This is a genomic window from Natronospirillum operosum (genome assembly GCF_004768465.1).
GTDB lineage: Bacteria > Pseudomonadota > Gammaproteobacteria > Pseudomonadales > Natronospirillaceae > Natronospirillum > Natronospirillum operosum.
Map to the genome: position 1 here is coordinate 1,017,227 of NZ_SRMF01000001.1, position 230,686 is coordinate 1,247,912.

Sequence of the window (230,686 nt, forward strand, 5' to 3'; positions counted from 1 at the left end):
CGCCGCCTCCGCAAAGGACGTCATGATGATATTACCTCAGTCAGTGTCGTCACCCAGGCGTGAGCCCCAGCCGAGCTTGGTGCGACAGATTTCGTAATAGTTGTGCTGCTGCGGGTGCAACAGATGCAGTCTGTGTTGATGCTTGCCAATATGCAAGCGGTCACCGGGCCGGGTCTGCATGTGCTTTTGCGCATCACAGGCCACATGTGGTGACTCTTCATTGCTCGCGCCCAGATCAATACGGATACGGGCATTGCCGTCGATCATCAGCGGCCGACTGGTCAGGCTGTGTGGAAACATGGGTACCAGCGAAATGGCATCCAGGCCCGGTTGCATGATGGGGCCGCCGGCCGACAGGGCATAGGCGGTAGAGCCGGTCGGCGTGGACACAATCAGCCCGTCCGAACGCTGCCGATAGACAAAGTGTTCGTCCACGTAGAGGTCGAACTCGATCATGCGGATCGACTGCCCCGGGTGCAGCACCACATCATTGAGCGCGGTCTCCCGGCCTATCTCGACGCCATCCCGTTCCAGCACCGCTTCCAGCAGGAACCGGTGCTCCAGCAGGTAGCGGCCGTCCAGTACCGCGCTGACTTCGGTTTCCAGATCATCCGGCATGATATCGGTGAGAAAGCCGAGACGACCCCGGTTGATTCCGAGCATCGGTCTCTCGAAGCGCGCCATGTCGCGCGCCGCCCCCAGCAACGTACCGTCCCCGCCGACAACAATGATCAGGTCAGCCCACTGCCCCAGCAGGGCCTGGTCGGCAAACAGCTCGGCCGGGGTGTCAGCAGGCAGCATCTCCACCAGTGAAGACTCGAACCGACAGGAGCGCCCCTGCGCCTGTAACCAGGCCTGCAGCCGATGCAGCGTGGCCCGCACACTGTCACTGCCCAGTCGGCCCAGTACCGCTATGTGGTGGAACGCCTGCGTTGCCAATACAATGCTCCCGAATCAGCGCCAACCCCAAGAGGGGAAAGGATAGCAGAATGCGCGAACCGACGGATAGCCTGCCCCCAGTTTTGCGCGACCTGTACTGGGCCATCAGCAGCCCGCCACCCATAACGCTGCCTGACGGATTTCCCTGGCCGGACGAGCGTGCATTGCTGGGGCAGATGCTGAGCGACCCCGCTCAGGCCCGGCTCCTGGCAGCAGAGATCGAGCCCTGTCGTCAGCAGCGTCTGGGGCCCTATTTCGAGGCGCTGTGGCTGGCCTGGCTGCGTCATCATCCGCACTGGCAGTTGCGCCTGCACCACCTGCCCATCCGCAGTGGCGGCAGAACCCTGGGCGAGATTGATCTGGTGGTCGAAAACGCCGCCCGTGAACTGATCCATCTGGAACTGGCGGTCAAATTCTATCTGCGTGTGCCTGCATCGGAGTCGACCGATGCTCTGGCACAATGGATGGGGCCCGGACTGAAGGATACCCTGGCCCGCAAGCACCGGCATCTGCTGCAACACCAGTTGCCGCTGGGGCGTCATCCGCAAGTCATCAGCGCGCTGGGGCGTGCCCCGGATCAACATGCCATGCTGCTGCGCGGGCGCTTCTTCCAGCCCTGGTCCGGCCAGCCGCAGGACCTGCAGCAGGCGCCGGTCTGGATGACGCTAGGTGACTGTGGGCAGATCCCCGTGGATCGACGTATACTCACTCTGGAACGCAAAGACTGGCTGACCGGGCCGGATCGGATACACTGGCTGCCAGGACCGGACTGGCAACAGCAGATGGCAGACATGACGCGCCCGGTACAGGTCTGGATCGAAGCCCCGGAGCAGGCATCCGGCCAGCTATGGGCCTTTGTGGTGCCGGACAGCTGGCCTCGCCAGGCCCGCCAACTGCTGGCTGCAGACGGCGCCTGATCATTTGCACCCGGCTCACCCCACCGCAGGAGCCTGCAGATGGCTGACGACAGACTGCTCGCCCACTTGGACATCATCCTGCGCGAGCACCGCACCGGGATCAGCGAGTATGAGCTGATGCAGCGTCTGGATGCAGAACCGCAAGCACCCTTCACCCGACCCGACATGCTGGACAGCTGGGTGCTGTTTCGCAGCCACTTCTGGCTGTTCCATCATCTGTACCTGCTGAAGCTGCAACTGGGCAGCGTGGGCGAAACTCTGGACATTGTGGCAACGCGAATCTGCCGTTTTCACACCCAGGATACGGCCAGCACGCAGACCGAGGTGGCCCCGGCGGACCCCATGCAGGAATACTATCTGGATCTGGACAACCTGGTGCGGGAAACGCCGGACAGTCTGCAGGCCAAACTGGATGCCTTCTGGCGCGGTCTGCAGGCGCCCGACAAGGTGCATGCCGACTGGGCCCTGTTCGACCTGAAACCGCCCGTCAGTGCACCAGCGCTGCGGCAACGCTACCGCGCCCTGTGTCAGCGCCACCACCCCGATCGGGGCGGTGACGCCGTGCAGTTTCAGCAGGTACAGGCGGCCTATGCCCGCCTCAAGCCACTGGCAACCTGATCAGTCCTGATTCTTGGCCAGGAACAGCCAGGTGTCGAGCACCGAGTCCGGGTTCAGCGAAACACTGTCGATGCCCTGCTCCATCAGCCAGCGCGCCAGATCCGGATGATCGGACGGCCCCTGACCACAGATGCCGACATACTTGCCGGCATCCTTACAGGCCGTAATGGCCATGGACAACAGCTTCTTCACCGCCGGGTTGCGCTCGTCGAACAGGTGGGCAATCAGGCCAGAGTCCCGGTCCAGGCCCAGTGTCAACTGAGTCAGATCATTGGAGCCGATGGAGAAGCCATCGAAGTGCTGCAGAAACTCGTCGGCCAGCAGGGCATTGGACGGCAGCTCGCACATCATGATGATGCGCAGCCCGTTGTCGCCCCGGCGCAGACCATTTTCCGCCAGCAGCTCGTTGACCTGACGTGCCTCGTCCACAGTGCGCACAAAGGGCACCATGATCTCGACATTGGTCAGCTTCATCTCATCGCGCACACGCTTCAGCGCCCGGCACTCCAGCTCGAAGCAGCTTCTGAAGCTGTCGGCGATATAGCGCGACGCGCCGCGGAAACCGAGCATCGGGTTTTCTTCATGCGGCTCATACTCGCTGCCGCCCAGCAGGTGTGCGTATTCGTTCGACTTGAAGTCGGACATGCGCACAATCACCTTCTTGGGGAAGAAAGCCGCCGCCAGCGTGGCCACGCCTTCAGTCAGCTTGTCGACAAAGAAATCCACCGGCGACGCGTAGCCGGCAGTGCGTTCACGGATTTTCGCCTGCAGCGCCTCGGGCTGCTGATCAAACTCGAGCAGCGCCTTGGGGTGCACACCGATCATGCGGTTGATGATGAACTCCAGGCGCGCCAGGCCGACCCCGGCATTGGGCAGAAACTGAAAGTCGAAAGCCCGGTCCGGGTTGCCGACATTCATCATGATGTCGAATGGCAGCGACGGCAGGCTGTCGAGATTGTCGCTCTTGTGCTCGAACTTCAGCAGACCGTCATAGATAAAACCGGTATCCCCTTCGGCACAGCAGACCGTTACATCCTGACCACTCTGCAGTTTCGCCGTCACGTCACCACAACCGACAATGGCCGGAATGCCCAGCTCACGGGCAATGATGGCAGCATGGCAGGTACGCCCACCCCGATTGGTCACGATGGCGGCGGCCCGCTTCATCACCGGTTCCCAGTCCGGGTCGGTCATGTCGGTAACCAGCACGTCTCCGGCCTGTACTTCATGCATGTCATCCAGGCTGGCCACGACACGCACGGTACCGGCACCGATGCGGTGACCGATGGCGCGGCCCTCGGCCAGCACCCGGCTTTTCTCTTCCAGCCGGTAACTCTCGACGGCGGCGCCCGCCTCGACCTGACTTTTCACTGTTTCCGGGCGCGCCTGCACGATATACAGCTGTTTGTCATCACCGTCCTTTGCCCACTCGATATCCATCGGACGGCCGTAGTGCTTTTCAATGGTAATGGCGATACGGGCCAGTTCCTCGGCTTCCGCATCCGTGATACAGAAACGATTGCGATCGGCCTCATCCACCTCGACGGTTTCCACGGCATTGCCGGCACTGCCCTCTCCGGTGCAGATCATCTTGATGGCCTTGGAACCCAGGTTGCGGCGCAGAATCGCCGGCACGCCCTGACGTACCGTCGGCTTGTAGACATAGAACTCGTCCGGGTTGACCGCACCCTGTACCACGGTTTCACCCAGCCCATAGGCAGCCGTGATGAACACGGCCTGATTGAAGCCGGATTCGGTATCCAGTGTGAACATGACCCCGGAAGCACCGGTCTCGCTGCGGACCATGCGCTGGATGCCGGCCGACAGCGCAACCTGGCTGTGGGCAAAGCCCTTGTGTACCCGGTAGGAGATGGCCCGGTCGTTGTACAGGGAGGCAAACACCTCCTTGATGGCATGCTTGATATTGGCCAGGCCCTGAATATTCAGAAAGGTTTCCTGCTGACCGGCAAAGGAGGCGTCGGGCAGATCTTCGGCCGTAGCCGAGGAACGCACCGCTACCGGCATGTCGGCATCAGCGCCGGCCATGTGGGCAAAGGCCTCATCAATGGCCGCATTCAGGGCCGGGTTGAAGTCAGCCTCCATGATCCAGCTGCGGATGGTCTTGCCGGTCTCCAGCAGGGCCCGGGTATCATCCACATCCAGCGCATCCAGACGCTCGTTGATGCGATCGGCCAGGCCGTCATGGCGCAGGAAGTCACGGTACGCCTCGGCGGTGGTGGCGAAGCCGCCCGGCACACGCACACCGGCATCACTGAGCTGATGAATCATCTCGCCCAGCGAGGCGTTCTTGCCACCCACCTTGTCGACATCCGTCATGCGGGCCTGTTCGAGGGGGATGATGTAATTCTGTTGCAAGGTAGTGTCTCCGTAGTGAGGTCGATTGAGTAGCCTGATTTGCCGCATGCGTGGGCGCATGTCTCGTTTTTGGGGAAACCGGGCGGATTACCATGCTCCCGCTTGTAACCCCCACTTTCATTAGCCTCCCGAAGCCCGATGATAAAGGACGCTGGCGTAAAAATACATTGACTCCGGCCGTTTATATGAAAAACTGGAAGCGAATTTTCTGTCTTGTTCCGGATTTATGCGCAGAACCGCTTTTTTCCTTTCCGATGGTACCGGTATCACCGCCGAAACCCTGGGCAACAGCCTGCTGACCCAGTTCGAGGGCGTCCAGATCGAACGGGTTACCATCCCCTATGTCGACAACCCGGACAAGGCAGAGCTGGCCGTGGCTCGAATCAATACGGCAGCAGAACGGGATGGGGCGCCACCCCTGGTTTTCGACACCATCGTCAAGCAGGATATCCGCAACAAGATCATGGCCTCCCGGGCCGTCTTCTTTGACGTGTTCGATACCTTTCTGAAACCCCTGGAGCAGCAACTCGGCATCAGCTCTTCCTATACTTCCGGCAAATGCCATTCCATCAATGAATTCAGCACCTATCATCGGCGCATAGAGTCGGTCAATTTTGCTCTGGACAACGACGACGGTGGTCGCCAGCAGGACTACGGCAAGGCCGACATCATCCTGATCGGCGTGTCGCGCTGCGGCAAGACTCCGACCTGCCTCTACATGGCCCTGCAGTTCGGGATTCGCGCCGCCAATTATCCGCTGACGCAGGAAGATCTGGACCGCCCCGGCCTGCCGGATATCCTGCTGCGGCACCGGCACAAGCTCTACGGCCTGACCATCGACCCTTTCCAACTGGCCTCTATCCGCCATGAGCGCCGCAACAACAGTCGTTATGCCTCGCTGGATCAGTGTGAATGGGAAGTCGACGAGGTGGAGCGCCGCTTTCGCGAGTTCGGCATCACCAGCATCAACACCACCCATTTCTCGATCGAGGAGATCGCCACGCGCATCATGGATGACGTGGGGCTGGTACGGGGCGTAGCCTGAGAGTAGAATCGCGCGCCGATTCCATAGTCAGGAGCCCTTGCAATGTCCGATCGTCCCGGCCAGGTGTACCCCGATCAGTACCAGGCACAACTGACCGCCAAAAGCGCTCAGTTGCGGGATGAATTTGCCCCGTTCTGGACCGGCGAACCCGAAGTCCATGCCTCGCCCACGGCGCATTTTCGCATGCGTGCCGAGTTTCGTGTCTGGCATCAGGGCGAACGTACCTTCTTTGCCATGTTCGATCCGGCCAACCCGCGCGAACCCATCGAGATGCCCGATTTTCCGGTCGGTTCGGAACGCATCAACGAGCTGATGGAGAAGTTGCTGGAGGCCATTCATGCCGAGCCTGAATTGCGCTATCGACTGTTTCAGGCCGAGTTTCTGACCACGCTGTCCGGTGATGCCCTGGTGACGCTGATCTACCATCGCAAGCTGGATGAGCAGTGGGATGCCGTCGCGCGACCGCTGGCTGCTCGGCTGCATATTGGGCTGATCGGGCGCAGCCGCAAACAGCGCCGTGTGCTGACGCGGGATCATGTGGACGAAGCACTGACCATCGACGGTCGCCAGTGGACCTTCCGCCAGATCGAAAACAGTTTCACCCAGCCCAACGCCCGCGTCTGCGAGCACATGGTGACCTGGGCCTGCGCCCGTGCCGCCGAATTTCCCCGGGGAGACCTGCTGGAACTGTATTGCGGCCTGGGCACCTTTACGCTGCCGCTGTCGCGGCATTTCAACCGTGTGCTGGCCACCGAGATCTCCAAGGTGTCGGTACGGGCCGCGCAGCACAATATCGAGGTCAACGGCATCGACAATGTGGTCATTGGCCGCATGTCCGCCGAGGATTTCAGCCAGGGCTGGCGCACCGGCGAAGGTCGGCGCATTCTCGACTATGATCTCCCTGGCTACCGGTTCTCCACCGTCTTTGTGGACCCGCCCCGGGCCGGACTGGATGCGGATACTGTAGAACTGGTCCGGCAGTTCGAGCGGATTCTCTACATTTCCTGCAACCCGGAAACTCTGCGCGCCAATGTCGAAGCCCTGCAGGACACTCATGAACTGACCCATCTGGCCCTGTTCGACCAGTTCCCCTACACCCATCATCGTGAAGCCGGGGCGGTACTGCAGCGCCGTGGCTGATCTCGCGACCGCAAGCAGAAGGTTCGACGCCTCCCGCCTGCACTGGCTGGACCTGCTGCGTGGCAGCGCCGTACTGGGCATATTCTGGGTCAATGTGTTTCTGTTTGCCTGGCCCGAAACAGCGCTGGATCGCCCCCGGCTTTGGCTGGCTGATGACACTGTCGGCTGGTGGAGCTGGGCTGCCATGCATGTACTGGCCGAACAGAAGTTCATCAATCTGCTGGCGCTGGTATTCGGCATGTCACTGGCGCTGTCTGATCAGCGCCATGGCACAGCCGAGGCAGATGCCCGGCAGCGCCGCCGCATGACGATACTGGCAATCCTCGGGCTGCTGCATGCCTGGCTGCTCTGGTGGGGTGACATCCTGTTTACCTATGCCTGTGCCGGCATGCTGGCCTGGTGGCTGCGTCACCGACCTGCCCACCAGTTGCTGACCCTGGGGGTACTGTTGTATGCCGTGCCGGCGCTGATGATGCTGGTGCTGGACCTTGCCGGCTTCTGGCACGCAGATACCCTGCCGGCCCCGGACCCGGCAGACTGGGCCGCCGAAATTGCGCTCTACCAGAGCAGCTGGTGGGCCCAGATGGCACACCGGGCGCCCACTGCCCTGCTCTGGCAGACCACCGGGCTGATTACCGCTAGCCTGTGGCATGCGCTGGGCCTGATGCTGATCGGGCTGGCCCTGGTCCGGCTGCGCCTGTGGGCGCAATTGCCGGCAGCACGTCACTGGCCCTGGTCACTGGTGGTTGCGGGGGCACTGTTGATGACAGCCTCCGCCTACTGGCTCCGGCAGAGCGATGACCTGCAGTGGCGGCCGCTGCTGCTGGCTTTTCAGGCTCAGTACTGGGGCAGCCCTCTGATGACGGCCGGCTATGCTTGGCTGCTGTACCGCTGGTCCCTCAGCGGGTCCGCCCACAACCTGCAGGACCGCCTGAGCACGGTGGGGCAACTGGCGCTCTCGGTTTATCTGCTGCAGTCTGTACTGGCTACCCTGCTATTCTACGGGCATGGCCTGGGTCTGTTTGGACAACTGCAGGCCATCGAACTGTTGCTGGTCGCTTTGGGCATGACGTGGCTATGGCTGTGGCTGTGTCCGCTGTGGCGGCGGCACCTGGGTACTGGCCCGGCGGAACGACTCTGGCGTTATCTGGCCCACTATCGGATGAAAGAATGAAACTGCCCCCGCTGCTCTCCATTCCCAAAACAGCACTGGTACTGAGACTGAGCCGTTTCAGTTGGCGCGTCAGCCGCAACTTCATTCGCAACCACGGCCTGCTGCTGGCCGGCGGCGTGGGTTACAACGTGCTGCTGTCCATCATCCCGATGCTGGGCCTGCTGGCGGTACTGATCACCCAACTGGTACCGGAAAAGCAGCTGTTCGCAGTGCTGTCCACTCAGGCCCGTCACATTGCGCCGGCACACTCCGGACTGATTCTTGATGCCGTACAGGCTTTTCTCGATGCCCGCGAGCTGATCAGCATCGCCGGTTTCCTGCTGCTGGTGTTTTTCAGCAGTTTCGCCTTCCGCATGCTCGAAAGCGCCATAGCTGTCATCTTTCATCGCCCGCAGGAGCCGCGTCAGCGGCGGCGTTTCTGGGTCTCCGTGGTGCTGCCTTACGCCTTCATTCTGGTAGCCGGAGCAGCACTGCTGGCGCTGACCCTGCTGTTTACGCTGCTCAATACCCTGACCGACCAGATCAATGAGTGGCTTGAGGTCGAACTGCCCCTGACCTGGGCCATGGAAGGCATGGTCAACCTGTTCAGTTTTCTCGGCATGGTGGTACTGTTCAGTGCCATCTACAAGGTACTGCCGGAAATACAGGTAGCCTGGCGCCGGGCCGTGATCGGCGGCCTGGTGGCGGCCCTGCTGTGGGAAGGCGTGCGGGCCCTGCTGGTGTTCTACTTTACGCAGATTTCTTTCGTCAGTGTGATCTATGGCTCTGTCACCGCGCTGATCATCATCCTGCTCAGCCTCGAAATTGCAGCTGTCATTCTGCTGCTGGGGGCTCAGGTCATTGCAGAGCTGGAGCGCAGTGAAGATGCAGGCCTGCCCTGGCATCAGGAGCCAGAGCAGAAGTAGCGCCGGCAGCAGCAGCACCGGTGCAGGAACGCGGTCAGAGCGCGCCTCTGTTCAGCAGCGCCACCGGGTCCAGTTGCTCGATGGGCACAGGCCGACCATAGAAATAACCCTGATAGGCCCCACAGCCGTAGGAAGCCAGACAGTCTCGCTGCTCCCTCGTTTCGACACCTTCCGCTATCACCTCCAGGCCCAGGCCGCGGGCCAGAGACACTATGGTACGGGCGATATCGGCGTCATAAGGGTCGGTCAGCAGGTCACGCACGAAGGATTTGTCGATCTTGAGCTGATCCAACGGCAAGCGTTTCAGATAGCTCAGTGAAGAGTAGCCGGTGCCAAAGTCATCCAGCGCAAAGCGCACGCCCAACACCCGCAGACGCATCATCTTGTCGATACTGTCGTCGACATCTTCCAGCAGCATGCTCTCTGTCAACTCCAGCTTCAGCAGGCTGGCATCAATGCGATGGCGCTGAATCACCTGCCCTACCTGATCGACAAAATCGGCCTGATGCAATTGCCGGGCACTGATATTGACCGCCAGTGTCAGGTCCTTCAGACCCGGCTGATGACGCCAGCGCGCGAGCTGAGCGCCGGCAGCATCCAGGACCTGGCGCCCCAGTTCGATGATCTGTCCATTGTCCTCGGCCACCGGAATGAAATCGGCGGGTGCAATGATACCGCGTCGTCCGTGGTGCCATCGAATCAACAGTTCGAACCCGACCAGCTTTCCTGCTGCATCCACCTGCGGCTGGTAGTAGGGTATGAACTCGCCGTCCTCCAGGCCTTTCCTCATGTCACTGGCCAGCGCCACATACTCCAGCACCCTGGCCTGCATGCGCGGATTGAAGAAACGGCGGCCGTTGCGCGCCTCCTGCTTGGCCTGATACATCGCCAGTTCAGCCTGTTTGAGCAGGTCATCAACCTGTTCCACCTCACCCTGAAACAGCGTGATGCCCATGCTGGCATGTACAAAATGCTGCATGCCATCGACATCCAGAGCCCGATTGATGGCCTTCTGCAACAGGTTCACCACCCACTCTGCCTGCTGCAGGGCCACAGTATCGGAGCTGCCCAGATCTTCCAGAATCAGACAGAACTCGTCGCCGCCTATCCGGGCAACGGTGTCATTGCGCTTGATGCAGTGAGCAAGCCGCTCCGCCATTGCCTTCAGCACCCGGTCACCCAGTTCGTGCCCGCGGGTGTCGTTGATGGTCTTGAAGTCGTCCAGATCAATATGAACCAGGGCCCCGTACTGAGTGCTGTCTGCCGACTTGAGCATGGCCTGATCAAGGCGCTCACGCAGCAACTGACGATTGGGCAGGCCTGTCAGTTGATCATAAAAGGCGAGCTGTTCAATACGCCGCTCGGCTTCACGGGTTTCGGAGGTATCGATCAGCGTGGCCACATGGTTGGTAATGGTTTGCCCGTCACGGCCCAGTACCGCCGTCACGGAAAACCACAACGGGAATGACTCGCCGCTGGCACGGCGACTCCAGACCTCTCCCTGCCAGGACTGTTCTGCTTGCAAACCAACGGCAATCTCGCCATGGACACTGATATCCTGATCGAACAGCTCTATCACCGTCAGGGGATGACCGATCACGGACTCGGGCCGATGCCCGGTGATTTCAACAAAGGCCCGGTTAACCCGCAGTATGTTCTGTTCGGCATCGGTCACGACCATGCCATCAGCCGATTCAAACACCGTGGCCGCTATGTTCAGGTCTTCCACCATATTCTGCATGGCAAAGCCGACTGTGTTGTATTCGTAGACGCCGCCAGGCTCGTACTGGGCGTCCCGTCGACCTGACTGGATCAATTGAATGAATCGGGTCAGGTTGCCTATGGCGCGCGAATGATTGAGATTGAGCAGCATGGCCGCCAATAGCAGAAGCAGCAGAAAACCACCAGACAACAGCAGGAAAATACGCCAGTAGCTGTCAAACACCGCCGTAAACCGATTGTCCGAGAGCCCCACTGTAAGCCAGAGTGGAGCATTGACGCCTTCGATGGATATGGGCTGACGCAGGAAATAGTAGTCTCCGTCATGCACAACCTCGCTGCTGCGCAACAGATCGAATTGACTGTAATCATCCATCTGGGCAATCAGCGGCCGCTGGCCATTGTCGATAATCAGCCGATCCAGGTCGGCACGGTCGGCCAGAAAGTTGATAAAGGACTGGTTGTCGCCGATGGCCAGCCCAACAAAAAGATAGCCGCGCAGGCGGATAGTGGCCGGGTCGAAAATGGGTGTGGCGCGCAACAGCACAGACTGCTGCGAAGCTTCGATCAGGCGCCAGTGGTTGGTGTAGAGAATCGGTGACCGCAAATGTTCCAGCAGCGGGCCGATATCATAGAGCGGCAGGCCGGCATCGATGAGCAACTGGCTCTCATGATCCAGCAGAAACATGATGTCAAGATGCGCCCCCATGGCAGAATCCTGAAACAGGAAGGCCAGTTCGGAGGCAAAATCATCAAATTCCATCGGCTCGGCCGAGACCACATCGGCAAAAACGCGGTTGGCCGAAGCCCCCTGCAGGTAGACATCCAGCAGGTTCAACCGGGTTTCCAGCAGGCTTTCCAGAGTCCGGTGCTGTTGTTGCAGACTGTTCTCGATTTCCGCTTCCAGACCCTTCTGTGCAGTCTGCAGCGACCAGGCCATGGTGACCGCCACCGCCAGCAGGCTGAGCGCACCAAACAGCAGGCCGATGCGCGTGGTAAAGCGCAATTCCCAACGCGGTCTGCGTGGTCGTGCCGGGACGGGTGAATTACTGGTCATCATACGAAGAATCAGCCTCTGCTACAGCCTGACAATGCCACTTCCCGATGAAGAATCGACCCTGTGAGCGACCCGGCTACTGCCTTGAGTGTAGATAGCGCCTCCCGAACTGTCCAGATCATGCAAAGACACAGCGTTTGTCTGCTGTCTGTCATGGGTGACGAATCTGCCAACACTGGTGAATACGGCTGCGGCGCTGAAAATCAGGCGGGATGGAGGCCTGATGCCAGTCTTCCACTGCATACGCAGTCCTGACCTCTTCTGCCAGCCGGAAGCGCCGGAAGTTGTTGGAAAACAGCAGCACACCATCCGGTGCCAGGCGCGCCATGGTCAGTTGCAGCAGATGCGCCTGATCGCGCTGCACATCAAAGTCATGGTTCATGCGGGCAGAGTTGCTGAAGGTGGGCGGGTCCAGAAAGATCAGATCCCACTGTGCGTTCTGCTCGGCCAGCCAGACCAGGACATCCGCCCGGTGGAAGCCGTGTCGGTCAGCCGCCAGACCATTGTGCGCAAAGTTGCGCCTGGCCCAGTCCAGATAGGTGGCCGAAAGGTCGACACTGTCCACGCGCCGGGCCCCGCCCACTGCCGCATGCACACTGGCCATACCGGTATAGCAGAAAAGATTGAGCACCCGCAGGTTGCGGCTGTGCTGCTGAATCCAGAAGCGGGCCGGGCGATGATCCAGAAACAGACCGGTATCCAGGTAGTCGAACAGGTTGACCTCAGCCCGCACACCATGTTCACGCACCAGTACCGTCTGACCGGTCTGATCCTGACGCTGATACTGAGCACTGCCCTTTTGTGGTCGCCGCTGCTTGAGCGATATTCTTGCCGCCGGCACCTCAAGGGTGGCGCTCAGCGTGGCCACGGCATCTTCCAGCCGGCGGCGCGCCAGTGCGGGTTCGATGGTTGCCGGTGGCGCGTATTCCTGTACGTGCAGCCAATCCCCATAGCGATCCACAGCAATGGCATACTCGGGCAGGTCGGCGTCATAGAGCCGATAGGCATCGGTCACATCACTGCGCACAAACGCCTTGAGTCGACGCTGATTCTTGCGCAGTCGATTGGCCAGGTCCGGTATCACCTGAGGTTCACGGGTTTCCCGCGGTTGCAGGGTGTCGAAACGATACAGGGCACAGGCCAACTGACCATTCATGAACGCATGGCGGTGGTTGTAGAACAGCCCGGTGGCGCGTGCATCGGCGGTTTCCGGCAGCAATACGGCGCCACTGAACCGGGCCGGCAATTGCTGCATCCAGTCGCCCAGTGCCCGGTACAGCGTCGCCAGGTCAGAATCGGCACCCAGGCGCTCGCCGTAAGGCGGGTTGACGATGACCAGCCCCTGCCCTGTCTCCGGATGCGCCGGCATCTGACGGATATCGGCCTGGGTCCAGCGTGCCTCCGGCAGCCCCAGTTCACGCCAGCTCTGACGCGCCTGCGCGAACACCACGTCTGCACGGTCGTTGCCCCAGAACTCGAAGGCCTCCGCCCGTTGCTGGAGGGCCAGATCGCGGCGCGTGCGGGCTTCTTCGACCAGACTTTGCCACAGTGCCTCGTCATGACCCGGCCAGCGCGCATTCAGGCTGTCAGTGCGCAGCAAACCGGGTGCCCAGTCAAAGGCAATCAGGGCGGCTTCCAGCAGCAAGGTGCCGGAACCGCACATCGGATCAATCAGGGTGACCTTCTGCACCCCCTCTTCCGGTATTTCCTGGTCGCCGGCGCGGGCGCACCAGTCGTGCCAGCCGGCACGCTGCAGCAGGGCTGCGGCCAGCGATTCACGCAAGGGGGCTGCGGCCGACTGCGGCCGATACTCCCGCGCATGCAGACTGCGCCCGGTCAGTTCCACCCCCAACTGCACCTGGTTCCGGTGCAGAGTCACCACCACCGTCAGGTCCGGATCATCACTGACCGAGGGGCGCACGCCGGTGCGCTCGCGGAACACGTCCACGATCTGATCCTTGACCCACTGGGCACCGAAATGACTGTTGCGGAACGTATCGGAGCGCCCGTTGAAACGTACCTTCAGGGTGCCCTCCGGTCGCATGTGCTGTGCCCAGTCCTGCACCCGGAGCAGTTCTGTCAGGACAGCGGTTTCCGGACTCTCACTGACATCGGCTGCCGACGACGAGAGCGCCTTGCCACGGCCCAGTCGGGCCTGCCCCAGTTGCAGGGTGATGCGGCTGGCCAGGCGACTCCAGAGAACCACTCGATAGGCAACTGCCAGGTCGCCCTTGAAATGCGCGCCGGCGCGGCCCGGACGGACCGCCTCGGCGCCCAGACCGAGCAGTTCGTCGGCCAGCAGCGGCTCCAGATTGCGGGCACAGGCCACAAACCAGGTGGAATCGTCAGTTATTAGATGCATTGGGAATCAAAAAAACCTTATAAATAGTTCAACGGCATAAAAAGCTCACATCGGCATTTCCGCCGTACCTGCCCGGAGCCCCGGCACAGGCCCCTGCGGGTCCAATATGAAAGCACCCTGATAAAAACTCAAAATAAACAGTGATTGTCTTATAACAATTTGATTCTCGACAGCACTGCAGTGCCGGGGTACAAAAAACTCAGGACAGACGCATGCAGTACCGACCCGGTACCCTTGCCTGACTGTCTCCGGCAGCCGTTGTTCTGGCTGTCCCAACACTGTGTCCGTACACAGTTCATCACAGCAGGGATCAGGAGGAGTATACAGGAAGCACTTCAGATACGGCACGTACAGCCTTGTTTTGCTGACGCTGCTGTGACCCATGATTCGTCCTACAAGCCAATGAGGTCGACCTTATGAAGCGACAGAAACGGAACCCAATGGAAAGAGCCTATCAGCGCGGATACCTGGCTGGACTGGAGGGGCGCTCGAAGTCCCGATGTCCCAAGCCCGATGGCGCTGAACATCAGGAATGGATGAATGGCTGGCGCGAAGGCAGAGAAGATATGTGGAGTGGTTATCAGGGAGCCAGCGCAATCCATAAGGTGAACCGAGTCGTGTACCATCAGATCCATGATGGCTGATTGTTCAGACCCTTGAACCCAAGCAGGCCGCTGCGCGGCCTGCCGCAGTACCCCTAGCGAGCCCCCAGAATGGCCACCTGAGCCTCCCGGATCAGCGCCGGCCCCTGATAGATCAAACCCGAATAGAGCTGCACCAGCTGAGCGCCGGCCTGGACCTTGCGTGCGGCACCTTCGCCCTGGACCACACCACCCACACCGATCACCGGCATGCGGCCCTGCAGATGACCGACCAGATCGGCCAGGGCCCGGGTGCTCAGGTCCAGCAGAGGTGCACCGCTGAGGCCGCCGGCTTCATCGGCATGGGGCTGACCGGCCACCAGGCTGCGTTCCACCGTGGTGTTAGTGGCAATAGCACCATCAACACCACTGTCCAGCAGTGTCTGTGCGACCAGTTCCAGCTCACCGGCGGTCATGTCCGGGGCAATCTTGACCAGCAGTGGCACCCGGCGCTGGTGGCGACCGTCAAGTTGATCGCGCCGTTCAACCAACCGCCCCAGCAAGCGGGCCATGACCTCGCCAAACTGCAACGAGCGCAGGCCCGGCGTGTTCGGAGAAGACAGATTGACGGTGATGTAATCGGCATACGGATGCACCGCCTGCAGACAGGCCAGATAGTCGTCAGCCGCCTGCTCCACCGGAGTGTCGATGTTCTTGCCGATATTGACCCCCACAATGCCCTCGAAAGTGCGGCGCTGCAGATTCTTGACCAGATGGTCGACACCCCTGTTGTTGAACCCCATGCGGTTGATCAGCGCCTCGGCGGCGGGCAGACGAAACAGGCGGGGCGCCGGATTACCGGGCTGCGGTCGTGGCGTCACGGTACCCACTTCGACATGGCCGAAGCCCAGCGCCCCCAAGGCGTCAATATAGTCACCGTTCTTATCCAGACCCGCCGCCAGACCGACTCGATTGGGAAAGGACAGGCCCCACAGGTTGACCGGGTCTGCCGGCACGCGATCCGTGACCAGGCCGGTCAGGCGCAGTCGATGCAGAGCGCCCAGCCAGTCCAGGGTCTGTTCATGAGCCAGTTCCGCATCCAGACGAAACAGCACGGGGCGCAGCAGTGAATACATGGGCGACCGATCCTTCACTTTCCACCGGCGATGCGGGATGCACCGCCGTGGAGCGCATTATAGTGGCTACAGTGAAGCCCGTCACCCGAGGCGGTCAAACAGGCTGCTGCTGCCGCTCCAGCAACGTCTTCAGTTCCGGGATGCAGCTGCCGCAGTTGGTGCCACAGCGCAGGGACTGACCCAGCGCCTGCACCGACCGGCAACCCTGCTCGCCGATTGCACTCTGAATCTCGTTGCGCCCCACCTGATAACAACTGCAGACGATGGGCCCGGGATCCGCTACGCCGCCACTGCGCCCGGCCAGCAGATCCCGTCGATCGGCCGTTTCCAGCTCCGCAGCCAGCAACTGGTCCACCCACTCCGGATTGACTTCCGGCAGCCGGGGCTGCAGCCAGATGACCGCGCTCAGGCGACCGTCCAGAAATGCCGCAACCCGTTCCGTCTCGGCATAGGCATCCACAAAGCTCTGGAACTGGGCCGCCGGCCAGCGCTGCTGCAGCCACTCCCGGCCGGAGAACGCCTCCACCGCTATCTGATAGAGGGTGCCGCCACTCAGGTCACGGCGAATCCAGGCAGGCCAGGGCGGGTCAGCCAGAGCTTGCGGCAACCAGCAGAAACCCTGACGGCTCGGTGTCCAGGGGCTCACACTGACCACCGCATGCTTGAGCTCCGGCTGACCGGATATTGGGTCCACATGGCCTGGCACCAGGCTGCTGGCTACGGCCTGACTGGCATATTGACGCGTCCAGTGGATGGGCACGAAAAGCTCGCCGGGGCGCTGGTCGCGGGTACAGTCAATGCGGGCACAGAATTCACTCGCAGTCTTCCCGTCAGCGCCCGAAGTGCCACTCCCGCGAATACTGACCCAGTCGCCATCCTGCAATTGCTCACGCGCCGCATCATCCGGGTGCATGCTGACCCTGGGCTCACTGATGTGGCTGGTCAGGCGGGCCGCGATACCGGTACGGGTCATGGTGTGCCATTGGTCGCGCAGGCGGCCGGTATTGAGTCGATAGGGTTGCTGCGCGTCCTGGCTCGACTGCGGTGTCCGCGGATGAATGGGTATCAGCCTGGCCCGGCCATTGGGAGTATGGAACTGGCCGTCGGCAAAGAACCGGGGCCGCCCCATGGGCCACTGCGCATTGACCGGCCACTGCAAAGGCGTCAGTGCATCGTATTCGGCTGCGGTGATATCGGCCCAGGCACCCAGATCCAGGTCGCGCTGGCCTTCATTCTCGTAGGCCGTCAGTTGGGCATGCTCGCGGAACACATCCACCGGCTGCCGGTACTGAAAGCGATCGCCCCAGCCCATGGCCGCGGCCACCTGCGACATGATCCACCAGTCGTGGCGGGCCTCGCCGGCGGCCGGCACCAGTGCCCGCTGGCGCGAAATACGGCGTTCGCTGTTGGTCACCGTGCCGTCCTTTTCGCTCCAGCCGGTGGCGGGCAGCCGAATATGAGCCAGATCCAGCGTGTCCGTATGGGCCATGCAGTCCGAGACAATGACCAGATCACACTGCTGCAGCGCCCGCCGCACCCGGTCGGCCTCAGGCATGCTGACCACCGGATTGGTGGCCATTATCCAGACCGCGCGAATCTGCCCCTGCTCGATGTGCTCGAACAGTTCGGTGGCAGTCGCCCCGGGGCCGCTGGCCATACTGGATGCCCCCCAGAAACGCGCCACGCGCTCGACCGCCGCCGGGTCATCCCACTCCATATGCGCCGCCAGCTGATTGGCCAGCCCGCCCACTTCACGGCCACCCATGGCATTGGGCTGACCGGTAATGGAAAACGGTGCTGCACCCGGCTTGCCGATACGACCGGTGGCCAGATGCAGGTTGATGATGGCATTGGCCTTGTCGACCCCACTGGTGGACTGGTTGATGCCCATCGAATAGAAGGTCACGGTGCGCGGCGTTGCCGCCACCCAGCGGAAGAAGGTCTCCACCTGCTCCAGCGTCAGGCCGCACTGTTCGGCTACCGACGCCACCGACGCTGCGGTGCGGCGAGCCATCGAGAGCGTGGCGGTGAGCCCCTCGGTATGCCGGGTCAGGAAATCCTCGTCCAGATGCCCGTGCTCGGCCAACCAGGCCAGCAGACCGTTGAACAGTACTGCATCGGTGCCCGGTCGCAGGGGCAGGTGCAGATCGGCACTGCCGGCGGTGGCGGTGCGTCTGGGATCAATGACCACCATGCGCTTGTCGGGATGTTTCTGCCGTGCCGCCTGCATGCGCTGGAACAGTACCGGATGCGTCCAGGCGGCATTGGAGCCGACCAGAATCAGCAGATCCGCCTGTTCGAGGTCCTCATAGTTGCCGGGCACCGTATCGGTGCCAAAGGCACGCTTGTAGGCCGACACCGCAGAGGACATGCAGAGGCGCGAATTGGTATCGATATTGCCGCTGCCGATAAACCCCTTCATCAGCTTGTTGGCCACATAGTAGTCTTCGGTCAGCAACTGGCCCGATACATAGAAGGCCACGCTGTCCGGCCCGTGCCGCCGAATGGTGTCCTGCAGGCCCTCGGCAACCGCCTGAATGGCCTGTGGCCAGTCGACCCGCTGCCCCCCCACTTCGGGGTGTAGCAGGCGCGCGGAGTGATCCAGCGTCTCGTGCAGGGCCGAACCCTTCACGCACAAGCGCCCCCGATTGGCCGGGTGACCGGGGCTGCCGGCCACGGCGATAACGGCATCGTCCTGCACCGTCGCCTGTACGCCACAGCCGACACCGCAATAGGCACAGGTGGTTTCCTGCTGTCTCTTCATGCGGCCTGCCGACGGTGACTCCGACCTGTCACCGGAACTTCAATCTGTACCGCAGAGCCGAGAAACCGGGCCGGGTAGATCTGCAGCCGATGTTCGGATTCCTCGAGACAGCGTCCGTCCAGCAACGAGAAATGTTGCTTGTACAGCGGCGTGGCCACGACCGGCTCGCCACCGACATCACCCACTATGCCGCGCGCAATCAGGTGCACGCCGGAGATGGGGCAATAGTTGCTGACCGCATACAGGGTATCGTACAGCTCCGGCAGCCAGAACACGGCGACCTGCTGGTCTCCGACCAGAGCACCGACACCGCTGCCCGGTATCAGGTCACTGCGTTTGCCCACGGTCACCCATTCCCGGGCCTGGGCCTTGCCCGCCTGGTGTGCTTCAACTTGCAGAGCTTCTGCCATGATATGTTCTCCTCTCTGTGCGCTGGGCATGCGTATTCAGATATCGACCGACGGAATCAGTCGGGCGCGTTCGGTGTCATTGGCGGGCCGGATCTGCCCGCGTTCTTCCACAAACACCACATTGGGATCGTCCTGATCATTGTTGATCAACTGACGGAAGCGCTTGAGCCGCTCCGGGCTCTCCAGTGTTGTTTTCCACTCGCACTGGTAGTGTTCGATCAGGCGTGCCATCTGGGCATCCAGATCGGCATTGATACCCAGGGAGTCATGCAGGATGACGTCCTTGACGTAATCCAGACCACCCTCCAGATTCTCCAGCCAGCGCGCAGTGCGCTGCAGGCGATCGGCGGTGCGGATATAGAACATCAGGAAGCGATCTATGGTGCGAATCAGCGTCTCGGTATCGAGATCGGTGGCGAACAGGTCGGCATGACGCGGGCGCATGCCGCCATTGCCGGCCACATAGAGGTTCCAGCCCCTTTCGGTGGCGATCACGCCAACATCCTTGCTCTGGGCCTCGGCGCACTCGCGCGTGCAGCCGCTGACGGCAAACTTGAGCTTGTGCGGTGCCCGCACACCCTTGTAGCGGTTCTCCAGATCGATAGCGAGACGCACGCTGTCCTGCACACCGTAGCGACACCAGGTGCTGCCGACACAGCTTTTGACCGTGCGTACCGACTTGCCGTAGGCATGGCCGGTCTCGAAACCGGCATCCACCAGACGCTGCCAGATGGCCGGCAGCTGATTCAGTTTGGCTCCGAACAGATCGATGCGCTGGCCACCGGTGATCTTGGTATACAGGTTGAAGTCGCGCGCCACCTCACCCAGCACGATCAGCCGCTCAGGCGTGATCTCGCCACCGGCCACGCGCGGCACCACGGAGAAGGTGCCGTCCTTCTGCATGTTGGCCAGGAAGGTGTCATTGGTGTCCTGCAGGCCCACATGCTGATCTTCCAGCACATAGTCGTTCCATACCGAAGCCAGAATGGAGGCCACAGTCGGCTTGCAGATATCGCAGCCCAGACCCTGGCCATAGCGTTCCCGCAGGGTCTGAAAATCGCGGATTTCCTCCACCCGGATCAGATGCTCCAGCTCCTGCCGCGAGTAGGCAAAGTGCTCGCAGATATCCGTGCTGACCTCCATGCCCAGCGCCGCCATTTCATGGTCAACCACATCCTTGAGCTGGGCAGCACAGCCGCCGCAGCCCGTGGCCGCCCGCGTAGCCTCTTTCACTTCGCCCAGCGAGGCCTTGCCATCATGAATGCACTGGGTGATGTCGCCCTTGGTGACGTTGTGGCAGGAGCAGATGCTGGCCGTATCCGGCAGTGCATCAATGCCCAGGGCCGGCGCCCCGCCCTCGCTGACTGGCAGAATCAGGCTTTCCGGGTCGGCCGGCAGGTCCAGACCATTGCTGTAATACTGCATCAGGGTGTCGTAGTAGCTGTTGTCCCCGACCAGCATCGCACCCAGCAGACGCCTGCCATCGGCAGAGACTACAAGCTTGCGGTAATGCTGTTTAACTCCATCAAGATAACGGTATAACTTTGTTCCGCTGGATTGATCGCCATGGGCGTCGCCAATGCTGCCCACGTCCACACCCAGCAATTTCAGTTTGGTGCTCATGTCGGCACCGGCAAAGGTCCGTTCGCCTTCGGTCAGGGTGTCCAGCGCCGCCTTGGCCATCTGATAGCCGGGACCAACCAGGCCGAAGATGCTGTTGTTCCACAGGGCCACCTCGCCAATGGCGAGGATGGACGGGTCACTGGTGCGGCACTGGTCGTCGATGACCACTCCGCCCCGCTCACCCATGTCCAGCCCGGCTTCGCGCGCCAGTTCATCACGCGGCCGAATACCGGCCGAAAATACAATGAGGTCGGTTTCCAGCACCTTGTCGTCCTGAAAGACCATGCGATGACGGCTGGCTTCACCATCTTCGATGCGCTGGGTGGCACGACCGGTCAGCACCTGCACGCCCAGCGACTCTATCTTGTCCTGCAGCAGGGCTCCTCCCTCGGCATCAACCTGCATGGGCATCAGGCGCGGAGCGAATTCGACCACAGCCGTATCCAGATTCAGCCCCTTCAGGGCATTGGCCGCTTCCAGGCCCAGCAGACCGCCGCCAACCACCACGCCGGTGGTGGCCTGTTCGGCTTCGGCACGAATCTGATCCAGGTCATCCAGGGTGCGATAGACCAGGCAGCCGGCCCGATCATTGCCGGGAATGGGCGGCACAAACGGATAAGACCCGGTGGCCAGCACCAGATGGTCCCAATTCAGCACTTCGCCGTTATCCAGGCTGACTGTTTTTTGTGCCCGATCAATGGCTGCGGCCCGGGTGCCGAGGCGCAGTTCAAAGCCCCACTCCTGATACTGTACAGCCGTGCCCAAAGCCAGATCCGCAGCCGACTGGCCGCTGAAGTAGTCGGACAGATGCACCCGGTCATAGGCCAGATGCTGTTCTTCACCCAGCACCGTGACCGCAAAGCGCTCACAGGCAGGTGACGCCGCCAGCTGTTCAAGAAAGTGGTGGCCCACCATTCCATTGCCGATGACGATGAGTTCAAGCTTTTGCATGCCAATAGTCCTCTGTCTTGGCAGGCCGGCCTCAGGCCGCTACCTGCTCTGGAATCTCAATTTTCTGTGCCGGCAGCTCGGTGCAGAAGGCGGCCCCGAACACCAGTGTCTGGCGAACAGTGCTGACATCCACCTGGCGCTCGATCAAGTCCTGATAGAACTGCCCATCGCGCACATCGCCGAACAGCACGGCGCCGACCAGGCGGTTGTTACGCAGGATCAGCTTGCGGTATTCGCGGTGGGCCTCGTCACGCCAGACAATCAGATCGTTGGGGTCTTCGGCCTCCACCGCGCCAGCGGAAAACACCGGCACGCCACTGACTTTCAACTGGGTTGACACCGCCGAGCCGGTATAGCTGCCCTGACCGGTCACCAACTGGCGCGCCAGCACCCTGGCCTGCTCGTACAGCGGGGCCACCAGGCCATAGCCGGTGCCTCTGTGTTCGGCGCACTCGCCCAGCGCGCAGATGGCCGCATCACTGGTCTGCAGCCAGTCATTCACCACCACACCGCGGCCAACCTCAAGGCCGGCATCCCGGGCCAGATCGACACGCGGCACTATGCCGATGGCAGGCACCACCACATCGGCGGGCAGACGCTCACCGCTGACCAGATCAACGCGGCAGGCGGCGCCCTCCGGCTCGATAGCAGCGGCCTCGGTGTTCTTCAGGAAACGCACGCCCCGTTGCGCCAGCGCCTCTTCCAGCCAGTCCCCGGCCTGCCGGTCCAGCTGTCGGTTCATCAGCCAGCCTTCGCGGTGGACCAGAGTCACCTCGACACCGCGTCCGGCCAGACCAACCGCGGCCTCCAGACCCAGCAAGCCACCACCCAGTACCACCGCGCGCGACCCCGGCGCCACCGCCAGCAGGCTGCACACATCTTCGACCGTACGGAAGGGGCGTACCTGGGGCAGATCAATGCCCGGCACGTCCGGCAGGCGCGGTGCCGAGCCGGTAGCCAGAAGCAGACGGTCGTAATGCAGAATGTTGCCATCCGCCAGCGTCACTCGCTTGCGGGGGCGATCAATGGTGACCACCCGACCGTGCAGACTCTGGATGTCATGGCGCTCATACCAGTCCGTTGCCACATCCTGCAGACTGTCGATGTCACGCTTTCCGGCCAGTACATCGGACAGACCGATGCGGCTGTAGCCGGGCAAGGCTTCCTCGCCGATGCAGACCAGTTGAACCTGTTCCGGCCGCAGCGCCACGATCTCACGCAACAGGCGCATCGCTACCATGCCATGACCGACTATGATCCATCGTTGCCGCATATCCGCTCCCATCAATTGCAAGACCAAAAAAAAGCGCCCGACCCATGGGTTCCATTACTGAAACCGATGTGTCGAGCGCCTTTGCTCGTCAGTTGCCATGCACCCATAAGGCTGTACATGGCACCTTTGAAATGTCGTCAGCCGGCCGCAGCCCGCTGTGCAGTGCTATTGCACAAGATTTACTGTACAAGACCTTTGCACAAGCTGTGCCAAGGGTGGGTGACGGGTCATGAGGCGGGAGCTGCGGCTCAGAACAGGGCATTGGAGACCCATCCGGTCAGCCGCCGACCAGGCCGACGCACCAACAGCGTGCAAGATGCACCAGAACAAGTCAGGCCGAGAGGCGTTCTATCTGCTCGAAGCGGCCATCCTGATACCAGATGCGAAAGGCGCCCCTGATACCGTCACGGGTAATGAACGGCTGCAGAATGCGTAACGGGAAGGACACACTGCGACCGTCAGCGGCCACAGTGTAGACACTGCGTGCAGAGCCGTCATACAGGCGCTGCAGCTCCTCGGGGGTGATGGCGAAACTGACAATGATGGATTCTTTCATGGGCACTGATCCGTGATCAGTGCCCATGATGCGCCAGGCGAGCTCAGTTTTCCAGCATGGCGCCGCCACTGGTGGACTGCGACAGATCCAGCAGTTCCCGTGTGGCGACGCTGTACATGCTGAACTCCGGTTCACTGGTGGCCAGTATCTCGCGCACAATACGCAGCCAGCGATCCACCAGCGGCTGATGCAGCTGGGTCCAGCGTTCCAGCGTGGCCTCCAGATCACCGCCGTCATCCTCGTTCAACACGCCCCAGGTCAGCCGCTGTTGCTGTTGCTCGAGATCATCGCGCAGGGCCTCACGTGCCATGGCCTGCCAGTGCGTGCCCACCGGCATGGCACTGAGGGCACCGCCGAACTGGTTCAGCGCCAGCTTGTCACCCAGCAGGAAGAAGGTCTGCGCGGCGCGCTCCAGTGACACCTTCAACTGACTGGCCACTCCGATGATGGCGATGCCGTGGTAGAGATGATCACAGGTGGCCAGCCGGGGGGCCACCGCCTGACTGATGCCGGCCTGCATGAAGCTGTCCACCGCCTCATTGTGACGGCTGGCCATGTCCCCCTGCAGGAACTGCGGAATGGCCACTGCCAGCTCGTTGATGGAACCCTGATAGCGCTTGACCAGGGTGGCCACTTCCAGATTGAGCCGATTGTTCTTGATCAGCGTACGGCTGGCGCGGCGCACCATGCGCGACAGCCGGGCCATCATGTCCATCTGCAAGGCGCTGTCCACCCGGTAATCCATCGACTCCACGGCAGCCCACAGCTCCGACATGCCAAAGATATCACGCGCTGCCACGTAGGCCTTGACCACCTCCAGTTCCGAGGCCCCGGTGCTCTCACGCAGGCGGTGCATGAACACGATGCCCATGTGGTTGAACAGGTCGTTGGCCAACTGCGTGGCCACAATTTCGCGCTTCAGGCGGTGATGCTGTATCTGCTCGCCGAACTGCTTGACCAGGGTCCCGGGAAAGGCGGTAAACACCTCCTGTGCCAGATAGTCATCGTCGCCCGCATTCTGGTGAATCAGCGCTTCTTTCAGGTCGCCCTTGCTGTAGGAAATCAGCACACTGAGCTCGGGCCGAACCAGCCCCTGCCCCATGGCCTTGCGCTCGGAGATCTGCTCGTCATCGGGCAGGAACTCCAGCGCCCGATCCAGCTTGCCGTCTGCCTCGAAAGTGCTGATATGGCGCCGATACTCTTCCAGTCGCTGCGCCGCCTCCCGCGCCGCTATGCTGATGGCCTGCGTCTGCCTGTAGTTGTTCGACAGCACCAGACTGGAGACCTCCTCGGTCATCTTGACCAGCCACTGGTTGCGGTGCTTGACGGTCAGATCGCCGCTCTTCACCAGTTCGTCCAGCAGAATCTTGATGTTGACCTCGTGGTCCGAGCAGTCCACGCCACCGGCGTTGTCGATGAAGTCGGTGTAACAGCGTCCGCCCTGCAAGGCGAACTCCACCCGCGCCAGCTGAGTAAAGCCGAGGTTGCCGCCCTCACCCAGCACCCGGGCCCGCAGATCACGGGCATCGACCCGCAGGTTGTCATTGGCCTTGTCACCGACCTCGGCATGGGTCTCGGTCGAGGCCTTGACATAGGTGCCGATGCCGCCGTTCCAGATCAGGTCCACTTCCGCTTTCAGAATCTGACTGATCAGCTCCGTCGGCGTCATCTTGTCCCGCCTGATACCCAGCAGCTTCTTCACTTCCGGGCTCAGATCTATGGACTTGGCATTGCGGCTGAAAATGCCGCCACCCTTGGAAATCAGCTTGCGATCATAGTCGTCCCAGCTGGATCGCGGCAGTTTGAACAGCCGCTCTCGCTCCCTGAACGATTGCTCCGGGTCCGGATCCGGGTCGAAGAAGATGTGCATGTGGTTGAAGGCCGCAACCAGTTTCAGGCAGCGCGAAGACAGCAGCCCGTTGCCGAACACATCACCGGCCATGTCACCAATGCCCACCACCGTGATCGGCGATTCCTGCACATTGATATTCATTTCCCGGAAGTGGCGCTGCACGCTGACCCAGGCACCCCGAGCCGTGATACCCATCTTCTTGTGGTCATAACCATTGGAACCACCGGAGGCAAAGGCATCACCGAGCCAGAAGTTGTAGCCCTGGGCCACTTCGTTGGCAATGTCGGAGAAAGTCGCGGTACCCTTGTCGGCAGCCACTACCAGATAGGGATCATCCTCGTCATGCCGGATAACATCAGTCGGCGGCACCACATCGCCGCCAACCAGGTTGTCGCTGATATCCAGCAGGCCCTGAATAAAGGTCTTGTAGCAGGCTATGCCTTCAGCCATGAAGGCCTCCCGATCCGACGGATCAGGCAACTGCTTGGCCACAAATCCGCCCTTGGCGCCCACCGGCACAATCACCGCATTCTTGACCTGCTGTGCCTTCACCAGCCCCAGCACCTCGGTACGGAAGTCTTCCAGCCGATCCGACCAGCGCAGACCACCCCGCGCTACCTTGCCGCCACGCAGATGCACGCCCTCCACTCTGGGTGAGTAGACGAAAATCTCGTACTGTGGTCGTGGTTTCGGCATGTCCGCAATCACATGCGGGTCCAGCTTGAAACTGATATAGGACTTGCGCCTGCCCTTTTCTTCAGCCTGGTAGAAGTTGGTGCGCAGAGTGGCCTGCATCAGTTCCATGTATTTGCGCAGAATCCGGTCTTCATTGAGGTTTTCCACCTGCTCCAGACCTTCCTCCAGCTTGGCTGTGTACTTGGCCTGCAGCTCGGTGCGCTTCTTGCGCACCGGGTTGAAGCGGGACGAGAACAGGTAGGACAGCATCTCGGTCAGTTGCGGGTGCCGAATCAGGGTGGTGGCAATGTACTCCTGGCTGATACCGAAGCGGATCTGTTTCATGTAATGCGCATAGCCGCGCAGCATGGCGACCTCACGCCAGGTCAGGCGCGAACCGAGAATCAGCTGGTTGTAGGCATCGTTTTCCGCCCGGCCATACCAGATATTGATAAAGGCATCGTGGAAGATCTCCCGCAGCTCGGCCGGTTCCAGATCCGGATCGGCCTGATACAGCAGCGTGAAATCGTAAATGTAGACCCGCTGACCATCTTCCCGCTCAACCGGATAGGGGATCTCGTCTACCACGCGCAGACCGAAGTTCTCCAGCACCGGCACCAGGTCGGACAGCATCAGCTCCGAGTCCTGATGGAAAATCTTCAGCTTGAGGTTGGTCTCCGACGGTTCCTGGCTCAGATAGAAGCTCAGAGTCAGCTGATCTTCCGGATTGGCGAACAGCGACTCCATGCGCTGAATATCGGTCACTGCCACCCGGGCCGAATAGCTTTCCCGATAGCCGGACGGGAAGGCTCTGCGGTAGGCTGCATGCAAATCCACACCCTTTTCCTCACCCAGGGTTTCGGTCAGGGCTTCCGCCAGTTCATCCTCCCAACGGCGGGCCATCTGCACGATCGTGCGTTCCAGGTCGGCCGTATCCAGGGTTTCCTTGAGCGGCGAACTCAGTTTGAACACAAAGCGAATACGCGCCAGCACCGACTCGCTCAGATAGATGCTGAAATCCGAGCCTTCCACATCCATGCGGCTGGCCATCAGTTGCTGGATCTGGGTGCGAATTTCGGTATTGAAGATTTCCCGCGGCAGGTAGACCAGGGCGGTGACAAACTTGCCATAGGGATCGCGCCGGGAGAACACCCGGATCTGCTTGCGCTCCTGAATGGACAGCACCGACATGGTCGTACTGAGCAACTCCTCCACGGTGGACAGAATCAGCTCGTCACGCGGGAAGGTGTGCAGTATCTGCGCCAGCTCCTTGCTGTTGTGGCTGCCTCTGGTAAAGCCCGAGCGGCGCACCACCTCGTCGATCTTGCGCCGCACGATGGGAATGCTGCGCGGCGAGTCATTGTAGACCGCAGAGGTATAGAGCCCGAGGATACGATAGCCGCCGGTTACCTCACCCTTGCTGTTGAATTCCTTGATGATGACATAGTCACTGTAGGCGGGCCGATGCACCGATGAGCGGCGGCCGGACTTGGCAAAGGTGATGATGCGGGGGTCGTAAGCCGAGGCGGCCATCTGATCACCGGACAGATCAATATGCTCCGCCGCGGAACGTCGCGGCTGGCGAAACAGACCGCGCTCGGAATCGGCCACGGTGATGACCTTGTTGTCCCTGATCTCGTAACGGTCACAGGCCAGGAAGGTAAAGTGATCATCCAGCAGCCAATCCAGAAAAACGCGGCTTTCCTCGACTTCCTCTGCCGGCAGGCTGCTTTTGGCCAGCTTCTTTACACCGTCCCGGGCGTGGCTGACAACCTCGGTGATGGCCGGATAGTCATCCACCACCAGATTGACCTCGCTGATGACCCGGAGCAGCTCACGCTCTGTCTGGCGGCGCTCCCTGGCCTGCGAGATATGGTCGATCTCGAAGCACACCAGCAATTCATTGTCAGACGGCCCCGGCGTCGACAGTGACTGGATCTGACCACTGGCCGTGCGCTCGGTCTGGAAATCGCCATAAAACAGACGGTGGATATTGGCGCCCAGGCGATTCAGGGCCAGCCGCGCCGAATCGACGACAAACGGAATATCCCGCGCCAAAATCAGCACGCAGGTATGACCGCTCTTCCACTCGTGTTCTTCGACATTGGGGTTGAAGACCTGCACTCTGGCTGCCTGATCGGACTGGGGCCACTTGTCGACATGCCGCCAGAGACTCACCGTCAGCCCGGCCAGATCCGCCATGTCATAGGCCGCCAGGTCATTATAGGCGGCGTGGTCAAACACTCGATGAATCAGCTCGGCCAGCGTTTTTTTCTGGCCCTCCCTGACGTGTTTCTGCAATCTTTCTTTGAGTGTTTCTACGATGTCCGACTGCGGCGGCAGCTTCTTTGCGGGCATGAGCAGTAGTCCCTTTATACTTTATATTTTCAGATGGATTCAGCCTTCTCTCGGAGCGTCTGTAACTCCGTAATGATAAGGTAACGCATCAGCCGGATTTCGCCAGTGCTTTCCCTGCAATGTCGCATTTGCAATAGACTTGGCGCAGACACAATATTGACCGGCAGCCGCCCCGGCGCCGGGGCAGTCACAGCCATACCGAGGACCCGATGACCTTAAGCAGATTTCAGCAGTTGCAGTCCTATCTGAGCAGTTCCGTCATTGGCCAGGAACAATTGATCGAAGCCCTGTTGCTGGGCCTGCTGACAGATGGCCATGTATTGCTGGAAGGCCCTCCCGGTCTGGCCAAGACACGGGCCGTCAAGGCCCTGGCCCTGGGCGTGCGCGGCGAGTTCCAGCGCATCCAGTTCACGCCGGACCTGCTGCCTTCCGACATTACCGGCGCCGAGATATTCCGTGCCGACCAGCAGTCATTCGAATTTCAGCCCGGCCCCATCTTTGCCAACCTGTTGCTGGCCGACGAAATCAATCGTTCTCCGGCCAAGGTTCAGGCCGCCCTGCTCGAGGGCATGTCGGAGCGCCAGGTATCGGCCGGTCGTGAAACCCGTGCCCTGCCCGACCTGTTCATGGTGGTCGCCACGCAGAACCCGCTGGAGCAGGAAGGCACCTACCCGCTGCCCGAGGCGCAGTTGGACCGCTTTCTGCTGCATGTGCGCATTCGCCATCCAAGCCCGGACACCGAGCGCGCCATATTGCGCCTGACGCGCCACGGCGACCGTCTGCAACCGCCGCCTGCCGACCCCTTGGGCTGGCCCGATATCCAGGCCGCACGCACCGAGGTGGCGCAGATTCATGTCTCGGCGTCCATTGAGGACTACCTGGTCCATCTTGCCGACGCCACCCGTCGCCCGGCTCGCTACAGCAACGAGCTTGCCGACTGGCTGGCCGCCGGTATCAGCCCGCGCGCCACCATTGGGCTGGAGCAGGTGTGTCGGGCCCAGGCCTGGCTGGAAGGTATGGATTTCGTGACCCCGGACCTGGTGCAGCGCCTGTTGCCCCTGGTCTACCGGCACCGGCTCAGTCTGGATTTCCGGGCCCAGGCGCAGGGCGTCAGCATCGACCATGTAATTGATGCCCTGCTGCACGCGGTCCCGGTCAGTTGAGGCTCTGATGCTGAACGGCACCGAAGTCAGTCTGGAGCAACTGCTGCAATTGCAGCAGCCGGCACGGCGCGACCACACGCGCAGCTTCGCACACCTGGTCGGCCTGCGCGAAAGCCGACTTGCCGGCAGTGGTCTGCAGATGCGCGAACTGCGGGCCTACCAGCCGGGTGATGACCTGCGCCATCTGCACTGGCGTGCGACCGCCCGCCTGGGCGAACCTCTGACCCGGGTATTCGAACAGGAAAACGAGCTGACCTGGCTGCTGGTCCTGGCTCTGACCCCGGGCATGTATTTCGGCAGCCGCAGTGCCTACAAATCAGTGCGGGCCATCGAGGCGGCAGCTGCGCTGGGCTGGTCCCGGCATGATGCCGGCGATGCTGTCGGCAGCCTGATCCTGTCACCGCATGGCGTCGAGGTTCTGCGCCCGGCACGCACGCGCCAGCGCTGGCTGGCCCAACTGGATGCCTGGGCACGCCACAGCCGTCTGGTGTACAAACCCGCTCTGGGGCACCAGCAATTTGTGGAGTTCCAGACCGAACTGCAGCGCCTGGCGGTACCCGGCCGGCCACTGGTGATCTTTGGCGACCTGCTGCCACCGCATGACTGGGGCGGCTGTCTGCAGACTCTGGCGCGCAGCCCAGTGACGCTGGTACAACTGCAGGACCCTCTGGAAGCGGACGTGCCCGCCAGCGGCCAGTATCCCGTCAGCGGGCAGGACGGTACCTTCCTGATCCAGGGTTCGCGGCGTACCCGCGAGCGCTATCAGGCAGCCCGTGATGCCTGGTTCGCCAATCTGTCCAGCCAGGTCGACCGCCTGCGCTGCCAATGGGTACGCCTGAGCACCCTGGATGACCCCGCCCACTGGCAGTGGCAGGAAGGACGACCCCAGGAACCTGCTGCCAGCAGTACCAGGGAGCTGTAACGGATGTCGCCGCTTGAACTGCAGGCCCGACTGGCACCCAACCTGGCACCGGACAGCCTGTCCCTGTGGCCGCCGGCTACCGGCTGGACCCTGCTGGTCAGCCTGCTCCTGCTCATCGGGCTGGGCTGGCTGGCCTGGTACAGTTGGCATACACCCTGGTGGCGGCGCCCTGCCCTGCGCCGATTGCAGAGGGCCTATCTGCAGGAGCTGAACCACCTGGTCGCTGACCCCGAACCGGAACTGGCGGCCGGACACTGGCTGCGCAGCCTGGCACGTGACGGCCAGGGCGTGCCGACCCAACTGCCGCCAGCCGCCTTTCTGCACACCTGGCGCCAACTGAGTCCGGCACCGCTGCCACCGGTCGTGGACCAATTGTTGCGCGATATATACCGTGGTCGTGATGTGACCCTGCTGTTGACTACACATCACGCAGAACTGGAACACCTATGTCTGAACTGTCTGCACTTACATTCGCCTGGCCTTGGCTGATCATCCTGCTGCCCCTGATCTGGGTGGTCTGGTGGTGGCTGCCGGCAGGCCCGCAGTCGGCGCCCCGCGTGCCCTTTGCGGAAGCCTGGCGCAGTGCGGCAGGCGCCGCCTCCTGGCACCAGATGCTGACGCCCCGCAGCCTGATCCTGCTGCTGGTCTGGCTGTGTCTGGTACTGGCCGCCATGCGACCTCAGGTGCCGGGCGAGCGGGATGATATTCTGCTGTCGGGACGCCAGATGATGCTGTTGGTCGACCTGTCGCTGAGCATGTCGATCAACGACATGCGGGTGAACGGTCAGCAGACCGACCGCCTGACCGCAGTCAAGCACATTCTGGAAGACTTCATTCCCGGCCGCCAGGGTGACCAGATTGGCCTGATCGTGTTTGGTAGTCAGGCCTATGTTCATGTACCCGTCACACCCGACCTGGCCATGCTGACCCAGTTGGTTGACGAAATGGAAATCGGCATGGCCGGCCCACGCACGGCACTGGGCGAAGCCCTGGCACTCGGGGTCATGCACCTGGATGAAACCCGGGAAGCCAGGGCAGATGATGAGCGGGTGATCATACTGTTGTCGGATGGCGCGCAGACGATCGGCAATGTCTTCCCCCGTGAAGCCGGCATCTTTGCGCGTGATCACAACATCACCATTCATGCCATCGGTTTCGGCAGCGATGATGGCGGCCCGGGCGGCAGCCCCTCCGATATCGACGAACCGGCTCTGATCGCCATCGCCGAGACCACCGGCGGGCAATACTTCCGCGCCCGCACCAGCACCGACCTCAGCGCCATCTATGCGGCCATTGATGAACTGGAACCCACTGACAGCCAGCAGCGTTTTGTGCGTCACGCCAGGGATGTATTCTACTGGCCGGCGGGCCTGGCCCTGGTTCTGCTGCTGGGCATGGGCTGGCTGCCGTCGCTGTGGCCCCGGGGCCGGAAGGAGGTACCATGACACTACTGCGACCCGAATGGCTGCTGCTCTGGCCGCTGGTCATATGGCAGGTCTGGCGCTGGCACAGGGGCACCGGGCAGCAGTGGCAGCAGCATATCGATGCCCCGTTGCTGAGTGCACTGATGCAACAGGCCGGTGGCCTGCGTACCCGCTGGCTGCGCCGCACCGGGCTCGGAGCCCTGCTGTTGCTGCCGCTGGCCCTGGCCGGGCCGGCTCTGGAGCGGCCCACTGACGACGGACTGCAGGAGCGACCGGTCGTCATCATACTGGATCAGTCCCCGACCATGCTGGCGCGCGACATCCCGCCCAACCGGCATACCCGGGCCCGGCAGAAGGTTCAGGACTGGATGGAAGCGCACCCCGGTCGGCCCATGGCACTGGTCACCTACTCCGGCAGTGCCCATGTGGTCACCCCGCTGACCTTCGACCACCATGCCGTCGACACCCTGCTGCGCCAGTTGGACCCGGAAATCATGCCGCGCCCGGGCAATCATCCGGTCGCTGCGCTGACGCTGGCCAACGACCTGCTGGGCGACCAGGCTGGCGACATTCTCTGGCTCACGGCGGCGCTGTCGGCGGAGCAACGTACCCGCCTGCCGGAACTGTCCGCCAGCCAACGACAACTGGGCATCATTGCCGTGAGCACCGACATCGGCGGCCCACTGCTGCGCCAGGACGGCACGCCAGTGCGCGATGGCACCGGCAATCCGGTCGAGCATGCGCTGGACCCTACCGAGTTTTCGATACTGGCCGATGCCGGCAATATCCGCTGGCATACTCTGACCGCAGATGATACTGATTGGCAGTCCGTGCTGCCGCCCAGCCCACTGGCCGAAGGTACAGGCAGTGAAGACAGCACCGTTACCGTTGATCTCGGTCTGTATCTGCTGCTGGCCCTGCTGCCCGGGCTGGCGTTGCTGTTCGGTCGCGGCCAGTTGGCGGTGGTATTGCTCGCTCTGGGCCTCTGGCTGCCGGCGCCGCCGGTAAGCGCCGAGCCCGCCGACTGGTTTCGCAGTCCGGACCAGCAGGGCGCCACCCGCCTGCCGACCGATCCGGAAGCGGCCATGCACCTGTTTCACAGTCGGGACTGGCAGATCTACGCAGCCCTGGAAGCTGGCGCCTGGCAACAGGCACTCCAATGGCTGGGCAGCCCTGAAACTGCGCGCGACCATTATCATCGGGGTAATGCACTGGTGCATCTGGAGCGCTATGAAGAGGCTCTGGAAGCTTACGAGGCCGCACTGGAACAGGAACCGGACTTCGAGGAAGCCGAACACAATCGTGATCTGGTAGAGGCCTTTCTACAGCAGCAGGCAGAAGCCGGCGGGGCCGAACAGGATTCACCGCAGGTCCCGGCCCAGCCCGGCGACGGCAGCGCCCGTGCGGGTGACGGCGCGCCCACGCAGCCAGGTGATGGCAGTGGTGACGCCGGCGCCGCAGACGATGGCGCCCAGGCGCTGGAGGACAGTATCCGCCGGCGCATGCCGGAAACAGACGCCAGCCTGCTGCAACGCAAGTTCCGCCACCAGTACGAAGCGGACCCCGACAACATTGATGACACAGGACCCGTATGGTGAGCCCGGCAACTGTTCACCCCAACCTCGGCAGGCCAGCCTGTCTGTGGTCTGTGCTGATGGTGCTGAGCCTGCTGCTCGGCCTGTACCTGACGGTCATACCGGCCACGGCGCAGACCACGGATGCGCTGGCCAGCGTCAACCGCACCACAGTGGTAGAGGGCAGCACCCTGACCCTCAGGGTGCGCACCCGAGTGGACAATCACGAGCTCAACCTGGCACCGCTGCTGCGTGATTTCGAGGTCATAGATCAGCGCTCATCCACCAACAATCCCGCGCTGCATGAGGCTCTGGGCCGCGACTTTCAGGAATGGGAAATCACCCTGCGCCCACGTCAGACCGGCCACCTGACCATCCCCGCGCTGCAGGTCGGCACAGCCCGCACGCACCCCATCGAGATCACGGTACTGGCCGTCAGTCCGGAACAGCGGGCCGTCATGGACCGCAATGTGGAACTGGATGTGGCGGTCAGCAATCGTCGGCCCTATGTGGGCGAATCGATACGGGTCACGCTGACGCTTTATTACAACGTCAGCGTCAACGGCGCCTTTGCCGACGTCACCCCGGAGGACAGCGAATGGACCGCGCTGGGTGACGCTCTGACGGGTGAAACACAGCGCGCCGGCAATACCTACAGCTACACCCGCTTCCACTATCTGTATACGCCGCTCTCGCCGGGAGAACGCGAGCTGCCGACGTTCCGGTTCGAGGGCGACTATCGAACCCACAGTCTGGCCCCGCGCCAGCCACTGCGCGATGTGCGCAGTGACCCAGTGGCGCTGGAAGTCAGGCCGGTACCGGCAGAGTTCCCTGGCAACCATGCCTGGCTGCCGGCGCGTGATCTGACCCTCACCCAGACCTGGTCCGGGGTAACCGACAACCCGCAGGTCGGAGACCAGTTCACGCGCCATACCCGTGTGCAGGCCACGGGGCCCGATGGCGCCCGTCTGCCCCGGCCGGCCGAAGCGGACAGCCTGCCGGCTTCGGTGCGGCGCTATGAGGGTTCCGCGCGCGCAGAGGAAAATCTGGATGCAGAGCAACGGGTCAGCACCCGCCACGACGAGGTGGCCTACCTGCTGCGCCAGCCCGGCAGCCTGGAGTTGCCGGCGCTGCGCATTCCGTGGTGGGACCTGGACACGGACTCACTGCGCTGGGCAGAAGCGCCGGGACGCAGTCTGGATATCGCCCCCGGGCCGTTGCAGCCAACACCCGATCTGGTCGAGCCGGAACCCGCAGCGGAGGTGGCAGACGATGCTGGCCCCGGCCTGACGAGCCGGATCATCATGGCGGCCGCCGGATTCCTGGTTGCACTCGCGCTGGGGTGGCTGCTTCATCGGTCAGGCCGTCGACTGTGGCAGCGAATCGCGCACTGGTGGGCAAGGCGATCCGCCAACCCGGACAGGCCCTCCAGGCCTGCCCGCGCCAGTGAAACAAAAGCTGAACCACGGGTAAGAACAGCCCGCAAGACTGCTGCGGGAGCGTCCGCCAAGCAGCCGCGCCGGGCCAGACGACCGTCAGCGGCTCCGGCCTGGATCCAGGCCGTGCGTCAGGCCACCGACCAGCAGGACTGGGCGCGCCTGCTGGGCCTGCTGGCGGAGCACCGGGACCAGACAGGCTGGCCGGATCTGGAGCGGATGGCCCGGATATCGGGCCAGCAGGAAGTGCCGACCCTGGTCAGGGATACCCAGGCCATGCAGTATGGTCGCCCGGAGCAGCAACCGGACCCGGTCGCACTGGGCGAGCGCTGGCTGCGCTGCCTCGATCAATGGCCGCAAGCCGGACCCGGACAGACCGACAATGCCGGTCCGGACCGGTTGTATCCCGACTGAACGGGCGACTGTTCAGACAGTGCCAGCCAGATGATCCAGCACAGCCGCCGAGGCGACCATGCCAAAGGTGGCCGTCACGGCCATGGAGGCACCAAACCCGCCCGCGCAGTTCATCCGTGTGCCGCCATCAAAGTGCTTGCTGGCACAGACACTGCCGTCCGGCTGCGGGTATACCAGAGGCTCTTCGGACCAGATACAGGGCACGCCCATCTTGTTGCGCCCGCGCTGGTCCCCTCTGGGATAGCCGTGCTCACGCCGCAGCCACTGGCGCACCCTGGCCGCCAACGGGTCCTGCGTGGCCTGCGCCAGGTCACCGCGTCGAATACGCGTCGGGTCCCTCTGGCCGCCGGCGCCACCGGTCATCACAAAAGGCGTGCCCGCCGCTTTCAGCGCCAGGATCAACGCCACCTTGACCGCCACACTGTCGATGGCATCCACGACGAAGTCATGCGCCATCAGGTCGGTTTCAGCCAGATTGTCGACAGTCACAAAGGCCTGCCGGGCGTTTACAGTCAGCTCCGGGTTGATGGCCCGACAGCGCTCGGCCAGCACATCGACCTTGAACTGACCCAGCGTATCCCGGGTAGTGTGCAGTTGACGATTGGTATTGGAAACACAGACATCATCCATATCCCACAGTGTCAGCTCGCCGATCCCGGAACGGGCCAGGGCTTCCACTGCCCAGGAGCCGACACCGCCTACTCCAACAACAGCCACCCGGGCGTGCCGAAAACGCTCCAGAGCAACAGCGCCATACAGGCGACCGACGCCGCCAAAGCGGTCCAGATAAGGGTCAGGCACCGGCATCTGATCGTCAAGTGACAGAGAGGTCGTCATTGTCTTCAGAGAAACTCCAGGACATTGATATCTTTCGGCAGGGCCGAGGCCTCGAGCACTTCGAGAATGCTGTCGCCCGCATAGGGTTCGGCCAGATCCAGGTCTTCTGCCCCCAGGCGCTGCCCCCGTTCCGGATCATACATCAACCGGACCACTGGGGACTTCTGCTTGATGCGGTTGGATGATACCACGACGCCGATGCGGCCGCTTTTCAGCGCCACCACCGACCCCACCGGATAGATACTCAGACAGCGGATCAGTTGATAGACCATTTCCTTGTCCAGATCATGTTCCGTCAGGTCTACCAGGCGACGCATGGCCACTGCCGGCGATACACCCTTGTGGTAAACCCGATCCGCCGTGATGGCATCATAGACATCGCAGACTGCGGCCATGCGTGCATAGTGGTCGAGTTCAGTGCTGTCCAGGCCCAGAGGATAACCGGCGCCATTGAGACGTTCATGGTGCTGGCGGCAGATACAGAGCACGATGGGATCGATGTCACCCAGTGACCTGAGGTATTCGTACCCGTAGTCGACATGGCGCTTCATTTCTTCCCATTCTTCGGGGTCCAGCTTGCCGGGCTTGTTGAGAATCGCATCCGGCACCAGAATTTTGCCGATATCATGCAACATGCCACCTGCGATCAACTTGCGAATCACATCCTGATCATAGTGCAGAGACTTGCCCAGCAGTCCAAGCAGCACGCCGACATTCAGGCTGTGCTCCAGCAGGTAGGCATCCTTCTCCCGAATACGGGCCAGGCAGGCAAAGCCATTCTCGTTCCTGAACAGTGAACCCATGATGCTATCGGCCACATCGTCCACTTCACTGATATCGATGGTTTCGCCCGCGCGCACCCGTTCCATGACGCTGTCGACCAGTTGCAGGCCTCGGCTGTGTACCTCGCCGGCCTGCACGCGCTCGGTTGCCAGCGTCACCGAGGGTGCAGCGACACCGGACTGCTCCTGCTGACGGGCGATGACGGCTTCGGGTTCAGCCTCGGGCCGGACTTCTACGCCACTGGTGTTCGCAAAGCCCTCCGTCGCTGTTTCACCTCTCACCGCCGCCAGTTCCTCCGCTGTCGGCTGACGGGCTTCCGGGCCATCCAGACCGCGCTCGGTATCGATAAATACCTCGCTGATGCCCAGACGCCGAATCTTGTCGATGGTGCCCTGGTGCGTCAGCATGCCAGAGCGGGATTTGTTGCGACTGGGCACCCAGCGGGCATTCTCTTCCGAGATATACATGCCAACCCGCAGCGCTGTTACAGCAATAATCTTGATCACCTACCGCCCTCTGTCAGTCAACAAGACATCCGCACTACTGGTCCGGAATCCGGCTCATCGCAATGCCCCAGACACCTGCGATCATACATTGTTATATTCTCAACTACAGATGTTCGATAAAGTATGGCAAAGCTAATGGGAATTACCAGAATACGCCCAATTTGTCTTCGACGATCAGTGACAGGGCGCACGGCAGGCGCAATGAGTCGGGCGCTGCCGCAGTACCCGGACGGGTTCGACTGTCACTGGCACATTCCAGTTTCTCGGCAGTGACCGGATAGGGCTCCCAGTGACCGCTGGTACCGCGAAAATAGAGCTTCCAGCCGGCGCCGTCAGCCCCGCCCTTCAGCAAGGCCAGTGGCAGTCGCACCACCCTGTCCTGGTGTACCGGATGGGCCTGCGCTTCATAGAACTCGATAGACCAGCCGCGCATGCGCATGCGCACTTCACCGGGTCCTCAATGCAGTCTGGGCACGTCCTCTTCCAGAAAGGTCTTGAGCAGGCGCTCGTTGCGTCGCCGTTCAAACTCACTGAGGGTGCTGGAATTTCGTTTGAAGTCACTGGTGTCGACCACTAAACTTCCGCCTCATTGTTATCTCTCTCAATCATAAATGAATTCCCGGAGTGTTAGAACTGATGAGCTTCAAAGCAGGCCAACGCTGGTTCTCGCAAACAGAGCCAGAACTGGGACTGGGCCTGGTCGAAGCCGTGGAAAAGCACCGCATCGCGGTCAGTTTCCCGGCTACCGGTGATTCCCGAGTCTATGCGCAGGATCGTTCACCGCTCCAGCGCCACCTGGTCAAGCCGGGGCAACCACTGTACACCACAGACGGTGATGAACTCATTGTGGAGGCAGTCGAGGAACGGGAAGGCATTCTCTATTATCAGGTCAGCGGCCCCGACGGCACGCCGGAAATGCTGCCGGAAATGCTGCTCGCGCCGGAACTCAGACTGGACAGTGCGGACCGCCGGCTGCTGTCCGGTCAGGTCAACCAGCTGTCCTGGTATCTGCTGCGCCGCCGCCTGCGTGAGCAGTATGCCCATTACCAGCAGCAGCCGGCGCGCGGCCTGCTGGGAGGGCGGTTGCATCTGAACCCGCACCAGTATCATGTGGCGGCGCAGGCGACACGAGCCGGCCTGCCCAGAGCCATGCTCAGCGACGAAGTCGGTCTCGGCAAGACGATCGAGGCTGGCCTGATTCTGTGGCACTGCCAGGCCAGCGGGCTGGCCGAGCGGTTGCTGGTCACGGTACCGGATCACCTGCTGCACCAGTGGCTGGTGGAAATGATCCGCAAGTTCGACCTGCCCCTCAGCATCTTTGATGACAGCCGCCTGGAAGCGGCACTGATGGAAGACCCGGACAACAACCCCTTTGGCAGCGCACAATGGGTGCTGGTACCACACAGCCTGTGGACCCGGCCGGCGGCAGCGGCCCTGGCTCTGGAAGCCGGCTGGGATTGCCTGGTAGTCGATGAAGCCCATCACCTGCATCCGGATCCGGAAGACCCCGAGGCTGCCGCCGCCAGTCAGGCCGTCTGGCAACTGGCCGAGCAGACCCCGGGCGTGCTGCTGCTGACGGCAACCCCGGAACAGGATGGTGCCCGCGCCCATTTCGAACGCCTGCACCTGCTGGACCCGCAGCGGTTCACCGATTACGAGAGTTTCCAGGCCACCACCGATCAACTGGTGCAACTGAGCAGTGACCTGCGCCCCTTCATGACGCTGGAAGACGGCAAGCGGCCGGATACCGAAGCGCTGCGGGACTGGTGCCAGGACCCGGAATCGGAACGCCTGCTGACGGCCGTCAGCGCTGCGGCGACAGACACTGAGTACGAAAGTGCGCTGGAGGCTCTGGTCTCCCACCTGATCGACACCCGAGGCATCGGGCGTCTGCAGTTCCGCAACAGCCGCGAACGCATTCGTGGCTTCCCCGAACGGGAGCTGTCTGTACATACCCTGGAGGCCCCTGCGGACTACCCCCTCCACCACCCCTGGCCGGAACGGGCACAGCCGGATCAGGTGCGCACCGACCCCCGCACCCTGTGGCTGCTGAACTGGCTGCAGTCGGCAGACGCCGCCGCCGAGAAGGCACTGGTGATCTGTCATGACCTGGAGACCGCCGAGGCGCTGGAGCTGCATTTGCGTCTGAGCGGCGGCATTGCCTGTGCCCTGTTCCACGAAGACATGGATCTGGTGGAACGCGATCGGGCTGCCGCCTGGTTCGCCGAGCCCAATACCGGTGCCCAGGTACTGGTCTGTTCCGAGATCGGCAGTGAGGGACGCAACTTCCAGTTCGCGCACCATCTGATCTGCTTTGATCTGCCGCCGCACCCCGACCTGCTCGAGCAGCGTATCGGCCGCCTGGATCGCCTGGGCCAGACCGAAGTGGTACAGATCCATGTACCGGTGCTGGCCGGTTCGCGGCAGCAGCAGTGGCTGCGCTGGTATCATGAAGGCCTGAATGCCTTCACCCATACCTGTGACATCGGCGGTGAAGTACTCGCCACACTGATCAGTGAGCAGGCCATCGACCTCGGGCAGGACAGGCCCCTGCCCCATGCTGAGCCAACCTCGGTAAACCTGACTCTGGTCGAGTGGCCGCAGGGCGCTGCCTTCGAAGCACTGCTTGCGACCACCGCCGAGCGGGCAAGCGCAGCCCGCCAGCGCGCCCGTGAAGGCCGCCACAGGCTGCTGGAATGGCAATCCTTCCGACGCCAGGCGGCCGAGGATCTGGTTGAGCAGATCGCCCACTTTGAAACCAGCCACTCGCCCGAGTCCATCGTGCTGGAACTGCTGGAGTTGCTGGGCATCGAGTGTGACGATGCCGGGCATGGCCTGTTCGAGGTCCGTCCCGGTGAGCGCGTGATACCGGACTCGTTGCCAGAGATGCTGGACAGTGGTTGCCTGCTGACGTTCCGCCGCTCGGTGGCCGTGGCACGCGATGACGTCCGCTTCATCACCTGGGAGCACCCGCTGATCCGCTTCCTGCTGGATACTCTGGACCAGACCGGGCTGGGCAGCGCCGGGGTTACCCTGATCCGGGTACCCAGCCTGCCGCCCGGCAGCCTTTATCTGGAAGCCACCTGGCGCCCGCTGATGCAGCACCGGGCGGCGCTGATAGCCAGCCAGTTCCTGCCGGAGTCCCTGTTTCGCTGCGTGGTCGACCAGCGCAGTCAGGATGTCAGTCAGGCTTTCGCCGCCATTGACCTGCGGGACCTGGAACAACGACTGGACAAGCCGACGCTGCTGGCCATCATCCGCCAGCAGGAAGACCGGGTGGAAGCCCTGGTGGAAGCCGCCCGGACGCTGGCCCGGCCCCAGTTGGACCAATTGCGAACAGAAGCCAGGGAGCAAGCCATGCAGCATTTCACTCATGAACTGGGTCGCCTCGACACCCTGTCAGCGCAGACCGGACAGGCCGACCGTCACGCCCGCAACCAGTTGACCACGCGGCAGGCAGCGGTGCTGGAGGCCATTGATCAGGCCGAGCTGCACCTGGACAGCCTGCGCCTGATCGTGAGCAGCTGACCATGACGCTGAGTCAGTGGCTGTCACTAAGTCTGATCTGCTTCTTGGGCGCGGCAACACCCGGCCCCAGTCTGATCGTGATCATGCGCATTGCGCTGGTCGCAGGTCGGCTGCAGGCCCTGCTCGCGGCCTGGAGTCATGCGGCTGCAATCGGTCTGTATGCGCTGCTGTCGCTGCTGTTCTTCACCAGTGCCCAGGCTCTGGGCGGGCCCTGGTTCTGGGGCGTGGCGATCGGCGGCCAGTGCTGGCTGCTGTATCTGGGTATCAGCATGTTGCGCAGTGCCCTGGCCCTGACCCCGCAAGGCACCGACGAGGCCGAAGCCGGTTCTGCCCACTGGTATCAGGGCCTGATCATCGGCCTGTTCAACCCCAAGATCTGGCTGTTCTTTACTGCCGTGTTCAGTCCGTTTGTGAGTGACATGACGGTGCCCTGGGCATTGGCCCTGCTGCCCTTCGTCATTGACGGGCTCTGGTACAGCCTGATCGCCTGGGGTGTCACACGCGGGCCCATCGCCGCCGGACTGCAGCGCATCAGGCGCTATTTCGAGGGCCTGATGGCCGTACTGCTGATCGGACTGGCCCTGTTTGCCCTGCAGGACAGCCTGCCCCTGTTTCTGGATGCGCTGTGAAGCGGCTGGGCTGGTACCTGACCATAATGCTGGCGGCCCTGACCTCGGCCGTCATGGCAACCCTGGGCTATCAACGCTGGGGGCTCGATTTCATGCTGTTCCCCGGGGTGGTGCTCGGGCTCCATGTCTTCCTGCTTTCGGCCTGGCGGATCGATCTGGACCTGGCCCAGGCCACGCGCCATCTCTTTGTAAGTATCGCTCTGATCAGCGCCGGCTGGCATCTTGCAGTCAGGCTCTATCTCATGGCATTTCGGGAGCTGAGCGCCCTGAGCGGTTTGCCGGTTCAACTGACGGACGTTTCCGGGCCGGCACTGGTACTGGCCGCGCTGTCCGGCCTGGCAGCGGGTCTGCCCGGTGGTCTCGCCGTCGGCGGAGCACTGCTCACGGCAACTCCATCCCGGCTTTACTGGCCCATCATCTGGCGTGCCATGCTGATGGGCGCACTTGCCGGCGCCACCGCCATCGTTGCACATCAGACAGTGACCGGGCTGAATCTGGGCAACTTCACGGCGGCGGTTGTCCTGTTTTTCGTCTGGCAGAGTCTGGTATTGTTGAGCCTTTACTCTGTAGTAGAGAGCGACTGATATGGGCCTTCGACGCTGGGGGATTCCCTGGACACCCCTGATCCAGGTTTCCCGAAGCACAGTCTCGGTGTTTGTGCGCCTGCTGCGACGACACTCCGGCATCATGGCCGTGATCGGGTTCAGTGCCGGCCTGGCCAGTTTCCTGCTGGTGCAGCGCCAGGCTGACGCCTCTCGGGTCATCGCCATCCTGATGCTGCTAACCTGGGTCTGGCTGGTGCTGGAAAAACCCATCCGCCACCTGCTGGTGGTGCGTCTGGGTTTCAAGCTGTCACCCTATGCCATCAAGTTTGCGACCCAGATGGTGCATCAGGAAAGTCTGTTTTTTGCCCTGCCGTTCTTTTTCATCACCACCACCTGGGGCGCACCCCAGATGCTGTTCAGCGCCCTGCTGATGGCTGCCGCCGCAGTCTCCATCATGGACCCGATCTACCACAAGCGCATAGCCGCCAATCGCTGGCTGTTCCCACTGTTTCACGGCTTTTCCCTGTTCGCCCTGCTGCTGGTCGCCCTGCCCATTCTGCTGCACCTGACCACGACCACCAGCTACAAGCTGGCTCTGGTCGTGGCGGCACTGGTGTCGGCGCCGGCCGTGTTCAGGGCTATTCAGGCGTCCGGCTGGTGGGTGCTGCCGGCGCGCCTGTGCCTGCTGATCGCACTGGGGCTGGCCGGCTGGAGCCTGCGCCCCTGGGTGCCGCCGGCCACGCTCTGGGTGACCGACATGACCTTCACGCATGAAGTCAGCCCGAACCGGGAACCCCGCGAACGGCTGTTCAATGTGCCGGCGGCTGATCTGCAGGCACAGGGGCTCTATGCCTACACGGCTGTACGCGCACCACTGGGCCTGGAGGAAACCATCTATCACGAGTGGCACCACAATGGTGTGGTGCTGGACCGGATTGCCCTGCAGATCAATGGCGGCCGCGAAGCCGGCTATCGCTCCTGGTCGCGCAAGGAGAACTTTCCGTCCGAGGTCAAGGGGCGCTGGGATGTGCGGGTGCTGACCGAAGGCAATCAGTTGATCGGCCAGAGGACCTTTGTGGTCGGGCCCTGAGTTCAGGCTGTCAGTTGCTGATACATCACATAGGCATCCACATCGCCCTGCTGCGGATGCCTGAACGCGCCCGGCAGCGTGCCCACGATCTCGAAACCGTGTTGCTGCCACAGGCGCACAGCGCCGCTGTTGGTCGACGCCACAAAGTTGTATTGCATGGCGTCATAACCCAGTTCCCGCGCCAGTTTCATACTGTGCCGGCAGAGTGCCGATGCCACCCCCTGACCGCGCGCCGCCGCAGCCACGATATAGCCGCAGTTGCAGACATGGCGGCCCGGGCCCGGCTGGTTCGTCTTCAGGTAATAGGTGCCAAGCAGGCTGCCGTCGTCCCCGGTCATGACCAGAGTCCGTCGCGGCAGGCGGGTCCAGTAGGTCTGTGCGTCCTGTTCGCTGATGGCGGGCTCGACGGCATAGGTATCGCCGGCCCGAAACACAGAATGCAGAATGGGCCAAAGGGCGGGCCAGTCTGCATCCTGATAGTCGCGTATCGTCATCGATGGTCCAGTCAGTCTGCGGCCAGTTGATCCGTGCGGGCAGCCATCACGAAGTCATTGCGATGCAGCCCCCTGATCTTGTGGCTCCACCAGGTCACCGTGACCTTGCCCCATTCCAGCAGAATTTCCGGATGATGCCCTGAGTCTTCAGCCGCATCGGCGACCCGGTTGGTGAAGGCCTGGGCAGCCCGGAAATTGCGGAACTTGAATTCACGTTGCAGCATCAGGATGCCATCGCGGGTGATGGGCGTCCAGTCCGGGATATCACGGATCAGCTCGCGCAGTTCCGCCTCCGAGACCTTCGGCGCATCGGCCCGGCAGGCTTCGCATTTCTCTTCGTGCAGTGCGGTCATTGGTATGTCTCCTTTCGCTTGTCATGGCCAGCACCGCGCACGATGGTGGCTTGTTTGTGGGCTGTGGAACATGCCGCCTTTTGGTCTGGCGCTAATCGGGCCGTCGCCAAGGTCAGTGTCGTAGCCCATGCCGCCTGATGGCGGGGTGCACTGAGTTGCAGACACGCAAAAAACGTCGTCCCTGACAGCTCGACTGCGCACATCCCTGTGCGCAGACGGTCTGCAACTCAGTGCACCACCGCCCGGCGGCCGCGCCATTGCAGGCTACTTTCAATGGGCGGCTGACGCCGCCATCGGCCAGGGGGCTGGCCTCCTACGTAACATAACCACCGTAGGATAGCCGGTCCGACGTTTCGGCCCCGTGCACGATGGGCCACACAGGCACCGTAGGAGAGCCGGTCCGACGTTTCGGCCCCGTGCGCGATGGGGCCGCAGGCCCGAACCACAATAGGAGTCGCCTGCCGGGCATAGGTCCTGTGAGACCGTTTGCGGCCAGGGACAAAATTGCCGGGAGCAATTTTGCACGAGCGCAGCGAGCCCGCAGGGTCAGGCCCAGGGACGGGCCTGATACTCGCCGCAACCGAGCTGTCATGGATGACGTATTTTGCGTGTCTCACAGGACCTATGCCCGAGCGTGGCGACGGTCCGACTGACACCAAGCCATCAGGCGGCCTTGGCAACCAAATCGGACTCACAGGACCTGTATCCGAGCGTGCCGACGGTCCGACTGGCACCAGGCCATCAAGCTGCGTTCCTGGGCGGGAACCTGGGCTCGTACAGCCCCAGTTCCATGGCCTGGTGCACCAGCTTCATGATGTCCATGTCGGCAATTTCGAACAGCTGCTCGACATGGCTCAGCGTATAGTAGATCGGCTGCATGATGTCGATGCGATACGGCGTGCGCAGCGCATCCAGCACATCCAGCGGACAGCGCTCCGGCTGGTCGCTTTCCATCGCATACAGCGTTTCGCCCGGCGAAGACAGAATACCTCCCCCGTAGATGCGCCGCCCCTGCGGCGTTTCCAGCAGCCCAAATTCCACAGTGAACCAGTACAGCCGGGCCAGATAGGCCCTCTCCTTGGGCTCCGCATGCAGCCCCAGTTCACCATAACGGGCGGTAAAGTGCCCGAAGGCAGGGTTGGTGAGCAGCGGGCAGTGACCGAAGATCTCGTGGAAGATATCCGGTTCCTGCAGGTAGTCGAACTCCTCCCGGGTGCGGATAAAGGTGGCCACCGGAAACTGCCGGTTGGCCAGCAGACGGAAGAACTCGTCGAACGGGATCAGCGCCGGCACCTGAGCCGTTTCCCAGCCCGTGGCGGCGCGCAGTACCTTGTTGACCTCCTCCAGTTGAGGAATGCGATCCGGCGGCAGATCGAGCAGCTCCAGTCCGCGCAGATACTCGTCACAGGCCCGTCCCGGCAGATTGACCTGCTGGCGGGCCATCAGGTCGTGCCAGATCCGGTTCTCTTCGTCTGTCCAGTCGATAAAGCCATTGGCATCCGGTGTCCTGGATACATACTTGCTCTGCTTACCCATGGTCATGGACCTCCAGTTAGCGTTGTCTCGGCACCCCCGCAGCGGCTTTCACCACCTGCTGGTCAATGGTGCCAAAGATGTTGTTATTGTTTTCGTCACGCATCTCGATACGAATGCGATCGCCAAAAGTCATGAACGGCGTCGCCGGCTTGCCGTCGCGAATGGTCTCGATCATTCGCACCTCGGCAATACAGCTGTAGCCGACCCCCCCTTCGGCAATGGATGTGCCGTACTCCGTGCCCTGCTTGTTGGACACGGTACCGGACCCGATGATGGTGCCTGCACCCAGTCGACGCGTGCGGGCGGCATGCGCCACCAGCCGGGCAAAATCGAAAGTCATGTCTTCACCGGCGTTGGGGCAGCCGAATGCTTCGCCGTTGTAGGTTGACAGCAGCGGCAGATGTACCTTGTGACCTTCCCAGTGCGGCCCCAGTTCATCAGGTGTGACCGCTACCGGCGAGAAGGCCGTCGCCGGTTTGGACTGGTAGAAACCGAAGCCCTTGGCCAGCTCGTTCGGGATCAGTCCGCGCAGCGACACGTCATTGACCAGCATCAGCAGGCGAATATGATCTCCTGCCCGCTCGGCGCTGACGCCCATCGGCACATCATCGGTCACCACCGCGATCTCGCCCTCGAAATCGAGCCCCCACTCGTCGGACAGGCAGTCAATGGGCTCCTGCGGGCCCAGAAAGTCATCCGAACCGCCCTGATACATCAACGGATCTTCCCAGAAGCTGGGCGGCATCTCGGCGCCGCGCGCCCGGCGCACCAGTTCCACATGATTGACATAGGCACTGCCATCGGCCCAGTGATAGGCCCGCGGCAACGGCGATGCACAGGCGCTCTGGTCGAACGGCTCGGTACCATCGACACGACCGGCATTGAGGTCGGCATAGACCGCCTCCAACTGCGGCGCCAGCGCCGACCAGTCATCCAGCGCGGCCTGCAGGGTGGGCGCGATCTCCGGCACGGGCACAGCCCGGTCCAGATCCTGACTGACCACGACCAGTTCACCGTCACGCCGCCCATTCATTCGGGTTGCCAGTTTCATTTGCGGTCTCCTTCCAGCCAGCTGTAAACGTACTGCTCATCCTCGACCCCATGCAGCGCCGGGGCGACATCCAGGGCATCCCGTGTGTCCAGCATGACGGCGACATCATCGGCAAAGGTCTTGGGTTTCTCCTGCGCGGACCTGAACGCCTTCGGATGCGGCCCGTGGGTGAACCCGGCCGGATGGAAGGTCACCATGCCGGCTTCGATGTTGTCGCGGCTGAAGAAATCACCGGCGTGATAGAACAGCACTTCGTCATAGTCGTCATTGTTGTGATAGAACGGCAGCTTGAGCGCACCCGGGTCACTCTCGACCGGTCGCGGCACAAAGGTGCAGACCACAAAGCGCGGCGCTACAAAGGTGGTATGGGCCGAAGGCGGCAGATGGTAGCGGTGGCTCATCAGCGGCCGAATGTCGCGCCAGTTCAGTCGCACCGGCGCCAGATCACCGTGCCAGCCGACCGCATCCAGCGGGTTGAACGGATAGGTGATCACCGACACCTGATTGTGCCGCTTGACCTGAATCTGCCAGGTGTCTTCGGAATACTGATCACGGAAGCGATCGTTGATCTCGGGCACATCCAGGCAGGCCGGATCGAAGATGGCATGGTTGCCCACCAGGCCCTTTTCCGGCAGTTGATAGCCACCGTTGGTCGCCTCGATCATCAGGATCTGCATGGCCTGTGACGGCTCCAGCCGCCAGGCCGTGGAGCGCGGCAGCACGCAGTAGTCGCCCGCGCGCAGCGTCAGATGTCCATAGTCGCAGAACAGCTCGCCTTCACCACTGTGCACAAACAGCAGATCATCACCATCGGCATTGCGCACCAGAAACGGCATCGCCGTCGCGCAGTGCCAGAGCCGATAACGACAGTGGGCGTTGAACAGCAGATCCGGCGCCTCCCAGGGCGACTCCCGATCGACCCCCAGCAACTGGTTCAGGTCAAAGGCACGCGGGCGCAGCGGGCCGGACCAGTCGATCCAGCCGGTCGGTGCATGCCGATGGTGAAAATGCGTTGCCGGCCCGAAGAAGCCACTGCGACCGGCTTCGCGCTCGTAGATGGCCGCGTCGGGAAAATCGGCATGGGCCTGCCGCGAGGCCGTGCCCTGGCGCAATGGAAAGCTGATGGGCTTACGCATCGCTCAGCACTCCCCGGCGGATCTGATCTTCCTCGATGGACTCGAACAGGGCCTTGAAGTTGCCTTCACCGAAGCCTTCATTGCCCTTGCGCTGAATGATCTCGAAGAAGACCGGACCGATCACCGTCTTGGTGAAGATCTGCAGCAGAATGCCGTCCTTCAGCGGCGCCCCGTCGATCAGGATCTTCAGCTCACGCAGGTCTTCCAGCGGTTCGCTGTGGCCCGGCACGCGGTTCTCCACCTTGTCGTAGTAGACATCCGGCGTATCCATGAAGTCCATGCCGAGCTGACGCAGATCGCGCACAGTCTGGTAGATGTCGTCTGTGCTCAGGGCGATATGCTGAATGCCCTCGCCGTTGTATTCACGCAGATACTCGGCGATCTGCGACTTGTCGTCGTGCGACTCGTTGATCGGGATGCGGATCTTGCCGCAGGGCGCCGTCATGGCCCGGCTCAGCAGGCCTGTCAGCTTGCCTTCGATATCGAAATAGCGGATCTCGCGGAAGTTGCCGATGTCTTCGTAGAAGCCAGCCCACTTGTCCATGTTGCCGCGATGCACATTGTGCGTCAGGTGGTCCAGCGTATGCAGGCCGACCTGATGGCCTTCCATCTTTTCTTTCCAGCCGTCATGGAAGATAAAATCGACATCATAGATGCTGTCACGGCCGTAGCGGTCGACAAAATAGAGCACACTTTCACCGATACCGTAGACCCCGGGAATATTCAGTTCCATCGGGCCGACTTCGCTCTGGAACTTCTTGGCGCCCTTGGACACGGCATATTCCAGCGCATGAGCAGCGTCCGCTACCCGGAATGCCATACCACAGACACTGGGTCCGTGGACACGGGCGAACTCTTCCGCCTGCGATTGCGGCTGCGCATTGATAATGAAGTTCACATCACCCTGCTTGTACAACCAGGCCTGCTTGGAGCGGTGCCTGGCCACCTCGGTGAAGCCCAGCTTTGTGAACAGATCCTTCAGGTCGGCAATGCCCTTGTCATCGGCCGCTGTATACTCGACAAATTCGAACCCGTCGGTACCCAGCGGATTGATATTTTTTTCTTGCGCCTGGTCAGTCATAATCCGCAACCTCTTGCTGGCAATGGAACGTACAGTTGATACGAGTGATTTCTCTCTATTTAAGTCATTCGGGCTGCACATTGCATGGGGTGACCTCATGACGAATGATCAGCCTGAGGCGTCAATCGTAAACCTGGGGTTACAGCAGCACCCCAGGCAGGGAACACACCGAATTCTCAAAAAACGTACATAATTGTTAACAAACAGACACAGGGTTGCGCTCTGCGACTCGCCTGAGAGGCCTATGACCACCGACACAGCATCCACAGCAGCCAGCACAGCACCAGGTGGCGGCCCCCGCCACCATGTGCACCGGGACCAGACCGACTACACCCTGCTGGGCACCGCCCACGTATCCAGGGCCAGCGCGGAAGAAGTGAGGGCGCTGATTCGCTCCGGCGAGTTCGATGCGGTTGCCATCGAGCTCTGCCCCAGCCGCTATCAGTCCATGGTGGACCCGGATGCGCTGGCGCGACTGGATCTCTTTCAGGTGATTCGCCAGGGCAAGGCCGGCCTGGTGGCGGCCAATCTGGCGCTGGGCGCCTTTCAGCAGCGTGTGGCCGAGGAATCCGGCATCGAGCCGGGTGCGGAAATGAAGGTGGCCATCGAGGAAGCCCGGACCGCCGACCTGCCGCTGTGGCTGATCGACCGTGATGTCGGCACGACACTGCGGCGCGTCTACCGCAATGTGCCCTGGTGGCAGCGTTCCGGCCTGATCATGGGCCTGCTGGGCAGTGTGATCTCGCGCGAGAAGATCACCGCAGAGGATATCGAGCAGTTGAAGGAAGGCGATGTACTGACCTCGACCTTCCGCGAGTTTGCCGAGGAAAGCGAGGCCATTTATACGCCGCTGATTACCGAGCGTGATGAGTTCATGGCCCTGCGCCTGCTGCAGGAAAATGCCCGGGGCGAGAAACAGCGTGTGCTGGCGGTGGTCGGTGCCGGGCATCTCGAAGGCATGCAGCAGTTTCTGCGTGACAGCCCTGCCGGGCCGCATCCGGCACAGCGCATCAGCCAATTGAATGAACAGCCCCGTTCCAGTCGCTGGCCCAAGGCCATCCCCTGGGTAATTGCAGCCCTGATCATCACTGGCTTTGTCATCGGCTTCAGCCGCAGCTCCGACCTGGGCTGGCAACTGATCACCGACTGGTTCCTGATCAACGGCACCCTGACTGCGATCGGCACCGCCATCGCCCGCGGACACCCGATCACCATCCTGGCCGGTTTTCTGGCCGCGCCCTTTACCTCACTGAACCCGACCATTGGCGCCGGCTTCGTGGCGGCAGCGGTGGAAATCATGGTGCGCAAGCCCAGAGTGCATGATTTCTCGCACCTGCGGGAAGATGTGGTTCACTTCACCGGCTGGTGGAAGAACCGGGTATCACGCACTCTGCTGGTGTTCATCTTTGCCTCTCTGGGTTCCATGGCCGGTACCTATGCCGGCGGCTTCCGCATTGCCGGCCTGCTGACTGGCGGCTGATGCTGGCGGCAGCTCGGGCAGACCTCTCAGGTCACGGCATTGCGCTGCCGGTATCGGGGGTCATCCCAGTGCCGGTAGTCCATGATGTCGCCCAGGATTTCCACCGCGTTGTGGATGTCCTCGAAGCCGACATAGAGCGGCGCCATACCGAAGCGGATGATGTCGGGGGCGCGGAAGTCCCCGATCACACCCCGATCGATCAGCGCCTGCATGATGGCATAGCCTTCCGGGTGGTGGAACGACACCTGACTGCCGCGCATTTCCGGATCGCGCGGTGAGGCCAGCTCGAAACCGGCTTTGGGGCAGCGGCGCTCCACCGCTTCGATAAACTGCTGTGTCAACTGCTGGGATTTGCGCCGCAGCACCGCCATATCGATATCGGCAAACAGCACCAGACCGGTTTCCAGCGCGCTGGCGCCCAGCACGGCCGTGGTGCCGGTCAGCACTTGGCGCAGCCCCTCCGCCGGCACATAGTCATCGCTCATGGCAAAGGGGCTGGCATGGCCAAACCAACCCCATATGGGCTGATTCAGACGCTCGTGATGTCGCTTTGCCACCCAGGCAAAGGCTGGCGCTCCCGGGCCGCCATTCAGATACTTGTAGCCACAGCCCACCGCCATGTCGGCACCACAGCCGTTCAGATCCACCGGCAGGGCACCGGCACTGTGACTCAGATCCCACAGCATCAGGGCGCCACAGGCCCGGGCCTGCTGCGTGATGGCAGCCATGTCGTGCAGGCGTCCGGACTTGTAGTGCACATGGGTCAGCATCACCAGCGCCGTGTCCTCATCAATGGCGTCGGCAATCTGCTCGGCCGGCAGAGTGACCAACTCCGGCTGCTCCTGCAGGCTGTCGGCCAGCCCCTGCAGAATATAGCGGTCGGTGGGAAAGTTGCCCGGTTCGGTGATGATACGCCGCCGTCCCGGCTGCATGCGTACCGCTGCCGCAGCCAGCTTGTACAGGTTGATGGAGGTCGAGTCGGTCATCAGCACTTCGTCCGGCTCGGCACCGATCAGCGGCGCAATACGGGCCCCGACACGCTGCGGCAGATTGATCCAGTCGGCATCATTCCAGCTGCGAATCAGCCCTTCGGCCCATTCCTGCTCCACCACCTGGCGCAGTCGAGCCGCCGTGGCCTTGGGCATGCAGCCCAACGAGTTGCCATCCAGATAGATGGTGTCCGCCGGGATATGAAACTGATCGCGGCTGGTTCGCAGCGGGTCCCGGGCATCCCGGGCCCGGGCTTCTTCAAGAGTGGTGGGTAAGGCAGTCACGGTTGGCTCCTTAATATTTTTCTGTTCTGGTTTACAGGGCATTGTGATACGTCCGCCGCCCGATTTATCCATTTTTACGCATGAGGTAGTCTTTCACACACGAGGCAGCCCGCCTGTTGGCGGGGTACACTGACCGCCGCCCGGCGGCCGCGCCATCGGTGCCAACTTCAGGACGGCACTCGATTCAAGCGAAGCAAATGTAGCGAGGGACGCAAGTCCCGATTGGGCCGACAGGCCGGAGGGGCGGCTGCGCCGCCCATCGCGACTCGCATCGCTCGCTACAAATTCGGCTTGCGTCTCATCATCGGGACTTGCGTCCCTCGCTACAGAAGTTGGGAGGCACGGCTGGAGTCGCCTGCCGGGTGCATGCCCGAGCGTGGCGACGGTATCGAAACCACAAACCCGAAAGGCCATGATTCGAAACGCAGGGAGCGCACCCGTCATCCGCTTTCCAACCGAGCCATGCCCTGCCTGTAAAGGACCCATGCGGTCACTCCGGCCAGCAGGTTGCCGCTCAGGGCTCCGGTCAGCAGCCCGGGCAGCCCGCCCAGCCAGGCACCGAGCCACAGGCACGGCAGGTAGAAGGCGAACAGGCGCAGGCCGGATATCAGCAGGGCCCGCAACGGCATGCCGAGGGCGTTGTTGACCGACACCATCAACATGCAGATACCCAGTGCCGGATAGCTCAGCGGCACCCGGTACAGATAAGCCTGCAGCACCGCCGCAACCGAGGCGTCGGCACTGACCAGCGGCAGGACCCAGTCCGACAGCGCAATCCACAGCAGGCTGACGATCAACTGCCAGCCCAGCACAAACAGTGCCGCCAGTCGAATCAGACGTCTTGCGGCAGCCAGCTCGCCGCTGCCGACCAGACGGCCGACCATGGGCGGCATGGACATGGTCAGCGCCAGCACCACAACCAGAGAGAAGAACTCCAGCCGGGTGCCCAGCCCCCAGGCGGCGACCGCCGCAGCGCCAAAACCCGCCACCAGCCCGGTGGCCAGCATGGCCGACACCGGCGGCAGCAACTGGCTGACCATGGCCGGTGCCCCGATGCTGCTCAGTTGGCGCAGCGTGGCCAGTACCGGGGTCCAGTCCAGGTCGAAGGCAATCCAGCAGCGCCTGAACAGCCTGGGATAGGTCAGCAGGCAGGCCAGGCTGAACGATACTATGGTAGCCCAGGCCGCGCCGCGCAGGCCCAGTTCCAGGGTAAAGATGAACAAGGGATCCAGCCCCATATTGAGTACACTGGCCACCAGCATCATCAGACCGGGGAAGCGGGTATCGCCCTGCGCCCGGTGCAGGCTGTAGCCCAGATACATCACGGCCCCCAGCCAGGCCGATACCAGCCAGATGGACCAGAAGCTGTCCACCACCGGCCGTATCTCCGGCCCGGCCCCGAGCGCCGTCAGCAGCGGTCCGCGCAGCCACCAGAGCAACAGGGCCAGCACACCGGCGGCAGCACTGCCCAGCAGTACCACCACACCGCCCTGCCGCTGTGCGATGGCCGCATCATCGGCCCCCAGGGTGCGCGAGATGATGGCCGTGGCGGCAATACCCAGGCCGACCTGAAAACCGGTGAAACTCTGCTGCACCGGCACGGTAAAACCCAGTGCGGCAAGTGGCTCCACCCCCAGCCGGGCGATCCAGAAGGCGTCCACCAGGTGGTAGCTCATCAGCGCCAGCACGCCAAAGATCATGGGCCAGGTCATCTGGAACAGACTGCGGGCCAGGCCCTGTGACAGCATGGTGCGGCTGTCCATCAGCCGGTTCCGTGCCGCATTCGACAGGCTGACTCGGCCGCCGGGGATCGCTGGTTGTTCAAGGTGCCGACACCTTCTCCATCTTCTGCGCCAGCGCGAAGTCTTTCTCCGAGATGCCGCCGGCATCATGGGTGGTCAGTTGCACCCTGACCGAATTGTAGACATTGAACCATTCCGGATGGTGCCGCTGTTTCTCGGCCCAGATCGCGGCCTTGGTCATGAAGCCGAAGGCATCGATGAAGTTGCGGAAACGGAAGGTCTTGGTCAGCTTGCCGTCTGCCAATGCCCAGGGCTCACTCAAGCCTTGGTTCAGTTCAACCAGGGCCTTGTCGATATCCGGCCCGGACAGCTTTTCGATCTCCATGCGGTCCTCCTGCTGCAAATACAAGGAAGGCGACAGTGTAACCATTCCTGGCGGGCAGTCACGACCCCGAACGGATACAAAGCCGGGCCTGGTCAGGCTGTACAATGTCATTGAAAGCTGACAGTCGGCCCACATATTCAGCATATGAACTCACATCGACTCCGGTCCTGGAAGCTGCGGCATCAACTGCAGGGCATGCTGCTGTTGCTCGTCATGGCCCTGCTGATGGCCTACCTGGCGCGCCTGATTGGCGGTGACACCCTGGCCTGGGTGGCGACCGTCATGGTTGTACTGCTGTATCTGTTCAACCCGGTGGCCCATCCCGACCTGGTGCTCTCGATGCACCGGGCCCGTCCGCTATGGCCCCGGGAGGCACCGGATCTCTATCACACTGTCAACGTACTGACCGAGCGTGCAGATCTGCCCACCGGACCGCAGCTGTATTATCTGCCCTCGCCCCTGCTCAATGCCTTTGCTGCCGGTACCGGACACAACGCGGCCATTGCCCTGTCGGCCGGGTTGCTGCGCACCCTCAATCAGCGTGAGCTGACTGCGGTCATCGCGCACGAGATGAGCCACATTGCCAATGACGATCTGCGCACCATGGCCTTTGCCGGTCTGGTCGGTCACCTGACCCGCATCCTGAGTCTGATCGGTCAGGTCCTGCTGCTGTTCGGCCTGCCCTGGTGGTTGCTGCAGGGCCAGGCGCCGCCCCTGCTGCCGATACTGGTGCTGCTCGGGGCACCACTGATCACGGCGTTGATACAGCTGGCCCTGTCACGCAACCACGAGTTCGAAGCGGACCGGCGGGCAGTGGAACTCTCGGGAGACCCGGAAGGCCTGGCTTCGGCACTGCTGAAGCTGGAGCGGCACAACCAACCCTTCTGGGAACAGTGGCTCTGGTTCAGGCGGCAACCGACCCGGCAGCACAGCACCGGACTGCATTGGCTGCGCACCCATCCGCCTACGGAGGACCGGGTCGCACGCCTGCGTGAACTTTACGCCCGCAGTGATTTGGTCTAGTTTAGCGGCTATGCAGCGTCAGCGTTCCACCAAGCACAGCGCGGCTGGAGCAGACCGGTCCGGCGGCGTCATCAACTGGAAATCAGGCATTCACTGGGGGCTGCTGTCGGCGCTGGTCTGGGCCCTGCTGTCCGGTGGTTCCGGCTGGTATCTGGGCCTGCCGGTCATTCTGGCCGCCACGGCCACCGCGCACTGGCTGCGTCTGCCGGCTCCTGACCCGCGGGTGGTGCTGCGCCTGCCCCGTTTTTTTGCCTTCTATCTGCGTACTCTCTGGCAGGGCGGCTGGGACGTGGCCCGACGCGCCCTGTCACCGAGCCTGCCCATTGACCCGGCCTGGACGACCTACGAGTTGCAGCGGCGCTACCGGGATGACCCGTTGTATCCGCGTCTGCGCCTGCTGATGTCGGCCCTGATCGGGCTGCTCCCAGGCACTCTGTCGGCCCGTTATCAGGCGCATGAACTGCAGGTGCACGTACTGGACCAGCAGCAGGACTGGGTATCGACTGCCCGCCGGCTGGAAGACGAACTGGCGCGGCTGCTGGGAGTCAAGGCGTCATGACCCTGCTGGCATCGGTGCTCTTGCTGACCATTCTGGCCGGTCTCTGGCGCATTCTGCGCGGACCGACGAGCGCCGACCGCCTGCTCGCCATGCAGCTGTTCGGCACCACCGGGGCCGCCTTCCTGCTGGTGCTGGCTTTCGCCACCGACAGTCCGGCCCTGATCGATGCGGCTCTGGTGCTGGCGCTGCTGGCCGCTGTGGCTTCTGCCGCCCTGGTGCAGTACCTGCGCCCGCGCCGCCGCGCCGCCCGCGCAACCGACAGCACAGATGGAGAGCAGAGTCGATGACAGCCTGGCTGGATCTCGTGTTGACGCTGCTGAGCTGGTCTTTGCTGCTCTGCGGTGCTTTCTTCTTTATAGCCGGTACGGTAGGCCTGCTGCGGTTTCCGGATATCTACTGCCGACTGCATGCCGTGACCAAGGCGGACACCCTGGGGCTGGGCCTGCTGCTGCCCGGACTGGCCCTGCAGGCAGACAGCCCGGACAGGCTGGGTACTCTGCTGCTGGTCTGGTTGCTGGTTATGGGCTCCGGTGCCACCGCCTGTCAGATGCTGGCCCGCTATGCCCGTGAAACGGAGGCCCCTGTCGATGATCCATGAGTGGTTGCTGGACGGCAGTCTGGCCCTGCTGATTCTGACTCTGGCGGTGGCCGTACTCTATGTGCGCAGCCTGTATGCGAGCATCGTGCTGTTCATTGCCTTCGGCCTGCTGCTGGCCCTGATCTGGGCTCGCCTGGGCGCGCCGGATCTGGCCCTGGCCGAAGCCGCCATCGGAGCAGGACTGACCGGCACCCTGTTGCTGGCCGCACTCGGTCGCACACCGGTCAGTCAACGTGCCGAACCCGCTTTTTCCGGAGCCCGACAGTACGTGCGCAGCGGGCCGGCAGTGGTACTGAGCCTGCTGATTTTCTGGATTCTGCTGCAGGCCGTGCTGCCGCTGCCGGAGCAGTCTTCTGCGGTGGTAAGGGCTGCGGAACAGCATCTGGACGCCGCCGGCGTTGCGCATCCGGTTACCGCTGTGCTGCTGAACTTCCGGGCCTGGGATACGCTGCTGGAGTTGCTGGTGCTGTTGCTGGCCTTCATGGCGGTGCGCCAGTTGCTGCCTTCACTGCCGCGTGCACCGGAAGCCTGGCCTCTGCTGCTGGGTTGGAGCTGCTTGCTGGCACCACTGATCATTCTGATCGGGGGCTATCTGCTGTGGCGCGGCAGTTCCGACCCCGGCGGTGCATTTCAGGCCGGCGCCCTGCTGGCCGCCGGGGCTATCCTGTTGCGTCTGACCGACCTGCTGCCGGCCATGGGCTGGCATCATGCCTGGGTACGCCTGCTGGTGCTCGGTGGCTGTGCCTTCTTTCTGCTGGTGGGGCTGTTCACGCACTGGCTCGGCGCCGGTTTTCTGGCTTATCCCGAAGGCTGGGCCGGGCCGCTGATCATTCTGATCGAGGTGGCCGCCACGCTGTCCATCGCCATCACACTGACCCTGCTGGTGATCGGGGAAACCCGGGAGGTGCGGGGCTGATGACCCAGGTGCTGTTCTATCTGATTCTGGGTGTGGCCCTGTGGGTGCTGGGTCTGCATGGTCTGATTCGCCTGCACCAGCCGATACGGCGCATCATCAGTGTCAACATCATGGGCAGCGGCGTGTTCATGGTCATGGTCGCTCTGGCGCGGCGCTCCGAGGACCCGGATCCGGTCATGCATGCACTGGTGGTGACCGGCCTGGTGGTGGCCATCAGTGCCACCGCCTTTGCGCTCCGCCTGGCCGTGACCGGCCAGCGGTCCGAGGAGGACAGGGAATGACGGCAGCACTGGCGGCATTGCTGATCCCCCTGTTTACCGCTCTGGGGCTGCTGCTGCTGCGCAGTCGCTCCGGGCCGCTGGTCATTCTGACCAGCCTGGCCACGCTGGCGGCCGCCTGCTGGGCGCTGGTCGAGGTCACCACCAGTGGCCCCCAGAGCCTGCATCTGGGTGACTGGCCCGAACCCCTGGCCATCCGGTTTCAACTGCAGCCCATCACCGCACTGCTGCTGGTGTTCACGGCCCTGATCCATCTGCTGGTAGCGGTCTATGCCGCACGCAGCCGCCACTGTCGCACCCGGGATACTGACTATTGGCCCCTGTCCTGCCTGCTGCAGGGCAGCCTGAATGCACTCTGGCTGTCCAGTGACCTGTTCAACTGGTATGTGACCCTGGAACTGCTCGGTCTGGCCGCTGTGGCGCTGGTAGCCCTGTCCGGCCGCAAGGCGTATGGACCTGCACTGAACTATCTGCTGCTGTCACTGGGTGCGTCGCTGGTCTATCTGCTGGGCGTGGCGCTGATCTATGGTCGCTACGGGGTGCTGGATATTACCCTGCTGGCAACCCAGACCGAGGCCGATCAGAGTACCCGGGTGGCTTTCTGGCTGATGACTCTGGGTCTGATGCTGAAGGCGGCTCTGTGGCCGCTGCACCTGTGGCTGCCAAAGGCGCACGCCAGCGCGCCCACAGCGGTCAGCGCCCTGCTGTCGGCACTGGTGGTCAAGGGCCCCCTGTTCATACTCTGGCGTCTGTGGTCGGAGGCTGCACCGGTTGAACTGGCCATTGAAACCGGCCCATTGCTGGCCATCGCCGGGGTGGCGGCATTGCTGCTGGGCGGCTGGTCGGCCCTGCGCACACCCTGGCTGAAAAGTCTGGTCGCCTATTCCACCGTGGCCCAGCTCGGCTATGCCCTGATGGCCCTGGGGCTGCTGATGCACTGGCAGTTGCCGGCGCTGGATGCGGCCCTGTGGCTGTTCGTGCTGGCCCACGGGCTGGCCAAGGCATCGATGTTTCTGGCCGCCGGGGAACTGCAGGCCACGCTGGGCAGCAAGCGGGTCTCGGCGCTGCGTGGCACTACAGAAACCATGCCGGTGGCCATGTTCGCCTTTGCCGTCGCCGGGGGCAGCCTGATCGGCCTGCCCCCGAGCGGCGGTTTTCTGGCCAAGTGGATGCTGCTGGAGCCCATGCTGGGCCAGTCCGAACACTGGCCCTGGGTGGCCGGTATTCTGCTGGGAACCCTGATCAGCGCGGGCTATGTATTTCGCGTCGTGGCGCTGGCCTTCGATCGGGCTGACCCGGTGCCCCCGGATTTCAAACCCGACCGTTTCGCCCACTGGCTGGCCATGCTGCCGGCACTGGTGGTCTGGGGGCTGGCGCTGGTCAGCCAGCCGCTGATCGCCTGGCTGACGGGGGCCACACCATGATCTGGACCAGTCTGCTCCCACTGTTGGTAGTTCTCAGTTCGCTGGTACCGGGTCTGCTGATCTTCACGCTGCGCGAAGATCAGGTACGCCTGCGTACCACCCTGAACCTGGTCGGTGCCGTGGTAAAGATACTGCTGGTCGGCCTGATGCTGTGGGGCGTGGCCAACGGGCTGGAATTCCGGTTTGCTGTGCCCTTTATTCCCAACGGCGACCTGGTGCTCAAGGGCGATGCGCTGTCGCTGCAGTTTGTCACCCTGTCGGCCGTGCTGTGGCTGACCACCACCATCTATGCCATCGGCTATCTGGAAGGGGCGCCACTGCGCTCGCGCTTCTTCGGTTACTTCAGCCTCTGTGTCAGTGCCACTGTCGGCCTGGCCCTGGCCGGCAATCTGGTCACCTTTGTGCTGTTCTATGAACTGCTGACCCTGGCCACCTTTCCGCTGGTGGTGCACCGGGGCACGGCGGCAGCGCTGCGCGCGGGGCGCATCTATCTGGCCTACACCCTGGGTGGCGGCACACTGGCCCTGCTGGGCGCCGTACTGCTGCATACCCAGGTGGGCAGCCCCGCCTTTATCCCGGGCGGCTATCTGCAGGCCACCCTCGGTGACGACCGGGTCACCCTGACTCTGGCCTTTGTCCTGCTGATTGCGGGTTTCGGCGTCAAGGCGGCGCTGTTCCCGCTGCATGGCTGGCTGCCGACCGCCATGGTAGCGCCGGCTCCGGTCAGTGCCCTGTTGCATGCGGTCGCTGTGGTCAAGGCCGGGGCCTTTGGCCTGGTGCGGGTGATCTACGATGTATTCGGCGTGAACCTGATGACCGAACTGGATCTGGCCACACCATTACTCTGGCTGGCCGCCTTCACCATACTCTACGGGTCGGTCCGGGCCCTGTTCCAGACCGATCTGAAAAGGCGGCTGGCCTTCTCCACGGTCAGTCAGGTGTCCTATATCACGCTCGGCATCGCGTTGCTGGGCCCCATTGCTGCCGTGGGCGGGTTGGTGCACCTGGTGCATCAGGGCATGATGAAGGTCACACTGTTCTACTGTGCCGGCAATTTTGCCGAGACTCTGCACATTCACAAGATCAGGGATCTCGACGGGGTCGGCCGCCGCATGCCCCTGACCATGGCCGCCTTTACCGTCGGCGCTCTGGGCATGATCGGGGTGCCGCCGGTCGCAGGTTTCATCAGCAAATGGTATCTGGGTCTGGGGGCTCTGGAGGTGGGCGCGGACTGGGTGCTGCTGGTGCTGGCTGGCTCCGGGCTACTGAATGCGCTGTATTTCCTGCCACTGCTGTATCGCGGCTGGTTCGGCCCGGCCCCCACCCACTGGCCCCACGACGAAAAGCTCGGCACAGGGCGGCCGGGGCTGGGGGAGACCCACTGGATGCTGCTGTGGCCGGCGCTGACCACGGCCTTTCTCGCGCTGCTGATCGGTATTCTGGCCGGCACCGGACTGAGCCCGCTTAACTGGGCGCAACTGACCGTGAATATGGAGTTTGATCTGTGATGGCCTGGCTCTGGTTACTCGTTCCGCTGACGCCCCTGTTGCTGATCCTGCCAACACTGTACTGGCAGCGGGCGACGCGCTGGATCTGGCTGGCACCGTTGCCGGCAGGGGTACTGGCCCTGCTGCAACCCGACAGCCTGCGCTTGCCGGGGCTGTGGCCAGGTGCCCGCTGGGGCCTGCCGGATGATACCGCACTGGCGCTGCTGGTGTTCACTGCCGGGCTCTGGCTGCTGGCGGGTCTGTTTGCGGTCTGGAACCAGGCTGCCGACTCGCGGCGACGGCGCTTCTGGCTGTTCTGGCTGCTGGCTCTGAGCGGCAACCTGCTGCTGCTCATCGCCCAGGACGGGGCCAGCTTCTATGTCGGCTTCACACTGATGAGCCTGTCGGCCTTCGGCCTGGTGATACACAGTGGCAAAACCGAAGCCCGGCGCGCCGGTCGGCTGTATCTGCAACTGGCGATCATGGGTGAACTGCTGCTGTTCATGGGGTTGATGCTGCGCGTGCACGAAGCCGGTGGCGACATGGAGCTGGCTGCCTGGCAAGGCACACCGATCGGCACCGCCACACTGATCTGCCTGTTGCTCGGCTTCGGCCTCAAGGCCGGTTTCTGGCCGTTGCATATCTGGCTGCCCGCCGCTCACCCGGCAGCACCACCGGCGGCCAGTGCAGTACTCTCCGGTGCCATGATCAAGGCTGGCATACTGGGCCTGTCGCGCTTTCTGCCCGAATCATCGGAGTTGATCGGTGGCTGGCTGCCGCTGCTGGCGGGCATCGGCCTGATCAGTGCGTTTTTCGGTGTTGTGGTCGGTCTGCTGCAGCGCCGGGACAAAACAGTACTGGCCTATTCGTCGGTCAGCCAGGTGGGCTACCTGCTGTTTGTGCTGACCCTGGTGCTGACCGCCGACACTCCGGCTCTGGCCGGCCTGCTGCTGATGCTCTATGTGGTGCATCATGGCCTCGCCAAGGGTGCGTTGTTCCTCGGTGCCGGACTGGTACATGAACAGCGTCTGCCACGCTGGGGCTGGGCTCTGATGGCCTTGCCAGCGCTGGCGCTGGCTGGTTTGCCGCTGACTTCGGGCGGCGCGGTCAAGACCCTGCTCAAGGATCAGGTGGAACAGGCCGGCATGGCGCAGTTGATCGGGGTGCTGACGCTGGGCTCTGCCAGCACCCTGCTGCTGGTCAGCCGGGCCCTGTGGCTGATGTGGCACAGCCAGCCCGCAACCAGACCGACTGCACCACGGCTCCCGGTCTGGCTCAGTTGGGGCCTGCTCTGCATCGCCCCGGTGCTGCTGCCGTGGCTGTGGCCCGAGCTGCGCCAGGCCATGCTGAACAGCCTGAGTATCTATGCCAGCTGGGCCCTGCTGTGGCCGCTGCTGCTGGCCACACTGCTGATGGCAGTGGTGATTCGTTTCCGGGTCTACCGCTATTGGCAACACCTGCGGCTGCCTCAGCCGGGCCTGCGATTCTCGCTGTGGGCCCGTCGCTGGCTGCAGACCCGACCTCTCAGTGCCGATGCGCCGAGTCTGTCCGCGCAAATGTCGACAACGGTCCGCTTGCGCGCTCTGGAGCGTCGCTGGAATCGACTGGGTGAGGATGTGGTATCAGTATCGGTCTGGGTGATCGCTTTGGCCGTTCTCTGGCTGTTGATCTGATTTTCGAGTCGCGCATCCCCGCACAATGCCTTAACCTAATAATGAACCCTGAACAAAAGAAGAAGAGTTTTCACATGACTATGCGCACTTCACTCATTGCATTGGCCGCCGGCGGCCTGCTGAGCGTGGGCCAGGCCTTGGCCTCGGAAGACTGTGGTCGGGTACAGATCGCGGACATGAACTGGGATTCGGCGACCCTGCTGGCTAATGTCGACCACTTCATACTGACCCACGCCTATGGCTGCGACGCCGAGCTGGTGGCCGGGGATACCATTCCGACCGGCACCTCCATGATTGAACGCGGACAGCCCGATATCGCACCCGAACTCTGGACCAATTCATTCCCGGACGCCCTGGACCGGGGGGTCGAGGAAGGTCGCCTGCGTATCGCCGGCTTGTCACTGAGTGACGGCGGCGAAGAGGGTTTCTGGGTGCCCACCTATATGGTGGAGGAAAACCCGGAGCTGGCCACCATCGAAGGTGTTATCGCCAATGCGGACCTGTTCACGCATCCGGAAGATCCGTCGCTGTCGGCCGTCTATGGCTGCCCGGCGGGGTGGACCTGCCAGATCACGGCGGCCAACAACTATCGTGCCCTGGATCTGGAAAGTGAAGGCTTCGCGCTGGTGGATCCAGGTTCAGGCGCTGCGCTGGCCGGCTCCATTGCCCGTGCCGTGGAGCGTCAGGAGCCCTGGTTCGGCTACTACTGGTCGCCGACTTCCGTATTGGGACGTTATGACATGACCATGGTCGATCTGGGTACCGGTGTGGATGAGGAGCACTATCTGAACTGCACCTCGCAGGAGGACTGTGCCGACCCTCGCCCGACCATGTGGCCAAGCTCTCCGGTGCAGACGGTCACCACCAACGACTTCGCCGAGCGGGCCCCCGCAGCCTATGCCTACCTGGAAAGCCGTTCATTCACCAATGACGAAATGAACGAGATGCTGGCCTGGATGGACGAAAATCAGGCTGACGGCGAGTTTGCGATGGAGTACTTCCTGCTCTCGTATGAAGACATGTGGCGCAGCTGGCTGGACGATGAAGCCGCCGACCGCGTGGCAGCAGCACTGGGACTCTGACACCCACCGGCTGGGCAACACCGAGCAGAACTGAGGTATCCGGTATCCGGCTGCCTCTTTTTTTGGGTGCACGGCCCTGACATCAATTGCTACGGAGACTGCCGACATGTCCTGGCTGACCGAAATGCCTCAGATGAGCCGCGCCGACATGCTGACGCTGCGGCAGACTCTGGACGGAGCCTACCGCACGTTTTCTCGCCAGTACGGGGATTCGATCGAGGCCTTTTTCAATCCGCTGTTGCAATTTCTGATCGGCTTCGAGCGCCTGCTGCTGACCACGCCCTGGTGGCTGGTGCTGGGGGTCATCACGGCGCTGGTCTATGCGGCCAGCCGGTCCTGGAAGCTGTCTCTGGGGGTCGTGGTCGCACTGATGCTGATCGGCTGGTTCGGCATGTGGGAAGACACCATGCGGACCATGAGCATCATCATGGTCTGCACGCTGCTGGCCATCGCCATGGGCATTCCCATCGGCATCTTGATGGCTGCTTCCGATCGTGCCCGATCCGTCATTACGCCGGTGCTGGATGTCATGCAGACCATGCCGGCCTTCGTGTATCTGATTCCCGTGGTCATGCTGCTCGGCATCGGCCGCATACCCGGTGTCATCGCCGTGGTGATCTATGCCATTCCACCGGTGATCCGCCTGACCAACCTGGGTATCCGCCTCGTCGACAAGGAGGTGCTGGAAGCCGCAACGGCCTATGGCGTGTCGCCACTGCAGCGCCTGCTGGGCGTTCAGTTGCCTTTGGCGATGCCCAACATAATGGCCGGCATCAATCAGACCATCATGATGGCCCTGGCCATGGTGGTGATCGCCTCCATGATCGGTGTGCAGGGGCTGGGCCAGCCGGTGTTGCGCTCCATCACCAACCAGTATTTCACGCTGGGGCTGCTCAATGGCCTGGCCATCGTGGTACTGGCCATCATCTTTGACCGGGTGTCACAGGCCTATGCTCGTCGCGCCCAGCGGCACATGGGAGTACGGGATTCATGAGCGAGTCATCAAGAGCCGACGTACAGATTCGCGTAGAGGGTCTGTACAAGCTGTTCGGAGCAAAAGCGAAAACCACCATGGCGCGCGTCCATGCCGGTGAATCCAAGACCGAAATTCTGGCTGCTACCGGCCATACACTGGGTCTGCGCGACATCAATCTCGACATCCGGCGCGGCGAGATATTTGTCATCATGGGACTGTCGGGCTCCGGCAAGTCTACTCTGATAAGGCACTTCAACCGGCTCATCGACCCTACAGAGGGGCGCATCCTGATTGAAGGCACTGATGTGATGAAGCTGCCTCCGAAACAACTGCGCGAATTCCGCCGACACAAGATGTCGATGGTCTTCCAGCGCTTTGGCCTGCTGCCCCACCGCAATGTGCAGGACAATGTCGCCTTCGGCCTGCGGGTACAGGGCGTGAAGCGCCAGCAGCGTGAAGAGGAAGCCCGCCGCTGGCTGAAGGATGTGGGCCTGGATGGCTACGAAGAACAGTTTCCAAGCCAGTTGTCAGGTGGGCAGCAGCAGCGGGTCGGGCTGGCCCGGGCACTGTGCACCAATGCCGACATCCTGTTGATGGATGAAGCCTTTTCGGCGCTGGACCCGCTGATCCGCAGCGAAATGCAGGATCAACTGATCGAACTGCAGGCCCGGCTGCAGAAAACCATTATTTTCATCACCCATGATCTGGATGAAGCCCTGCGCCTGGGTGACCGCATCGCCATTCTGCGTGACGGGGCGCTGGTTCAAGTCGGGGAGCCACGGGATATTCTGCTGGAACCTGCCGACAACTATGTCGAGTCCTTCGTGCGGGATGTCAATCGGGCTCGGGCGCTGACCGTGGACGCGGTCATGAAGCCACCGCGCTATCGCATTACTGCACACTCCATTGATGAAGCCCTGGCCCAGATGCGGACCCTGAAGAGCGACTGGGGTTATCAGGTGTCAGACAGCGGCGCCTATCAGGGTATTCTCAACAGAAACCGGCTGGAGGCAGCACAGCAGTCCGGGGGCGACCAGACACCGCTCGACCAGTTGCTGGAATCTGTACCCGGCATCAGCGGCAAGGTGGCCCTGGAAGAGGTATTGCCGAAAACATTGAATACAGAGTATGCCCTGCCTGTGGTGGACGAACAGGGTGAGCTGCAGGGCGAGGTATCCAGGCGGGAAGTATCCCGGATACTGTCGCGCCAGCAGCAGGACCCGGAGGCCGCGCCGGAGCACTGAAGACCAGCGGCGGCTCAAGGCTTTCTGTCAGGTGGCAATCAGCAGGCAGTTGCGCCCCTGTTGTTTGGCCGCTCGCAGGGCGCCATCGGCCCGTTCCAGTGCGACTGCCATGCTGGCGTCATTGACGCGCAGTTCGGTAAGCCCGAGGCTGATTGAGCACTGCCCGGCCTGTTCAACGGCAGCGCGCATCTTCTCCGCTACTGTATAAGCGTTTGTCTCTGTGGTGTGTGGCAACAGGGCGACAAACTCATCACCACCGAAACGAGCCAGAATATCGCTTTTGCGGAGCACGGACCGCAGATCCTTTATCAGCCCAACCAGAACCTGATCACCAAAATGATGACCGTGGTTCTCATTGAAGGCCTTGAACTCATCAACATCCAGCATGATAACACTGAGGGCGGTCTGATGCCGACGAGCCCGTTCAAATTCGGCCTGGCCCAGTTCATTGAGTTTACGCCGGTTGTAGACCAGGGTCAGAGGGTCCTGGGTAGCCGCTTCGGCCAGGCGCCTGTTGGTGGCTTCCAGTTCTTCGGTACGCGCGGCAACGCGGCGTTCCAGTTCCTGATTCTGGCGTTCCAGGGCCCACTGGGCTTCATAGAGGTTGGTAATATTCTGGGATATGCCAAACAGTATGCTGAACCGGCCTTCCTGGTCCCGCAGCGGCACCAGCAGCGTAGACCAGACGCCAGACTGTCGTTCTCCGGCGGCATCCTCGTAGTCCACCTGTTCCTCATACCGCACCGGTTCACGGGCTGCCAGGCATTGCTGGTAGTGTTTTCTGATCACCGCATAGGTATCGGCAGGCAACAGGTTCGACAGCCACTCGCCTTTCATGTCGGCTACAGTGCGCTCGAAAATCCTGGCTTGTGCCGGATTCAGCGCAATGACTCGGAATTCGCCCTCCACCTCTTCGCGGACCATGAACATGCTCTCCGGGAAGTAGGCCCAGACAGCACCGAACAGATCCATCAGGCGGTCTGCCGTCACATCCGGAAACTGCTGCAATAGTTGAGTGGCATACTGGCCGTTCAAGTGCGACTACTCCTTATTGTTAGGGCTCGAACTTGCGAGTTCTGCTGTTCATATCGAACCGTGTTCCATTTACTTGAGTCTATCACTGGTCAATATCGAATGCCCAATATCTCGATAGGTACCTGCAAGCCACTGTCCTCAGGATAACGACAGAACCGCAAAAAGGTACATCTGACCAGCGTCCATGATGCTACTCCCGACTGGATAGGAGTCGCTGCTGCGACTATGCTGCAAGCAGTGCTAGCCTGGCCTGGATGCTGGGCTGCCCCGGCCACAGGAGTACACAGGTTGTACCAGCACCCTGACAAGAACAAAAAATGGCCAGCCCTCGGCCTGATCATGGCCCTGCTGCTCGGCGTTTCGGCGCTGGCCGATGAGCGGACTGAGGTCACGCTGCTTTTGCCCTGGTACCACCAGTTCCAGTTCGCCGGGTACTACGCTGCGGAGAAACGGGGCTACTATGATGCTGCCGGACTGGATGTCACCATAGTGCCATCCTTTGTGCCGGGTGAACTGCCACGAAACCCCATTGAAGAAGTGGTGTTCGGGCGGGCAGAGTTTGGCGTGGCGCGCACGGACCTGCTGATACATCATGCTCAGGACCTGCCGGTGGTGGTACTGGCCAACATCTTTCAGCGCTCACCACTGATTTTCGTGACGCTGGAACGCTATGGGTTCAGCCGCCTGGAGGACATTGGTGACCGCCCGGTCGCTCTGACGCTGCCCACCGGCCAGCCCGGTGAAACCATCAGCGCCGAAACTCTGGCGACACTGCGGCAGGCCGGTATCGAACCGGACAGCCTCAACAACGACCGGAGCCACTGGCAACTGGATGATCTGATAGAGGGTCGTACGGAACTGATTCCGGGGTTCACTACCGACACCCCTCATATACTCAGGCAGATGGGTGAAACCCCGGTGGTGATCTCGCCGCGGGATTATGGCGTCGACTTCTACGGTGGCACCCTGTTCACCTCGGAGGCGGTACTGCGCGAGCAATCGGGACTGGCAGAGGATTTCAAGGCGGCCAGCCTGAGTGGCTGGCGTTATGCCATGGCCAGTCCGGAATCGGTCACGGACTATCTGCTGGAGCATTATCCGACACGCAGCGAGCACCATGACCGCACCTTCCTTTTACAGGAAGCAGCAGCCATGCATGACTATATCCAACCCGACCTGATCGAGATGGGTTATATCAACCGCCAGCGCTGGGATCAGATTGCGACTGTCCATCAGGACCTGGGGCTGATCACCCGATACGACCTGGAGCGGTTCCTCTATCAGCCCGAGTTACCGGGCACCCGGTTGCGCGATCTGATACCCCTGTTCGGCAGCCTGGCTGTCGTGCTGTTTCTGGTATTGGGGCTGAGCAGTTGGCTGCATGCAAAGAACCGGCGCCTGCAACTGGAGATCGCACGACGCCGGGAAGCGGAGGACTCGTTGCGGGTGCAGGCCGAGAAGGACGCCCTGACCGGCCTGGACAACAGGCACCAGTTTCACCATCAGATTCATACCGCTCTGGCAGAGGCCAGAGATCAGGGGCTGCCCCTGTCGCTGATCATGATGGACGTCGATCATTTCAAGGCCATCAACGACAGCCACGGACATCTGCTCGGAGACAGGGTACTGCGCGACATTGCACACGTGGCGTCACAGGAGATTCGCGGCAGCGACCATATCAGCCGCTTCGGGGGTGAGGAATTCGCTATCGTCCTGAACAATACACCGCTGCAGGAGGCCCGCCAGATTGCCGAGCGCATTATGCAGGCCTGCCGTCAGCACAGGGTTCATCTGGACGATGGCAGCCTGCACTACACGGTCAGTATCGGTATCGCCGAACTGCAACCCGACGACAGCACCGTCGAAGACCTGATCAACCGCGCCGATCGCTGCCTGTACCAGGCCAAGCAGGGCGGTCGTGATCAGGTCCGGTGCTGAGTACCGACAGACGGAGGTTCAGGCCGACAGTTTCTGCTGCTGCCAGCGCTGCAGCTTCTCGCGGGCACCATTCTGCGTGGGGTCCGTTTCCTGCGCATGCGTTTCGGTCGGTGCAGTCAGCTCGATCACATAACCATTGGGGTCGCGGAAGTAGATCGACTCTATGAAGTCGTGATCGGATACCCCCCGAACCTCCATGCCCAGATCTTCACCCTTCTTCTTCATTGCCATCATGTGATCGCGGTCGACTTCGATCGCGATATGCAGGTCGAAGTCATGCCAGTCCCGAAACTCAAACGGCATGTCCGGGGCTTCGAAGAACGCCAGGAAACTGCCGTCATCCAACTGGTAGAAGGTATGCAGATGCTGACAGCTGCGGCCGGTCTTGGTTTCACCCAGTTCCAGAGTGACCGTCAGGGGCAGGCCCAGGAAGTCCTCGTAGAACTTGCGAGTTTCTTCGGAATCACGGCAGCGATAAGCATTGTGGTGCAGGCCCTTGAGGCCACTTGCGTTATGAGTGTGCACAGTCATGGTGTCTCCTGTTCATCTGGTTATGGGTGCAGGCCACGAGCAAAAAAAGGCGCCAGCGCCAGGCGTTCTTGCTCTGCGATCTCATGTCCACCCGGGTGCCAAAGCACTTCGATCCGACTGCCCTGTGTCTTGAAATAGTCCATCAGACGCTGCGTCTCTGCGGCGTCACAGATACCGTCCTGCTCACCTGCCGTGAGCAGAATCGGCTTGCCTTTCAATTGCGACTGGGGCGCAGGTGCCCACGGAATCAACGGGTGCATCAGGGCTGCGGCATCGACCAGGTCAGGCTGTTCGAACAGCATGGTGGCCAGAATATTGGCCCCGTTGGAGTACCCGAAAGCTCCCACCCCGGTTGGCGCCACACGTGCCACCTGCTGCCGAACAAATTGCGCCAGCCGGACAGCCCGCCGGGCCAGATCTTCCATATCGTAGACGCCCTCGGCCTGACGCCTGAAATAGCGCAGCGAACCATGCTCCGACACGTCCCCGCGCACGGCAATCAGGTGAGCCTCGGGCAACTGCTCACGCGCCAGGTCGAAAAACTGGTTCTCGTCGCCGCCGGTACCATGAAACATGAACACCAGCGGTGCCCCCGCCGGCGCCTGATGTTCCCGATACTGATAGTCTCCCATCAGGCTGCTCCGTTCAGTTGATAAAGGTTTGATCGTGCAACGAACCGGCAAAGCCGTCAATGACCTCGCTGACCGGGTTCCAGTTGGGCAGCGCCTTCATGCGTGCCAGCCAGGCCGTGACATTCGGATACGGGGTAAGATCGAAACGAATGATTTCGCCCAGCGCCACATAACCGGCGCCCATGTAGTCGGCGATGGTCATCTGGTCACCGACCAGCCACTGGCTGCCCTGCCCCAGATAATAGTCGTTCAGTACGGACAGCCAGAACTGTGATTTCTCGCGCCCCCATTCGATGGTAACCCGATGACCTTCTTCGGACGGGCGCTTGTGGTGCGGGAAAATCTGCGGATAGACCAGATTGTAGGCCCAGTCTCTGTAGAAGCCGGTATTGAGCCAGTCCATCACTTCATTGACGCGGGCACGCTGTTTGAAGTCAGTGGGGTATTCCGGTAATTGATGCTTGTCAGCCAGATACTTCAGTATGGTCGAGCACTCGGTGATCTTGAGGTCTCCGTCGACCAGTACCGGCACCTGCCGACTGGGATTGAATGAAGCAAAGGGCTCTTCATGATGAGCGCCGATCATCAGGTCAACCACTTCCTCCTGTACCGGCAACTGCTTTTCTGCCGCCAGCAGGCGGATGGGACGGCTGGTCTGCGAGACCGGGTGCATATAGAGTTTCATCAGGCTCCTCCAGACTTGCTCTGCATGGCAAGTCGCTGTTGTTGTTGTGGCGTGAAGAGAAACTTACTGCGTTTCCTGATGATGATACGCCCGTCAGCCCAGAGGAGAGCACCGCTATTGTATGATTTTTATACATGTGACTGATCGACTGCATCGATCGATCAGCCACAAAGCACAGATCAGAGGGCGCGCAGAGCCTCGGCTGCAATGGCGAATGAGCGGCAGCGCGCTTCATGATCATGGATCTGCCCGGTAATCATCAGTTCGTCTACCCGGGTACGCTCCACAAAGCGCTGCAGCCAGGCATGAACGCTGTCTGCCGAACCGACTGCCGACTCGCTAAGGGCCTGCTGGGCCTGCGCCCGTTCCATGGGCGTGCCGATCTCGTCTGGATGATCGACCGGCGGTTGCAGCCGCCCCGGGTTGCCCCTGATCAGGCGCACAAACTGCTGTTCCACAGAGGTCATCAGACGCCGGCCCTCGGCATCAGAATCGGCGGCGAACACATTGATGGCAGCCATGGCATAGGGCTGATCCAGATACCGGGAAGGCTGGAAACGCTCGCGATAGACGGCCAGAGCCTGACCCAGCATGGTGGGCGCAAAATGGGACGCAAAGGCAAACGGCAGCCCCAGCGCTGCCGCCAACTGGGCGCTGTACAGACTGGAGCCCAGCAACCAGAGCGGTACCCGCAGGCCAACACCCGGCACCGCCCTCACCTTCTGCCCCGGTTCGGCCGGTTCGAAATAATGCAGCAATTCCCGCACATCGTCCGGAAAGTTGTCTGCTGCGTGGCGCGGGTCACGCCGCAGGGCCTGCATGGTGGCTCCATCTGTCCCGGGAGCCCGCCCCAGGCCCAGATCAACCCGATCCGGATACAGCGTGGCCAGCGTCCCGTATTGCTCAGCAATCACCAGCGGCGCGTGGTTGGGCAGCATGACGCCGCCGGCACCGATACGAATATGCTCCGTGCCCGCGGCCACAAAGCCCAGGGCCACCGAGGTAGCTGCACTGGCGATACCCGTCATGTTGTGGTGCTCGGCCATCCAGAACCGCTTATAACCCTGCTGCTCTGCCCTGCGCGCCAGGTCACGGGCATTGAACAGGGCCTCCCGGGCCGAACTGCCCTCGGTGATCACCGCCAGATCAAGCATGGAATAGGTCTGCACAATACCCCCTCGGCAACTGTTGCCTCGAATTCCAAAAAAGGACCCATGGTCCTGACGGAAGGTGGGTGCGGACCCGGTGAATTGCAAGAGACCGCCTGTACCGAACCCCGTTGATGCTCCGCTTGTACCTGCTTTGGATTAGAATATGCTAAGGTTTCAAGCAGGTTTCTTGCATTTTTGCCCAGGGGAGCCACGCATGGCGATTGATCAGAAGTCATCCAACCTCAATGCTGCGGGCCAGAACCGCCTTGAACTGCTGTTGTTCAAGGCCAGTGGCAATCAGATGTATGGCATCAATGTGTTCAAGGTCCGGGAAGTGATGACACTGCCCGGCATGACCAGGATGCCGGGGCAGCACCCCAGTGTGATCGGGGTAGTCCATCTGCGCGGCCAGACCACACCGGTATTTGATATGGCGGTGGCGCTCGGCCGCCCTCCGGTGGACAAGCAGGAAGATATCAAGCTGCTGGTGACCGAATTCAACGGCAGTGCCCAGGCCTTCAAGGTCAGCTCGGTGGAAAAGATCATCAACCTTGAATGGAGCGCCATGAAGCGCCCCCCACCGGGTTCGGGACGGTCCAATTTTCTCACTGCCGTGGCCGATGTTGACGGCGTCATGGTCGAGATTATCGATGTCGAACGTATCCTGGCTGCGGTGCAGCCGCCAAACACCCATGTCCCCGCAGACAGCATTGATCAATCCATCATGGCCTTTGCGGATGGTCAGGAGATTCTGATGGTGGACGACTCGACCACAGCCATTACCCAGACCCGGCGCACACTGGAGCCGTTCGGACTGAAGATCCACACTGCCAAGGATGGCGCGGAAGGCCTGCGGGCTCTGCGTGAACTCGCTGACGACAGCACGCCTGTTCACGAGCGGCTGCTTTGTGTGATAACCGATGCGGAGATGCCGGTGATGGACGGCTATACACTGACGCGCAAGATTCGTGAAGACGAATCACTGCGCCACCTCTTTGTTATTCTGCACAGTTCCATCGATGGCCGCTTCAACCGCAGCATGGTGGAAAATTCGGGCTGTGACACCTACCTGACCAAGTTCGACCCACAGGCTCTGGCCCTGATCATTCAGGGCCGACTGGGATCGGCCCTGGCTTCCTGATCTGCTCCACTCCGGTGCGGGTTACAGGAGATCCTGTGACAACGCATACCGGACCAGGTCGGAGATGCTCCCGGCTTCCAGCTTTTCCATCAGCCGCGCCTTGTGGGTGCTGACGGTCTTGGAACTGACATTGAGCTTGCGGGCGATATCGCCGACAGTCATGCCTCGGGCCAGGTCAAGGAATATGTCATATTCGCGTCGGGTCAACTGGGCATGAGGTTGTTGTCCCCCACTGCCGGTGATGGACTCCATGGCCAGCATGTTGGCCAGTTCTGCCGTAATGTAGACTTGGCCCGCTGCCACCTTGCGCAGGGCATCAAGAATCTCTTCCGGTGGCCTGGTCTTGGTTATGAAGCCATGGGCGCCCGCCCTGATGGTTCGAGTGGCATAAAGATCTTCCCGGTGCATGCTCAGCACCAGTACACGTGTCTCTGGTACCCGTCGTCGTACCTTCTCGATCAGTTCCAGACCGGAACAACCGGGCATGCTCATATCCATCAGCAATACCGCAGGCTGGCAAGACGGAACTTCCTGCAGGGCAATGTCGCCGTCAGGAGCCTCCCCCACTACATCCATATCCGGGGCTGAGGAAATCAGGGCCCGCATGCCTTCACGAACAATACTGTGGTCATCTGCGATATAGACTCTAATCATCAGCCTTGCCTTCCATGGGCAGTTCCACCTTGATGCGGACGCCCCGGCCAATGGCCGATTCGACGTTCAGAGTGCCATCCAGCATCGCCACGCGCTCGCGTATGCCCAGCAGACCAAAGCCGAATGGCCTGCTCTGCCCCGGATCAAACCCCTCGCCGTTGTCATTGATCTCAAGCACGGCGCTGCCTGCCCTCTCTGTATAGTCAACAGTTACCGAGCTGGCATTCGAATGACGGCTGACGTTGGTCATGCACTCCTGCAGGATGCGAAAAAGGGCGGTGGCAACCTCCCCTTTTGCCCGACCTGTGCCCGCCGTTCCTGACCACCAGCGCACTTCCAGGCCGCCACGATCCGTACACTGGTTCAGAAACCATTCCGCAGTGGCTTCAAAGCCCAGGTCGTCCAGCATTGCCGGCCTCAGGTTGGCGGCGATTTCTCTTACTTTTTCCACCGCGCCATCCACATGACCAATCAAGCCTTCAAGCCTTTGCAGGCTTGCCTGCGGCACCTCTGACAGGTCGCTCAAAGTCAGGCCCAGGTTCAACTTGAGTGCTGTCAATGTCTGGCCCAGCTCATCATGCAGATCTCTGGCAATACGCCGTCTTTCCTGCTCCAGCATGCCTTCCTGTGCTCGACTGAGACGTCTTAACTCCTCCTGCGATTGCCGCAGTGCCGCCTCGCGCTGCTTGATCCGGGTGACATCGCGCTGTACAGAAGCAAAGTATGCCTTCTGCCCGGGATTCCCGGCCGCAATGTGCACAATCTCTATTTCGTTCCAGAACGGCTCGCCATCCTTGCAATAATTGACCACCACCTCCTTGATGGGCTTGCGGGCTTCCAGTGCGGCCCGAATCCGATCCAGGGCGGCGCGGTCCGTATCGGGTCCCTGCAGCATGCGGGGGGTCCGCCCGAGCACCTCCTCGGGGCTGTAGCCGGTCACGCGTTCCAGGCCTTCATTGGCATAGATGATCCTGGGGCCCGGTTCATCCAGGGGGTCTGCCTCTGTGATGAAGATGACATCCTGCACCTGTGCCATACAGGCCTGCAACAGGCGACGACTTTCTTCCAGCCGATACCGCTCTGTCTTGTCGCGCGCAACACAGAAAATGCCGGCTACCTGATCATTAACCAGTATCGGCATGTAGGTTACCTGGATCACCAACTTGCGCCCGCTCCGGTTCCTGATTTTGCACCGGTGGCTGCAGGGGTTGCCCACCAGGGCAGCTTCAAAGCAGGTTTGTGCGGCCTCACGATCCGCTGTATCCACAAGAGACACCCAGCGGTTCCAGCGCAATTGTTCCAGCGCATGGCCTGTCAGGTGTTCGGTGGCATGATTGCACTCAACGAGACGCCCCTGCAGATCGAGGCTGCAGACCACATCCGGGTTCTGGGTGAACAGCGAGCGGTATCGTTGCTCGTTCATGGCAATCTGTTCCGACAATGAACGGTATTCCGTGATGTCGGTGATCTGCACAAAGCGGGAACAGTCAGAGCACGCTCTGGCCGCGATCGACAACCGATAGCGCCTGTTTTCGGAACACACTTCGATCTCTCTGGCCTGTTCCGGAATCCGATACTTCGCAACCAGGCGGGATGCCAGTTTTCCCCAGTCTGCCGGGGCCAACAGTCTTACCAGTTGCTGCTCTGGAGAAAAGTGAACGCCCAATTCTCTGCCGGCGTCATTGATATCAATGATCCGGCCGGAGGGGTCAACTCTGAGCATCGCCCCTGGAAGGACATTGATTTGCGGCACCATGAAGCACCCTTTTCCCTTTATCATGTGGCCTGATTCACTGTAGCAGTTAGCCCGCTTTTTGACAGGTCGGTCAGCCAACTTCCTGCCCGCATGTGCTCCGGCCGATAATGGATGCGGCCATGGCCGACAGTGGTAAAGTCTCGATGGCAGCGCCACGTTCAATGGCTTCGCGCGGCATGCCGAACACCACGCAGCTGTCACGGTCCTGAGCAATGGTATGGGCTCCAGCCTGGCGCATGGCCAGCAGCCCCCGGGCACCATCATCGCCCATGCCGGTCATGATGATGCCCAGCGCATTACGGCCGGCCACGCTGGCCACCGACCTGAACAGAACATCCACCGAGGGTTTGTGCCGGTTGACGGGTGGTCCGTCGACCACACTGACCCGGTACTGGGCACCACTGCGGCGCAGCTGCATATGCCGGCCACCGGGTGCTAGCAGCACCAGGCCGGGAATCACCCGGTCGCCATCCACCGCTTCCCGAACCTCGCAGCAACACAGATGGTTGAGTCTATGGGCGAAGGCAGCGGTAAATTTTTCCGGCATGTGTTGCACGATCACGATACCCGGGCAGTCTGCCGGCAACCGGGTCAGCACTGCCTCCAGCGCATGGGTGCCGCCGGTGGATGTACCCAGGGCCACCACCTGGTCCGTGGTGTGACTCATGGCTTTGGGTACAGAGGCTGGCAGCGGAGACTGCGGCGCGGCACGCTGGGTGTGCACCGGATCAAGCCTGGCGCGAGCGGAGGCCTTGACCGCCTGCAGCATCTGGTGGCTGCCCGACTGCAGGAAGTCCTTGAGACCAATTTTGGGTTTGGTGATGATGTCGACTGCTCCGGCCGCCATAGCCTGGAGGGTTGTGTCGGCACCCTTTTCAGTCAGAGTGGAGCAGATGACAACCGGTGTAGGGCGTTCCTGCATCAGTTTACGCAGAAAGGTGATGCCATCCATTCGGGGCATTTCCACATCAAGCACAATGACATCCGGCCAGTCGCTCTGCATTTTCTGCAGTGCAAAAATGGGATCCGGGGCCACGCCGGCAATGCGGATACCCGGGTCCTGCCCCAGCACCTGAGTCAGTACCTGCCTGACAACGGCAGAATCGTCAATGATGAACACGCTGATCGGACCCGTCATGCCACGTCTCCTGAAACCGAGCCCGCCTGGACCTCCTCGGTTCGACCTTCGCCCTGCCGCAGCCAGACATCACCGGTGGCAATATCGAATACCAGTTGCCGATAGCCGGAACCGCCGAGGCTGCGGGCCAGCACACTGAGTCCATGGTGCTGCACCAGCTCCTCGGCCGCCATGATGTTTCTGCGGGCTACAGAGCTTCCTCCCGGACCTGTCTCAAACATGCTGGCGCCCCCAAAAAGCTTGGCTTCATAATTGCTCGGGTGGGTACCCTGGCGTCCGATCTCGGCCATCAGCAACTGCAGCGCATCATGACCGTACCGGGCATTGAGTGTCGCCCCCGGTTGCTCCTTGCCAGGCAGCATGTAGTGGCACATGCCGCCCAGTTTCAGTTTTGAATGCCAAAGCGTGACCGCCACGCAGGACCCCAGCGTGGTCTGGATGCGCGTATGCCGATCACCGAAATACCACTCTCCCGGATGCAGAAAAATGTCGATACCCGAGTGCGAAACCGTCGTCATGGCCTGGCCCGATAAATGGAGGGCATGACCACCTGCAATCCGCTCTGCAGACCGTTGAGCGTCTCGGAATGACCGATGATCAGGTACCCCCCGGGCTGCAGGCATTTCTGCAGCCGGGCCACGATCTGCTGCTTGGTCTCGGCATTGAAATAGATCATCACATTGCGCAGGAAGATCAGGTCAAACAGGCCTGTATCCGCCGGCAAGGCCGTATTCAGATTGATCTGCCGAAACGCCACCCTGGCGCGCAGAGCCGGCTCTATCATCAGGGTCCCTTCGGCCTGACCGATGCCCCGCAGGCAATGACGTTTCAGGCTGTGCTGCGGGATCTTGTCGGTTCTCGCCATGGGATATCGACCCGTTCTGGCTCGGTCCAGCATCTGGGTACTGATGTCGGAAGCCAGAATCTCCCAGCCGGTGCTGCCCAGACACTCGGTCAACACCATGGCTGAACTGTAGGCTTCCTCGCCGCTTGAACAGGCCGCGCTCCAGAGTCGGAACGGACGCTGCCGAGATTGCTCCGGCAGTATTCGGTCACGCAGAAACTCGAAATGCCTGGGCTCCCGAAAAAAGTAGGTCTCGTTGGTGGTCAACAGATCCACTGCAGTCTGCTTTTCGGCTGCGTCCATGCGCAGGCACTGCCAGTAGTCACCATAGCTGCTCAGTTGCAGTGCCTTCAGCCGCCGCGACAGACGCCCGGCGACCATGGTCTTTTTGCTGGCCGGCATGTGAATGCCGGCTTCCGTAAAAATCATCTGCTGGAACTGCCGGAATTCAGCATTGCTGAATGCGGACACCCCACTCGCGACAGGGACTGGCCCCGTTTCAGCTGTCGTAACCATCTCGCGGCGCATCCACAGTTGAGTCCAGTTCGGCCAACTCCCTGGTGTTCAGGGCCTGGTCAACATTGAGCAGGATGACAAACTGACCCTGCACCTTGCCCATGCCGGCAATGAAGTCGGCCCGGATTCGGGCCCCGAAACCGGGCGCAGGCTCGATCTCGGTTGGAGGAATTTCCAGCACCTCGGAGACGGCATCGACAATGATGCCGACTTCCTGCAACTGGTCTTCGTCCCCTGTGCTGCCCTCCACTTCCAGGATGACGATACAGCTGCGCCGGTTGACGGTACTTTCTCCCCGGCCGAACCGGGCCGACAGGTCGATCACCGGCACCACACTGCCGCGCAGATTGATCACACCGCGCACAAATTCCGGCATCATGGGCACGGTGGTGAGGCTGCCGTATTCGATAATTTCTCGAATGTGCAGTATGCCCACCGCAAACATCTCGTGGCCAATCTGGAAAGTCAGATACTGATTCTGATCGCCCGAGGACTCCGCAATGCGGACATCCTCGGCGCTTGTTTGTGGCTGATTCATAAAACCCCCTGCTCAGAACCGCACGTAGGTGGATGCATCGAACTCGTCGCCGTCAACGGTCGGCTCAGCCTCTTCCCTGGCCTTGCGCGGGCGAGCTGCCTGGCTGTTGCTGGCCGGTTCCAGCCGGGTCGGTTGTGCATCGTTCACCCGGAAGAAGCCCATGGCCTGCTGCAGCTGTTCCGCCTGTGAGGACATTTCCTCGGACGTCGCCGCCAGTTCCTCGGAGGCTGAAGCATTCTGCTGGGTGATCTGATTGAGCTGTTCCATGGCGCCATTGATCTGTTCCACGCCGGAAGACTGCTCACTGGAGGCTGCAGCAATTTCCTGCACCAGGTCCGATGTCTTCTGGATCGACGGCACCATTTCATTCAGCAGGCGCCCGGCACGCTCGGCCAGTTCGACCGACGACCCGGCCACCTCACCAATCTCCTGCGCGGCGATCTGACTGCGTTCGGCCAGCTTGCGCACCTCGGCAGCGACCACGGCAAAGCCCTTGCCGTGCTCACCGGCGCGGGCAGCTTCAATGGCGGCGTTCAGTGCCAGCAGGTTGGTCTGGTAGGCAATGTCATCAATGATGGAGATCTTTTCGGCAATGCTCTTCATGGCAGTGACAGTCTTGTCGACAGCCTCCCCGCCTTCGCCCGCCTCTTTGGCGGCCTTGCTGGCCATGCCATCGGTCATGGACGCATTCTCGGTATTCTGGCTGATGGAAGCCGTCATCTGCTCCATGGAGGCACTGGTTTCCTCGACACTGGAAGCCTGCTCACTGGACGCCTGGGACAGGGACTGGCTGGTTGCGTTGACTTCTTCCGACGCCGAAGCCAGATTGTCTGCTCCGGCCCGGACTTCGCTGATCACCTGGGACAGTTTCCTGACCATGGCTTCCATGGCGGCCAGCAACTGGCCGGTTTCATCACGGCTGGTGGCATTGATGCGAACAGTCATGTCACCGTCAGCCAACTGGCGGGCAGCATTGACAGCAACGGTGAGCGGCCGGGTGATACCCAGGGTAATCAACCAGGCGAAGGCCAGGCCAATCAGCAGCGCAATCACGGACAGTACCGCCACAATGACCATTGCTACTTCCACCAGACGCGTCGTGGCCACGCCCGCCTCTGCAATCATCTGGTCCTGGAAATCCAGGAAGTGCTGAATGGCATCCACGTAATGGTCGAGTTCATAGGCGGTTTCAGTAATCCACAGGCTTGAGGCCGCCTCGCGATCGCCACTGTCCAGCACATCGAAGACCTGCTGTCTGCTTTGAGCATAGGCCTGACGAGCGTCCTGCACCGCATTCAAGCGGGCCCGCCCTTCGGGAAACACAGTCAACTGATCCAACTCGTCGTAAGCGGTATTCATGCGCCCGGAAACCTCGGCAACCTGCCGATTCAAACGGTCCACTTCATTCGGGTCCGTCGTCAGCAGCAGGTTCAGCGAGGCCCGGGCATTGTTCAGGTTCATGACTCGGATCTCGTTGCCCAGATCAACTCGAGTCATTTGCGGACCGGTAAGGTTCTCCACCATCCTGTCGACCGTGAGCAAACGCTCGGCAGACACCACAGCGACAGTTGCCAAAAGCAGCAGCACAGCACCAAAGGCAATGCCCAGACGTGTGCCTATTTTCAGATTCTTGAACATTTGTGTTTCTCCACAATACAACGTTTAAGACGCCGACAGCCGGGGCCGGGCGTGGGATTGAAAGCCGCGATTTGCGGCGTCTTCTTGCCGGGCGACCTGCTGTATCAGCGTCGGTACGTCCAGGATCAGTGCCACCTGACCATTGCCCAGAATGGTGGAGCCGGACAGTCCTCTGAGATTGGAGAAGATGCCGCCCAGCGGTTTTATAACGGTCTGGTTTTCACCCAGAAGTTCATCCACGATCAGACCGGCCTTCTGGCCGCCGTGACGAACCACGATGATGTTCTGGCGCTTTCGGAGCTCACCGGACAGTTTGAAATGTGCACGCAGTCGTATCAGTGGCAGCACCTCCTGCCGCAGGTTGATGTAGTGCTGCTCCGCACCGAGTTGCTGCTCTGCACTCAGTTCCGTGCATTCCACGACCATTTCGAGCGGCACCACATAGGTGGCATCTCCGACTCTGGCCATGAAGCCGTCGATGATGGCCAGCGTCAGCGGCAACCGGATGCGGAAGGTGGTCCCCCCGAGCACACCCGGAGACACCAGCTCGACCGTGCCGCGCAGGGATTCGATATTGCGACGCACCACATCCATGCCGACACCACGTCCGGACAGGTTGGTCACCTGCTCTACCGTCGAGAAGCCGGGTTCAAAGATGAGGTTGAACACATCCTGATCGGTCAGTACCGCATCCGGTCTGACCAGTTCACGTTCCATCGCCTTGGCCAGGATGCGCTCGCGGCTCAGACCACCGCCATCATCGCTGACTTCAATAATGATGGAGCCGGACTCATGGTATGCATTCAGATGTACCCGCCCCCGCGTTGGCTTGCCCTTCTGACTGCGCGCCGCCGGTGCTTCCACTCCGTGGTCACAGGCATTGCGGACCAGATGGGTCAGCGGATCGCCGATCTTTTCCACCACCGTCTTGTCCAGTTCGGTGTCGGCACCGGTGACTACCAGTTCGATGTCCTTGCCCAGTTCGGACGCCACATCCCTTACCACGCGCTGAAAACGCTGGAAGGTCTCACCGATCGGCACCATGCGCAGATCCAGTGAACTGTCGCGAATGGCTTCCACCAGCAGGTTGAGATTGGCTGCAGATTCCCGAGCCGGAGTATCACCCGACTGTTCGGCGCCCAGAGAGACCGCCGCCGAAGAGATCACCAGTTCGCCAACCAGATTGATCAGGTTGTCCAGCTTGTCGGCCTGGATGCGGAAATGCTGTACCTGCTTGCGGCGTCGGTTCTGCTGTGACGTGTCGGCCTGCTCTTCGGCCCCCGGCGCCGCAGACTCGACCGACTCATCTGTATCGGGCTGTGCTGGCAGCGGTGCTGCTACCGGGTCGACCTCGGTAACCGGACACTGATCCTGCACCTCTATCTGGTACAGGTCACTGGCCAGTTCAAAGATGTTCTCGATGGCAATTCGATCAGCCGAGGTCACCAGGTCAATCTCGAAATCCAGATAGCAGGTCTCGGGATCCATATCCCCGAGGACGGGCAGCTTCTCTTCCAGCGTGCGCACCGCAGCCACATCACCCAGCGTGCCCAGAAAACGAATAAAACCCAGGGGGTCCATGCCATGACGCAGCGCATCGGCATGAATGCGAATGTCGATCCGGCATTTGCGGCTGGCTTCTGCGGCAACGGGCTCTGTGCTGTCAGTCTGTGCGTGAGAGCTGCCCGCACAGGAATGGAATGGTTCCAGACCCGCCAGCAGCACAACCCCGCCGGGCTGCAAGGCAGCGGCCTCTGAAGGCTCCGGCACTTCTACCAGCAGGCTGATATGGTCCCGACAGCGCAACAACAGGTTGGCCAGATCTCTGCTCAGCGCGATCTCGCCTGCGCGCAGCCGGTCCAGTACATTTTCAACCACATGCGTGAAGTCCACCACATGATCCAGACCGAACATGCCGGCCGAACCCTTGATGGTATGCACGCAACGAAACAGGGCATTCTGCAACTCCGGCTCACCTGAGCGGGACTCCATGGCCAGCAAAAGAAGTTCCATGTCGGAGAGCAGCTCCCGGCTTTCGTCCAGAAAGGTCTGCAGTGCTGTGGCCATTGTCGTCATGACGACACCTCGATACCCGCCAACGCCAGGGCATCACACACCGGCTCACTGTGATTGGTCAGGGTCACAGGTTCGCCGTCATTGACCGTCAGGCGGGCGGCGACCAGCAACCATTGCAGACCTGCCGCATCCAGTTCGGTGACCGCCGCCAGATCAACATGGCGCAACTGCCCCGAGGCAAACGCCGAGCGCAGTCCTTCAGCCGCCGCCTTGGCCTGATAGATGGTCAGTTCACCCACGACCGCAAGGCAGCCGGACTCGGGACTGAAACGCAGAGTATCCTTCATGGCCCCACCAACTTGTTGACGGCAACCAGCATCTGCTCGGGCTGAAAGGGTTTGACCATCCAGGCCTTGGCACCACCGGCCTGACCCTGCATCTTCTTGTCTTCAGCCGACTCGGTAGTCAGCATGATCACTGGGGTGAACTTGTATTCCGCACGCGCCTTCACCTCCCGCAGGAAGGTCAGGCCATCCATATTCGGCATGTTCACGTCCGAAATCATCAGATGCACCCGCTGGCCGGTGAGCTTGTTCAGTGCGTCCTGGCCATCACAGGCTTCGATGACATCGAAGCCGGCACTTTTCAGAGTAAGGGACACCACCTGCCGTATGGAGGCAGAATCATCAACGATCAGAATACTTTTACCCATAACTACAACCTCACTGTCTGCCGATGTGTTCCGGTCAAAAATGCCGGCGCAATCGATCGAATACTGCGGCGAAACCGCCTAGAAAAATGTGATCTCGCCTGTTGCCACCGGCGCCGCGACATGTCGCCCGCCCTGGCTATGGTTATTGCGCTCTTCTGCCATGGCATAGGATGCTTCCATGTCGTCCATGACGGCTGTCACATCCAGCACCTGGCCATCGCGACTGCCAATGCGTTGGGCAACACTCTCCATGCTGGCCACCACATGGCTCAGTATCTGGCCAGTGCGATCCTGAAACTGAAGCTGTATCAGTGAACTCTCGACCTGGGACCTGACCTCCTGGTTGCTCTGGCGCAGTGACTCTGCCGAGACCACCAACCTGTTACCCAGGCTGCTGAAATTGGTCAGCACCTGTCCTATGGTGGCTTCGGCCGTGTCGACGGATTTGCCGTCCCGGCCCCGCGAGTCCTGCGCAGCGTTGACCGCAGCGCGAATGGCATCACCGATATAGCGCACCTTGGTACTGATGCGCTCGCCGGTTTCTGCGGACAGGCTGGAGAGCTTGCGCACCTCATCGGCGACCACGGCAAAGCCCCGCCCATGCTCGCCGGCCCGGGCGGCCTCTATGGCCGCATTCAGCGCCAGCAGGTTGGTCTGGCCGGCGATGGTGGCTACGTCCTGCGCCATGGTGTCCAGTTCGTCGACAAAGGTATCCAGACCATTGATCTGTTTGAGGAGACCATCGCGCTCCTCAAGTGCATTCTTCAGACTGTCGACGACCGACTGCAATGACTTTTCCGCCTGACCAAAGGAACTGCCCATCCCGCCTTCCAGCGATTCGGCAACTTCGCCCGACATCTCGGTGGACAATCTGAGTTCGGTGGCCAGTTTGCCGAAGCAGCCGGAGAGATCGTTGATGGCATGTTCGGTCTGGCTGCGAGCGGTTTCGACGTGCTGGGCCCAGGTGGGCAGCAGTTGCCTGCCCAGGGCCACATGAGCTTCACGGACAGGGGCAGAGGCTTCTGCCACCCGCTCAGCATCAGCCTGCTGACGATCCAGCAGCGGCCGGTAGTATCGTCTCACGAGGGTGCGAGCCGAAACGACGGCAACAGCGGTTGCCAGACCCAGAGCCAGCATGGCGCCAAGCCGAGCCCACCACCCGGGCAGAAAAAACAGCACAAGGCCCATGGCCAGCAGGCCGGGAGCGGCTGTAATGACCATCAGTGTTCGATCGGGAAAACGTTGACTACTGCTCACGGACAACCCCTTCTTGAATGGCGCCATCTTCTCGCCAGGGGGAAATCTCCACAATCGCCCGTGACCGATATTTCACTAGGGCGCCCGGTCAGGGGGCGTAGGGGAAGGACTACCGGCAGGGGAACACCAACCCGGCCAGGTGTTTTCAGCGTTGTATACCCGTAATCAGGACAACTATACTGGCAGCCTCTGTTTCCAGTTTACAAGGCAGGCGCCCATGGTCGAGAAACCGGCTTATATCCGATTGCTGGGCATGGCGCGACGGCATGCCAGGCGACCCGATGAAGCGGAGGACATAGTACAGGATGTGCTGGTCGCGGCTCTGGCGGCCGGACGGTACGACTTTTCTTCACCTGACGATCAGCGCTGGATGGCCGGGGCCATCAAGCGACGTGCAGCCTTTGATGCGCGTTCGGCGCTCCGACGGCAACTGCGCGATACCCGCTGGCAGGCCGAGCGCCCGGAGGCAGCGGATATGCCCGACGCTACCGAGTCTGTCGCTATCGGCCCCCTCCTCCAGAACCTGGCACCTGCCCTCAGGATCACAGCGGCCCTGGCCTTGTCCGGCCATACCAGGGCTGAAATTTCCTATCTGCTCGATATCTCGGATACCGCTTTGCGCCAGCGCATCCGCAGTCTCAGAAAAGCGCTTGTACGTATTGGGGTCTCGATCCCTGCAGACATGACCAGCCTGAATCTGGATCTGGCTTACGGAACCATTCGACAGGCCCTGCAACCTTTTCTGCGCCGCCATGGTGGTACCTTTGCCAGTCATGATCCGGATGGACATCTTTTTGTTATCAAGAGCTCACAAAAGCACTGAGCGCGGCAACTAGTGTCCTGTCATACCCATAACCGGAGAGGAATTCTCAATGCTGCCCAAACCACACCGCGCTTCCATCGTCTTCTATGTCTCGGACATTGCCCGAACCGAAGCCTTTTACAATGACGTTCTCGGTATTGGTCTCGTCCGCCAGGAAGGGGCTGAACCCTTCTGGCTTCTGGGCAGCCTTGATCAGGGGCTCGAGGTCGTGTTTTTCCAGATGGATGCCGAGAGAGGGAACACACCCGCATTGATTTTCGACCTCGCCGAGGGCGGCATCGACGACATTGTGGCGCAGCTCTCTGCAAAAGGGGTGACGATCGTGACCCCTGTCGAAGAAGCGCCGGGCGGCTGGAGTGCTGATTTTTCCGACCCGGATGGGTTCTGCATGGGGCTTTGGCAGTCGGCCGAAAAACCCAGAAGCCTGGAATAGCCCCAGGGTTGATATGCACTCGTCATGAACGCTGCCCTCCGGCAGGTCAGACCCCGGGAAGGGTCTGACCTCATCGGGCACGGCAGCTCAGATATCCGGTTGTTCCATGGCGTTGTAGAGCCTATCAATGGCGCGACGCACCTCGGGCAGAGTGCGGTCGTCCTGATGGGTCACCAGCCATTGGTCATGGCCCAGTTCGGAGATGATGCCGCCCCGGCGGCGCAACTGAGGCTGTGCTGCGCCGATAAAGGTCGGCAGCAGGGCGATGCCCTTCCCGGCCAGCGCCAGATCAAGGCTGTTGCGCGGGGAATTCACTTCACAGATGGCATCGGTACCAACGGTACGCTCCAGCCAGCGGGCCGAAGGCGTATCGGCCACCACCTTGATCCAGCGATCCTGACTGCCTTCCATGGCATACGGCGCAAACTCCACCCGCCACAGTTTACGACAAACCAGTGCTTCCTCGGTTGGTCGGCGATTGCGAAAGCCTATCGTCACTTCGCGATGCGAGATGTCCAGCACCGCCTCTGCCGAAACAAACCGCAGCCGCAGGTCAGGCGGCGTGCCGGTCAGCTGGTCGATAAACTGCACCAGATGGAGAGTGGTCCAGGTGCCGGCAGATACCTTGACCAGCGGTCGAGTGCCCTGCCTGGCCGGGGCCGTCAGGCGGTAGATTCGAGGTTCGATTTCCGTCAGTGATTCCAGTAGCGCCCTGCCCTCAAAAGTCAGTTCATAACCACGGTCATGCCTGACAAAGAGATCACGCCCCATGCCCCGCTCGAGCGCAAGCATGCGCCGCCCCAGTGTGGCGGCGCTGCGTCGGGTTGATTTTGCGGCCGCCGACAGCCCACCCTCTCGCGCCACCGCCAGGAACAGCTGCAAATCGTTCCACTCCACCATCGTTTCATTCATGAAAAGACCTGATCATTTCGTTTCGTTCTGTTAATCAAAACTATCCGGTACTCTGATCCCAAGTCAACAACTGGATGATCGAAATAAGCCTGAAACTCATCATTTTTGGGGCAAAAGGTTAACGGACATGTCGATTGCCGAATACCTGACCCGATTATCCAGAGACTGCCCAAGGCCATTTCAACAGCTGAATAAACCAGGAGACCATCATGAAAGATAATGAACCACTAGGACTGGGATTCGGTCAGGTACCGTTTCCGCAGGGCAGGCGGACCCGCGAGCAGATTGAGGAAGATCACTTCATGGAATTCCACGGTTCGAACTATTGCCGCCTGTGCCACTGGATCATGAAGGTCATTCGGGCAAGCGGAAAAGCCTTCCGGGGAATGATGTGCAGACTTGATCACGCTTTGCGGCAGGAACGCTCGGAGTAGTGAACCAGATAGCATTCCCCGGAAACCACACTTGCAAATGGAGCGCTGAACGGCTAAATCTGGTGCCCTGTTCAAGGGCACCACCGCGACAAGGCGCGTCGACAACTGCACCGAAGGATTGGCAAGCCATTTCACCCGGCCGGGCGGTAGCGTGTCCGCCGCACAACCCTTCCTCATGCCCCTGTAGCAAGGCACGCGAGTGCCGACAAGGGGTCTGTCTGCACACACCTGTCAGCTAAGCCCCTTGCCGGCGCCATACATCAAGGAGAGTTCTGTGACCAATCCGGTGATTCAGGAAGAGACAACAGGATGCGGCATTGCATCGGTTGCCAACATTCTGGGCAAAACCTATTCGGAAATGAAGGCTATAGCAAATGCCATGGGCATCCATGCTGACGATCAGTCACTGTGGTCCGATACCCGGCATGTGAGGCAGATGCTTGCATGGGCCGGCATTGAGACATCCCCCACCGAAATTCCCTTCGCGTCATGGCGCGAGCTGCCTGACCTGGCACTGCTGTCGATAAAGCACCATCAGGAGAACGGCAAAGACTTCTGGCACTGGGTTGTCTTCAAGCGTGCAGATGGGCAGGACCTTGTCCTGGATTCGGCAAGTTACCTGCCTTCCAATGTTCGCACCGATTTCAATGAAATGAAGCCAAGGTGGTACATTGAGGTCAAAGGTGCCTGAGAAGGCCTGTGTCAGCGTTCCCGTTGCCGGCAGCGGCCTCGACACTGAAGGCGTGGCCAATCACCCGGAAATAGCCTCGGCACTCAACAGTGCATTGGAAGAGCTTGTGCTTGTTATCAACGAGACTTCTGGTGGTCAGCCGGATCTGACACGGAACTGAATGAAGTTGCAGAGAAGCTTCCGTTCATTGCCGCAGGGATTGCCCTGCATCAAGGCCACCTGTCCGAGGCCAAAGCGTACTTGGAGCAATGCATCTATCAGAAACCCTTGGCCAAGTCGCGAACTATAGCCTTGGGGCAACAAGCATGGCCTGTGCACCCCGGGCACGGCGACATCGCCCCCTGCCGCATACGTTGATATCTCAAAGCACAGCGATGGAATGTTGCCATGTCATATTGGAACTATCGGGTTATCCGGAGATACCACGAAGAAAGTGAAACAGAGACCTTTCACATCCATGAGGTCTATTACAGCGACGACCATAACATCGAAGCCTGGACGGCGTCAGCCATTGCCCCAATGGGCGAAACACTTCCAGAGCTGCAGGAAGATATAGAGTTCATGGCAAAGGCCTTTGAAGGCCCTGTGCTGGTGGAGAAGTCAGAAAGCGGCAAGGAAATACTGGTGGAATTCGAGGAGGTCATTCATGAAGAGAAGCGCCAGAAAAGAAGATATTGAATCAGTCTTCTCCATATATATGGATGAAGCGGTTAATCCATATCTCGGCCATGATCCGATGAAAATGGACCAGTTTATTGGGGTCTATTCGCAGTTACTGAGTAGCAAAGCGTTCTACGTGTACGAAACGGACAACAGTATCGCAGGCTTCTATAAAGCAGATCGGTATCCGGGCAGGGCCAGCCATGTGGCATACATAGGTACCTTCGCAGTGGCACCAAAGCATCACGGAACAGGTATGGCGAAGGAAATGCTTGAAAATGAAATAACTGAACTGCGCAACCAAGGCATACTGCGGATTGAAATCATTGTGGAAAGCGACAACGAAAAAGCTGTTCGTTTCTACAAAAAGATGGGGTTTGAGTATGAAGGGACACTCCGCAAGTTTTACAAGCGCTCATCTTCACCCAACTATATTGATGATTACCTGATGGCCTTGGTGTTCTAGACATTATCCGGTTCCCTGTTCAGGTCGGCCGGTAAAGGTCGACCCGAGCCGCCAGGCCCCAGGAAGTGGCCGCTACCGCCAGGCTGGAAAGCCAGATACCCAGCGCCATGGGCGTGGCACTGCCGTTCATGGCCTGACCGAGCCACTGGCCGATAATGAACGCCCCCACCACCATGACGAATGCACTGAGGGCAGAGGCTGCGCCGGCCGCCTTGGGGAAGGGAATCATCACGCTGCTCTGAGCACAGGGCTGGTTGATACCATGACTGATCATGTAGAGATAGAACGGCAGCATGAGTGCAGCGAGGTTGTGCCAGCCTGCAAGCGCGAACAACGCCATCAGGGAGCCGCCGGTTATGGAAAGCAGACCACCCAACGCCACAGTGCGCTGTACCGAAAGTCTCAGCAGCAGACGCCGGCACAGCAGCGTACCGCCGATGTAGGCGATCGCCGTAGAGAACATGAGTACCCCGTAGGCGGCAGTACTCATGCCCAGATACTCGATAAACACGAAGGACGAGGAGGCCAGAAAGATAAACAGGCCACCGTAGCTTGCGGTCTGCAGCAGCGAGAAAGACCAGAAGGTGTGGTTGCCGAGTATGGTGGACCAGGTGCGCCAGAGCCTCGCAGGTCGCAGTGAATCATGATCCGGCGCGCGCAGGGTTTCGTCGATGCGCCAGGCAATAACAGCCAGAGTAATCGCACCCATGATGACCAGAAACAGCAGTGCCGCCCGCCAGCCCAGCCAGGCTGTGATCAGCCCTCCGATGGGGGTGCTGACACAGGCGGCCACACCGAGCCCGGTCAGGGCCTGGCTCATGATGCGGGCGGCTTCCACCGGGTTATCATACAGGTCCCTGACCAGAGCGCGGGCGCACATGACGACCGCACCCATGGCTGCGCCTTGTACGACCCGCCACATAATAAGCAGCTCCATGGAGGGGGCCAGCGCAGCGGCAATGGCAGCCAGAGTGTAGGCAGCCAGCCCGACCAGCAGGATGGGGCGGCGTCCGTAGCGATCGGATACCGGCCCCCAGATCAGTTGCGAAGCCCCGAACGCCATCATCAGTGCCGACAGTGTCAGTTGCGACTGGTTGAGGCTGGCTTCCAGGCTGCTGGTTATGAAAGGCAGCGCCGGCAGATACAGATCAGTCGTCAGTGGCTGCAAGCCCAGCAGCAAGGCGAGTATCAGTACCAGAAACCGGGGTGAAGCGGACATGAAGATTTCCTGTGTCAAGATGCAGCCCAAAGAGGGCTGCCCCACTGTCTGTTGCCGGAAACGAAAAAGGCAGCCGCTTGGCTGCCTTTTCGAATTTGGATTGGGACGAGACTCAACCGGCCGGCGCCCCGGTCGTGACCCCTTGGGGTCGCTATGATCAACGAAAACCGGTTCGAGACCGACTTTACTAATTTGGAGCGGGAAACGAGACTCGAACTCGCGACCCCAACCTTGGCAAGGTTGTGCTCTACCAACTGAGCTATTCCCGCAATGGCGTCCCCTAGGGGACTCGAACCCCTGTTACCGCCGTGAAAGGGCGGTGTCCTAGGCCACTAGACGAAGGGGACGCAACCCTTCAACGGCTGCGAAGTTTACGAGGCAGGCTGGCAGCTGTCAATGGTTTTTCAGCATGAGATGAATCAAATCAACAACTTACCTGATTTCTGATAGCGCATCGGCTGCAGGGTTTCCCAGCGCTCACATTGCGGGCAATGCCAGTAGTGAGCTGCCGACTCGAACCCGCAGTGGGAGCACTGGTAGCGATTCTGCTGCGCGAATGAGGCTTTCAGTTCCTCGCTCAGACGCTTCAGGTCTTCATCACCGGAGCAATGAGCCAGGTGGTCCAGTCGCCATGCCAGCGTGTCTTCATTCAGCGGCACACTTTCCACCAGTTGAATGCCCTGATCACTGAGACCGGACTCAAACAGCAGTTCACCCTGCAACAGGCGAACCTCCGGCTGATGGTTGTACTTCTGCAATGTATTCAGCAGTGTGCGCTGTTGTTCCGGATATTGCAGAACAGCGTTTCTGGCGATAGGCCGAAACAGGTCTATTCGGCTTTCCGGCTGTGTGAGATAGCTTTGTACCAGCCGATTGAACTCGCGCCACCGCTGCTGCTGCATGGCCAGGCGCATCAACAGCAGCACGGGTCGCTGCGAGTCTTCCAGCACCTGAAGCGCCTGCCGCGCCATCACCCGAGCTCGATCAGGCTGCCGGAGCAGCATTGTTTCGGCCTGCTCGCACAACATGTGCACGTGCTCCCAGCGCAGGTCACCCTGAGCCAGGCTGCGATGGCTTTCAAACAGCTCTACCGCCTCTTCCCAGTCCTGCTCCTGCTGATAGATTTTCAGCAGCAGCCGCACGGCCTCTTCGGTCTGTTCGCCATTCTGCGCCACCAGAGAGCGCAGCAGGTCCTCTGCCCGGCCCAGTATGCCGGCCTGGAAAAAATCCCGTGCCAGCTCGAACTGGGCCCGCTGCATATTGCGCCAATGCAGGCCCGGCCGGCCGTAGAGAGACTGGTGGATATCGATTGCACCCTGGATGTCACCCTGGCGCCGATAGGTATCCGCCAGCTCCAGGCTTTCATCAAAACCCAGTTTGCCGGCATGGAACTGTTCCTCCAGCACTCTTGTGGCGGGCGTTTCATGGGAACGGGGAAAAAGGCGACCTGCAGGCTGCTGTTCCGGCGGCTTCAGGTTCCTGCGCCAACGGGCTCGACTGCTCGCGGCCACATAACCGATCACCAGGCACAGGGCACAGAGCAGAAGGACCTGGGTCCACTGAAATAAGGGCACGCTCACCTCAGACAGGTAATCACTGGGTTGTCTCAGCGCCGATCAAGCGCCTTGTTGAGTCGCTTGATCTCGCGCCGCAGGGCTCTTTGCCGGAGCCATGCCAGCATACCACTGAGCAGGGCGCCCAGCGCAATGGCCAGCAACAGCCAGACAAAAAATGGCAATGCCGGCGTGGACAGACCCATAAAACTGAGTGGGACCGGTGTCGTATTAGACAAGCCCAGGCCCAGACCTGCAAGCAGCAGGACCACCAGAGCCAGGGCACCAATGACAGATTTCATGAATTACTCTTGGCTGATGGACAGATTGACGGATTCACGCAGATCCTTGCCGGGTTTGAAATGGGGTACATACTTGCCGTCCAGCAACACGGCTTCACCGGTCTTGGGGTTGCGCCCCTGGCGGGCAGAGCGATAGTGCAGTGAGAAACTGCCGAAACCGCGTACCTCTATCCGTTCACCGTCGGAGAGCGCTTCTGCCATATGTTCCAAAATGGTCTTGATCGACAATTCCACATCCCGGGAAGAGAGGTGGGGTTGTCGTTCCGTAATGCGTTCAATCAGTTCCGATTTGGTCATCTCGCCTCCTGAAGCGGATGATTCGGACACCCGGATTTCGGGGTCCGCCTAATCTGTGTACAGACTAATCGCTTCCCATGACAAACGCAACCTGTTCATTTGCAAGCAATTTTTTCGGAATGGGCTGTTTTTCCGACCACCGGGAAAGAGCATCCATAAAAAAAGCCGGCATAAAGCCGGCTTTTCCTGACAGGTAACGCGGCGCAGTTTTACTGCTCGCGGTCCTGCATTTTCTGCTTGATCAGATCACCGATAGTGGTCGGACCAGAGGCTTCCTGAGTCTTCTCTTTCAGCTCACGAACGGCCTGCTTCTCGTCGGCCATGTCCTTCTGCTTGATGGACAGACCCACAACACGGTTCTTGCGATCCACGTTGATGATCTTGGCTTCGACTTCTTCGCCTTCATTCAGTATGTTGCGTGCGTCTTCCACACGGTCACGGCTGATTTCGGAGGCTTTCAGTACCGCGGTAACATCTTCAGCCAGCTCGACCGTAGCGCTCTTGGCGTCCACTTCGATGATCTTGCCGGTTACGATGCTGCCCTTGTCATTGATGGCCACGTACTCCGCGAACGGATCGCTTTCCATCTGCTTGATACCCAGGGAGATACGCTCACGCTCGGGATCAATGGACAGGATGACGGTTTCCAGCTCATCGCCTTTCTTGTACTTGCGTACAGCGTCTTCACCGGACTCGTGCCAACTGATGTCGGACAGGTGCACCAGACCATCGATACCACCTTCCAGACCCAGGAAGATACCAAAGTCAGTGATGGACTTGATGGTGCCGCTGACGCGGTCGCCCTTGCTGTACTTCTGCGAGAAGGCTTCCCACGGATTGGTCTGAGTCTGCTTGATACCCAGAGAGATCCGGCGACGCTCTTCATCGATGTCCAGTACCATGACTTCAACATCATCACCGACCTGAACAACCTTGGACGGATGGATGTTCTTGTTGGTCCAGTCCATCTCGGAGACGTGAACCAGGCCTTCGACACCCTCTTCCAGCTCGGCAAAACAGCCGTAGTCGGTCAGGTTGGTCACCTTGGCAGTCACCACGGAGTCTTCCGGATAGCGGGCCTTGATGTCGACCCACGGATCTTCACCCAGTTGCTTCAGACCCAGGGAGACACGGTTACGCTCACGATCGAACTTCAGTACCTTCACATCGATCTCGTCGCCGACGGCAACGATCTCGGACGGGTGCTTGATGCGCTTCCAGGCCATGTCGGTGATGTGCAGCAGGCCGTCAACGCCACCCAGATCAACGAAGGCACCGTAATCGGTGAGGTTCTTGACGATACCCTTGATGGTCTGACCTTCCTGCAGGTTGGCCAGCAGCTCTTCGCGTTCTTCGGCGTTGGCTGACTCGAGCACGGCCCGGCGGGATACCACAACGTTGTTACGCTTGCGGTCCAGCTTGATGACCTTGAATTCGAGTTCCTTGTGTTCCAGGTGCGTGGTGTCACGAACCGGACGTACGTCGACCAGTGAGCCCGGGAGGAACGCCCGAACAGTCTTGACGTCGACGGTAAAGCCACCCTTGACCTTGCCGTTGATCACACCCTTGACGACTTCGTCATCTTCATGGGCTTTTTCCAGGTCGATCCAGGCCTCGGCGCGCTTGGCCTTCTCGCGGGACAGGCGGGTTTCACCCCAGCCGTCTTCAACCGCATCCAGCGCTACCTTGACTTCGTCACCCACGTTGACTTCCAGATCACCTTCTTCGTTGATGAACTGGTTGCGTGGCACAACACCTTCAGATTTGAGGCCTGCATGGATAGTGACCCAGTCATCGTCAATGGCGACTACAACGCCGGTAACGATGGAGCCAGGCACCATCTCAATAGTCTTCAAGCTCTCTTCAAAGAGTTCAGCAAAGCTTTCGCTCATGTGTTATCAGTTCCTAATCGATCAACGGCTTGTCTATGCAAGCTTTTCCGCACGCCAGCTCGTCCGGGTCAATCCAACAAAGCACCGGTGCCTGCTCATTGCTGGATAAGAGCAGACAGGCACACCAATTCCTCCCCTGCAGGAGAGAAGGGGCGTATTGTACAGATTATGGGCAAGATTGAAAGGGGCTATCCGTTGCCTGAACGGTCACTGAAAACCAGGCCCTGTCGGCTGCAAACCAGCCAGTGCGTGCAGTTGTTTCAAAACAGGCCGCGGGCGCGCGCCTGCTCCATGATGGCTTCCAGCACGGCTTCCACATTCAGATGCGTGCTGTCGACGGTAATGGCGTCTGTAGCTGGTATCAACGGCGAGTCCTTGCGGTTGCGGTCACGCTCGTCACGGGCCTGCACATCGGCCAGCACGGCCTCGAAGTCGGCTTCGCCGCCACTCTCTCTCAACTGGGCCACACGCCGACGAGCACGCTCTTCGGCACTTGCGGTAAGGAATATTTTCAGCTCGGCATCCGGAAACACTACCGTGCCCATATCGCGCCCGTCGGCTACCAGCCCCGGCGCCACGCGGAAGGCGCGCTGGCGCTCGAGCAGCGCCTGGCGCACCTCGGTATGGGCCGCCACGCGGGATGCCGCACCGCCGGTCTCTTCCGTTCGCAGCACCCGGGTCACGTCATCGCCTTCCAGCAACACCTGGCCGCTGTCGGGATCAAAATGAATATCCAGGTGCGCGGCAACCAGAGCCACGTCTTCGGCACGATCAAGATCGATGCCGTGGCTCAGCGCCGACAGTGCGGCCAGACGATACAGCGCCCCGGAATCGAGAAAATGCCAGCCCAGGCGGCTGGCCATCAGTTGGCTGAGCGTCCCCTTGCCGGCCCCGCTGGGACCATCGATAGTCAGCACGGGTGCCTTGTCTTTTGCATGACCTGCCATGGTATCTACCCTGCTCTCTCGTCCAGTAGACGGGAAAAATAATCTCGTGCATGTTTGGCCCGGCTGAATACCCCGGACAATGTCTTGCCGTCCCGCTGTGCCAGAGCCTGCCTGACAGTTTGCAGATGGTCCATATAACGGTCCAGCACGTCCAGTGTGGCCTCGTCATTGGCCAGAAAAATGTCGTGCCACATGGTCGGATCACTGGCGGCTATACGGGTAAAATCGCGAAAACCACCGGCCGCATAATGGAAAATCTCGTACTTTTCGGACTCCTGCGCCAGGCTGTCGACCAGAGCAAAAGCCAGCAGGTGCGGCAGATGACTGGTCGCCGCCAGCACTTCGTCATGCCGGTCTACCGTCATCAATTGCACACTGGCACCCACCTGCTCCCACAGCCAGCGCACCGCTGCCGTGGCTTGCGGGTCGGTATCGACTTCCGGCGTCAGAATGACCTGGTGGCGATCGTAAAGTGACGGGTCCGCCGCGTCCACACCGCTGTATTCGGAGCCCGCTATCGGATGCCCCGGCACCAGCCAGGCAGGCAGGGTGCCGAACACATCCAGCGCCGCCTGACGGACACTGCCCTTCACACTGCCGACATCAGTCAGCACGGTAGTGCCATTGTGCAGTGTCGGCGCCAACTGTTGCATCAGCGCCGGCAGAGTCAGCACCGGCGTCGCCAGTACCAGTACATCAACCCGGCTGCAGAGTTCCGGCAGGGCGTCGACCACCTCATCTATATAGCCCAGTGCCAGGGCCTTCTGTGCGGATTCGACATGGCTGTCCGTGCCCAGCACCCGCAGGGGCACGCCACGCTGACGCAGGGCCGAGGCCAGTGAAGCCCCGATCAGGCCCAGACCGACAATGCCCAGTGTATTGATCTGCTGCGGCTCTGCCTGTGTCATGTCAGTGCCCGGCCAGAATCTCTTCCAGAGCGCTCAGGAATACCCGATTCTCCTGCGCGGTGCCAATGGTCACACGCAGCCCGTCGGGAATATCATAGCTCGCCACCGGCCTTACAATGATGCCCCGGCGCAGCAACTGATCATAGATTCGTGCGGCATCATCAACGTGGAAAGTAATAAAGTTGCCGACCGAGGGAATGGCACTGAGGTTCAGCGTGCGCAGGCCTTCGGCAAGCTGGCGCATGCCCTCCCGGTTGACTCTGCGGCTTTCGGCCAGAAAGTCGTTGTCGCGCAGGGCGGCAATGGCGGCCGCCTGGGCATAGGCATTCACATTGAACGGTTGCCGCACCCGGTTCAGCAGGTCGGTAATGGTGGCCGACGCCACGCCGTAACCCACGCGCAGGCTGGCCAGACCGAAAATCTTGGAGAAGGTTCGGGTCACCACCAGGTTGGGGTGCCGGTCGAGCAGGGTCAGGCCGTTCGGGTAGTCAGCCTCTTCCACATATTCGAAGTAGGCTTCATCCAGCACCACTATGACCTGTTCCGGCACTGCCGCCAGCAGTTGCTCCAGCACCCCGCGACCAACCCAGGTACCGGTCGGGTTGTTGGGGTTGGCAATGAACATCAGCCGGGTACGGTCGGTCACGGCGGCAGCCATGGCGGCCAGGTCATGGCCATAGTCCTGCGCCGGCACCATAACCGGCCGGCCGCCCACGGCCTGTGTTACCAGCGGGTAAACAGCAAAGGCATGCTGGGAGAAAACAACTTCGTCGTCATGGTCGACGAAGGTCCGGGCCAGCAGCTCCAGAACATCGTTGGACCCATTGCCCAACGTCAGACACTCGGACGGCACATCCAGAAAGGCCGACAGCGCTGCCTTGAGCGCAAAGCCATTGCCATCCGGATAACGCCCGACATCTTTCCACACGCGCTGCAGCGCTTCCGACACTGCCGGGCTGGCGCCCAGCGGGTTCTCATTGCTGGCCAGCTTGATAATGCGCTCCAGCCCCAGTTCACGCTGCAGCTCTTCTACCGGTTTGCCGGGCACATAGGGTGCCAGTGTGCGCACGCCTGCTCGAGCCAGCGCTCTGAAATCTGTGGTCATACATCACCTGTTGTCTTCTCGGGCAGCGTCCTGCTGCGTATCAGAGTACGGCCATGGGGTAGGACCCCAGCCGCTTGACTTCCACCGCTCTTTCTTCAACATCCCGCAGCGCCTGCTGCACATTGTCGTCGTCCATGTGGCCCTTGAAGTCGATAAAGAACACATAGGCCCAGGTACCGCTGGGAGCCGGCCGGGTTTCCAGCCGGGTCATGTCGATACCATGACGATTGAAGGGCTCCAGCAGACTGAACAGCACCCCGGGGCCATTGCGCATGGACACGATGATGCTGGTCTTGTCCTGCCCGCTGCGGGGCACGGACTCGCGTCCGATGATCAGGAAGCGGGTCGAGTTGTCCGGCTGGTCTTCGATCTTGGGCGAGATAATTTCCAGATCATACAGTTCGGCGGCCATGCTGCCGGCAATGGCGGCGGCATTCCACTCGGTATTGACCCGCCGCGCTGCGTCCGCATTGCTGCTCACCGGCACCCGCTCCACGTGCGGCAGGTGGGCGTCCAGCCACTTGCGGCACTGCGCCAGCGACTGCTGATGCGAATAGATGCGGGAAATGGCCTCACGCCGGGTATTGGGCCCGATCATCAGGTGCTGGTGGATGCGCAGTTCCACTTCGCCACAGATCTTCAGGTTGGAGTTGAGGAAGGTATCCAGGGTGTGGTTGACCACGCCCTCGGTCGAGTTTTCGACCGGCACCACGCCATAGTTGACGGCGCCGGCTTCTACATCGCGGAATACTTCATCGATGGCGATCAGCGGGCGGGTCTCCACCCACTGGCCAAAGTGCTTGATCACGGCCTGCTGGGTAAAGGTCCCCTCGGGCCCCAGGTAAGCCACCTGCAGCGTATTCTCGAGCGCCAGGCAGGCCGACATGATCTCCCGGAACAGGCGAGCCATGTCTTCCTGGCCCAGCGGACCGGTATGGCGCGCCATCACGCGTTGCAGCACCTGGGCCTCACGCTCTGGACGATAGAACAGCGGTGGCTCATCGCCCTTTTGCCGGGCCCGGGTTTTGACTTCGGCAACACGCTGGGCACAGGCTGCCCGGTCACTGATCAGTTGCTGGATCTGTTCGTCCAGTGCGTCGATCTGATCTCTCAGCGCCAGCAGTTCCTCCGTATCCGCAGAGGATTCCGTGCTGGCCGAGGGTGCCTTTTTCTTGTCCGCCATTTTCGTGAGTTCCTGCTATCGACCTTCAGTCATCGGTGTCATCAGAGGGCGCCTCACCATCGTCGGTGTCATCCACCGTGCCTGGCTCCCCGTCCAGAGAGGCTACTGCGCCCTCTTCCTCCATTTCGTCCACTTCTTCCGGCTCTTCTATGCGATCCACGCCCACCAGTTTCTCATCGTTGGACAGCCGTATGATGCGCACGCCCTGGGTATTGCGGCCCAGTACCGAGATCTCTTCGGCTCGGGTCCGCACCAGGGTGCCCTGATCGGAGATCAGCATCACCTGATCGCCGTCCACCAGCTGAATCGCCGACACCAGAGGCCCGTTGCGTTCGTTGACCACCATCGAGATCACGCCCTGAGTGGCGCGGCTCTTGGTCGGGAAGTCACCGGTGGCGGTACGTTTGCCGTAACCATGCTCGGAGACCGTCAGCACAGTGGCAGCATCATCAGGCAGCATCAGGCTGATTACCCGGTCATTGTTGCCCAGGCGGATGCCTCTGACCCCGCGTGCGGTGCGGCCCATCTCGCGCACGGAGTCTTCAGCGAAGCGCACGGCCTTGCCCTGGCTGGAAAACAGCATGATATCCTGGCTGCCATCAGTGATGGCGGCCTGTACCAGATGATCGCCCTCATCCAGGCCCAGCGCAATCAGACCATTGCTGCGGGGGCGCGAAAAAGCTTCCAGACTGGTTTTCTTGACCGTGCCGTTGGCCGTGGCCATGAACACGAAACGGTCTTCCGTGTATTCACGCACCGCCAGTATGGTGGTGACGCGCTCGGCTTCTTCCAGTTGCAGCAGGTTGACCAGCGGTCGCCCACGCGACTGGCGGCCGGCCTGCGGAATCTGATACACCTTGAGCCAGAACACCCGCCCGCGGTCGGTGAAGCACAGCAGCGTATCGTGGGTGCTGGCCACCAGCAGCATGTCGACAAAGTCCTCGTCCTTCACGCCCAGAGCCGACTTGCCCCGACCGCCACGGCGCTGAGCCTGATAGCTGGCCAGCGGCTGGGTCTTGGCATACCCGGTGTGCGAGATGGTAACGACCATGTCTTCTTCATTGATCAGATCTTCCACGGAGAAATCTTCGCGGTTGTCCACGATCTCGGTGCGGCGTTCATCGGAATACTCATCGCGCACGGCGACCAGCTCTTCTTCAATCACTTCCATCAGGCGGGCCTGGCTGTTGAGTATCCGCAGCAGTTCCCCGATGTTCTCGATAATCTGCCGATACTCGTCCAGCAGCTTGTCGTGCTCCATGCCGGTCAGCTTCTGCAGACGCAGGTCCAGGATGGCCTGAGCCTGGTCGGGCGACAGGTAATAGCGGTTGTCGTGCACGCCCAGTGCCGGGTCCAGATCATCCGGACGGCAGGCGTCGGAACCGGCCCGTTCCAGCATGGCGCTGACATCACCCAGTTCCCAGGAACGCGCCAGCAGGCGGTCTTTCGCCTCCTTGCCCGAGGGTGAGGACTTGATCAGCTCGATGACCGGGTCAATATTGTTCAGCGCAATGGCCAGGCCTTCCAGGATATGGCCGCGCTCTCTGGCCTTGCGCAGTTCGTAGATGGTGCGTCGGGTCACCACTTCGCGGCGGTGGCGAATAAAGGCTTCCAGCAGCTCTTTCAGATTCAGCGTCCGCGGCTGGCCATCGACCAGCGCCACGGTGTTGATGCCGAACACGGATTCCATCTGCGTCTGCGCGTACAGGTTGTTCAGGATCACGTCCGCCATCTCGCCACGCTTGATTTCGATGGCAATGCGCAGCCCGTCCTTGTCGGATTCGTCCCGCAGCTCGGAAATGCCTTCTATCTTCTTCTCTTTCACCAGCTCCGCGATTTTCTCTATCAGGCGCGCCTTGTTCACCTGATACGGCACCTCAGTCACGACCAGAGTTTCACGCCCGGTCTTGTCGTTGGTCTCCACATGCGTGCGGGCACGCACGTAGACTCGGCCACGACCGGTGCGGAAGGCATCGACGATGCCCTTGCGACCATAGATAAAGCCCCCGGTGGGAAAGTCCGGGCCGGCCATGTACTGCATCAGGTCGTCGACCTCCAGTTCATGGTCCTTGATCAGGGCCAGGCAGGCATTGATCACTTCGCCCAGGTTGTGCGGCGGAATATTGGTCGCCATCCCCACGGCGATACCGGACGAACCGTTGACGAGCAGGTTCGGAATCCGCGTGGGCATTACTTCGGGAATCTGTTCCGTGCCATCGTAGTTGGGCACGTAGTCCACGGTTTCCTTGTCGAGGTCGGCCAGCAGTTCATGCGCAAACTTTTCCATGCGCACCTCGGTGTAACGCATGGCGGCGGCCGAATCACCGTCAATGGAACCGAAGTTGCCCTGGCCGTCGACCAGTGTGTAGCGCATGGCAAAAGGCTGGGCCATGCGGACTATGGTGTCGTAAACCGCCGAGTCACCATGGGGGTGATACTTACCTATGACGTCACCCACCACACGGGCGGACTTCTTGTACGGCTTGTTCCAGTCGTTGCTGAGTTCCTGCATGGCGAACAGCACGCGCCGGTGCACCGGCTTCAGGCCGTCTCGTACATCCGGCAGTGCCCGTCCGACGATGACCGACATGGCATAGTCGAGATACGACTGCTTGAGTTCTTCCTCTATATTGACCGAAAGAATTTCTTTGGCTAGATCGCCCATCTGATGCGGTTCCTTTATCCTTTGGTGCCTGCGGCAGGCCGAAAGCAGGAGATTCTAAAACCGGCGAATCATACCATAAATCAATGCCTTGGGGCACTCTGCAGCGACGATGAAAGCGCTCGCTCCCGGTGACCCTGCCGGAGCCGAGCGGATGCGCTTCAACTGCGGACCAAATGGTCGCAACAGGCTGACAGAAACACCGTCAGAGGCTATCCTTGGCGACCTCCGCCCCCGGATTCAAATTCGCCTAACCGCAGGGAGACCCCATGTCCGCCAATGCCCAGGTTGATACGCTCATTCACGCCGGCTGGATAGTGACCGTCAATGCCGAACGTCAGATACTCACCGAACACAGTCTCGGCATTACCGATGATCGCATCAGCCACCTGCTGCCGACCGCGACCGCGCGCCAGCAACTCAGCGCCGACCAGATACTGGAGCTGCCCGAGCATGTGCTGATGCCCGGGCTGATCAACATGCACGGCCATGCGGCCATGTCGCTGTTTCGCGGCATGGGAGATGACCTGCCGCTGATAACCTGGCTGCAGGACCATATCTGGCCGGCCGAAGGCCGTTTTGTCAGCCCTGAATTCGTGCGTGACGGCACCGAGCTGGCCATAGCCGAGATGCTGCGCTGCGGCACCACCTACTATGCGGACAACTACTTCTTCCCGGAAGACACCATAGACATCATTCGTCAAAGCGGCATCCGCAGCCAGATCTGCTTCCCGATTCTGGATTTCCCCACCAACTGGGGTGATGGTCCGGATACTTTCCTGCACAAGGGGCTGGCACTGGCGGCCCAGTTGAAAGGCGACCGGCAGATCATGGTGTCACTGGGTCCGCATGCGCCCTATACGGTGTCGGACGAGCCCTTCCGCAAGATCATTGCCGCCAGCGAGCAGCATGATCTGCTGATTCAGATGCATGTGCATGAAACCGCAACCGAGGTGAGCGACAGTGAGCGCGACCGCGGGCAGCGGCCGCTGGTTCGGCTGCGTGACCTGGGCCTGCTGAGCCCCAGGATGCAGTGCGTGCACATGGCCGTGCTGAACGATGACGACATCCGCATCGTGGCCGACAGCGGAGCCACAGTCGTGCACTGTCCGGAATCCAACCTCAAGCTGGCCAGCGGTTTCTGCCGCGTGCATGACCTGCAGCAGGCCGGCGTCAATCTGACGCTGGGTACCGACGGCGCGGCGTCCAACAATGACCTGGACATGTTCGGTGAGCTGCGCACTGCAGCCCAGTTGGCCAAGGCCGTCAGCGGCAATGCCGAGGCCCTGCCCGCTCATGCGGCGCTGGAGATGGCTACCATCAATGCCGCCCATGCCCTGCGCCTGGCTGATCGACTGGGCTCACTGGAAATAGGCAAGCAGGCCGACCTGATTGCGGTCGATTTCAGTGGCCTGGAAAGCCAGCCGCTGTACGATCCGGTATCCCATCTGGTGTATGCCACCAGCCGGGATCAGGTGCAGCATGTCTGGGTGGCCGGCCGGCAGTTGGTGCGCAACCGGGCGCTCACCACCCTGGATACGGATGCCATACGCGCGCGGGCCAGACACTGGCAGCAACGCATTATTGACGGGCAACAGGAGGCCGCAGGCCAATGAGCACCGAGCAGCGCAATGTCGACCCGGAAGAAATAGCACGCTTTGACCAGGTCGCTGCCCGCTGGTGGGACCCCGCCGGCGAGTTTCGCCCTCTGCATGACATCAATCCGCTGCGGGCCGACTACATAGACCGCCACACCAGGGGTGTGGCCGGCAAAAAGCTGCTGGACGTCGGTTGCGGCGGCGGCCTGCTGGCGGAAGCCATGGCAGTCAGAGGCGCGCAGGTACTGGGCATCGACCTCAGCACCATAGCGCTCGACGTGGCCCGGGAGCATGCCCAGGCCGGCGGGCTGAACGTGGATTACCGCCACAGCGCCGTGGAAGAACTGGATGAGCAGGATTTCGACATTATTACCTGCCTGGAAATGCTGGAGCATGTGCCGGCGCCGGAAGCCATCATCGCCGCCTGCGCGGAGCGCCTCAAGCCCGGCGGTGATCTGATTGTCTCCACCATCAACCGCAGCCCCACCGCCTTCGCCACCGCCATTGTCGGGGCCGAGTACCTGCTGGGCCTGGTACCACGCGGCACCCACGAATACGCCCGACTGATTCGCCCCAGCGAACTGGCGGCCTGGTGCCGCCAGGCTGGCCTGAGCCTGCGCGACGAATGCGGACTGAGCTACAACCCGCTCACCCATTCGGCCCGCCTCACAGACCAGATTTCTGTCAACTACATGATGCATTTCAAACGGGAGGCTGCATGACGCAGGTCACCAGCATTGATCTGAGTGCTTTTCAACCGGAACCCGACCTGCTGCGGGACCGGGTCATACTGATCACCGGCGCCGGCAGCGGTATCGGTGCCGCCACCGCCGAGGCCTGTGCGGCCAGCGGTGCCACGGTGATTCTCCTCGGCCGCACTCAGGAGAAACTGGAACAGGTAGACGACCGCATTCGGGCGCGCATCAAGGATGCCGAACCGGTGCTGATGCCGTTTGATCTGGAATCCAGAGAACACGAGTCCTACCACCAGATCGCCACCGCCATCGAACAGCAATTCGGACGCCTGGATGGCCTGGTGCACTCCGGTGCCGTACTGGGCCAGCGCACGCCCATCGAGCAATACAATCACGCCGCCTGGGAACGGGTTTTCCAGATCAATGTACATGGCGGCTTTCATCTGACTCGGGCCCTGCTGCCCCTGATGAAGCGCGGCCCGCAGGGGCGCATCGTCTTTCTTAGCTCGAGTGTCGGGCGTCAGGGTCGGGCCTACTGGGGCGCCTACGCGGCCAGCAAGTTCGCCGTGGAAGGCCTGTCCGAGACTCTGGCCGACGAATTGAAGTCGCAGGCCGATTTCTGTGTCAATGTGGTCAATCCCGGCCGCACCCGAACGGCCATGCGGGTGTCTGCCTACCCGGCGGAAGACCCGGCCACCGTCCCCACACCCGAATCGCACGTACCGCTGATGCTGTACCTGCTGAGCCATCATTGCAGCGGCCAGACCGGCCAAAGCTTTGACGCCCAGTGACCGCTGGCAAGCGCCCGCGCTGACAGTGACATAAATTTGTCGCGCGCTCTCGAGGGGCTTTTTTCATATCCTGTTAGAAGCTCCTAACTCACTGTTTTAAAACACTTTTTTAAAGAAAAGTCCAGGCTGGCACAATTCTGGCTTTACTAGTTCTAAATCGTCAAAGTACGGACTTGAAAATGGCCTACCAGTCAACGCCGGAACAGTTGTCCAGCAAGCGGAAGAAGGTCACGCCGCTGGAAAGCCGTCGCACCGCGAAGAGCCCCACTGAACGCGGCAGTGCCTTCCTGCAGGAGTTGCGGCTGCGCATCTCCAGCCTGCTGCAGACCACGCTTGATGCCGAACGCATCGTTGACTATTTCTATCAGGAAGTGCAGTCAGCGGTTGCCGTTGATGGCCTGTCCTACCGGCATGAAGTTGCCGCTGTCGAGATCAGACAGGGTATGCGCGAAAAGCATCGGGCCCATTACCGGCTGAGCACCAATGAGGACTACTTTGGCGAAATCGAATTTACGCGTCGGCATCGGTTTTCCGAAAACGAGTTGATCAAGCTGGAATCCCTGCTGGACCTCTTTGTCTACCCCATGCGCAATGCCATGGCTTACCAGGAAGCGCTGCGCTGCGCCGTGACTGATCCGCTGACGGGAGTGGGCAATCGTCTGTCGCTGTCCAATGCGCTGCGCCGGGAACTGGAACTGTGCCGACGCTATGATCAGCAGTTGTCCGTACTGCTGATGGATATTGATCGCTTCAAGAGTGTCAATGACCTCTACGGACACAGTGTGGGCGATCAGATACTGCAATCGGTGGCGCAGATCACACGGCGCTCCCTGCGGGATGCTGACAGCATCTACCGCATGGGCGGAGAAGAATTTCTGGTCCTGATGGCCAACACCAGCCTGGCCGACGCCCGCCTTATCGGCGAGCGCATCCGCGTCAATATCGCCCAGTCTGATCTTGATCTTGGGCCGGAGGCCAAACCCGATATCACCGTCAGCATTGGCGCCGCCGAGTACCAGGACGGTCTGAATCCGGACACCCTGGTGCAAGCTGCAGATCAGGCCATGTACAAGGCCAAGCGCAACGGTCGCAACCAGGTGCAGGTGCTCTGACCCGGGTCGGTCAAGCTGGTGCCCTCTGTCAGCGGCGCACCTTTATCAGCCAGACTAGCGGCGTACCTTGCGCCGCGCCGACCCAGGCCCCGACCTGCCGGCAGCATTGCGCAGACGGGCCTTGTGACGCTGGCGATCCGGCTTGCGTGCCGCCCCGACACCACTGCGCTTGCGCTGCTTGCGTTCGGTCTGCTCCTTGAGCTTGCCACTCAGGGCCGGCACCGGCACTGAAGGCAGGTCTACCTGGGCGGCCAGAGCATCCACTGCCGCCTGATCAAGGTCCTTCCATTGGCCCATGCGCAGATCCGCATCCAGAAACACATTGGCAAAGCGGACCCGCTTGAGGCGGCTGACCTTGACGCCCTGCGATTCCCACAGGCGGCGCACTTCACGATTGCGCCCTTCCATGATGACCACATGGAACCAGATATTGGCCCCGGAGCCCCCGAATTCCTGAATATCGGTAAAGCGGGCCAGCCCGTCTTCCAGCATGACGCCTTCATGCATGGCCTTTACCATCTCCGGTTTGACCTCACCCAGTACCCGCACCGCATATTCGCGCTCGATCTGGGAAGACGGATGCATCAGGCGGCTGGCCAGTTCACCGTCCGTGGTCAGCAGCAGCAGGCCCGAGGTGTTGACGTCCAGCCGACCGACGGAGATCCAGCGCCCGTCACCGGCCGGCGGCAGTCGATCAAAGATGGTTGGCCGTCCTTCCGGGTCATTGCGGGTACAGACTTCGCCCTCCGGCTTGTTGTACAGCAATACCCGGCGCACATGGCCGGGCACGGCCACCGCCTGGCCGTCAAAGACCAGATGATCTTCCGCAGTGACACGATCGCCCAGCCGCGCCGGCAGGCCGTTGACCTCGGCTCGCCCGGCGCTGATGGCGGCTTCCATTTCACGGCGCGAGCCCAGGCCAGCCCGGGCCAGCACCTTCTGCAGTTTCTCACTGCCAGCCTGTGCACCGTCAGACTCTGGGGCTTCAGCCTTCGTCTGGGCCCTGGCTTTGGCGGGACGTTTGCGGGTCGGTTTCTGTGTCATCGTCGGTACCATCTGACTGAAGTAAGTTGGCCTGTGCGGCCAGTTTGTTTTGAATAATGGCCAGTTGCTCGGCCTCGGTAAGTTCGGCTTCCCGGGCCGCGCTATCAGCATCCTCTGCATTGGCCTCTCCGGCCGCGGCGGGGTCGCCAGAGGTCGCATCCGCAGCGTCGGCACTGTCGTCAGGCTGCTGCCGCAGACCGGTCTCGAACTGGTCATTGAGTTCGTCCAGCGTCTCCCACTGCTCGCTCAGCTCGGCGTCAAGATTGCCCTCTTCGCTGTCACTGTCTTCATCCTGCAGCCGGGACAGCATGCTGGCAAAGGAACTGCTGTCCGCTTCACCCTCCAGCCCGGTTTCCAGATCCAGTTCCGGTTCCAGTTCGGCCATGGACTTGATCTCTGACAGCGGTGGCAGCTCATCCAGGCTGCCCAGACCAAAGTAGTCAAGAAACTGCTGCGTGGTGGCGAACAGTGCCGGCCGGCCAGGCACATCGCGATGCCCCACCACACGCACCCACTCGCGCTCCAGCAGGGTGCGAATGATGTTGCTGGCCACGGATACCCCGCGCACATCCTCGATTTCGCCCCGGGTAATGGGCTGCCGATAGGCAATCAGGGCCAGCGTTTCCATCAGCGCCCGGCTGTATTTCTTCGGCTTTTCATCCCACAGACGGCTCAGCCAGGGATGCAGGCCGCGCTTGGTCTGAAAACGGTAGCCGCCCGCCACCTTGACCAGCTCCACACCGCGGCTTTCATTGCGTTCCTGCAGGCGCGCGATAATGCCCCTGATCTCGGTTTTCGATATCGGCGCTTCGTCGCCGAACAGCACCTGCAGACGCTCCAGACTGAGTGGCTGAGCACTGGCGAAGAGGGCGGCTTCCACCACCTGTTCGCGGGCGTTGTCGGCGTCCGGGAAACCTTCAAACTGGCTGTCGGCCATGCTGCTGTCGTCACTGGTTGCTGTCATGCTCTCGCTTCCGTCATCACGGGGTCTGCTCGCTGAACACGCTGCTGTCCAGCGCAGTCAGGTCGGCATCTTCACGCACCTGCAGATAGATGGGCCCGTAGGTATCACCCTGCACGATCTCGATGATGCGCTCCTTGGTCAATTCCATCATGGCCAGAAAACTGACCACCACACCGGCCCGGCCCTCCGCACGCGTGAACAGATCGGACAGGCGGACCTGTCGACGCTGCCGCAACAGGCCCAGAATACTCTGCATGCGGTCACGGGTGGACAGGTTCTCCCGGCTGACCTGATGCTCCTCGAACATGGATTCGCGCAGCAGCACATGCTTCATGGCCAGCATGACCTCGATGAACTCCACCGGCGGGTGCTGGGCCGGCGCGCCCTCGATGGACTCGCCCGGTGTAACAAAGAACTCGCGCCCTTCCCGCGGCAAGGCATCCAGCGATTCGGCTGCGGCCTTGAACTGTTCGTATTCCTGCAGGCGCCGTATCAGTTCGGCGCGCGGATCTTCCTCGGCATCCTCTTCTTCCTGCCGCCTGGGCAGCAGCATTCTCGACTTGATCTCGGCCAGCACCGCAGCCATGACCAGATAATCACCGGCCACATCCAGTTCGAGATTCTGCATCACGTCCACATACTGAATGTACTGGCGCGTGATCTCGAACACATTGATATCCAGAATATCCAGGTTCTGCTTCTTGATCAGATACAGCAGCAGGTCAAGCGGCCCCTCAAAGGCCCGCAGAAACACTTCCAGAGCCTCCGGCGGTATATAGAGGTCACGCGGTACCTCGGTTACCACCTCGCCCAGCACGATCGCAAACGGCAGCTCACCCTGCTCCTGGCGAGCCGTTTCACGCAACGCGGCCAGACCGTGAGGGCGCTGCTCCGCCGCGCTCTCCGCAGGCGTCGCTGACTGCAATTCACCCGGCTGTTCGGATTCGGTCATGCAATATGTCCTGACAAGGCTGTACAGCGACAGTATTTCCCAGTTTCGGGGCCCGGATCAATCCGCCGGTCAAATCGGCGCCGCAGCAGCACCGTTTCATTGTTCAAAGGGGGCCGGGTCGCCCGCGCCCTCTCGCACTACGGTCGGTATCTCCGCCAGCAGGCTGATCACGGTGGTGGGCACGAACCCGCAGTAGCCGCCGTCAATCACCAGATCGACGCTGTGCTCCAGGGTCTCGCGAATGGCCCAGGGTTCGACCATGGGCTCGTCCTCTCCGGGCATGATCAGCGAGGTACTCAGCAACGGCTCGCCCAGTTCGGCAAGCAGCGCCTGGGTGATGGGGTGCTCGGGGATGCGCAGGCCGATTTCCCGCTTTTTCGGGTGCATCAGGCGACGCGGCACCTCCCGGGTGGCATTGAGCAGGAACGTATAGGGGCCGGGCGTGTTGTTCTTGAGCAAGCGAAAATCGGTGTTGTCGACCCTGGCGTACAGCGACAGTTCGGACAGATCAGAACAGACCAGCGTCAGATGATGGCGGTCATCAATCTGGCGGATGGCTCGAATCCGGTCCGCAGCCTGCTTGTCGCCCAGATGGCAGCCCAGAGCATAGGCCGAATCGGTCGGATAGGCGATCACTGCGCCGGCACGGATCATCTCCACCGCCCGTTTGACCAGTCGTGGCTGCGGCGTCTCGGGGTGGATGGAAAAAAACTGACTCATAACGCAAATCGCTCCCAAACGGGTTGCAGACCAGCCGGCAGCGGCGGCACCTGGCCCAGCGCCAGCCACTGCTGGCTGTCATGGTGAAAATCACTGCCCGCCGATGCCGCCAGTTCATGGGTCTGACACAGCTCGGTAAACAGCATGCGGTCATTGGGTGTCATCCCGGGCACGCCTATCTCCAGGGCGCTGCCACCGGCCGCGGCGAAATCCGCCACCATCTGCCGTTTCTTGCGGCCGGTCAGGCGATAGCGGTGCGGATGCGCCAGCACGGCCTGGCCGCCGGCCGCCCGCACCCATTGCACCACTTCTTCCATGGTCGGCCAGTGGGTTTTCACATCGCCCAGTTTGCCAGCGCCGAGAAAGCGACGAAAGGCCAGTTCGGCACTGCGGATCTGCCCACTGTCAACCAGAAAGCGAGCGATATGAGGGCGCCCGGGCGCTGTCGGAGCCTGCTCGGACCGCACCCATTTTTCAACCCCTGCGAAACCGTTGCGGTCCAGCTTGTGAGCAATGCGCAGGGCCCTTTTGGCCCGCGCCTCGCCCTGTCGCTCGGCCGCCTGCAGACTGTCGGGATGAGCCGGATCAAAATCAAGCCCCACCAGGTGTACCAGTATCCCGTTCCAGACCGCCGACCATTCCACCCCGGTGACATAATGCAGGCCATCATGCCCGGCAGCCAGAGCCCGCGCCTCGGTCTGGCCGGACAGGGTATCGTGGTCGGTAATGCTGAACCACTGCAGGCCGGCAGCACCGGCTCGCGCCACCAGCGCATCTATGGTCAGGGAGCCGTCTGAACAGGTACTGTGACAATGCAGATCGGCCCGTTCGTAACGGCGTGATCCGGACCGATAGACAGGGTCTGCATCGCTGTTTAAACTGTCGGTCGTCTCGGTCATGTTACTCGGCCATGCAAAACGGCGAGTATACGTGACATCGAGCCCAATTTCTCGCCCGTGTTGGAAGGATAAAGCATGTATTATGCGATCATGTCGGAAGACGTGAACGACAGTCTGCCGCTGCGCCGTACCGCCCGCCCGGCTCACCTGGCGCGGCTGGAAGAGCTGCGTGATCAGGGCCGACTGCTGATAGCCGGCCCGCACCCCGCAGTGGACACTGAAGACCCGGGCGAAGCCGGTTTCACCGGCTCACTTGTAGTGGCTGAATTTCCCTCACTGGAAGCCGCCCGCGAATGGGCGGAGTCCGATCCCTATGTTGAGGCGGGTGTCTATGCCCGCACCACAGTAAAACCTTTCAGGAAGGTATTGCCGTAACCATGATGACAAAAAAACACTCCGCACTCTGCCTGCTGCTCTCCCTGCTTGTAGCGGGCGCTCTGCTGCCTGCTGCAGCGACAGCGCAGACCACAGATGACACCCGTTATATCTCCGACATTCTGCTGGTGCCTCTGCGTACCGGGCCGTCGCTGGAATACCGCATTGTGAACGCCGGGCTGCGCAGCGGCACCGAAGTGGTACTGCTGGAAAACGACCCTGATACCCAGTGGTCCCGCATCCGCGTCGGCCAGCAGGAAGGCTGGTTGCCCACCCGTCACCTCGCTACCGAGCCGGTGGCCCGTGATCAACTGGAAAGCATGGAAGCCGAAGTCGCTGCCCTGCGGGAAGAGAACGAACGCCTGCAGCAGCAGTACAACAACATGCTCGATGAGACCATGACTGCCGACGAGATCTACAGCTCGATCGAGGCCGAACGTGACCAGGCCCAGGCAGAGCTGGAGCGTGTGCGCGAGATCTCCGGCAATGCCATCATGCTGGACGAACGCAATGAAGAACTGCTGGCCCGCAATCGGGTGCTGGAAAACGAGAACGAGCAGCTGCGCTCCATCAACGAAAGTCTGGAAGGCGATACTCAGCAATGGCGCATGATTATCGGCGGTGGCCTGGTGGTTCTGGGGCTGTTGCTGGGTCTGCTGTTGCCTGCGGTCTTCCGTCGTCGCGGCAGTGACGGCTGGTCCTGATGCCGTGGAAGCAGGTTACCATTGAACGTCCGTTTGAACCGGAAAGCCTGCTTGAGCTGTTGCAGGAGGGAGCCCGCGGCTCCCTCTCCCGCTACACCCACTTTGATATTGTGGACTGGTCACGGCGCTATGCCGAGGACCTGCAGCAACAGGCCCCGCTGGATGAAGAGGGCCTGCTGCTGTGGCGCATAGCCGATGACATGGCCTTACGCTGGGAACTGCATATGGCCAGCACCTATACCATTGATGACATGAAACGCTTCTCCCAGGTCGATATTCTGCTGCCCAAGCACTACTTTCTGACCTGGCTAGCTGAACTGGACGCCTGACAATGCCCCGATCCAAGCTTGCACTGCTCGCTGTTCCCCTGGTCCTGCTGCTGGCCGCCTGTGCCGGCTCCGACGAGCCCGAGACAACCGCTGCACCGTCGACGCCCGCTGCCGATGGCCCCAGGGTGATACTGGAAACCTCTGCCGGAGACATTCAACTGGTACTGCACGCCGAGGCAGCCCCGATCACGGTAGAAAACTTCCTGCGCTATGTGGATGAAGGCCATTATGACGGCCTGGTATTCCACCGGGTGATTGACGGCTTCATGATCCAGGGCGGCGGTTTCGATGCCGACCTGGTGCAGCAGAGTACGCATGACCCCATCCGGAATGAAGCCGACAACGGTCTGAACAATGTGCGCGGCACCATTGCCATGGCCAGAACCCAGGCGCCCCACAGCGCCACGGCCCAGTTCTTCATCAATCTGGCTGACAACAACCAACTGGATCAGCGCGGCAATCAATGGGGCTATGCCGTGTTCGGCGAAGTGGAAGCGGGCATGGAGGTTGTCGAGCAGATTGGCGGCACCCGGACCGGCACTCGCCCCACCCCCATGGGCGCCATGGGTGATGTACCGGTCGAGCCCATTGTCATTGAACGGGCTCGCCGCGACGACTCCTGAGCAGAGGCTGGGTCCGCATGGAATTTGCCCATCTCGATCCGGCACACGGCGACCCGGTTTCGCGCGATTTTGACGATGTCTATTTCAGCCGGGACGGCGGCCTGGCTGAAACGCGCCATGTATTCCTGGCCGGCAACGACCTGCCCCGCCGCCTGTCACAGCACAGCCGCCCCTGGTTCTCCATCGGGGAGACCGGGTTCGGTACCGGGCTGAACTTCCTCGCTGCCTGGCAGGCCTGCAGGGACCAAAGCCCCGGTCTGCGTCTGCATTTCATCAGCACCGAACGCTATCCCATTCACCCGGATCAGTTGCCCGCTCTGCTGGCGCCCATGCTGGACGACCTGCCGGTGGGCCGGGAATTCCTGCGCGCCTGGTCGCATCTGGTGCCCGGCTGGAATCGTTTCAGCTTTGCGGATGCAGAACTGACCCTGTGGCTGGGCGATGCCACTGCCGGCTTCGAAGACTGCACTGCCCGTATCGACGCCTGGTTTCTGGACGGCTTCTCGCCGGCCCGCAACCCGGACCTGTGGCAACCCGATCTGTTCCGGGTCCTGGCCCGGCTCAGTCATGCGCAGACAACGTTCGCCACCTTCACCGTGGCCAGTCTGGTCCGCACCGGCCTGAGCGCCGCCGGCTTTCGGGTCGAGAAACGTCCCGGATTCGGCCGCAAGCGCCACTGCCTGCAGGGGCAGTTCATCGGCTTTCACGGCCCCCTGCCCTTTTCTGCCAGGCACTACTGGTGGCCTCGGCCAGCGCCAGTGGGCGGCCACAGCGTCGCCATTGTCGGTAGCAGTCTGGCTGCGGCCGAGCTGGCCGTGCGCTGCCGGCGCCGCCAGTTGGAGGTTACCGTCTATGCGCCCACGGACGCCGCACAGCCCTTCCCTGACACGGTGCAGGGTGCCGTCTATGCGCGCCCGGGGCTGGAGGCCGACCCGGCCACCTGCCACTATGCTGCGGCGCTGTCCTACCGCCTGCGCCAGTGGTCGACCGAGGGCGCGCACTGGCCGGGCCAGCGCACTGGCCTGCTGCAACTGATGCCGGCCGAGCGCTGGGACAGATTACTGAACAATCTGGCGGCCCATCCCTTTGCGCAACTGGTCCAGCCGCTGGCGGCCACCGCAGCCTCGCAGCGCGCCGGTGTCACGCTGACTCAGCCCGCACTCTGGTTCCGGGATGCCGGCTGGATCGCGCCGGCGGCCTATGCCCACCAGCTTTTGCAGGACTGCCGACAGATCAACGACCGCGTGCAGGCCCTTGAATACTCGGACGCCGGCTGGGCAGTCACCACCGCCGGCGGCAGCAGACACCGGCACGACGCCGTGCTGATCGCCGCCGGCGCCCGCTCGGACCAGTGGGCACAGACGGCGCACCTGCCGCTCAAACCCGTACGCGGGCAACTGACGGCCGTGGCCGGCGGTCAGGGTCCGCACTGCGTGGTCTGTGGCGAACGCTATGTCACCCCACCGGACAGCGAAGGCCGATGGCACTTCGGTGCCACCTTTACGCCCGGTGATTCAAATGACACCCTGCGCGCCAGCGACCGGCAGGACAACCTAGAAGCCCTGCGTTCACTGAGCGCCGAACTGGCGCAGCGGGCCGCAGCATCCACCGCGGCAGATCATGCCGCCGTCAGAGCCACCACGCCGGATTACCTGCCGCTGGCCGGTCCGATCCTGCAGGCTGATATCCGCGACCACGCCGACCCTCGCCACTGTTACGCGCCCTGGTCAGCGCTCTACTCCCCGGGCCTTTTCGTACTGACCGGTCTCGGCTCCAAGGGCCTTGCCTCGGCCCCGCTGCTGGCAGAGTATGTGGTCTGCCAGTTGACCGGTGAGCCGTTGCCATTCGGGCGCCAGCATGAAAGCCGCGTGCATGCCGAACGCCACTGGCTGCGCAACGGTCTGAGCGGGCGCCGACCGGTCACTGACCGCAGCAGAAAAAAGAAAACCGAGGATAAAGGGAACCCATGAGTCGCTACCGCCCGCCACGTGCCCGCCGCACCCCCATCATCACGCCGGAAGGCGAGCAGCTGTTGCGCCAGGAACTGCAGACCCTGTGGCAGGATGAGCGCCCCGTGGTGACGCAGGCCGTCTCTGATGCCGCCAGGAACGGCGACCGGTCGGAAAATGGCGACTATATCTACGGCAAGAAGCGACTGCGCGAGATCGACAGCCGGGTGCGCTTCCTGCGCCAGCGTCTGGACTCACTGCAGGTCGCCGGGGAGGTGCCCGCCGACCCCGCGAAGATCTATTTCGGCGCCTGGATCAGGCTGCAGGATGAAGACGACCAGACGCTGGTCCACCGCATCGTGGGGCCGGATGAATTCGACCGCCAGCCCGAGTTCATCAGCATTGACGGGCCCCTGGCCCGGGCGCTGCTGGGCAAGTCGCGTGATGACGAAATCACTGTGCAGACCCCAGGGGGAGAACGGCTGTTCTGGATCGACGCCATCGACTACAGCGGCGAACAGCGGCCTGCAGGCTGGTGAAAGCCGCCTGACATACCTGTAGTCCGCTGGGCAAACGCGGTACAATTCAGCCGCCCGACACCACCGTCTGAACCACAGGGAGCCCAGCGCATGGCGAGCCTTTTCGTCAACAATCTGACCGTGATCGACTTCAGCTATCTGGATGCTGAACGCGGCATTGTGGGAGAAAGCTGGATCGTCGATCTGGAACTGGGCGGCGAACTGAACGCTGAAGGCATGGTGTTCGATTTCGGCCATGTCAAGAAAGCCATCAAGACCGCGCTCGACAACGGTATGGATCATCGTTTCGTGATTCCCCTGCAACTGGACGGGTTGGAGGTCGAGCAGGGTCCCGAGTACAGCCGCATCCGGCGCCTCGCCGCAGATGGCAGCCTGATGCTGGATTACCGGGCTCCCAACCAGGCCTTCTACTGGCTGCAGGCCACAGCGGTTACGCCGCAGACTGCCCTGCGGGACCTGCAACAGCAGGTCCGGGCAGTGGTGCCAGCCAATGTACAGCAGATCAAGCTGTCACTGCGTACCGAAGACCATCAGGACGCCTATTATCACTATTCGCACGGGCTCAAGAAGCACGACGGCGACTGCCAGCGTATGGTCCACGGTCACCGCTCCCGCCTGATCATCGAGCAGGATGGCCGTCGTCAGCCGGAACTTGAACAGCAGTTCGCCAGGCACTGGCAGGATATCTACCTGATCACCCGCGAGGATATCCGGCAGGAAATCAAGGTGCTGGACACCCCATGTTATGCTATGAGCTATGAGGCCGCGCAGGGCCATTTTGAGCTGACCCTGCCGGTGACGCGCTGCGATGTGCTGGACACGGATACCACGGTGGAGCTGATTGCCCAGCACCTTGTGCACCGCCTGAGCGCCAGGGCACCTGACAGCCACTGGTGTGTGCGCGCCTTTGAAGGCGTCAACAAGGGTGCCATCGCCGCTCATCCGGCGGCCACAGCTCAGGCCCTCTGAACCCGAGCCAGCCACAGACAGAAGTCAGTCATTTGCAAACAGGACACTGCATGTCGATCCAGATATACAACTCTCTGCACAATCGCAAGGAACCCTTCCAGCCCCTGGACCCGGAGCGTGTGACCCTCTATGTCTGTGGCCCGACCGTGTACAACTACGTGCATATCGGCAATGCCCGGCCGGCGGTTGTGTTCGATACCTTTGCCCGCGTATTGCGCCTGTTCTATGCGCGCGTGGACTACGCCCGCAACATCACGGATATCGACGACAAGATCAACAAGGCGGCCCATGAAGCCGGCGAGGATATCGGCACCTACTCGCGTCGCTTCACCGCGGCCTACCATGAGGACATGGCCGCGCTGCACAACCTGCCGCCCACGATAGAGCCGCTGGCAACGGACCATCTGGACGTCATGCAGGAACTGATCGGCAATCTGATTCGGCGGGGCTTCGCCTATGAATCGGCAGGCCATGTGCTGTTTCGGGTCGAGGCCATGTCGGACTACGGGCGCCTGTCCAAGCGCCGCACCGAAGACATGATCGCCGGCGCCCGCGTGGAAGTGGCCGACTACAAGGAAAGCCCCATGGACTTTGTGCTGTGGAAGCCTTCCACGGAAGCCCATGAACCCGGCTGGGACAGCCCCTGGGGCTACGGACGGCCGGGCTGGCACATCGAGTGCACGGCCATGATCAACCGACATCTGGGGCCCACCATCGATATTCACGGCGGCGGTCATGACCTGATGTTCCCGCACCATGAAAACGAAGTGGCCCAGGGCACCTGCTGCCATGACGAGCCGGAAGACTATGTGCGCTACTGGATGCACAACGGCATGATCAATGTCGAGGGCGAGAAGATGTCCAAATCACTGGGCAACTTCATTACCGTGCGTGATCTGCTGACCCGCTATCCCGGCGAGCAGTTGCGCGTGGCCCTGCTGTCGGCCCAGTACCGCTCGGTCCTCAACTGGTCCGATGACCTGCTGGCGCAGGCCCGGCAGACTCTGGATCGATTCTATGGCGCCCTGCGCGACACCCAGAGCCTGCCGGCAGCGGATCTGAGTCCGGCCGAGCTGCGCGACAGCCCGGTGGTGCGCGCCCTGTGCGATGACCTGAACACGCCCCAGGCGCTGGCTGAACTGCATCAGTTGACGCACCGCATGTATCAGACCGGTGCTGCTGATGCAGAGCGCGCCAGGGCCCGTGCCGAGCTGCTGCAGGGGGCCCGCTTGCTGGGCCTGCTGAACCACAGCCCGGAGCACTGGTTCAAGGTACTGGCCGGCACTGCCAGCAGTGGCAATCAGGCGCTGACGCCGGAGCAGATCGAGCAGGCCCTGGAAGACCGCAAGGCGGCCAAGAAGGCGCGGGATTTTGCCCGCGCCGATGCCATCCGGGAAGAACTGGATGCGGCCGGGGTGGAAATACAGGACACCCGTGAAGGCACACGCTGGCAGTGGAAATGAACCCGGACATCAGCAGCGGAAATCGATCATGATCAAGCGTCTACTGTTACTGTTGATTCGCGGCTATCAGCGCTTTATCAGCCCGTTTACGCCGCCCCGCTGCCGCTTCTACCCGACCTGTTCGCAATACGCGGTGGAAGCCCTGGAAACCCATGGCGCCCTCAAGGGGTCATGGCTGGCGGCCAAGCGTGTGGTCAAATGTCATCCGCTGCACCCGGGCGGCATTGATCTGGTGCCCGGCACCAGCCGTAAGGAACCACAGCAGGATACAACCGAACCAGCCGGGACATCCGAGGACAGTCCGGATACGACCAAACAGAGAGAACATCGACATGATTGACGCCCAGTTGCTGCATATCCTGGCCTGCCCGGTGACCAAGGCGCAGGTCTATCTGAGTGAAGACAAGACCGAACTGGTCTGCCTGGCCAGTCGCCTGGCTTATCCGATTCGGGATGACATCCCCGTCATGCTGGAAGAAGAGGCCCGCCCCATCGAACAGGCGGAATACGACCGGCTGCACAAGAAATATCGGTGATACATGAAAGCACTGTTACTGGTTGCGCACGGCAGCCGGCTGCAAAGCAGCAATGAAGAATTCGACGCCCTGGCTGGGCGCGTCAGGGCCACTGTCGGCAACGATTATGATCAGGTCGCCACGGCTTTTCTGGAATTGACCGAACCCGGCATCGACACCACGCTCGAACGGCTGGTGGCCGAAGGTGCAGTGTACATCCGGGTTCTGCCCTGCTTTCTGCTGGCCGGCACCCATGTGCGCAACGATCTGCCGCGTCTGGTGCAGGCCGTCCGTGCACAGCACCCCGAAGTCCGGATCGACCTGTTGTCGCATCTGGCCGCCGATACCGGCTTTGTGGATTATCTGACCGGTCTCTGCAGGCCCTGAGCCCTGCTCACGCATTCGGGCCAAAGCACCATGCGTGGCCAAGGGCCACCGCCTGCAGGTTTTTGCGTGGCCAGCGCTCAGCCGGCAATCTCCAACTGGATATTGCGCTGTTCCAGATCAACACTCTGCACCTTGACCTGAACCGGCATTTCCAGGCGGAACACGCCTCGCCCGGTATGATGCTCCTGCAGCACCGGGTCAAATTCCGCCTCCCGATCCCGCCAGCCCTTGACGTTGACAAAGCCACTGATGCCAAGGCCATCGAGTTGTACTGAAAAGCCGTTCGGCGTGACATGCTGAATGCTGCCCGCCAGCACTTCACCTTCACGCGGCTTCAGGTAGATGGTTTTCAGCCAGTGCTCGGTAAAGTTGGCAATGGCTCGCTGAGTGGACTGCCCCGCCTGCAGCAACTCCAGTTGCTCCGCACCCAGTTCGGGCACGGACTGGCCCCGCCACAGCGCCTTTAGCTGGCGGTGCAACATCAGGTCCAGATACTTACGGATCGGGGAGGTCACCGTGGTGTAGTGACTGAAACCCAGCCCCCAGTGCGGACGCGGCCTGGTGCCCAGCTCGGTACGCCGATAGAACTTGCTCAACAGCCGGTCCAGCGGCAAGTCCTGGCGCGCACGGGCTTCCTGCAGCACCGGTAGCATGGTGCTGAACTCGGTCAGGTCCTGCGGCGCGCTGCCCAGTGTCTTTTCCAGCAGCGCACGCACGGTCTCCTGCTGATCGTCCCGGAAGCCGTCGTGGCAGAGGAAGAGCCCCACACCCTGCTCTGCCAGATAACGCGCCGCCAGATGGTTGGAGAGCAGCATGACTTCTTCCACCATCTGCTGGGCCCGGTTGCGGGCTTCCTCTTCGATCGCACTCACATGCCCCCGCTCGTCGAGGTGCAGACGGTAATCCGGCCGTTCCGGCATCACCATGCAGCGCTGCTGACGGAAATCACTGAGCCGTGCGGTCAGGCGATCCAGCGCCTGCAATCCGGCCAGCAGGTCGTCTGCGGACAGCGACACCTCGCCGTCCGGCGCCGGCAGCACCTCGGTGTCGATGACCTGCCCTGCAGCCAGCCAGGCACTGACAGCGGTATAATTCAGTTTGGCCCGAGAACGGATGCGGGCAAAACTGAAGCGCGTATCGGACGCCGCCCCCGAGGCCTTGTCGACTCGGGTCTGCAGCAGCAGCGCCGGGCGCTCCACGCCGGCCTGCAGCGCACACAGGTCCACGGCGACCTCCGGTGGCAGCATGTGCAGTGTTTCACCGGGCAGATAACTGCTGCTGTGGCGGCGCAGTGCTTCCTGATCCAGTGCACTGCCCGGCGCCACAAACAGGCTGGGGTCTGCAATGGCTATACTGAGCTGCCAGTGATCATCAGCTTCGGCGACACAGACGGCATCATCCATATCCTGCGTCTGACGACCATCTATGGTAACCAGAGGCAGGTCGGTCGCATCTTCGTAATCGTCCTGGGCCGCCAGCATTGCTGCCGGGTCCAGCGCTGCCACTTCACGCTGCACTGCTGCCGGAAACTCGGCACCGGCATCAAAGCGGGCCTTGGCCACCAGATGCTCGATGAAGGGGGTATCATCATCACCCAGTATGGCATCGACACGCGCCAGTGCGCGGCCGTCTTCATAGGGGTGGCGTTTCAGTGTGCAGCGGATCCAACTGCCCACAGGGGCCGTCTCGGCACCCTTGTGGACCAGTGCGACCCAGCGATTGAACCCATGCAGATCGGGCTTTACCCATTTGCGCCCGTTCTTTTCCACCAGCCTGCCGACAAACTGTTGCAGACTGGAATCGAGCAGTTGCTCCGGCTGCGCCTGCGAGCGGCCATCCTGCTCCACCAGGCTGAATTCGATCTGGTCACCGGGCAGCAGCTTTTTCATGGCCTCCGGGTTCAGAAAATGACTGTCCCCTTCTTCGGTGACCACAAAGCCGTAGCGGTTCTGGGTTCCTCGAACCCGGCCCGACAGCAGCACCTTGGCTTCATCAAACTGGTTTTTCAGCGCCGCGAGCTGCGACAACGCGTTGGGATCAAGCATGCAGAGAGGGCTCGTGTACAGTGGGAAATGGCAGAATGCGGCGCCATTATACCGATTTGCAGCAGCCGGGAACACCGTTGGGCGCAGGCTGGCCCAACGGTTGTTCCCGCAGCGGCGATCAACTGCTGTGCTTCGAGCGTTCGGGGATCAGACCGCTGGGGGCAAAGCGCAGCACCGTGAGCAGAATCAGCCCCATCAACACATAACGCATATAAACGGCGCCGGAAATCAAATGGTTGCGCAGCCAGTTGTCCTCGCTCATGGCCATGGTCACATTGGCCATGAACCAGTGGCCGAAGGGTTCGGACTGAACCCACACGAACCAGATGATGAAGCCGCCCAACACCGCGCCCCAGTTGTTGCCGGAACCGCCAAGAATGACCATGACCCAGATCAGGAAGGTATAGCGCAGCGGTATATAGGTAGTCGGCGTCAACTGGCCGTCCAGCGTGGTCAGCATGGCGCCGGCCACACCGACCACCGCACAGCCCAGCACGAACACCTGCAGATGCCGATGGGTGACATTCTTGCCCATGGCCGCTGCCGCGTCACGGTTGTCGCGGATGGCTCGCATCATCCGCCCCCAGGGCGACTTCAGGGCACGTTCCGAGAACCAGAAGATGGTGACCAGGACGATCAGGAACAATACGACGTAGATCACCTTCAGCGCCAGCGCGATCGCGGCCCGGGTTTCATCCATGCCAAAGAAGTCGTTTATGCTGACAAACCAGTGGGCCAGCATGACCTCCGTCTGCGGCGGCGCGGGGCGTGGCAGGCCGGTCACATTCTTGACGCCGCGGGTCAGCCAGTCTTCATACTTCAGGATGGCGATGATGATCTCGGCAATGCCCAGCGTGGCAATGGCCAGATAATCGGCCCGCAGGCCCAGCGCTACCTTGCCGATCAGCCAGGCTGCGCCGGCGGCAACCAGGCCGCCCAGCACCCAGGAGATGATGATCGGCAGGCCCAGACCGCCGAGGAAGCCAGTTTCCCCCGGGTTTACCGCTTCTATCCGATCGACTGCCGGCAGGTAGAACACCCGGATCAGGAAGAAACCGGCAATGATGAGTACCACCGTGGTCAGCGTCTTGTATTGCGCCGGCACCTTGCGACGAGCCACCATCACGGCAGCAACCGTGGCAAGCAGCAGCAGCAGGGAAAGCATGATGCCACTGCCACCGGCGGCCCAGGCCTCCGGCACGGGAGGGTAGGACACCAGCATGGCGGTAAGCCCGCCCAGGGCCGTGAACCCCATCACCCCGAAATTGAGCAGGCCGCCGTAGCCCCACTGGATATTGACCCCCAAAGCCATGATTGCGGAAATCATGCACATCATGAGTATGCCGAAGGCGACATTCCAGCTCTGAAAGATGCCGGTGCCAATCAGGACCACGGCCATAATTGCGAAATAAAGTGCGCCCCGTGATGTCATCGTTCAATCACCTTACCGCGAATAATCCCGGTTGGCCGCACCAGCAGCACAACCACCAGAATGATGAAGGAAACCGCGAATTTATAGTTGGTCGACATCAACTGCAGCATTGAGTCGGGTACCCAGTCAGCCGGACCCAGCAAGCCCACAACCTGGCGGAAGGCATAGGTCACCATGACCTCCGAATAGGCCACCACGAAGGCACCCAGAATGGCGCCCACGGGCTGGCCAATGCCGCCGAGAATAGTTGCAGCAAAGATGGGCAACAGCATCTGCAGGAATATGAAGGGCTGATAAACCTTGTCCAGCCCGTACAGCGTGGCTGCGGTAGCTGCCAGTGCGGCTGTGATCATCCAGGCAATCATGACCACGCGATCCGGGTTGATGCCGGACAGCAGTGACAGGTCCTCATTGTCTGAATAGGCGCGCATGGCCTTGCCGGACTTGGTCTTCTGCAGGAACCAGAACAAGGCAGCCATCACAACCAGTGCAACGACGAAGGTGATCACCTGCGTCTGACGAATGGCAATGCCCTGACTCAGGCCGGTGAGTTCACGAAACTCGAACGCAGAAATCAGGAAACGCTCGCCATCTGCAAAATGCTGATGCTGAGGTCCGATAATAAAGCGAATCAGGCCCGCCAGCAGAAACATCAACCCGATTGATGCCATGGCGAAAGTAATGGGGCTGGCCCGATTGTGCCGGTAGAACCGGTACACAAAGCGATCCGAGAGCAGTGCCACAGTGATCGCCGCCAGAATGCCTACGGGCAGGGCCAGCAGAGCCGTTGGCAGCGGGTGGATGCTTACGCCCATTCCCTGCAGACCCCAGGTGGCCAGAATGGTTGCCATGGCACCGAATGACATCAACTCGCCATGGGCAAAATTGGCAAAACGCAGAATACCGAATATCAGCGTTACGCCCAGAGCACCCAGAGCCAGTTGCGCACCATAAGCCGTGGCCGGAATGAGTACAAAATTCGCAAACATTGCGAATGCATTCAGGATGTCCATCTACCCCCCCAGGAAAGAGCGCCGAACTTCGGCATTGGCCAGCAGTGCTTCGCCGGTATCGGTAAAACGGTTCTGGCCCTGCACCAGCACAAACCCCTGGTCGGCAATTTCCAGTGCCTGACGGGCATTCTGTTCAACCATGAGAATGGCGATACCGGTTCGGGCCACTTCGATGATGCGATCGAAAAGATCGTCCATGACGATGGGTGACACACCAGCCGTTGGCTCATCCAGCATCAGCAGCTTGGGCTGTGTCATCAGCGCCCGGCCGACTGCGACCTGCTGGCGCTGCCCACCAGACAGCTCACCTGCAAGCTGGTAGCGTTTTTCATACAGGACGGGAAAGAGTTCGTAGACCTGCTCCATGGTTGGCGCGATGTTGTCCTCCCGAATGAAGGCACCCATTTCCAGGTTTTCCTGCACTGTCATCAAGACAAAGACATTCCTGTTCTGTGGCACCATGGCCATGCCTTTCGGCACTCGGTCCTGAGGTGGCAGATGCGTTATGTCCTGACCATCCAGCAGCACGGAACCCTCGGTGAGATTCAGCATGCCGAAAATCGCCTTCATCGCGGTTGATTTGCCGGCGCCATTGGGGCCCACGACCACGGCAACCTCGCCGCGCTCCACCGTAATGGAGCAGTCCTCGATGATATTGGCCCCGCCGTAGCCACAGGTCATGTGGGTTGCTGCCAGATAGCTCATGCGGTGGACTCCTTTTTGCGTCGGCGTTTGCCACCCACGCCAAGATAAGCCTCGATCACCTCTTCGTTGTTCTTCACCTCTTCCACCGTGCCCTGGGTGAGCACCCGACCCTCTGCCATGACAATAACCGGATCACACAGACGACCGATAAAATCCATGTCGTGCTCGATCATGCAGAAGGTATAGCCGCGCTCCTGGTTGAGGCGCTGAATCGAGGTGCCGATGGTTTGCAACAGGGTCCGATTCACACCGGCGCCCACTTCATCCAGAAAGACAATCTTGGGATCGACCATCATGGTGCGACCAAGTTCCAACAGCTTCTTCTGCCCGCCGGACAGGTTGCCTGCAACCTCGTTTTCCAGATGTGAAATCTCGAGAAAATCGGCCACTTCACGAGCCTTTTCATATACCTGCCGCTCCACTTCCAGTACATGCCGGAAGTTGAACCAGCTGTTGCGCAGGTCCTCTCCTGGCTGATCAGCAGGCACCATCATCAGGTTTTCCAGCACGGTCAGCGAAGAAAACTCGTGCGCAATCTGAAAGGTCCGCAGCATGCCCTTGGCGAAGAGCTCATGCGGTTCCAGCCCGGTAACATCCTCACCATTGAGAAATACCGACCCGGATGTAGGCTTGTGCACGCCAGCGACAATATTGAACAGCGTCGTCTTGCCCGCACCATTGGGGCCGATCAGCCCGGTGATGGTGCCTTCCTCGATAGTCAGGGAAACATTGTCAACTGCGTGAATGCCGCCGAAGTGCTTCGACAGATTCTGTACCGAAATCATTCATACCTCCGCGAGAATAGAATCGATCAGGGAGGAGCCCTGATCGATTCACTGCGTTGTTGTCGACTCGCGGAATTTTAGTGGTATTTGACGGTTTCGAACTGGCCGCCACGGACGACGGTCTCACGGAAGTTGCCCGCAGACTCGCCCGGCTCGATCAGTTCGACAGCACTGGCACCGATATAGTTGATTTCGCCGCCATTGACGAGAATTTCCAGCGCCTTGGCCAGTTCGCCCGGATAGATTTCCTCACCCGGTGCGTTGGCAATGCTCATGATGTGGTCCTTGTAGACCGAGCTGTCGGTGGAGTTGGCAGACTGCATGGCCAGCAGAATCAGGGCCGACGCATCATAGGCTTCCGGAACAAAGGGATCGTCACCGGCATAACCTTCGGCAGCGCTGATCTCTGCCATCAGGTCCACGCCCGGGCTGTCGGAACCGGGGTTGGTACCGATGGAACCGTCAATGGCAGAGCCAAAGTGGTCAGTGAGAGATGAGCCGACCATGCCGTCAGGCAATACGAAGCGCTCGAAAGCACCCGTATCCAGAGAAGCCTGAATAATGCCGCGACCACCCTGATCCAGGTAGCCGGCTACAATCAGTACCTCACCACCGGCGGCTGCCAGCGAAGCGACTTCCGAAGAATAGTCGGCACGGCCGTCTTCGTGCGAGGACATGGTGGTAATGGTGCCACCCTGATCTTCGAAAGCAGACTGAATCGCATCGGCCAGCCCACGCCCGTAGTCGTTATTGGTATAGGTCAGAGCTGCAGACGAGATGCCCTGTTCACTCAAGATTTCGCCGATAATCACACCCTGACGGGCATCGGAGGGTGCTGTACGGAAAAAGTAGCCGTTGTCTTCAATGGTGGTCAGCGCCGGAGAAGTCGCTGACGGCGAGATTGTCACCACGCCGGCATCGGCGATGACGTTATTGATCACGGCAGTGGTCGGACCCGAGCAGGTCGGTCCGTTGATGCCGTGCACGCCATCTGAAGTTACCAGACGCTCAGCGGCGGCTACCGCAGCTGCCGAATCGATACAGGTGCTGTCGGCGCGGATGATTTCCACCGTGCGACCGCCCAGAAAAAGACCACTTTCCGAGATCTCCCGGATCGCATGCTCACCACCTTCGGCCATAGGCCCGACCAGTGATTCGGTAGGGCCCGAGAAGCCCTGCAACATGCCGATCTTCACGGGTTCGTCTGCAAACGCCGTAACCGACCCTGCGGCGCATGCCATGGCCACCAAAATTCGCTTCATCATTGTGTAGTACCCCCTTCTGCCTTGTTGGCTTTTTTTTGTCTCACTGTCCCGGTGAGCCAGCATTTTCAGATCTGACTGCGTGCTGAAAACGTGGCTTTACACGAACTATTCATGAGTCGATCATGGTTTGAATCTCATGTCAACTTGATTACAGAGCAGAAACCGGACAGCAGGCCGCTCAAGGGCGCGCCCCGGACGGCTCTGACATCAGGTGAACACTGCCCTGCAGAAACACCGACCAGCAGGATGACGGCAGTGCCGTCACTCGTTACTATGGCGCCTTCAGTCTCGGGAAACCGCAGATACTTTCATGCCCGACATCTTTGACACCTTCTGGTTCAACCTGCTGCAGCATTTTGTGGTGGCCCTGGCAATTCCGGTGCTGGTGGGTCATTTCTGCGCCTCACGTTCATCCTGGGAACGCCTGTCCATCATCGTGATCTGCTTTGTTGTGCTGTGGGTACTCTGGACCGCCATGCTCACCATGCAGGTGCATGCCGATCTCGCCCTGCTGCTGTCAGCCATTGCCGTTTATACGTTCATACGCAGCGTGGCGCGACTGCGCCGAACACCCGTGGAGAAAGAGGGAAAGGAAGACAAGGGAGAAAACAGCGAGGCGTCCTGATTGCCTGCACTCGCTTACAGACGGAATGCGTGCGCCTCACCGGTAAACGGACACTCGAACTGCAGTCCGATCAGGTCCAGCTGCACCAACTCCAGCGGGCTTTCATCCGCTTCCTCGGGTGGCGCCAGCAGCTCGGTGGCTGTCATCAGTTCGCCCGCGGCAGGCAGGCTGACACCCAGTACTTCAGCCCAGCGCAACAACTGCTCCGGAGACAACCCCGCACCCTCAATTTCAACCCGGGTTGTGCGCGTCGCAGCCTGGTACTCCAGACGGTGCAGCACCAGGGCAGGCAGCCCTGCCGCCTGCGCAGCTTCAGCCATCAGCGGTGAGGCGCTGCCGTCGGCACTGCGCAGTCGTGGCCCCTGGTCACCATGCATCAGCAGGCGCCAGCGCGTCTGCATATCGCCCTGATCCCACAGCGTCTGCAGGCCGGCACTGGCCCTGCGATGATGACTGACCACCACCAGGCCACGTGCAGCTGCCGGCACCCGGTTGCACAGCCATACCGGGCGCTGTTTGTGAAAATGCAGCTCGGCCTGCCGCTCCAGGCTGTTGTGATCCCCCCAGTCGGAACCTGCAGCAAATGCCCCGATCGGTTTCTGCCAGACAGAATATATGTCCTGATCATGCAGGCACTGACATGGGCGCAGAGGCTGATCCAACAGCGCCTCGTCGTAATAGACTTCCAGGACATCACCGACCCGGAGATCGCTCATGGCGCGCCGCAGTCGGTAACGGGGGGCTTCATCCCGACGCAGCCAGACACCGCCGGCATTCATCAGTTTCTTGAGCCGGGATTTGGACAGATTCACGCTGTCGAGCAGAAAGTCGATGGCAATCAGTGCATCGGTGTCTTCCACTTCCAGTGCCACGCTGGTACGCAAGGTGGTCTCCCGCTTCAGGGTTTTCAGGGGACGCCGATTATGCGTTGCGACCGCCGGCAACTCAACCATCCATGCGACCGCAAGGGACGTATAAACGCAGTATAGGAACTACAATGACACCACCCCCCCACTAATATGAGGCTGGTTCAAACCGTGCTCGGACACCCCACCATGCGCAAGACTCTCCCTGCATTGATCGCCGTTGCGCTGCTGGCATTGGGCTGGTGGGGCTATCATCAGTTGACCACTCAGCCTGACACGCCCCGTGCCAGCGGTGGCGGCAGCGCACGTGGGCTGATGGGCGGGCGCGTCGGCGCGGGCAACATGAATACCACCGAGCCGGTGGTACAGACTCTGCGCGCCGAATTCTCGGATCGTCAACCGGCACTGCAGCTCTATGGCCAGACTCTGTTCGGACGCAGTTGGCAGATCACCAGTGATCTGGGCGCCCGCATAGAGCAGATTCACATCAGTGAGGGTGATCGAGTCGAGGCCGGAGATGCACTGGTGAGCCTGGACGCCCGTGAACTGGAACGCAGCCTGAGCCGAGCCCGCGCCGAGGCCACCGAACTGGCTGCCCGCATCCGCCAGGAGCGTCTGCAGGGCGAATCGGATGCGCGCGCCCTGGCGCTGGAAGAAGAACTGCTGGCCCTGAACGAGCAGGCGCTGAGCCGGATTCAGGGGCTGGCCGAGCGCAACCTGGCCGCCGCCGCTGATGTCGAGGCGGCACGGCGCAACGTGATCACGCAGCAGCAAAGTATAGAGAGCCGTCGGCTAGCAGTGGACCGGCTCGATGACAACCTGGATCAGCTCAATGCCCAACTGGCCAGCCTGCAGCAGGACATTGCCGACCTGGAAGAAGACCTGACGCTGACCAGTATCACGGCGCCGGAAACCGGCCTGGTTGAAACCATTCTGGTGCAGCCCGGCCAGCGCATCAGCGCCGGTACCGAGCTGATGGTACTGCAGAGTACGGACAGCTTTCAGGTCCGCGCCACCCTGCCCGCCTCCCGTGCCGGCCTGCTCAGCAGAGAAGAACCGCTGACCGGCGTCATGACCTGGCAGGGAGACACCACCGAACTGAGCCTGCAGAGCTGGGGTATTCGCAACGAAGACGGCGGCATACCCGTGACCTTTGCGCTGACCTCGCCTCGGCCACCCTTGCTGGCTGGCCAGTTCGGCACGCTGACCGTCATGCTGCCGACCGTGGAGTCGGTGCTGGCCCTGCCCTCGGGCGCCATCTATGGCAATAATCGGGTCTATACTGTGGACCAGGGTGACCGTTTGCAGGGTCATACGGCCCGAATCGTGGGCCAGGACCCGCAACATCCCGGCGAGCGCTATCTGGTGACGGCGCCGACAGTAGCAGACGGCGACCGCCTGCTGACTACCCGTCTGCAGCGCCCGGAGACCGGCCTGCGGGTACAGCCACTGCGCACCAATGATCGCCCCGAGACCCTGGATGCCCCTGACCGGCCCGGCGCCATACAGGGTTCAGCACCACTGGGCGGCCCACAATGAAGGACCTGATTGCCTATTTTGCCCTGCATCGCGTGGCGGGCAACATTGTCATGTTCCTGACCATTCTGGCCGGGCTCTGGGGCTTTCAACAGCTCAACTTTCAGCTCTTTCCGACCTTTACCTTCAGTTCCGTACAGGTCAATACCAACTGGTCCGGGGCGGCGGCGGAGGACGTTCAGGAAGCCGTCACCATTCCGTTGGAAACCGCCTTGCTGGCCCTGCCCGAAGTCAGAGGCGTACGCAGTACCAGCACCGAGGGTCGGTCGCAACTGCGGGTGACTCTGTCCGAAGGTCTGGAGTTCGAAGATGTGCAGACCGCACTGACGGAAACGGTCAATGGTGTCAGCCTGCCCAGTGACGCCTCGGAGCCCACGGTGCGTCAGGGTGCCTTTCGAGAGAACGTGGGCAGCATTCTGATCTATGGCGATGCGCCGGTGGCCCGGCTGTCGGAGCTGGGCCAGCGCTATGCACGTGAACTGCGCCTGGCCGGTATCGCCGAGGTGAGTCTGGACGGCACCGTCAGCGAAACCCTGACCATTCATGTACCGAGCGAACAGTTGCTGGCGGTGAACCTGACGCTGAACGAACTGGCCCAGCGCATCAGCCAGCAGAACATCAACGCGCCGGCCGGCACGCTGGAAGCCGATGGCCAGACCCTGCAGTTGCGGGCCCAGGGCCAGTCCATGCTGCTGACCGAATTGGCGCGCCTGCCGGTGCGTCAGACCAGCGGCGGTGGTGCCATCCTGCTGGGCGATATCGCCACCTTCGAATCGGAAGTCGAGCGCAACCAGAGCTATTACTTCAGGGGCCAGCCCGCGGTGCGGCTGAACCTGTCACGACAGGAAGACGACAACTCGCTGGAAGTGGCCCGCATCATGAACCAGTGGCTGGAACAGACACGGCCGGGCCTGCCACGGGGCGTGGAGCTGCACACCTACCGGGAAAGCTGGCAGACACTGATGTCACGCCTGAACATGGTGGTGGAAAACGGGCTGTTGGGCATGGTGCTGGTGATCACGGTGCTGTTCATCTTCCTCAACAGCCGCCTGGCCTTCTGGGTCGCCGCCGGCATTCCCATCTCGTTCATGGCCACTTTCCTGTTCATGGGCCTGAACAACATCACCATCAACATCATTTCGCTGTTCGGCTTCATGATTGCCATCGGCATCATAGTGGACGATGCCATAGTGGTGGCCGAAGATACCCAGGCCCAGCGGGATCAGGGTGAAACCAGCGGCCGCGCCGCAGTCAATGCGGCCAGGCGCATGTTTCCCCCGGTGCTGGCGTCATCCCTGACCACCATCGCGGCCTTTCTGCCGCTGACACTGGTTGGCGGTCGTTTCGGCAGCCTGATGGTGGACATACCGCTGGTCGTGGTCTGTGCCATTGTCGCCTCGCTGATCGAGTGCTTCATCATCCTGCCGGCACACCTGCATCACAGTCTGAAAAACACCGATGGCAAGCCACCCAGCCGCTTTCGCCAGACCATCGACCAGGGCTTTCTTACCTTCCGCGAACGCTGTTTCCGGCCCACGGTCCGTTTTTCGGTGCGCCATGGGCTGATCACCGTCAGCGCCATGGTGGCGGCGGTACTGCTGACGCTGGGGCTGATCCGGGGTGGTGTCGTGCCCTGGACCCCGTTCCCGAACCTGGAAGGCACCAGCATGAATGCCCGGGTCAGCTTTACCCCGGACTCCACCCCGCAACAGGTGGAAGACTATATGCGCCAGCTCGAAGCGGCACTCTATGAGACCGAGCTTCTGCTGGACTACAACTTTGTGGACACCGCCGTCTACAGCGTCAATCGGCGCGGTCTGAGCGGTCGCATCGATGTCGAACTGGTGGCCGCCCGTGACCGCCCCTACTCGACCCTGGAGGTACTGAACGCCTGGCGGGAGCAGATGCCCATGGTCTCCGGGCTGGAGCAACTGGCCTTCACCCGCGTGCGTGGCGGCCTCGACAACCCGGATGTCACCATCCAGGTGAGTGGCGACAACGCCGACATTCTGAAGGATGCCTCACTGGCACTGCAGAACCGCCTGTTCGAACTTGGGGGGCTTAGCGACATCGAGGATGACCTGCCGTTTGGTACCGAACAGTTGCGCTTCCGCCTGTCCCAGCAGGGCCAGGCGCTGGGCCTCAGCCTGAGCGAGGTCAGCACCTATGTGGCCAATCAGTTGCAGGGGCTGGAAGTGCAGCGCTTCATTGTGGCCGGCGAAACCATTCCGCTGAATCTGCAACTGCCCGAGCAGGAAACACGCAACTTCAGGGCCTGGGAGATTCTGCCCTATCGCCTGCCCAATGGTGGCTGGGCACCACTGGGCGAGTTGCTGACGGCCGAATATGGCGAAGGCATCGACCGACTGCAGCGCACCGATGGCCGTATGGACATCGAAGTCTATGCCAGCTTCGTGGACGACAGTGAACGCGCCGCCCTGCTGAGCGAAATAGAACAGCAGGTATTGCCGGAGATGTCGGCCGCCACCGGCATCGCCATGACCCTGACCGGCGAACGGCAGGAAGAAGAGGAGACCGCCCGTGACATGCTGCTGGCCCTGGCTGCGGCGCTGGTCACCATGTATCTGATTCTGGCCTGGGTCTTCAGCGCCTGGACCTGGCCTCTGGTGGTACTGGTAACCATCCCGTTCGGCCTGACCGGGGCCATATTCGGTCACTGGGTACTGGACCTGCAGCTGTCTTTCCTGTCCCTGTTCGGACTGTTCGGCCTGTCTGGCATTGTGGTCAATGATTCCATCGTGCTGATTTCCTTCTACCGCCGGCTGCGGGATGAAGGCCATACCATGGAGGACGCAGTGGTCGAGGCGGCCTGTCAGCGCCTGCGCGCAGTCCTGCTGACGTCCATTACCACCATTGCCGGCTTGTCGCCGCTGCTGTTCGACAGCTCGATCGACGCCCAGTTCCTGCAGCCACTGGCGGCCGGCATCGTGTTCGGCCTGATGTTCAGCACCTTGCTGATTCTGCTGCTGGTCCCTACCCTGTTACTCTGGATGGAGCGCCTGAACCAATGGATTGACCGACTGAGGCATCGACCGGACCATGCCGTTGAACCTTTCTGACCGACCGTTATGGCTGTTGCCGCTGCTGCTGATCACCGGCTGTGCGTCCCTGACCACGCCCGATTTCGGCTCCGAACTGGCCCTGTGCCAGGAGCAGCTGCTGGCTCGCCCCGGCGATGGTGACATCACCCGTGACAGCAGCGTCTACCGGCCCGCCGAGCAGCCCTATTTCGGCATCAGCCGCGTCAACGCAGCCTTTGCCGTCGACAGTCTGGATGGCACTGCCTTCGCAGAATGGAAGACGCGCGTGGTGCAGGACAGCTGGCAGGAACTGGCCGCCCACCAGCAGCGTACCCTGGGCACCGAGATGACCTCGAGCCGCAGCTGTCTGGTGGCGCTGGCCCAGACCACACCGCAGGCCGACTGGGCGGCCTATGCTGACAGTGCCCGTGACCACGACCTGTATCGGGACTGGCAGCGCTGGGTTGGGCTCTACCCCCTGACCTCGCTGGTGGTCAGTTCCCGTATCCGCAGCGCCCAGGCCGACTGGCGGCGCGATTATGGCGGCCCCTTTGCGGCAGACGGCCACATCTACCACCCGGCAACCGAACACCAGACTGACCCCGACACCGTGCGGGACTGGCTGCAGCAGGCCTATGACAACAGCCCGCTCGACCTGCCGCACCTGCCGACAGAACAACTGCAGGCCCTGCAACAGCAACATGCGCCCGCATTCAAGGTATTGCAGGACTCGGCGGCTGACCAACTGGGCAGTGTGACCGCCATGGACGGAGAACCCAGCTTCACAACCGAGCCGGCAGTGGCCTATATCGACCATGGCTACACACGTTTCGAGGGTCAGTGGCTGCTGCAGCTGAGCTACACCCTCTGGTTCAGCGAGCGCCCGAAGGGTCATGCACTGGATATCTACGGCGGCCCCTGGAACGGCATCACCTGGCGCGTCACCCTGGACACGGCAGGTCAGCCCCTGTGGTTCGATGCCATCCACAACTGTGGCTGCTACCACCAGATCTGGGTCGATGAGCGCCATCTGGCACGTGATGACATAGGACGCGAAGAGCCACTGTTTCTGCCGTTCGACTGGCAGGGCCGACCACGGCTGACGCTGCTGCCCGGCACGCACTACATTCGGCGCGTGGTGGACGCCGAGCAGGCGCCGGAAGGCGCCATTACAGGCCAGTCCGACTATGAACTGGCGGCTTATGACACCCTGCTGACGCTGCCGGATCAGGGGTCAGCCGACAGTGTACCGGTGTCGATGTTCAGGCCCGACGGTCTGGTCGCCGGATCAGAACGGCTTGAACGTCTGCTCCTGTGGCCCTTTGGCGTGCAGTCTCCGGGGGCCATGCGGCGCAACGGGACGCACGCCATTGCCTTTGTCGGCAAGCGTCATTTTGATGACCCCGACCTGTTCGAGCAATTGCTCGAACCGGTCAGGGACTGAGCGCAGCGCTATTCGCCACCCTTGGTCTGAGAGGCCTTGCCTGTGGTCCCGGTTTTGCCGGTGCCGCCGCTCTTCTGCACTATCTTGCCCAGACCCTCACTAAGATGCCCCAATAACTCCACCGGCAACGGGAACACGATGGTGGAATTCTGCTCGCCGGCAATGTCGATCAGTGTCTGCAGATAACGCAGCGTCATCGCATTGGGGCTCTTCGACAGCTCTTTTGCCGCATCCGTCAGCTTGGCCGCCGCCTGGGATTCACCCTCGGCATGGATGATCTTGGCGCGCCGTGAGCGCTCGGCTTCGGCCTGCCGCGCGATGGCGCGAATCATGCTCTCGTCGAGATCCACATGCTTGATCTCGACATTGGTGACCTTCACACCCCAGGCATCCGTGTGTTCATCCAGAATTTCCTGGATATCCGAGTTGAGCTTGTCACGTTCGGACAGCATCTCGTCCAGTTCATGCTTGCCCAATACCGACCTGAGCGTGGTCTGTGCCAACTGGCTGACCGCGTCATAGAAGTGCTCGACATTGATGATGGCTGCTTTCGGGTCCACCACGCGGAAGTAGACCACGGCATTGACCCGCACCGAGACGTTATCCTGACTGATCACATCCTGAGTGGGCACATCCATCACCACGATGCGGAGATCCACCCGCTCCATGGTCTGAATAAACGGAATGATGATCACCAGGCCCGGGCCCTTCACACTCTGGTAACGCCCCAGCAGGAAAACCACACCGCGTTCGTATTCACGCAGTATGCGGATGGCATACAGCAACAGCAGGACAACAAAACCCACCAGTACCGCTATGGTATAGAAGCCGATCATGGACATCAGTTCTTCTCCCCTATGGTTTCTGGTCGGCCGCCGGCTCGTCCAGCGGCTCGACTTGCAGTTTCAACCCCTTCTGTTCAGTCACCCGGACCGCCTGGCCCGGCTGCACGACACCCGGCACAGACGCCCGCCACAGCTCACCGTTGACCAGCACCTGCACCACATCACCCTGCGCACTGCGTACCACACCACGCAGACCCACCATGGCCTGATCACTGGGCACCGTCTTCATGCGCAGCACCTTGCCGACAGCCAGCACAATATAAAGCACCACGATACCGCTGACGGCAGCTACTGCACCTATGACCTCGTATGGCATTTCCATCCCCGGTACATCCGTATCAATCAGCATGATGGAGCCCAGAACCAGCGCCACCACACCCCCAATGCCCAGTATGCCGAAACTGGGCACAAAGGCTTCCGCCACAATCAGCAACGCACCCAATGCCATCAGTGCCAGCCCCACATAGTTGATGGGCAGCATCTGCAGCGCATAGAGCCCGAGCAGAAGGCTGATTGCGCCGATCACACCCGGCACCAACGAGCCCGGGTTGTAGCCTTCGAGAATCAGGCCGTAGATGCCGATCAGCAGCAACAGATAAGCAATCTGCGGGCTGGTGATCAGGGCCAGAAATTCGTTTCGCCAGTCCGGATCATAGTCCAGTATGGGCAGGTCTGCCGCCTCGATGATCTGAGTGCTGTGCTCCATCTGCACCACACGGCCGTCGGCCTGGGCAATCAGATCCTCGATATCGGTCGCCACGATATCCACCACATTCTGCGCCAGGGCCTCACTGGCGGTCAGGCTGACCGCCTCCCGTACCGCTCGTTCAGCCCAGTCCGCGTTGCGACCATGGCGTTCGGCCAGGCCGCGGATATAGGCCACCGAATCATTGATGACCTTGCGCTCTGCGGCACTGAGGCCCTCGGTTTGTTCCTCGGCTTCGGCGGCATCCTCTTCTTCGCGTGCGGTTTCATCCGCAGCCTCTTCGTCATCGGGCAACAGGTCATCCACTACCGGCACATCGGTCTGCAACGCCAGGCTGCCGCCCATCTGTACCGGAGTGGCCGCCCCCAGGTTGGTCGACGGTGTCATGGCCGCAATATGGCTGCCATAGAGAATATAGGTGCCGGCGCTGGCCGCACGAGCCCCGGCCGGGTGCACATAGGTGGCCACGGGCACCGGTGACTGCAGAATGGCCTGGATGATGTCCCGCGTGGCCGCGTCCAGGCCGCCGGGCGTATCCATGCGAATCACGATCAGACGGGCGCCGTCCGCTGTGGCACGCTCCATGCTGCGGGTGAGATAATCCGTGGTGGCCGGACCGATGGCACCATCCAGCGTCAGTTTGGCCACATGCGCCTGCCCGGTTTCATCCGCCGGCACCGAAGACAACAGCAGGCCCAGACCCAATGCCAACAGGCCGCCGAGACGCAGTGCGTGTCGCCTGAATGTCCGCTCTACCTTCATCTGCACGATAATTGCCACTCCATACCCTGCGCCCACTCCTGATGGCGGTGCGCTTGGAACAGTGCCACCGGGCCGTTGCACAACCCGTCAGACTCTCTCCAAGAGTATGGTCCGCGCAGCGAAGAATTCAAAATTCTGTACACTTTAATTTGGATCAGGGCAGGCGGCTTACACCGTGAGACTATTTTGACTCATTGCTTGAACTGGGCGGGTTCTTTTGCCATTCTGAAGCAGGAAAGGATGGTGATGATTGTTGTTCGCTGGCATTTTTTTGGCGTTGCTCCGTGCAAGGTCGGTTCACCACCTTTCCCCTAGGGAAAGCCAAATCAATAAAGAGCATATATAGAGGAGCGGTAAAGCGCTTCCACAGTAACGAGGGTAAAACAATGACGTTGAAATCACTGATCAAGACATCCGGCATCTCTGCGGTGGCACTGGCCGTGGGCTTGTCGTCCTTCGCCGCACAGGCGCAGGACGTCTGGCGGTATGCACACGAGGAATTCGAAGACGACGTGCAGGACGTCTTCGCCTACAAGTTCAAGGAATACGTGGAAGACAATTCTGACCATACCGTGCAGGTTTTCCGCTTCGGTGAACTGGGTGAGTCCGATGACATCATGGAGCAGACCCAGGCCGGCATTCTGCAATTCGTCAATCAGTCGCCCGGTTTCACCGGCTCCCTGATTCCGGAAGCACAGATCTTCTTTATTCCGTATCTGCTGCCGACCGATGAAGAAACCGTGATCGACTTCTTCAACAACAGCGTGGCCATCAACGAGATGTTTCCGGAGATGTACTCCGAGCAGGGCCTCGAACTGCTGCAGATGTACCCGGAAGGCGAAATGGTCATAACGACTGACGAAGTCGTCCGTTCACCGGAAGACATGCGCGGCAAGAACATCCGCACCATGACCAACCCGCTGCTGTCCGAAACCTACCGGGCCTTCGGCGCCTCGCCGACACCACTGCCCTGGGGTGAAGTCTATGGCGGTCTGCAGACCGGCATCATCGACGGACAGGAAAACCCGATCTTCTGGATCGAGTCCGGCGGTCTGTATGAAGTGTCGCCCAACCTGCTCTTCACCGGTCACGGCTGGTTCACCACGGCCCTGATGGCCAACCAGGACTTCTACGACGGCCTGTCATCTGACGACCAGCAATTGGTGCAGGATGCGACTGAATTTGCCTATGATTACATCATTGATCACATTTCAGGGCTGGCCGACGACATGCTGGAAGCCATCCTGGAACGCAGTGATGACGTCACCGTGACGCGTCTGGATGAAGATGAAATCCAGGCCTTCCGTGAGCGTGCACCACAGGTGGAAGAACGCTTCCTGGAAATGACCGGTGATCGCGGCGCCGAGCTGCTGGAGCAGTTCAAGGCCGATCTGGAAGCCGTCTCCAACTGATAGCCGCTCGCCAAGAGCTACTGTCAGAATAAAAACTAGAAACGGACTGCCTCCTCCGGGGGTAGTTCGACCTGGCATCCGGGCTGCAGTTGCATGTGGCCCGGGTGTTGGTTGGGCAAGGCTGAATGGAGCACTCATCCCATGTCTGATTCACCCACTCAGGAGCACAGATCTTCTCTGCCTGGCATCCTGGGGCATATTGATAACTTTCTTGCCAAGGCGGAATCCCTGATTCTGGCGCTCGGCGTATTGCTGATGGCGCTGAATACCGTTGCCAATGTCGTCAGTCGTTTCACCTTGGGCGAAAGTCTGCACTTCTCGGAAGAAGTGAACCGTATTCTCATTGTGATGATCACCTTCGCCGGCATCGGTTATGCCGCCCGTCATGGTCGTCACATCCGCATGTCAGCCATCTATGACGCGTTGCCGTACAGCGCGCGCCGCGTACTGATGATCATCATTGCAGCCATTACCGGCACCATCATGTTCCTGCTGTGCTACTGGTCCATCGGCTATGTACATGGCAACCTCCGTACCGGCAGGGTCCTGCCCACTCTGGGCTACCCGATCTGGTTCATTTATATCTGGGTTCCCATCGGCCTGGCCGTCACCGGGATTCAGTACTGGATGACCGCCATCAAGAACATCACCACCCGTGATGGTGAAATCTACCTCTCCACGGCTGTCACCGACGGTTACGACGAAGAGGAAGAAATGCTGGCGGAACTGCAGGACGAACTGGCAGAGAAACAGGACAAGCCAGGTACCCGGTCCCAACAAGAAAAAGACTGAGCCGTTAACCGGAGGGAATACAGATGGCCACCATAATGATTGTTACCATGATCGGGCTGCTCCTGCTGGGCTTCCCGATGATGATCCCGCTGACCGTCGCCGCCATTATCGGCTTCTACATGACGTTCAACGGCTTTGGACAGATGGGCACCATGATTCAGCAGATGATGGGTGGTATCCGCCCCACTGCCCTGATCGCGGTCCCCATGTTTATTCTGGCCGCCGACATCATGACCCGAGGTCAGTCGGCACAGCGCCTGATCAATATGGTCATGGCCTTTATCGGCCATATCAAGGGCGGGCTGGCGGTCAGTACTGCCGCTTCCTGTACGCTGTTCGGTGCAGTTTCGGGTTCTACCCAGGCCACCGTGGTGGCCATTGGTTCACCCCTGCGCCCACGCATGCTGAAAGCAGGGTACAAGGATCCATTCTCACTGGCACTGATCATCAATGCCAGTGACATTGCCTTCCTGATTCCGCCCAGCATCGGCATGATCATCTACGGCGTCATTTCCGGCACCTCCATCCGCGAGTTGTTTATCGCCGGCATCGGACCGGGCATCCTGATCCTGTTCCTGTTCTCGCTGTACTGCATTGCCTATGCCTACATCAACAAGGTGCCGACGGAACCAAAGGCCACCTGGGGCGAACGCGGCCAGTCCATAGTCCAGGCCCTGTGGCCTCTGGGCTTCCCGGTATTGATTGTGGGCGGCATCTATGGCGGCATCTTCAGCCCCACAGAAGCTGCCGCAGCCTGCGTGCTCTACGCGCTGATTCTCGAGTTTGGTGTATTCCGGTCGTTGAACACACGGGACATCTACAAGATTGCCAAGTCCACCGGTCTGATCACGGCCGTGGTCTTCATTCTGGTCGCCGTGGGCACCGGTTTCTCCTGGATCATTTCCTTTGCCCGCATTCCGCAGACCATGCTGGAGGCGATAGGCATCATGGATATGGGGCCGAACGGTGTGCTGATTACCATTGCCATCGCCTTCTTTATTGCCTGCATGTTTGTGGACCCCATTGTGGTGATCCTGGTGCTGACGCCCATCTTTGCACCGGCCATTCAGGCCTCGGGTCTGGACCCGGTCCTGGTCGGTGTCATGATCACTCTGCAGGTGGCCATTGGCTCGGCCACGCCACCCTTCGGGTGTGATATATTCACCGCCATAGCCGTATTCAAGCGACCGTACTGGGAGGTCATCAAGGGCACACCGCCCTTTGTGTTCCTGTTGTTGTTGTCCGCAGGGCTATTGGTGGTGTTCCCGCAGATAGCGCTGTTCCTCCCTGAACTGGCGTTCAGATAGCACCGCTGATCGGGCAGGTTCGCCCTGCCCGGTCCTCCCTGCCCCACTGCCATACACACCCGAGGAGAGAGCGAGTCCATGAGTGCCAAGGCATTCGCCATTCTGATGACTCTGCTGGCTATCGCGCTGGGCTCCTGGTCCGGTTATCAATACAACCAGTCCGTTGCCCGTGCCGACACCCTGGATGAACTGCGCCAAGCCAACGCCGAGCTCACCACCGCCAACCGCCAACAGGAACGCGATCTGGACCGGCTGCGCGCGGAACGCGATCGTCTGGTAGCTCAGTTGGATGACCTGTCCGCAGAACAGTCTGATATCGCAGGTAGTCTGACCGCACTGGAACAGCAGGTGCTGGACCTGACCGCCGAACGTGATGAACTGGCAACTGAACTGGCAGACACCACCGGGCAACAGGAGACGCTGGATGGCGACCTGGCCAGTGTGCGGGCAGAACGTGATGAGTTGCTGGCTGAACGGGACGAATTGCACGTGGTACTGGACGAACGGGAGGCCGAGCTCGCTGCCCTGGACGCAGAGCTGGCCGAACGCGAATCGTCGCTGGAGCAGACTCAGGCCCGACTCAGTGGTCGGGAAGAAACCATGGAAGAACTCGAGTCCCGTCTGACACGGGAACAACAGGCACTGGATGACCTGCAATCACGTCTGAATCTGGCCGAGGAAGAGCGCCAGCAACTGGTGGACCAGCGACACAACGGGCAGACCCTGATCCAGCTACCGGAGCGGATTCTTTTCCCTACCGGGTCGGCGACATTGAACGAAGAGTCCGTGCAGGTATTGCGGGAGGTTGCAGTGGCTCTGGAAAGCTTTCCGGACTACACCCTGTCCGTGGTCGGTCACTCGGATACCCGCTCCATCAGCTCATCCCTGCAGGCCCAGTACCCCACCAACTGGGAGTTGAGCGCCGCCCGGGCCTCGGCAGCAGTCAGGGTGCTGGCGTCACTGGGTATCAGTGAACAACGCATGAAAGCCACTGGGGTTGCCGCCACTCAGCCGCTGGTAGAGGAAGTCGATGCCGCCAGCCGCCAGCAGAACCGGCGCATAGAAATCATTCTGGAGCCACCGTTGCCGGTGGAAACACTCTGAGTGGCACCAGCGAACGGTCGACAGCGCGCCCGGGAGGCAAACCTGTCGACCGTCATCTGTCTACGGCCAGTTACATATAGGCGTTTTCGGTAACGGAGTGGTCAGTGACATCACGAATGCCTTTCAACTCCGGCAAACGCTCCATCAGAGTCCGCTCCACACCCTGCTTGAGCGTGATGTCCACCGCACTGCAGCCCTGGCAACCGCCGCCGAACCGCAACACCGCGACATTGTCTTCCGTCAGTTCAGCCAGTGACACCTCGCCACCGTGCGCAGCCAGCCCGGGGTTGATCTCGGTCATCAGTACATAGTTGACCCGCTCCGGCAGAGGGCTGTCTTCATTGACCTTCGGCATCTTGGCGTTGGGCGCCTTGATCGTCAGCTGGCCGCCCATCTTGTCCTCCTGGAAATCCACTTCGGCTTCTTCCAGATAGGGCAGACTGTTCTGCTCCAGATACAACCGGATGTGCTCCAGTTCCACATATTGATCGGTTTCCGATTCCTCACCCGGGCGACAATAGGCCAGGCAGGTTTCGGCGTAGCGAGTACCGGGCTGGGTGACAAACATGCGCACGGCCATGCCGTCCACATTCTGCCGCTCCAGCAGGCCAGCCAGATACTTTTGTGCACTCTCGGACACGGCTACAACAGAGTTGATGTCATCAGTCATTTCGGGTCCCGGTCTCCACTCGAATGAGTTACTGTAAGCCGAGTATAACGAAAGCCGTGGCACAACTGAATACCCTAGTGTTTTACTAGGTTATTAATCACGACTGTCAGACGCCAGACTGGCAAATATTCGACACAGCTGATAACCTATATCAAAGTTTTTTGATATACTTCCGCTCGTTTGATTCCAACACCGATTGCAGGACCTCGTCAATGGCCGACCGCAGTACTCGAATTCAGCAACTTCATGATGCCGTACAGGAACGTATACTGATTCTGGATGGTGGCATGGGTTCGCTGATCCAGTCACACCAACTGGAAGACCGGGATTATCGCGGCGACCGCTTTGCCGACCTGCCGCAGAATCTGAAAGGCAACAATGACCTGCTGTCGCTGACCCGGCCCGACGTGATCACCGGCATTTACAACGCCTATCTGGATGCCGGCGCGGACATCATCGAGACCAACACCTTCAATGCCACCCGTATTTCCCAGGCTGACTACCAACTGGAAGAACTGGTCTACGAGATCAATCTGGAAAGCGCTCGCCTGGCCCGGGCAGCCGCTGACGCCAAGACCGCCGAAACACCGAACCGCCCGCGCTGGGTGACCGGAGTGGTCGGCCCCACCAGCCGCACCCTGTCGATCTCCCCGGATGTGAACAACCCGGCCTATCGCAATGTCACCTTCGAAGAACTGGTTGAAAACTATCAGGAAGCCACCCGGGCCCTGATCGAAGGCGGTGCGGACCTGATCCTGATCGAGACCATTTTCGATACATTGAATGCCAAGGCGGCCATCTTTGCCATTCATTCGGTGTTCGACGAGGTCGGTTTCGAGCTGCCGATCATGATCTCCGGTACCATTACCGATGCCTCCGGGCGCACCCTGTCCGGGCAGACCACCGAGGCCTTCTGGTACTCGGTGAAACATGCCCGACCCTTCTCGATTGGCCTGAACTGTGCCCTGGGCCCGGAAGAACTGCGCCCCTATGTCGAGGCACTGTCAGAGATCGCCGATACCCGGGTATCGGCGCACCCCAATGCCGGCCTGCCCAACGAATTCGGCGAGTATGACCTTGACGCCGAAGGCATGGTCAAGACCATCCGCGACTTCGCCGCCAGTGGCTTCGTCAATATCGTCGGCGGCTGCTGCGGTACCACCCCGGAACATATCCGGGTGATCAGCAACGCCATGCCGGACTACAAGCCGCGCCCGATACCGACCATCGAGCCGCGCCTGCGTCTCAGTGGGCTGGAGCCCTTCGTGGCCGAGGACAACATCGTCTTCATCAATGTCGGCGAGCGCACCAATGTCACCGGGTCCGCCCGCTTCAGGCGGCTGATCAAGGAAGACGCCCTGGACGAAGCGCTGGACGTAGCCCGTGAACAGGTCGACAACGGCGCCCAGGTGATCGACATCAACATGGACGAAGGCATGCTGGACTCGGCCGCCGCCATGGAGCAATTCCTGAAACTGATCGCCTCCGAGCCGGACATCAGCCGGGTGCCCATCATGCTCGACTCTTCCAAGTGGGAGATTCTCGAAGTCGGGCTGAAGAATGTGCAGGGCAAGGCCATCGTCAATTCCATCTCGCTGAAGGAAGGCGAAGCACCCTTTCTGCGTCAGGCCCGCCTGTGCCTGCGCTATGGTGCAGCGGTCGTGGTCATGGCCTTTGACGAAGACGGCCAGGCCGACACCCAGGCACGCAAGATCGAAATCTGCGCGCGCAGCTACAAGCTGCTGACCGAACTGGGCTTCCCGCCGGAAGACATCATCTTCGACCCCAATATCTTCGCCATTGCCACCGGCATCGACGAGCACAACAACTATGCGGTGGACTTTATCGAAGCCACCCGCTGGATTCGCAAGAACCTGCCGCATGCGTCAGTCAGCGGCGGCCTGTCCAATGTGTCCTTCTCCTTCCGCGGCAACAATGCGGTGCGCGAGGCCATTCACTCGGTGTTTCTGTATCACGCCATCAAGGCCGGCATGAACATGGGCATCGTCAACGCCGGCCAGTTGGTGGTGTATGACGACATTCCGGAAGCGCTGAAGAAGGCGGTGGAGGATGTGGTGCTGAACCGCACCCCCGAGGCCACCGAAAATCTGCTGGCGCTGGCCGAAAGCTACAAGGGCGACGGCCAGACCGCGCGCAAGGAAGACCTGGCCTGGCGTGAAGCACCGGTCAACAAGCGCATCGAGCATGCACTGGTGAAGGGCATCACCCAGTTCATCCTCGAGGATACCGAAGAAGCCCGCCAGCAGGCTGACCGCCCCATCGAGGTGATCGAAGGCCCGCTGATGGACGGCATGAATGTGGTTGGTGATCTGTTTGGTGCCGGCAAGATGTTCCTGCCCCAGGTGGTCAAATCTGCCCGCGTCATGAAGCAGGCGGTGGCGCACCTGATTCCCTATATCGAGGCCGAGAAGACCGAAGCCAGCAAGCCGAAAGGCAAGATCCTGATGGCCACGGTCAAGGGCGACGTGCACGACATCGGCAAGAACATTGTCGGCGTGGTGCTGCAGTGCAACAACTTCGAGGTGATCGACCTCGGCGTCATGGTGCCGGCAGAGAAGATCCTCAAGGTGGCCCACGACGAACAGGTCAACATCATCGGCCTCAGCGGTCTGATCACGCCGTCACTGGATGAAATGGTGCATGTGGCGCGCGAGATGCAGCGGCTGGATTTTCAGATTCCATTGCTGATCGGTGGTGCCACCACCTCCAAGGCGCATACGGCCGTGAAGATCGAGCCCCAGTATCACAATGACGCCACCATCTATGTGACCGATGCCTCGCGGGCGGTATCGGTGGCCGCGAAACTGCTCAGCGACACCCAGAAACCGGACTATATCGCCGAGATCAATGCCGAATACGACAAGGTGCGTGACCGCAACAAGAACCGCAAGGCGCGCGCCATGATCAGCTATGAACAGGCCATCGACAACGGCCTCGAGCTGGACTTTTCCGACTACACACCGCCCGAACCGCGTCGCCCGGGCAATCATGTGCTGGAGAACTACCCGCTGGAAAAGCTGGTCGACTACATTGACTGGACGCCCTTCTTCATGACCTGGGAACTGCACGGCAAATACCCGCGTATTCTTGATGACAAGGTCGTTGGTGAGGAGGCACGCAAGCTGTTTGCCGACGCCCAGGCCATGCTGAAGAAACTGATTGCGGAAAGGCGCCTCAAGGCCAACGCCGTGTTCGGCCTGTGGCCGGCCAACCGCACGGCGCCGGATACCATCACGGTCTATACCGACGAGTCGCGCACTCAGATAAAGAAAGAACTGTTCCATCTGCGCCAGCAGAGCCAGAAGCCCGAAGGCCGACCCAACCAGTCACTGGCTGATTACATCGCCCCGCCGGGCACACCGGACTATATCGGCGGTTTTGTGGTCACCAGTGGCCTGGGTGCCGAAGAGCTGGCTGCCGAATACGAGGCGCAGCATGACGACTACAACTCGATCATGGTCAAGGCACTGGCCGACCGTCTGGCCGAGGCCTTTGCGGAAAAACTGCATGAACTGGTGCGCAAGGACTACTGGGGCTATGCGGCAGATGAACAGCTCAGCAATGACGAGCTGATTCGCGAGCGCTACCAGGGCATTCGGCCGGCACCCGGCTACCCGGCCTGCCCCGATCACACGGAAAAGGCCACCCTGTTCGAGCTGCTGGAGGCGCCCGCCAGATCCGGGGTGTCACTGACCGACAGCTTTGCCATGACCCCGGCTGCCGCCGTCAGCGGCTTCTATTTCAGCCATCCGCAGGCCGACTACTTCGGCCTGGGCAAGATCCAGAAGGATCAGGTTGAAGACCTGGCCCGGCGCAAGGGTATGGACCTGCCCACGCTCGAGCGCTGGCTGTCGCCCGTGCTGGGGTATGAACCGGGTTGACTCCTCGGCCACACACGGGAGCCCCGGTTCGAATGCGTGAGCAAGGCTCACAGCCTACGGTACGGCGGCTCCTTTGTAGGCAGTGGCCCTTGGCCACGCATGGATGCCCCTGTTCGTCTGCAGCGGTGCTTCATTCTGAAAGGACACTGGCAGAACAAATCATCTGGCGGTACAGTACCGCCCTGCCCCGCCTATTGATTTGAGAGAGATAACATGGCCGAACAACCCGACAACACCCAACCTGAAAACAAGCGTGATAAAGGCGTGGTTTTGAGCACCATCAAGAGTGTGCTGGCCGCTTTTCTAGGGGTGCAGTCAAAGAAAAACTGGGAAAAGGATATGGAAACGCCTTCCCCATTGCGCTTCATATTCGGCGGCCTGGTTCTCGGCTTTCTGTTTTTTGCCACCATCTTTCTGGTGACCTGGATTATTTCCTCGTACATTGTTTGATTTGGAAGTTGTGAGTCGAAGGTTGGAAGTTGAAAGTCGAAAGTTGTGAGTCAAAAGTAGGCAGTGCACAGTCGACAGCTGGGTTTAGTCGACAGAAGACGGTAGACGGTAGACGGTAGACGGTAGACGGTAGAATCGTTCCAAACCACTGAAGGCTGTCAAACCTCCACTGTCTACTGTGTACTGTCATCTGTCGACTAGAGCCCCACTGTCGACTTTCAACTTTCTTCTTCCGACTCAAACAAAAAACCGCAGCCTTTCGGGCTGCGGTTTCAAGAGGTTTGCGTAAAGCTTGTCTGACTCGGATCAGGCGCCGGCCACCCAGTAGATTGCCGTTGCTGCCAGAATCACAATGATGGCGACCGCCGCAATGGCGTCGGCCTGTTCATCAGAAAAACGCGAAGGTTTTGCCATTTCAGTTACCTGCATAGAATGCACCCCAATAAGTTGCTGCGTATGATACTGTGCCGGCCTGCAACGTCAAGCACCGCAGGCTTGTAAGACCCAAATGATTGTCCGACAATGAGCACCTCAAGAGCCGCAAGCCACTCACGGTTTTTAATAACCAGATTCTATCTCAGTATAAGTATTTAATATTTTTTCGCATAAGCCCTCTCTGTTATTCTCGCTGCCTGACAAGCTCCTACCTCCCAATCCGGACAAGGTGTAATGTACGTTTACAACGATTATGACCAGCAGTTGGTCAATGACCGCGTCGAACAGTTCCGCGAACAGACGCAACGCTACCTGGCAGGCGAACTGGAAGAATCCGAGTTCCTGCCCCTGCGCCTGCAGAACGGCCTCTATGTGCAGCGTCATGCCCCCATGCTGCGCATTGCCATCCCCTACGGGATGCTGTCCTCTCTCCAGTTGCGCAAACTGGCCGACATCGCGGATGAATACGACCGCAGCTATGGCCACTTCAGCACCCGTCAGAATATCCAGCTGAACTGGCCTGAACTGGAGCGCGTGCCGGACATTCTGGCCGAGCTGGCCACGGTACAGATGCATGCCATCCAGACCAGCGGCAACTGCATTCGCAACACCACCACGGATCAGTTTGCCGGCGTGCTGGCCGACGAGATCGTGGACCCCCGTCCGTATTGTGAACTGATCCGCCAGTGGTCGACATTTCACCCGGAATTTGCCTTCCTGCCGCGCAAGTTCAAGATTGCGGTAAACAGCGCCGAGAGTACGGACCGGGCGGCCACCCGGGTGCATGACATTGGCGTGCAGATCATCCGCAACAACGCCGGCGAGCTGGGTTACCGAATCTATGCCGGCGGTGGCCTGGGCCGTACTCCGGTCATTGGCCAGGTAGTGTCCGAGTTCGTGCCCGAAAAGCATCTGCTGACCTATCTGGAAGCCATAGTACGCGTCTACAACCAGCACGGTCGCCGGGACAACAAGTTCAAGGCCCGTATCAAGATACTGGTACGCGCCATGGGTATCGAAAAGTTCCGCGAAAAGGTCGAAGCCGAATGGGCACACCTGAAGGACAACGACAGTACCCTGACCGGCAACGAGATCAAGCGCATGCAGGCGCATTTCTCGGAACCGGACTATGCGGACCTGCCCGCGACCGACCCGGCGGTGGAACAGCTCAAGGCCGACAGCAAGGGCTTTCGCAACTGGCTGGAACGCAATGCCACCGCGCACCGGGTGCCCGGCTATACCGCCATCACCCTGTCACTGAAAAAGACCGGCGTCGCACCGGGTGATATCACCTCGAAGCAGATGCGGGCGGCGGCTGATCTGGCCGAACGTTACAGCTTTGGCGAAACCAGAGTCAGCCATTTCCAGAATCTGATTCTGGCCGATGTGCGCGTGAGCGACCTGCCTGCCCTGTGGGAAGAGGCCAAGGCCAATGGATTTGCCACCCCGAACATCGGCACCCTGACCGACATCATCTGCTGCCCGGGTGGTGACTTCTGCAGCCTGGCCAACGCCAAGTCGATTCCGATTGCCGAGCAGATTCAGCGCCAGTTCGATGATCTGGACTATGTCTATGATCTGGGCAATCTGGACCTGAACATCTCCGGCTGCATGAATGCCTGTGGCCACCACCATGTGGGCAATATCGGCATTCTGGGCGTCGACAAGAAAGGTGCCGAGTTCTACCAGATTTCTCTGGGCGGTGACTCGGGTCTCGATGCCTCGCTGGGCAAGATTCTGGGGCCTTCCTTCAATGCCGAGGAAGTGCCGAGCGTGATCGAGAAGATCATCAATGTGTATGTCAAAGAGCGCACGGAAGAGGAAGAGTTCATCGATACCGTGCGCCGGATCGGCATTCAGCCGTTCAAGGAGCAAGTCTATGCCTGAGTTGATCGTCAATCGCGAAGTAGTGGCCGATACCTTCAGCTATCTGACCGTAGAAGATGCCGTGCCCGCGACCGGTGATGTGATCGTGCCACTGGCGGTCTGGCAGGATCAGGCCGACAGCCTGCTGGCACGCGGCGGCCGCACCGGCGTCTGGCTGGCCAGCGATCAACTGGCCGAGGATCTGGACGAGCGCGTTCACCAGGCCGATGTGGTGGCCATCGAGTTCCCGAAGTTTGTTGACGGGCGAGGCTTTTCCACCGCCTATCTGCTGCGCAATCGGTTGAATTATCAGGGTGAGCTGCGCGCCATCGGCGATATTCTGCTGGATCAGCTGTTCTACTTGCAGCGGGTCGGTTTCAATGCCTTCCTGCTGCCCGACGGCAAGCCGGCGGCCAAGGGGCTGGAGCTGCTCGAGCCCATCTCCGTGCGCTACCAGGCCTCCACCGACACCCCCAGTCCGCTGTTCCGGCAGTTGGAGAGCGCCTGAGAACCTTCCCCGCAGTCACCTCGGGGCCCCGTGCCACCTGAGTTTCCGGTGCTCAGTTGCCGTCGCCAGGCTCGGGCACATGCCCTGTGAGACACGCCAAAAACTCATACCAGGCCCGTCCCCGGGTCTGACCCTCCGGGCTCGCTTCGCTCATGCAAAAACGCTCCCGGCGTTTTTGTCCCTGACAGCTCGGTTGCGGCCGTCCCTGGCCGCAAACGGTCTCACAGGGCATGCACCCGGCAGGCGACTCCAACCCTGCCACCAGAACCCTTGTAGTGAGGGACGCAAGTCCCGACCGGGCCCGCAAGGCCCTATGGAGGGCGGCTGCGCCGCCCATCGAGACTCGCGTCGCTCGCTACAAATATCGATTTATGCCACATCATCATCGAGACTTGCGTCCCTTGCTACACGTGCCTCACTTGTATGTTAAACCCAGTCAATGATGAAGCGTTGAACCGGTTTCGGGGGGAGCCTGACGCCTCGCGGAGGATCCGGAGGATCAGCGGGCCACTTGTCTGAGCGCAGCGAGTTTGCGGCCCGCCCGACGGGGACCAGAGACAGCCGGAAACAAGGCACCACGGTTCGCGGTCTGTCGGGGCTGGCAGGACCTGTCGCCCCTATCGGCACTTGCGTGCCTCGCTACGCGATCCAGCCCAAACCAAGCGCCAGAGGTACGGCCGCCTACAGGGTCGGCTGCAGCCAGAGGCACTGGTAGGGGCTGAGTTCGAGGCGGCCGTCCTGTACCGGAGCCGGCTGATCGGTCAGCCTGTCGGTCAGCGTCTCGGCTGACAGCACGCCGGTCAGAAACGACTCTGAAACCGCCTGCGGGTACTCCGAAAAATTGGCCAGCACCAGCATCCGCTCACGCTCGGACTGGCGGACAAAACCGAACACATGCACATTGTCGGTCTCGACAATCTGTGTCTCACCCTCACCTCCCAGCAGATCAAACGCCCGTCGCTTCGCCAGCAGCGCCTGCAGACCATTGTAGACCCGACCGTGCGGCGTCTCCGGCTGCTTGCGCAAGGCCAGTTCCTGCGCCCCGATCCGCACCCGGTTCACCCAGCGGCTGTCATCCTGCTTGTCGACGTCCTGCTCATAGCTGTAGTCATTGAGCAAAGCCAGCTCATCCCCGATATAGAGCACCGGCATGCCGCCAATACTGAAGATGATGGCATGCAGCATCAGAATGCGCTGAATCGCAGCCTCGATGGCCTGCTCATCCTGCTCTTCAATGGCCTTTTCCAGCCCCGTCAGCGACGCCAGTTGACCGGCTACACGGCAGTCTCCGGTGTCCTGGTTTTCCTGAAAGGCCACGCCGCGGGCAAAGCTGCCCGGGAAGCGTCCGGTATAGAACTGATTGAGAAAATCCCGGTGATCATGTGGGTTGATGCCCAGTTCCCAGGCCACCTCGTCATCAAAGGTCCAGCCGACGTCATCATGACAGCGAATGTAGTTGACCCAGGCACAGTCCTGCGGAATGCGGAACCGGTGCTGCAGCGAACGGGTCATCAGCCGCACCTTGCGTGTGGCCAGGCTGTTCCACAGCATGGCCATCAGCAGCGGGTTGTAGGACAGCTGGCATTCATCACGGTCGATGTACCTGACCACCTCATCCGGGTGCACAATAGCCTCGGACTTGAACAGCACGCCGGGCGCGGCCATGCGGGTCGCGGCGTTGAAGGCCTGAATCAGCAGGTGCGCCTGGGGCAGGTTTTCACAGGAGGTGCCCTTCTCTTTCCACACAAAGGCCAGCGCATCGAAGCGCAGAATGTCGGCCCCGACGTTGGCCAGATACAGCAGCTCGCCCAGCATGGCGTTGAAGACGGCCGGATTGCGGTAGTTCAGATCCCACTGGAAGCTGTTGAAGGTGGTCCAGACCCAGCGCTGCATGTCCTCGCGCCAGGTAAAGCAGCCCTTGCGGATTTCCGGAAAGATCTCGCGCAGGGCATGACCGTACTCATCAGCTTCCGATTTGTGCTCGAAACAGAAGTAGTAATCCATATAGTCCGGGTCACCCTGTTGCGCCCGGCGCGCCCAGTCGTGTTCATCCGAGGTATGGTTGAACACGAAATCCAGCACCATGCAGATCCCCACCTTGCGCAATGCCGCAGCCAGATTCTTCAGGTCCTGCATGGTACCCAGTTTCGGGTCGACCTGCCGGTAATCAGACACCGCATAGCCACCGTCGCTGTTGGCCTCGGGCGCCTTGAACAGCGGCATCAGGTGCAGATAGGTCAGCCCCAGCTCCTGAAAATAGGGAATCCTTTCCTGCAGCTGTTTCAGATCCCCGGCAAACAGGTCCACATAGACGGCCGCACCGACCATGCTCTGATCCTGATACCAGGTCGGACTCTTCTGCCGTCGGGCATCCTGTCGCTTCAGTGTTGCGGTGCGGCTCTGCCAGGCCGAGAACACGGTCTGCAGAACCTGCTCCAGATGCCAGAAAAAGTCGTACTGATCCCCGTACAGTTCACGCAGCAGTGCAAACAGCCGTGGAAACTGCTCCTGCAGATGGGGTTCGAACCGCGACCACTCGGCGGCATCCTTTGCCCGGGCCTGCAGGCGCGGAGTCAGGCGTTCGAGTGTGCGCTGTACATCACGATCGGGAAACTGCAGTTCCGGCAACGTCATTCAGCCCTCTCCGGCTTGGTTCATACAACAAAATCAAGGGGTTGCAACGATCTGGGAAATTAACACGATGCCCGGAAAAAATCTTCTTAACCACATCTTAAGCCGTCAGGACTTGACCCGAAGGATAATACTGTATAAAAATACACTTACTGTATATAAAAACAGTGGAGCAACCACCATGACCGTACAGCAGCACAACTGGCAACCGGATCACACTGCCGCGCCGCACACCATGACCACAGACTTGGAACAGGTTCTCGAGCAGGGCCAGGTCTGGCGCGGCCGACACTGGCAGAGCCGGGACGACCAGGCTCTGAGTACCGGTCATCCCGCGCTGGATACACTGCTGGCGGAACAGGGCTGGCCGCAGAACGCGCTGACCGAAATACTGTATCAGCAGCACGGCATCGGCGAAATGCACCTGCTGGTGCCCACCCTGGCGGCGCTGAGCCGGCAGGAACGCTGGATCATGCTGATTGCACCCCCCTTTGTGCCCAATGCCGCCGCTCTGGAAGCCGCCGGTGTGGATACATCCCGCCTGCTGGTGGTCCAGCCCGGCTCGGTGCGGGATCTGCTGTGGACCATCGAAGAAAGTCTGCGCAGCGGCACCTGCAGCGCTGTTCTGGCCTGGCCGCAGCAACTGGATATACGCACGGTACGGCGTCTGCAGTTGGCCGCCGAAACCGGCTCCTCACTGGGCTTTCTGTTTCGCCCCGAACAACAGTCCGACGAGTCTTCCCCGGCCGCCCTGCGCCTGCATTTGAGTGCGGCCAGCCGGGGTCAGACCGAAGTCACGGTGCTCAAGCAGCGCGGAGGCTGGGGACATGCCCCGGCGCAGATGGACCTGGGGCTGGGCACGCAACTGCCTGCCACCGCTCCGGTCACCTCCGCAGTGGCCGACGTTATTCAGGGCCCCTGGGAGCCCAGATAACCGGTCGCTGCAGCGGCAATATCGGTACCCAACCGCCAGTACAGAGGCAATCCGAGACGACTGATGATCTGGTTGTATCTGCATTTCCCGGCGCTGCAGCCGGACCCGGACCACCCCGGTGAACAGCGGGGCCGCCTGCTTGAGCGGCTGGCTCTGCGCGCCTACCGCCGGGTTGCTCATGTGGCCCTGCAGCCGCCTGCCGGGCTGGTCCTGGAAGCCGGCAGCATGTGGCGGCTGGAGACGCCGGAACGGCTGCAGCAGAGCCTGTGTCACGACCTGCAGGCACTGGGGGTCAGCGTTCAGGCCAGTCGTGGGCAATCTCCCCTGGCGGCTCGCCTGCTGGCCGAAGCCGGCGGCCAGCCCCCCGATCTGACCGCTGAACAGCAGCAGGAACGGCTGGCTGCCCTGCCCCTGCAGGCCTGTGGGCTGGATGAAGCCAGCCGCATTGCCCTGGCGCGACTGGGGCTGCGCACCTGCGCCGACCTGCTGGCCCTGCCCACCGCCGCTCTGGGGAGGCGCTTCGGCACCGAGCTGCTGCACTGGCGCGAACGTCTGCTGGGTCGGAGCGCAGATCCGCAGGACTGGTTCACGCCGCCAGCCTTCTTTGATCAGCACCAGGAGCTCAACGAAGACATCGAACACCTGCAGGGGGTGCGGTTCCCGCTCGCACGGCTGTTGCAGGCGCTGGAAGACTATTGCCAGCAGACGCAGCAGGCCACGGATGAACTGGCCCTGCGGCTGCATCACCGCGAACGCCCGCCCACAGACCTGAGTCTGGGCAGTGCGGTACCGGAAACCCGGGCCAGTGCCTGGGAGGAACTGGCGCGGCTGCACCTGGAGCGCGTCACGCTGTATGCCCCGGTCACGGCCATCAGTCTGCGCTGTCGATGCCTGCAGCCGCGTACCGCCCAGTCGGCGGATCTGACCCGGAGCGCCGCAACCACCACCGATGAGCCACACCGTTTACTGGGTCGCCTGCAGGCACGCCTGGGGCGCCAGGCCCTTTATCGGTCGGCATTGCGGGCCGACTACCGGCCGGATCAGCGCAATGGCTGGGTCCCCGCCCATGGTCGTTCGATCAGGACCCGCGGCATGACAGCCCCTGATGACAGCACAGGACATCCACTGTGGCTGCTGGCTCAGCCACAGCCGGTGCAGCGCCAGCGCCTCCAGTTGCTGTCCGGTCCGGAGCGCATCCAGACCGGCTGGTGGGATCTGCGCGGCATCAAGCGGGATTACTATCGGGCCCGCCTGCTCGAGCACGGTCTGGCCTGGGTGTTCGAGCGCCCGGACGGACAGTGGTTTGTAGCCGGCTATTTCAGTTGAACCTCATGTCTGGTGTCACTCCACCCTTCGCCGAACTGCATGCGCTGAGCAATTTCAGCTTCCTGCGCGGGGCCTCGCACCCCGAGGAACTGATCATGCAGGCAGCAGAACTGGGCTATGAAGCCCTGGCTCTGACTGATGAATGCAGTGTCGCCGGCGTGGTCCGGGCCTGGCAGCGCAAACGGCAGCAGCAGCTCTCCATCCGCCTGATTGTGGGCAGTGAGTTCCGGCGTGATGACCTGCATCTGATCGTGCTGGCCAGCAACCGCGAAGGCTATGCTCAGCTGTGCCGGCTGATCACCCGCTGCCGCCGGCGCGCGCCCAAGGGCAGCTACCAACTGCTGGATGAAGACCTGACGCCCGAGGCCCTGCCCGACTGCCTGGCACTCTGGTACCCGGCCGGCAGTACCGAGACCGGGCAGGACCGGGCAGCCTGGCTGGCCGCTGTTTTTCCCGACCGCCTGTGGATTGCGCTGCGGCATCACCTCAGTGCCGGTGACGACGCACGCTGCCGGCAGGCGCGCCAACTGGCCGCCGTCTCCGGCCTGCCACTGGTCTGTGCCAATGATGTACACATGCATACCCCGGAGCGTCAGATGCTGCAGGATACCCTGACCGCCATCCGCCACGGCTGTACCGTACAGACCGCCGGCTACCATTTGTTCCCCAACGCCGAGCGTCATCTGCGCTCCATGGAGCGCCTGCACAGCCTCTACGGCGAGGCCCTGCTGACCGAGTCGGTCCGCATAGCCCGCCGCTGCACCTTCGAACTCGACAGCCTGAGCTATGAATACCCCAGTGAGTTGGTGCCGCCGGGCATGAGCGCCGCCGACTACCTGCGCCAGCTGACCCGGGAAGGCGAGCAGCGACGCTACCCTCGGGGTACACCCTTGCCGGTGCAGGCCACGCTGCGCAAGGAGCTCCAACTGATCACCGACCTTGGCTACGAACACTTTTTCCTCACCATAGAAGACCTGGTCCGTTTTGCCCGCAACCGGGGCATCCTTTGTCAGGGGCGCGGTTCTGCCGCCAACTCCGCCGTCTGCTACTGTCTCGGCATCACCGAAGTGGATCCGACCAAGGCCACCCTGCTGTTCGAGCGCTTTGTCTCGAAGGAGCGCAATGAACCACCGGATATCGATGTCGACTTCGAGCATGAACGGCGTGAAGAGGTCATGCAGTACATCTATGTGAAATACGGCCGGCATCGTGCCGCACTGGCGGCTACCGTCATTACCTATCGCGCCAAGAGTGCCATCCGTGATGTCGGCAAGGCGCTCGGCTACCCCACGACGGATCTCGACCGGCTGATCGACGGTCTGGACCGACGCGACCGGGACAACCCCTGGTACGACCAGTTGCAGCAGCAGTGCCAGAGCCGGGAAGACAGGCTGGCGGCCCGCTTTGCCCGACTGGTGGGCGAGATCCGGCATTTTCCGCGCCATCTGTCACAGCATGTGGGCGGTTTCGTCATTGCTGCCGACAATCTGGACCGGCTGGTACCCACCGAAAACGCCGCCATGGCAGAGCGCACCGTCATCCAGTGGGACAAGGACGATCTGGAGGCGCTGGGCCTGCTCAAGGTGGATGTGTTGGCTCTCGGCATGCTGACGGCGATTCGCAAATGCCTGCAGTCATTGCAGCAGTTTCATGGCCGTCCGTTTCGGGTCGAGGATATTCCGCCGGATGATCCGGCCACCTATCGCATGCTGCAGCAGGCCGACAGTGTCGGGGTATTTCAGGTGGAGTCCCGCGCTCAGATGAGCATGCTGCCCCGGCTGCGCCCGAAAACCTTCTATGACCTGGTGGTGCAGATCGCCATTGTCCGCCCGGGGCCGATACAGGGGGACATGGTGCACCCCTATCTGACCCATCGGCAGGACCCGGACAGTGTCACCTACCCCAACGAGGCCATCCGCAAGGTGCTGGAACGTACCTATGGGGTGCCCATATTTCAGGAGCAGGTGATCGCCCTGGCCATGGCCGCTGCCGGTTTCTCACCGGGGGAAGCGGATCAGCTGCGCCGCGCCATGGCCAGTTGGAAACGCCACGGCCACATGGAAGAACTGCAGAGCCGACTGATACAGGGCATGCTCGACAATGGACACAGTGCCGACTTTGCTGACCGCCTGTGTCGGCAGATTCAGGGCTTTGGCGAGTATGGTTTTCCCGAGTCCCATGCCGCCAGTTTCGCGCTGCTGGCCTATGTGTCTGCCTGGCTGAAATGTCATCACCCGGCCGCTTTCTGCTGCGCCCTGCTCAACAGCCAGCCCATGGGCTTCTACTCGCCCTCCCAGTTGCTGCAGGATCTGCGTCGGCATGATGTCACCCTGCTGCCGGTGGACATCAACCGGAGCCACTGGGACCACAGTCTGGAGCCCGACCCCGAGCAGTCGTCCACACCCGCGCTGAGACTCGGTTTCCGGCAGGTGAAGGGCGTTAATCGGGAGCGCCTGCAGGCGGTACTGAGTGCCCGCCCGGAGGGCGGCTTCGCTGACCTGCTCGGCATCCGCAGGCTGAACCTGCTGCACCGGAGTGACTGGGCGGCGCTGGCCTCGGCCGACGCCCTGAGCGCCCTGGCCGGGCATCGCTATCAGGTACGCTGGGATGTCATGGGCCAGGTCGAGTCGACGCCGCTGCTGCAGTCCGAACTGTTCGGAGAAGAGCCGCTGTCTCTGACCGCGCCGGCAGAAGGCGAGAGCATTCTGGAGGATTACCACAGCCTGGGACTGACCCTGGGGCGCCATCCGCTGGCCCTGCTGCGCGAACGGGGGCATCTGCCCGGCGTGCTGACGGCCGACAGCCTGCAGGACGAAGGTCTGTCTCCGCCCTGTGCAGTGACCGTCTGCGGCCTGGTAACCGGCCGGCAGCGGCCCGGTTCGGCTTCCGGTGTGACCTTCGTGACGCTGGAGGATGAAACCGGCAATGTGAATGTCGTGGTCTGGCTCGACCTGGCCCGGCGCCAGCGCCAGGTGCTGCTGGCCAGCCATCTGCTCAGGGTGCGCGGCAAGCTGGAGCGGGAAGGCGATGTCATCCATGTGATCGCCCATCATCTGGACAACTGCAGTGCCTGGCTCAGCGAGCTGAAGGTCAAGTCACGTGATTTTCACTAATCGACTGACCCGCTTTCCGCCTGCTCGGCCTGGCGCAGGGTGCGATGGCCATAGACCAGCCGCATCACGGTGGTCAGCACGCAGAGCGCGGCAAAGGCTGCGGCGATGACGGGAAAATGCCGGGGCCAGATACAGAAGGCGACAAACACCAGTATGGTTTCCGTGCCTTCTGCCAGGCCGCCCAGGTAGTGCATGGACTTGTTCGGATAGGCCGGGCTCTCGATCCGGTGCTTCTCGGCCAGCGCCGCAAAGGCCAGAAAGCTGACCCCCGTGCCCACGAAGGACAGCATCAGCAGCAGTGCCCAGACGGTATTCGCCGGGTCGGCCAGGGCAAAGGCAAACACCACGGCCTGATAGAAGATGAAGTCCAGTGTGATGTCCAGATACCCGCCTGCATCCGAGGGCTGGTCCAGTCGGGCCAGTTCACCGTCAATGCCGTCGGCAACCCGGTTCAGCACAATGCAGATCAGCGCCAGCCAGTAGGCATTGAGCATGATCAGCGGCACGGCCAGAAGACCGATGGCAAAACCCGCCACAGTCACCTGATCGGCGGTCACACCACGCTCACGCAGCGGGCGCGCCAGCAGGCGCAGGCCCGGTTTGAGCACCGGCAGCACATAACGATCCAGCATCAGGCCAACCTCCCTTCCTGCAGCAGATAAACGGGGCCGTCACCGCAGTCCTCGACATCATGCGTGACCTGCAGTGCCGGTATGCCCCCCTCTTTCAGTGTTCCGAACACCCAGTCGCGAAACTGCCCGCGCAAGGCCGTATCCAGCTTGCTGAAGGGTTCGTCCAGCAGCACCGCACGCGGCGCCGCCATCAGGGTGCGCAGCAGGCTCACTCGCGCCCGCTGCCCGCCCGACAGGCTGGCCACATCACGGTCGGCATAGCCTTCCAGCCCGGCCAGGGCCAGATAGTCGGCAATTCGGGCCCGCCGTTCCTGGCGCGGCATGCCTGCCGACAGTGCAAACCCCAGATTCTGCCCCACATTCATGTGCGGAAACAGCAGATCGTCCTGATACAGCAGACCGATGTGACGCTGCTCCATGGGGTAGTTCAGCAGCGACTGGCCGCCCAGAACAACATCGCCGCTCAGACTGAACACCGGTGCCAGATCGCCCACAACAGCGGCCAGCAGAGTCGACTTGCCGCAACCGCTGGGCCCCATCACCGTGGTTACCATACCCGGTTCCACACGCAGCGACACCGGCTCGAACAGCTGGGTGCCATCGAAGCGGACCGTGACCTGTTTCAATTCCAGTGCCAAAACGCTCTCCTCGGAATCACTGTACTTGGATTGTTCATTGCAGGCGCATACCGCGGCGATGGCGGAAACACCAAGCCGGCACCAGCAGCGCCAGGCTGTAGATCAGCATCGGCAGCAACCACTGCGTCAGGGCATAGACCCCGACCAGGCGCCGATCGCCACCCCCGGCGATGCTGACGGTTTCTGTCGTCAGCGTCGCAAAGCGGCCACTGCCGACATAGAGTGTAGGCAGATACTGGGCCAGACTGACCGCAAACCCCAGTGCCGTCACATAGCACAGGGGCCGCAACAGCATGGGCCATTTCACCCGCGACAGGGCGCACCATTCACCACCGTGCAACAGCATGGCCTGACGCACATAGCGGTCATCAAAATTGCGGTAGGGCCCCGACAGACTGAGAAACAGATACGGCACCACGAACATCAGATGTGACCAGAGCAGCGCCAGCCAGTTGCCGTCCAGATTGAACCAGACCAGCACCACCTGAATACCGAACAGAAAGGCAATCTGCGGGACTATCAAGGGCACATAAATCAGCCAGAACAGCTTCGGGCCGGTAAAGCCTGGCCGCCGCCGGCGCAGCGTGACCTCGTGTTCCAGGCACCCCACGACCAGCACCAGTCCGATTACGGCGGCAGCCAGACCGGTCCACAGTGTCAGCCAGAAGGGTTGCTGCAGGCGCGTCCAGCCCCGTTCCCAGAAGCGCAGCGTCCAGGACTGCGGCAGCGGGTCCGGAAAACCCCAGCGAAAGGCAAAGCTCCAGACCACCAGCACCATGAAGGCTGCCAGGGCAGACCCGATCAGCAAGAGGCTCAGGCCTTCGGCCGGTCGTGCCAGCCAGTGCAAAGCGCTGCGGCGCTGCCCGGAATCCCAGTGCGGACGGCTCAGGCGGAGCCACAGTTTCTCGAGCAGCCACCACAGCCCCAGGCTGAGCACTGTCAGCACCAGCAACAGGGTGGCACCGGCACTGCCGGGCAGCCGGCGCAGGATGTCAGGATGATTGAACCAGCGGTCCACCAGCACCGCCAGCGTGCTCGGGGCACTGGGCCCGACGATCAGCGCCAGATCCACCACCGAGACACCGTAGGCGAGTACCGCGAACAGGGGCAGCCGCAGCAGCGGCAGCAACTGTGGCAGTATGATACGCCGCCAGGCCATGAATTCGGTATAGCCCAGACTGCGCCCCATCTGCAGCGACCTGCCTACCTGCAACTGCTGCAGCGCGGCCAGGGTCATGAAGATGATGAAGGGGGTCTCCTTGAGCGCCAGTACAAACATCAGGCTGATGGCCCAGGGGTCGCGCACCAGGCTGAAGATAGGCGGCAGCTCCCAGCCGGTCAAGGCCGGCGAAGCCAGCTTGATCAGCCAGCCCGAAGGCGCCAGCAGTGCCACTATGCCAATGGCGAACGCCGCATGCGGAATGGCCAGCAGACCGGACAGGCTGCGCCGCAGCCAGCGCAGCGTGCGCGAGCGCCAGGTCAGGGCCAGCAGCGTCAGCGCCGCCAGCAGCGACAACAGCGTCGACCCCCAGGCCGAAATCAGGGTATGACGGGCGGCGGTCGGCACACTGGGATGCGTCAGCAGGTATTCCCAGTGGGCCCAGGTCAGGCGTTCAGCCCCCAGAGCGGGCAGATAGCCGAACGCCGGCAGCCAGGTGCCGATGAGCCCGATGACCACCGGCACGATGAACACGGCTGCCGTCACGGCCGGAAAGGCGGCCAGGCATCTTCTCAGCATCTGTCTGCAGACCGGACTGGTTCAGCGGGCATAGCGCCGCTGCCACTCGTCCTCCAACAGGGGCACCCAGGTCGCATGGGGTTCCAGCAACACGGCTTCCAGCGCTTCGTCTGACAACCCCGCCGGCCCGCGCTCGATATCATCGAACAGCTGTTGCTCATCCCGACTGAGCTGATCTATCGCCAGCACCGTGGGGTCGCCCCAGATCTCGATATCGGCCTTGCGCGCCTGGGCTTCCGGCGACATCAGGAAGTTGGCCACCACCATGGCGGCCTCGGGTGCACTGGCATTGTAGGGTATGGCCAGAAAGTGGGTGTTGCCGATGGTGCCACCGGAGTGCACATAGGTGCGCACCGTGTCCGGCAGTTCGCCGGTGAGGATGGCATTGGAAGCATCGTTGGGGTTGAAGGACAGGCTGAGCAATATCTCCCCGTCGTTGAGCATCTGCTTCATCTGCGGGGCATCCTGCGGGAAGGCCCTGCCCTGCTGCCAGGCCACCGCATGCAGTTCATCGAGGAAGTCCCACAGGGGCGCCAGTTCCGCCGCCGGATCCTCAACGGCATTTGCAGACTCGTAGAACACCGACGGGTCATCCGTCAGTTCCAGCATGGCCTGCTTGACGAAGGTGGTGCCGTAGAAGCTTGGCAGCGCCGGATAGGTCACCCGGCCCGGGTTCTCCTGCGCAAAGGTCAGCAACTCTGCCATGCTGTCCGGCAGCGTATCGACCCGTGCCGAGTCATACATGAAGGTCAGTTGGGCCATGCCCCAGGGCGCTTCCATATTGTCGACCGGGGTCGAGAAATCCATGGTCAGGGTCGGCTTGTTGTCGAAATCCAGCAGCTCATAGTGCGGCAACCGATCGGTCCAGGGACCGTAGAGCAGGTCCTGTTCCTTCATGGCGCGGAAGTTTTCACCATTGATCCACACCAGATCGACCGAACCGCCTTCGTCACGCCCGGCCGCACGCTCGGCCAGCACCCGGCTGACCACATCACCGGTATCGCCCACCTTCACATGTTCCAGCACGATGTCGTAACGATCGGCTATTTCATCTGCTGCCCACAGCAGATAGTCATTGATCGGCTCGGAACCGCCCCAGGCATTGAAAAAGACCTGCTGGCCGCGAGCGGCGTCTTCCAGGTCATCCCAGGCAAGAGCGGCAACGGGCAGTCCGGCGGTCAGCACAAGGCTGGCCACCAATGGCATATGGCGTAGGGTTTTGAACATCCTGATAATCCTTAAACGGGTCTTGGTCATTTCAGCACCCCTCTGACTCTCTGCGCAAGCCAAGGTTCCCTGCCGAATCAGCAGGGGTACATTTCTTCAGGCCTTGGTCTGCAGTGCCTGTGGCAGGTCCGCAGGCGGGTCACCCGGGTTGGCGTAAGCCTTGCGCGCAACCAACTGGCCCCGATAGTAGCTGTCCAGTCCGGCCACACTGAGGATGTCATGACTGTCCAGGCGCATCCACCCGCCAGTGTTGCGTACATCTTCCGGCAGCCGCACTTCAGTCACCTCTCCCACCATCAATACGGTGCCATTGTACGCCAGAGTCTGCTCTTCAACCTTGCGCAGCCCGATACCAATCGGGCTTTCTGCAACATAGGGGGCAGCGTGACCATCCGAGTACCAGGGCGTCAGGCCCGTATGTTCGAACTCGGACTCCCCGGCGTCCCATTTGGCACTGGTATGATGCGCCGCATCGAGCATGGCACCGGTCACCAGATTCAGGGTGAACACCCCGGTCTGCCGGATGTTCTCGAACGAATTCCGGCGCACCGTCAGCGGCCGGAACAATACGGCCAGAGCTGCCGGGTTGGCGCCGACATGCAGCACCGAGTTGAAAATGGCCAGATTGGCTGCGCCTGCCGACGAAACAGACCCCAGCAGGTGTACCCCCTTGATCCCGCTGAGCAGGTTGACCAGATGTGCCCGCTCGCGCGACGGCATTGCATTCAGATCCTGTGCAGAAAGCAGCGGCATGACAGCAGATTCCCTGAACCGGTTGTGTGAGAGCTATCCATCAGATACAGCCTGAGGGGTTTACTGGATCAGTGTTACCCGGGTAACACCAGAGGTTTCCATAGGTAACAGATTAACCGTTTCTGACCCCGCATCACCATACGAAAAAATCATAACTTATTGTTTTTTCTAAATTTTTTAAAACTGGCACAGCACCTGCTATTACAGTAGTGAGTATCTGAAGAAGATATGAAGGCCCCAAAACAAAAACAACAACCGGGCGACCAGAGATTCCGGCGCTGCCCAAAAACAACAACAAGGCGCCGCGACAGTCGAACAGATACAAGAACAACAAAAACCGGTTCCACTGGTCCAAGTACTCAAGCCGGCCCTCGAGGCCGGCTTACTTCTATTCTGTTACCCTGCCCCTTTGTTACCCGCTGCTATCATTTTTTCGCGCACTCTGCCGATGCAGTGTCTATTGGCAGATCATGCCAGCTCACAGTAAAGTGTATATAACACAGGCACAGTGCAACTGTGGCACAGGGGGCCAGCATGGCCAAAATCGACAGTGTCGGCCGGATGCGACTGCCACCGGATTCCGGTATCCGGACGCAGGCTCATTCCGAGCGCGAGCATGCCACATCCGAGCCGGTCAAGCAGGCGTTGTCGGAATGGTTTCAGGTCATCCGTCAGGGTCACCAGGATGGCTCTGATACAGCCCTGACCCGTGCCCTGCAATCCATTCTCACCGAACGTGCAGAGCGGGGAGAGTCAATCCCCAGACTCCTCCCGCTGCAGGTGCTGTCAGCTCAGGGGCAGGATGAACGGCAGGGTTTTCGCTATCAGGTGCAGCTCGGCCAGGCCCTGCTGACGCTGAGCAGTCGCACGCCCCTGCAACCCGGCCAGACCCTGGCCGTTACTCTGAGTGAGCGCGGACCGGACCTGCTGGTACCACAGAACAGCACTCAGCAGCGACTGCTGCTGACACTGATACAGCAGCAGCAACTGACGCTGCTGCCAGCGCCGCAGCGTATTCAGTCCATCGCCCCCCTGCAGTCTCTCGGTGAGCTGTTGCGGACGGCTCCGACTCCGGTGTTTCTGCAACCCACGGCCAGCCCATCGCCACTTGCAGCCAGCCAGCCACTTGCAGCCAGCCAGCCACTTGCAGCCAGCCAGCCACTTGCAGCCAGCCAGCCACCTGCAGCGAGCCAGCCACCTGCAGCGAGCCAGATTCAGAGCGCGGTCAGCCCTGCAGCCAAGGCGCCAACGACGCCCTCGTCAACAGCCCAGTCGGGCGCGGCGGCAGTACCCCAGAGGCAAACGGCGGCGGCCAGTTGGCTGGCCCAGCTTCTGCCCGTGGCCCTGCAGGCATGGCGTGCGGCCATGCCAGCGGCACCTCAGCACCAGACTCCCCCGACCACCGGCTCCGTCAGCACTCAGGCCACCCCTTCCGGCCAGCCAATGCCGGCAGCTCAGACTGCAGCAGTGATCTCGGGAGCAGAAAGCACCCAGGCACCGACACGCGCAGAGCGTGCGGAGACTGTGCCACTGTCAGGCGCCCGTTCCGATGCCAGAGTCATGCTGAGTCAGCACTGGATTCCGCAGCTTATCGAGGCCACGCGTCAGCAACATGGCACCCTGACGCCGCAGGCACTGCGCGCCACCTGGCAGGGCTGGCAGCAGGCCGCTGCCGCGCGCATGCAGGAACTGCCCATGCCGGACCTGTCCCGCGTGACGCTGACGCCGCAACCAACATCGCCGTCAACTCAGTCCTCAGGGCCCATGGCGCAGCCGGTGCCGTTGATGCCTGCCGCCAACAGCCACAATCCACTGCAAACCACCCAGCAAGCGGCCCAGACTGTAACGACAGCACAGACGGCGCCGACAGCAACAACGCAGGCCGCACCGAGTGGAGCAGCCACCGGCCACCAGCCCGCCACAACCACACCGGCAGCAGAACCACCCACGGCGGAAAACCGCTCTCAGGCTGCGGCCCGGCCGGCGGATGCACCGGCGGCGATGGACCCGCTGCGTCTGGTGCCACTGCTTCGAATCAACTCTGCGCAGTCGGCAGACCAGCCCGCACCGGTCCGTGAAACACAGACTCGCGCCGTCCCGGCTGATGTCTGGCGTCTGGTGGCAGAACAGGTGCTGGATCAGCGTCTGCAGCAGTTGGGGCAGTCCGGAGCACCCACGCTGCAGGAACAACTGCAGCGTCGGGCCGAGCAGTTGCGCCTGCAGCTGACCACGACCTACTCCCCTGACCGGTTACGTCAGCAACTGGGCCAGCGTCAGGCCATGGGCGGCGAGAATACTGCCGCCAGCACTGCCGTACAGGAGCAACAGGCATTGCTGCAATTGCGCCAGACTCTGGAGCAGGTGGGGCAACAGCAACTGGTCCGCGTGCTGCAGTCGGTACTGCCGGATAATCCGGCCGAATCACCCAGACTGCTGCAGGGGATTCCGGTGATGTCGGATCAGCAACTGTTCTGGTTCGAACTGGAGCGGCAGACGACAAGGGAAGAAAACGCAGAGTCCGACGCGGCGCCGACTTCCCGCTGGGTGCTGGACCTGCACTTCCAGTTGCCGCCGCTGGCGCCTGTCTGTGCCCGCCTGAGCTGGCAGGGGCAGGAAGCCGGCCTGACGTTTCTGACTGATGACACGCCGACACTGCGGGCCTTCCACCATCATCTGGACCAACTGGAACAAAGACTGCAGGAACTGGGGCTGCCGGTGTCGGAGGTACTGTGCCGCTATGGGCTGCCCAAACGCGAAGCGAAAACTCATTCAGTGAGCAGTGGGCGGGAAAACGGCCACAGCCACAAGATCGATGTCCGGACCTGAGGCAATTATGGCGGAGCAAGAAAACAGCAGCGCGGCAGTTGCCCTGCACTATGATGGCGATCGGGCCCCCACCGTTCTGGCTTCCGGACAGGCTGCCATTGCCGAAGAGATACTGGCCATTGCCCGGGAACACGAGATACCAATCTATGAAAACCCGGACCTGGTCAATCTGCTGACCGCCCTGTCGGTGGGGGAAGAGGTACCACCCGAGCTGTATCGCATCGTGGCCGAAGTGATTGCGTTCGCTTTTTATATCCGCGGCATCGTCCCGGAAGACTTCCAGCCCGATGCCGTTTCAGAAGTGGAACCCTATCGTCGAACCTGAATCAGTGTCTTGAGGTCGGCTCCGGGCCCAGCCATTCGACCCGATACAGGTCCGCTCGACGGTCCTTCAGGTTGGTTACCGAGCCTTCATTGCGCAAGACCTTGAGCTTGTCCAGATCCAGATCCGAGAACATCAGCATTTCGGTATTGGGCGTTGTCTCGGACAATACCGAGTCATGCGGGAAGGCAAAGTCGGAAGGCGAAAACACCGACGACTGCGCATACTGCACATCCAGGCTTTCCACACTGGGCAGGTTGCCGACGCTGCCGGCGATGGCCACATAGCATTCGTTCTCTATGGCGCGCGCATGGGCGCACTGACGAACCCGCAGATAGCTGTTCTTGGTATCGGTCCAGAACGGCACGAAAAGAATCTCCAGCCCCTGCTGAGCCAGAATACGCGGCAGTTCCGGGAATTCGACATCGTAACAGATCAGAATTCCGATCCGGCCGGCATCGGTATCAAACACCTGCAGCCGGTCACCGCCTTCGATTACCCAGTCATTGCGTTCGTGCGGCGTAATGTGAATCTTGCGTTGCTCTTCCCAGGTGCCATCGCGCCGGCACAGGTAGGACACGTTGAACACCCGGTCGTCCTCCAGCAGCGGCATGGAACCGGTGATGATATTGATGTTGTAGGTGACCGCCATGCGCGACATTTCATTGCGGAACTGCTCGGTAAAGCTGGCCAGAAAACGGACCGCATCGGTCTGACTGGACTGATCGGTCAGCCCCATCAGCGGTGCATTGAAGAATTCCGGAAACAGTGCGAAATCACTCTGATAATCAGACAGGGCATCAACAAAGTACTCGACCTGCTTGAGCATCTCCTCAGCGGACTGCACGGCACGCATCTGCCATTGAACCGCACCCAGGCGCACACTGGACTTGCGCGTCTCGACCACCAGAGCTTCCGGCTCGTAGAAGATATTGGTCCATTCGAGCAGGGTCGCATAACCGGCGGACTCTTCATCCTCGGGCAGATACTGGCGCAGCACACGCTTGACCTGAAATTCGTTGCTGAGCTGGAAGCTCAGAATGGGGTCGTGCACTTCCTTGCGGCTGACCGCCTCGATGTATTGCGCCGGGTTCATCTCACCCCGGTACTGGTGATACTGCGGAATGCGTCCGCCAGCCAGTATGCCCCGCAGGTTGTACTGCCGGCAGAGCTCCTTGCGCGCATCATAGAGCCGACGCCCCAGCCGATAGCCGCGATAATCACTGTGAATCAGCACATCCAGCCCGTAGAGCGCATCGCCATTGGTCGACTGACCCTGAATACGCTCATGACTGTCGACAATGTCATCATAGGTATGCGGGTCGCTGAAGCGCGCGTAATCCACCAGCACCGTGAGCGCCACACCCACCAGTTGCCCACCATCCTCAATGCCCAACTGGCCTTCGGGGAACTCCCTGATCAGTTGGTCGATAGTATGCTGGGGCCAGGCACCGCCAAGGTCGGTGTAGACCTGGTTCATCAGGGCCTCGATCTGAGGATAATCGGCCCGCGTCAGATTGCGCAGGTTGAGATGCAGTTCTTCATGATCCATCAAGACTTAGGCCGTTTCCTGTTCCTGTAACAACGTCTTTTCCAGATAATCGGCAATGGCATCGGTATCACAATCGCCAATCACCGTGTTGGCGGCCTCTTTCAATGGCGACACCGCATTGCCCATCGCCACTGCAACACCCGCTATCTCCATCAGGCGGAGATCAGGCATCTCATCAGCAAATACCATCATTTCCGAGGGATGGGTCTGGAAGCGTTTGAGCACGGTAACCACGGTAGTCGACTTGTCTATGGAGCGCGGCACAATGTTGACCACGGTATTCTCGAGCACGGGAATGAAACTGAATTCGGGGAAATCATCGGCCCAGTCGATCAGGAAATCCAGTGGCTGCCCCTGGCCGTCCGCGGTCACCTTGCTGATCCAGCCGTAATCGATCTGCTGAATGGTTTTGAGCATCGAGAAATCGGCATGCTGCTTTTTGCGCAGTTCCTCTTCAGTGTACTCGCGGTTGGTGGCGAAATCCTCGCCCCAGCACTCAGCAGTAATCTGCACGGGCACCTCACTGTCAACCATGCGGCTGATCAGTTTGCGTGCATTGAGGCCCATGCAGGACATCTGCCATTGGTGGCCACGCGTGAACTCGTGCACCACTGCGCCGTTCAATGTAATCAGCGTACAGCGTCGCAGCAGTTCTTCCGGTACAAAACTGCGCACTGCCCGCACCGGACGGCTGGTGGCAATGATGAGCTGGTAACCCATGTCGTGCGCCCGCACCAGGCTTTCCAGCGTCCGCGGCCGCACCGTTTTATCCCGGGTCAACAGCGTAAAATCCAGATCCAGTACTATGGCTCGGATAGCTGACATTAACTTCTCCCGGCAGTTGCTGATGACCTTGCTGCACAGACATAATTTTGAATTGGAGGAGTACAGCGATCAGCAACCGCATTAAACTTGACTCGTCTGAGCCCCTCTATTCTGTCACAACGGCCCCACCGGTGCCACAGACAGCGTGCAAAGGCCGGTGAAAGAACCCCAGCGCATTAATAACCAAAAAGAATATCTCATAAGTTTTTAATATTTTATCTTTTGCTCCGACTACTCTAGCCTAGCGCTCTCATTCCTGCTGGAAGCCCGTCTGCATGACCTGGCAAGCGCTACTCACTCTGGCCGTCATAGTCAGCGTACTCGGCACCATGATGCTGACCCGAATTGCCCCACACTGGGTCATGATGGCAGCACTGACGGTACTCAGTGCAGCGGGCATCCTGAGCCCGGAGCTGGCCCTGTCCGGGTTCAGCAACCCCGGCCTGATCACTGTAGCCGCCATGTTCATCATTGCCACCGGCATGTATCAATCCGGCGCTGTTGATCAGGTGGTCCGGCATGCTCTGGGGCATCCAGGGTCTATCCGTGAGGCGCTGCTGCGGATCTTTCTGCCGGTCATTTCCCTCAGCGGCTTTCTCAACAACACGCCCGTGGTCGCCACCATGATTCCGGCCATTCGGGCCTGGTCGAAGAAAATCGGCATTTCGCCTTCGCGCCTGCTGATGCCACTGAGCTATGCGGCCATTCTCGGCGGCACCCTGACCCTGATTGGCACCAGCACCAACCTGATCGTCAACGGCCAGTATCAGGCGCTGACGGGAGAAGCCGGCTTTTCCATCTTCAGTATTACCTGGCTGGGCCTGCCGGTGGCCATTGTGGGTGGTTTTTTCATGTGGCTGGTGTTCCCCCGCCTGCTGCCGGAGCAGCCCAGCAAGGAACTGATCGAGTCCGTGCGCGAATTCACGGTGGAAGTGCGGGTTGATCCCCAGGGGCCTCTGGTCGGCAAGAGTGTGGCCGCAGCCGGTCTGCGCCACCTGCGGCAGCTCTATCTGGTGGAGATCGAACGCGACGACAGTGTAGTCACCGCCGTGCCGTCGGAAGAACGACTGCAGGGCAATGACACCCTGGTTTTTGCCGGTGAGACCGAGGCCATCACCGAACTGTTGCGTATTCCGGGTATTCGCCCCGCCAGTGAAATTTCGCCCGGCAGCACGCTGACCAAGGACCGTGAGGAACGGCGCCTGGTCGAGGCCGTGGTGTCGCCCAACTGTGACGGCATCGGGCAGACCATTCGCGACAGCCGCTTTCATGACCGCTATGGAGCCATCGTGCTGGCCGTGGCCCGCAACGGCAAGCGCCTGGATGGCAATCTGGGCCAGATCAAGCTGGCTCCGGGGGATGTATTGCTGCTCGAGGCGCGCCCGGCCTTCGTCAGCCGGCAACGCTATCAGCGCGATTTCCTGCTGATCAATGACCTGCAGGAGCAGGCCCCGCAGCATGACCGCCACCGCCTGGCCTGGCTGATTCTGGTGGGCGTGGTTCTCAGTGCTGCCACGGGTCTGGCTTCGATGCTGAACGCCGCGTTGATCGGTGCCGGGCTGATGATCGCGCTGAACTGCTGTTCCTTTGCCCAGGCCCAGCGCAGTCTCGATCTGTCGGTGATCATCACCATCGGTGCTTCCTTTGCACTGGGCAATGCCATGCTGGAAACCGGACTGGCGCAGAGCCTGGCCATGTGGACGGTGGAGACCAGCCTGGGCAAACCCTGGCTGCTGCTGATTCTGACCTATCTTGTGGTCTCGGTACTGACCGAGAGCATCACCAACAACGCCTCGGCCATTCTGATGCTGCCGATAGTCCTGGCGGTTACCGGGGAGGCCAACCTGAATGCCGAGCCCTTTGTGTTTGCCATCATGATGGCGGCCTCGGCCAGCTTTGCGACACCTCTGGGCTATCAGACCAACCTGATGGTCTATGGCCCCGGCAACTACCGCTTCACGGACTTCCTGCGCCTCGGGCTGCCGATGAATCTGATTGTCGGTGCCACCGCCGTCTCGCTGATTCTGTGGCGCATGCCGCTGGCGGCCTAGTAGCGAGGGACGCAAGTCCCGATAATGAGGCGCAAGCCGAATCCGGAGCGAGGGACGCAAGTCCCGATAATGAGGCGCAAGCCGAATCCGGAGCGAGGGACGCAAGTCCCGATAACGCGATGCCCAACCAGAAAGTGCCACCTACCGTCGCCACACGGTACAGGCCCTGTTAGTCCGACCTGGTCGCCAAGGCCGCCTGATGGCGGGGTATGCTGACCGCAGACACGCAAAAAACGTCATCCATGACAGCTCGAACACGGCCGTGCACGGTCTGCGGCTCAACGCACCACCGCCCGGCGGCCGCGCTGCCAACGCCTCCCTGGGAGCGCACTCCGTGCGCGTTTTTGGACCCAGCACGCAGTCCGACCAGCCAGCAACCCGCGAACTGTGGCGCCTTGTTTGTAGGCGGTGGCCCTTGGCCACGCATGCGTGAGTAAGCCCCAAAACGTCGGACCGCACGGCCTGCAGAAAAGCCTCTGTTGTAGCGAGCGACGCGAGTCGCGATGGGCGGCGCAGCCGCCCCTTCGTTCAGGGCCTGTGGCCCTGGTCGGGACTTGCGTCCCTCACTACAGGTTCTGGTTTGTCGGGACTTGCGTCCCTCACTACAGGCCCCTTGCTACATGAGAGTTCGAAGGCAGGAGTGGTGCGGCCGCCGCGCGGCGGCATTCCTAGGAAACGTACCCGGGCCTGAGGCTCTTTGCCGGAACTTTCCTGCAGGCAAAAAAAAGCCGCATCCTTTCGGATGCGGCCGGTATCTGGTGGAGCTAAGCGGGATCGAACCGCTGACCTCCTGCATGCCATGCAGGCGCTCTCCCAGCTGAGCTATAGCCCCAGATCTCTGAGATGGCGCGTATAATAGAGAGGCAGTGCCCGGGTGTCAACCACTTTTTTCAGCAATTTCAAAGGGTTGCACTGCCCGCTCTGACGCCGTCTGCAGCGCTCTTCAGACAGCCGTCTCAGACCTTCCAGCCACGAACCGTCTCGAAGCCGTGCTCCTTGATCCATTCGTCCAGAGTCTTCGGGTTGCGCTTGATCTTCTCGATTTTTTCACCGGTCTTCGGGTTCTTGTAGGTACCCACTTCCAGCTTGGGACCCTTGTTGGCCTTCTTGGCCGGGCTCTTGCGAGTGGTGCCTTCACGGGCAATAACGCGGGCGAAATAGGCTTTCAGTTCGTTATAGACTTCCGGCCGCTCGCCAAGCTTGCTCAGTGATTTAACCCAGTCGACAATATAGTCACCCTGCGACAGAAACAGCTCTTCGCGCGAAACACCGAAATCACGGCAAACTTTCTGAATGTCGTTCTCGAATGCAGTAAAACCTTCCAGCTTTTTCGCCTGGGCGGCGCGTTCGGCTTCCAGTTTTTCGATTTCCGACTTGAATGCTTCAATCTTCTTGTCAATTTCCTGTACAAACATCGAGTGTTTACTCCTGTTATGGATTATGGCCTGATAAATTCTTCATGAAATATGTGCAGACCCGGCCCATAGTTAATTAATGAACCCGGCAGCACTATATACTGGCTATAGCTTACTATAGTTTACTGTGTTAGCACGATACAAATAGCAGAGGAAAATATCAAAAGCAAAATATTTATAAACGATTTTCTGAACACAGGTCTCGTTTTTGAAATAATTTTAAAAGCCCGAATAGCAACATGCCATTCGGGCTTTCGAACCGGATACAACAGACGTCAGATTTGACTGCGCGGTTTCATGTGCGGAAACAGAATGACATCCTTGATGGTCGGCGCATCGGTAAAGAACATGACCAGCCGGTCTATGCCAATGCCCTCCCCCGCCGTCGGCGGCAGACCATATTCCAGCGCCGTCACGAAGTCTTCATCATAGAACATGGCTTCGTCATCACCGGCCTCTTTCTCGGCCACCTGAGCCTTGAACCGTTCTGCCTGATCCAGCGGATCATTGAGCTCGGAAAAGCCGTTGGCCACTTCGCGGCCACCGAGGAAGAACTCGAAGCGGTCGGTTACGCTGGGGTCATCATCACAGCGGCGTGCCAGAGGTGATACTTCGGCCGGATAGCGGGTAATGAATACCGGTCCCTGCAACTGCTCTTCCACGGTATGCTCGAACAGTTCGGTCAGCACCTTGCCGTCGCCCCAGGGCGCCTTCACACTGACACCCTTGCGCTGGGCCGCAGCGCGCAGGCGAGCCGAATCGGTCAGTTCATCAAGGGTCAGATCGGCGTTGTACTTGAGTACCGCATCCTCCATTGACAAGCGCTCGAACGGCTGTCCCAGGTCATATTCCTCACCCTGATAAGACAGTGTGGTTGAGCCCAGCACACTGCGCGCCATACCGCGCAGCATATCTTCGGTAAGGTCCATCAGATCCCGATAGTCGGCAAAGGCCTGATAGAACTCCAGCATGGTGAATTCCGGATTATGCCGTGTCGAAACACCCTCGTTGCGGAAATTGCGGTTGATTTCGAATACACGCTCCAGCCCACCCACGACCAGACGCTTGAGATAGAGTTCCGGCGCAATGCGCAGGTACATATCAATATCCATGGCATTATGGTGGGTAATAAAGGGACGTGCGGTGGCGCCGCCCGGAATTACCTGCAGCATGGGTGTTTCCACTTCCATAAAGCGGCGCTCGGAGAAATAGGCTCGGATAAACTCGATCATGCGGGCCCGTATCTGAAACGCATCGCGTGTCTTCTCGTTGACTATCAGGTCCACATAACGCTGGCGATATTTGGCTTCCTGATCGGCCAGACCCTTGTGCTTTTCGGGCAGCGGTCGCAGAGTCTTGTTCAGCATCCGGGGTTCCGACATGTCGACATAGAGATCGCCCTTGCCGGATTTCTGCAATGTGCCACGGGCTCCGACCCAGTCACCCATATCCCATTTCTTGAGCTGCCCGAGCGTGTCCTTGTCCAGCGCCTTGCGGTTCACATAGAGTTGAATCCGCCCCGTCATGTCCTGCATGACCATAAAGGCCCCGCGATTGAGCATGATACGACCGGCCACACAGACCGGAATCTGCAGCTCGGCCAGCTCTTCCTTGGTTTTGTCGCCATACTCGGCCTGCAGATCGGCCGCATAATGTTCGCGCCGAAAATCACTCGGATAGGCGTTGCCAGAGGCTTTCAGCGCCTCCAGTTTCTCCCGTCGCTGAGCAATCAACTGGTTCTCTTCCTGCAGGGCGTTGTGCGCTTCTTCAGTCATGAATGGGTTCCCGGATTACAAACCTTTTTTCAGTGATGCTTCGATAAAGGGGTCCAACTGGCCGTTGAGGACCGCCTGGGTGTTGCGGGTCTCGACCCCGGTGCGCAGATCCTTGATGCGGGCATCATCCAGCACATAGGAACGGATCTGACTGCCCCAGCCGATATCCGACTTGGATTCCTCGACCTCGGCCGCCGCCTCGTTGCGCTTCTGCAGTTCCAGCTCATAGAGCTTGGCCCGCAGTTGTTTCATGGCCTGGTCCTTGTTCGCATGCTGTGACCGACCCTGCTGACACTGAGTGACCACACCGGTCGGCAGGTGGGTGATGCGCACTGCAGACTCGGTCCGGTTGACGTGCTGCCCCCCGGCGCCGGAAGCCCGATAGACATCAACCCGCAGATCGGCCGGATTGACGTCGATCTCGATGTTGTCATCGACCTCGGGCGATACAAAGACGGAGGCAAAGGAGGTATGGCGACGGCCACCGGAATCGAAGGGTGACTTGCGCACCAGGCGATGCACACCGGTTTCAGTGCGCAGCCAGCCGAAGGCGTACTCGCCCTGTACATGGACGGTGGCGCTCTTGATACCGGCCACTTCGCCGGGCGAGGCTTCCATCAGCTCTGCCTTGAAGCCTTTTTCCTCACACCAACGCAGATACATGCGCAGCAGCATTTCGGCCCAGTCCTGGGCTTCGGTACCGCCGCTGCCGGCCTGAATTTCGACAAAGGCCGGGCGCGCATCCATCTCGCCGCTGAACATGCGACGGAACTCCAGGTCCTCCAGTATTCTCAGCAGCTTCTGAAGGTCCTTTTCCACCTCGGCCAGGGTGTCTTCATCATCCTCTTCCACAGCCAGATCCAGCAGGTCGGTCATGTCACCGGTGCCCTGCGTCAACTGCTCGATGGATTTGACACTGTTCTCCAGTGCAGCCCGCTCCTGACCCAGTTGCTGGGCATGGTCGGGATCATTCCAGACTTCGGGCTGGCCAAGTTCAAGCTCTACTTCTTCCAGACGTTCTTTCTTCTGGTCGAAGTCAAAGATACCCCCTAAGCACGTCGGTGCGTGCACGGATGTCCTTGATGGTTTCTTTTACGGCGTTGATTTCCACAAACTCACTCCTGTGTTGCGGGGAGTCATCAAAAATGGGCGAGGTAGTCTAGCAGAGTTGTGGCGTTGATGGCAGGCCAATCAGGGCGCCCGTCGGCGCGCATTCAGATCAGCTCGGCGGGCACCTCGGCGCGAATGATCAACTGCGGAGCCTTCTGACCGCGAAACTCGTTCACCGCCAGTTCGTAGACCAGGCTGACCACCTCGGGCAGACTGGTTTCGGGGTCAAGCGGGCAGAAAAACCAGATGGCATCCAGAGTTCTGTTGTCGTCCTCCGGCTGCAGCACCAGCTTCAGGTGGCGCCCGCCCAGCCAGCGCTGCTGCACCACTCTGAAGGCGTTGCAGAACAGCGGCAACGGACAGCCCTGCCCCCAGGGCCCGAGACGCGTCAGTTCTTCCGCCTGCTGCAGGCCGAACTGCTCGCCGTTCAGGCTGCCATCCACCGTCAGTTCCGCCACCCAAGCCTCCTCCGGTACCAGAGCCGCAGCCGCATCCTGCAGGCGGCTGCGCAGGCGCGGCAGACTGTCCTCTTCCAGACTCAGGCCGGCGGCCATGGCATGCCCGCCAAACTGGCGGATCAGACCGGGCTCGCGCGCATCCACCCAGGCCAGCAGATCACGGATATGCACCCCGGGGATAGAGCGCGCAGAGCCTTTCCACAGACCATTGTCACCCTGACACAGGGCCACAACCGGCTTCTGCAGCCGCTCCTTGAGACGGCCCGCCACCAGGCCGACAATGCCTTCATGCCAGTCTGCATGCCAGAGCACACGCACCCGGGCCGGCTCGGCACTGTCCTCCGCCCCCTGCTGCTTGAGCAGCCCTTCTGCCTGCACCAGCAGCCCGGTGGCCTGATCGACCATCCGGTTCTGTACCTGTTTGCGGGCCTGGTTGAACTCCTCCAGCATGGCTGCCAGAGCACGGGCATCTTCCATGCTGTCGGTCAGCAGACAGGCCACGCCGATCGTCATGTCATCCATGCGACCGGCGGCATTGAGTCTGGGACCCAGTACAAAGCCCAGATCCTGGCTGGTCAGCCGGGTCGGGTCACGCCCGGCGGCTTCCAGCAGCGCCAGTATACCCGGGCGGGCGGCACCGGCGCGCAGCCGCCGCAGGCCCTGTTCGACCAGAATGCGGTTGTTGCCATCCAGCGGCACCACATCGGCGATGGTGGCCAGGGCCACCAGATCAAGATAGTCCGCCAGATTGGGCGCTTCACGTCCCTGTTCGGTCAGCCAGTCGGCCGCCAGCCGGCGCAGCACCAGCAGCACATAGAAGGCCACCGTGCAGCCGCAGGCGACCTTGCTGGGAAAGGCACAGCCGGGCTGATTGGGGTTGACCACGGCATCGGCGCTGCAAGGCTGGTCACCGGGCAGATGATGGTCGGTGACGATCACACGCATGCCGAGGGCCTGGGCGGCAGCAATGCCGGCATGGCTGGCAATGCCGTTGTCGACTGTGATCAGCAACCGGGGCAGTTCGGGCGACTGCGCCTGCACGGCCTCCACAACCGCCGGTGACAGACCATAGCCCTGGGTAAAACGACTGGGAATGAAGTAGTCGACCTGCGCCCCGAAGCCATCGCGCAGCGCCCTGACCATCAGTGCTGTCGAGGCGGCGCCGTCGACATCATAGTCACCCACGATCACCATGGGCACACCGGCCTGCAGGGCGTCGAGAAGCAGACGCGCCGCCGCTTCGGCATCCTTCAGATCATCCGGTGGCAGCAGCTCGGCCAGACGCAGGGTATCCGCCGGGCCGCTGAGCCCCCGGCTGGCCAGCAGACGGCAACTGAGTGGGCTGTAACCCGCCAGCGCCGGCACCTGATCGGGTACCGGTCGTTGACGAATACGCTCTACTCTCATGGCGTGCCCTCATCGTCTGCTCTGGTCTGTGCTCAGGCCGAGCCGAAGATCTCCCTGACCATGAATGACTGCACCTGCGCGCGGTCATTGGACAATACCGTATAGCGCTCCTCGCGGTCATGCAGATCACTGAGATGGTATGGCAGTTCCGGATAGGCCATGCCTGCCTTTTCCACCGCCTCGGAGAATTTGACCGGATGTGCCGTACCCAGGGTGATCATGGGCTGATCCTGATGGCGGCGGACGGTGCGCGCAGCCTTTACCCCGATGGCGGTATGCGGGTCGAGCAGATAGCCGGTCTGCTCGAACACCTCGCGAATGGTGGCACAGGTGGCGTCATCGTCGACACTGTGGCTGTCGAACAGGGTCCGTGCCCGGGCCAGGGCATCACGGTCCAGCGTCGCCTTGCCGTGGTTCATTTCGTCCATCAGGCCGGCAATGGCCGCACCGTCACGGTCATACAGGTCGAACAGCAGACGCTCGAAGTTGGAGGACACCACGATGTCCATGCTGGGCGACAGGGTATGCGCCAGCGGGCGCTGCTCGTAATGGTTCTGGCTCAGAATGCGATGCAGCACGTCATTGCGGTTGGTGGCCACAATCAGCTGACTGATGGGCAGGCCCATCCGGTGTGCCAGATAGCCGGCAAAGATGTCACCGAAATTGCCCGTGGGCACCGAGAAAGCCAGCTTGCGGTCCGGTCCGCCCAGATTCAGCGCACTGTAGAAGTAGTAGACAATCTGGGCCATGATGCGGGCCCAGTTGATCGAATTGACCGCCACCAGACGGCGCTCACCGCGCAGGAACGACTGGTCGCGGAAGCTCTCCTTGACCATGCGCTGGCAGTCATCGAAATTGCCTTCCAGGGCAATATTGTGGATGTTGTCGTTCAGCACCGTGGTCATCTGGCGCCGCTGAACTTCCGATACACGCTGATGCGGGTGCAGAATAAAGATGTCGATATTGGCGCAGCGGCGGCAGCCCTCGATGGCCGCCGAGCCGGTGTCACCTGATGTGGCGCCCATGATGACGGCTTTCTCACCGCGCTTCTCCAGCGCATGGTCAAGCAGGCGTCCCAGCAACTGCAGCGCAAAGTCCTTGAACGCCAGCGTCGGCCCGTGAAACAGCTCCAGCACGTACTCGTTGTGATCGATCTGCTGCAGCGGCACGATGGCCTTGTGATCAAAGGCTGCATAGGTGTCCGCCAGCATGGTGCGGAAGGCGTCATCATCAATGAAACCCGCCACAAACGGCTGCAGGATGCGGAACGCCAGCTCGTCATAGGGCAGGTCGCGCCAGGCCCGAATCTCTTCCGGTGCATGGAACGGCAGCGTCTCCGGTACATAGAGGCCGCCATCCGGCGCCAGACCGGTCAGCAGGACCTCTTCGAACTCCAGTGCTGGGGCCTGGCCCCGGGTGCTGATATATTTCATTCGCCGCCCAACTGCTCCACTCGAATCCGGGTGACCTTGCCGATCACGGCCGTCTGCCCTTCCAGTTCATCAATGGCTGCATTCATCTCGCGCTCCAGCACCCGCTGCGTCAGCAGAATCAGCGGTACGGTGTCATCGCCCGGCTCCGGTTCCTTCTGGATAATGGCTTCGATATTGATGCCGGAATCACTGAGGATATTGGCAATACGGGCCATCACACCCACCTCGTCGGTGACCTGCATGCGCAGGTAGTAGCTGGTCTCCACAGAAGCCATGGGCACCACATCCAGGCCTTCAGCCCAGGTGTGATTACCCAGATGCGGCACCGCATGACGGGAATCCACTTCGCGCGCCACGTCGACAATGTCGGCAATCACCGAACTCGCCGTGGCTTCAGCGCCGGCACCGGGCCCGTAATACAGTGTGGAGCCCACGGCATCGCCATGTACCAGTACCGCGTTCAAGACGCCGTTGACGTTGGCCAGCAGGCGGCTCTCCGGCACCAGGGTGGGATGCACGCGCATTTCCACGCCTTCGGTTCCACGGCGGGCAATGCCCAGGTGCTTGATGCGATAGCCCAGTTCCTCGGCGTAACGCACATCTTCCGGCGTTACCAGGCTGATGCCCTCGGTATAGACACTCTCGAACTGCAGCGGCACACCATAGGCGATGGAGGCCAGAATGGTCAGCTTGTGTGCCGCATCGATGCCTTCCACATCAAAGGTCGGGTCGGCTTCGGCATAGCCCAGTTCCTGCGCTTCCTTCAGCACGTCATCGAACAGGCGCCCTTTCTGCTGCATCTCGGTCAGGATGAAGTTGCCGGTACCATTGATGATGCCGGCCAGCCAGTCGATCTCGTTGGCGACCAGGCCTTCACGCAGCGCCTTGATGATGGGGATACCGCCTGCCACCGAGGCCTCGAAGGCTACCGTGACGCCCTTGTCTTCAGCCGCCTTGAAAATCTCGTTGCCATGCTGGGCGATCAGGGCCTTGTTGGCCGTGACCACATGCTTGCCCTCGGCAATGGCGGCCAGCACCAACTCCAGCGCTGTATCGGTGCCGCCGATCAGTTCCACCACAATATGGACGTCCGGGTCCCTGACCACGTCAAAGATATCACGCGAGACCCTGACCCCGGAGAGATCGCAGTCCGGGTGGTCACGCCGGGCACCTACATGGGTAATGCGGACTTCGCGGCCGGTGCGACGGTCGATGGTCGCGTTGTTTCGGTTGAGGACATTGAAGGTACCGCTGCCTACGGTGCCCAGACCACAGATTCCGACATTAACGGGTTTCAATGCAGGCTCCCTATCTTCCAGTTGTGGCATTTTCAGTCATCTTCAGGGCGTGTCGGCCGCAATGTAACGCGAGCTTTACACAGTGCACATGATGAAAATTCGCAGAAATGAGGCGGAAACATAAGGTTTTCCCGGCATCCTGTCAATGCACGGGAGGGCAGCACCGTCCGCTGACGGGCTGCCCGTTGCAGGCAAACGGGGCGCTACTTGACCGCGCCTGCGGTCAGACCGCGAATCAACTGACGGGAAAAGAACATATAGAGTATCAGTGCCGGCATGACGGCCAGCGTCAGGGCACTGAGCACCGAGTTCCAGTCGGTCGAATACTGGCCAATAAACTGCTGGACACCCAGTTGGATGGTCCGCGTGTGCTCGGCCGGGGCCAGAATCAGCGGAAACCAGAGGTCATTCCAGATCGGCACCATGGTGAACACCGCCACGGTGGCCAGTGCCGGCCGGGTCAGCGGCACCGCAATCTGGAAAAAGATGCGGTATTCACTGGCGCCGTCACAGCGCGCTGCCTCCTTCAGATCGCGCGGTACCTGCCGCATGTACTCGGTCAGGATGAAAATTGCCAACGGCAGCCCCTGGGCGGTATAGACCAGAATCAGCGCCAGCAGGGTGTTGACCAGATTGAGCCCGACGATGATCTCCAGAATGCTGACGGTACCCAGACGAATGGGAATCATGATGCCGATGGCCAGATACAGCGCCATCAGCCTGTTGCCCCGAAACCGGTACTCTGCCAGCGCCCAGGCCGCCATGGCGGCAAACAGCATGACCAGGAACAGCGGCACTATGGTGACCACAAAGCTGTTGTAGAAATACAGCGCGAAGTCGGAACGCTCCAGAATCCGTACATAGCCTTCCAGCGTGAATGACGAAGGCGTCGGCCAGGCCAGCGGTTCATTGAAGATGGCCTGTCGACTCTTGAAGGAGTTGATGACCACCAGCACGATCGGAAACAGTGCCAGCAGGGTGTAGGCCAGCAACACGCTGTGCGTGGCCAGCGAGTTCAGCGGCCTGAGATTGGGGTTTTGAATGCTCATCATGCCTCCCGATTAGACGTCATAGCGATGCAGGCGGCGCTGAATCACATAGAGGTAGACCATGACGCCGCACAGGATGATGAAGAACATCATGCTGGCCACGGCAGCACCCATGGTCGGACTGCCCACCTGAGACTGATAGCCGAAGAAGGTGCGATAGAAGAAGGTGCCCAGGATGTCGGTGGAGAAGTTGGGCCCGCCCAGAGCGCCCTTGACCGCATAGATCAGCTCGAAGGCGTTGAAATTGCCGACAAAGGTCAGGATGGTGACCAGACCCAGTGTGGGCAGTATCAGCGGGAACTTGATCTGCCAGAAAATACGCCATGACGAGGCGCCTTCCACCACGGCGGCCTCAATCAGTTCGTCGGGTACCTGAATCAGGCTGGCATAAAGCAGCATCAGCGGGATACCGACAAACTGCCAGACCGAAATCAGGGCCAGCGTGATCAGGGCGGTGCTCTCGCGGCCCAGCCAGGCACTGAACAGGTGCCCCAGGCCGACAGCCTCCAGCAGCCCCTCGCTGACACCCCAGAGCGGGCTCAGAATCAGCTGCCAGATAAAACCGATGATGACCACGGACAGCAGGGTCGGCAGAAAAATCAGGGTGCGATAGGTTCTGGCCAGACGCAGCCCCGGCAGGCTGATCAGCGCCGCCAGCAACAGGCCAATGGGATTCTGCACCAGCAGATGAATCAGGAAGAACTTGGTGTTGTTCCAGAGCGCATTCCAGAAGGCGGCGGACCAGTGCGGGTCGGTCAGCAGGGTGACGAAGTTGCCCAGCCCGTGAAAGACCCGCTGCCCCGGACCGGCGCTGGTATACAGGCTCAAACGCAATGTATCAAGCAGCGGCCAGGCACTGAACAGGGTGTAGATCACCACGGCCGGCCCCAGAAAAAACAGCAGGTGCCAGGGCACCGGGCGCAGTCTGATGGCTCGCATAACAAATACCTCGAAAAAACGGGGCCTCCCTGCCCCAAAAACAGGACTCTCCAGTCAGACATTCACCGCTTTACTGTTGTGGTGCGTACCAGGAAGAGAAACCGTTCTGGATGCGTTCAGCAGCTTCCTGTGGCGTCATGGCACCATTCAGCACACGGCTGCCGACCGTCCAGAGTTCCTGCTCCATGTTGGGCGTGCCCCGATTCATGATCTGCGCGTTCAGACGAATGGTGGAATCACAGTCCTGGCGCCAGTTGATCATTTCTGCGGCTACCGGGTCCCGCACTTCAACCTCATGCTTTGACAGCGAGAAAAAGCCGGTGACTTCGTTGGTGTAGAGGCGGGCAAAGCCTTCCGAGGCCAGCCATTCCAGGAAGAGCTTCGCTGCTTCGGCATTCTCCGAATCCGGATTGATGCCCATGCCGATATCGGTGTGATCCGAGATCACGCACTGCCCGTCATCCCCGACTCTGAACGGCGGAAAGGCGTCAAACTCGAACAGGGCCTGCTGATTGAAATAGCTGATATCCCAGGAGCCGGTCGGATAGATGGCCGCCCGCCCCAGCGAAAACAGGTTCTGGGAATCACCATAGGTCTGCGACTCATAGCCCCGCCCCATGTACTCACCCCAGCGCGCCATGTGCTCGAAGGGAGCTACAAACTCGGGATCGGTAAAGGACGCCGAACCATCCAGCAGCGCCTGACGCCCTGCTTCACCACCCCAGAAGGCTGGGCCGATATTGGTATAGACGATCTGGTTGGACTCCCACTGGTCGTTGGTGCCCAGAGCCAGCGGGGTGTAGGACGACTCCTGCTCAATGGTGTCCAGAACGGCCAGGAACTCGTCTTCGGTACGCGGCACTTCCAGATCCAGCTCGGCGAAGATCTCCGGGTTGTAGAGGAACCCGTGAATGACCGAGGCCATCGGCATACAGAAGGTGCTGGCACCGTCATCGGTGGTCCAGGCACTGCGCGCAAAATCCTCGAAGTTGTCCATGGCCGCCATATCCGTCAGGTCAAGCAGGTGGCCCTCCTGATACAGATTGAGCGACACGTCGAACGGTCGACAGGTGATCAGATCACCCGCCGTACCGGCCTGCAGTCGCGCATTGACCGTGGAATCATACTCGGTGGGACTGGTCGGCGAGAAGCGCACCTGGATATCGGGGTGCTCGGCCTCGAACACCGGAATCAGCACATCTTCCCACAGGTCACTGTCATCAACGCGCCAGCTTTCTATGGTCAGGGTGGTCGCATGGGAAACAGCCATGGTGGTAGCCAAAGCCAGACCCAGTGCATATTGAATGGATGAGCGCATATGCTTGCCTCTTTGTTGTTGTTACCGGAAAGACTCTCGAGAAGCCTCCTGTCTGGCCGCCGTCGCGCGGTCAGCGAAGATTTCCCGGGTCGCAGGCAACAGTAGCAAGCGCATCTCTGTGACAATAAAACCGTCCCCAACGAGGGTGGCAAGATATCTATCTGATTGATATGCAAGGGAAAGTCGAAAAGCGCCGGAACGAGAACCTGTCATTGTCTTTGCTGTGACCGGCAGCAGCAGGCCACCCGGACGGATGCTGATAGACTATGAAAGAGTTTTATGGCATTTGCCGCGTTATGATAGGCAAAAAACAAGCTGTGCAATCCATGAAACTCGGCCTCGTTATCCTGCTGCTCACCTTACTGCCTCTGCCATCAGTGCAGGCGACAACGCCACTTGATGTGCTGCACTGGTGGACGTCTCCGGGCGAACATCGGGCGGCGGAGGTCTTGCGTCAGGACCTGCTGCAACACAGCGTCATCTGGCAGGACCACGCGGTGCCGGGCGGCGGCGGCGACTCTGCGATGGCGGTACTCAAGGCACAGGTCATCGCCGGCAGTCCGCCTGATGTCGCCCAGATCATCGGCCCCAACATAGGTGAATGGGCCAATCTGGGCTATCTGCAACCGCTGGACGAATGGACGGCCAACTGGCCCGACGACTGGCATCGGACTCTGGACGAACTGACCCGCTTCAATGGCGAGCGCGTTGCCGTACCCATCAGCATTCACCGCATCAACTGGATGTGGCTGAACCCGCAGGTCTATCAGGAACTGGGCCTGTCGCTGCCGACCAGCTGGAGTCAGATCATGCGGGATGCGGAAACGCTCCGCGACGCAGGCATCACACCACTGGCCCATGGCGGCCAGCCCTGGCAGGTGGCCACCCTGTTCGAAACGCTGCTGCTCAGCGTCGGCGGGCCGGAATTCTACCGCGACTATTTTGTCTACCGCACCCCCGAGGCCCTGGCCGACTCGCGGGTGGAAGAAGCCTTGCACCTGCTGCGCGACCTGAAAACCCTGATGGACGACGAGATGCAGAACAGGGAGTGGCAGGAAGCCAGTCGGATGGTCATTGAGGGAGAAGCGGCCATGCAGATCATGGGGGACTGGGTCAAGGGCGAGTTTGTGGCCCACAGTATGGAGGCCGGACAGGATTTTCTCTGCATGCCGGTCCCCGGCACGGCCCAGCATCATCTGTACAGCGTCGACACCTTTGTCTTCTTTCAGCGCGAAGATGACGAGACTCGGGCCGCCCAGGCCCGTTTTGCCGAGGGCATCATGGACAGCAACACACAACGCCTCTTCAGCCTGCAGAAGGGCACCATACCGGCTCGCGCCGACCTCAGCCTTGCCGGCTTCGACGACTGCGCCCAGACCTCCGCGCATGTATTCCGCGAAGCGGAAGCAACCGGCCTGCTGGCACCCAGCATGGCCCACAGCATGGCCACCACACCCGGGGTCGAGAGCGCCCTGTTCCATGTATTGCATCGATTCTTCCGCGATGATGACATTCCGGTCACCACCGCCAGAGAACAGATGGCACGCGTTCTGGGAGCATTGCGAGATCATGAGTAAGCTGCTGTACATTGTCGATGACGACCGCAAGATTCGGGAACTGCTGCGCACCTATCTGGAGAAGAACAATTTCCGGGTTCGCGTGGCCGCCGATGGCGAAACCTTTCTGGAGGAATTCCGGGCCAGCGCCAACGACATATCGCTGGTGATACTGGATATCATGCTGCCCGGCCAGGACGGCTTCAGTGTCTGTCGCACCCTGCGCTCGGAGTCCGATGTGCCGGTCATCATGCTGACCGCCAACGCGGATGAAACCGACCGCGTGGTGGGTCTGGAACTGGGCGCCGACGACTACCTCAGCAAGCCGTTCAGCCCGCGCGAGCTGCTGGCTCGAGTCAAGGCCGTACAGCGTCGCTACAGCGTGGCCGAGGACACCGAACCGGCCGGGCGCTACTATCGTTTCAAGACCTTCTGGCTGGACAGTCTGGAGCGCACTCTGCGCGCGGATGACAGCGACTGGCAGACGCTGAGCGGGGCTGACTATGACCTGCTGCTGTTCTTTCTCCGCCATGCCGGGGAAGTTGTACCGCGTTCGCACCTGATGGTGCACACTAGGGGCCGCGACATGGGACCCTTTGATCGCTATCTGGATGTGCAGATATCCCGCCTGCGCCAGCGCCTGGGAGACGACGGCAAGTCACCCCGGCTGATCAAGACGGTACGTGGCGAGGGCTATGTGTTCAGCGCCGAAGTCAGCCGCCACCGGGGGTTGCCGCATGACACACCCTGAGCCAATCAAGGTGCAGGGCTCCGGCCTGCTCAGTCGCACCCGGTCATCACTGGTGGTACGACTGCTGTTGTTCATGCTGATTGGCGTCACCGCCGCCCAGTTGATCACCAGCGCCATCTGGGCGCAGCAGGTCAGCCGCGACACCCGTCACAGCCTGTCGGGCAGCATTCGGCATCTGGCCATTTCCATGGCCTCGACCGTCCAGTACTTCTCTGCCCTGCCCGACAATGTGCGACCCGTAGTCATTGATCAGCAGCGCGAGGTCGGTGGCAGCCGCTACTTTATGCGCCTGAACGAAGAACCGGTCAGCATGGGGGCGACGCTCGAGCACAGTCTGACCTCACTGGTCACTACCGAGGCCTCAACAGTGCTGCGCGACGAACTGGGGCATGAACAGGTACAGGTGGACCTGGTCATGCCGGACCGGGCGGAGATCGTCACCAACGGGCCCACGCTGGCGGAGTTTCCCGAGCGCTGGGTGCAACAAAGCCTGATTCTGGAGCCCCGCCCGGCCCCGGTGCTGATCGTGCAGGTGCGTTTGCGTGACGGTTCCTGGATGTACATGGCCACCCTGCTGCCCGACCCCTTCATTCTGGAAAACACCGCCGTCTTTACCGGCGAACGCTGGCTTTCTCTGCTGGCCCTGCTGCTGGTTGTCGGCGGTCTGGCCTACTGGTTTGTGCGCCGTCAGACACGACCGCTGGCCGAGCTGGCTGCAGCTGCGGACGCCTTCGGCCGCGGGCTGGATCACTCTCCGCTGCGCGAATCCGGCCTGCGCGAGCTGGATACCACGGCGCATGCCTTTGCGGTCATGGAATCACGCCTGCAGCGCTACATGACCGACCGCGAGCGGCTTTTCGGCGCCATCTCGCACGATCTGAGAACACCAATCACCCGCCTCAAGCTGCGCACCGAACTGCTGGATGATCCGGCGGTACAGGCCGAGTTCGAAGAGGATCTGGATGATCTGGACCTGATGGTCAATGGCGCCCTGCAGATCGTCAAGGACAGCGATATCCATGAAGAACCGAGACCCGTGGATCTGTCACGACTGCTGCGCAAACTGGCGCGGGACAACGCCATCGCCAGCTACAGTGTCAGCCTGGATATCCGCACCCGGCGTCACTACCTGGGCAAGCCCCTGGCTTTGAAACGCTGCCTGGCCAATCTGATCGACAACGCCGTACAGTATGGTCAGTCTGCCGCAGTGAGCCTGGTCGAAGCAGGGGATCATCTGATTCTGCGCATCCGTGATCAGGGCCCCGGTATCGACGAAGAGCGCATAGAGCGTCTGTTCGAGCCCTATACCCGGCTCGAACACGGGCGCCAGCTGAACCGCAACGGCATGGGCCTGGGGCTGGGCATTGCCCGCTCGATTGTGCACGGCCATGGCGGCGAATTGGCAATGCGCAACCATCCCGAGGGCGGGCTGGAAATCACCCTCACCCTGCCACTGTCTTCCTGAGCGCCAGGGCAACAGACGCCCACAAAAAAGCGGCCCGCAGGCCGCTTTCGATACTGTACCAAGATCAGGATCGATCTCAGTTGATCTTTTCCTTGATACGGGCGCTCTTGCCTGAACGCTCGCGCAGGTAGTACAGCTTGGCCTGACGCACGTCACCGCGGCGCTTGACCGCAATGCTGTCGACCAGTGGGCTGTAGGTCTGGAAGGTACGCTCGACACCCACACCGTGCGAGACCTTGCGCAGCGTAAATGCTGAGTTCAGTCCCCGGTTGCGCTTGCCGATCACCACACCTTCGAAAGCCTGCAGACGCTCACGCGTGCCTTCAACGACCTTGACCTGAACCACGATCGTATCACCCGGGCTGAACTCCGGTATTTCTTTGTTCATTTGTTCAGCTTCGATCTGCTGAATAATTGTGTTCTGGTTGCTCATCGCAATCACTCCTGTCTCTCGGGCGAGTTATCTGCCCATTGGCGTTGGAACTCGCCCAACAAGGTTTCTTCTTCCACCGTCAACTGACGATGCTCAAGTAACTCCGGCCGCCGCAGCCAGGTCCGGCCCAGCGCCTGCTGCAGTCGCCAGCGCCGGATGCGCTCATGATTACCGCTGAGCAACACTTCCGGCACCGCCTGACCGTCAATCTCTTCCGGGCGCGTATAATGTGGACAGTCCAGCAGCCCCTGGGTGAACGAATCTTCTACCGCTGACCGTTCATCGTTGAGGACACCGGGAACCAGCCTGGCCATTGCATCAATCATGCACATGGCGGCCAGTTCACCCCCGCTGAGGACATAGTCGCCAACGGACCATTCTTCATCGACCTCGGTCTGCAGCACCCGTTCATCAACGCCTTCGTAGCGTCCACAGACCAGAATCAGCCTGCGTTTCCGAACCAGTTCCTGCACTCCGGCCTGGTCGAGGGGTCGCCCCTGCGGTGACAGGTAGATGGTGGTTACACCCTCGCCTGCAGCCGCCCTGGCATCCCGAATGGCATCGCGCAGTGGCTGCACCTTCATCACCATGCCGGGGCCGCCACCAAAGGGGCGGTCATCGACCGTGCGATGTCGATCCGAGGTGTAATCCCGCGGATCCCAGTTATGCCACTCGATCAGCCCGTTACTGACAGCACGGCCAGAAACACCCTGCTCGGTAACGGCCCGGAACATGTCCGGAAAGAGGCTGACCGTGCCTATCCACATAAACTATCCATATCACCCTGACTAGAAGTCGGGGTCCCAGTCGACCGTGATGCGTCGGGCATCCGGATCGACGGCCTGAATGACCTCATCCCAGATCCAGGGAATCAACCGTTCAGATTGGTTGTCATCGGCCCGGGTACTGTGAACTACCAGTACATCATTGGCCGACCCGGCACTGATCAGGTGGCTGACTCGACCCAGATCCACCCCTTTCAGGGTATAGACCTGCATGCCTTCCAGTTGCCACCAGTAATACTCGCCCTCCGGCAGTTCCGGCAACTCCGACCGCGGTACCGCGATCTCGTAACCGGCCAGAGCTTCTGCCGCATTGCGGTCATCCACTCCCTGCAGGTGGGCAATCATACCCTTGCCATGCGACTTGCCGCGGTCCACCACCACCTTCATCTGTTCGCCGTTGCGGCTCAATAACCACTCCTGATAATCCAGAATGCGGTCCATGGGGTCGGTATAGGAATACACCTTTACCCACCCACGCACCCCGTATACCGAGGTGATTTTGCCCAGCGTGATCAATTCTGATGGCTGTGCAGTCATGACAAGTTTCAATCAGTACCTGTGTTGTACGCCCGGATTGAACAGTAAATCAAGCGGCGGCCTTGGCCTGCTTGCGATACTGCTTCAACAGTTGCTTGACTCGATCAGTCGGCTTGGCGCCTTTACCCACCCAGTACTCGACGCGACCAAGGTCCATACGCAGAGCCTCTTCCTGGCCACGGGCAATGGGGTTGAAAAAACCGACGTGTTCGATGAAACGACCATCACGCGGATTACGGCTATCCGCTACAGTGATCTTGTAGAACGGGCGCTTCTTGGCCCCGGTACGGGATAAACGAATGACGACCATCGCGTCCTCCTGGTTGTGGGCAGGTTTTGAAATCACCTGCCGTTTCAGTTGTCGGACCGCGGCCCTGAGGCCACTGGTGCAAACTTCCAAAACGTTGCTTGAAACCACCATACCTGTACGTCACAGGCATGGCATGGGAGGCGCGATTATACGGGGTTCAGCGCTAAAAGCAAGACGGCTCAGCCGCCGTTCAGCAGCTTGTGGAGCTGCTCTACAGGCATCGGCCGGGCGAGCAGAAAGCCCTGCATTTCATCACAGCCATTGTCAGCCAGAAACTGCCGCTGCGCCTCGGTTTCCACTCCCTCGGCCACCAGCCGCATTTTCAGCGACTGCGCCATCACGATGATGGTACGGGCGATCATGGCGTCGTTGGCGTCATGGGGCAGATCACTGATGAAGGAGCGGTCAATCTTCAATTCATGCAACGGCAGACGCTTGAGCAGGTGCAGCGACGAATAGCCGGTACCAAAGTCATCGATGGAAAATCGAATGCCCATCCGGCGCAGACGTTCCATGGTGTCCAGACTGGCCTCCAGATTGCTCATGATGGCCGTTTCGGTAATCTCGAACTGCAGGTACTGGCACACATCTTCATTGCGCGCCAGCAACTGAAAGAAGTCATCCAGATAATCCCGAAAGCCGAACTCCTGGGCGGAGACATTGATCGATACCCGTTGCAGAACAGTGCCCAGCAGGTCACAGCCACGGAGTTCGGCCACCATCTTCTCCAGCACGATACGCGTAATATCATGGATCAGGCCCTGCTGCTCGGCCAGCCGGATAAAGCGTGCCGGCGGCACCGGACCGCGCTCCGGGTGCTCCCAGCGCAACAACACCTCGACCCCGGTGACCTGGCCCGAGGCCACGGCGAACTGGGGCTGATAGACCAGATCGAACGAGCGCTCCTGTATGGCCAGCCGGAGATCCTGCACCAGCTTCAGGCTGTCTTCGAAAGACTCGCTGAAAGCCCGGTTGAACAACCGGTATTGGCCCGGCCCGGCCGCCTTGGCCTGCTCCAGAGCCACGGCGCCAGATGCCAGCAACTCGCGGGCATTGCCCCCATCATCAGGAAACAGGGATACACCAATGCCACAACTGAACTGGAGCGTCTGCTGTGGCAATTGAATCCGCCGACAACAGGCCATGATGCGCAGCGCCCGTTCATCCAACTGTGAGCTGTTCTCCGATGCCCGCATGGTGACCACAAACTCGTCAGCACCGATGCGCCCTATGGGCCCGGTGGCCTCGAACTCACGGCGCAGCTGTGACGCCAGCTGCAGCAGCAGGTTGTCACCGGCAGCCTGACCGAGGGTGGCATTGATCTGCTTGAAACCGTCGATATTGACGAAGAACAGCGCCAGATGCTGGCCCTGACCCTGCAGCAGGCGGATCTGATCATCGATTTCATCACGCAGGACACCACGATTGAGCAGGCCAGTCAGGCCATCACGGCGCATCAGTTCTTTCTGATCCGCCAGCGCCCGGCGCGCCAGCAGGAAAAACAGCAGGCCAGTCACCAGAACGAAAAACCAGCCTTTGAGCGTCTGCAGCAGGGCCATCAACTGCGGGTCGTCTACCATCATGGCCAGTGCCTGATCGGAGAAGGCAATCCACAGCGAGCCGAACACCAGGTAGATCAGTGTCAAACGCAGTGCCCGATTCGATACTTCAGTCATGGATCAGCCATTATCCCTGCTGAGCTATGTCTTCTGAAGGTAGGCGTCAAATAGTCCAAGCGCAAGTAAAAGGGACTGGCGGGGGCACCCCTGCGAATGCCCCCGGGAGGTACAGCGGGGACAGTCAGATGGGCTGGTAACCACCCTTGATACCCTTGCTGTTGATGGCTACCGCATCATGCGCATGCAGGCTCTCGTAGTGGTCCACCCGCAGCCAGAAATCACGCGCCCAGGGTTGCTGGTTGAGAATGGCCGTGACGCGGCGGGCAGCGTCTTCGCAGAACATCAGGTTAGCTGCATTCAGACGCGCGAACTCCTGTTCGTCTTCCCTTTTTACTGCGGTCTGGACCGGTGTATTCAGCGCCGCCTCGATGGCATCAATCATCGACAGGAAGGGGAATGCCGACAGCGTCGGGTCTACCTTGATTTTCACCTGTGCATTGGAGCGCTGACTGTGCGGGGTGGCACTGATGCCCTCTTCGGTACCCAGGAAGGCCATTACATCCTCTACACTGACCTGCCCTTCGGCACCGAACTGCTCCCGGAAACCGTCCTGAATCAGTTGCCGCGACAATGCCGCCGAACAAGGGCAGGTGGAAGAATAAGGCACATTGATTTCCAGCTCCATCTGGGGGCTGCCGTCATGCCAGATACAACGCACAGCACCCGGGTAGGCCTTGTAGCCCTGTTTGCCACTTTTCAGCGACGGCCGCAGCGTGACCAGTTCAAAATCTGCCGTCAGATGAGCGCGCTCACTGAGCCCTTCATGGCTGTCGATGAACTGTTCCAGCACTGCAGAGAAGTCCTGCGGGGTGATGCCTTCCTTCACTGCCATGTCCTGTTGCGCCAGGTAGAGACGTGACATGTGAATACCCTTGGCATTCGGGTCATCAAGGCTGACAAAGCTGCCCATCTTGGCCTGCACGGACAACGGGGCCAGAGACTGGGCGTCCTTGAGGTGCAGTGGCAGGCTGATCCCATTCATCCCGACCCAGTCCAGAGCTCCGGACTGCACAGGCTGCCCCGCTTCCGCCACATCCGGCATCAGCCGGTTCAGTTCCGCTTCGCGCACACTCATCAAACTAATATCCTACTGTTTTGGTCAGGTATACAGGTGCTTAGTTTAGCCAAACGGAATACGCATTTCACCCGCTTTTTGGCTATCGGCTCAATTGCTATATACTGCCCGCCAATCTGCTCACACCCACATGCAAGGGAGTTGGCCTGACGCCAGTCTGTGGCGCCGGTCAAACTTTGCCTACTGAGATCGTCGGTACCGTTCAGCATGACTCCCAGAAGATTTTACAGGATCAGACAGATATTGGATCAACGTCAGCCCGATCTGACCGTGCTGGCCGACGGCATTCACAAGTCGCAGAACATCTCGGCCATTCTGCGCACCTGCGATGCGGTGGGCATCAATGAACTGCACTGGATTGTACCGCCCGGAGAGAAATCCGGCATCTGGAAGCGCAGCGCCGGCGGCAGTGCGCGCTGGGTAAAGCCACAGCGGCATCCTGACAGCGCCATCGCTGTGGCTCACCTGCAGGCGCGCGGCATGGTCCTCTATGCGGCCCACCTGTCGCCCACCGCCGTGGATTACCGGGAGGTGGATTATACCCGCCCCTGTGCCGTCGTGCTGGGGGCGGAAAAGGAAGGCGTCAGTACTGCCGTGCGTGCCGCCTGCAGTGCCGAGATCACCATTCCCATGTATGGCATGGTGGAATCCTTCAATGTATCGGTGGCCGCCGCGCTGATTCTGGCCGAAGTCCGGCAGCAGCGTGAGCGGGCCGGCCTCTATGACACCGGCAGCCGCTTGCCAAAGGACCTCTATGAACGCACTCTGTTCGAGTGGTGCCACCCGAAAATGGCCCGTTTCTGTCGCGAGCGCAATCTGGACTACCCGCCCATGGATGCCGACGGCGATATTGCCGAACCCTCGGCCTGGTATGCTCAGGTCCGTGCCGAGCGCCTGGAGGAAAAAACATGACACCGGATGAATACCGACAGGACAACAAGGCCAGAGAGCAGGCCATGCAACGCGTCACCTGGATCAGTACCGGGGTCGATCTGTTGCTGGCGGTGGTCAAGCTGACCGTGGGCCTGCTGGTCCGCTCCCCGGCCCTGATCGCGGACGGCATTCACAGCTTCTCCGATCTGGTGACCGATTTCTTCGTGTTGTTCATCAACCGCATATCGCATGAAGAGCCGGACTCCGACCACCCCTATGGTCATGCACGCTTTGAAACGCTGGGTACGGTACTGATCGGCGCCGTTCTGACCGGGGTGGCCATCGGGCTGGTGTGGGACAATGTAGCCCGCCTGCTCGGTGATGAACCGGTTGCCAACCCCAGCCTCTGGGCCATTGGTGCGGCGGCCCTGTCCCTGCTGGCCAAGGAAGGTCTCTATCACTATGGTCGCTTCTGGGCACGCCGGCTGGATTCGTCACTGCTGGAAGCCAATGCCTGGCACAGCCGCAGTGATGCCCTGTCCAGCCTGGTGGTGCTGGCCGGGGTCATCGCCACCTGGTTCGGCCATGGCTGGATTGAGGCCTGGGCGGCGCTGATCGTTGCCGCCATGATCGGCAAGATGGGCCTGACCCTGGCCTGGGATGCCCTGCAGGACCTGGCCGACCGCGGGGTACCGGAAGACACTCAGCAACGCATGAAGCGAGAGATCCGGGCCGTGCCCGGCGTGGACAATGTGCATCAGCTGCGTTCACGACGCATGGGCAACAGCATCTTTATCGATGTGCATATCCAGGTCGGCAACTTCATCTCGGTATCGGAAGGCCATCAGATCGGCGACTGGGTCATGCGGCGCCTGCGCCGGGAGTTTCCGAAGCTGACCGATATCACGCTGCACGTGGACCCGGAAGACGATGCCGCCATCAGCAAGCAGCAAATTGCTCCGTTGCGCCCGGACATCGTCAAGGCCCTGCAGGCTTATCCGGCCCTCAGCGACCATCAGCGCCTGCAGATTCACTACCAGAGGCAACGGGTGCGGCTGGAACTGTTCTTTGCCCGGCAGCCGGACGATCAGTGTCAGTCCGAACGACATCTGGCCATTCGGGACCTCGACTGGCTGGAAGATATAGAACTGTACTACCAGGTCTGATACCGGCAGGCGCCGAGCATCAGAACCGAGAACAGTACTGATCGAGCGGGATCTCGTGGCGTTGCTTGGGTGTGCCCAGCGCCGTGCCCACATAGAGAAAGGCCACCAGATGATCTTCCTGGCCCAGACCGAAAGCAGCCTTGACATGCGGATGATAGGCCATGGCCCCGGTACGCCACATGCTGGCATAACCCAGGCCATCCAGCGCGGTCTGCATCAGGCTGACGCAGGCTGCTGTTGAAGCCAGCTGTTCGATCACCGGCACCTTTTCGTGTGCAACCGGCTGACATCCTGCCACCAGAATCAGGGGCGCGCGCAGCGGTCTGGTCCTGGCCTTTTCCAGCGCGGCCGGTGACGCTTGCGGATTGTCCTGTCTGACGGCCGCAGCAAAACACTCACCCAGACGAGCCAGCCCGTCACCGCTGACCTGATGCAAGCGGGTCGGGCGCAGATAGGCATGATCCGGTGCCAGCAGGCCCGCGCGCAATACCTGCTCCAGTTCGTCCGGTGTTGGTGCCGGCTGATCCAGGCGCGGCATGGAGGCCCTGTTGAGCAACTGCTGCACGACGGGTGCGGTCATTTCTGATCCCCGATAACTGTGTAATAATAGCGCCCGGCTCGATTGTCATGACCGGACAGGTCCGGCACAAAATAACAGGGATTATTTCAGCAGGCCATGCTATGACAGCGCCACCGCTCAAATCGGCACAGGAATTCAATGTGCGCATGCTGGCGTACCTGACCTTTGCCGCCAGCTTCAGCGCAGGCATTCTGACCGGCTTTCATGATCTCTACTGGAGTGTTGCCGTGGTGGGGCTGATCCTCTGGCCCCTGATCATGCAATTGCTGACCCGGCCCCTGCGCCGTCGCTTTCCACTGCCGACCCGCAACCTGCTGACCCTGATGGACGGTGCCATTTTCGGCGTCTGCATGGTCGTGCTCGGCCTGGACCCTCTGCTGACGCTGCTGTTGCTGATTCTGGCCGCTGCCTCCTTCATCATGTCGGCTCATCTCGCGACCTTCTCGACCGCAATGCTGGCCATGATTGCCAGTGGCGTGGCTACCTTCCATTACCTGCCGGACTATGCTGGCGTGCCGCCCTCCGAGGCCATGCTGTTCACGGGCGCAGCACTGACCGGGCTCTATGTGCTGATCAGTTCCTGGTACATGATCCGGCTGACCCGCAGGCTCGGCCGGGCGCAGAAGGAACTGCACGCACAGTCCGCAGAGCACATGGCGCTGTCACGGCAGTTGTCCAAGTACATCGCACCCCAGGTCTGGCAGACCATCTTCTCCGGCAAGCGCGATGTGCGCCTGGAAAGCACCCGCAAGCGTCTGGTGGTCTTCTTCTCCGATCTGGAAGGCTTTACCCGCCTGACCGATGAGCTGGAGCCCGAAACCCTGACCGTCATCGTCAACCAGTATCTCGAAGAAATGGCCCGTATCGCCATCGAACACGGAGGCACCATCGACAAGTTCATCGGTGACAGTGTCATGGTGTTCTTTGGCGACCCCGAGACCCGGGGCACCCGCAAGGATGCGCTGGCCTGTGTCACCATGGCCCTGGCCATGCGGCGCAAGCTGTCCGAACTGCGCCGACGCTGGCGCAAGGAGCTCGGCATCGAGATCGAGCTCGCTATCCGCATGGGCATCAATACCGGTTTCTGTACGGTGGGCAATTTTGGCTCGGAGAGTCGGCTCGACTACACCATCATGGGGCGTGAAGTGAACCTGGCCAGTCGTCTCGAAGCCAGCGCCGGCCCGAATGAGATTCTGCTCAGCAAGACCACCCATGAACTGGTGCGGGAAGTGGTCTCCAGCCGTCACAAGGGCGATGTGCGCGCCAAGGGCTTCGCCAACCCGGTGCCGGTCTATGCAGTACAGGGGCTGCGCCGGGAGCTGGGAGAACAATCCCTGTTCACGGATGTCGATCTGGCCGGGTTCTCCATGCAGTTCGATATGGACCGCCTGCGCACCTACGACCGGGAGCGCATCCTGAGCGCCCTGGCCCGCGCTCACAAGCACATCAAGGACCGCCTGCTATAGCCCTCTGTCCTATCGGCGCCTCTCTCTATTCTCTATTGACGCGCCCAGCGTCCCATGTCGGGTTCCAGCGGCTGCAGCGACCGACAGGGGTTGATATCCAGGCCACCCCGGCGCAGGTAGTGGGCACTGACCACCAGACGCGAAAAGTCACCCAGCGCCAGCAGGTCGGTGAAGATGCGCTCCACACAGTCCTCGTGGAAGCCGGTATGGTTGCGAAACGACACCAGATAGCGCAGCACGGAGACCAGGTCCAGCGCCGGTCCGGCATAGTCAATCACCACCGAACCCCAGTCGGGCTGACCGGTGACCGGGCAGTTCGAGCGCAGCAGATGACTGTACAGACAGGCCTCATGCTGCCCGCCTCCGGCTGCCAGCGCCAGCAGACTGCTGTCCAGTTCATACTGTTCCGTGGCGATATCAAGAGTATCCAGCAGGGTCGCCTGCGCCAGGCGCTCTTTACCCTGCAACAGAGGTGCTTCCGGCCCGTGCATACGGACCTGCACCGGCCCGCCCGCCCGCGCCGACAGATCTGTCACCATGCGTTCGCGCACAGCCTCGGCGCTGGCAAAGCGGGTCATGTTGAACGAGTTCAGATACAGCTTGAGTGACTTGGATTCGATCAGATAGGGGCTGTCCGCCGGCAGTGTCAGTGCTGCCAGGGCAACCTGCGGCAAGCCGCGTTCATTGAGCCAGGACAGCTCATAGGCATACCACAGGTCGAAACCGAACCAGGGCCAGCCCCTGACCTGCAGCGCATCCCGGTTGTGCTGCCGGGGCACCGGATACAGCACCTCGGGATCATACTGCTGGGGGTAGTCCGTTTCCCGGCCCAGAGCACTGGCGACCAGAGGTGAGCCGTTGCCTTGCTTGTGCTCTGCCATCAGCTGCGCAGCCCCTTGCCTCGTTTCAGCAACCACATGGCCCAGCTGACCAGCACTGTCAGAAAAACGGCAATCATGCCGAAGGCGGCCCAGACATTGACATCACTGACCCCCAGCACCCCGAAGCGGAATGCATTGACCATGTGCAGAATGGGGTTCAACTGACTGACCCACTGCCAGAAAGGCGGCAGCAGTTCGATGGAATAGAACACGCCCCCCAGATAGGTCAGCGGCGTCAGGATGAAGGTCGGCACCAGGGCCACATCATCGAACTTGGTCGCATACATGGCATTGATGAAGCCGCCCACCGAAAACAGGATGGCGGTCAGCAGAATGACCGACAGCACAATGACCGGGTTGTGGATGGCAAAGGACGTGAACCCCAGCGACACCACGGTGACCAGAAGGCCCACCATGATGCCACGGGTCACCCCGCCGGCCACGAAGCCGGCCAGAATCACATAGTTGGGCACCGGGGCTACCAGAATCTCTTCGATGCTGCGCTGGAACTTGTTGCCGAAGAAACTGGAACTGACATTGCCATAGGCACTGGTGATCACCGACATCATGATCAGGCCGGGCACTATGAAGGCCATGTAGTCGAAGCCGCCCATCTCGCCAATGCGGCGGCCAATCAGATTGCCGAAGATGACGAAGTACAGCACCATGGTCATCACGGGCGGGATCAGTGTCTGCTGCCAGATGCGCAGAAAACGCCGGATCTCCTTGCCGGCAATGGCCTGGAACGCGATACGATACTGCCACATCAGACATTGCCTCCCGCTACGGCGGGTTGCCGGATCACAGCGCCATCGGGCTGCGGCTGGTCGGCCTGTACAATATCCACAAAGAGCTCCTCCAGTCGGTTGGTGCGCGGGCGCAGACTGACCACTTCGATACCGGCCCGGGCAAAGAGCTCGAATACCTGATTCAGGTTGTCGCCCCGGTGCACCTGGAACTGGATCGAGCCGTCTTCACGCAACTGCATCAGATAGGGGTTGTCGGCCGGCACCCGGCCAAAGTCGCCCTTGATATCGGCCACAAAGCTGGACCGATCCATCTGCAGCAGCAGTTCCTTGACCGTGGTATTGGTAATGATTTCACCACGATTGATGATGGCGATATTGCGGCACAGGCTTTCTGCCTCTTCCAGATAGTGGGTGGTCAGAATGATGGTCACACCTTCCCGGTTGATGCGCTCCAGAAAAGCCCACATGGAGCGGCGGATCTCGATGTCCACGCCAGCAGTGGGTTCATCCAGAATCAGCAGTTCCGGCTCATGAATCAGACCACGGACAATCATCAGGCGACGCTTCATGCCCCCCGAGAGCATGCGGACCTGATCGTTGCGCTTGTCCCACAGTTCCAACTGGCGCAGATACTTTTCGATATTGCGCCGGGCCAGGCCTTTTTCCATGCCATAATAGCCCGCCTGCTGAATCAGGATGTCATGGACTTTTTCAAAGTCGTTGAAGTTGAATTCCTGTGGCACCACACCCAGCATGCGCTTGACGCCCTCCGGGTCCCGATCCTGGTCGATACCACAGACCCGAACCTGACCCGAGGTCTTGTTGACCAGCGCCGATACGATACCCAGAGTCGTTGATTTGCCGGCCCCGTTGGGGCCCAGCAGAGCGAAAAAATCGCCCCGCCTGACCGTGAGATCTATGCCCTTGAGGGCTTCAAAACCGCCTGCATATACCTTGCGCAGGTTCCTGATTTCCAATGCGTCTGTCATGGCTACCTTTATCACTTCTCCTGAAGCAGTCGTGCTTCTTTCTGCAATCTGGACTCACTGCGCTGCAGCACATCCTCGACATAGGACTGCACTGCCTGTTCGAGGCCAATGTCCTGACTGGCGCGTTCGGACATGTACCAGCGATGCTCGAGAATCTCATGGTAGAGTTCCGCCTCGTCGAGCCCTTCGCGCAATGCATTCGGAATACGATCGATAGTGGTCTGGAATACCTCCGTCAACCAGCGATAGGCCGCCACCACTTCCGGCATTTCTCGGCCGCTTTCACCCGACCAGTAGGCCCGATAACGGTTGATGTCGTTGAGCAGGCGACGCGCCTGGTTCTCTTCCACCTTGAGGCCGGTCAGGTTGTGTATGATACGTTTGTGGTGCCAGGGTTCGACCACCTTGGCCCGCATTCTGATTCTGCTGCCCCCCTCGACCGACTCCAGTTGCATCTCGTCGACATCGAACCCAAGCTCGTTGAGGCGCTGCAGGCGCTGCTCGACCAGATACTGTTCGTCCGAGGAGAACACCTGATCCGACTTGAGTTCATGCCAGAGATCCCGGTACCGCTCGACCAGCTTCTCGGCCAGTTCCACCGGGTCCAGGTTGCCCGGCAGCCCTCCCAGCAGCGCCTCGAGATCCATCAGATCTCCAGCCAGGTTGGTAAAGGCCAGTTCCAGATCATAGTCGCGCCTGGAATCACTGAGCTCGGGCAGCAGTTCGCCGGTTTCCGCATCCACCAGATAGGCGGCCAACAGACCGGCATCACGTCGAAACAGGGCATTGGACAGTGAGCAGTCGCCCCAGTAGAAACCGGACAGGTGCAGTCGTACCATCAACTCAGCCAGCGCATCCAGCATCTGCTGCAACTGCAGACTGCTGGTACCGCGCTCAATGATCACCCGGTACGGCAGGGCGCCATCGAGGTAACGTGTTATCAGCAGGGCCCGCCCTTTCAGGTCATGTTCGGACTGCGTGACCCGCCCGAGCAGCGTCTGATCCCGCTCGGTCACTATGCCAATGGGTTCCACCACCGGCAGCCCGAGCTCTTCCAGCTCGCGCAACAGGCGGTACTCCTTTTCCGCAATCGGCTGCGCCAGTTCCTTCAGTGCATAGACCTTGTCTCCGCGCGCGACAAAGCCGACCACATTGCGGTGTATGCCCTTGGCCACCGGCACAAAGAACTCCTGCGGCCACTCGGTGAGATGGCGCTCCCAGGGCAGGTCAAGGTCGGTAAAATAATGGCTGGGCGAGGCAATCTGAAATTTCATGTCCCTGCTTCACTGGCAATGGCGGGCAACTTGGGTTGCCTGGTGAATATGGTAGCGTTACGCCAGATTACAAGGCGCACGAAGAAAAACACCCCGGCAGGATAGACCTGACGGGGTGTTTTTGTCACGGGCCAGGGTCAACCCCGGGGCCGTGTTCCGCACTGGCGGGGGTTACATGTCCAGGAAGCCCTGGCTGACGATCCGGCCATTTTCCACGACCAGTTCTTCAACCGCACCCGGAACGTCACCATTCTCGTCAAACTCGTGGTCACCGGAGGCACCCACATAGTTGATGGCTTCACCGGCAGCGATCAGCTCGCGTGCTTTCTCCCACTCACCGGGCATGATGGTTTCACCCGGAGCCGAGGCAACAGAGCGCAGGGCCTGAGACAGACCTGCGCGGTCCGCAGAGCCGTTCTGCTCGATGGCCAGAGCCAGCAGGAAGGCCGCGTCGTAGGACTGAGCTACAAAGGTACCGCTCGGATCCACGTCGGTGCCCTCGGCCAGTTCTTCGAACACCGCACTGCCCGGCACGTCCAGCGTACCCGGACGGGTGAAGATCATGCCTTCCAGTGCATCCGCACCTACCGCTTCGATCAGCGAGCTGCCGACCATGCCGTCACCGCCCACGAACTGGGTGAAATAACCCCCTTCGTAAGCCTGGCGCAGGATGGTCTGACCGGACGTATCCGCATAGGCCAGCACGACCAGAGTCTCGGAACCGGAAGCAGACAGGTTGGCCAGATCAGAACGATAATCAGCCCGGTTGTCTTCATGCCCGGCACGGGCCCCTACAATACCGCCTTCAGCTTCAAAAGTGGCCTCAAAGGCATCCGCCAGACCACGGCCATAGTCGTTGTTGACATAGGCCACAGCCACGTCGTCAAAGCCTTTGGAGATCAGCAGCTTGGCCAGCGCCTCACCCTGGAAGGCATCGGACGGTACAGTACGGAATACCAGGTCATTGTCATCCAGATCAGTGATGGCCGGAGACGTTGACGCCGGGGAGACCATCACCACACCAGCCGGCACAGCCACGTTGTTGGCCGCCGCAATGGTGGCACCGGAACACAGTGCACCGACCATGGCAGTGACGTTTTCGGAGTTGATCAGACGGTCAGCAGAGCTCTGGGTAATGGCCGGGTCGCCACAACCAGTGTCACCCGTCAGCATGGTCAGTTCACGACCACCGAGGATACCACCCTGCTCGTTGACGTGTCGCACAGCCAGCTGAGCCCCGTCATAAATGGGCGGGGTCAGACTCTCAATACCGCCGGTGAAACCACCGATAAAGCCCAATTTGACTTCATCTGCCTGCACTGTACCCAGAGCAGTCGCAGCAGCAATAGTTACACCAATCAGCGCTTTTTTCATCATAGTTGTTCTCGCTTGTTTGTTTGTCCTTGGACGCGATTATGGTGGGGGGTTTTCAGAGGAAAAACAAGGCACAAAACGCGCTTTATACGGTCGTTTTCCATGCGCTGTGTAAGGTTTGAACAACACCTCGTCAGGGTTGCCCAAAGGCGGTGCCGGGTTTCCCCATCCGCGCCCAATTCGAGTGCAGCGGACACTGGCCCTGTACGGTTTGCATACAACTGGCTAAACTGCACTCAGGCTGATCCGTATTCGGCCCTTGTCAATCATGCACGGCAGCAGACCACAGAAGGAACCTCATACGCTCATGCCTGAACCGGACAAACACCCGATGTCGTTTATCAGTGTGCTGATCGGTTTCAGTCTGGGTCTGCTGTTCCTGGCTGCCGCCATCGCCACGCTGCTGGCCGGCAACTGGATAGGCCTGTCCCTGCTGGCCATCGCCCTGCTCCTGCTGCCGCCAGTCCGCTGGCTGGTCTATCGCTACAGCGGCCTGCAGCTCAGCGCTCTGCAGAGAACCCTGCTGATCACTCTGCTGCTGGCCCTGTTTGTCATTCTGCTGGAATTCTTTGCCATCGGCGTCGCCCCAGAAGTAACGGAGCAAACCCCGCTGCCGGAACTGATGGCACCCCAGAGCCCGGATTCAGAACAGGAAGCTGCCCCATGAAACGTTTTCTCCCATTGCTGGCACTACTGGTACTGGTTCTGCTGGCGGCGTACAGCGCCGCCCGCTTCTATACCGGACAGACGCTGAGTCAGGCGGTCGACAACCTGGCGCAGGAACTGGCCGCCGAGCCGGAAATCGAAGTGCTGACGCTGGCCTATCAGCCCGGCATCTTTCATGGCGAACTGGAGTACGACCTGCGGGTAAGAGCGCCGGCAGGCCATCCGTTGCTGGATACAGCCCGCATTCTGGGCGCCGGCAACCTGCCCCGGTGGCTGAATCTGCGCGGCACTGCCGCAGTCAGCCAGGGGCCGCACCCGAGCGCCGATGGCCTGATCCTGGCTTGGGCCAGGCAAAGCTGGCCCGGTCTCGAGCTGCAGGCGGGCCTGCGGCCTGACGGCATGATTCTGGGAACACTGACCGGGGCCGCCTACCAGGGTGATATCACTGGCCCTGATGAATTGCCGCTGCAGGTAGACCTCAGCCCCTGGGAAGGGTCACTGCGCTGGCAGCCGGACACCCAGCGCCTGGATCTGGCCCTGACACTGCAGCACCTGCTGGTCGACCAGGCCGGCTTTCAGGGTGAGGTGCGAGAGGCGGTGGCCGATCTGGAGTTGACCGTGATGACCGGGGACCAGTGGCAATCCCGCACCCAGTTTCAGGCCGACCGCCTTGAGCTGGCCTCGGATGTGTCCGGTACCCGCCTGGATGGCGTGCAACTGCTGGCCCTGGCCGAGCGCGCAGGTGATCGCATCGAGAACCGACTGGAAGTAGACATCGGCCCCAGTCTGGTGGAAGACATCGACTGGCAGAGTCTGGAACTCAGACTGGCCCTGTCCGGTCTGGACGCCGAGGCCTACATGACGCTGCTGGAAGAACTGGCTATCGCCACCGAAGCCCGTCAGTTCGGACCTCAGCGCCAGCAGAATCTGATCCGGGCACTGGAGCAACTGGTGGCCGCCGGGCCCACCGTGAATCTGGAACGCCTGGCGCTGCGGCTGTTCGAAGACAGTGCATCGGATGATCTGGCCGCAGCCCTGCGGCTGCAACATGACGGCGGGGATCGGATTGATCTGTATGCGCCGGCACGGCTGCTGGAGCAGTCTCAGGTGCGTCTGCACCTGCTGGCCACGCGCGGTGCCCTGCTGAGAATCAGTCAATGGCGGGCGGAAGCGGATGCCCGCAGGCTGGCCATCGAACGGGATATTCTGCGCACCGAAGAGCAGATACAGCGGGCCGCCAGCAGCTACTATCGCAACACCCTGCTGACGCTGCAGTTCATGCCTCTGGTCACCATGGCGGATGGCAAGGCGGAGACACATCTGGAATTGCGCGACGGCGCGGTATATCGCAATGATGAACGGCTGATGCCAGTGGCAGAAGTAGTGAGAATGCTGGGGCTGTAGCTATGGAGCAGAGGCGACACATTGGTGCCCGAGGCCGGGCTCGAACCGGCACGGAGCGTTAGCCCCGAGGGATTTTAAGTCCCTTGCGTCTACCAATTTCGCCACTCGGGCCGCGCATGAAGACGTGCTGGCGGGAAGAAATGGAGGCTGGAGTCGGAATCGAACCGGCGTACACGGAGTTGCAGTCCGCTGCATAACCACTCTGCCATCCAGCCTCGCCTGTCAGCGAGCACCGCATTGTAAGGCAAATCATCCGGCTGTCAACCAGGAGCGTGGTTTTTCCTTGTATTTTAGGCACTTACGACAGTACTACTGGGCTTTTACGGTGGGCCACGCAGCGCGCAGATAAACCAGCATGGACCACAGTGTCAGTACCGCAGCGGCCTGCAACATGACCAGGCCAAGCTGACCCAGCAGCTCACCCGGCGGCGAGGCCAGCAATACCGTAATGGCAACCATCTGCACCGTGGTCTTCAGTTTGCCGACAATCGACACGGCCACGCTGGCGCGTGCACCCAACTCGGCCATCCACTCCCGCAAGGCAGAAATCACAATCTCGCGCCCTACTATGACCACCGCTGGCAGGGTGAGCCAGAGCGATGCATAGGACTCGACCAGCACCACCAGCGCTGCAGCCACGATCAGCTTGTCAGCCACCGGATCCAGGAAGGCGCCAAAGGCGGTCGACTGGTCCAGTTTGCGTGCCAGGTAGCCGTCAAACCAGTCCGTAATGGCCGCCAGCACGAAGACCGCTGCCGCTGCCATATAGGCCCACTCGACTGGCAGGTAATAGACACCGACACAGACCGGGATCATGACAATGCGGAAAGTGGTCAGGATGTTGGGGATATTCATCTGCAACGGGTACCTGCTCCTGTGTGACTGGCTAATACTGATGCTGGCCGAAGTATACCTGACTGGGTCGCGGACACTAGCCCCCATGCAGGTGGTCGTGGATGGCCTGCGCCAGCCGGGGGCTGATGCCTTCGACCCGCGCGATTTCACGCACACTGGCACTGCGCACGGCCAGGCCGCTGCCAAAGTGGCGAATCAGGGCCTTGCGCCGACTGTTACCGACGCCGGGAATGTCATCCAGCAGGGAACGGTTGCGGCTCTTGCCGCGCCGCGCCCTGTGCCCGGCGATGGCAAAACGGTGCGATTCATCGCGAATATGCTGCAGCAGATGCAGCGCCGATGAATGTCGGGGCAGGCTGAATTCGTGCTCGGGCCCGTCCAGATACAGGGTTTCCAGGCCTGGCTTGCGCGTCACGCCCTTGGCTATACCCAGCAGGCGACTCTGACTGATGCCCAGTTCCTGCATAACCTCACGCGCCACCCCCAGTTGACCCTTGCCGCCGTCAATGACGATCAGGTCCGGCAGTGTGGCGTCTTCCTTGAGCAGACGGCTGTAGCGCCGGGTCAGCGCCTGGCGCATGGCGGCGTAGTCGTCCCCGGCCGTAATGTCCTCGATATTGAACCGACGATACAGTCGTTTGGCCGGCCCCTGACGGTCGAACACGACACAACTGGCCACCGTTGCCTCGCCGTGACTGTGCGAGATGTCAAAGCACTCCATGCGCTGCACCGGTTCTTCCAGTTGCAGCTGCTCCTCCAGGTCCGCAAAGCGGCGCTCGACACTGTCTTTCTTGGCAATATGCATGGCCAGTTGTTCGCTGGCGTTGGTGAGTGCCAGTTCCCGCCACTGGGCCCGATCCGAACGTACCTGGCTCTTGATCTGCACGCGCTTGCCGGCGGCTTCGCTCAGCGCCGCGGTCAAGGTGCCGTGCAGAGCCTGCGGCAGCGCCGGCACGGTAATGATTTCGGGGGGTATTTCACGTCCGGCGGTACCCAGATAATGCTGCCCGAGATAGGCCTCGACCAGCTCTTCGGCCGACTCGCTGAGCCCCGGCCTGGGGTAATGCGTGCGGCTGCCCACCAGACGCCCATTGCGCACCATCATCTGATGAATACAGCAGCCGTGACCCTCGAATATGGCCGCCACCACGTCGACATTGCCATGCTGCCCGGCGACATGCTGCTGTTCCTGAATCTTGCGCAACAGCAGAACCTGATCGCGGTACTCGGCCGCACGCTCATAGTCCAGACGTTCGGCCGCAGCATCCATCTGTGCCTGAATGTCCCGCAGCAGGTCCTGATTGCGCCCTTCCAGGAACAGCCGCGTCTTGCGCAGATCTTCCTCGTATTCCTCACGACTGACATAGCCCACACAGGGCGCCTTGCAGCGCTTGATCTGGTATTGCAGGCAAGGCCGGGAACGCCCCTCGAACACACTGTTCTCGCACTGGCGCACCCGGAACGCCTTCTGCAGCATGGCCAGGCTTTCACGCACGGCACCGGCACTCGGGAAGGGGCCGAAATAACTGCCCTGGCGTTTCTGAGCGCCACGGTGGATATACAGGCCGGGATATTCATCTGCTGTCGACAGCAGGATATAGGGGTAGCCCTTGTCATCCACCAGCATCACGTTGTACGGCGGCCGGTGGCGCTTGATCAGCGTCTGTTCCAGCAGCAGGGCTTCGGTTTCGCTGTGGGTGACCGTCACTTCAATACGGGCAATACGCCGCACCAGCGCCATGGTCTTGTTGGTCAGACCGCGGCTGCGGAAGTAGCTGCTGACGCGGTTCTTGAGATTCTTGGCCTTGCCGACATAGAGCAGGTCAGCGTCAGCATCATACATGCGATAGACCCCGGGCCGCGGGGTCAGCGTCTGCAGAAAGGCCTTGGCATCAAAGGAGGGAGCTGTGGATTCAGGCATTGAGGGTCAGGAAGCGCGCTCTGCATTATCCGGTTCAATCAGCCCATGGCGCAGGGCCAGATGGGTCAGTTCCACATCACTGGCGATATCCAGTTTCTCGAAAATACGATACCGATAGGTATTAACCGTCTTCGGACTCAGACACAGCTTGTCGGAAATCTCCTGCACGCGGTGGCAGTTGACGATCATCATGGTGATCTGCATCTCCCGCTCGGACAGGCTGTCCAGCGGATTGTCGCTCTGATCGCCGGAAAACGGCTTCAGGGCCAGGCGCTGTGCAATGCTCGGGCTCAGATAGCGCTCGCCGCGCACAACCGTCTTGACGGCCCGCACCATCTCGCTGACATCCGCGCCCTTGGTCAGATAACCTGCCGCTCCGGCGCGCAAAAGGCGCCCCGGAAAGGGATCATCCCCACAGGCGGTCAGGGCAATGACCTGCGTCTCGGGGTGCGAGGCATGCAGGCGCCGGGTGGCCTCGAGACCACCGATGCCCGGCATCTTGACGTCCATCAGAATCACCTGCGGGCGCAGATCACGGCACAGGCCAAGGGCCTGCTCGCCACTGTTGGCTTCACCCACAATGCTGATGCCTGTTTCATCTTCCAGCAAACGCCGGATACCCATGCGCACCAGATCGTGATCATCAACCAGCAGTACCGTTATCATTCCAAGCGCCTCTGTTGCCCGGGCTGAATCGCGCCCCCGCGCTGCCCGAGTCTATCGCAGTTACCGGCACCAGACCAGCCATGCAGCGGCCTGTGTGGTGCCGACTTACAGATATTGCTCTGCATAGGCCGCCAGTCGACTGCGGGCCACGCCCTTGAGCGTCAGGCTGCCACCGTAGGGGAAGCTCTTGAAGCGCTCGGTCATGTAGGTCAGACCGGAACTGGTCGCCCCCAGATAGGGTGTATCGATCTGCGCCAAATTACCCAGACAGACCACCTTGGTGCCCTCCCCCGCCCGCGTGATGATGGTCTTGATCTGATGCGGGGTCAGGTTCTGGGCCTCGTCGACAATCAGCAGCGTCTGCTGAAAGCTGCGCCCGCGCACAAAGTTCATCGACTTGAAGTGCAGCGGCATGTTCGCGCCCACATAATGCTCACTGCTCATGGGGTCATAGTCTTCGGCGTGCAGTGCTTCCAGGTTGTCGGTGAAGGCGCCCAGCCAGGGTGCCATCTTGTCGGTTTCGGTACCCGGCAGAAAGCCGATGTCTTCATCCAGCCCGCGCGTACTGCGGGTCGCCACGATGCGCTTGAACTGCTTGTTCTCGATGGTCTGCTCCAGGGCACAGGCCAGGGCCAGTATGGTCTTGCCGGAGCCGGCCGGCCCGTTCAGTGCCACCAGGTCAACATCCGGGTCCAGCAACAGGCGCATGGCCATGCCCTGATAGACATCCCGCGGCGTCAGGCCCCAGGCCTTCTGCCGCATCAGTATGCCTTCGTTGAGCAGTTCCAGCACGACCTCATCGTCGGTCTTTTCCACAATACGCCCGATGAAATCACACTCGTCGACCAGAAACTGGCAGGGGAAGTATTCCGGACCGATCAGGTCGTCCAGATACTGACGCGGGATGCGCTGTTGCTGCTGACCATCGACATTCAGCGGCCCGGCGGCGTCCAGACGGTTCCAGAGATCACCTTCGACCTGAATATAACCGGTGTTGAGCCGGTTGATGTCACTGACCAGCTGGTCGTTGTGATAGTCCTCGGCTTCCAGCCCGCAGCCACGCGCCTTGAGGCGCATGTTGATGTCCTTGGTGACCAGTACCACCTTGCGGGTCGGGTACTTGCCCTGCAGCTTGAGCAGCTCGTTGATGATCTTGTTGTCATTCAGATGCGACGGCAGTTCGGTCACATCGGTTTCTTCGGCGTGTGACATCAGGATGGCCAGACGGCCCTCGGTACTGTCACCGCCCCGGGGTATGGGCACGCCGCGAACCACATCCTGCGGTGACGCATCGCCGATGATACGGTCTATGGTGCGCACCGCCTGCCGGCAGTCTGCCGCCACCGGAGTCGCCCCGACCTTGAGCTTGTCCAACTCTTCCAGCACCACCATTGGAATCAGTACTTCGTGCTCTTCAAAGTTGAACAGCGCATTGGGGTCGTGAATCAGTACATTGGTATCAAGGGCGTAAATCTTGATGTCACTCATGCAGTGTCCTTAGGGCCAGGCCCACAGCAACAGATAATCACCAACCCCGGCGACCGGGGTCGGCGGGCGGGGGTTCAGTGCAGGGTATCTTCGTCCGTGGTCATGACATGGCCAAAAGTATCCGGCAACAGGTCAGCCTTGTAGACGCGCACCAGCTCATGCAGGCGCGCACTGGGTTCTGCGGTTTTCGGGTCGATGCATTCCAGCAGCACCACTTCGGCTTCCACGGCATCCAGGGCTACGACCACACCCAGACAGAAGCCGGCATCGGTTGCCAGGGCCACCATGTCACCCACTTCGTAGGCTCGCTGCACGGTCACCCAGTTGTGACCCAGCAGCCAGTCTTCCGCTTTTTGCGCCGCACTGAACCTGGCCGCAGCAATCACGGCCAGCGTATCCAGCACGGACTCATCATTCAGATCCAGATGAAAGCCCATCTCTTCGTCATCGAAGCGTTCGGGGAACTGTTTGCGCAGCAACACCTGCAGCAGATCAAAGTCATCCTGTGTCCAGGCGACATCGACGTGATCCTTGCCAGCATGAGACAGGAACTCGGCGGTGACTATATCAGTCTCCAGTTGCAGGGCTTTGCGCTCTGCCTCGGCAGTCTCGAAGACCAGGGTGACTGAATCCGGCCCTATGCCGCTCTCGTCGACAATGCGCCAGAACACGCCAGGGTGTGCTTGATCAGGCATAACGACCTCCTCAAGGGGACCACCAACACCTTCATCACAGCGCTAAACTACTGATCTGTCAATCAATTTCTGGGCGCGTTTACGTTGCTGGTGCTTGCTTGTACAACGCTGTTGCCGCCTTCGGATCACTCTTTGTCGCAATAACTCGTTGATTCGAAAAGCAAAACCACTATGCTCTGCGCTGAATTCCGAAGTGGCGGACCCCACTCTGATGACCTTTGCGCCCGCACGAACGCTTGCGCCACTGCAATGGCTGACGGCCATTCAGGACCAGCCGTTTCCAGTCCTGTTCGACAGCGGCCACCCTGATGCGCCGTTCGGACGCTACGCCATTCTGGCGGCCGAGCCCCGCTGCTACTGGACGGCGCTTGATGCCGACACCCTGCAAACCTGGCACCGCCAGCCCGCTGGCGGCTACCGGCCGGGCAAGATCAGCCGCGGGCCGGTGCTGCAGCAATTCGCGGCGCTGCAGTCCGGCGTCCCGGTACCGACAGCGGCGGCAGACAACGGCGTCTTCAACGGCGGTCTGATCGGGCTGCTGCCTTACGAATCCGGCGCCGGCGTCCAGGGCATTCAGAGCCCGGCACGGCCGCCCGAACTGCCCGCAGCCATGCTGTGGGGCTGGGTCGGCGACTATGACCGAGCCCTGGTCATTGACCATCAGGAAAATCGGCTGTACCGGGTCGGGGACTGCCATCATTGGCAGCCGGCCTCTCCCGCTGCCCCGGCCCCGCCTGCGAACGCCAGCGCCATTCTGCGCACGCGTCTGGAGCGCCCCGACTACCTGCAGAGACTGCAGCGCATTCAGCAGTACCTGCGGGCCGGCGACATCTATCAGGTCAACCTGACGCGCCATTTCTGGCACCCCTGGCAGCAGGACCCGGTCAGTACCTTTGCTCGCCTGCGCCAGGCCACACCCATGCCGTTCGGGGGTTATCTCGATCTGGGTGATGCCCAGTTGCTCAGCCTGTCACCCGAGCGTTTCCTGCAGGTTCGGGACGGCCAGTTGGAAACCCGGCCCATCAAGGGCACGCGGCCCCGAGGGGCGGACCCGGCGACAGACGAACAACTGCGCGCGGAGCTGCAGCACAGCGAGAAGGATCGGGCGGAGAATCTGATGATTGTCGATCTGCTGCGCAATGACCTGGGCCGTTCAGCCGCTATCGGCTCGGTACGGGTACCGCGCCTGTTCGATATCGAGAGCTTTGCCAACGTGCACCAGTTGGTCAGCACCATCACGGCCCGCCTCCCGGCCACCACGTCGCCGCTGCAGGCACTGGCCCAGGCGTTTCCCGGCGGTTCCATCACCGGTGCGCCGAAAAGGCGCGCCATGGAAATCATTGCCGAACTGGAGCCGCATCGACGTGGCCCCTATTGCGGCAGCCTGTTCTACCAGGATGTCACCGGCCGTCTGGACAGCAACATCCTGATCCGCTCCGTGGTGCTGGCGCAGGGCCAGCTCAATATCTGGAGCGGCGGCGGTATCGTCTGGGATTCCGACCCGGCCGCCGAGTTCCAGGAGACCCATGACAAGATCGGTCGTCTGGCTTCGGCGCTGGGGCTGGAACTGCCCTGACCGCCTGCTCTGCGGCGTATCAGACTGTGCGCAGGCTGGCCTTGCGGAATTCGGCCTTCAGGTCGGCATAGCTGTGCACGGCCGGGAACTGCGGGAATTCCGCAATCACATTGTCCGGCGCCTTGAACAGAATACCGGCATCGGCTTCGCTGAGCATGGTGGTATCGTTGTAGGAGTCGCCGGCAGCGATACAGCGGTAGTTCAGACTGTGAAACGCCTTGACCGACTGTCGCTTGGGGTCTTTCTGGCGCAGGTGATAATTGACAACCCGGCCATTGTCATCCGCTTCGAGGCGATGACAGAACAGGGTCGGAAAACCCAGCTGGCGCATCAGGGGCTGCGAGAACTCGTAGAAGGTGTCGGACAGAATCACCACCTGGAAGCGCTCGCGCAGCCAGTCGACAAAGTCCGCCGCGCCGTCAAGCGGCTTGAGCGTGGCGATCACTTCCTGAATCTGCGGCAGGGTCAGCCCGTGCTCGTCCAGCAGCCGCAAGCGCTGCTGCATCAGCTCGTCATAATCCGGAATATCACGCGTCGTGGCTCGTAAAGCCTCGATACCGGTTTTCTCGGCAAATTCGATCCAGATTTCCGGGACCAGTACCCCCTCCAGGTCCAGACAGGCGATTTCCACGGCGTAACTCCTCGATAGCTCGGTTTCTGAGAAGGCGTATAGTAGTAAGTAGTGAGTTGAAAGTCGAAAGTTGAAAGTTGAAAGTAGAAGACGGTAGACAGTCGACAGTGGACAGTTGTGCTGTGGCGACGAGCGTTCCGTGGATGAGTTTTGCTGGATGCTGTTCGCACCCGTGCTGGGGCGCAGAGCTTATGGGTTGCACATCATGCTGTCGACTGTCGACCGTCATCTGTCTACTCTTTCCCGCCGTCGACCGTCAGCTTATAACCTTATGCAGACTCACTATTTTGCCACCGGCAACGGCTCTGCTATGGTTCTGCCCTCTAAACTACCAGACCGCAAGGGCATCATGACGACCGACGCAACACTGCAGGACTGGCAACAGCAACTGAGCACCCAGTCCCCCAAGGACATACTCCGCTTTGCCCATAAACAGTTCTCCAGCATCACGATTTCCTTCAGTGGTGCCGAGGATGTGGTACTGATCGATCTGGCGCGCAAGGTCAGTGACCGAGTGCAGGTGTTCACTCTGGACACCGGGCGCCTGCATGCCGAGACCTATCAGTTTATCGAGCAGGTACGCAAGCACTACGACCTGGATCTGGAGGTACTGGCTCCGGAGCGGGAACGGGTGGAGGCGCTGGTGCGCGAGAAGGGTCTGTTCAGCTTCTACGAAGACGGCCACAAGGAATGCTGCGGCATTCGCAAGGTCGACGGTCTGAAGCGCAAGCTGGCCACCGTGGATGCCTGGATCACCGGCCAGCGCCGGGACCAGAGCCCCAGCACCCGCTCCGACGTACCGGTCGTGGAAGCGGATACAGCCTTCGGCTCGCCCGAACACCCCCTGGTCAAATTCAACCCGCTGGCCAACTGGAGTTCACAGCAGGTGTGGGAATACATCCGCATGTTCGATGTGCCCTACAACCCCCTGCACGAGCGGGGCTTCATCAGCATCGGCTGCGAACCCTGCACCCGGCCGGTACTGCCCAATCAGCATGAGCGTGAAGGCCGCTGGTGGTGGGAAGAAGCTACCCTGAAGGAGTGCGGTCTGCACAGCAGTCAGGACTGAAGACTCAGAAGGTCGGCAGTGGTACGTGGCGGAACAGGTCCTCCGCCTCGGCCTTGCTGTGGCACTGCAGGGCCCGGTCGACCAGGTCCCGCGTCAGGTGCGGTGCAAAGGCCTCGATGAACTTGTACATGTAGCCGCGCAGGAATACGCCCTTGCGCAACCCGACCCGGGTGACACTGGCTTCGAACAGGTGGCTGGCATCCAGCGCCACCAGGTCGCTGTCCTGATCCCGGTCATACGCCATGCTCGCTACAATCCCCACCCCCAGCCCCAGGCGCACATAGGTCTTGATGACGTCGGCATCGGCCGCCGTGAATACCGTGCGCGGCGTGATGCCACGGGCCATGAAGGCTTCGTCCAGCTTGGAGCGACCGGTGAACCCGAAGACATAGGTTACCAGCGGCCAGGCGGCAACATCTTCCAGCGTCAGCGTACCCTTGTCGGCCAGGGCATGATCCTTCGGCACGATGATACTGCGATTCCAGCGGTAGCACGGCAGCATGATCAGGTCGTGAAACTGCTCCATGGCTTCAGTGGCGATGGCGAAGTCGGCGATGCCGTTGGCGGCCATCTCCGCAATCTGCATGGGCGTGCCCTGATGCATGTGCAGGGACACATCCGGATAGCGCTCGATAAACCCCTCTATGACCTGTGGCAGTGCATACCGGGCCTGCGTATGGGTGGTGGCTATCGACAGGCTGCCCTTGTTCTCATCGCTGAACTCCTGCGCCACCTGCTTGATGCTTTCGACCTGCTTGAGGACATCACCGGCCACTTTCAGGATGGCCTCTCCGGCCGGAGTCACCCGCGTCAGGTGTTTGCCACTGCGGGCAAATATCTCCACGCCGAGTTCATCTTCAAGCAGTCTGATCTGTTTGGAAATACCCGGCTGGGAGGTAAACAGGGCCTGGGCGGTGGCGGACACATTGAGATCGTGGTGGGCAACTTCCCAAATATAGCGCAGCTGCTGCAGCTTCATGGCGGACTCCCCTGCGGCTGACAAGGCAACGAGCGGCGCCCAAAACTGCGCCACCTGTTATAAGAATAGTGTCAACTATGCCATTCAAGCATACAGGGAACAAGGACCAAGCCTTGTCAGAACAGACGAAACAGGAAACCCTCATCCGCGCGCAGGCGGTATTCGAGTATTTCTGCGGTCACCGAGGAGACATTGCACCGTGAGTAGATGCTGTCATTGCCGTTGCCCATGTAGACATTGACAAAAATCTGGTAGTAGCGTTCTTCGGCGTTGTGGCGTGAGGACCGATTGTCGAAGCTGATATTGCGCAAGGCAGAGCCAACATCATTCTCGATATGCTGACGGCATACAGCGTACGCTGCCTGCATGGGTATTTCAGACGGTACTTCCTCCTCAATCGGCTCATTCAGCATGCGCTGAATCAGGGTGCGACTGTCATGCTCCCCTTCCGGATTGACATTGGTCGCAACCCAGGTCATGACAACAGATACCGCCATGACGCTGATCGCGGCCAGCGCTACCACAATCCATTCTTTATACTTGCGCTTCATGACTTGCCCTGCCTGAAATCATCCGATCAAGCATAGCTTGGAAATATAGCACTGTCTGCGCCAAATACCCTGATTTTGGGTAGCGGATCACGAATTCGGGCACTTGATCGAGGGTCGGTCGTAAACTATTGATTACATAGCCATCCGCAATCGAATTCAGCCGCCATATTGACATTCAGCACTACCTAGAATCGCCTCGTTCCGGTATGATCAGAGCCTTAAATGGCGCCAGCGGCGCGCGCCGTTCATCCCACTCTAAAGGCACTGGTACTGGAAACATTATGACCGCAGTGATGGACAACCTTAACATCGAGTCTCAGGAGATTCTGGCCACGCCGGCCGACCTGAAGAAAGACATCCCGCTGACACAGCAGGCAGCCGATACTGTCGAGCGTGGACGCCGGGAAGTGTATGACATCCTGACACGCAAGGATCACCGTATCTTTCTGGTCATGGGACCCTGTTCCATTCATGATGTTGAGGCCGCCAAGGACTATGCACAGCGCTTCAGGGCCCTGGCTGACGAAGTCTCAGATACCCTGCTGCTGGTCATGCGGGTCTATTTCGAGAAGCCGCGTACTACGGTCGGCTGGAAAGGCCTGATCAATGACCCCTACCTGAATGACTCCTTCAAGATTGCCGACGGCCTGCACATCGGGCGGCAACTGCTGCTGGATATCGCGGAGATGGGCATCCCCACGGCCACCGAAGCACTGGACCCCATCAGCCCGCAGTACCTGCAGGACCTGATCAGTTGGTCGGCCATCGGCGCCAGAACCACAGAATCCCAGACGCACCGTGAAATGGCCAGCGGCCTGTCCAGCGCCGTCGGTTTCAAGAACGGCACTGACGGCAGCCTGGATGTGGCCATCAACGCGCTGCAGTCAGTCAGCCACCCGCACCGTTTCCTCGGCATCGACAGCAACGGCCGGGTTGCCATTACCCAGACGCGCGGCAACCCCTACGGCCATGTCGTGCTGCGCGGCGGCAATGGCAAGCCGAACTATGATTCGGTCAGCGTGGCGCTTTGTGAGCAGGAGTTGCGGAAAGCCGGAGTTGCCCCCAACATCATGATTGACTGCTCACATGCCAATTCCAACAAGGACCCGGGCCTGCAACCGCTGGTGGCCGAGAATGTGACCAATCAGATTCTGGAAGGCAATGAATCCATCGTCGGCCTGATGGTGGAGAGCAACCTGGAACACGGCAACCAGAAGCTGTCCGAGAATCCTGCCGAGATGGTATACGGCAAATCGGTCACTGATGGCTGCATCAGTTGGGACGCCACCGAGCAGATGGTGCACAGCATGCACCAGAAGCTGAAGACGGTGCTGCCTGGTCGCAAGCAGGACTGAGCCACCACAGCCGCACCCGCAAAGCCTTTGCATGCAGCAAGGCTTTGCGGTTGCTGCTACCGCCATCAACCTGCCAATCAGGCATTCTCGGTTTCCCTGCGCCGGTGCAATACCTCGCCTACCCAGCGCTCCAGCAGCGCCGAATCCAGTGCTTCCGGCTCCATGAAGCGAACGGCACCCTGATCACCCGCCACCGAGTCGGTCCATTTGTGCGTCACTTTCTCCCAGTTGGGAGATTCCACCACACAGTAGGCACCCGGCTGCGTTGCCGCCCGCCATTTGCGCAGGCGCTGCGGCTGACCAAACAACAACTGATCAAACAGAATCCGGTTCAGACTTTCATGGTGGTCCAGCCGCCGCACCATCTGCCGTGTCAGTTCCAGATGCTGATCTTCCCAGCCCATGGCGCGCGCATAGGCAGCAACTGATACCGGTCCCACTCGCGGCCACAGCAACACGGCCCCGCGCATGGGCGGCATCGGGTCGCGGCTGCCAGGCTCGCGCTCGTGTGCGGCCACCCACACCTGGGTGGCACTGCGCTCGGCCACCACCAGCGGCGCCTGATCGACCTGCTCCTCGATAAAGGCACAGACGGCAGGCAGGTCGCACTGGGCGATTTCGAGCAGGGTATTGCGTGACCAGTTCATGTTGAAGCGACTGGCGCCATGCCCGCGCCATTCCAGAAACCAGACATCATAGCCCCGCTGCAACAGGAACATCAGATGCTGGGTCCATTCATCAAGCCATTCCAGTCGACCGTGCAGAAAAGGCGGCAACCACAGCAGAGGCACTCCTGAACGTTTCTGCGCCAGGCTGAACCGGGTCAGAGCGATTTCTACCGTGCTGTCGCCGGAATTGTTCGGCTTCAGCAGGTAGGTATCCTCGTTCCAGTCTTCTTTCAACTCGGCACTGAGCAGGGTAACGGGAAACAGTTCGGAGCTGCTTTTCATGCAGGAGTAATTCCTTTTTGAGTGAATGGTCTTGCACTGCCATGACCGGCCCCGGGGAGTCTCTGCCGAGGCAGCATCAACCCCTTGGCCCGGCGCACCATATACTGTATATTAAAACAGATATGGACATAAAAACAGGCGTCTATTATGACAAAATTAACCGCACGGCAACAGCAGGTCCTGGATTTCATTCGTCTCTACATGAGCCAGAACCACATGCCACCAACGCGGGCCGAAATCGCCCGCGAGCTGGGGTTCCGCTCTCCAAACGCCGCCGAAGAGCATCTGAAGGCGCTCGCTCGCAAGGGCGCCATCGAGATGATTCCCGGCGCTTCGCGCGGCATTCGTCTGCCGTCGGAAGACCCCTCGGCAGCCGCCGAGGCTGCTACCAATGAGGATACGCCAGGCGGCCTGCCCATTATCGGTCGCGTCGCTGCCGGCAGCCCGACTCTGGCCGCCGAGCATATTGATGCCTGGTGCCCGGTACAGGCGGACTTCTTCAGTCCGCCAGCTGACTTTCTGCTGCGCGTACAGGGCACCAGCATGAAAGATATCGGCATCTTCGATGACGACCTTGTGGCCGTGGCCCGTACCAGCCGCGTCAACGATGGCGACATCGTGGTCGCGCGCGTCAATGACGATGTCACACTGAAACGCTATTTTCATCAGCACGACCATGTTCGGCTGGTGGCCGAAAACGAGGCGTTCGATGACATCATAGTGACCGATGCCGATGAGTTCACAATTGAAGGACGCTATGTCGGTGTTATCCGGCGCGGCCTCCACTGAGTGCTCTGCGCGCTGCCAGCAGGCCAGGCATTTACCAGCCCTGCTGGTTGTCGCGCCCCATGACCCGTTGCAGAAAGTCCTGATGGGCCGCCAGTTCCGTTTCAGTGGCTCTGATCACCTCCAGGCGTGCCGCTGACAGATCTCTGTCTGCGGCGTCCTGCCCACCGACCACCTGCTGCTTGCTGCTGGCGGCAGATTCGGCCAGCGACAGGCTGGTCTGGCCGCCTGTCATCAGCAGATACACATCAGCCAGAATTTCCGCATCCAGCAGCGCGCCGTGCAGCGCCCGATGGCTGTTGTCGATGCCGTAACGCTTGCAGAGAATATCCAGATTGTTTTTCTGGCCCGGGTGTTTCTGCCGCGCCAGATACAGCGTATCGAGCACCCGGCAGTGCTGTTCCAGCGGGGCCCGGGGCGACTTGAGCAACCGATACTCGTGATTCAGGAAACCCATATCAAAGGGCGCATTGTGAATAACCAGCTCGGCGCCTTCGATATAGTTGAAGAACGCTTCGGCAATGTCTGCAAACAGCGGTTTGTCGGCCAGAAACTCGGCAGTAATACCATGCACCTGCACCGCCTCTTCCGGCACATCACGCTGCGGGTTGATGTACTCATGGAAGTGGTTGCCGGTCGGCTTCCGGTTGATCATTTCGACCCCGCCAATCTCGATGATGCGGTGCCCTGAATTGGGGTCGATACCCGTAGTCTCGGTATCCAGTACAATCTGTCTCATGCTGCTCCCGTGCTGGCGCTCAATCGTCTGCCAGTGCTTTTTCAACACCCAGGTTGGCCAGGGCATCTGCCCGCTCATTGCCGGGGTGCCCGCTATGTCCCTTCACCCAGTGCCACTCTATGGTGTGGCGCCGAGTCTCTTCGTCGAGGCGCATCCAGAGATCCTTGTTCTTGACCGGTTTGCGGTCCGAGGTCTTCCAACCACGCTTCTTCCAGCCAGCCATCCATTGATTGATGCCATTTTTCACGTAGGAAGAATCGGTATAGAGATGCACGGTACAGGACCGATTCAGAATGGCCAGCGCCTCTATGGCGGCCTGCAACTCCATACGATTGTTGGTGGTATCGCGATTGCCACCACAGATTTCCTTGCGGTGACCACCATACTCGAGCAGCGCGCCCCAGCCGCCAGGGCCGGGGTTGCCCTTGCAGGCCCCATCGGTGTAGATCATGACTTCCATCGGTTAACTGCTTGCTCCTTTCTGGTCATGGCCTTGCCGCGAAAGAAAAATGACGGCTGCCAACGGTGATTACTCAGCAATTGTAGCTGGTTCTTGCGCACAACCAACGCATAAACCGCACCCAGGCGCGGAAACAGCAGCCTCAGCAACTGATTCAGGCGCCGACCCCGCTGCTTCCAGCTTGCATGGCGCATGGGTGGCCAGTGATAGAACCAGGTTCGGCGCACGGCTTCGCAATCAAGCAGTTCACACCAGTCTTCCACCCGGGCCAGGGTCAGAAAGCGTCCCTGCCAGGGGCGCTGCCGCCAGCGCCAGGGCACCAGCCGAGCCAGCCCCCAGAACCCGAAAGGGTTGAAACCCATGATCAGCAGTTGGCCCCCTGGCCTGAGTGCCTGCACCGCTTCACGCAAGACCCTATGCGGCTGCTCCGAGTATTCCAGAGCGTGATGGATAATAATGCAGTCCACGCTCTCGGCCTGCAACGGCAGATGTTCCAGTTGCGCCTGGGCCGACGGACAATGCGCGTTGATCTCCTGGCGCGATATGACCAGGGCAGATTTACACTTGAGCTGATGCGCATCAAAAAGGGCTGCATGCAGGCCGACATCCAGTTGCACCACAAAGGGGTGATAGCCAACATCCAGCACTTCCTCAGCCACGGCGCGCTCCGCCGTCTGCAGGCTGCGACCGAGTTCGGTGCGGTACCAGGCATGCAGTTCCGCCTCTCTGACCCCGGCCGGTCTCTGAGCGGGCTGCCACCAGGCACGTACTCTGTCTAACCAAGGCTTGATCAAGCTCAGCATCCCAGTTGCGTGCAGTGACTTTATTTAATCGTGCAATATGGTATAACACGTCGTTCGACAATGCAGCCAGGAACGACAATCACAACCATGGAACAACGACAGCTAACCCTGCCGCTCTTGACTGTTCTCTCACTGACACTGGCCGGCTGTCAGGTACTCGCACCCGACGCGTTGCGCGGCAGCGACGATGCTCAGAGCACTTCATCGACCGAGCGCTCTGACCTGATGCCTCTCGACGATTACGAATCGCCGCCGCCCATTGCTCTGGCCCCCGTACCGGATTACCCCGATGATCACATCATTGAGGATCTGGCCCTGCTGTTCCCGGAAGAATTCAACAGCCCCGAGCCGTTCCGGTGGCCACAGCAACTGGCCCAGTACGAGCGCGACATCTGGCATGATCTGCGCTCCGGTTTCACGCTGAATCTGGACATTGATGACCCCCGAGTGGCTGCCGAGCTGCGCTGGTACAGCCGCAACCAGGGCTATTTCAATCGCGTGGCCCATCGTGCGCGGCGCTATCTGCCCCATGTCTACGAACAGCTGGTCGAACATGACATGCCGCTCGAACTGGCTCTGCTGCCCGTGGTCGAGAGTGCCTACGATCCGTTCGCCTACTCGCACGGCCGCGCCTCCGGCATGTGGCAGTTCATCCCGGGCACCGGTCGCCACTATGGTCTGCATCAGGACTGGTGGTATGACGGGCGGCGCGATGTCGTGGCCTCCACCCAGGCCGCTATCGATTTTCTGTCGGACCTGAGTCGCCAGTTCAATGGCGACTGGGAACTGGCGCTGGCAGCCTACAATGCCGGCGGCGGCAATGTGCGGCGGGCCATCCGCAACAACACCAATCAGGGGCTGCCGACGGATTACTGGAATCTGGGCACACTGCCGCGGGAAACCCGGAACTATGTGCCCAAGCTGATTGCCCTGGCTGTCATTGTGGCGGACCCGGAAGCCCACGGCATTGAACTGCCCTCCCTGCCCAATGAGCCCTATTTCGAGGTGGTCGATGTCGGCAGCCAGATTGATCTGGCCCAGGCCGCCCGCCTGGCCGATATCACACTGGAAGAACTGTATCTGCTCAACCCGGGCTACAATCAATGGGCTACGCACCCCGAGCAGGCGCAGCATCTGCTGATTCCCGCCGGCGAGCCGGCCGAGCGGTTCCGCACTGAACTCGCCGCCCTGCCCGCAGACGAGCGGGTGGGCTGGGCCCGGTACCAGATTCAACCCGGCGATTCCCTGATCACCATAGCGCGGTCACATCAGACCACTGTGGATGTCCTGCGGGACGTCAATGACATCCGGTCCAATGTCATCCGTGCCGGAGATCACCTGCTGATTCCAACCGCCACGGCGGAATCCGGGGCCTACAGCATGAGCGCCGACAATCGATTGAGCCGCCAGCAGAACAGGCAGCCCAGTGACGATCGCCAGCGCATCGACCATGTGGTGCGTCCCGGTGACTCCTTCTGGGATATCTCGCGGCAGTATGGTGTCAACCTGCGCCAGCTGGCCAGCTGGAACGGCAAGGCACCGACCGACCCCATCATTGTGGGCGAGACGCTGGTCGTCTGGGTGACCGGCGAGCAGGCGCAATCGGCAAGCAACCGGCCGGCAACGCGTTCGGAAATACGTCGAGTGGGCTATACGGTGCGCAATGGTGACAACCTGTCCAGCATTGCCAACCGATTCAATGTGACAGTGGCTGATATTCGGCGCTGGAACTCGGATCTGAACGGCCCCTATATCCACCCAGGGCAGCATATTCAGCTGTATGTCGATGTGACCAACGGTCCCTTTAATTGATCAACTGACCAACTGAACGGACAACTGGCCTCTGGCTCTGCCTGGACAGGCGCCACCGGGAAGCTCCCGGTGGCGCCATTGATCCGACCGCCCGTATCCAGGGTTCAGCGCAACGGCTGTATACGCTCCAGCACGCGATCGAATGCCAGTTCCAGCAGGTTGACCACACTCAGGCTCAGACGGCGGGACAACGTCTTCGGCACCTCGTAGCTGACACGCAGCACTTGATGGTCGGTACAGAGTTTCAGTAATACATCATCACTGGTGGTCAATTCGTCCACCAGCCCCTTCTCGATGGCCTGATGCCCGTACCAGTGGTCGCCGTCGGCCACGCTGTCGATATCCAGCGCAGGACGCGCTGCCGCCACATGCTGCTTGAACAGCTGGTGAGTGCCTTCCAGATGCTCGCGAAACTTCTCGCGACCGGCCTTGGTGTTCTCGCCCAGTACCGTCAGGGTGCGCTTGTACTCGCCGGCCGTGTGCATTTCGACACCAATATCATGCTTGCGCAGCAGCCGATGCACGTTGGGTATCTGTGCCACCACGCCGATAGAGCCCACTATGGCGAAGGGTGCAGCGTGAATGCGATCCGCCACACAGGCCATCATGTAGCCGCCACTGGCCGCCACCTTGTCCACACAGGCCCACAGGGTCAGGCCGCCGTCGCGAAGACGCTGCAACTGGGAAGCCGCGAGGCCATAACCGGGCACGGTGCCACCGGGACTCTCCAGCCGCAGCAGCACAGTGTCGCCTGCACGTGCAGCGCCCAGCACTGCGGTTACGCTCTCACTCAGGGAACGCACCTCGGAGGCCTGAATATCACCCTTGAAATCGATAACCCAGACTCGGCGCTCAGGCTGCTCCGCGTCCTTGCGGCGGCGCTCGGCCTTTTCCTCGGCCTTGCGCTGCTTGCGCCAGCGTCGCACAGCCTTGCGATCAGCCAGCAGCGCCTCCTGCACCTTCTCCCGGCGCTTGCGCACCAGCTCACCCAGATTCTCGACCACGATATGGCCCTTGTCCGGCTTCTTCTGCGCCCGCCCTATGACCCCGGCCACCAGGCCGATCACCAGACCGATAGCCGCTACAATTGTGACGGTTCTTAATAGAAACAGCAGATATTCCTGCCACATATGTCCTCCCAGAATGAGTGGCGAATGTCGCTGGCACCGCGCTCACGCGGGCAGTAGACTGGACCAGATTGTACCCGGACCAGCCGGGGAGTATAGGCTGACAGGAGCACAGCGACCATGAGTACATTGCACGACCAGTTCGCAGCATTCGAGTCCCGTTTCAATGCCAGCGCCGCTGCCGACATGGAAGAAATTTTCCAGTTCGACGTGGACGGCAACCACTTTCATCTGGTCATCGACAACGGCCAGTGTACGCTCAAGGAGGGAGAGCACGACGATCCGAGTGTTACCCTGCGTCTCACCGAAGACACCCTGCAGGCCTTGATGAGCGGCGGCACCAACGGCATGCAGGCCTTCATGGCCGGTGACCTCAAGGTGGAAGGCAACATGATGCTGGCCACACAGCTGAGCAGCCTGTTCGACCTCTGAACACTATTGTTACCCGCTGCCTATGAGCCGAGCGCCTCCCGCGCCGGCTCATTGACCGGCCGCAACCCTATGGTGCCGGCCCTGAATTCAATGGTGAAAATGGCCTGGGCAGCCAGCGGCAACAAGGGTGTATACAGCCGCTCCGAACGAAACCCCTGCCGCAGGCCGCTGTCTGCCAGCCGGTAGTACCAGGGCTCGGGCTGCTCATCACGCTGCATCAGCAGTTCATCTTCCAGACGACTGAAACGTCCCTCTACGCGGTGCACGATGAAATAGCGCTCGGTGGGCCCGAACAGCGCCCACTGCGGCACCTCCAGCAGGGTACCACTCAGCCGCCACTGCTCACCGGTGACCTCATAGTGACGACTGCTGCGCCCCTGTGTCATGGACAGCCTGTAGGTCTGCTCGTCACTGCCCGCACGCATGCTGAGTGTACCCAGCAGCGTCTGCTCGGTGACCGGTTCGTACTGACTGAAACGAAAACCCAGCAGCGCCAGCGTCACTGCTACACCAAGCGCCGCAATACCCAGCAGACCGACCAGAAAACCGGCCAGCCACCGGAACCGGAGCAACAGCCAGGCGCCAACAATCAGCGCCAGCAATGCCGCCACAGCCAACAGCACAAGGATCCCCATGCTCAGCCCACCCCCACAGCGGGCAACTGATTCAGGCTGCTCCTGGCCACCCGGATGACATCCCGGTTCTGTTGACCGCTCAACAGACCCTCCAGAAAGAATTCGAGGCTGCTCAGGGCGTCAGCGAAGGCATCCAACTGGGCATCAGTAACCTGGACAGCTCCGGATTTCAACTGATCCACGAAATGAACACACTCGTCCAGAATCTCCAGACCTTCGGGGGCATCGAGAAACACCAGCCCACCGCGCACACCACGCAGCGTGGCAGGCACATTAGCCAGATGCAGCACATCCCGCTGACTGTCCATGAAGGCCGATACAGCGCGCTTGCAGACCGACAGACCCGTCTCCATTTCATCCAGCACGGCAACCCTGGCCTGGTGCAGATAGGCGCTCTGGGCTCCGGCCTGACTGTCTTCCGAGGTCACCCTGTGACCGGTCAGATTGAGACGCGACAGCGCCGACTCGGAGTACAGTACCGAATCGGCAATACGCATCAGTTCCTCCGCCCGGGGCACTGCATTGTCCGGCCAGTTCCGCACCTGTTCCCACATGCGGCGCATCACATTGGCCGGACTGACCAGCCCTACCATTTCCAGTGTATCTGCCAACTGACCCAACTGGTCCCGCAACTGATAGGCCGAGAAATCCTCCCCGCCCACAGCGGCAACATCCATGGTGTCCTTGATGTTGTTGAACTCTTCCTGCAGCGCCTCTGACAGGCTGTGCAGCACGGACTGACCGGGCCCGGCCATCAGTTGCTCCTGCTCCCGCAGCTGACCGGAACTGTAGCGCAGGCGGATGCCCGGATGCTGCTGCTGATAGACCCGCAGGCGCGGTGCGGCATCGGCAGTCAGGGCAATATAATAGAGGCAGTCCTGCACCAGGGCCCGTGGCGGGGCCTTGGCCAGTGCCGGCGCACCCTGCTGCAACACCTGCCGCAGGGCTCGATCAATCTGGCTGAACCACTGACGCCGGGCCCGCCCCAGACTGCCTTCCTGAGTGCGGGCAATGCCCTCGGCGGCCATGGCGACCAGTACCCAGAACTCGGCCCAGCGGGCCTCTGTGAGCAGTTTCTCGATGCGGCGCAGACTCAGGGCCATATAGGACAGAGCGCTGCGGCTGCGCTCGCCGCGCAAGGCATACAGCAACCCGGCCTGAAACATGTGACGATACTTGCGCAACAGGCGGAGCCGGTTCCGGTCCAGATCATTGCGCGCCGGTTCGCAGGGTGACAGATGAAAGTCAAAGGTATGGAAACAGCCTTCGCGCAGGGCCGACACCCGTCTTGCCCGGCGCAGACGGTTGATGGTGGGCAGCAGTATCTCCGGATAGGGCACCCGCCCGACTTCCTGGAACTCCAGGTATTTTTGCAACAGCACCAGTGCCTGCGTCAGGGCCTCGAACTCCACCACGTAGTCGTCAGGCGATTCCACCGGCAGGTATTGCAGCAGTTGCACCGCCTCCTCGCAGAGCAATGTCGCCCCCCGGTGCTCCAGCATGGCGAAGGTGCCTCTGAGCTGCTGAAAGGCATCCACACTGCGCTGCCAGTCTTCCATGTTCTGCGACACAGTCAGATACTGTTCAAGCGCCTGCTCCGCTGACTTGACTGTCTTCTCCAATTCAGCCTTCAGGGCGTTCAGCGTCGCTTTACTGGTCATATTATCCTTGTCCTATGCCTACGCCCCTTCACTGTAACCCATTGACTGGTCACCTTACAGTAGGCCCGACGGCGCACCTGCGGGAATTGAGAGGCAGTTTGCACTCTGTGGCAGCGGCTGATTACAATACCGCACCACTTGGCACCCTCAACACCCGGATGAACACATGGCCGAGCTCGACCGTCGCTTCTGTACTGCCCCCATGATGGACTGGACCGACCGGCATTGTCGCTGGTTCTGGCGCCAGTTGACACGGCATGCCGTGCTGTACACCGAGATGGTCACCACCGGCGCCCTGATCCATGCCGACCCGACCCGTTTTCTGCGTTTCCGCGCTGAAGAATCACCGGTCGCCCTGCAACTGGGCGGCAGTGACCCGCAGGACCTGGCCCACTGCGCCCGGCTGGCCGAACAGTGGGGGTACGACGAAGTCAACCTGAATGTGGGTTGCCCCAGTGACCGAGTACAGAACGGCATGATCGGAGCCGTGCTGATGGGGCATGCACAGCGCGTGCGCGATGCCGTGGCCGCCATGCGCCAGGACGTCGACCTGCCCGTCACCGTCAAGCACCGCATCGGCATCGATGATCTCGACAGCTACGAATTCCTTGCCGACTTTGTCGGCACCGTGGCCGCAGGCGGCTGCTCCACCTTTATCGTGCATGCGCGCAAGGCCCATCTGCAGGGACTCAGCCCGAAAGAAAACCGCGACGTGCCGCCCCTGATGCCGGAACGGGTCTACCAGCTGAAACGCGATTTTCCGCATCTGGAAATCATCATCAACGGTGGTATTCAGCGGGCCGATGTCGCAGGCCATCTGCAGCAGGTAGATGGCGTCATGCTGGGTCGCGCCGCCTGGAATCAGCCGCTGATCCTGGCCGATGTAGACCAGCGGATCTACCAGGATCAGACACACCCCGAACCGAGCGCTCTGGAAGCTGCCGAGCGGATGGTACCCTATATCGAACAGGAACTGGCTGCCGGAGAGCGGCTGCATCATGTGCTGAAGCCCCTGTTCAACCTGTTTCATCACTGCCCCGGGGCGCGCCAATATCGCCGCCACCTGAGTGAACAGGCCCATCGCCCCGACGCTGGCATCGAGGTGTTTCTGGACGCCCTGAGCCATGTGCGCAGAGCCCCGCAGCGAGCACCAGTGGCACAGGCCAGCTGACCCGTGAGTGCCGAACTGACCTACCTGTTCGATGACTGGCTGGCCATCACCCGGCGCCTGCGGGAACTGATTCGCCGGGATGTGCCACAAAGCTGGATGTGGGGTGCCAGCCACCTCAATGAAACCATTCAGCAGATGTGCCACGCGCTGACCGATGTCTGGTATCTGGATGGTCAGGATGGCCGGGCCACCCGGCGTCATATTGGCGTCGCCAAGGTCGGCCCCATTACCATGGAACTGCTGCAGCGCAACAATGCCCTGCGCACGGAATTTCATCAGGCCCTGCTGAAGGTCAAGCGCGAACAGCCCGACCTCTGGCTGGATACCTCACTGCGTCTGGCCCGACGCGCCCGTGCTGTACAGGGCGAACTGGCCGATGAAGGCCTGGTACGCCTGCACCTGAAGCAGTTCAGCCGCACCCTGCCGCTGCTGGAGCGACGCCCGGACAAGATCAGCTTCACCTGGTATCAGAGCGGGCGCTCCATCAAGCGACTGACGCGTGACCAGGTGCTGCAGAAGCTGGAAGACTACGGTACCGACAAACCCCACATCGACCTTCAGTACCGCAAGGTGGCCAGCCTGCCGGACAGCGAACCGTTCGCCCAGGTGCAGCAGCAAGCACCGCTGATCAGGGCCAATGTGCGCTACCCGGAAGGCGACCGGGAAGCCTTCAACGCCGCCCTGCCGATATTCATACCGCTGGAAGAAGGCGGTGGCTACAGCTTTCCCGAAATCGTGCCACCGCCGGATCGCCCGCCGACAACCCGCACCCGGGCCCGGCGCAGTGACCAGAAGCTGGAAGACGAGCCCTTCGTGCCCAGCCTGCGGGTTTATCGGTATCGGTGAGGCACCTCTGCAGGCCTGCACAGCCCGACGTCTCGGCGTGAGCCGTGCCCAGCGGCGTAGCCCTGGACGGACATCCAGTAGACGGTAGACAGTCGACCGATGACAGAATGAGCGTAACCAGCCTCGGGTCCGCTTTTACTGTCGACCGTCGACTGTCCTCGGTCGACTCATACTCTGGTCTCGGCCGCGCTAACGTGCAGGGATGCGCCAGTCCCGGCTACAGGCGATTGAGGCCGTTCAGCGCCGCCACCCGGTAGGCTTCGGCCATGGTCGGATAGTTGAAGGTATGGTTGACGAAGTACTCCAGCGTATTGCCGCCGTTGGGCTGTTCCATGATAGCCTGGCCGATATGCAGAATCTCTGCGGCCTGATCGCCAAAGCAATGGATACCCAGCAGCTCCAGCGTTTCACTGTGGAACAGAATCTTCAGCATGCCGACATCTTCGCCGGTAATCTGGGCCCGGGCGGTGTCCTTGAAATAGGCCTTGCCCACCTCGTAGGGCACCTTTTTCTCGGTCAGCTCGCGCTCGTTCTCGCCCACCGAGCTGATCTCGGGAATGGTATAGATACCGGTCGGAATGTCGCTGAAAAAGTGTGAATGGCCGTCCTTCATGGCCGCACTGGATGCCCCCCGTCCCTGATCATAGGCTGCGCTGGCCAGGCTGGGCCAGCCGATCACATCCCCCACCGCATAGATGTTGTCCACCTTGGTGCGATAGGACTTGTCGACCTCGAGCTGACCTCGATTGTTGGGCTGCAGGCCAATGGCTTCCAGATTCAGCGTTTCCGTGTTGCCGGCGCGGCCATTGGCCCACATGAAGGCGTCGGCCTTGATCGTCTTGCCGCTTTCCAGTGTCAGGACAATCCCTTCCTTCTTGCCCTCCACCTTCTTGAAGGTCTCGTTGTGCCGGATCAGTACGCCATTGTTACGCATGTGGTAGCTCAGCGCATCAGAGATCTCGTCATCCATGAAAGCCAGCAGGCGCGCGCCCGGGTTGACCAGATCCACCTTGACGCCCAGACCGCTGAAGATGGAAGCATACTCACAGCCGATCACACCGGCACCATAGATGACCATACGCTTGGGCGTATCGGTCATGGTCAATACCTTGTCGCTGTCATAGATACGCGGATGCTTGAAATTGACCTCGGGCGGCCGATAAGGGCGGGAACCGGTGGCAATGATGACATGGCCACCCTTGAGCACATCTCCGGCATTATCGCCGTCACGCAGTTCAATCCGGTGCGGGTCGACAAAGAACGCATCACCCTGATACACCGAAACGTGATTGCGCGCATAGAAGCGGGCCCGCATGGACACCTGCTTGCCGACCACGGTCTGGGCAGATTTCATCACGGTGGGGAAGTCGAGCACCTTGGGCTCGGAAATAGCCCGGAACATGGAATTCCGGTTGTACTTCATCAGAGCGTCGACAGAGTGACGAAGTGCCTTGGAAGGAATGGTGCCCTGATGGGTACAGTTGCCACCGACATCCTGACGGCGATCAATGATAGCTACTGTCTTGCCGTGCTTGGCCGCATTCATGGCCGCACTTTCGCCGGCCGGCCCGCTGCCGATCACTACCACATCGTAGTTGAATTCTGCCATTGTTACTCCTTGATGGTGTGAGTCGACAGTGGACAGATGACGGAGGACAGTAGGCGTCGCGTTACGCTAGAGCCACAACAACTGTCGACCGTCGACTGTCATCTGTCTTCCATTTTACCGAGAGGCGTCGTAAAAAGCCGCCTTGCGGTCGCCCGCCTGATCATCATCCGGCGCGTCACACTTGTTCGGGTCACCACCACAGAAATCGCAGGGCCCGTTGGACACACCGGTATTGGCAATGCCACCACAGCTGCCGCTGATCGGCTTGCGCCCGAACATGACGCCAATGGCCATGCCTGCTACCAGCAACAGCATCAGGGTCAGCACCAGCAAGAATACAGTAATCATGTGTCATCCTCCTCAGCCAGCAGGTCGACAAACTCGCCCGTGGCTGTTTCTACAAAACCATCATCGGTCCGTTCTATCAGCAATGCTGACACCCCTTCCCGCTCGGCTACCTCTGCCGCCTGCTCCGGCCCCAGCACCATCAGGGCGGTGGACCAGGCGTCAGCCAACATGCTGTTCTCCGCAATGACTGACACCGAAGCCAGCCGATGGTCAACCGGAAAACCGGTCTGCGGATTGATGGTATGGGAATACCTCTGACCATCCACTTCAAAGTAATTCCGATAGTCGCCACTGGTCACAATGGCCGCATCCTCCAGCTCCAGCACGCGGTAGATACCACGCTGAGTTTCATCCGGTCTCTCGATGGCAATGCGCCAGGGCGACCCATCCGGTTTACCGCCCTGAACCACCATGTCTCCCCCCAATTCTACCAGAAATTGAGTGTGACCCTGAGCCAACAGGTATTCAGCGACTGCATCGGCGCCATAACCCTTGGCAATACCGCCCAGATCGATCTCGCGCGGCGCGGATTTGCGCAAGGCCGGCGGGTCCGTGCGGACTTCCACTGCCTGCCAGCCGATCATGGCCATGGCAGCTTCGAGTTCCTCCTCCGAGGGTATCTCTTCAGCCCGTCCCTGGGGCCCGAAGCCCCAGATATTGACCAGAGGCAGGATGGTGGGCTCAAAGGCGCCAGCGGTGATCTCCGCCACCTCCAGCCCGGCCGCCACGATCCTTGCCACCTCGTCACTGACCTCCACCCATTCATCGGGCTCGGCAGCATTGAAGCGACTGACATCAGAGCGTGGCTCGTAGACAGAAGTACTGTTTACAACGCGGCGCAGGGCCCGCTGAATGCCCACTTCCAGCGCCAGCTTCTCGGACTCGGGGGCATACACCTGTACCGTGTAGTTGGTACCCATGGTGCCGCCCGTGAAACGCAGCGGCTCATCACCCACATCATTACTGCAGCCCCAAACAAAAAGGAGTGCCAACAGGCACCCCTTTCCGATGAAAAGCCTATTGCAGAGCTTTTGCATAGACATCAGCCACCAAAGTCGTCCAGCGCGATGTTCTCGTCTTCCACACCCAGATCCTTCAGCATCTTGATGCAGGACGCATTCATCATCGGCGGCCCACACATATAGTACTCGACATCTTCCGGTGCCTCATGGTCCTTCAGATACTTCTCGTACAATACATTGTGGATAAAGCCCGTGGCGCCGGTCCAGTTGTCTTCTTCCAGCGGCTCGCTGAGGGCCAGATGCCACTCGAAGTTGTCGTTTTCTTCGGCCAGCTTGTCGAATTCCTCGACATAGAAAGCTTCCCGGTAGGACCGCGCGCCGTACCAGAAGCTGATCTTGCGCTTGGAATTCAGACGCTTGAGCTGGTCAAAGATGTGCGAGCGCATGGGCGCCATACCGGCACCACCGCCGATAAAGATCATCTCGGCATCGGTATCCTTGGCGAAGAACTCACCAAAGGGTCCGAACACGGTGATCTTGTCGCCCGGTTTCAGGCTGAACACATAGGACGACATGATACCCGGCGGGTGGTCTGTTCCCGGCGGCGGAGTGGCGATGCGGATATTGAACTTCACAATACCCTTCTCTTCCGGATAGTTCGCCATGGAGTAGGCACGGGTGACGGTCTCGTCCACCCTGGACTCGTACTGCCAGACATTGAACTTGTCCCAGTCCCCGCGGAACTCCTCTTCGATATCGAAATCCTTGAACTTCACATGGTGCGGCGGGCATTCCAGCTGCACATAGCCACCGGCGCGGAAGTCGACATTCTCGCCTTCCGGCAGCTTCAGTGTCAGTTCCTTGATGAAGGTGGCCACATTGGGGTTGGACACCACCTCACATTCCCAGCGTTCGACGCCAAAGAATTCGGCCGGCACGTCGATCTTCATATCCTGCTTCACCGGCACCTGACAGGACAGGCGCCAGCCTGCCTTCAGTTCACCCTTGGTGAAGGCTGAAGTTTCCGTCGGCAGCGGCGCACCGCCCCCCTCGAATACCTGGCACTTGCACTGGGCACAGGTGCCGCCACCGCCACAGGCAGAGCTGAGGAAGATGCCCTGGTTGGCCAGCGTACCCAACAATTTGCTGCCCGCCTCGGCCTTGATCGACTTGTCGGGATCTTCGTTGATTTCGATCGTCACTTCACCGGTATTCACCAGCTTCGAGCGCGCACTGATAATCACCGCCACCAGGAAAAAGACGATGACGATGAAAAAGACGACGCCCAGAGTAATTTCCAGAATCATGAGCTTGCTCCTGTCTTACAGCTGTACGCCCGAGAAGGACATGAATCCCAGGGACATCAGGCCGGTGGCAATAAAGGTAATGCCCAGACCACGCAACCCCGGGGGAATATCACTGTACTTCAACTTCTCGCGAATACCGGCCAGCGCGGCAATCGCCAGCGCCCAGCCGATACCGGCACCGAGGCCATAGACCACGGATTCGGAGAAGTTGTAGTCCCGCTCCACCATGAACAGGGATGCACCCAGAATGGCGCAGTTCACGGTGATCAGCGGCAGGAACACGCCCAGAGCGTTGTAGAGCTTGGGCACATACTTGTCGAGAAACATCTCGATGATCTGCACCAGTGCCGCAATCACACCGATATAGCTCAGATAGCCCAGGAAGCTGAGATCCACAGCCGCCAGATCTTCACTGATCCAGGACAGTGCGCCTTCCTGCAGAATCAGGGCATAGATCAGGTTGTTGACCGGCACCGTGATGCCCAGCACCACGACCACGGCAATACCCAGACCCACGGCGGCATCGACCTTCTTGGAAATGGCCAGAAAGGTACACATGCCCAGGAAGAAGGCCAGCGCCATGTTCTCCACGAAGATGGCGGTAATGAACAGACCGAGCAGTTCTTCAAACATCAGAAGGCCTCCTTGTTGACGTTGGGCCGGATCTCGAACTCATCCTGCTCCACCTGCTCCGGTTTCCAGACGCGCAGCGCCCAGATCATGAAGCCGATAATGAAGAAGGCGCTGGGCGGCAACAGGAACAGGCCATTGGGCTCGTAGAAGCCACCCTCGCTGACCGGAGTCAGAACCTGAAAGCCGAACAGCGACCCGGCACCGAACAGTTCACGGAAGAAGGCCACAATCATCAGTACCACCGAATAGCCCAGGGCATTGCCCAGACCGTCGATGAAGGAGATGCCCGGCGGGTTCTGCATCGCGAAGGCTTCGGCGCGCCCCAGCACGATACAGTTGGTGATGATCAGCCCGACAAACACCGACAGCTGCTGCGAGATGTTGTAGGCGTAAGCTTTCAGGATCTGATCCACCACGATCACCAGCGAGGCAATAATGGTCATCTGCACGATGATCCGGATATTGCTCGGAATCTGATTGCGGATAAGCGCAATAAAGAAGTTGGACAGACAGAGCACGAAGATAACCGCCAGACACATGACCAATGCCACTGTCATGCTGGTGGTTACCGCCAGAGCTGAACAGATACCGAGAATCTGCAGTCCGATCGGGTTGTTGTTGAACAACGGGTCCATCAGGACTTTTTTGCTTTGTGAGGCCATATCAGGATTCCTCCCCGCGCAGATTTTCCAGGAAGGGCTTGAAGCCACGCTCGCCCATCCAGAATGCAATCATGTTGTCGACACCACGGCTGGTCAGCGTGGCACCGGAAATACCATCGATATGATGTTCCTCCTCGATACCCCCGCCGCGTGTTACCCGCAGCGCCACTTCACCGTCGTCGTCGTAGATTCGGCGACCCGGCCACTGGGCAATCCAGTTGGGGTTGTCGATCTCGCCACCCAGACCCGGTGTTTCGGCGTGATCATAAAAGCCCAGACCGGCGACGGTGTTGAGATCATTTTCCAGTGCCAGGAAACCATACATGGTTGACCACAGACCATAACCACGCACCGGCAGGATGACAATTTCCAGGTCGTCATCGTCATCCCGGACCAGATAGACCAGAGAGTAGTCTTCCAGTCGATTGATGCCGGCAATGTCTTCTCGACCGCGGATCTCCTGCGACCGTGCAGGATCACGGGCCGCCTGACGCTGGTTGTAGGTATCCGGATCGATATGGTCAACGAATTCGCCGGTCGCCAGCTCGATCACACGGGTTTCGATGTCCGCGAACTGCTCGTCAATGGACACCCCGCTCTGGAAGATGCCGGCCGCCTGCAGCACGTTCTGCTTGCGATCCAGTTCCGCGTTTTCCTGTTGCAGCGGTCGCAGGGCGACCGCAGCAGCAGATACCACGATGGCACAGACCAGACACACCGAGAACGCGACGACTATGATGTTCTTGACGGAATCTCTATCACGCTTGCTGGACACGAGCAGCCCTCCGCTTGATATTGCCCTTGACGACGTAGTAGTCGATCAGCGGGGAGAAAATGTTGGCGAACAGAATGGCCAGCATGATGCCCTCGGGGAAAGCCGGGTTGACCACACGGATCAACACGGTCATCACACCGATCAGGCCCCCGAACCACCATTTGCCCAGATTGGTCATGGATGCCGAAATCGGGTCAGTGGCCATGAACATCATGCCGAAGGCAAAGCCGCCCAGCACCAGATGCCAGTACCACGGCACCTCGAACAGCGGGTTGGTCTCGGAGCCGACCATATTGAGCAGGGCCGAGGACAGAATCATGCCGACCATGACACCGGCGACGATGCGCCAGTTGGCAATCCCCATGAACACCAGCACCAGGCCGCCCAGCAGCACCAGCAGAGTCGAGGTTTCACCCATGGACCCCTGAATGGTACCCAGGAAGGCGTTGCTCCAGGCCACACCGTTTTCGATCATGTAGGACACGCCGCCATCCTGCGCCAGGCTCAGGGGCGTGGCGCCGGAGAAACCGTCGACCGCCGTCCAGACTTCATCCCCGGACATGGCCGCCGGATAGGCGAAGTACAGGAAGGCCCGCCCGGTCAGCGCCGGGTTGAGGAAGTTCTTGCCGGTACCGCCGAAGATTTCCTTGCCCACGACCACACCGAAGGTGATGCCGAGAGCAACCTGCCACAGCGGAATGCTGGGCGGACAGATCAGCGCAAACAGCACAGAGGTCACGAAGAAGCCTTCGTTCACCTCGTGCTTGCGCACAGTGGCGAACAGCACTTCCCAGAAGCCACCGACAACAAAGGTCACGGCATAGACAGGCACAAAGTGCCAGAAGCCATACCAGAAGTTGTCCCAGATACTGCTGGGGTCATTGCCGGCAAACAGGGCAATGAAGAAGTGCCGCCAGTTTTCGGTCAGTTCCAGACCGCCGGCAATGGCCGTATTGGCCTGATAGCCGATATTCCACATGCCGAAGAACATGGCCGGGAAGGTACAGACCCAGACCGTGATCATGATGCGCTTCAGGTCCATGCCGTCACGCACATGGGCCGTGGTACTGGTCACACTGCCGGGCCGGTACAGGAAGGTATCGATGGCCTCGTACAGGGGGTACCACTTCTTGTATTTGCCACCCTCGGTAAAGTGCGGCTCCAGATTGTCGAGAATCTTGCGCAATGCCATCATGCTGTCAGCCCTCTTTCTCGATGGTGGTCAGGGTGTCCCGCAGGATGGGCCCATATTCATACTTACCGGCACACACATAGGACAGCAGCGCTACATCCTCTTCGTCCAGCTCGAGAGCACCCAGTTCCTCCGCCTGCTCCAGATCGCCGCTGGCAATCGCACGCAACAGCTGCGTGGGGAGGATATCCAGTGGCATCACCTTTTCATACTGTCCAAGCGGCAGCATGGCGCGCTCCGAACCCTGAGTAGAGGTATCGAAATCGAATTTCTTGCCCTTGAACAGCCTGGACACATAGATATTGAGCACCGAGAAGCGTTCGAACCCGGGGCGCAGATAATGGAACATGGGGCGATCAGTGCCTTCACGCAGCAGGCTCACCTGCAGGTGATAACGGCCCAGATAGGCCACCTCGTCGATCGGCGCCCGGCCACCCCAGACTGAGCCCGAGATCATGCGCACGTTCTCTCCGGCCGGCACTTCGCCCTGGCACAGATCAAACAGGTTGGCCCCGATACGGGTTCTGATCAGGCGCGGCTTTTCGGCCATCGGCCCACCCAGCGCGATCACCCGGTCGGTACTGATCCGACCTGTGGTGAACAGCCTGGCGATGGCGATGACGTCCTGATAGTTGATGGTCCAGACGGTCTTGTTGAGGTGTACCGGGTCCAGGAAGTGGATATGAGTGCCCACATTGCCGGCCGGATGGGGACCGGCAAACTCTTCCACGCTGACACCGTCAACAACGGGAATGTCTGCGCCCGGCGCCTTGCACAGCCAGGTGCGACCTTCGGTCAGCTTGCTGATCAGGGTCAGGCCCTGCTGAAAGGCTTCTTTCTCCTCGGCAATGATCACGGCCGGGTCGGCCGCCAGCGGATTGGTATCCATGGCATTGACGAAGATGGCTGCCGGCGTGCTGTCTGGCGCGGGCACCTTGCTGAAAGGGCGCGTGCGCAATACTGTCCAGACGCCACTTCTGACCAGGTTGTCGACGATCTTGTCGCGGCTCAGACTGCCCAGTTTGCCGGGGGTATACTTGTCAAAGGTTTCCTCTTCATCACCATCCAGCTCGATGACCAGCGACTGGAACACCCGCCGCTTGCCTCGATTGATGGCCTTCACCACACCCGTTCCCGGTGCCGTATAGGTGACTCCCTCGGTCTTCTTGTCGGTAAACACGGGCTGACCCAGCTTGACGCGATCACCCTCGCGCACCAGCATGGTCGGCTTCATGCCATGGTAGTCATAGCCTACCAATGCCACCGACTTGACGGAGTTCCCTTCGGACAGGGTTTGAGTGGGCTCACCAGTAATCGGAA

The 230,686-nt window shown here is 60.8% G+C and carries 207 protein-coding genes and 5 tRNA genes (2 of these 212 cut by a window edge); 88 read left to right on the forward strand and 124 right to left on the reverse strand.

Annotated features, from left to right (window positions below; all coding sequences use genetic code 11):
* Both E4656_RS04765 and E4656_RS04770 read right to left on the reverse strand, forming a co-directional pair.
* On the reverse strand, positions 1–24 hold the start of the coding sequence (locus E4656_RS04765; protein ID WP_135481625.1) for a DUF1315 family protein. The gene continues 228 nt to the left of window position 1, outside the view; the window shows 24 of its 252 coding nt (coding positions 1–24); it begins with the start codon at positions 22–24; its stop codon lies beyond the left edge, outside the window.
* Positions 25–36: 12 nt separating this feature from the next.
* On the reverse strand, positions 37–939 hold the full coding sequence (locus tag E4656_RS04770) for an NAD(+) kinase (protein ID WP_135481627.1): 903 nt from the start codon (positions 937–939) through the stop codon (positions 37–39).
* A 50-nt stretch (positions 940–989) separates the two neighbouring features.
* On the opposite strand from E4656_RS04770, the gene E4656_RS04775 reads away from it, so the two are divergent.
* Together E4656_RS04775 and E4656_RS04780 are read left to right on the forward strand one after the other, a co-directional pair.
* Positions 990–1,856, forward strand: a complete 867-nt coding sequence (locus tag E4656_RS04775; RefSeq protein ID WP_135481628.1) for a DUF1853 family protein — start codon at positions 990–992, stop codon at positions 1,854–1,856.
* Positions 1,857–1,895: 39 nt separating this feature from the next.
* Entirely contained in the window at positions 1,896–2,474 is a 579-nt protein-coding gene (locus E4656_RS04780; RefSeq protein WP_135481630.1) for a DNA-J related domain-containing protein, read from the forward strand.
* Here the strand turns inward: E4656_RS04780 and ppsA are convergent, their stop codons facing one another.
* A complete protein-coding gene (ppsA, locus tag E4656_RS04785) occupies positions 2,475–4,811 on the reverse strand; it encodes a phosphoenolpyruvate synthase (protein ID WP_240753907.1) in 2,337 nt (778 codons plus the stop codon).
* A 265-nt stretch (positions 4,812–5,076) separates the two neighbouring features.
* Here ppsA and ppsR point away from each other — a divergent pair, with 265 nt between their 5' ends.
* Genes ppsR through E4656_RS04805 form a run of 4 tightly spaced genes read left to right on the forward strand, consistent with a single transcriptional unit; the run spans position 5,077 to position 9,114 of the window.
* On the forward strand, positions 5,077–5,895 hold the full coding sequence (gene ppsR / locus E4656_RS04790; RefSeq protein WP_135481632.1) for a posphoenolpyruvate synthetase regulatory kinase/phosphorylase PpsR: 819 nt from the start codon (positions 5,077–5,079) through the stop codon (positions 5,893–5,895).
* Positions 5,896–5,937: 42 nt separating this feature from the next.
* Positions 5,938–7,035, forward strand: a complete 1,098-nt coding sequence (trmA, locus tag E4656_RS04795; protein ID WP_135481633.1) for a tRNA (uridine(54)-C5)-methyltransferase TrmA — start codon at positions 5,938–5,940, stop codon at positions 7,033–7,035.
* Complete coding sequence (locus E4656_RS04800) at positions 7,028–8,209, forward strand: DUF418 domain-containing protein (protein WP_135481635.1); 1,182 nt, start codon at positions 7,028–7,030, stop codon at positions 8,207–8,209. Before trmA ends, E4656_RS04800 begins: the two co-directional genes overlap by 8 nt.
* Entirely contained in the window at positions 8,206–9,114 is a 909-nt protein-coding gene (locus tag E4656_RS04805) for a YihY/virulence factor BrkB family protein (protein ID WP_135481637.1), read from the forward strand. Before E4656_RS04800 ends, E4656_RS04805 begins: the two co-directional genes overlap by 4 nt.
* 34 nt (positions 9,115–9,148) lie before the next feature.
* Here the strand turns inward: E4656_RS04805 and E4656_RS04810 are convergent, their stop codons facing one another.
* A complete protein-coding gene (locus tag E4656_RS04810) occupies positions 9,149–11,893 on the reverse strand; it encodes an EAL domain-containing protein (protein WP_135481645.1) in 2,745 nt (914 codons plus the stop codon).
* Positions 11,894–12,041: 148 nt separating this feature from the next.
* Positions 12,042–14,252 carry a bifunctional 23S rRNA (guanine(2069)-N(7))-methyltransferase RlmK/23S rRNA (guanine(2445)-N(2))-methyltransferase RlmL gene (rlmKL, locus tag E4656_RS04815; RefSeq protein WP_135481647.1) on the reverse strand — a complete coding sequence of 737 codons (2,211 nt, stop codon included), beginning with the start codon at positions 14,250–14,252 and terminating at the stop codon, positions 12,042–12,044.
* Positions 14,253–14,668: 416 nt separating this feature from the next.
* Between rlmKL and rmf the strand changes: the two genes are divergently transcribed.
* Complete coding sequence (gene rmf, locus E4656_RS04820; RefSeq protein WP_135481649.1) at positions 14,669–14,896, forward strand: ribosome modulation factor; 228 nt, start codon at positions 14,669–14,671, stop codon at positions 14,894–14,896.
* A gap of 53 nt (positions 14,897–14,949) precedes the next feature.
* Here rmf and E4656_RS04825 read toward each other — a convergent pair whose 3' ends face one another.
* From E4656_RS04825 to E4656_RS04855, 7 genes are all read right to left on the reverse strand, one after another.
* Entirely contained in the window at positions 14,950–15,969 is a 1,020-nt protein-coding gene (locus E4656_RS04825; protein WP_135481651.1) for a quinone-dependent dihydroorotate dehydrogenase, read from the reverse strand.
* Between the two features lie 94 nt (positions 15,970–16,063).
* On the reverse strand, positions 16,064–18,733 hold the full coding sequence (locus E4656_RS04830) for a nitrate reductase (RefSeq protein ID WP_135481653.1): 2,670 nt from the start codon (positions 18,731–18,733) through the stop codon (positions 16,064–16,066).
* Positions 18,730–19,143, reverse strand: coding sequence for a nitrite reductase small subunit NirD (gene nirD, locus E4656_RS04835; protein WP_205849094.1), 414 nt, complete (start codon positions 19,141–19,143; stop codon positions 18,730–18,732). Before nirD ends, E4656_RS04830 begins: the two co-directional genes overlap by 4 nt.
* 36 nt (positions 19,144–19,179) lie before the next feature.
* Positions 19,180–21,717, reverse strand: a complete 2,538-nt coding sequence (gene nirB, locus E4656_RS04840) for a nitrite reductase large subunit NirB (protein ID WP_135481657.1) — start codon at positions 21,715–21,717, stop codon at positions 19,180–19,182.
* A gap of 31 nt (positions 21,718–21,748) precedes the next feature.
* The gene (locus E4656_RS04845) at positions 21,749–22,990 is read right to left on the reverse strand and encodes an NAD(P)/FAD-dependent oxidoreductase (protein ID WP_167855938.1); all 1,242 of its coding nucleotides are present in this window, start codon (positions 22,988–22,990) and stop codon (positions 21,749–21,751) included.
* 331 nt (positions 22,991–23,321) lie between these two features.
* On the reverse strand, positions 23,322–23,546 hold the full coding sequence (locus E4656_RS04850; RefSeq protein ID WP_135481660.1) for a DUF2835 family protein: 225 nt from the start codon (positions 23,544–23,546) through the stop codon (positions 23,322–23,324).
* 43 nt (positions 23,547–23,589) lie between these two features.
* Positions 23,590–28,431, reverse strand: coding sequence for an NAD-glutamate dehydrogenase (locus tag E4656_RS04855; RefSeq protein WP_135481662.1), 4,842 nt, complete (start codon positions 28,429–28,431; stop codon positions 23,590–23,592).
* 209 nt (positions 28,432–28,640) lie between these two features.
* Between E4656_RS04855 and E4656_RS04860 the strand changes: the two genes are divergently transcribed.
* The 6 genes from E4656_RS04860 to E4656_RS04885 are packed head-to-tail and all read left to right on the forward strand — an operon-like array spanning position 28,641 to position 35,364.
* Positions 28,641–29,594, forward strand: coding sequence for an AAA family ATPase (locus E4656_RS04860; protein ID WP_135481664.1), 954 nt, complete (start codon positions 28,641–28,643; stop codon positions 29,592–29,594).
* Between the two features lie 7 nt (positions 29,595–29,601).
* Positions 29,602–30,516 carry a DUF58 domain-containing protein gene (locus E4656_RS04865; RefSeq protein ID WP_167855939.1) on the forward strand — a complete coding sequence of 305 codons (915 nt, stop codon included), beginning with the start codon at positions 29,602–29,604 and terminating at the stop codon, positions 30,514–30,516.
* Positions 30,517–30,519: 3 nt separating this feature from the next.
* Positions 30,520–31,005, forward strand: a complete 486-nt coding sequence (locus E4656_RS04870; protein WP_135481667.1) for a DUF4381 family protein — start codon at positions 30,520–30,522, stop codon at positions 31,003–31,005.
* Positions 30,963–31,961, forward strand: a complete 999-nt coding sequence (locus E4656_RS04875) for a VWA domain-containing protein (protein ID WP_135481669.1) — start codon at positions 30,963–30,965, stop codon at positions 31,959–31,961. The genes E4656_RS04870 and E4656_RS04875 overlap by 43 nt, the downstream gene beginning before the upstream one ends.
* Complete coding sequence (locus E4656_RS04880) at positions 31,958–33,538, forward strand: vWA domain-containing protein (protein ID WP_135481671.1); 1,581 nt, start codon at positions 31,958–31,960, stop codon at positions 33,536–33,538. Before E4656_RS04875 ends, E4656_RS04880 begins: the two co-directional genes overlap by 4 nt.
* On the forward strand, positions 33,535–35,364 hold the full coding sequence (locus E4656_RS04885; RefSeq protein ID WP_167855940.1) for a BatD family protein: 1,830 nt from the start codon (positions 33,535–33,537) through the stop codon (positions 35,362–35,364). Before E4656_RS04880 ends, E4656_RS04885 begins: the two co-directional genes overlap by 4 nt.
* A gap of 12 nt (positions 35,365–35,376) precedes the next feature.
* Here E4656_RS04885 and tcdA read toward each other — a convergent pair whose 3' ends face one another.
* From tcdA to E4656_RS04900, 3 genes are all read right to left on the reverse strand, one after another.
* The gene (gene tcdA, locus E4656_RS04890) at positions 35,377–36,201 is read right to left on the reverse strand and encodes a tRNA cyclic N6-threonylcarbamoyladenosine(37) synthase TcdA (protein ID WP_240753894.1); all 825 of its coding nucleotides are present in this window, start codon (positions 36,199–36,201) and stop codon (positions 35,377–35,379) included.
* 5 nt (positions 36,202–36,206) lie between these two features.
* Positions 36,207–37,490: a cyclic di-GMP phosphodiesterase gene (locus E4656_RS04895; protein WP_135481674.1), complete on the reverse strand. Its 1,284-nt coding sequence runs from the start codon at positions 37,488–37,490 to the stop codon at positions 36,207–36,209.
* Positions 37,491–37,632: 142 nt separating this feature from the next.
* The gene (locus tag E4656_RS04900; protein WP_135481676.1) at positions 37,633–37,923 is read right to left on the reverse strand and encodes a hypothetical protein; all 291 of its coding nucleotides are present in this window, start codon (positions 37,921–37,923) and stop codon (positions 37,633–37,635) included.
* Positions 37,924–38,126: 203 nt separating this feature from the next.
* On the opposite strand from E4656_RS04900, the gene rapA reads away from it, so the two are divergent.
* From rapA to E4656_RS04920, 4 genes are read left to right on the forward strand one after another with little or no spacing between them, the layout of a single operon-like run.
* Positions 38,127–41,018, forward strand: coding sequence for an RNA polymerase-associated protein RapA (gene rapA, locus E4656_RS04905; RefSeq protein ID WP_135481677.1), 2,892 nt, complete (start codon positions 38,127–38,129; stop codon positions 41,016–41,018).
* 2 nt (positions 41,019–41,020) lie between these two features.
* Positions 41,021–41,647, forward strand: coding sequence for a LysE family translocator (locus tag E4656_RS04910; RefSeq protein WP_135481679.1), 627 nt, complete (start codon positions 41,021–41,023; stop codon positions 41,645–41,647).
* Positions 41,644–42,231 (forward strand): hypothetical protein, encoded by a 588-nt coding sequence (locus E4656_RS04915; protein ID WP_135481680.1) that lies wholly within the window; start codon positions 41,644–41,646, stop codon positions 42,229–42,231. The genes E4656_RS04910 and E4656_RS04915 overlap by 4 nt, the downstream gene beginning before the upstream one ends.
* Before the next feature lies 1 nt (position 42,232).
* Positions 42,233–43,282, forward strand: a complete 1,050-nt coding sequence (locus tag E4656_RS04920; RefSeq protein WP_135481682.1) for a DUF5924 family protein — start codon at positions 42,233–42,235, stop codon at positions 43,280–43,282.
* A gap of 2 nt (positions 43,283–43,284) precedes the next feature.
* Here the strand turns inward: E4656_RS04920 and E4656_RS04925 are convergent, their stop codons facing one another.
* From E4656_RS04925 to hppD, 6 genes are all read right to left on the reverse strand, one after another.
* Positions 43,285–43,776: a GNAT family N-acetyltransferase gene (locus tag E4656_RS04925; RefSeq protein WP_135481684.1), complete on the reverse strand. Its 492-nt coding sequence runs from the start codon at positions 43,774–43,776 to the stop codon at positions 43,285–43,287.
* 11 nt (positions 43,777–43,787) lie between these two features.
* Entirely contained in the window at positions 43,788–44,129 is a 342-nt protein-coding gene (locus E4656_RS04930; RefSeq protein WP_135481685.1) for a 4a-hydroxytetrahydrobiopterin dehydratase, read from the reverse strand.
* A 741-nt stretch (positions 44,130–44,870) separates the two neighbouring features.
* The gene (gene phhA, locus E4656_RS04935; protein WP_135482277.1) at positions 44,871–45,665 is read right to left on the reverse strand and encodes a phenylalanine 4-monooxygenase; all 795 of its coding nucleotides are present in this window, start codon (positions 45,663–45,665) and stop codon (positions 44,871–44,873) included.
* Between the two features lie 16 nt (positions 45,666–45,681).
* Positions 45,682–46,716, reverse strand: coding sequence for a fumarylacetoacetate hydrolase family protein (locus E4656_RS04940; protein WP_135481687.1), 1,035 nt, complete (start codon positions 46,714–46,716; stop codon positions 45,682–45,684).
* A complete protein-coding gene (locus E4656_RS04945) occupies positions 46,713–47,852 on the reverse strand; it encodes a homogentisate 1,2-dioxygenase (RefSeq protein ID WP_135481689.1) in 1,140 nt (379 codons plus the stop codon). The genes E4656_RS04940 and E4656_RS04945 overlap by 4 nt, the downstream gene beginning before the upstream one ends.
* Positions 47,845–48,933 (reverse strand): 4-hydroxyphenylpyruvate dioxygenase, encoded by a 1,089-nt coding sequence (gene hppD, locus E4656_RS04950; protein WP_135481690.1) that lies wholly within the window; start codon positions 48,931–48,933, stop codon positions 47,845–47,847. Before hppD ends, E4656_RS04945 begins: the two co-directional genes overlap by 8 nt.
* Before the next feature lie 244 nt (positions 48,934–49,177).
* On the opposite strand from hppD, the gene E4656_RS04955 reads away from it, so the two are divergent.
* Positions 49,178–50,413, forward strand: coding sequence for a TraB/GumN family protein (locus E4656_RS04955; RefSeq protein WP_135481692.1), 1,236 nt, complete (start codon positions 49,178–49,180; stop codon positions 50,411–50,413).
* Between the two features lie 26 nt (positions 50,414–50,439).
* On the opposite strand, the gene kynU is transcribed toward E4656_RS04955, so the two are convergent.
* From kynU to E4656_RS04970, 3 genes are all read right to left on the reverse strand, one after another.
* Complete coding sequence (gene kynU, locus E4656_RS04960; RefSeq protein WP_240753895.1) at positions 50,440–51,687, reverse strand: kynureninase; 1,248 nt, start codon at positions 51,685–51,687, stop codon at positions 50,440–50,442.
* Positions 51,688–52,127: 440 nt separating this feature from the next.
* Positions 52,128–53,450, reverse strand: a complete 1,323-nt coding sequence (locus E4656_RS04965) for an MATE family efflux transporter (RefSeq protein WP_135481696.1) — start codon at positions 53,448–53,450, stop codon at positions 52,128–52,130.
* Between the two features lie 58 nt (positions 53,451–53,508).
* Complete coding sequence (locus E4656_RS04970) at positions 53,509–53,814, reverse strand: 4a-hydroxytetrahydrobiopterin dehydratase (RefSeq protein WP_135481698.1); 306 nt, start codon at positions 53,812–53,814, stop codon at positions 53,509–53,511.
* Between the two features lie 144 nt (positions 53,815–53,958).
* Between E4656_RS04970 and E4656_RS04975 the strand changes: the two genes are divergently transcribed.
* From E4656_RS04975 to E4656_RS05030, 12 genes are all read left to right on the forward strand, one after another.
* On the forward strand, positions 53,959–54,837 hold the full coding sequence (locus E4656_RS04975) for a zinc metalloprotease HtpX (RefSeq protein WP_135481700.1): 879 nt from the start codon (positions 53,959–53,961) through the stop codon (positions 54,835–54,837).
* Positions 54,838–54,847: 10 nt separating this feature from the next.
* Entirely contained in the window at positions 54,848–55,396 is a 549-nt protein-coding gene (locus E4656_RS04980; protein WP_135481702.1) for a Na+/H+ antiporter subunit E, read from the forward strand.
* On the forward strand, positions 55,393–55,683 hold the full coding sequence (locus E4656_RS04985; protein ID WP_135481704.1) for an MrpF/PhaF family protein: 291 nt from the start codon (positions 55,393–55,395) through the stop codon (positions 55,681–55,683). Before E4656_RS04980 ends, E4656_RS04985 begins: the two co-directional genes overlap by 4 nt.
* Positions 55,680–55,994, forward strand: a complete 315-nt coding sequence (locus E4656_RS04990; protein ID WP_205849095.1) for a monovalent cation/H(+) antiporter subunit G — start codon at positions 55,680–55,682, stop codon at positions 55,992–55,994. Before E4656_RS04985 ends, E4656_RS04990 begins: the two co-directional genes overlap by 4 nt.
* Positions 55,984–56,910, forward strand: coding sequence for a hydrogenase subunit MbhD domain-containing protein (locus tag E4656_RS04995; RefSeq protein WP_205849096.1), 927 nt, complete (start codon positions 55,984–55,986; stop codon positions 56,908–56,910). Before E4656_RS04990 ends, E4656_RS04995 begins: the two co-directional genes overlap by 11 nt.
* Entirely contained in the window at positions 56,910–57,191 is a 282-nt protein-coding gene (locus E4656_RS05000) for an NADH-quinone oxidoreductase subunit K (RefSeq protein ID WP_135481706.1), read from the forward strand. Before E4656_RS04995 ends, E4656_RS05000 begins: the two co-directional genes overlap by 1 nt.
* Positions 57,188–58,612, forward strand: coding sequence for a complex I subunit 5 family protein (locus E4656_RS05005; protein WP_135481708.1), 1,425 nt, complete (start codon positions 57,188–57,190; stop codon positions 58,610–58,612). The genes E4656_RS05000 and E4656_RS05005 overlap by 4 nt, the downstream gene beginning before the upstream one ends.
* A complete protein-coding gene (locus tag E4656_RS05010; RefSeq protein WP_135481710.1) occupies positions 58,609–60,120 on the forward strand; it encodes a proton-conducting transporter transmembrane domain-containing protein in 1,512 nt (503 codons plus the stop codon). The genes E4656_RS05005 and E4656_RS05010 overlap by 4 nt, the downstream gene beginning before the upstream one ends.
* Positions 60,120–61,772: a proton-conducting transporter transmembrane domain-containing protein gene (locus E4656_RS05015; protein WP_240753908.1), complete on the forward strand. Its 1,653-nt coding sequence runs from the start codon at positions 60,120–60,122 to the stop codon at positions 61,770–61,772. The genes E4656_RS05010 and E4656_RS05015 overlap by 1 nt, the downstream gene beginning before the upstream one ends.
* A gap of 80 nt (positions 61,773–61,852) precedes the next feature.
* Positions 61,853–62,854, forward strand: a complete 1,002-nt coding sequence (locus tag E4656_RS05020) for an ABC transporter substrate-binding protein (RefSeq protein WP_205849127.1) — start codon at positions 61,853–61,855, stop codon at positions 62,852–62,854.
* A gap of 106 nt (positions 62,855–62,960) precedes the next feature.
* Positions 62,961–63,848: an ABC transporter permease gene (locus E4656_RS05025; protein ID WP_135481713.1), complete on the forward strand. Its 888-nt coding sequence runs from the start codon at positions 62,961–62,963 to the stop codon at positions 63,846–63,848.
* Complete coding sequence (locus tag E4656_RS05030) at positions 63,845–65,074, forward strand: quaternary amine ABC transporter ATP-binding protein (protein WP_135481714.1); 1,230 nt, start codon at positions 63,845–63,847, stop codon at positions 65,072–65,074. Before E4656_RS05025 ends, E4656_RS05030 begins: the two co-directional genes overlap by 4 nt.
* A 27-nt stretch (positions 65,075–65,101) precedes the next feature.
* On the opposite strand, the gene E4656_RS05035 is transcribed toward E4656_RS05030, so the two are convergent.
* Positions 65,102–66,109: a sensor domain-containing diguanylate cyclase gene (locus tag E4656_RS05035; protein ID WP_135481715.1), complete on the reverse strand. Its 1,008-nt coding sequence runs from the start codon at positions 66,107–66,109 to the stop codon at positions 65,102–65,104.
* Between the two features lie 288 nt (positions 66,110–66,397).
* On the opposite strand from E4656_RS05035, the gene E4656_RS05040 reads away from it, so the two are divergent.
* Positions 66,398–68,047 (forward strand): GGDEF domain-containing protein, encoded by a 1,650-nt coding sequence (locus E4656_RS05040; RefSeq protein WP_167855941.1) that lies wholly within the window; start codon positions 66,398–66,400, stop codon positions 68,045–68,047.
* An 18-nt stretch (positions 68,048–68,065) separates the two neighbouring features.
* Here the strand turns inward: E4656_RS05040 and E4656_RS05045 are convergent, their stop codons facing one another.
* From E4656_RS05045 to E4656_RS05060, 4 genes are all read right to left on the reverse strand, one after another.
* The gene (locus E4656_RS05045; protein WP_135481717.1) at positions 68,066–68,578 is read right to left on the reverse strand and encodes a VOC family protein; all 513 of its coding nucleotides are present in this window, start codon (positions 68,576–68,578) and stop codon (positions 68,066–68,068) included.
* 20 nt (positions 68,579–68,598) lie between these two features.
* Positions 68,599–69,210: an alpha/beta hydrolase gene (locus tag E4656_RS05050; RefSeq protein WP_135481718.1), complete on the reverse strand. Its 612-nt coding sequence runs from the start codon at positions 69,208–69,210 to the stop codon at positions 68,599–68,601.
* A gap of 13 nt (positions 69,211–69,223) precedes the next feature.
* Positions 69,224–69,895, reverse strand: a complete 672-nt coding sequence (locus tag E4656_RS05055; protein ID WP_135481720.1) for a glutathione S-transferase family protein — start codon at positions 69,893–69,895, stop codon at positions 69,224–69,226.
* Positions 69,896–70,074: 179 nt separating this feature from the next.
* On the reverse strand, positions 70,075–71,064 hold the full coding sequence (locus E4656_RS05060; RefSeq protein ID WP_135481722.1) for an LLM class flavin-dependent oxidoreductase: 990 nt from the start codon (positions 71,062–71,064) through the stop codon (positions 70,075–70,077).
* A gap of 196 nt (positions 71,065–71,260) precedes the next feature.
* Here E4656_RS05060 and E4656_RS05065 point away from each other — a divergent pair, with 196 nt between their 5' ends.
* Entirely contained in the window at positions 71,261–72,187 is a 927-nt protein-coding gene (locus E4656_RS05065; RefSeq protein ID WP_135481724.1) for a chemotaxis protein, read from the forward strand.
* Positions 72,188–72,208: 21 nt separating this feature from the next.
* Here E4656_RS05065 and E4656_RS05070 read toward each other — a convergent pair whose 3' ends face one another.
* The 11 genes from E4656_RS05070 to E4656_RS20455 all read right to left on the reverse strand — a co-directional run bounded on the left by E4656_RS05070 (position 72,209) and on the right by E4656_RS20455 (position 83,256).
* A complete protein-coding gene (locus E4656_RS05070; RefSeq protein ID WP_135481726.1) occupies positions 72,209–72,841 on the reverse strand; it encodes a response regulator in 633 nt (210 codons plus the stop codon).
* Positions 72,834–74,564 (reverse strand): PAS domain-containing sensor histidine kinase, encoded by a 1,731-nt coding sequence (locus E4656_RS05075; protein WP_167855942.1) that lies wholly within the window; start codon positions 74,562–74,564, stop codon positions 72,834–72,836. The genes E4656_RS05070 and E4656_RS05075 overlap by 8 nt, the downstream gene beginning before the upstream one ends.
* Positions 74,565–74,667: 103 nt before the next feature.
* A complete protein-coding gene (locus E4656_RS05080; RefSeq protein WP_135481730.1) occupies positions 74,668–75,735 on the reverse strand; it encodes a protein-glutamate methylesterase/protein-glutamine glutaminase in 1,068 nt (355 codons plus the stop codon).
* Complete coding sequence (locus tag E4656_RS05085) at positions 75,732–76,253, reverse strand: chemotaxis protein CheD (protein ID WP_135481732.1); 522 nt, start codon at positions 76,251–76,253, stop codon at positions 75,732–75,734. Before E4656_RS05085 ends, E4656_RS05080 begins: the two co-directional genes overlap by 4 nt.
* Positions 76,250–77,107 carry a CheR family methyltransferase gene (locus E4656_RS05090; protein WP_338089999.1) on the reverse strand — a complete coding sequence of 286 codons (858 nt, stop codon included), beginning with the start codon at positions 77,105–77,107 and terminating at the stop codon, positions 76,250–76,252. Before E4656_RS05090 ends, E4656_RS05085 begins: the two co-directional genes overlap by 4 nt.
* A complete protein-coding gene (locus tag E4656_RS05095; RefSeq protein ID WP_135481736.1) occupies positions 77,079–77,633 on the reverse strand; it encodes a chemotaxis protein CheW in 555 nt (184 codons plus the stop codon). The genes E4656_RS05090 and E4656_RS05095 overlap by 29 nt, the downstream gene beginning before the upstream one ends.
* Before the next feature lie 12 nt (positions 77,634–77,645).
* Positions 77,646–79,271: a methyl-accepting chemotaxis protein gene (locus E4656_RS05100; protein WP_135481738.1), complete on the reverse strand. Its 1,626-nt coding sequence runs from the start codon at positions 79,269–79,271 to the stop codon at positions 77,646–77,648.
* Between the two features lie 24 nt (positions 79,272–79,295).
* On the reverse strand, positions 79,296–81,347 hold the full coding sequence (locus E4656_RS05105) for a chemotaxis protein CheA (RefSeq protein ID WP_135481739.1): 2,052 nt from the start codon (positions 81,345–81,347) through the stop codon (positions 79,296–79,298).
* The gene (locus E4656_RS05110) at positions 81,344–81,634 is read right to left on the reverse strand and encodes an STAS domain-containing protein (RefSeq protein WP_135481740.1); all 291 of its coding nucleotides are present in this window, start codon (positions 81,632–81,634) and stop codon (positions 81,344–81,346) included. Before E4656_RS05110 ends, E4656_RS05105 begins: the two co-directional genes overlap by 4 nt.
* The gene (locus E4656_RS05115; RefSeq protein WP_135481741.1) at positions 81,631–81,999 is read right to left on the reverse strand and encodes a response regulator; all 369 of its coding nucleotides are present in this window, start codon (positions 81,997–81,999) and stop codon (positions 81,631–81,633) included. Before E4656_RS05115 ends, E4656_RS05110 begins: the two co-directional genes overlap by 4 nt.
* A 78-nt stretch (positions 82,000–82,077) precedes the next feature.
* Complete coding sequence (locus E4656_RS20455) at positions 82,078–83,256, reverse strand: methyl-accepting chemotaxis protein (protein WP_240753896.1); 1,179 nt, start codon at positions 83,254–83,256, stop codon at positions 82,078–82,080.
* Positions 83,257–83,473: 217 nt separating this feature from the next.
* On the opposite strand from E4656_RS20455, the gene E4656_RS05125 reads away from it, so the two are divergent.
* Complete coding sequence (locus E4656_RS05125; protein WP_135481744.1) at positions 83,474–84,079, forward strand: RNA polymerase sigma factor; 606 nt, start codon at positions 83,474–83,476, stop codon at positions 84,077–84,079.
* Between the two features lie 49 nt (positions 84,080–84,128).
* Positions 84,129–84,512, forward strand: a complete 384-nt coding sequence (locus E4656_RS05130) for a VOC family protein (RefSeq protein WP_135481745.1) — start codon at positions 84,129–84,131, stop codon at positions 84,510–84,512.
* An 87-nt stretch (positions 84,513–84,599) separates the two neighbouring features.
* Here the strand turns inward: E4656_RS05130 and E4656_RS05135 are convergent, their stop codons facing one another.
* A complete protein-coding gene (locus tag E4656_RS05135; RefSeq protein WP_135481747.1) occupies positions 84,600–85,424 on the reverse strand; it encodes a LysR family transcriptional regulator in 825 nt (274 codons plus the stop codon).
* A 209-nt stretch (positions 85,425–85,633) separates the two neighbouring features.
* Here E4656_RS05135 and E4656_RS05140 point away from each other — a divergent pair, with 209 nt between their 5' ends.
* The 5 genes from E4656_RS05140 to E4656_RS05155 all read left to right on the forward strand — a co-directional run bounded on the left by E4656_RS05140 (position 85,634) and on the right by E4656_RS05155 (position 87,675).
* Positions 85,634–85,858 carry a hypothetical protein gene (locus E4656_RS05140; RefSeq protein WP_135481749.1) on the forward strand — a complete coding sequence of 75 codons (225 nt, stop codon included), beginning with the start codon at positions 85,634–85,636 and terminating at the stop codon, positions 85,856–85,858.
* A 274-nt stretch (positions 85,859–86,132) separates the two neighbouring features.
* Positions 86,133–86,549: a hypothetical protein gene (locus tag E4656_RS05145; RefSeq protein WP_135481750.1), complete on the forward strand. Its 417-nt coding sequence runs from the start codon at positions 86,133–86,135 to the stop codon at positions 86,547–86,549.
* Positions 86,542–86,709: a hypothetical protein gene (locus tag E4656_RS20200; protein WP_167855943.1), complete on the forward strand. Its 168-nt coding sequence runs from the start codon at positions 86,542–86,544 to the stop codon at positions 86,707–86,709. The genes E4656_RS05145 and E4656_RS20200 overlap by 8 nt, the downstream gene beginning before the upstream one ends.
* Before the next feature lie 227 nt (positions 86,710–86,936).
* Complete coding sequence (locus E4656_RS05150) at positions 86,937–87,227, forward strand: hypothetical protein (protein ID WP_135481752.1); 291 nt, start codon at positions 86,937–86,939, stop codon at positions 87,225–87,227.
* Positions 87,196–87,675, forward strand: a complete 480-nt coding sequence (locus tag E4656_RS05155; RefSeq protein ID WP_135481753.1) for a GNAT family N-acetyltransferase — start codon at positions 87,196–87,198, stop codon at positions 87,673–87,675. Before E4656_RS05150 ends, E4656_RS05155 begins: the two co-directional genes overlap by 32 nt.
* 19 nt (positions 87,676–87,694) lie before the next feature.
* Here the strand turns inward: E4656_RS05155 and E4656_RS05160 are convergent, their stop codons facing one another.
* The 12 genes from E4656_RS05160 to gyrA form a co-directional block, all read right to left on the reverse strand.
* A complete protein-coding gene (locus E4656_RS05160; protein ID WP_135481755.1) occupies positions 87,695–88,894 on the reverse strand; it encodes a Bcr/CflA family efflux MFS transporter in 1,200 nt (399 codons plus the stop codon).
* 193 nt (positions 88,895–89,087) lie between these two features.
* Positions 89,088–89,163 (reverse strand) — tRNA-Gly (locus E4656_RS05165).
* Positions 89,164–89,165: 2 nt separating this feature from the next.
* A tRNA-Glu gene (locus tag E4656_RS05170) sits at positions 89,166–89,241 on the reverse strand.
* 72 nt (positions 89,242–89,313) lie between these two features.
* A complete protein-coding gene (locus tag E4656_RS05175) occupies positions 89,314–90,468 on the reverse strand; it encodes a hypothetical protein (RefSeq protein WP_135481756.1) in 1,155 nt (384 codons plus the stop codon).
* Positions 90,469–90,500: 32 nt separating this feature from the next.
* Positions 90,501–90,749 carry a lipopolysaccharide assembly protein LapA domain-containing protein gene (locus E4656_RS05180; RefSeq protein ID WP_135481758.1) on the reverse strand — a complete coding sequence of 83 codons (249 nt, stop codon included), beginning with the start codon at positions 90,747–90,749 and terminating at the stop codon, positions 90,501–90,503.
* Between the two features lie 3 nt (positions 90,750–90,752).
* Entirely contained in the window at positions 90,753–91,046 is a 294-nt protein-coding gene (gene ihfB / locus E4656_RS05185) for an integration host factor subunit beta (protein ID WP_135481759.1), read from the reverse strand.
* Positions 91,047–91,255: 209 nt separating this feature from the next.
* The gene (gene rpsA, locus E4656_RS05190; protein ID WP_135481760.1) at positions 91,256–92,938 is read right to left on the reverse strand and encodes a 30S ribosomal protein S1; all 1,683 of its coding nucleotides are present in this window, start codon (positions 92,936–92,938) and stop codon (positions 91,256–91,258) included.
* 260 nt (positions 92,939–93,198) lie between these two features.
* Complete coding sequence (cmk, locus tag E4656_RS05195) at positions 93,199–93,885, reverse strand: (d)CMP kinase (RefSeq protein ID WP_135481763.1); 687 nt, start codon at positions 93,883–93,885, stop codon at positions 93,199–93,201.
* A 5-nt stretch (positions 93,886–93,890) separates the two neighbouring features.
* On the reverse strand, positions 93,891–94,793 hold the full coding sequence (locus tag E4656_RS05200) for a prephenate dehydrogenase/arogenate dehydrogenase family protein (protein WP_135481765.1): 903 nt from the start codon (positions 94,791–94,793) through the stop codon (positions 93,891–93,893).
* Position 94,794: 1 nt separating this feature from the next.
* Positions 94,795–95,898, reverse strand: a complete 1,104-nt coding sequence (gene hisC / locus E4656_RS05205) for a histidinol-phosphate transaminase (protein ID WP_135481768.1) — start codon at positions 95,896–95,898, stop codon at positions 94,795–94,797.
* Between the two features lie 40 nt (positions 95,899–95,938).
* Entirely contained in the window at positions 95,939–97,081 is a 1,143-nt protein-coding gene (pheA, locus tag E4656_RS05210) for a prephenate dehydratase (RefSeq protein ID WP_135481770.1), read from the reverse strand.
* Between the two features lie 25 nt (positions 97,082–97,106).
* Positions 97,107–99,746, reverse strand: coding sequence for a DNA gyrase subunit A (gene gyrA / locus E4656_RS05215; RefSeq protein WP_135481771.1), 2,640 nt, complete (start codon positions 99,744–99,746; stop codon positions 97,107–97,109).
* A gap of 266 nt (positions 99,747–100,012) precedes the next feature.
* On the opposite strand from gyrA, the gene E4656_RS05220 reads away from it, so the two are divergent.
* The 4 genes from E4656_RS05220 to E4656_RS05235 all read left to right on the forward strand — a co-directional run bounded on the left by E4656_RS05220 (position 100,013) and on the right by E4656_RS05235 (position 103,939).
* Positions 100,013–101,359: a TRZ/ATZ family hydrolase gene (locus E4656_RS05220; protein ID WP_135481773.1), complete on the forward strand. Its 1,347-nt coding sequence runs from the start codon at positions 100,013–100,015 to the stop codon at positions 101,357–101,359.
* Complete coding sequence (gene ubiG / locus E4656_RS05225) at positions 101,356–102,063, forward strand: bifunctional 2-polyprenyl-6-hydroxyphenol methylase/3-demethylubiquinol 3-O-methyltransferase UbiG (RefSeq protein WP_135481775.1); 708 nt, start codon at positions 101,356–101,358, stop codon at positions 102,061–102,063. The genes E4656_RS05220 and ubiG overlap by 4 nt, the downstream gene beginning before the upstream one ends.
* The gene (locus E4656_RS05230) at positions 102,060–102,827 is read left to right on the forward strand and encodes a YciK family oxidoreductase (RefSeq protein ID WP_135481776.1); all 768 of its coding nucleotides are present in this window, start codon (positions 102,060–102,062) and stop codon (positions 102,825–102,827) included. Before ubiG ends, E4656_RS05230 begins: the two co-directional genes overlap by 4 nt.
* Before the next feature lie 179 nt (positions 102,828–103,006).
* Positions 103,007–103,939, forward strand: coding sequence for a GGDEF domain-containing protein (locus E4656_RS05235; protein ID WP_135481778.1), 933 nt, complete (start codon positions 103,007–103,009; stop codon positions 103,937–103,939).
* 54 nt (positions 103,940–103,993) lie between these two features.
* Here the strand turns inward: E4656_RS05235 and rluB are convergent, their stop codons facing one another.
* The 5 genes from rluB to E4656_RS05260 all read right to left on the reverse strand — a co-directional run bounded on the left by rluB (position 103,994) and on the right by E4656_RS05260 (position 108,518).
* Complete coding sequence (gene rluB, locus E4656_RS05240; RefSeq protein ID WP_135481780.1) at positions 103,994–104,983, reverse strand: 23S rRNA pseudouridine(2605) synthase RluB; 990 nt, start codon at positions 104,981–104,983, stop codon at positions 103,994–103,996.
* On the reverse strand, positions 104,925–105,947 hold the full coding sequence (gene scpB / locus E4656_RS05245) for an SMC-Scp complex subunit ScpB (RefSeq protein WP_167855944.1): 1,023 nt from the start codon (positions 105,945–105,947) through the stop codon (positions 104,925–104,927). Before scpB ends, rluB begins: the two co-directional genes overlap by 59 nt.
* A 16-nt stretch (positions 105,948–105,963) precedes the next feature.
* The gene (locus E4656_RS05250) at positions 105,964–106,899 is read right to left on the reverse strand and encodes a segregation and condensation protein A (protein WP_135481782.1); all 936 of its coding nucleotides are present in this window, start codon (positions 106,897–106,899) and stop codon (positions 105,964–105,966) included.
* 96 nt (positions 106,900–106,995) lie between these two features.
* Positions 106,996–107,619, reverse strand: coding sequence for an L-threonylcarbamoyladenylate synthase (locus E4656_RS05255; protein WP_135481784.1), 624 nt, complete (start codon positions 107,617–107,619; stop codon positions 106,996–106,998).
* The gene (locus E4656_RS05260; protein ID WP_135481786.1) at positions 107,616–108,518 is read right to left on the reverse strand and encodes a PHP domain-containing protein; all 903 of its coding nucleotides are present in this window, start codon (positions 108,516–108,518) and stop codon (positions 107,616–107,618) included. The genes E4656_RS05255 and E4656_RS05260 overlap by 4 nt, the downstream gene beginning before the upstream one ends.
* 75 nt (positions 108,519–108,593) lie before the next feature.
* Between E4656_RS05260 and E4656_RS05265 the strand changes: the two genes are divergently transcribed.
* From E4656_RS05265 to E4656_RS05315, 11 genes are all read left to right on the forward strand, one after another.
* Entirely contained in the window at positions 108,594–108,893 is a 300-nt protein-coding gene (locus E4656_RS05265) for a YciI family protein (protein ID WP_135481788.1), read from the forward strand.
* A gap of 2 nt (positions 108,894–108,895) precedes the next feature.
* Entirely contained in the window at positions 108,896–109,597 is a 702-nt protein-coding gene (locus E4656_RS05270; protein WP_135481790.1) for a TIGR04211 family SH3 domain-containing protein, read from the forward strand.
* Entirely contained in the window at positions 109,597–109,926 is a 330-nt protein-coding gene (locus E4656_RS05275) for a hypothetical protein (protein ID WP_135481792.1), read from the forward strand. The genes E4656_RS05270 and E4656_RS05275 overlap by 1 nt, the downstream gene beginning before the upstream one ends.
* 2 nt (positions 109,927–109,928) lie before the next feature.
* A complete protein-coding gene (locus E4656_RS05280) occupies positions 109,929–110,549 on the forward strand; it encodes a peptidylprolyl isomerase (protein WP_135481794.1) in 621 nt (206 codons plus the stop codon).
* A 17-nt stretch (positions 110,550–110,566) separates the two neighbouring features.
* Positions 110,567–112,519, forward strand: coding sequence for a bifunctional tRNA (5-methylaminomethyl-2-thiouridine)(34)-methyltransferase MnmC2/FAD-dependent 5-carboxymethylaminomethyl-2-thiouridine(34) oxidoreductase MnmC1 (gene mnmC, locus E4656_RS05285; RefSeq protein WP_135481795.1), 1,953 nt, complete (start codon positions 110,567–110,569; stop codon positions 112,517–112,519).
* The gene (gene greB / locus E4656_RS05290; RefSeq protein ID WP_135481797.1) at positions 112,516–113,037 is read left to right on the forward strand and encodes a transcription elongation factor GreB; all 522 of its coding nucleotides are present in this window, start codon (positions 112,516–112,518) and stop codon (positions 113,035–113,037) included. The genes mnmC and greB overlap by 4 nt, the downstream gene beginning before the upstream one ends.
* Positions 113,038–113,127: 90 nt before the next feature.
* Positions 113,128–114,006 carry a 6-carboxytetrahydropterin synthase gene (locus tag E4656_RS05295; RefSeq protein ID WP_135481798.1) on the forward strand — a complete coding sequence of 293 codons (879 nt, stop codon included), beginning with the start codon at positions 113,128–113,130 and terminating at the stop codon, positions 114,004–114,006.
* Positions 114,007–114,056: 50 nt separating this feature from the next.
* Positions 114,057–115,469 carry a cysteine--tRNA ligase gene (gene cysS / locus E4656_RS05300; protein WP_135481800.1) on the forward strand — a complete coding sequence of 471 codons (1,413 nt, stop codon included), beginning with the start codon at positions 114,057–114,059 and terminating at the stop codon, positions 115,467–115,469.
* 28 nt (positions 115,470–115,497) lie between these two features.
* Positions 115,498–115,809, forward strand: coding sequence for a membrane protein insertion efficiency factor YidD (gene yidD, locus E4656_RS05305; RefSeq protein WP_205849098.1), 312 nt, complete (start codon positions 115,498–115,500; stop codon positions 115,807–115,809).
* A complete protein-coding gene (locus E4656_RS05310) occupies positions 115,802–116,005 on the forward strand; it encodes a Trm112 family protein (protein ID WP_476703729.1) in 204 nt (67 codons plus the stop codon). The genes yidD and E4656_RS05310 overlap by 8 nt, the downstream gene beginning before the upstream one ends.
* 3 nt (positions 116,006–116,008) lie before the next feature.
* A complete protein-coding gene (locus E4656_RS05315) occupies positions 116,009–116,371 on the forward strand; it encodes a sirohydrochlorin chelatase (protein ID WP_135481802.1) in 363 nt (120 codons plus the stop codon).
* A gap of 77 nt (positions 116,372–116,448) precedes the next feature.
* Here E4656_RS05315 and E4656_RS05320 read toward each other — a convergent pair whose 3' ends face one another.
* From E4656_RS05320 to E4656_RS05345, 6 genes are all read right to left on the reverse strand, one after another.
* The gene (locus E4656_RS05320; RefSeq protein WP_135481804.1) at positions 116,449–118,416 is read right to left on the reverse strand and encodes a VacB/RNase II family 3'-5' exoribonuclease; all 1,968 of its coding nucleotides are present in this window, start codon (positions 118,414–118,416) and stop codon (positions 116,449–116,451) included.
* 118 nt (positions 118,417–118,534) lie between these two features.
* Positions 118,535–119,848 carry a branched-chain amino acid ABC transporter permease gene (locus tag E4656_RS05325; RefSeq protein ID WP_135481805.1) on the reverse strand — a complete coding sequence of 438 codons (1,314 nt, stop codon included), beginning with the start codon at positions 119,846–119,848 and terminating at the stop codon, positions 118,535–118,537.
* The gene (locus E4656_RS05330; RefSeq protein ID WP_205849099.1) at positions 119,845–120,837 is read right to left on the reverse strand and encodes a branched-chain amino acid ABC transporter permease; all 993 of its coding nucleotides are present in this window, start codon (positions 120,835–120,837) and stop codon (positions 119,845–119,847) included. The genes E4656_RS05325 and E4656_RS05330 overlap by 4 nt, the downstream gene beginning before the upstream one ends.
* Positions 120,838–120,861: 24 nt before the next feature.
* A complete protein-coding gene (locus E4656_RS05335) occupies positions 120,862–121,566 on the reverse strand; it encodes an ABC transporter ATP-binding protein (protein WP_135481809.1) in 705 nt (234 codons plus the stop codon).
* Positions 121,563–122,351 carry an ABC transporter ATP-binding protein gene (locus E4656_RS05340; protein ID WP_135481811.1) on the reverse strand — a complete coding sequence of 263 codons (789 nt, stop codon included), beginning with the start codon at positions 122,349–122,351 and terminating at the stop codon, positions 121,563–121,565. The genes E4656_RS05335 and E4656_RS05340 overlap by 4 nt, the downstream gene beginning before the upstream one ends.
* A gap of 77 nt (positions 122,352–122,428) precedes the next feature.
* Positions 122,429–123,616, reverse strand: a complete 1,188-nt coding sequence (locus E4656_RS05345; RefSeq protein WP_240753897.1) for an ABC transporter substrate-binding protein — start codon at positions 123,614–123,616, stop codon at positions 122,429–122,431.
* A 310-nt stretch (positions 123,617–123,926) separates the two neighbouring features.
* Here E4656_RS05345 and E4656_RS05350 point away from each other — a divergent pair, with 310 nt between their 5' ends.
* On the forward strand, positions 123,927–124,241 hold the full coding sequence (locus tag E4656_RS05350) for a hypothetical protein (protein WP_135481813.1): 315 nt from the start codon (positions 123,927–123,929) through the stop codon (positions 124,239–124,241).
* 14 nt (positions 124,242–124,255) lie between these two features.
* Here the strand turns inward: E4656_RS05350 and E4656_RS05355 are convergent, their stop codons facing one another.
* Positions 124,256–125,125 (reverse strand): hypothetical protein, encoded by an 870-nt coding sequence (locus E4656_RS05355; protein ID WP_135481814.1) that lies wholly within the window; start codon positions 125,123–125,125, stop codon positions 124,256–124,258.
* A 171-nt stretch (positions 125,126–125,296) separates the two neighbouring features.
* On the opposite strand from E4656_RS05355, the gene E4656_RS05360 reads away from it, so the two are divergent.
* The 3 genes from E4656_RS05360 to E4656_RS05370 are packed head-to-tail and all read left to right on the forward strand — an operon-like array spanning position 125,297 to position 131,128.
* Entirely contained in the window at positions 125,297–126,646 is a 1,350-nt protein-coding gene (locus E4656_RS05360) for an efflux RND transporter periplasmic adaptor subunit (RefSeq protein WP_167855945.1), read from the forward strand.
* Complete coding sequence (locus E4656_RS05365; protein ID WP_135481818.1) at positions 126,643–129,723, forward strand: efflux RND transporter permease subunit; 3,081 nt, start codon at positions 126,643–126,645, stop codon at positions 129,721–129,723. Before E4656_RS05360 ends, E4656_RS05365 begins: the two co-directional genes overlap by 4 nt.
* The gene (locus tag E4656_RS05370) at positions 129,710–131,128 is read left to right on the forward strand and encodes a hypothetical protein (protein WP_135481819.1); all 1,419 of its coding nucleotides are present in this window, start codon (positions 129,710–129,712) and stop codon (positions 131,126–131,128) included. The genes E4656_RS05365 and E4656_RS05370 overlap by 14 nt, the downstream gene beginning before the upstream one ends.
* A gap of 8 nt (positions 131,129–131,136) precedes the next feature.
* Here the strand turns inward: E4656_RS05370 and E4656_RS05375 are convergent, their stop codons facing one another.
* A complete protein-coding gene (locus E4656_RS05375; protein WP_205849129.1) occupies positions 131,137–131,964 on the reverse strand; it encodes a slipin family protein in 828 nt (275 codons plus the stop codon).
* 19 nt (positions 131,965–131,983) lie between these two features.
* Positions 131,984–133,441, reverse strand: coding sequence for an NfeD family protein (locus tag E4656_RS05380; protein ID WP_135482291.1), 1,458 nt, complete (start codon positions 133,439–133,441; stop codon positions 131,984–131,986).
* Positions 133,442–133,827: 386 nt separating this feature from the next.
* On the opposite strand from E4656_RS05380, the gene E4656_RS05385 reads away from it, so the two are divergent.
* From E4656_RS05385 to E4656_RS05400, 4 genes are all read left to right on the forward strand, one after another.
* On the forward strand, positions 133,828–134,853 hold the full coding sequence (locus E4656_RS05385) for a TRAP transporter substrate-binding protein (RefSeq protein WP_135481823.1): 1,026 nt from the start codon (positions 133,828–133,830) through the stop codon (positions 134,851–134,853).
* Between the two features lie 141 nt (positions 134,854–134,994).
* A complete protein-coding gene (locus tag E4656_RS05390) occupies positions 134,995–135,645 on the forward strand; it encodes a TRAP transporter small permease (protein ID WP_135481824.1) in 651 nt (216 codons plus the stop codon).
* Between the two features lie 23 nt (positions 135,646–135,668).
* Entirely contained in the window at positions 135,669–136,952 is a 1,284-nt protein-coding gene (locus E4656_RS05395) for a TRAP transporter large permease (protein ID WP_135481826.1), read from the forward strand.
* 78 nt (positions 136,953–137,030) lie between these two features.
* Complete coding sequence (locus tag E4656_RS05400; RefSeq protein WP_135481828.1) at positions 137,031–138,056, forward strand: OmpA/MotB family protein; 1,026 nt, start codon at positions 137,031–137,033, stop codon at positions 138,054–138,056.
* Positions 138,057–138,126: 70 nt separating this feature from the next.
* Here the strand turns inward: E4656_RS05400 and nfuA are convergent, their stop codons facing one another.
* A complete protein-coding gene (gene nfuA / locus E4656_RS05405) occupies positions 138,127–138,726 on the reverse strand; it encodes a Fe-S biogenesis protein NfuA (protein WP_135481829.1) in 600 nt (199 codons plus the stop codon).
* A gap of 212 nt (positions 138,727–138,938) precedes the next feature.
* Between nfuA and metH the strand changes: the two genes are divergently transcribed.
* From metH to E4656_RS05425, 4 genes are all read left to right on the forward strand, one after another.
* Entirely contained in the window at positions 138,939–142,628 is a 3,690-nt protein-coding gene (metH, locus tag E4656_RS05410) for a methionine synthase (protein ID WP_135481831.1), read from the forward strand.
* A gap of 213 nt (positions 142,629–142,841) precedes the next feature.
* A complete protein-coding gene (locus E4656_RS05415; RefSeq protein ID WP_135481833.1) occupies positions 142,842–143,078 on the forward strand; it encodes a DUF2970 domain-containing protein in 237 nt (78 codons plus the stop codon).
* Positions 143,079–143,747: 669 nt separating this feature from the next.
* Positions 143,748–145,400 (forward strand): nitrite/sulfite reductase, encoded by a 1,653-nt coding sequence (locus E4656_RS05420; protein WP_135481835.1) that lies wholly within the window; start codon positions 143,748–143,750, stop codon positions 145,398–145,400.
* Positions 145,393–145,887, forward strand: a complete 495-nt coding sequence (locus E4656_RS05425; RefSeq protein ID WP_135481836.1) for a DUF934 domain-containing protein — start codon at positions 145,393–145,395, stop codon at positions 145,885–145,887. Before E4656_RS05420 ends, E4656_RS05425 begins: the two co-directional genes overlap by 8 nt.
* Positions 145,888–146,568: 681 nt before the next feature.
* On the opposite strand, the gene E4656_RS05430 is transcribed toward E4656_RS05425, so the two are convergent.
* Positions 146,569–148,521, reverse strand: coding sequence for an alpha-amylase family glycosyl hydrolase (locus E4656_RS05430; protein WP_135481838.1), 1,953 nt, complete (start codon positions 148,519–148,521; stop codon positions 146,569–146,571).
* Positions 148,522–148,699: 178 nt separating this feature from the next.
* Between E4656_RS05430 and imuA the strand changes: the two genes are divergently transcribed.
* The 3 genes from imuA (at position 148,700) to E4656_RS05445 (ending at position 153,891) form a co-directional block, all read left to right on the forward strand.
* The gene (imuA, locus tag E4656_RS05435) at positions 148,700–149,452 is read left to right on the forward strand and encodes a translesion DNA synthesis-associated protein ImuA (RefSeq protein WP_205849100.1); all 753 of its coding nucleotides are present in this window, start codon (positions 148,700–148,702) and stop codon (positions 149,450–149,452) included.
* 63 nt (positions 149,453–149,515) lie between these two features.
* The gene (locus tag E4656_RS05440; protein ID WP_135481840.1) at positions 149,516–150,778 is read left to right on the forward strand and encodes a Y-family DNA polymerase; all 1,263 of its coding nucleotides are present in this window, start codon (positions 149,516–149,518) and stop codon (positions 150,776–150,778) included.
* 5 nt (positions 150,779–150,783) lie between these two features.
* Positions 150,784–153,891 (forward strand): error-prone DNA polymerase, encoded by a 3,108-nt coding sequence (locus E4656_RS05445; RefSeq protein WP_135481842.1) that lies wholly within the window; start codon positions 150,784–150,786, stop codon positions 153,889–153,891.
* On the opposite strand, the gene E4656_RS05450 is transcribed toward E4656_RS05445, so the two are convergent.
* The 5 genes from E4656_RS05450 to E4656_RS05470 form a co-directional block, all read right to left on the reverse strand.
* Entirely contained in the window at positions 153,888–154,523 is a 636-nt protein-coding gene (locus E4656_RS05450; RefSeq protein WP_135481844.1) for a CDP-alcohol phosphatidyltransferase family protein, read from the reverse strand. The genes E4656_RS05445 and E4656_RS05450 overlap by 4 nt on opposite strands.
* Positions 154,523–155,161 (reverse strand): ATP-binding cassette domain-containing protein, encoded by a 639-nt coding sequence (locus E4656_RS05455; RefSeq protein ID WP_135481846.1) that lies wholly within the window; start codon positions 155,159–155,161, stop codon positions 154,523–154,525. Before E4656_RS05455 ends, E4656_RS05450 begins: the two co-directional genes overlap by 1 nt.
* Before the next feature lie 34 nt (positions 155,162–155,195).
* Positions 155,196–156,899, reverse strand: a complete 1,704-nt coding sequence (locus tag E4656_RS05460; protein WP_135481847.1) for an ABC transporter permease — start codon at positions 156,897–156,899, stop codon at positions 155,196–155,198.
* A gap of 21 nt (positions 156,900–156,920) precedes the next feature.
* Positions 156,921–158,126 (reverse strand): ABC transporter substrate-binding protein, encoded by a 1,206-nt coding sequence (locus E4656_RS05465; protein WP_135481849.1) that lies wholly within the window; start codon positions 158,124–158,126, stop codon positions 156,921–156,923.
* Positions 158,127–158,222: 96 nt separating this feature from the next.
* The gene (locus tag E4656_RS05470; protein WP_135481851.1) at positions 158,223–158,879 is read right to left on the reverse strand and encodes a flavin reductase family protein; all 657 of its coding nucleotides are present in this window, start codon (positions 158,877–158,879) and stop codon (positions 158,223–158,225) included.
* Positions 158,880–159,413: 534 nt separating this feature from the next.
* Here E4656_RS05470 and fliK point away from each other — a divergent pair.
* Together fliK and E4656_RS05480 are read left to right on the forward strand one after the other, a co-directional pair.
* The gene (fliK, locus tag E4656_RS05475) at positions 159,414–161,705 is read left to right on the forward strand and encodes a flagellar hook-length control protein FliK (protein WP_135481852.1); all 2,292 of its coding nucleotides are present in this window, start codon (positions 159,414–159,416) and stop codon (positions 161,703–161,705) included.
* 7 nt (positions 161,706–161,712) lie between these two features.
* Positions 161,713–162,030 carry an EscU/YscU/HrcU family type III secretion system export apparatus switch protein gene (locus E4656_RS05480; protein WP_205849101.1) on the forward strand — a complete coding sequence of 106 codons (318 nt, stop codon included), beginning with the start codon at positions 161,713–161,715 and terminating at the stop codon, positions 162,028–162,030.
* Between the two features lies 1 nt (position 162,031).
* Here E4656_RS05480 and E4656_RS05485 read toward each other — a convergent pair whose 3' ends face one another.
* The gene (locus E4656_RS05485) at positions 162,032–163,579 is read right to left on the reverse strand and encodes a carbon-nitrogen hydrolase family protein (RefSeq protein WP_135482296.1); all 1,548 of its coding nucleotides are present in this window, start codon (positions 163,577–163,579) and stop codon (positions 162,032–162,034) included.
* Between the two features lie 6 nt (positions 163,580–163,585).
* Positions 163,586–164,404 (reverse strand): HAD hydrolase family protein, encoded by an 819-nt coding sequence (locus tag E4656_RS05490; protein WP_135481854.1) that lies wholly within the window; start codon positions 164,402–164,404, stop codon positions 163,586–163,588.
* Positions 164,405–164,679: 275 nt separating this feature from the next.
* Here E4656_RS05490 and E4656_RS05495 point away from each other — a divergent pair, with 275 nt between their 5' ends.
* Complete coding sequence (locus tag E4656_RS05495; protein ID WP_135481855.1) at positions 164,680–166,455, forward strand: SLC13 family permease; 1,776 nt, start codon at positions 164,680–164,682, stop codon at positions 166,453–166,455.
* A 756-nt stretch (positions 166,456–167,211) separates the two neighbouring features.
* Here the strand turns inward: E4656_RS05495 and E4656_RS05500 are convergent.
* From E4656_RS05500 to E4656_RS05545, 10 genes are all read right to left on the reverse strand, one after another.
* A tRNA-Ala gene (locus tag E4656_RS05500) sits at positions 167,212–167,287 on the reverse strand.
* A 124-nt stretch (positions 167,288–167,411) separates the two neighbouring features.
* Positions 167,412–167,870, reverse strand: coding sequence for a hypothetical protein (locus E4656_RS20600; protein ID WP_135481857.1), 459 nt, complete (start codon positions 167,868–167,870; stop codon positions 167,412–167,414).
* Between the two features lie 275 nt (positions 167,871–168,145).
* The gene (gene lysS / locus E4656_RS05510; RefSeq protein WP_135481859.1) at positions 168,146–169,645 is read right to left on the reverse strand and encodes a lysine--tRNA ligase; all 1,500 of its coding nucleotides are present in this window, start codon (positions 169,643–169,645) and stop codon (positions 168,146–168,148) included.
* 15 nt (positions 169,646–169,660) lie between these two features.
* Positions 169,661–170,756 (reverse strand): peptide chain release factor 2 gene (prfB, locus tag E4656_RS05515; protein WP_135481861.1). Its coding sequence is split into 2 segments (ribosomal slippage): positions 169,661–170,683 and positions 170,685–170,756, totalling 1,095 coding nucleotides; the frame shifts between segments, so codons are not numbered across the junction.
* Between the two features lie 103 nt (positions 170,757–170,859).
* Positions 170,860–172,620, reverse strand: coding sequence for a single-stranded-DNA-specific exonuclease RecJ (gene recJ, locus E4656_RS05520; RefSeq protein ID WP_135481863.1), 1,761 nt, complete (start codon positions 172,618–172,620; stop codon positions 170,860–170,862).
* A 32-nt stretch (positions 172,621–172,652) separates the two neighbouring features.
* On the reverse strand, positions 172,653–174,053 hold the full coding sequence (gene thrC, locus E4656_RS05525) for a threonine synthase (RefSeq protein ID WP_135481865.1): 1,401 nt from the start codon (positions 174,051–174,053) through the stop codon (positions 172,653–172,655).
* Positions 174,050–175,351, reverse strand: coding sequence for a homoserine dehydrogenase (locus E4656_RS05530; protein WP_135481867.1), 1,302 nt, complete (start codon positions 175,349–175,351; stop codon positions 174,050–174,052). The genes thrC and E4656_RS05530 overlap by 4 nt, the downstream gene beginning before the upstream one ends.
* A 203-nt stretch (positions 175,352–175,554) precedes the next feature.
* Positions 175,555–176,400 carry a carbohydrate ABC transporter permease gene (locus E4656_RS05535; RefSeq protein ID WP_135482298.1) on the reverse strand — a complete coding sequence of 282 codons (846 nt, stop codon included), beginning with the start codon at positions 176,398–176,400 and terminating at the stop codon, positions 175,555–175,557.
* A 12-nt stretch (positions 176,401–176,412) separates the two neighbouring features.
* Complete coding sequence (locus tag E4656_RS05540; RefSeq protein WP_135481868.1) at positions 176,413–177,339, reverse strand: carbohydrate ABC transporter permease; 927 nt, start codon at positions 177,337–177,339, stop codon at positions 176,413–176,415.
* 70 nt (positions 177,340–177,409) lie between these two features.
* Positions 177,410–178,657: an ABC transporter substrate-binding protein gene (locus E4656_RS05545; RefSeq protein ID WP_135481870.1), complete on the reverse strand. Its 1,248-nt coding sequence runs from the start codon at positions 178,655–178,657 to the stop codon at positions 177,410–177,412.
* A 326-nt stretch (positions 178,658–178,983) separates the two neighbouring features.
* Between E4656_RS05545 and E4656_RS05550 the strand changes: the two genes are divergently transcribed.
* Genes E4656_RS05550 through E4656_RS05560 form a run of 3 tightly spaced genes read left to right on the forward strand, consistent with a single transcriptional unit; the run spans position 178,984 to position 182,429 of the window.
* On the forward strand, positions 178,984–180,234 hold the full coding sequence (locus E4656_RS05550) for an ABC transporter substrate-binding protein (RefSeq protein WP_167855946.1): 1,251 nt from the start codon (positions 178,984–178,986) through the stop codon (positions 180,232–180,234).
* Positions 180,227–180,964: a response regulator gene (locus tag E4656_RS05555; RefSeq protein ID WP_135481873.1), complete on the forward strand. Its 738-nt coding sequence runs from the start codon at positions 180,227–180,229 to the stop codon at positions 180,962–180,964. The genes E4656_RS05550 and E4656_RS05555 overlap by 8 nt, the downstream gene beginning before the upstream one ends.
* Complete coding sequence (locus tag E4656_RS05560) at positions 180,951–182,429, forward strand: sensor histidine kinase (RefSeq protein ID WP_135481875.1); 1,479 nt, start codon at positions 180,951–180,953, stop codon at positions 182,427–182,429. The genes E4656_RS05555 and E4656_RS05560 overlap by 14 nt, the downstream gene beginning before the upstream one ends.
* Positions 182,430–182,505: 76 nt before the next feature.
* Here E4656_RS05560 and rplS read toward each other — a convergent pair whose 3' ends face one another.
* From rplS to folE2, 6 genes are all read right to left on the reverse strand, one after another.
* Positions 182,506–182,862: a 50S ribosomal protein L19 gene (rplS, locus tag E4656_RS05565; protein ID WP_135481877.1), complete on the reverse strand. Its 357-nt coding sequence runs from the start codon at positions 182,860–182,862 to the stop codon at positions 182,506–182,508.
* A 5-nt stretch (positions 182,863–182,867) separates the two neighbouring features.
* Entirely contained in the window at positions 182,868–183,629 is a 762-nt protein-coding gene (gene trmD, locus E4656_RS05570; protein WP_135481879.1) for a tRNA (guanosine(37)-N1)-methyltransferase TrmD, read from the reverse strand.
* Positions 183,630–183,650: 21 nt separating this feature from the next.
* Complete coding sequence (gene rimM / locus E4656_RS05575; protein WP_135481881.1) at positions 183,651–184,184, reverse strand: ribosome maturation factor RimM; 534 nt, start codon at positions 184,182–184,184, stop codon at positions 183,651–183,653.
* 49 nt (positions 184,185–184,233) lie between these two features.
* Complete coding sequence (gene rpsP / locus E4656_RS05580) at positions 184,234–184,494, reverse strand: 30S ribosomal protein S16 (RefSeq protein ID WP_135481883.1); 261 nt, start codon at positions 184,492–184,494, stop codon at positions 184,234–184,236.
* A 179-nt stretch (positions 184,495–184,673) separates the two neighbouring features.
* Positions 184,674–186,170, reverse strand: a complete 1,497-nt coding sequence (locus E4656_RS05585) for a putative bifunctional diguanylate cyclase/phosphodiesterase (protein WP_135481885.1) — start codon at positions 186,168–186,170, stop codon at positions 184,674–184,676.
* 124 nt (positions 186,171–186,294) lie between these two features.
* On the reverse strand, positions 186,295–187,248 hold the full coding sequence (folE2, locus tag E4656_RS05590) for a GTP cyclohydrolase FolE2 (RefSeq protein WP_240753898.1): 954 nt from the start codon (positions 187,246–187,248) through the stop codon (positions 186,295–186,297).
* 207 nt (positions 187,249–187,455) lie between these two features.
* Between folE2 and trmH the strand changes: the two genes are divergently transcribed.
* Both trmH and E4656_RS05600 read left to right on the forward strand, forming a co-directional pair.
* Positions 187,456–188,160, forward strand: coding sequence for a tRNA (guanosine(18)-2'-O)-methyltransferase TrmH (gene trmH, locus E4656_RS05595; protein WP_135481887.1), 705 nt, complete (start codon positions 187,456–187,458; stop codon positions 188,158–188,160).
* Positions 188,157–189,287 (forward strand): cation diffusion facilitator family transporter, encoded by a 1,131-nt coding sequence (locus E4656_RS05600; RefSeq protein ID WP_135481889.1) that lies wholly within the window; start codon positions 188,157–188,159, stop codon positions 189,285–189,287. Before trmH ends, E4656_RS05600 begins: the two co-directional genes overlap by 4 nt.
* A 19-nt stretch (positions 189,288–189,306) precedes the next feature.
* Here E4656_RS05600 and E4656_RS05605 read toward each other — a convergent pair whose 3' ends face one another.
* Positions 189,307–189,867, reverse strand: coding sequence for a nitroreductase family protein (locus E4656_RS05605; RefSeq protein WP_135481891.1), 561 nt, complete (start codon positions 189,865–189,867; stop codon positions 189,307–189,309).
* A 101-nt stretch (positions 189,868–189,968) separates the two neighbouring features.
* On the opposite strand from E4656_RS05605, the gene E4656_RS05610 reads away from it, so the two are divergent.
* Positions 189,969–191,333 (forward strand): adenylate/guanylate cyclase domain-containing protein, encoded by a 1,365-nt coding sequence (locus E4656_RS05610; RefSeq protein WP_167855947.1) that lies wholly within the window; start codon positions 189,969–189,971, stop codon positions 191,331–191,333.
* A gap of 32 nt (positions 191,334–191,365) precedes the next feature.
* Here E4656_RS05610 and queF read toward each other — a convergent pair whose 3' ends face one another.
* From queF to E4656_RS05635, 5 genes are all read right to left on the reverse strand, one after another.
* Positions 191,366–192,214: an NADPH-dependent 7-cyano-7-deazaguanine reductase QueF gene (gene queF / locus E4656_RS05615; protein ID WP_135481895.1), complete on the reverse strand. Its 849-nt coding sequence runs from the start codon at positions 192,212–192,214 to the stop codon at positions 191,366–191,368.
* The gene (locus tag E4656_RS05620; RefSeq protein ID WP_135481896.1) at positions 192,214–192,981 is read right to left on the reverse strand and encodes an ABC transporter permease; all 768 of its coding nucleotides are present in this window, start codon (positions 192,979–192,981) and stop codon (positions 192,214–192,216) included. The genes queF and E4656_RS05620 overlap by 1 nt, the downstream gene beginning before the upstream one ends.
* Positions 192,981–193,952, reverse strand: a complete 972-nt coding sequence (locus tag E4656_RS05625) for an ABC transporter ATP-binding protein (RefSeq protein WP_135481898.1) — start codon at positions 193,950–193,952, stop codon at positions 192,981–192,983. Before E4656_RS05625 ends, E4656_RS05620 begins: the two co-directional genes overlap by 1 nt.
* 11 nt (positions 193,953–193,963) lie before the next feature.
* Complete coding sequence (locus E4656_RS05630) at positions 193,964–195,226, reverse strand: DUF4032 domain-containing protein (protein ID WP_135481900.1); 1,263 nt, start codon at positions 195,224–195,226, stop codon at positions 193,964–193,966.
* Between the two features lie 171 nt (positions 195,227–195,397).
* On the reverse strand, positions 195,398–196,603 hold the full coding sequence (locus E4656_RS05635) for an ABC transporter substrate-binding protein (protein ID WP_135481902.1): 1,206 nt from the start codon (positions 196,601–196,603) through the stop codon (positions 195,398–195,400).
* Between the two features lie 304 nt (positions 196,604–196,907).
* Here E4656_RS05635 and E4656_RS05640 point away from each other — a divergent pair, with 304 nt between their 5' ends.
* Positions 196,908–197,267, forward strand: coding sequence for a hypothetical protein (locus E4656_RS05640; RefSeq protein ID WP_135481904.1), 360 nt, complete (start codon positions 196,908–196,910; stop codon positions 197,265–197,267).
* Complete coding sequence (locus E4656_RS05645) at positions 197,264–198,670, forward strand: DUF945 family protein (RefSeq protein ID WP_135481906.1); 1,407 nt, start codon at positions 197,264–197,266, stop codon at positions 198,668–198,670. The genes E4656_RS05640 and E4656_RS05645 overlap by 4 nt, the downstream gene beginning before the upstream one ends.
* Before the next feature lie 22 nt (positions 198,671–198,692).
* Here the strand turns inward: E4656_RS05645 and E4656_RS05650 are convergent.
* From E4656_RS05650 to E4656_RS05680, 7 genes are all read right to left on the reverse strand, one after another.
* Positions 198,693–198,781 (reverse strand) — tRNA-Leu (locus E4656_RS05650).
* Between the two features lie 30 nt (positions 198,782–198,811).
* Positions 198,812–198,885, reverse strand: a tRNA-Cys gene (locus E4656_RS05655).
* Positions 198,886–198,979: 94 nt separating this feature from the next.
* Positions 198,980–199,525, reverse strand: a complete 546-nt coding sequence (pgsA, locus tag E4656_RS05660; protein WP_135481908.1) for a CDP-diacylglycerol--glycerol-3-phosphate 3-phosphatidyltransferase — start codon at positions 199,523–199,525, stop codon at positions 198,980–198,982.
* A 76-nt stretch (positions 199,526–199,601) separates the two neighbouring features.
* Entirely contained in the window at positions 199,602–201,446 is a 1,845-nt protein-coding gene (uvrC, locus tag E4656_RS05665; protein ID WP_135481909.1) for an excinuclease ABC subunit UvrC, read from the reverse strand.
* A 6-nt stretch (positions 201,447–201,452) separates the two neighbouring features.
* Positions 201,453–202,112, reverse strand: coding sequence for a UvrY/SirA/GacA family response regulator transcription factor (gene uvrY, locus E4656_RS05670; protein WP_135481911.1), 660 nt, complete (start codon positions 202,110–202,112; stop codon positions 201,453–201,455).
* 105 nt (positions 202,113–202,217) lie between these two features.
* The gene (locus E4656_RS05675) at positions 202,218–203,600 is read right to left on the reverse strand and encodes a PhoH family protein (protein WP_135481913.1); all 1,383 of its coding nucleotides are present in this window, start codon (positions 203,598–203,600) and stop codon (positions 202,218–202,220) included.
* Positions 203,601–203,674: 74 nt separating this feature from the next.
* A complete protein-coding gene (locus E4656_RS05680) occupies positions 203,675–204,295 on the reverse strand; it encodes a hypothetical protein (RefSeq protein ID WP_135481915.1) in 621 nt (206 codons plus the stop codon).
* 211 nt (positions 204,296–204,506) lie between these two features.
* Here E4656_RS05680 and pabB point away from each other — a divergent pair, with 211 nt between their 5' ends.
* A complete protein-coding gene (gene pabB, locus E4656_RS05685; protein ID WP_135481917.1) occupies positions 204,507–205,871 on the forward strand; it encodes an aminodeoxychorismate synthase component I in 1,365 nt (454 codons plus the stop codon).
* Between the two features lie 19 nt (positions 205,872–205,890).
* Here pabB and thrH read toward each other — a convergent pair whose 3' ends face one another.
* On the reverse strand, positions 205,891–206,502 hold the full coding sequence (gene thrH, locus E4656_RS05690; RefSeq protein WP_135481919.1) for a bifunctional phosphoserine phosphatase/homoserine phosphotransferase ThrH: 612 nt from the start codon (positions 206,500–206,502) through the stop codon (positions 205,891–205,893).
* A gap of 349 nt (positions 206,503–206,851) precedes the next feature.
* On the opposite strand from thrH, the gene E4656_RS05695 reads away from it, so the two are divergent.
* Positions 206,852–207,571 (forward strand): phosphoadenylyl-sulfate reductase, encoded by a 720-nt coding sequence (locus E4656_RS05695; RefSeq protein WP_135481920.1) that lies wholly within the window; start codon positions 206,852–206,854, stop codon positions 207,569–207,571.
* A 4-nt stretch (positions 207,572–207,575) separates the two neighbouring features.
* Here E4656_RS05695 and cysB read toward each other — a convergent pair whose 3' ends face one another.
* Together cysB and E4656_RS05705 are read right to left on the reverse strand one after the other, a co-directional pair.
* Positions 207,576–208,550 carry an HTH-type transcriptional regulator CysB gene (gene cysB, locus E4656_RS05700; protein WP_135481922.1) on the reverse strand — a complete coding sequence of 325 codons (975 nt, stop codon included), beginning with the start codon at positions 208,548–208,550 and terminating at the stop codon, positions 207,576–207,578.
* A 116-nt stretch (positions 208,551–208,666) separates the two neighbouring features.
* Complete coding sequence (locus E4656_RS05705) at positions 208,667–209,101, reverse strand: hypothetical protein (RefSeq protein WP_135481923.1); 435 nt, start codon at positions 209,099–209,101, stop codon at positions 208,667–208,669.
* 281 nt (positions 209,102–209,382) lie between these two features.
* On the opposite strand from E4656_RS05705, the gene E4656_RS05710 reads away from it, so the two are divergent.
* Positions 209,383–210,456, forward strand: coding sequence for a 3-deoxy-7-phosphoheptulonate synthase (locus E4656_RS05710; RefSeq protein WP_135481925.1), 1,074 nt, complete (start codon positions 209,383–209,385; stop codon positions 210,454–210,456).
* Positions 210,457–210,533: 77 nt separating this feature from the next.
* Here E4656_RS05710 and E4656_RS05715 read toward each other — a convergent pair whose 3' ends face one another.
* Positions 210,534–211,406 carry an alpha/beta fold hydrolase gene (locus E4656_RS05715; RefSeq protein ID WP_135481927.1) on the reverse strand — a complete coding sequence of 291 codons (873 nt, stop codon included), beginning with the start codon at positions 211,404–211,406 and terminating at the stop codon, positions 210,534–210,536.
* Between the two features lie 147 nt (positions 211,407–211,553).
* Between E4656_RS05715 and lexA the strand changes: the two genes are divergently transcribed.
* The gene (lexA, locus tag E4656_RS05720) at positions 211,554–212,195 is read left to right on the forward strand and encodes a transcriptional repressor LexA (protein WP_135481929.1); all 642 of its coding nucleotides are present in this window, start codon (positions 211,554–211,556) and stop codon (positions 212,193–212,195) included.
* A gap of 31 nt (positions 212,196–212,226) precedes the next feature.
* On the opposite strand, the gene dnaQ is transcribed toward lexA, so the two are convergent.
* From dnaQ to E4656_RS05735, 3 genes are read right to left on the reverse strand one after another with little or no spacing between them, the layout of a single operon-like run.
* Positions 212,227–212,931, reverse strand: a complete 705-nt coding sequence (gene dnaQ, locus E4656_RS05725) for a DNA polymerase III subunit epsilon (RefSeq protein WP_135481931.1) — start codon at positions 212,929–212,931, stop codon at positions 212,227–212,229.
* Between the two features lie 19 nt (positions 212,932–212,950).
* Positions 212,951–213,391, reverse strand: coding sequence for a ribonuclease HI (gene rnhA, locus E4656_RS05730; RefSeq protein ID WP_135481933.1), 441 nt, complete (start codon positions 213,389–213,391; stop codon positions 212,951–212,953).
* Entirely contained in the window at positions 213,379–214,185 is an 807-nt protein-coding gene (locus E4656_RS05735) for a class I SAM-dependent methyltransferase (RefSeq protein WP_167855948.1), read from the reverse strand. The genes rnhA and E4656_RS05735 overlap by 13 nt, the downstream gene beginning before the upstream one ends.
* Before the next feature lie 96 nt (positions 214,186–214,281).
* Between E4656_RS05735 and E4656_RS05740 the strand changes: the two genes are divergently transcribed.
* Positions 214,282–216,006 (forward strand): lytic transglycosylase, encoded by a 1,725-nt coding sequence (locus E4656_RS05740; protein WP_135481937.1) that lies wholly within the window; start codon positions 214,282–214,284, stop codon positions 216,004–216,006.
* A 104-nt stretch (positions 216,007–216,110) separates the two neighbouring features.
* Here the strand turns inward: E4656_RS05740 and sohB are convergent, their stop codons facing one another.
* On the reverse strand, positions 216,111–217,136 hold the full coding sequence (gene sohB, locus E4656_RS05745) for a protease SohB (protein WP_135481939.1): 1,026 nt from the start codon (positions 217,134–217,136) through the stop codon (positions 216,111–216,113).
* A 117-nt stretch (positions 217,137–217,253) separates the two neighbouring features.
* On the opposite strand from sohB, the gene E4656_RS05750 reads away from it, so the two are divergent.
* Positions 217,254–217,565: an SCP2 sterol-binding domain-containing protein gene (locus tag E4656_RS05750; protein ID WP_135481941.1), complete on the forward strand. Its 312-nt coding sequence runs from the start codon at positions 217,254–217,256 to the stop codon at positions 217,563–217,565.
* Positions 217,566–217,585: 20 nt separating this feature from the next.
* On the opposite strand, the gene E4656_RS05755 is transcribed toward E4656_RS05750, so the two are convergent.
* Together E4656_RS05755 and E4656_RS05760 are read right to left on the reverse strand one after the other, a co-directional pair.
* Positions 217,586–218,200 (reverse strand): hypothetical protein, encoded by a 615-nt coding sequence (locus E4656_RS05755; RefSeq protein ID WP_135481943.1) that lies wholly within the window; start codon positions 218,198–218,200, stop codon positions 217,586–217,588.
* A 2-nt stretch (positions 218,201–218,202) separates the two neighbouring features.
* Complete coding sequence (locus E4656_RS05760; protein WP_135481944.1) at positions 218,203–219,861, reverse strand: FimL-related protein; 1,659 nt, start codon at positions 219,859–219,861, stop codon at positions 218,203–218,205.
* 166 nt (positions 219,862–220,027) lie between these two features.
* Between E4656_RS05760 and dusA the strand changes: the two genes are divergently transcribed.
* Positions 220,028–221,032, forward strand: a complete 1,005-nt coding sequence (gene dusA / locus E4656_RS05765) for a tRNA dihydrouridine(20/20a) synthase DusA (protein WP_135481946.1) — start codon at positions 220,028–220,030, stop codon at positions 221,030–221,032.
* Positions 221,033–221,035: 3 nt separating this feature from the next.
* On the forward strand, positions 221,036–221,878 hold the full coding sequence (locus E4656_RS05770; protein WP_135481948.1) for a DNA replication terminus site-binding protein: 843 nt from the start codon (positions 221,036–221,038) through the stop codon (positions 221,876–221,878).
* Between the two features lie 217 nt (positions 221,879–222,095).
* Here the strand turns inward: E4656_RS05770 and sthA are convergent, their stop codons facing one another.
* The 9 genes from sthA to E4656_RS05815 form a co-directional block, all read right to left on the reverse strand.
* Positions 222,096–223,487, reverse strand: coding sequence for a Si-specific NAD(P)(+) transhydrogenase (gene sthA, locus E4656_RS05775; RefSeq protein WP_135481950.1), 1,392 nt, complete (start codon positions 223,485–223,487; stop codon positions 222,096–222,098).
* A 114-nt stretch (positions 223,488–223,601) separates the two neighbouring features.
* Positions 223,602–223,835: a (Na+)-NQR maturation NqrM gene (nqrM, locus tag E4656_RS05780; protein ID WP_135481952.1), complete on the reverse strand. Its 234-nt coding sequence runs from the start codon at positions 223,833–223,835 to the stop codon at positions 223,602–223,604.
* Entirely contained in the window at positions 223,832–224,791 is a 960-nt protein-coding gene (locus E4656_RS05785; RefSeq protein WP_167855949.1) for an FAD:protein FMN transferase, read from the reverse strand. The genes nqrM and E4656_RS05785 overlap by 4 nt, the downstream gene beginning before the upstream one ends.
* Positions 224,792–224,877: 86 nt before the next feature.
* Entirely contained in the window at positions 224,878–226,104 is a 1,227-nt protein-coding gene (gene nqrF / locus E4656_RS05790) for an NADH:ubiquinone reductase (Na(+)-transporting) subunit F (RefSeq protein ID WP_135481956.1), read from the reverse strand.
* A 15-nt stretch (positions 226,105–226,119) separates the two neighbouring features.
* Positions 226,120–226,737 (reverse strand): NADH:ubiquinone reductase (Na(+)-transporting) subunit E, encoded by a 618-nt coding sequence (nqrE, locus tag E4656_RS05795; RefSeq protein WP_135481958.1) that lies wholly within the window; start codon positions 226,735–226,737, stop codon positions 226,120–226,122.
* Complete coding sequence (locus tag E4656_RS05800; RefSeq protein ID WP_135481960.1) at positions 226,737–227,399, reverse strand: NADH:ubiquinone reductase (Na(+)-transporting) subunit D; 663 nt, start codon at positions 227,397–227,399, stop codon at positions 226,737–226,739. The genes nqrE and E4656_RS05800 overlap by 1 nt, the downstream gene beginning before the upstream one ends.
* Position 227,400: 1 nt before the next feature.
* Entirely contained in the window at positions 227,401–228,174 is a 774-nt protein-coding gene (locus E4656_RS05805) for a Na(+)-translocating NADH-quinone reductase subunit C (protein WP_135481961.1), read from the reverse strand.
* Positions 228,158–229,366: an NADH:ubiquinone reductase (Na(+)-transporting) subunit B gene (locus tag E4656_RS05810; RefSeq protein WP_135482302.1), complete on the reverse strand. Its 1,209-nt coding sequence runs from the start codon at positions 229,364–229,366 to the stop codon at positions 228,158–228,160. Before E4656_RS05810 ends, E4656_RS05805 begins: the two co-directional genes overlap by 17 nt.
* 7 nt (positions 229,367–229,373) lie before the next feature.
* Positions 229,374–230,686 carry the 3' portion of a Na(+)-translocating NADH-quinone reductase subunit A gene (locus E4656_RS05815; RefSeq protein WP_135481963.1) on the reverse strand. 28 nt of this gene lie beyond the right edge of the window, so 1,313 of the gene's 1,341 nt are visible here — the last part of the coding sequence; the start codon falls outside the window, past its right edge — the gene reads right to left on this strand; its stop codon occupies positions 229,374–229,376.

Coding starts and splice junctions, on each gene's coding strand:
- E4656_RS04775 (WP_135481628.1), top strand. CDS start 990: ATGCGCGAACCGACGGATAGCCTGCCCCCAGTTTTGCGCGACCTGTAC.
- E4656_RS04780 (WP_135481630.1), top strand. CDS start 1,896: ATGGCTGACGACAGACTGCTCGCCCACTTGGACATCATCCTGCGCGAG.
- ppsA (WP_240753907.1), bottom strand. CDS start 4,811: ATGACGGATGTCGACAAGGTGGGTGGCAAGAACGCCTCGCTGGGCGAG.
- ppsR (WP_135481632.1), top strand. CDS start 5,077: ATGCGCAGAACCGCTTTTTTCCTTTCCGATGGTACCGGTATCACCGCC.
- trmA (WP_135481633.1), top strand. CDS start 5,938: ATGTCCGATCGTCCCGGCCAGGTGTACCCCGATCAGTACCAGGCACAA.
- E4656_RS04805 (WP_135481637.1), top strand. CDS start 8,206: ATGAAACTGCCCCCGCTGCTCTCCATTCCCAAAACAGCACTGGTACTG.
- E4656_RS04810 (WP_135481645.1), bottom strand. CDS start 11,893: ATGATGACCAGTAATTCACCCGTCCCGGCACGACCACGCAGACCGCGT.
- rlmKL (WP_135481647.1), bottom strand. CDS start 14,252: ATGCATCTAATAACTGACGATTCCACCTGGTTTGTGGCCTGTGCCCGC.
- rmf (WP_135481649.1), top strand. CDS start 14,669: ATGAAGCGACAGAAACGGAACCCAATGGAAAGAGCCTATCAGCGCGGA.
- E4656_RS04825 (WP_135481651.1), bottom strand. CDS start 15,969: ATGTATTCACTGCTGCGCCCCGTGCTGTTTCGTCTGGATGCGGAACTG.
- E4656_RS04830 (WP_135481653.1), bottom strand. CDS start 18,733: ATGAAGAGACAGCAGGAAACCACCTGTGCCTATTGCGGTGTCGGCTGT.
- nirD (WP_205849094.1), bottom strand. CDS start 19,143: ATGGCAGAAGCTCTGCAAGTTGAAGCACACCAGGCGGGCAAGGCCCAG.
- nirB (WP_135481657.1), bottom strand. CDS start 21,717: ATGCAAAAGCTTGAACTCATCGTCATCGGCAATGGAATGGTGGGCCAC.
- E4656_RS04845 (WP_167855938.1), bottom strand. CDS start 22,990: ATGCGGCAACGATGGATCATAGTCGGTCATGGCATGGTAGCGATGCGC.
- E4656_RS04850 (WP_135481660.1), bottom strand. CDS start 23,546: ATGAAAGAATCCATCATTGTCAGTTTCGCCATCACCCCCGAGGAGCTG.
- E4656_RS04855 (WP_135481662.1), bottom strand. CDS start 28,431: ATGCCCGCAAAGAAGCTGCCGCCGCAGTCGGACATCGTAGAAACACTC.
- E4656_RS04860 (WP_135481664.1), top strand. CDS start 28,641: ATGACCTTAAGCAGATTTCAGCAGTTGCAGTCCTATCTGAGCAGTTCC.
- E4656_RS04865 (WP_167855939.1), top strand. CDS start 29,602: ATGCTGAACGGCACCGAAGTCAGTCTGGAGCAACTGCTGCAATTGCAG.
- E4656_RS04870 (WP_135481667.1), top strand. CDS start 30,520: ATGTCGCCGCTTGAACTGCAGGCCCGACTGGCACCCAACCTGGCACCG.
- E4656_RS04875 (WP_135481669.1), top strand. CDS start 30,963: ATGTCTGAACTGTCTGCACTTACATTCGCCTGGCCTTGGCTGATCATC.
- E4656_RS04880 (WP_135481671.1), top strand. CDS start 31,958: ATGACACTACTGCGACCCGAATGGCTGCTGCTCTGGCCGCTGGTCATA.
- tcdA (WP_240753894.1), bottom strand. CDS start 36,201: ATGACGACCTCTCTGTCACTTGACGATCAGATGCCGGTGCCTGACCCT.
- E4656_RS04900 (WP_135481676.1), bottom strand. CDS start 37,923: ATGCGCGGCTGGTCTATCGAGTTCTATGAAGCGCAGGCCCATCCGGTA.
- rapA (WP_135481677.1), top strand. CDS start 38,127: ATGAGCTTCAAAGCAGGCCAACGCTGGTTCTCGCAAACAGAGCCAGAA.
- E4656_RS04910 (WP_135481679.1), top strand. CDS start 41,021: ATGACGCTGAGTCAGTGGCTGTCACTAAGTCTGATCTGCTTCTTGGGC.
- E4656_RS04920 (WP_135481682.1), top strand. CDS start 42,233: ATGGGCCTTCGACGCTGGGGGATTCCCTGGACACCCCTGATCCAGGTT.
- E4656_RS04925 (WP_135481684.1), bottom strand. CDS start 43,776: ATGACGATACGCGACTATCAGGATGCAGACTGGCCCGCCCTTTGGCCC.
- E4656_RS04930 (WP_135481685.1), bottom strand. CDS start 44,129: ATGACCGCACTGCACGAAGAGAAATGCGAAGCCTGCCGGGCCGATGCG.
- phhA (WP_135482277.1), bottom strand. CDS start 45,665: ATGGGTAAGCAGAGCAAGTATGTATCCAGGACACCGGATGCCAATGGC.
- E4656_RS04940 (WP_135481687.1), bottom strand. CDS start 46,716: ATGAAACTGGCAACCCGAATGAATGGGCGGCGTGACGGTGAACTGGTC.
- E4656_RS04945 (WP_135481689.1), bottom strand. CDS start 47,852: ATGCGTAAGCCCATCAGCTTTCCATTGCGCCAGGGCACGGCCTCGCGG.
- hppD (WP_135481690.1), bottom strand. CDS start 48,933: ATGACTGACCAGGCGCAAGAAAAAAATATCAATCCGCTGGGTACCGAC.
- E4656_RS04955 (WP_135481692.1), top strand. CDS start 49,178: ATGACCACCGACACAGCATCCACAGCAGCCAGCACAGCACCAGGTGGC.
- E4656_RS04965 (WP_135481696.1), bottom strand. CDS start 53,450: ATGGACAGCCGCACCATGCTGTCACAGGGCCTGGCCCGCAGTCTGTTC.
- E4656_RS04970 (WP_135481698.1), bottom strand. CDS start 53,814: ATGGAGATCGAAAAGCTGTCCGGGCCGGATATCGACAAGGCCCTGGTT.
- E4656_RS04975 (WP_135481700.1), top strand. CDS start 53,959: ATGAACTCACATCGACTCCGGTCCTGGAAGCTGCGGCATCAACTGCAG.
- E4656_RS04980 (WP_135481702.1), top strand. CDS start 54,848: ATGCAGCGTCAGCGTTCCACCAAGCACAGCGCGGCTGGAGCAGACCGG.
- E4656_RS04985 (WP_135481704.1), top strand. CDS start 55,393: ATGACCCTGCTGGCATCGGTGCTCTTGCTGACCATTCTGGCCGGTCTC.
- E4656_RS04990 (WP_205849095.1), top strand. CDS start 55,680: ATGACAGCCTGGCTGGATCTCGTGTTGACGCTGCTGAGCTGGTCTTTG.
- E4656_RS04995 (WP_205849096.1), top strand. CDS start 55,984: ATGATCCATGAGTGGTTGCTGGACGGCAGTCTGGCCCTGCTGATTCTG.
- E4656_RS05000 (WP_135481706.1), top strand. CDS start 56,910: ATGACCCAGGTGCTGTTCTATCTGATTCTGGGTGTGGCCCTGTGGGTG.
- E4656_RS05005 (WP_135481708.1), top strand. CDS start 57,188: ATGACGGCAGCACTGGCGGCATTGCTGATCCCCCTGTTTACCGCTCTG.
- E4656_RS05010 (WP_135481710.1), top strand. CDS start 58,609: ATGATCTGGACCAGTCTGCTCCCACTGTTGGTAGTTCTCAGTTCGCTG.
- E4656_RS05015 (WP_240753908.1), top strand. CDS start 60,120: ATGGCCTGGCTCTGGTTACTCGTTCCGCTGACGCCCCTGTTGCTGATC.
- E4656_RS05020 (WP_205849127.1), top strand. CDS start 61,853: ATGCGCACTTCACTCATTGCATTGGCCGCCGGCGGCCTGCTGAGCGTG.
- E4656_RS05025 (WP_135481713.1), top strand. CDS start 62,961: ATGTCCTGGCTGACCGAAATGCCTCAGATGAGCCGCGCCGACATGCTG.
- E4656_RS05030 (WP_135481714.1), top strand. CDS start 63,845: ATGAGCGAGTCATCAAGAGCCGACGTACAGATTCGCGTAGAGGGTCTG.
- E4656_RS05045 (WP_135481717.1), bottom strand. CDS start 68,578: ATGACTGTGCACACTCATAACGCAAGTGGCCTCAAGGGCCTGCACCAC.
- E4656_RS05050 (WP_135481718.1), bottom strand. CDS start 69,210: ATGGGAGACTATCAGTATCGGGAACATCAGGCGCCGGCGGGGGCACCG.
- E4656_RS05055 (WP_135481720.1), bottom strand. CDS start 69,895: ATGAAACTCTATATGCACCCGGTCTCGCAGACCAGCCGTCCCATCCGC.
- E4656_RS05065 (WP_135481724.1), top strand. CDS start 71,261: ATGGCGATTGATCAGAAGTCATCCAACCTCAATGCTGCGGGCCAGAAC.
- E4656_RS05070 (WP_135481726.1), bottom strand. CDS start 72,841: ATGATTAGAGTCTATATCGCAGATGACCACAGTATTGTTCGTGAAGGC.
- E4656_RS05075 (WP_167855942.1), bottom strand. CDS start 74,564: ATGCTCAGAGTTGACCCCTCCGGCCGGATCATTGATATCAATGACGCC.
- E4656_RS05080 (WP_135481730.1), bottom strand. CDS start 75,735: ATGACGGGTCCGATCAGCGTGTTCATCATTGACGATTCTGCCGTTGTC.
- E4656_RS05085 (WP_135481732.1), bottom strand. CDS start 76,253: ATGACGACGGTTTCGCACTCGGGTATCGACATTTTTCTGCATCCGGGA.
- E4656_RS05090 (WP_338089999.1), bottom strand. CDS start 77,107: ATGCGCCGCGAGATGGTTACGACAGCTGAAACGGGGCCAGTCCCTGTC.
- E4656_RS05095 (WP_135481736.1), bottom strand. CDS start 77,633: ATGAATCAGCCACAAACAAGCGCCGAGGATGTCCGCATTGCGGAGTCC.
- E4656_RS05100 (WP_135481738.1), bottom strand. CDS start 79,271: ATGTTCAAGAATCTGAAAATAGGCACACGTCTGGGCATTGCCTTTGGT.
- E4656_RS05105 (WP_135481739.1), bottom strand. CDS start 81,347: ATGACGACAATGGCCACAGCACTGCAGACCTTTCTGGACGAAAGCCGG.
- E4656_RS05110 (WP_135481740.1), bottom strand. CDS start 81,634: ATGAAGGATACTCTGCGTTTCAGTCCCGAGTCCGGCTGCCTTGCGGTC.
- E4656_RS05115 (WP_135481741.1), bottom strand. CDS start 81,999: ATGGGTAAAAGTATTCTGATCGTTGATGATTCTGCCTCCATACGGCAG.
- E4656_RS05125 (WP_135481744.1), top strand. CDS start 83,474: ATGGTCGAGAAACCGGCTTATATCCGATTGCTGGGCATGGCGCGACGG.
- E4656_RS05130 (WP_135481745.1), top strand. CDS start 84,129: ATGCTGCCCAAACCACACCGCGCTTCCATCGTCTTCTATGTCTCGGAC.
- E4656_RS05135 (WP_135481747.1), bottom strand. CDS start 85,424: ATGAATGAAACGATGGTGGAGTGGAACGATTTGCAGCTGTTCCTGGCG.
- E4656_RS05140 (WP_135481749.1), top strand. CDS start 85,634: ATGAAAGATAATGAACCACTAGGACTGGGATTCGGTCAGGTACCGTTT.
- E4656_RS05150 (WP_135481752.1), top strand. CDS start 86,937: ATGTCATATTGGAACTATCGGGTTATCCGGAGATACCACGAAGAAAGT.
- E4656_RS05155 (WP_135481753.1), top strand. CDS start 87,196: ATGAAGAGAAGCGCCAGAAAAGAAGATATTGAATCAGTCTTCTCCATA.
- E4656_RS05160 (WP_135481755.1), bottom strand. CDS start 88,894: ATGTCCGCTTCACCCCGGTTTCTGGTACTGATACTCGCCTTGCTGCTG.
- E4656_RS05180 (WP_135481758.1), bottom strand. CDS start 90,749: ATGAAATCTGTCATTGGTGCCCTGGCTCTGGTGGTCCTGCTGCTTGCA.
- ihfB (WP_135481759.1), bottom strand. CDS start 91,046: ATGACCAAATCGGAACTGATTGAACGCATTACGGAACGACAACCCCAC.
- rpsA (WP_135481760.1), bottom strand. CDS start 92,938: ATGAGCGAAAGCTTTGCTGAACTCTTTGAAGAGAGCTTGAAGACTATT.
- cmk (WP_135481763.1), bottom strand. CDS start 93,885: ATGGCAGGTCATGCAAAAGACAAGGCACCCGTGCTGACTATCGATGGT.
- E4656_RS05200 (WP_135481765.1), bottom strand. CDS start 94,793: ATGACACAGGCAGAGCCGCAGCAGATCAATACACTGGGCATTGTCGGT.
- hisC (WP_135481768.1), bottom strand. CDS start 95,898: ATGACCACAGATTTCAGAGCGCTGGCTCGAGCAGGCGTGCGCACACTG.
- pheA (WP_135481770.1), bottom strand. CDS start 97,081: ATGGCGGACAAGAAAAAGGCACCCTCGGCCAGCACGGAATCCTCTGCG.
- gyrA (WP_135481771.1), bottom strand. CDS start 99,746: ATGGGCGATCTAGCCAAAGAAATTCTTTCGGTCAATATAGAGGAAGAA.
- E4656_RS05220 (WP_135481773.1), top strand. CDS start 100,013: ATGTCCGCCAATGCCCAGGTTGATACGCTCATTCACGCCGGCTGGATA.
- ubiG (WP_135481775.1), top strand. CDS start 101,356: ATGAGCACCGAGCAGCGCAATGTCGACCCGGAAGAAATAGCACGCTTT.
- E4656_RS05230 (WP_135481776.1), top strand. CDS start 102,060: ATGACGCAGGTCACCAGCATTGATCTGAGTGCTTTTCAACCGGAACCC.
- E4656_RS05235 (WP_135481778.1), top strand. CDS start 103,007: ATGGCCTACCAGTCAACGCCGGAACAGTTGTCCAGCAAGCGGAAGAAG.
- rluB (WP_135481780.1), bottom strand. CDS start 104,983: ATGACACAGAAACCGACCCGCAAACGTCCCGCCAAAGCCAGGGCCCAG.
- scpB (WP_167855944.1), bottom strand. CDS start 105,947: ATGACAGCAACCAGTGACGACAGCAGCATGGCCGACAGCCAGTTTGAA.
- E4656_RS05250 (WP_135481782.1), bottom strand. CDS start 106,899: ATGACCGAATCCGAACAGCCGGGTGAATTGCAGTCAGCGACGCCTGCG.
- E4656_RS05255 (WP_135481784.1), bottom strand. CDS start 107,619: ATGAGTCAGTTTTTTTCCATCCACCCCGAGACGCCGCAGCCACGACTG.
- E4656_RS05260 (WP_135481786.1), bottom strand. CDS start 108,518: ATGACCGAGACGACCGACAGTTTAAACAGCGATGCAGACCCTGTCTAT.
- E4656_RS05265 (WP_135481788.1), top strand. CDS start 108,594: ATGTATTATGCGATCATGTCGGAAGACGTGAACGACAGTCTGCCGCTG.
- E4656_RS05270 (WP_135481790.1), top strand. CDS start 108,896: ATGATGACAAAAAAACACTCCGCACTCTGCCTGCTGCTCTCCCTGCTT.
- E4656_RS05275 (WP_135481792.1), top strand. CDS start 109,597: ATGCCGTGGAAGCAGGTTACCATTGAACGTCCGTTTGAACCGGAAAGC.
- E4656_RS05280 (WP_135481794.1), top strand. CDS start 109,929: ATGCCCCGATCCAAGCTTGCACTGCTCGCTGTTCCCCTGGTCCTGCTG.
- mnmC (WP_135481795.1), top strand. CDS start 110,567: ATGGAATTTGCCCATCTCGATCCGGCACACGGCGACCCGGTTTCGCGC.
- greB (WP_135481797.1), top strand. CDS start 112,516: ATGAGTCGCTACCGCCCGCCACGTGCCCGCCGCACCCCCATCATCACG.
- E4656_RS05295 (WP_135481798.1), top strand. CDS start 113,128: ATGGCGAGCCTTTTCGTCAACAATCTGACCGTGATCGACTTCAGCTAT.
- cysS (WP_135481800.1), top strand. CDS start 114,057: ATGTCGATCCAGATATACAACTCTCTGCACAATCGCAAGGAACCCTTC.
- yidD (WP_205849098.1), top strand. CDS start 115,498: ATGATCAAGCGTCTACTGTTACTGTTGATTCGCGGCTATCAGCGCTTT.
- E4656_RS05310 (WP_476703729.1), top strand. CDS start 115,802: ATGATTGACGCCCAGTTGCTGCATATCCTGGCCTGCCCGGTGACCAAG.
- E4656_RS05315 (WP_135481802.1), top strand. CDS start 116,009: ATGAAAGCACTGTTACTGGTTGCGCACGGCAGCCGGCTGCAAAGCAGC.
- E4656_RS05320 (WP_135481804.1), bottom strand. CDS start 118,416: ATGCTTGATCCCAACGCGTTGTCGCAGCTCGCGGCGCTGAAAAACCAG.
- E4656_RS05325 (WP_135481805.1), bottom strand. CDS start 119,848: ATGACATCACGGGGCGCACTTTATTTCGCAATTATGGCCGTGGTCCTG.
- E4656_RS05330 (WP_205849099.1), bottom strand. CDS start 120,837: ATGTTTGCGAATTTTGTACTCATTCCGGCCACGGCTTATGGTGCGCAA.
- E4656_RS05335 (WP_135481809.1), bottom strand. CDS start 121,566: ATGAGCTATCTGGCAGCAACCCACATGACCTGTGGCTACGGCGGGGCC.
- E4656_RS05340 (WP_135481811.1), bottom strand. CDS start 122,351: ATGATTTCGGTACAGAATCTGTCGAAGCACTTCGGCGGCATTCACGCA.
- E4656_RS05345 (WP_240753897.1), bottom strand. CDS start 123,616: ATGATGAAGCGAATTTTGGTGGCCATGGCATGCGCCGCAGGGTCGGTT.
- E4656_RS05350 (WP_135481813.1), top strand. CDS start 123,927: ATGCCCGACATCTTTGACACCTTCTGGTTCAACCTGCTGCAGCATTTT.
- E4656_RS05360 (WP_167855945.1), top strand. CDS start 125,297: ATGCGCAAGACTCTCCCTGCATTGATCGCCGTTGCGCTGCTGGCATTG.
- E4656_RS05365 (WP_135481818.1), top strand. CDS start 126,643: ATGAAGGACCTGATTGCCTATTTTGCCCTGCATCGCGTGGCGGGCAAC.
- E4656_RS05375 (WP_205849129.1), bottom strand. CDS start 131,964: ATGATCGGCTTCTATACCATAGCGGTACTGGTGGGTTTTGTTGTCCTG.
- E4656_RS05380 (WP_135482291.1), bottom strand. CDS start 133,441: ATGAAGGTAGAGCGGACATTCAGGCGACACGCACTGCGTCTCGGCGGC.
- E4656_RS05385 (WP_135481823.1), top strand. CDS start 133,828: ATGACGTTGAAATCACTGATCAAGACATCCGGCATCTCTGCGGTGGCA.
- E4656_RS05390 (WP_135481824.1), top strand. CDS start 134,995: ATGTCTGATTCACCCACTCAGGAGCACAGATCTTCTCTGCCTGGCATC.
- E4656_RS05395 (WP_135481826.1), top strand. CDS start 135,669: ATGGCCACCATAATGATTGTTACCATGATCGGGCTGCTCCTGCTGGGC.
- E4656_RS05400 (WP_135481828.1), top strand. CDS start 137,031: ATGAGTGCCAAGGCATTCGCCATTCTGATGACTCTGCTGGCTATCGCG.
- nfuA (WP_135481829.1), bottom strand. CDS start 138,726: ATGACTGATGACATCAACTCTGTTGTAGCCGTGTCCGAGAGTGCACAA.
- metH (WP_135481831.1), top strand. CDS start 138,939: ATGGCCGACCGCAGTACTCGAATTCAGCAACTTCATGATGCCGTACAG.
- E4656_RS05415 (WP_135481833.1), top strand. CDS start 142,842: ATGGCCGAACAACCCGACAACACCCAACCTGAAAACAAGCGTGATAAA.
- E4656_RS05420 (WP_135481835.1), top strand. CDS start 143,748: ATGTACGTTTACAACGATTATGACCAGCAGTTGGTCAATGACCGCGTC.
- E4656_RS05425 (WP_135481836.1), top strand. CDS start 145,393: ATGCCTGAGTTGATCGTCAATCGCGAAGTAGTGGCCGATACCTTCAGC.
- E4656_RS05430 (WP_135481838.1), bottom strand. CDS start 148,521: ATGACGTTGCCGGAACTGCAGTTTCCCGATCGTGATGTACAGCGCACA.
- imuA (WP_205849100.1), top strand. CDS start 148,700: ATGACCGTACAGCAGCACAACTGGCAACCGGATCACACTGCCGCGCCG.
- E4656_RS05440 (WP_135481840.1), top strand. CDS start 149,516: ATGATCTGGTTGTATCTGCATTTCCCGGCGCTGCAGCCGGACCCGGAC.
- E4656_RS05445 (WP_135481842.1), top strand. CDS start 150,784: ATGTCTGGTGTCACTCCACCCTTCGCCGAACTGCATGCGCTGAGCAAT.
- E4656_RS05450 (WP_135481844.1), bottom strand. CDS start 154,523: ATGCTGGATCGTTATGTGCTGCCGGTGCTCAAACCGGGCCTGCGCCTG.
- E4656_RS05460 (WP_135481847.1), bottom strand. CDS start 156,899: ATGCTGAGAAGATGCCTGGCCGCCTTTCCGGCCGTGACGGCAGCCGTG.
- E4656_RS05465 (WP_135481849.1), bottom strand. CDS start 158,126: ATGTTCAAAACCCTACGCCATATGCCATTGGTGGCCAGCCTTGTGCTG.
- E4656_RS05470 (WP_135481851.1), bottom strand. CDS start 158,879: ATGCCGCTGCTTTCTGCACAGGATCTGAATGCAATGCCGTCGCGCGAG.
- fliK (WP_135481852.1), top strand. CDS start 159,414: ATGGCCAAAATCGACAGTGTCGGCCGGATGCGACTGCCACCGGATTCC.
- E4656_RS05480 (WP_205849101.1), top strand. CDS start 161,713: ATGGCGGAGCAAGAAAACAGCAGCGCGGCAGTTGCCCTGCACTATGAT.
- E4656_RS05485 (WP_135482296.1), bottom strand. CDS start 163,579: ATGGATCATGAAGAACTGCATCTCAACCTGCGCAATCTGACGCGGGCC.
- E4656_RS05490 (WP_135481854.1), bottom strand. CDS start 164,404: ATGTCAGCTATCCGAGCCATAGTACTGGATCTGGATTTTACGCTGTTG.
- E4656_RS05495 (WP_135481855.1), top strand. CDS start 164,680: ATGACCTGGCAAGCGCTACTCACTCTGGCCGTCATAGTCAGCGTACTC.
- E4656_RS20600 (WP_135481857.1), bottom strand. CDS start 167,870: ATGTTTGTACAGGAAATTGACAAGAAGATTGAAGCATTCAAGTCGGAA.
- lysS (WP_135481859.1), bottom strand. CDS start 169,645: ATGACTGAAGAAGCGCACAACGCCCTGCAGGAAGAGAACCAGTTGATT.
- recJ (WP_135481863.1), bottom strand. CDS start 172,620: ATGAGAGTAGAGCGTATTCGTCAACGACCGGTACCCGATCAGGTGCCG.
- thrC (WP_135481865.1), bottom strand. CDS start 174,053: ATGAAATATATCAGCACCCGGGGCCAGGCCCCAGCACTGGAGTTCGAA.
- E4656_RS05535 (WP_135482298.1), bottom strand. CDS start 176,400: ATGAGCATTCAAAACCCCAATCTCAGGCCGCTGAACTCGCTGGCCACG.
- E4656_RS05540 (WP_135481868.1), bottom strand. CDS start 177,339: ATGCGAGCCATCAGACTGCGCCCGGTGCCCTGGCACCTGCTGTTTTTT.
- E4656_RS05545 (WP_135481870.1), bottom strand. CDS start 178,657: ATGCGCTCATCCATTCAATATGCACTGGGTCTGGCTTTGGCTACCACC.
- E4656_RS05550 (WP_167855946.1), top strand. CDS start 178,984: ATGAAACTCGGCCTCGTTATCCTGCTGCTCACCTTACTGCCTCTGCCA.
- E4656_RS05555 (WP_135481873.1), top strand. CDS start 180,227: ATGAGTAAGCTGCTGTACATTGTCGATGACGACCGCAAGATTCGGGAA.
- E4656_RS05560 (WP_135481875.1), top strand. CDS start 180,951: ATGACACACCCTGAGCCAATCAAGGTGCAGGGCTCCGGCCTGCTCAGT.
- rplS (WP_135481877.1), bottom strand. CDS start 182,862: ATGAGCAACCAGAACACAATTATTCAGCAGATCGAAGCTGAACAAATG.
- trmD (WP_135481879.1), bottom strand. CDS start 183,629: ATGTGGATAGGCACGGTCAGCCTCTTTCCGGACATGTTCCGGGCCGTT.
- rimM (WP_135481881.1), bottom strand. CDS start 184,184: ATGACTGCACAGCCATCAGAATTGATCACGCTGGGCAAAATCACCTCG.
- rpsP (WP_135481883.1), bottom strand. CDS start 184,494: ATGGTCGTCATTCGTTTATCCCGTACCGGGGCCAAGAAGCGCCCGTTC.
- E4656_RS05585 (WP_135481885.1), bottom strand. CDS start 186,170: ATGACTGAAGTATCGAATCGGGCACTGCGTTTGACACTGATCTACCTG.
- folE2 (WP_240753898.1), bottom strand. CDS start 187,248: ATGAGTGTGCGCGAAGCGGAACTGAACCGGCTGATGCCGGATGTGGCG.
- trmH (WP_135481887.1), top strand. CDS start 187,456: ATGACTCCCAGAAGATTTTACAGGATCAGACAGATATTGGATCAACGT.
- E4656_RS05600 (WP_135481889.1), top strand. CDS start 188,157: ATGACACCGGATGAATACCGACAGGACAACAAGGCCAGAGAGCAGGCC.
- E4656_RS05605 (WP_135481891.1), bottom strand. CDS start 189,867: ATGACCGCACCCGTCGTGCAGCAGTTGCTCAACAGGGCCTCCATGCCG.
- E4656_RS05610 (WP_167855947.1), top strand. CDS start 189,969: ATGACAGCGCCACCGCTCAAATCGGCACAGGAATTCAATGTGCGCATG.
- queF (WP_135481895.1), bottom strand. CDS start 192,214: ATGGCAGAGCACAAGCAAGGCAACGGCTCACCTCTGGTCGCCAGTGCT.
- E4656_RS05620 (WP_135481896.1), bottom strand. CDS start 192,981: ATGTGGCAGTATCGTATCGCGTTCCAGGCCATTGCCGGCAAGGAGATC.
- E4656_RS05625 (WP_135481898.1), bottom strand. CDS start 193,952: ATGACAGACGCATTGGAAATCAGGAACCTGCGCAAGGTATATGCAGGC.
- E4656_RS05630 (WP_135481900.1), bottom strand. CDS start 195,226: ATGAAATTTCAGATTGCCTCGCCCAGCCATTATTTTACCGACCTTGAC.
- E4656_RS05635 (WP_135481902.1), bottom strand. CDS start 196,603: ATGATGAAAAAAGCGCTGATTGGTGTAACTATTGCTGCTGCGACTGCT.
- E4656_RS05640 (WP_135481904.1), top strand. CDS start 196,908: ATGCCTGAACCGGACAAACACCCGATGTCGTTTATCAGTGTGCTGATC.
- E4656_RS05645 (WP_135481906.1), top strand. CDS start 197,264: ATGAAACGTTTTCTCCCATTGCTGGCACTACTGGTACTGGTTCTGCTG.
- pgsA (WP_135481908.1), bottom strand. CDS start 199,525: ATGAATATCCCCAACATCCTGACCACTTTCCGCATTGTCATGATCCCG.
- uvrC (WP_135481909.1), bottom strand. CDS start 201,446: ATGCCTGAATCCACAGCTCCCTCCTTTGATGCCAAGGCCTTTCTGCAG.
- uvrY (WP_135481911.1), bottom strand. CDS start 202,112: ATGATAACGGTACTGCTGGTTGATGATCACGATCTGGTGCGCATGGGT.
- E4656_RS05675 (WP_135481913.1), bottom strand. CDS start 203,600: ATGAGTGACATCAAGATTTACGCCCTTGATACCAATGTACTGATTCAC.
- E4656_RS05680 (WP_135481915.1), bottom strand. CDS start 204,295: ATGCCTGATCAAGCACACCCTGGCGTGTTCTGGCGCATTGTCGACGAG.
- pabB (WP_135481917.1), top strand. CDS start 204,507: ATGACCTTTGCGCCCGCACGAACGCTTGCGCCACTGCAATGGCTGACG.
- E4656_RS05695 (WP_135481920.1), top strand. CDS start 206,852: ATGACGACCGACGCAACACTGCAGGACTGGCAACAGCAACTGAGCACC.
- cysB (WP_135481922.1), bottom strand. CDS start 208,550: ATGAAGCTGCAGCAGCTGCGCTATATTTGGGAAGTTGCCCACCACGAT.
- E4656_RS05705 (WP_135481923.1), bottom strand. CDS start 209,101: ATGAAGCGCAAGTATAAAGAATGGATTGTGGTAGCGCTGGCCGCGATC.
- E4656_RS05710 (WP_135481925.1), top strand. CDS start 209,383: ATGACCGCAGTGATGGACAACCTTAACATCGAGTCTCAGGAGATTCTG.
- E4656_RS05715 (WP_135481927.1), bottom strand. CDS start 211,406: ATGAAAAGCAGCTCCGAACTGTTTCCCGTTACCCTGCTCAGTGCCGAG.
- lexA (WP_135481929.1), top strand. CDS start 211,554: ATGACAAAATTAACCGCACGGCAACAGCAGGTCCTGGATTTCATTCGT.
- dnaQ (WP_135481931.1), bottom strand. CDS start 212,931: ATGAGACAGATTGTACTGGATACCGAGACTACGGGTATCGACCCCAAT.
- rnhA (WP_135481933.1), bottom strand. CDS start 213,391: ATGGAAGTCATGATCTACACCGATGGGGCCTGCAAGGGCAACCCCGGC.
- E4656_RS05740 (WP_135481937.1), top strand. CDS start 214,282: ATGGAACAACGACAGCTAACCCTGCCGCTCTTGACTGTTCTCTCACTG.
- sohB (WP_135481939.1), bottom strand. CDS start 217,136: ATGTGGCAGGAATATCTGCTGTTTCTATTAAGAACCGTCACAATTGTA.
- E4656_RS05750 (WP_135481941.1), top strand. CDS start 217,254: ATGAGTACATTGCACGACCAGTTCGCAGCATTCGAGTCCCGTTTCAAT.
- E4656_RS05755 (WP_135481943.1), bottom strand. CDS start 218,200: ATGGGGATCCTTGTGCTGTTGGCTGTGGCGGCATTGCTGGCGCTGATT.
- E4656_RS05760 (WP_135481944.1), bottom strand. CDS start 219,861: ATGACCAGTAAAGCGACGCTGAACGCCCTGAAGGCTGAATTGGAGAAG.
- dusA (WP_135481946.1), top strand. CDS start 220,028: ATGGCCGAGCTCGACCGTCGCTTCTGTACTGCCCCCATGATGGACTGG.
- sthA (WP_135481950.1), bottom strand. CDS start 223,487: ATGGCAGAATTCAACTACGATGTGGTAGTGATCGGCAGCGGGCCGGCC.
- nqrM (WP_135481952.1), bottom strand. CDS start 223,835: ATGATTACTGTATTCTTGCTGGTGCTGACCCTGATGCTGTTGCTGGTA.
- nqrF (WP_135481956.1), bottom strand. CDS start 226,104: ATGATTCTGGAAATTACTCTGGGCGTCGTCTTTTTCATCGTCATCGTC.
- nqrE (WP_135481958.1), bottom strand. CDS start 226,737: ATGTTTGAAGAACTGCTCGGTCTGTTCATTACCGCCATCTTCGTGGAG.
- E4656_RS05800 (WP_135481960.1), bottom strand. CDS start 227,399: ATGGCCTCACAAAGCAAAAAAGTCCTGATGGACCCGTTGTTCAACAAC.
- E4656_RS05810 (WP_135482302.1), bottom strand. CDS start 229,366: ATGGCATTGCGCAAGATTCTCGACAATCTGGAGCCGCACTTTACCGAG.